This window comes from Micromonospora sp. NPDC050397 (assembly GCF_044901685.1).
Classification (GTDB): Bacteria; Actinomycetota; Actinomycetes; order Mycobacteriales; family Micromonosporaceae; genus Micromonospora_G.
The window spans coordinates 508,456-722,763 of record NZ_JBJDPS010000004.1 but is presented as its reverse complement, the minus strand read 5'-3'; the positions used below and the strand labels follow the sequence as shown (position 1 = coordinate 722,763).

Here is a 214,308-nt window from a genome sequence, read left to right as displayed (position 1 = left end):
TCACCTGGCCCCACCACACCCCCACCACAAACCACACCCCACTACCCACCTACCCCTTCCAACACCACCACTACTGGCTCCACCAAACAACCGCGATCGCGGGCGGCACGCTCGCCGAGGAGAAAGACCAGGAGGAGCGGATGTCGCTCGCCGAACAACTCGTCGAACTGTCCGAGGAGGAACGCGACGAACTCCTGCTCACGCTCGTACGCGACGAGGCGTCGAGCGCGCAGGGGCGAACCGAGGACACGATCGGCTCGGACGACCCGTTCTTCGAGGTGGGCTTCAACTCGTTGATGGCAGTGGAACTACGCAACCGGCTGTCCGAGGCGACAGGACTGCGGCTCCCGGTCACCCTGCTGTTCGACTACGCAACGCCGCGGATGCTCGCCGAGCACCTGCGGGAAAAGCTACTCACAGGGAGCAGTGCCTGACATGTTCAGCGTCGAAACGTACCTCTCCGCGATCGGCTACGACGGCCCGACCGAACCGAACGCGCAGACCCTGCGCGAGCTGCATCGCAGGCACCTGATGTTGATCCCGTTCAACAACTCCGCGCAGGCGGACCTCGGCACCGCCGTACTGAACGACGTGGACGTCAACCTGGACGAGACGTTCGAGAAGGTCGTCGTACGTCGCCAGGGCGGCGTCTGCTTCGAGCTCAGCGGCATGTTCCAACGGCTCCTGCGCGAACTCGGGTACGACGTGATCATGCTTTCGTCCGGCGTACGCGGGCCGAGTGGCGCCTTCGGGCCCGACCTTGAGCACATGTTCCTCGGGGTGCGGCTGGACGGCGAGGTGTGGCTGACCGACGTCGGCTTCGCCGGCCCCGGGTACGTTGACCCGCTGCTGCTCAGTCCCGAGGTGCAGGAACAGTACGGCTGCCAGTACCGGGTGCTCCCCCAGGGGGAGTACCACGTGGTCGATCGCAAGACCCAGGCCGGTGACTGGCAGGCGGTCTACCGGTTCAGGCTCCAGCCGCGCACGCTCGCCGAGTGGGAGGGCGCGGGCGGCAGCGGGGACGAGGACGACCCCGGCTGGAACTGGGAGGGTGAGATCGTCGCGGCCGGCACCGTCATCCGGGCCCGGTCCTTCGAGGAGGGCCAGATGGTGCTGGTCGGTCGGCGCTACCTGCGGGTTGACGGCGGGCACGAGAAGGTGCGGGTGTTGGTCGACCCGGTCGACTTCCAGGCCGTCGTCGACGACATCCTCGGGGTGGCCGGCTGATGTCCGTCAACGACGACCCGGACGTGGTGATCGTCGGCTACGGCCCGGTCGGGCAACTGCTGGCGGTCCTGCTGGCCGGACGCGGCTGGTCGGTGACGGTGCTCGAACGGTGGCCGCGACCGTACCCGATGCCCCGGGCGGTGGCCTTCGACGGCGAGTCGGCGCGCATCCTCGCCGGTGCCGGCCTCGGTGAACTGATCAGCAGGTTCGGCGAGCCGTCCGGGGACTACACCTGGGAGAACGCCGACGGGCAGGAGTTGCTGCACTTCGACGCCGCCGAGGGGCTCGGCCGCTCCGGCTGGCCCGACTCCACCTCGATGTACCAGCCCGGGCTGGAGGCGGAACTCGCCGCCCTCGGTGCGGCGCTGCCCACGCTGCGGGTGCTGCGCGGCTACGAGGTGGTACGGCTGCACCCCGGCGGCAACGGCGTGGGTGTGGTCGCGCTCGACGGCGACGGCGGCGAACTGACCCTGCACACGGGCTGGGTGGTGGGGTGCGACGGGGCGAACAGCCTCGTCCGCCGCGAGATCGCCACGACCGTCACCGACCTGGGCTTCGAGCACGACTGGCTGATCTGTGACGTGGTACCGGACCCGCCCCGCGAGTTCCGGCCGAACAACCTCCAGGTCTGCGACCCGGCCCGGCCACGTACGGCGGTGTCGGCCGGTCCCGGCCACCGCCGGTGGGAGTTCATGCGTACGGCCGGCGAGCCGCTCGACGAGTTCGACACCGCGGCGACCGCCTGGCGCCTGCTGCGGCTGTTCGACATCCACCCCGGCAACGCCACGCTGGAGCGGCACGCCGTCTACACCTTCCAGGCCAGCTTCGCCGACCGGTGGCGCTCCGGCCGACTGCTCATCGCGGGCGACGCCGCCCACCTGATGCCGCCGTTCGCGGCCCAGGGCATGTCCTCTGGGTTCCGCGACGCCGCGAACGTCGCCTGGAAGCTCGACCTGGTCCTGCGCGGCCTCGCCGACGAGCAGACCCTGGACACGTACCCGGTCGAGCGCCGGCAGCACGTGCAACACGCCATCGGGATCTCGGTCAACCTCGGCCGGGTGATCTGCCAGACGGATCCGGCGGCGGCGGCGGACCGCGACGAGATGATGATGGCGGTCAGGAAACGGGGCATCGCCCCGACCCGGCCGCCGTCCGTGGTCGAGTCACTGGCCGAGGGATTCCTACAGGACGCGGCGCTCCGCCCGCCCGGGGCGCCGGTCGGGCACCTCGTGCCGCAGGGTCGGGTGACCCGGGACGGGCGGACCGCGCTCTTCGACGAGGTGGTCGGGCTCGGCTTCGCCCTGATCAGCACGGAATCCCCGGACGACCTGCTGGACCTCGACCGGCTCCGCTTCCTGGAGGAGTTGGGCGTGCGCTTCGCGCGGCTGCTTCCGGCCGACGACCCGGCCGGGGCGCAGGCCCCGGCCGTCGTGGACGCCGAGGGGGTCTACCTCGACTACCTCGGCGGGATGGGGACCATCGCGGTCCTCGTCCGGCCGGACTTCTACCTCTTCGGCGCCGCGCGGACGGCCGCGGAGCTGGCGGCGCTCGTCGACGACCTGCGTCAACAGCTCCTCCGATCGGACCGGCCGGTGGTGGCCGGCGGCCAGCCCGCCGTCGCCACCGCCTGATCTCGTCCAGGCGCGGCGAAGCGGGCGGGGCCGATCGGCCCCGCCCGCTCCCGCCACCGCCCGGTACGAGCGGCGGTCAGTCGTCCTCCGGCGCCAGCAGTTCGCCGGTCGCCGCGTCGGTCACCCGGAGCGCGCCCATCGGGCAGAGGTTCGCGGCGAGCAGGACCTGGTCGTCCGGCTCCACCTCGGGCTCGATCGGCTCACCGTAACCGTCGACCAGCTTGAACCGGGTCGGTACGACGCTCGCGCAGACACCCGCCCCGGCGCAGGCCCCGCTGTCGCTCACGACCCGCCAGCGGACGCCGGACAGACCGCCGCTCACCAGCGGACCGGCAGCGACTGGACGCCGCGGGCCACCGAGTCCTTCCGCCACGGCACGTCCTCGGCCGGGATGGCCAGGTCCAGGCTCGGCACCCGGCGGAGCAGGGTGCCCAGTGCCAGTTGCAGCTCCATCCGGGCCAGCGGTGCGCCCAGGCAGTGGTGCAGCCCGTGGCCGAAGGCCAGGTGCTGGTTGCGCTCCCGGTGGAAGTTCAGCTCGTCCGGGTTCGGGAACACCGTCTCGTCCCGGCTGCCGGCGGCGTAGTTCACCAGCACCGCCTCGCCGGCCCGGATGACCTGGCCGCTCAGCTCCACGTCCTCCAGCGCGATCCGGGTGTTGTCCGATGCCGGTGACAGCGGCGAGTAACGCAGCAGTTCCTCCACCGCCCGTGGCACCAGGTCCGGGTGGTCGACCAGTTCCAGCCAGCGGTCACGGTTGGACAGCAGGGCGAAGATGTGACTGCTGAACTGGTTCGCCGTTGTCTTGTGCCCGGCGGCCAGCAGGGTGATGCCGAGCATCACCGTCTCCTCGGGGCTGAGCCTGTCCCCGCCGTCACGAGCCTGGACCAGCGCGGAGAGCAGGTCGTCGGCCGGCACCGCCCGACGCTGTTCGAGCAGTTCCGACATGTAGCCCTGGAGCTGGCCGAGGGCACCGGTCACCTCCTCCAGCGGCCGGGCGTCGCCGACCGACAGCCAGGTGTCGACCAGCTTGCGGAACGTACCCTGGTCGGCCGCGGGGACACCGAGCAGTTCGCAGATCACGGTGATCGGCAACGGCCAGGCGAACCGTTCGGCGAGGTCCGCCGGGGCCCCGGCGGCGAGCAGCCCGTCGATCAGACCGTCGACGATCTCCTGCGTACGGGGACGAAGCTGCTCGACCCGCCGGCTGGTGAACGCCTTGGCCACCAGCTTGCGCAGCCGGGTGTGCTCGGGCGGGTCCATCGCCACGATGATCGGATCCTCGTACGCCTGACGCACCCGGGGCACGTCGGCGCCGATGGTGGCGGCCCGGCTGAACCTCGGGTCGGCGAGCACCGTCTTGCTGTCCTCGTACCGGGTGGCCAGCCACGCCTCGCCGCCGTAGGGCATGCTGACCCGGGCCACCGGCCGTTCCTTGCGGAACAGCGCGTAGTTGGGGTGCAGGTTCAGCCGGTCGTACTCACCGAACGGGTACGCGACGGCCTCTTCCGTCTTGGGCTCTTCGTCAGCCGTCATGGCTGCTCACCTTCCTGTCGTGGTGCCGGTGGAGGGCGCGGGCACCAGGCCCGGGACCGGGGGAAGCGGCGGGGTCGACCGGCGGCTGCGGCTCCAACGGCGCATGACCGGGGCCTCCACGAACCGGTAGAGCAGCCAGCCGAGGAACAACGTGGCCAGGAAGAGCCCCAGCAGCAACGCCGTGGCGACCGGGAAGCTGTACGTGTCGCCGCCGAACAGCTCGAGCCGGCCGTAGAAGATGGGGACCGCCTGGATGATGTAGAAGCCGAACGAGACGGTGCCGAGCCAGACCATCAGCGGGGTGCGCAGCACCGAACGCGACCCCCGGATGTCCGCCGTCGCCGCCGTACCGATGATCGCCGCGATCGGCACCACCATGACGAGGACGAAGTTGAACGGCGCCGGCACGAAGATCACCGCGGTGTAGCCCGCGACCGCGAGCAGGAGCACCGGGATGACCCCGATCCGGGGCCAGCGCCCGGCCAGGACGATCCGGGCCAGCAGGATGCCGAGGATGAACTCGAACATCCGTGACGGCGGGAAGAGGTAGGCGAACCACATCTGCGTCAACGGCAGCGGTGCGAGCACGAAGTGCGTGCCCTCCGGGATGACGTACCTCGCGATCACGGCCACCACGGCGATGGCGGCGACGGCGCCGCCGGCCCACCACCACAGCCGGCTCTCCCTGATCCGCATCAGCGGCCGGATGATGAACGGGAACATCAGGTAGAACAGCAGTTCGGAGCAGAGCGACCAGGCCGGTACGTTGACGCTGCTGTTGGTGTCGTCCAACGGGATCCACGAGTGCACCAGGAAGAGGTTGGGCAGCCACGCGTGCAGCGGCGTGTAGGCTGCGGCGAAGAGAACCATGACCAGCGCCCACGCCACCAGGTGGTTCGGGAAGATCTTCAGCAGCCGGCGGCGCAGGAATGCCTGCACCCGCTCCCCCGGTCGGGACGACCAGGCGAGGACAAACCCGCTGAGCACGAAGAAGAACGACACCCCGACAAAACCCGCCGGCGCGAACACCTTCGCCAGTCCGTTCGCCAGTCCCTCGTCCGCGTACGGGTTGATCGGCACGGCCAGGTTCAGCGGGTTGTTCAGCAGGAAGGCGTGGGCGAAGAAGACCAGCAGTGCCGCGACGAAGCGTAGTCCCGTCAGGGACGGCAGATTCGACCGCTCGGTGGACTCGGTCCCGGCGAGCGGCAGTGGATTAGTTGAGGTCACGCGCTGTCACCTTTCACTCTCCGGCGAGGGCTTTCCGGATCGCCTCGACGGCGTTCACCACGCCCGGGGCCATCTCGTCGGCGGTCGCGTCCGGCTTGACGTCGATGGTCCACACCATCCGGCAGCCGTCCGCCGCGTCCGCCGCGGGCAGGATCTGCATGCTGGAGTGGTGGTGCTCCAACTCGTACGGCGACTCCTTGATGCTGTACGCGACCCGCCGCTGCTCGGGGTCGACGGCGACGATGAGTTCCTTGATCAGGAACTCCCCCATGTCGACCGTCCGGACGTCGCCGTCGACGGTGACCGGACCGAGGAACGTGATGAGCTGGTTGACGGCGCCGACGTCCGACAGGGCCTTCCACGCCTTGTCCACGCTGGCCTCAACCGCGAAGTCGTGGGTGATCGATGCCATGGATCCTCCGTTTCGAAAAGGGTGCCCGCCACGGACGCGGCGAGCGGTGCGCGAGCCGACGGTTCAGTCGACGCCGACGTCGAGACCGGCGGTGGCGGTGCGGATCCGGCCCAACAGATCGATCTCCTCGTCGATGTCGGTCGCGGTCATGTTCGCCAGGAACACGTGGTCGACGCCGTTGCCCCGCAGTTTGGCCAGATCGTCGGCGATCTGGTCCGGTGAGCCGCCGAGGAACTGCCGGTCCCGGTCGACCGGCCGGCTCGTGATCGAGACGTTCGCCCGGGCGACCACCGTCAACGTGTCCGGGTCGCGACCGGCCGCACGGGCCGCACCACGGAACCGGGCACCCGCGCCGACCAGCATCTCGGCGGAGAACGCGATCGGGTTGAGTCCGTCGGCGATCCGGGCCGCCCGTTCGATGCCGGCCGGTGTCATCGCGCCGACCAGGATCGGTAGCCGCGACTGCACCGGCTTGGGGTTCACCTCGGACGGCGTGATCCGGTAGAACCTGCCCTCGTACCGGACCGGGTCCGGGCCCCAGGTCGCCCGGATGGCGCCGACCACCTCGTCGAAGCCGGCCCCCATCCGCCGGAACGGCACGTTCGCGGTCTGGAACTCCTCCCGCATCCAGCCCTGCCCGAGCCCGGCGACGACCCGGCCGCCGGAGAGCTGGTCCAGGGTGGCGAAGCGCCGCGCCAGCACCACCGGTGGGTGCAGCAGCGCGTCGACGATGCTGGTGCCGAGCGTGATCCGGGTGGTCACCGCGGCGAGGTAGCTGAGCGTCTCCAGCGGGTCGTACACGGTGCGGTAGAAGTCGGGCAGGGCCTGCGGCGGGCCGCCACCGGGCTGCGCCACCGGCGCGATCGGGCGCAGCACCCGCTCGTACGTCCAGATCGAGGCGTAGCCCAGCCGCTCGGCCTCCTGGGCGTACCTCAGTATGTTCGCCGGGGTGGCCAGTTCTCCGGCGCTGGGTAGCGCGACCCCAAGGTCCATTTTTGGTCCCTTCGTGAGCACCGACGGCGGTTGCCGCCGTAGCTGTGACCGGCCCGGTCGGGCGTTGGGCCGGCCACGTCGGATGGGTGGGAGATATCCGGTCCGGCCGGTCAGGGCCGGCCGCGTTCCTCGTCGATGAGCTGGAAGATCTCCTCGTCGGTGGCCGTCTCCAGGCCCAGGTCGCGCAGGGCCAGCCCGTCGCGGCGGTCGAGGTTGGCGGCGAGGGCCTGGAGCCGCCCCAGCACCTGGCTCCTCAGGTCGTCGTCCAATCCGCCGCCGCCCAGCGTCCGCTCCAGCCGCTCCAACTCGACCAGCGCCGGCACCGTCGCCGTCGCGACCGGGCCGAGCAGGTGCTCGCGCAGATGACGGGCGAGCGCCACCGGCGTCGGGAAGTCGAAGACGGCCGTCGCGGGCAGCCGGACCCGCGCCGTCTCGGCGAGCCGGTTGCGCAGGTCGACCGCTGCCAGGGAGTCGAACCCGATGTCCTTGAACGCCGCCTCGGCCCGAACCGTCTCGGCCGAGCTGTGCCCGAGCGCCGCCGCGGCGGAGGCGCGTACGAGTTCCAGCAGCAGTTGGTCCTGTTCGGCCGCGGCCAGTGCACCCAGCCTGGCGGCCAGGTCGGTGCCGACCGTGCCGGCCCCGGCCACGACCCGACGCAGCGGTCGGACCAGCCCGCTCAGCATCGCCGGGACGTCGGTGCCGGCCCGGAGACCGGGCAGGTCCAGCCGGACCGCGACCGGTGCCGGATCCGCCCCGGGTACGGCGGCGTCGAACAGGGCCAGACCGTCGGCGACCGGCAGCGGCAGGACAAAACCGCGCCGTCCTCGCGCCGCCACCCGCGCGTCGAGGGCGGCGGTCAGCCCACTCGACACCTCCCACAGGCCCCAGGCGATCGAGCTCGCCGCCAGACCCTCGGCCCGGCGCAGGTGTGCCAGACCGTCGAGGAAGGCGTTGGCGGCGGCGTAGTTGCCCTGACCCGCGTTGCCGAAGGTCGCCGCGACCGACGAGAACGTGACGAAGACGGCCAGGTCCAGGTCACGGGTCAGCTCGTGCAGGTGCCAGGCACCGTCCGCCTTCGGCCGCAGCACCGTGTCCAGCCGGTCCGGGCTCATCGCGGCCAGGACCCCGTCGTCCAGCACCCCGGCGGTGTGCACGACACCGGTGAGCGGGTGCTCCACGGGGACGGCGGCCAGCGCCTCGGCCAGTGAGCGTCGGTCGCCCACGTCGGCCGCCCGGACCACCACCTCGGCACCGGCGGCGGTGAGGTCGGCGACGAGGTCCACCGCCCCGTCGGCGCTCGTGCCGCCCCGGCTGAGCAGCATGAGGTGCCGTACCCCGTGGTTGGCGACCAGGTGGCGGGCGACCAGGCCGCCCAGGCTGCCGGTGCCGCCGGTGACGAGCACCGTGCCCCGTGGGTCGAGGGCGCGACCCGCCCCGGACGCTCCCGTGCCGCCGGACGCTCCCGTGCCGTTGGACGGCCTCGTGACGGTCGGCCGGGCCAGCCGGGGCACCGTCACCGTCGCGTCCCGGACCGCGAGCTGCGGCTGCGCCGAGGCCGCCGCTGCCCACACGGCCGGTGCCGGACCAGCGACGTCGACCAGTACGACCCGCTGCGGACTCTCCGACTGGGCGGTGCGGACCAGGCCCCAGACCGCGGCGGCGGGCGGATCGACGCTCTCGCCGGGGACCACGGCCACGGCCGACCGCGTCGCCACGACGAGCCGTACGGGTTCGAGCAGCGGTTCGTCCAGCCACGCCCGCAGCACGGCCAGTACGTGACCGGTCCACGACCGGGTACGCGCCGGTGTCGACACCGACCGTTCGTCGTCTCCCGGGTGGGGCAGGTCGAGCAGCACCACCTCGGGCAACGACCCGCCCGCGACCACCGAGGCGGCGAGCGCGGTCACGTCCGGGAAGACCCTGGCGGCGGACGGCGCGAGTGCCGACGGGGCGCCCAGCACGGCCCACCCAGCCGGCTCGGCGGCCACGGTGCCGGCCAGCGGCACCCACTCGACGCCGAACAGCGTGTCGCGGCCGGCGTCGGCCACGGGGGCGAGCTGCGCCGTCGACAGCGACCGGAAGGCGAGGGAACCGACCGAGACCACGGCCGCGCCGGTCTGGTCGGCCGCCGCCAGCGCGATGGTGTCGGCACCCGCCGGCACGATCCGGACCCGCAGCGCCGCCGCGCCGGCCGCGTGCAGCGCGACGTCGTTCCAGGCGAACGGAAGGGTGACGTGTCCGGCCGGGCTCACCGCGACGGCGCCGAAACTCGCCGCGTGCAGCGCCGCGTCGAGCAGGGCGGGATGGAGCCCGAAGGCGCCGGCCGGCGCTCCCGGGTCGTCCGGTAGCGAGATCTCGGCAAAGACCTCGCCGTCCCGGGTCCAGACCGCGCGCAGGCCCTGGAACACCGGGCCGTACGCGAGTCCGGCGTCCCGCATCCTCGGGTAGAAGTCCGCCAGGTCGACCGGCTCCGCCCCGGTCGGCGGCCAGACCGCGAGGTCGAACGCGGGCTCGACGGGCTCGACGGGCTCGCTGGAGAGCACCCCGGCGGCGTGCCGAACCCAGCCGCCGTGGTCGGGAACCTCCGGACGCGAGTACACGCCCACCGCCCGGCGCCCGTCCGTCCCCGGTTCGTCGACCACCACCCGCAGCGCCACCGCGCCCTGGGCCGGCAGCACCAGCGGCGCCTCGATGACCAGCTCCTCGACCTGGTTCGCGCCGACCTCGTCGCCCGCTCGCACGGCCAGTTCGACCAGGGCGGTGCCGGGCAGGACCACCACGTCCGACACGGTGTGGTCGGCGAGCCACGGGTGGGTCCGCAACGACAACCGCCCGGCGAACACCGGCCCCCGCGTCCCCGGCAGTGCCACCAAAGCGCCGAGCAGCGGGTGGTCCGGGGACGGCAACAGGTCACCCGCGCCGACGGACGGCACCGGGGCGTCCGGCCAGTAGCGCCGCCGTTGGAAGGCGTACGTCGGCAGGTCGACCAGTCGGGCTCCGGCGAGCAGCGGGGACCAGTCCACCGCGACCCCGTGCACCGCCGCCCGGGCGAGCCCGGCCATCAGGGTGGCCGCCTCGGGCTGGTCGCGACGCATGGTCGGAGCCCAGTTCACCGTACGGTCGTCGCCGAGGCCCTCGCGCGCCATCGCGCTCAGCACCGCGTCTGGTCCCAGCTCGACGAAGGTGGTCACACCGAGGTCGCCGAGGGTGCGTACGCCGTCGAGGAACCGTACCGTGCCGCGCACGTGCTCGACCCAGTACTCGGGCGAACGGAGCCGCCGCTCCGGTGCCACCTCACCGGTCAGGTTCGACACCACCGCGATGGTCGGCTCCTGGTAGGACAGTTCCCCCAGGACCGCCCGGAACCGGTCCAGCATCGGTTCCATCCGGGGCGAGTGGAACGCGTGGCTGACCCGCAGCCGGCGGGTCTTCCAGCCGAGCGCCTCGGACTGCGCCGCGAACTCGGCCACCGCGTCGTCGTCGCCGGAGACCACCACCGCGCGCGGGCCGTTGACCGCGGCGACGCCCAGCCGGGACTCCACGCCGGCCAGCAGGGGCGCGATCTCCTCCACCGACGCCTGCACCGACAGCATCGCCCCGCCGGGCGGGAGCTCCTGCATGAGCCGGCCGCGCGCGGCCACCAGCGCGGCGGCGTCCGGCAGTGAGAAGACCCCGGCCAGGTGTGCCGCCACCACCTCGCCGATCGAGTGTCCGGCGAGGTAGTCGGGACGTACGCCCCACGACTCCAGCAGGCGGAACAGGGCCGTCTCGATCGCGAAGAGCGCCGCCTGGGTGTAGACGGTCTGGTGCAGCAGTTCGGCGACGGGCGAGCCCGGCTGTGCGAACACCACGTCACGTACCGGCTCGTCCACGTGTCCGGCCAGGTTGCGGTCCAGCTCCCGGCAGGCGTCGTCGAAGGCGGAGGCGAACACCGGGTGGAGGTCGTAGAGTTCCCGTCCCATGCCGGTGCGCTGGCTGCCCTGACCGGTGCAGAGGAAGGCGACGCCGCCGCCCAGCGGCGTACCGTCGAGGGCACTGCCGATCGGCTCGCCCCGGCCGTACGCCCGAAGGCCGACGACCAGTGTCTCGGCATCACCGGCGAGCACCGCCGCCCGGTGCTCCAGCGACGCGCGGCCGGCCAGCGAGGAGTGCGCCACGTCGGCGACCGCCCACCCCGGGCGTTGCTCCAGGTACGTCGCCAGCCGTCCCGCCTGGGCGCGGAGCCCCTCCGGGGTCCGGGCGGACAGCAGTACGGGCAGCACCGGCGAGGCCGAGTCGTCGGCCGGCCGCCGCTCGACTTCGGTCGACCCGTCGACGGCCGGCGTGTGTTCGGTCCCGGCCGGTGTGTGTTCGGTCCCGGTCGACCCGTCGACGGCCGGCGCGTGTTCGAGGACGACGTGCGCGTTGGTGCCGCTGATGCCGAACGAGGAGACCGCCGCCCGGCGGGTCGGGCCGTCGGTCGGCCACGGCATCGTCTCGGTGGCCAGCCGGATCGCGCCCGAGGACCAGTCGACGTGCGGCGACGGCGCGTCGACGTGCAGGGTCTTCGGCAGCACCCCGTGCCGCATCGCCAGCACCATCTTGATCACTCCGGCGACCCCGGCGGCGCCCTGGGTGTGCCCGATGTTCGACTTGCCCGAGCCCAGCCAGAGCGGCCGGTCCTCCGGGCGGCCCTGCCCGTACGTGGCCAGCAGCGCCTGCGCCTCGATCGGATCGCCGAGGGCGGTGCCGGTGCCGTGCGCCTCCAGCACGTCGACGTCCCGGGTGGTCAGACCCGCGTTCGCCAGTGCCTGCGTGATCACCCGCTGCTGGGAGGGTCCGTTCGGCGCGGTCAGGCCGTTCGAGGCGCCGTCCTGGTTGACCGCCGTGCCACGGAGCACCGCCAACACCCGGTGTCCCCGCCGCTGCGCCTCGGACAGCCGCTCGACCAGCAGCAGACCCAGCCCCTCCGACCAGACGGTCCCGTCGGCGGCGGCGGCGAACGGCTTGCAGTGGCCGTCCGGCGCGAGCCCCCGCTGCCGGGAGAACTCGACGAAGTTGTCCGGGGTCGCCATCACCGTCACCCCGCCGACCAGCGCCATCGTGCACTCGCCCTGGCGCAGTGACTGCGCCGCGAGGTGAAGCGCCACCAACGACGAGGAGCAGGCCGTGTCGACGGTCAACGCCGGCCCTTCCAACCCGAGCGTGTACGCGACCCGACCGGAGGCGACGCTGCCGGAGATCCCGGTCAACCGGTAACCCTCGATCTCGCCGGGGGTGCGGCCCAGCCGGCTGGCGTAGTCGTGGTTGATCAGCCCGGTGAAGACGCCCACGTTGGTGCCGCGCAGCGAACCGGGGTCGATCCCGGCCCGCTCGAAGACCTCCCAGGACGCCTCCAGCAGCAGCCGCTGCTGCGGGTCCATGGCGAGCGCCTCCCGGGGCGAGATGCCGAAGAACTCGGAGTCGAACCCGGCCGCGTCGATGAAGGCCCCGCGCCGTACGTAGGACGTGCCCTGGTGGTCCGGGTCCGGGTCGAACAGCGTCTCCAGATCCCAGCCACGGTCCTCCGGGAACTCGGAGGTGGCGTCCACCCCGTCGGCCAGCAGCCGCCAGAACTCCTCCGGGCTGTCCGCCCCACCCGGGAAGCGGCAGGCCATCGCCACGATGGCGATCGGCTCGTCCGGCGCCGCCTGCGGTGCGGTGGCCACCGGCACGGGCTCGGCGAGGTCGGCACCGACCAGTTCGGCCCGGAGGTGACGGGCGAGCGTCAGCGGTGTCGGGTAGTCGAAGACCAGGGTCGGGGAGAGCCGCCGTCCGGTCCGGCCGCCGAGGCGGTTGCGCAACTCCACCGCGGTCAGCGAGTCGAAGCCGGTGTCCCGGAAGGCCCGCTCCGCGTCGACCGCCTCCGCCGTGGCGTGCCCCAGCACCGTCGCCGCCTCCGCCCGTACGACGTCGAGCAGCAGCCGGAGCTGGTCGGGCTCGGCCAGCCCGGCGAGACGGCGGGCGAGCGCGTCGTCCGGGGCCGGCGCCGCCTGCGCGGACCGGCGGCGGCGTACCAGGTTGCGCAGCAGCACCGGCACCTGCTCCCCGTCCGGCCGGGACCGGAGCCCGGCGAGGTCGAGGTTGGCTGCCACCAGTGCCGCGTCGGCCGTCCGCGCTCCGGCGTCGAACAACGCGAGGCCCTTGGCGCTGGGCAGGCCGGTCATGCCGTCGCGGCGGTTCCGGCCGAGCGTGACGTCGTCGAGCTGGGCGGTCATCGTGCTCCGCTGCTCCCACATCCCCCAGGCCAGGGAGACCGAGGCCAGCCCCTGCGCCTGACGGTGTTGGGCCAGCCCGTCCAGGAAGGCGTTCGCCGCGGCGTAGTTGGCCTGTCCGGGATTGCCGAACACGCCGGCCGCCGAGGAGAACAGGACAAACGCCGCCAGATCCAGTTCCCGGGTCAGCTCGTGCAGGTGCAGGGCGGCTTCCGCCTTGGGCCTGAGCACCGTGTCGAACCGCTGCGGCGTCATCGCGGTGACCGTCCCGTCGTCGATCACCCCGGCGGTGTGTACAACACCGGTCCAGGGACGCCCGCCGGGCGGTGCGGCCAGCACCCGCTCCAGTGCGGCCCGGTCCGCCACGTCGCAGGCGACGACGCTGACCCGGGCGCCGAGGTCGGCCAGTTCGTCGACCAGGTCGCCCGCGCCCGGTGCGTCGAGGCCCTGTCGGCTGGTCAGCACCAGCTCGCGGACGCCGTGCTCGGTCACCAGGTGCCGTGCGGTGAGCGCGCCCAGCGCACCGGTGCCACCCGTGATCAGCACCGAACCGTCGGGGTCGAGCTGACGCGGAATGCGCAGCACGACCTTGCCGACGTGGCGTGCCTGGCTCAGGTGGCGGAACGCCTCGGGGGCCCGCCGGACGTCCCAGGCGATCACCGGCAACGGCGTGATCGCCCCGGATTCGAAGAGGACGACCAGTTCGCGGAGGATCGCACCGATCCGGTCCGGCCCGGCTTCCCGCAGGTCGTACGGGCGGTAGGCGACGCCGTCGTGGTCGGCGGCGACCCGGTCGGAGTCACGGATGTCGGTCTTGCCGAGTTCGAGGAACCGCCCACCCGGGCGCAGCAGGGCCAGCCCCGCGTCGACCAGGTCGCCGGTCAGCGAGTTGAGCACCACGTCCAGCCCGCGCCCGTCGGTGACCGCCAGGAACCGGGTACGGAACTCCGCGTCCCGTGAGGAGGCGATGTGTTCGTCGTCCAGTCCGCCGGAGCGCAGCGTGTCCCACTTGCCGGGGCTGGCGGTGCCGAACACTTCGGCGCCGAAGTGCCGCGCGAGCTGCACCCCGGCCATGCCGACGCCACCGGCTGCCGCGTTGACCAGCACGGACTCGCCCGGTTGCAGGTCGGCGAGGTCCCGCAGCCCGTAGTAGGCCGAGAGGAAGGCGATCGGCACCGCCGCCGCCTGGGCGAAGGACCAGCCGGTGGGGATCCGTACCAGCAGTCGGGCGTCGGTCACCGCCACCGGACCGAAGGCACCGAACTCGGCGATCATTCCCATCACCCGGTCGCCGGGTGCGAGTCCGGTCACCCCCGGGCCGACCTCCAGCACCACTCCGGCGGCCTCGCCCCCGAGTCCACTCTGGCCGGGCACCATGCCGAGCGAGATCAGGACGTCACGGAAGTTCACCCCGGCGGCCCGTACGGCCAACCGGACCTGACCGGCCGGCAGCGGATCGGTCACCCCGTCCGCGGCGACCAGGGCGAGGTCCGCCAACGTGCCGCCGTCGGTGGTCACCTCCAGCCGCCACGCGTCGACCCCGGGCGGGGCGGTCAGGCCACCGTCGGAGGCGACCCGGGCCAGCCGGGGCACCGAGGCGACCCCGGCGCGGAGTGCCAGTTGCGGCTCGGCGGTGGCGAGCGCGCCCGCGAGCCGGTCCCACGACTCGCGCTCGTCGTCGATGTCGATCAGGACGATCCGGTCGGGGTGCTCCGACTGCGCCGAACGGACCAGGCCCCAGACGGCGCTGGCGGCGGGGTCACGCACCTCGGCGGGTCCGTGCACCGCCACCGCGCCCCGGGTGAGTACGACCAGTCGGGTCGGGGCCAGCTCCGGTTCGGCCAACCACGACTGGATGGTCTCCAGCACCCGCGCGGTGGCCCGTCCGACCCGCTCCGGCCCGGCGTCGAGCTGACCGACGGGTGCGAAGAGGGCCGCCGGAGCCGGCGCCCCGGACCGTACGGCCTCGGCCAGGGCCGCCGGGTCGGCATGGGTGACCGCACCCGGCACCACCCGGCCAGCGGTGCGTTCGTGAGCAGCGAGGTCGGTGTTGAGCGTCGCCCACGGGCCGGTGTCGTCGGTCGACGGCAGCCCGAGCGGGGACCACTCGATCCGGAACAGCGCGTCACGGGCCGGGTCGGCGTCGACACCCAGCGAGCCCGGGGGTACCGGCCGCAGCGACATCGCGCCGATCGACGCCACCGGCTCGCCGGTCGCGTCGGCCACCTCCAGCGACAGACCGTCGGCTCCGGCGGCCACCAGCCGCACCCGCAGCCGGGCGGCGCCGGAGGCGTGCAGTGCCACCGCGTTGAACGCGAACGGCAGGTGCAGACCGGCCGGACCGGCCGGTACCAGCTTCGACGCGTGCAGTGCGGCGTCCAGCAACGCCGGGTGCAGTCCGAAGCTCTCCGCCGGCACCGCCGCCTCCTCGGGCAGTCCGACCTCGGCGAAGATCTCCGAGCCTCGGGTCCAGACCGCCCGCAACCCCTGGAAGGCCGGGCCGTAGGCATAACCCGCCGCCGCCTGGTCGGCGTAGAAACCGTCCACCGGTACGGCCCGCGCCCCGGCCGGCGGCCACGCGCGAAGGTCGAACGTGGGAGTCTCGTGGTCCGGGCCGACATGGCCGGAGGCGTGCCGTAGCCAGGGCAGTTCCGGTGCCGCACCGTCGGCCCGCGAGTGCACCGCCACCGGCCGGCGACCCGACTCGTCCGCCGCCGCCACGCTCACCCGGACCACCAGATCGCCCCGGTCGGGCAGGACCATCGGCGCCTCGATCACCAGTTCGTCCAACCTGGCACCGCCGCCCACCTCGTCGGCGGCCCGCAGGACGAGTTCGACCAGTGCGGTCCCGGGCAGCAGGACCACCCCGGCGACGGCATGGTCGGCCAGCCAGGGCTGGGTCCGCAACGACAGCTTGCCGCTGCAGATCACCCCGCCGCCGTCTGGCACGCTGACCACCGCGCCGAGCAGCGGGTGGTCCGCCGCGACCAGCCCGACGCCGGACAGGTCCGGTTCGGCGGCGACGGAGTCCAACCAGTACCGCTGGGTCTGGAAGGCGTACGTGGGCAGTTCGACCCGCTGGACGTCCGCGTCGGCGAAGTACGCCGACCAGTCGACCGGGACCCCGCGCACGTGCAACTGCGCCACGGCCCGCAGCAGTGACCTCGGCTCCGGCTGGTCCGCCCGGAGCGTGGCGACCGACTCGGTGTGGTCGGTCTCCGGGTCCAGGCAGTCCGACACCATACCGGCCAGCACGCCGCCCGGCCCGATCTCCAGGAACGTGGTCACCCCCGCCTCGCTCAGGCTCCGTACGCCGTCGCGGAACCGGACCGCCTCGCGTACGTGCCGTACCCAGTAGTCGGGGCGGGTCAGCTCCTGCCCACCGGCCAGCGCACCGGTCAGGTTCGACACGACCGGGATGGCCGGCTCCGCGTACGTCAGCCGGTCCGCGACCTGGTGGAACTCCGCCAGCATCGGCTCCATCAGCGGGGAGTGGAACGCGTGCGAGACGCGCAGCCGCTTGGTCTTGCGTCCCCGGGCGGCCAACTCCGTGGCGACCTCGTCGACCGCCCGCTCGGCCCCGGAGATCACCGTGGCGGTGGCCCCGTTGACGGCGGCGATGCCGACGCCGTCGCGCAGCACTGCGGCGACCTCCTCCTCGGTCGCCTGCACGGCCACCATCGCCCCGCCGGCCGGCAACGCCTGCATCAGCCGCCCACGCGCCACCACCAGGGCGGCGGCGTCCGCCAACGACCACACCCCGGCGACCGTGGCGGCGGCCAGTTCGCCGATGGAGTGCCCGGCCACGTAGTCGGGGGTGATGCCCCACGACCCGAGCAGCCGGAAGAGCGCCACCTCGATGGCGAAGAGTGCCGGCTGGGCGTACTCGGTCCGGTCCAGCAGGGCCGCCTCGGCCGAACCGGGCTCTGCGAACACCACCGTCCGCAGCGGACGCTCCAGGTGTTCGTCGAGCGCCACGCAGACCTGGTCGAACACGTCGCGGAAGGCCGGGTACGCCCGGCACAGCTCGCGCCCCATGCCGGCCCGCTGGCTGCCCTGCCCGGTGAAGAGCACCGCGAGTCGCCCGCCGCCGGAGGTGCCCGAGACGAGGTTCGGCGCGGAGCTGTCGGCGGCGAGCGCGGCCAGGCCGGCGATACCGTCGTCCCGGCTCTCCGCCAGGACCACCGCCCGCCCGGCCAGCGCCGCCCGCGTCGTCGCGAGCGAGAGCCCGAGGTCGTCACGGTCCAGTTCGGGGCGCGCGGCGACGTCGGCGGCCAACCTGCGCGCCTGTTCCCGCAACGCCTGCGTGGTCGCGCCGGAGACCAGCCACGGCGTCACCGGCGGCGGGTCGGTCGGACGCTCGGCGACCCCGGCGGGCCCGCCGCCGGTGGGCACCCGGCCCGCCTCGTCGAGCGGCGCCTGTTCGAGGACGACATGAACGTTGGTGCCGCTGACCCCGAACGAGGAGACGCCGGCCCGCCGGGGCCGGGACAGCGCCGGCCAGTCACGGGCCTCGGTCAGCAACTCGACCGTCCCGGCCGACCAGTCGACGTGGCCCGACGGCCGGTCCACGTGCAGCGTCCGGGGAAGCTTGCCGTGGCGCAGCGCCTGCACCATCTTGATCACGCCGGCCACACCGGCCGCCGACTGGGCGTGCCCGATGTTCGACTTCAACGAGCCCAGCCAGAGCGGCTGGTCGTCGGGGCGTCCCCGGCCGTACGTGGCGATCACCGCCTGCGCCTCGATCGGGTCACCGAGTCGGGTCCCGGTGCCGTGCGCCTCGACGACGTCGACCTCCAGCGGGGAGACGCCCGCGTTCGCCAGTGCCTGCCGGATCACCCGCTGCTGCGCCGGTCCGCTCGGCGCGGTCAGGCCGTTGGACGCGCCGTCCTGGTTGACCGCGCTCCCGCGCAGCAGCGCGAGTACGGGATGGCCGTTGCGTCGTGCGTCGGAGAGCCGTTCCAGCAGCACCAGCGAGACGCCCTCGGACCAGCCCGTCCCGTCGGCGGCGTCGGCGAACGCCTTGCACCGCCCGTCCGGCGCCAGCCCCTGTTGCCGCGAGAACTCCACGAACGGTGACGGTTGGGCCATCACCGCCACACCTCCGGCGAGCGCCATCGCGCACTCGCCCTGCCGGATCGCCTGGGCCGCCAGGTGCAGGGCCACCAGCGAGGACGAGCAGGCGGTGTCGACCGTGACGGCCGGTCCCTCCAGCCCGAAGGTGTACGCCACCCGGCCGGAGACCACACTGCCGGCCGTACCGATTCCCAGGTAGCCCTCGGTGCCCTCGGGAACCCGGGTCAGCGCCGCCGCGTAGTCGTGGTACATCACCCCGGCGAAGACCCCGACGGCGGCGCCACGCAGCGAAGACGGTTCGATCCCGGCCCGCTCGAACACCTCCCACGAGGTTTGTAGCAGCAGCCGCTGCTGCGGGTCCATGGCCAGCGCCTCACGGGGCGAGACACCGAACAGCGCCGCGTCGAACTCACCGGCGTCGTGCAGGAAGCCACCTTCGCGGACGTACGACTTGCCGACCGCCCCGGGGTCCGGGTCGAACAGGTCGTCGAGGTCCCAGCCCCGGTCGTCGGGGAAGTCCGACACCGCGTCCACCTCGTCCAGGACCAGCCGCCACAGGTCGTCGGGAGACCGTACGTCCCCGGGCAGTCGGCATCCCATGGCGACGATCGCGATGGGGTCGTCCGACACCGGCTGGGCCGCGGTGACCTGGTCCGGCTGGCCGTGCTCGCCGAGCAGTTCGGTGCGCAGGTACCGGGCGAGCGCCAGCGGCGTGGGGTAGTCGAAGGCGAGGGTGGCCGGCAGCGGCAGCCCGGTCGCCCGGACCAGCCGGTCACGGAGCTGGACCGCGGCGATCGAGGTGAACCCGCGATCCCGGAAGGCCCGGCCCGGGTCCGCCACGGCGAGCGCCCCACCGGACTCGGCCACCTTGGTCGTCTCGGTCCCGACGAGGTCGAGCAGGAGCTGTCGCTGGTTCTGCTCGGAGAGGCCGACGAGTCGCTCGCGCAGCCGGGCGGTCGCGTCGTCGTCCGGGGCGCCGCCGGAGGTCGGCGCGTCGATCAGGTCGCGCAGCAGCGCCGGCACCGCGTCCGAACGTACCGAACGGGGATCGGGTCGCATGGCGACGAGGACGGTCTGCTCGACCGTACGCGCGGCGTCGAACGCCGCGAGGTTGTCCCGCACCGACAGACCGGAGATACCGGGCAGCGCGGCGTCGCCGGGGTCGGCGCCCCAGGCCAGGCAGAGCCCCGGCAGCCCCAGCCGCCGCCGGTGCTGCGCCAGGGCGGCGAGGAAGGCCGCCTCGGCCGGTCCGTCGTCGGAGCCGCCGGCACCGGTCATCGCGGTCACCGAGCAGACCAGCACGAACGCCGCCAAGGGCGTCTCGCGCGTCAGGTCGTGCAGGTGCCAGGCGCCGTCCAGCGCCGCGGCGAGGTCGTCCGGCCGCGCCTCGCCCGGGGCGTCGGCCACGTGTACGACCGCGCTCAGCGGGCGCTTCTCCTGCCCGAGTACGGCGGCCAGTCCTTCGCGGTCGGCCGGGTCGCAGGCGAGCAGTCGTACCTTCGCGCCCGCCCGGGTCAGCTCCGTACGCAGGCCAGCGAGTCGCTCGTCGGCCCGGCCGAGTCGGCTGACCAGTGACAGGTGGCGCACCCCGTGGCTGGCCACGAGGTGTCGGGTGAGCGCCTCGCCGGCCGGGGTGTCGGCGCCGTTGACCAGGACCGTGCCGCGCGGGTCGAACGGGACCGGCTCCCGGTCCGGGGCGGCCGACGCGTGCGCCAGCCGAGGGGCGAGTACGACGCCGGAGCGCACCGCCAACTGGGGCTCGCCCGAGCGGAGGGCGAAGGGCAACGCCCCGGCCGACTCCACCTCGTCGTCGAGGTCGACCAGGACGACCCGGTCGCCGTGCTCGTGGCGCATTCGCCGCGCCAGGCCCAGCAGGGGCGCCGCCACCAGCGCCGGGTCCTCGTCCGGGCCGGCGGCCACGGCGCCCCGGGTGAGCACGACCAGCCGGGCGGCGGACGGCGGGGTCGCCGCGAGCCAGGACTCGACCTGGCCGGCAACCTCGCGGAGCACGGCCTGCGCGGGCCCGCCCGGGGCGGTGTCGACAGCCCCGCCCGGCGGCAGCGACAGCACCGTCACGTCCGGCGCCGGCCCGGATCCGGCGAGCGCGCCGAGAGCTTCGGCGGGCTGGTCGTAGGTCCGGGTGGCGACGCCGAGCCGCCCGAGCGCGGCGGCGACGTCGGCGGCGCCGGGACCCGCCACGGCCCACCGCCCCGCCGGCTCGTCGGCGGTCGGCACCGACGGCAGCGGAATCCAGTCCAGCCGGAACAGGGTCTCGAAGTGCCCGGAGCCGGCGGCCCGGAGCCGGGCCGGCTGTTCGAGCAGCACGTGCCGGGTGATCTTGCCCGACGCCGTACGGGGGATCGCCTCGATCTCGTACAGTTCCTCGGGCACCTTGAAGTAGGAGAGCCGCTCGCGGCAGACCGCGAAGATCTGCTCGGGGTCGAGTCCGGACGGACCGGGCACCAGGAAGGCCACCGGCACCTCGCCGAGGATCTCGTGCGGCTTGCCCACCACCGCCACGTCGGCGACGCCCGGTACGCCGCGCAGCACCTCCTCCACCTCTCCCGGGTGGATGTTCTCGCCGCCACGGATGATCAGTTCCTTGATCCGGCCGGTGATGGTGTAGTAACCCGCGTCGTCCCGGCGGGCCAGGTCGCCGGTGCGGTACCAGCCGTCGCGGAACACGGCGGCGGTCGCCTCCGGCTGGTTGTGGTACCGGGTCATCACGCTCGGGCCGCGTACCCAGACCTCGCCCTCGCCGCCGTCGGCGACGTCGACCCCGGTCTCCGGATCGACCAGGCGCACCCCGAGCCCGGGTACGGGCAGCCCGCAGGAGCCCTCGACCCGGGCGCCGGTCGGCCAGTTGATGGTGATCGACCCGGAGGTCTCGGTGCTGCCGTACGCGTCCAGCAGCGGGGCGCCGAACGCCTCCTCGAACGAGCGCCGCAGCGCCGCCGTGGTGATCGCGCCACCGACCAGGCACATCCGCAGGTGGGGTGCCTCGAAGCCGGTCTCCCGCGCGGCCCGTACCAGGTAGTGGTACATGGTCGGAACACCGGCCAGGAACGTCGCGGACTCCTCGCGGAGTGCGCGGAGCACCTCGTCGGCGGAGAAGCCGTCGACGATCCGGGCGGTGGCACCGACCGCGGTCACCCCGAGCACGCAGACGATGTGCGCGAGGCTGTGGAACAGGGGCAGCGGCCAGACCACCCGGTCCTCGGCGGAGAGTCCCGGGATCGGCACGTAACAGGCGGCGACGGACCAGAGGCCGTTGCGCTGGGTGGACAGCACGCCCTTGGGCTTGCCGGTGGTGCCCGAGGTGTAGAGCATCCAGGCGAGGTCGTCGAGCCCGAGGTCGTCGCGCGCCGGCACGGCCGGTTCGGTGCGGGCCAGTGCCTCGAACGAGAGCGCGCCGGCCGGGGCGTCCGCCGGGACCCCGCCGTCGCCGGTCACCAGTACGCGCAGCCCCGGGCGGGCGTCGATCGTCGCGCGCAGTTGTTCGAGGTGCGCGGCGTCCGTGATCAGGAAACGGGCGTCGCTGTCCTGCAACAGATAGGCCAGTTCCGTCGCGGTCGAGCGGGGGTTGAGCGGTACGCCGATGCCGCTGGCCCTAACGATGGCCAGGTAACTCTCCACCGTCTCGACCTGGTTGCCGAGCAGGATCGCCACCCGGTCGCCGGGTTGCAGGCGCAGTTGGGACAGGTGCCCGGCCAGGTGACCGGTACGGCGGTGGAGTTCCGCGTAGGTCACGGCGCGGCGCGCGTCGAGAAAGGCGGTCTTGTCGCCGAACCGGAGCGCGTTGGTCCTCAACAGTTCGGGCAGGGGCCTGATCAGATCCGTACGCAACAAAGTGGACACATCCCTCGGTCCTACGAGTCACCTGCGTGGAGCCAGTGTCGTCGTCACCGAGGGTGGGAAATCCCCTACCGACCCCCCTATGGCCACCCAGAATTCGTCGCCCGTCCCGGTTCGCCCGACCGATTCCCGGGTGCGCGCGGACGTCGGCGTTATCGTCGGTCGGGTGGTCGACGCGGCGACGCGTACGGCACCGCCGACGGAAGGAAGATCGCGATGCCCGGCAGCTACCGGCAGATCGACGTCGCCCTCGGCGACCAGGCGTACCAGGTGTCGATCGGAGCGGGGGTGCGCCATCTCCTGCCGGAGCTGGTCGCGGCCACCGGGGCCCGCCGGGCGGCCGTGGTGTCGGCACGCCCGCCGGAGTGGACACCCGATCCCGGGGTGCCGTCGATCCGGATCCCGGCCCGGGACGGCGAGGTCGACAAGACGCTGGCGAGCGTCGAGGAGTTGTGTCGACAGTTCGCGCGTTTCGGGCTCACCCGGGCCGACGTGGTCGTCTCCTGCGGCGGTGGCACCACCACCGACTCGGTGGGGCTGGCCGCCGCGATGTACCACCGGGGGGTGCCCGTCATCCACCTGCCCACCTCGCTGTTGGCGCAGGTGGACGCGAGCGTCGGCGGCAAGACGGCGGTGAACCTGCCCGAGGGCAAGAACCTGGTGGGCGCGTACTGGCAGCCGAGGGCGGTGCTCTGCGACACGGAGTACCTGGACAGCCTGCCCCGGCGGGAATGGACCAACGGGTACGGCGAGATCGCGCGCTGTCACTTCATCGGCGCGGGCGACCTGCGGGGGCTTGCCCTGACCGAGCAGATCGCGGCGAGCGTCTCCCGCAAGGCCGAGATCGTGGCCGCCGACGAACGCGACACCGGGCTGCGCCACCTGCTCAACTACGGGCACACGCTGGGTCACGCCCTGGAGCGGGCCACCGACTTCGCGATGCGCCACGGCGAGGGCGTCGCCGTCGGAACGGTCTTCGTCGGCCGGCTGGCCGGTGCGCTCGGCCGGATCGGTGCCGAACGGGTGGCCGAGCACCTCGACGTGGTCCGGCACTACGACCTGCCGACCGCGCTGCCCGAGGGGGTCAGGGCAACGGATCTGGTCGCCCTGATGCGACTGGACAAGAAGGCGACAAACGGCCTGTCCTTCGTACTCGACGGGCCGGCGGGGGCGGAGTTGGTCCAGGACGTCCCCGAGGAGACCGTCCTGGACACCCTCGAAGCGATGCCCCGCCGACGCTACTGAGGGCTCCGATCGGCTACAGGCCCCGGGCCAGCAGCAGTGCCCCGTGCAGCGAGGAGAGTCCGCCGAGTGCCGCCGGGCGCACCGGCGGCACCGGCTGACCCGGCCGGGCCAGCCCGGCGGCGAGCGTGGACACGGTCGGGACCAGGCTGGGCAGGGCCGCGGCGACACCGCCGCCGATCAGCACCAGCGTTGGTCGCACCAGTTCGGTCAGCGAGACGATCGCCACGGAGAGGGCGGCGCAGGCGTCGTTCACCGCCGTGAGCGCCCACGACCGGTGCCGACCCATCGCCTCGGTCAACTCGGCGAACGTCACCGGCTGGTGCCGCAGTTCGGCGGCCCGGCGCAGGATCGCCGGTCCCGAGGCCACCGCCTGTAGGCACCCGCGCCGCCCGCAGTCGCAGCGGGGCCCGAACCGGTCGACGATGACGTGTCCGAGTTCGCAGGAACCGCGCCCGAGCCCGGGACGGATCTGCCCGTCGAGCACCAGGCCGCCGCCGACCCCGGTGCCGATGCCGATGTAGAGCAGGTCCCGGCAGCCCGCCTCCCGGGCCTCCGCCGCGGCGGCCAGGTCGCCGTCGTCGGCGCAGGACACCCGTACGTCCGGAAAGAGTGACCGCAGTTCGGCGCCGAGGTCCAGCCCGGTCCAGGCCGCCCGGCTGGGCCAGGTGACGACCCGGCCGGCACCGTCCAGGGTCGCCGGCATCGCGACGCCGACCCCGGCCAGCGGTTCCGGCCACTCGGCGCGCACCGCGTCCACCCACCCGGCCAGGGCCTCCAGGTCGCGGCCGACGACGCTCGGGACGGGCCACGTGAAGGCGACCTCGTACGGCGCCCGCCCCGCCCCCTCGGCCCGGAGCGCCACCTTCGTACCGCCGACATCGATTCCCAGATAACTGATCTCGACCCCCGAGTTGTCGGCCGGCCGTCCCGGACCGGCGGTAGCCGGACAAGCGTCCTCGTCCAGGCTAGGCCCGATGGGTCGGGCGGGAAGCACACGCCGACCCATCGGGCAGTAATTCCGGACCCATCACATCGACCATCGGTCGACGTCAACTCGGTTCCGCAACAATCTGCCCGGTGAACGATTTGTCGACCGACATTGCGACCAGTTGGCAGTCTGGTTTCCGGGACGTGAAACTGGCATGCTTCCGGTACCCCTCGTCCAGACGTTCGCCGGACCCGTACGGGAAAATGCTGGCAACAGCCGTAGACCTCTCATCCATCGCGCTTTGCGGTACTGACGCAAATCCCCCGTCGATAGGCGGACGGATAGCCGACAACTCCCGCGACCACGGCCCCGCACGCCATTCACGTGCGACAACGCCAGACGATCATGGTCCAGTTACCATCGGATGGGCGGTAACGAACCGGTCACCCAATTCGCGTTGCTAGCGTCAGTCGGTGGTTGCTGTCCTGGTGGATCGATCCATCGGGACGTCAGGCAAACACTTCGGGGGATTGACTGATGCACCTCATCGAGCGTGACAAAGAACTCGTGCTCCTCGACCGACTAGCCGCCCAATCGTTCGCCGGACAGGGCCAGGTCGTGCTGCTGACCGGTGCGCCCGCCACCGGGCGCACCACCTTGCAGCAGGCGTGCGCCGAACGGCTCACCCGACACGGCGCCCTGGTCCTGCACGCCGGCTGCGCCCGGCTGGAACGCTCCCTGCCCGGCGGGGTGATCAGCCAGCTCCTGCACAGCGCGCCGCTTCCCGAGCCGTTCGACGAGCCCATCGCCGCCCTGCTCGAGGCGGCGACCGCACGGGCCACCGACCACGACGACAGCCTTCCCGACACGGAGCTGCTGCGACTGTTCGACCAGCTCTGCGTACACCTGCGCCGGCTCGCCGCCGCGCGACCGCTGCTCGTCGCCATCGACGACATCGACCACGCCGACGACACCTCGTTGCAGTTCCTGCAACAACTCGTCCGGCGGGTGCGTACGGCGCCGATCCTGGTCGTGCTCACCGACGACGAACGCTACGGCTCCGCGTCCCCCTTCCTGGTCGAGTTGCACCGGCAGCCGCACCTGCACCACATCCCGGTGACCCCGCTGTCCCGCGAGGGTGTCCGGGAGCTGCTGCACCAGCGGACCGACGAGGCCGACGCGGCCCGACTCACCTGCGAGTTCTACGACGCCACCGGTGGCAACCCACTGCTGCTGGACGCCCTCATCCAGCAGACACACGAGACCGCGCCGAGATCGGACCGGTACGGTCCCGCGTTCCTGAGCTGTCTGCACCGCAGCGACCCACTGCTGCTCGATGTCGCCCGCGCCCTGGCCATCCTCGGCGACGGCGTCAAGCGGGTGTCCCCACGGCACCTGGTGAACGCCGAGGCGAAGGCGGTGGAACGGGCGCAGTACACGATGGCGGCCGCCGGACTGCTCCTGGCCGGCACGTTCCGGCACGCGGCGGCGCGCAAGGCGGTGCTGGAACACATCCCCGGCGAGAGCCGGTCGCTGCTGCACCGCCGGGCCGCGCACCTCCTCTTCGACTCGGGCGCACCGGCGTCGACGGTCGCCGCGCACCTGCTGGCGGGCGGCCGGAAACCACTGGCGTGGGCCGCGCCGGTCCTGGTCGAGGCCGCCGAGCAGGACCGCGCGACGGGCCAGAAGACGCGGGCCGCTCAGTATCTCGAACTGGCCCTCCAGGCGCACACCGAGCCCCAGGAGATCGCCTCGGTCCGGGCCCGGCTGTCCCGGATCGAGTGGGAGATCGATCCCGCGCTGGCCACCCGCCATTTCGCCGCGCTGCTCACCGCGCTGCGGCAGGACGTACTCGACCGGCGCGACGCGCTCGTACTGGTCCGGCAACTGCTCTGGCACGGTCGCACCGAGGAGGCGCTGGCGGCACTCAACCTCGTCCGCGGCAACGCCGAACGGCACCCGGAGGCCGGGGCCGAGCTACGCGACCTGGAGCTGTGGCTGGCGTACGCCCATCCGCCGCTGGCACGACGTCGCGCCCCGGGCGGGTCCGACGTCACCAGCGTGGCCCCGATGGCCGACCCGTGGCTGCACTCGACCGCGACGATGGCCAACGCACTCATCCGTGGTCAGGTCGGCGAGGCCGTCGATCGGGCCGAGCAGGCCCTGCGCGACCTCGAACTGGGCCGGCACACCGACTGGGCGGACGAGACCGCGTTGATCGCGTTTGTCTCCCTGACCCGGGGCGACCGGCTGCACGTGGTCGCGGACTGGTCCCCCCGGCTCGGCGAACGGGCCGGTCGCACGGCGAGCGCCTCCTGGCAGGCCGTTCTCGCCCTGACCCGGTCCGACATCGCGCTCGGGCTGGGCGACTCCGCCGCCGCGGTCGACCACGCGCGGAGCGCGCTCGTCGAACTCGCCCCGAAGGCGTGGGGCATCGCGGTCGGCCTGCCGCTGGCCAACCTGATCCTGGCCTACTCCCGCCTTGGTCGGTTCGACGACGCCAACGCCCAGCTCACGCTCCCCGTGCAGGACTCGATGTTCCAGAGCAGGTACGGCCTGTCGTACCTCTACGCCCGAGGTCACTACCACCTGGCCATCCGGCACCACCACGCGGCGCTGGCCGACTTCCTCTCCTGCGGGGAGCTGGTCCGGGGCTGGGGCCTGGACGCGGCCAACCCGGTCCAGTGGCGCGCGGGCGCCGCCGAGGCGTGGCTCCGCCTGGGCAACGGCGACCAGGCCCGGCGACTCGCGAGCGACGAACTCACCCGGGCCGGCAGCGGCGACGCCCGGGGCCGGGGCACGATCCTGCGGGTGCTGGCCGCCGCCGGTCCGGTCAGCCGTCGACCGCAGTTGCTCACCGAGTCGCTGGAGCTGCTCGAAGACTGTGGCGACCAGTACGAGCAGGCACGTACCCTGGGCGACCTGGCCACCGCCCACCACGCGCTGGGTCAGAACCGCAAGGCACGGGTGGTGTTCCAGCGGGCCCTGCACGTCGCCAAGGTGAGCGGAGCCGAGTTGCTCCACCACGAGTTGCTCTCGGTCAGCAGCGAGCTCGGCGAGACGTTCACCGCCAACGGCGACGCCGACCGGCTGGCCGATCTGACCGAGTCGGAGCGGCGCGTGGCGGCGCTCGCCGTGATGGGCTATACCAACCGGGAGATCGCGGCGAAGCTCTACATCACGGCGAGCACGGTCGAGCAGCACCTCACCCGGGTCTACCGCAAGCTCAAGGTCTCCCACCGGCGCGAACTGCCGAGCGAGCTGAGCTGGCGGCGGGCCAGCCGCCCGCGCGCGTCCGCGAGCTGAGAACCGGATCTCCGCGCGACCACCGCCCGCCCGCCGCGACGCCGAGGAGCAGCCCCGTGAACGACGTGCCGACCATCACCGGCGCCACCCGGCTGTACGCCGTGCTCGGTGACCCGGTCACCCAGGTCCAGGCGCCCGGGCTGCTCAACCCGCTGTTCGCCCGGCTCGGCGTCGCGGCGGTGCTGCTGCCGGTGCACGTCCGGCCGGAACAGCTCGGCGCGGTGGTCCGGGGGCTGCGGGGCGTCGACAACCTCGACGGGTTGCTCGTCACGGTGCCACACAAGACGGCCATCTGCCGCTACGCCGACCGGGTCAGCCGCACGGTCACCATCGCCGGCAGCGCGAACGCGCTCCGCCGGGAGAGCGACGGCAGCTGGTCGGCCGACAACTTCGACGGTGCCGGTTTCGTGGCCGGGCTGACGGCGGCCGGACACACCGTCGTGGACCGGCGGGTGACCCTGGTCGGCGCGGGTGGCGCGGGCAGCGCGATCGCGGCCGCCCTGCTGTCGGCGGGGGTCGGTCGGCTGTCCGTCTGCGACACCGACGCCGGCCGGCTCGGCGGGTTGCTGCACCGGCTGGGTGCCTACTGGCCCGGACGCGTGGTCGGTTCCGGCGAGCCGGATCTCGACGGCGTCGACATCGCGGTCAACGCCACCGCCCTGGGCCTGCGGCCCGGGGACGCGCTGCCGTTCCCGCCCCGGGCGCTGCCACCGGGGGCGGTGGTCGCCGACATCATCATGCAGCCCCGGGAGACGGCCCTGCTGCGTACGGCGGCGGCGCTCGGCCACCGGGTCCACCCCGGCCGGCACATGCTGGAACACCAGATCGACGCCTACCACGCGTTCTTCCGGCTACCCGCCGCACCGGCAGCGGCTAACGTCGGAGAGGGTCTCGCCGCGCGGGCCTGACCCGTGTCCTCGCACCAGAACAGCGGCGACCCCACCACCCTGGCCCCCACCGCCCAACCCACACCATCGAGGAGATCAGCATGCAGAGCAGACAGGACGCCCTCCGGTCGGATGCCGAAACCGGGACGGCCTCCGAGGCTCTCGGCGACGCGGCATCGCCCGCGCCGGGCAGCCGACCGGGCCAATGGAGCGCCCTGGCCGACCGTCTCCAGGGCGACCTGGTGCTCCCCGACGACGACGGCTACGAGCTCGCCAAGCAGTTGCAGTACGCCGAGTTCGACGCGGTCAACCCACGGGCGATCGCGTACTGCGAATCGGCGTCGGACGTCCAGGAGTGTGTGCGGTACGCCCGCAGCCGTGGCATTCCCATCGCGGTACGCAGCGGCGGACACGCCGTACTGGGTTGGTCCACCGGTCCGGGCCTGGTCATCGACCTGACCCGGATCAAGCACGCGACCGTCTCCGGCGACACCGTGCACATCGGCCCGGGGCTGGAGGCGATCGACGCGCTCGTCGGCCTCGGGGCGCAGGGCAAGCAGCTCATCACCGGCACCTGCCCGACGGTCTGCCCCGGCGGCTTTCTCAGCGGCGGCGGGATCGGCCTACAGACCAGGAAGTTCGGCGTGGGCAGCGACCGCCTGGTGTCGGCCTCCGTGGTCCTCGCCGACGGCAGCCTGGTGCGGGCTTCCGAGCAGGAGGAACCGGACCTGTTCTGGGCCTTGCGTGGCGGCGGCGGCGGCAACTTCGGCGTGGTGGTCGACTTCGAGGTACGCCCGATCGAGGCACCCCGGATGGTCTTCTTCCACACGGTGTGGCCGTGGGAGAAGGCGGCGGAGGTGCTCGCCGCCTGGCAGACGTGGACGCTGAAAGCCTCGCACGACCTCGGCGCCCAGTTGATGTTCATGCTGCCCGACGCCGCCCCGGGCAACGTACCGCTGGTGTTCGTCAACGGCGGATACCTCGGGCCGAAGCCCGAACTCGACGCCGCCCTGGAGCAACTGACCGCCCTGGTCGGGGTCGGGCCCACCGAGTCCTTCGCCACCGACCTGTCGTACCTGGAGGCGATGCGGAACATCTACGGCTGCGCCGAACTCACCCCGGAGCAGAGTCACCGGGTGGGCCACAACCCGGACGCGACCCTGCACCGCAGCGGCTTTCTGCGGGAGCAGTACCGGTACACCGACCGGCCGTTCGACGCGGCCGAACTGACCGCACTGGTCAGCCACTTCGACGCCGACCGACAGCCGGGCCAGCTACGCGCCCTGCACTGCATGTCGTTGGGGGGCGTGGCCAACCAGGTCGGTCCGACCGCGACCGCGTACGTGCACCGCTCCGCCCAGTTCATCGTCGGACTCGCATCCGAGGTGGTGCAGCCCGCACCGGGGCTGCCCGAGGCGGTGGAGGCGTTCGCGGCGGGAGCGGCGGCCCTGCTCGAGCCGATCGCCAGCGGCGCGTACGTCAACTTCCCGGGCGCCACGGTGCCCGACTGGCAGACGGCCTACTACGGGCAGAACTACCCCCGGCTGGTGCGGGTCAAGCGGCGTTACGACCCGGACAACCTCTTCGCGCACGGACGTAGCATCGGTCAAGCCTGAGACGTAGCGTCGGTAGGCACCTGACCATCCACGCACCGGCCCTCGGTCCCGGCTCGCCGGGACCGAGGGCCGGTCGTCTGTGCACACCCCGACGACCCCCCTCAACCGCGACCGGCACCCCATAGGGGTCCCTATACCCTCCCTATCCTTCATTTCAGCGGTCGTCGTACGTCAATTTCCCGGCAAGCCGAACTAGTGTTCTGGGCATACGTTTTGCGAGCCCGCCCGGCCTGGGCGCGGCAATCCAGATTGTGAGGCACTCCACCGTGACTCGTAACTGGCTCGGCTTCCGACTACAGCACCCGTCCTGGCTCAGTGACGAGGATGCCGACGCCCTGGCGCTCAACGACATCCTGCCCTCGCTCGCCCGTCGCCTGCGCGCCGCCGACCTGGACGCACGCTGGCAGTTCCGGCGGCACGACGGTCCCGACGCGGACACGACCACGGTCTGGTTCCAGTCCACGGCGGCGGTGCTCGACAAGGTCGAGCAGTGGCTGCGCCGACGGATGGAGGAGGACCGGTGGCTGGTGGTCGAGGCGCCGCCGCGCCCCGGCGCCGAACTACCGCCCGGTTCGGTCGACACCCAACTGGGCGAGACCCTGGCCGACCTCTCCAGCGACCTCGCCCTCGACCTGCTCGCCACGGGCCCGCTGGACCCGGCGGACCAGTTGCGGGTGGCCAGCCTGCACCTTCGCACGACCAGCGAACTGGTGCCGGAGAGCGACCGGGCCTCGTTCCTCTTCCTCGGTTGGCAGCACTGGAGCCGGCAACTCACCCCGGCGCACCGGGTACGACTCGGAGCGCAGGCCGACCTCATCGCGCCGGACGTGCTCGACCTGACGGCGGAGACCGCCCGGCAGTGGCGGTGGCGCGAGCTGTGGCCGCCGTACGGCACCGCGCTGCGGGCCGTCGTCGAGGAGCACCGCGCGCAGGACTGTCCCCTGCTCAACTACCTGCTGTTCGACCACGTCGAACGCACCCACCACCGGCTGGGCCTGCCGCTGGAGGTGACGGCGGTGGCGGCCGGCGCACTGCGGGCCGCGGCCCGGATCGACCGGCTCGACCGGCAACTCCTCGGGCTGGACCAACTCGTCGTCGCCGTACCGGGCACCCGTCCCGCCGGATAGCCCGCAAGGCCCCCTTCGCGACCTCCCGCGACGCACCTCTGGCCCGACGACCAGAACCTTTTTACATTGATGTTCGTAAATGTCAACGCCGCCCGGGGATTCGCCGGTCGAACCGCCGACGCAAACGAGCCGACCGGCGGGGCATTCGTGGAATTCCCGGGCAAGACGATTGGAGTTCGGTATGTGGGTCGGAGTCCTGCGCACGGACGACGGAGCCGGGTCGCCGCGCCCCGGTGGGCGGCCGATCCGGCAACCCGGCAGGCCCGCCCGGGCGAAGCGTCGCCGCCGGTCCGACCGCACGACCGCCTGAACCGGCATGGACGATCGATCGCACCGGATCCTGTTCGTGGTCGGTGACCGGTTCGCCACGGGAGTGGGCGACGCCGAGGTGGTCGCCGTGTCCCGGCTGCTCACCCGGCTGCGCGCCGGTTGCTACGACAACCTCAGTGGCGAGTGCCGGGTCATCCTCGGCCAGGGGGTCAGCACCGACGACGAGACGATCATCAGTCACCTGATCCAGAACCGGCGGCTGACCGACCGACTCGTCGTACGACACGGCGGCCGGACGACCGTGCCGGCGGCCCGGGTACACAAGCAACGGCAGGAGAACGTACTGCTCGCCGATCTCCGCCGGACCGACGAGCACCGGTTCAGCGCCCGGCTGGTCGTACACGACGACAACGAACTGGTGCTCGACCACGTCAGCGGCTGGCACATCCCGGGCATGCTCATCCACGAGGCGGCCCGGCAGATGATCCTCGCGGTGACCGAGACCTACTACGTCGACACCGTGCCGGCGGGCGGCTACCGCTACGTACTGGAGTCGTGGCACACGAGCTTCGAGGAGTTCCTGTTCCCGCTCGACGCCACCGTCCACTACGCCGTGGACAAGGTCGACACCGAGCGGCCCGACCGGCTCCGCTTCGAGGTCACCGCGTCGATCGTCCAGGCCGGACGGCGTACCGCGCAGTGCTCGATCGTGGTCGTGGCGTTCGACGCCGACGTACTCACGGCGATCGAGCAGCGCCGCGCCCTGCGGACGATGGACGAGATCAGCACCACCGCGACCGAGTTCGCGCTGTGACCCCCCGAGGAGACTCGATGCGCGCGGCCCTACGCGTCTTCCCGCTCGCCGCGCTCGGGGTGCTCGTCCTGGCGACCACGATCGCGCTGGTCCGGGAGGCGTCGCGGTGGGCCGCCCCGGACCACCGGCTGGCCGCGCTCTTCGCCGCCGCGTACCTGGGCTGGCTCCTGCTGGAATCGGGGATCACCGTGCGCAGCGCCCGGGAGGAGGTCCAGGTCACCGACCGGTGGACCGCGCCGCTGTACGGGCTGGCCCGGGTCGCGGTGGTGGTGACCGCACTGTACGTGCCCGCCGCGCGCCCCGACCACACGCCCTGGACGACGCTCCTGCTGCCGGTCTTCCTGGTCGGTGTGGCGCTGCGGCTCTGGGCGATCCGGAAGCTGGGCGGCTTCTACTCGCACAAGGTGCGCACCGTCGCCGGGCACCGGATCGTGCGCAGCGGCCCCTACCGCTTCGTCCGCCACCCCGCGTACGCCGGCATGCTGCTGGCGCATCTCGCCCTGGTCCTCTTCTTCCTCAGCAACGCCAGCGTCGCGGTACTGGTCGTGTTCTTCGTGCCGACCCTGGTGGTGCGCATCCTGGTGGAGGAGTCACTGATGCTCTCCGTACCGGGCTACGCGTCCTACGCGACCGGCCGCCGTCGCCTCGTCCCGTACGTCTGGTGACCGGCGTGTCCGAAGGATCATCCGTCCTCGTCCGGGGCCGACGGCTGCACGACCCCGCCGAGGTCGGCCCGAAGTTCGCCCGGCAGAGCGAGCTGGCCCGGCACGGCGTCAACGTACCGCCGTTCTTCTGCCTGCCGGCCGGCTGCTACACCAAGGTGCTCCGGCCCCACCGGGCGGAGATCCTCGACCGACTCGCCCGGATCGACCCCACCGACCCCGACTCGGTGGCGGCACACGCCGGGGCACTGCGCGACCTGGTGACCGGCATCCCGTTCCCGGACGACCTCGCCGACCGGGTGCTGCGAGCCTTCGACGTCGCCTTCGGTGGCGACGGCGTCGTCTCGGTCCGCGCCGCCGTGGTCGGACGGCGGGCCGACGAGAGCGAGGACTCGGCCGCGGACGCCTTCGCCGGCATGAGCGACAGCTTCCTGTACGTGACCCGCGACCGCCTCCTCGACCGGATCAGCCACTGCTGGGCCTCCGCGTTCAACCCGGAGAGCCTGCTCTACCGGCACGCGCGCGCCGGCGACGGAGCGGTCGACTGGGGCTTCGCGGTCGCGGTCGGCGTCCAACGGATGGTGCCCGGCGAACGCTCGTTCGTCCTCTTCACCGCCGATCCCACCAACGGCGCCCGCGATCCGGTGATCGCCGCCGGCCCCGGCATCGGCGAGGGGGTGGTGCAGGAACGGGTGCCGATCGACCACTACTTCGTCGACCGCGCCACCGGCACGGTCCGCACCCACACCGCGCGACCGGACGCCCGCCCGGTGCTGGCCCCGGCCGAGGTGACCGAGCTGGTCGCGCTCGGCAACCGGATCGAACGCGTCTTCGGCGAGCCGCAGGACATCGAGGGTACGTTCACCCCGGACGGTCGGGTGCACGTGTTGCAGAGCCGCCCGGTGGTCCTGACCTGGCCCCGGCAACGGTTGTGGAGCAACGCCAACATCACCGAGAGCTTCCCGGGCGTCAGCACCGTCCTGACGTACTCGTTCGCGCAGCGGTTCTACCGGACGATCTTCGCCGACTTCTACCGGCTCGACGGGCTCGACGCCGCCGAGTCGCGCCGCCGCGAACCGGAACTCGAACGGATGATCGGGCGGCTGCACGGACGGATCTACTACTCGCTGAGCGCCTGGTACCGGCTGCACCGCACCTCCCCACTGTTCCCGCTCTGGCGGGGCGCGTGGGAGCGGATGATGGGCATCGACCAGACCTCCCCCGACGGACGGTACGACGTACTCGCCCCGACGCCGACCGCCGGGCTGCGCGCACTCGCCGCGCTGCCGCGCTGGGCCTGGCTCACCGCCACCCACGACCGGTCGATGCGCGACTTCGAAACCTGGTGGGCGGCGCTCGCCTCCAACCGGCGCGCACCGAAACTGGACCCCGCCGACCCGCTCACCCTCGTCGAGGACTTCCACCGGGTCTGGGGCGAGGTCGGTGGGCGCTGGGGCCGGACCCTCGTCAACGACCTGCTGCTGACCACCACGAGCGGCGTGACAAACGCGCTCTTCGCACGCTGGCTGCCCGACGACGGGTCGGGACTCGCCGCCGACCTGCTCTGCGGTGACGAGGAGAACCACAGCGTCGCCGCGCTGTACTCCCTGGTCGACCTCGCCGAACGGGTCCGGGCCGACCCGGCCCTGCGACGGTCGGTCGAGGCCGACCCGCCCGGCGAGGTGTGGCGCCGCATGGTCGAGGGCGGACACGGCGAGGCCCTGGCCGACCGCCTGCGCGACCACGTGGACCGCTACGGCGACCGAGGGCTGCAGGAGCTGAAGCTGGAACGACCCAACCCGCGCCAACGCCCCGACCAACTCGTACGGGTCATCGCCGAGTACGCCCACCAGGACGTCACCGTCGCCGGCCTGCGCGCCCAGGAGGCGGCCCGACGCGCCGACGGGGAACACCGGCTCGCCCGCCGACTCGCCCGCCGGCCGCTGCGGCGGCTAACGCTCCGTCTGCTGCTGGACCGACAGCGCCGCTACATCCGGCACCGGGAGAACTCCCGCTACTGCCGCAGCGAGCTGTTCGGGTACGCCAAGCGGACGTTCGCCGCGCTCGGCGTCGCCCTGGCCGAGCGCGGACTGCTCGACGATCCGGCGGACGTGGTGCACCTGACCCAGGACGAGATCTTCGGCTACTTCGACGGCACCGGCACCACCGAGAACCTACGGGCGCTGGCGGCACTGCGCCGGGACGAGCACGACAAACCCGGACCGGAGCTGCCGATGCACTTCGCCACCATGGGCACCGTCCCGGAGAACTGGCCCACCCGGGTGGTCGCCGACCCAACCGGCTCGCTGCACGGCATCGGGTCCAGCGGCGGAAGGGTACGCGGCACCGCCCGGGTGGTGCTCGACCCGGACAACCGCCCCGAGCCCACCGACGACATGATCCTCGTCGCCCGGGAGACCGATCCCGGCTGGCTCTTCCTGATGCTGTCGGCCCGGGGGCTGGTCGTGGAGCGCGGCACCATGCTCTCGCACACCGCGATCACCGGCCGCAAGTTCGGCATCCCCACCGTCGTCGCGGTGCCCGACGCGACCAGCCGTATCCCGGACGGGGCGACGATCGAGATGGACGGCGCGCAGGGGTGGATACGGCTCGTCGGGGAGGACGCGTGAGACGTACGGCGTACCGGCTGCTCGCCTTCGCCCGGGAACGCTTCCCGCTGCGGGTCTACGCCACCTACGCGATCCTCTGGGTGCTGGCGTTGGAGGGCTCGATCACTCTTGTGTCGCCCGACGGTCGGTGGGAACTCGGCCCGCACCTGCTCGTCGAGATCGCCTCGGTGCTGCTGACCCTGCTCTTCGTCCGGGTCGTCGACGAGCAGAAGGACCTGGCGTACGACCGGGTGCACAACCCGGGCCGACCACTGCCCCGAGGCGCGGTCAGCGTGGCCGAACTGCGACTGGTGATGATCGCCTGCGTGGTCGCGGTCGTCGCGCTCAACCTGCCGATGTCGGCGCCGCTGGCCGGCTGGCTGCTGCTGGATCTCGGCTACATCTGCTTCCTGGTCTGGCTCGAACGGCACTCGACGCCGGTACGCGACGGCCTCTTCCTCAACCTGCTGGTCAGCTACCCGGCTCAGCTCCTGCTCAGTGGTTACCTGTGGCTGGCGTTCCTGAGCCGGACCGACACCGGGCCGACCTGGGCCGCCGGGCTGGTCGTACTGATGTTCGCCCTGGTCTTCCTGCACTTCGAGTTCGCCCGCAAGACCAGTTGGGCGCGGGTGGACCGGGCGAACCTCTACTCCAACGTCGTCGGCCCGCGTGGCAGCGCCGGCCTGGCGCTGGGCTGCGCGCTCGGCGCCGCCAGCATCGCCCTGCTGTCGTTCGAACCCTGGCGGGTCGACGGCGTCGCCGCGTTCGCGGCCTGGCTGCCGCTGTCAGCCGTCGGGTTCCTCTGGATGGGCGGCGAGCGGTTCCTGTCCAGGGCGGCGGCGGTGTGGCCGCCCGCACCGCCGATGGGCTTTCTCGCCTGGTTCTACCTCGGCCTGTTCGTGCAGGCACTGGCCACCCAGCCGGTGGGCTGGTCGGGGTGAGCCGCATCCTGCTCACCGGCGCCTCCGGCTTTGTCGGCGGCGCGGTGCTGCGCGCCCTCCGTCGCGCCCCCGGCGACCATTCGATCCGGCTGCTGACCCACCGCACACCACTGCCCGGCCCGACCGGCGAGATCGAGGTGGTCCCGGCCGACCTAGCCCGACCACGGTCACTGGGCGGGATCTGCGACGGCGTCGACACCCTGGTGCACCTGGCCGCGCGGATCGGCGGTGACGAGCGGAGCTGCCAGCAGGTCAACCACCACGGTACGGCGGCGCTGGTCGCCGAGGCCCGACGAGCCGGCGTCACCCGCATCCTCTACCTGAGCACCGCGGCCGTGTACGGCGACGGCGTGTACCGGGGCCTCGCCGAGGACGAGGTGCCGCCCACGCCGGTGTCGCCGACGAGCCGGTCGCGACTCGACGCCGAGCGGGTCGTACGCGCCGCCGACGGCACGGTGCTGCGGCCGATGTTCGTCACCGGGAAAGCGGACGCCTGGTTCCGGCCGACGCTGTTGGGCCTGCTCGCCGCGTTGGGAAACTGGGTCGACGAGGGCGAGGCCCGGCTCTCCACGGTCGACGTCGACGAGTTGGCGCGGATCGTCGTGGCGGCGGCGACGACCCGACCCCTGCGGGCCGGTGCCGTCTACCACGCCAACCATCCCGAGCCGGTCAGGGTACGGGACCTGGTCGGAGCGGCCGGCGACTTCGTCCCTCCCTCGGGGAGCGTCAGCCTGGCCGAGGCCGAACAGATCCTGCCCCCGCCGTTCACCCGCCGTCAGCTACACCTGCTCTTCTCCGACCAGTGGTTCGACAACTCGCGGCTGTGGCGTGATCTCGACCTGACGCCGGACCCTGGACGCTGACGGACGCCGCGTACCCGCACGGGACGCTCGGCCGGAGTTCCCGACCGAGCGTCCGGAACAGGTCAGCAGCCGAGGTAGAGCCGCGCCTGGAAGCGCACCGAGCCGGACGGAGGAGTGTCGGCGCAGCCGATGGTGCCCGCCTCCAGAACGGAGAAGGTCTTGTAGCTCTCCAGCCCGCCGACCTGGAACCAGTGCGGGTGCGTGGGAACTCCGCCGCCCTGCAACTGGTAGCACTGGTATTCGAGCCACGTGCCCTCCACCGCCCGGGTGCCCTTGTACAGGCCGTAGTAGCCGGGCAGGGAGAAGTTCCACGTGTCGGTGACCGACGTGCTGTTCGTGCTCGAGGTGGTCGTCTGGACGCTGAAGCCCACCTTCGCCTGGACCTCGACGAAGCCGAGCGTTCCCTTCGCAGTGATCTCGGTGCTCTGCCCGACCTGCGTGGTCACCTCGTTGACCGTCTCGAGGGTCTCGGAGTGCTCGCCCGTGGTGCCGGCGGTGATGTGGATCGCGAGGAAGTGGGTCAGCGTGGGGTTCACCTCGGCGGCGTTGACGACGAAGGTCGTCTCGCCGAGGTTCGCCGCGCTGCAGGGCTTGGTCGGCTTGGGGTACTGCGGGATGAGCGGGCCCCCTCCTCCCCAGCGGTCGGCCGAGGCCGGGCCTCCGGCCGTGGCGACGAGCATGCCCGCGACCAGGGCAACGGCCCCGATTCGCAGGGCGCGGTGAATTTTCGTACGGGACAGGCGCATGGCCGCTCCTGACTCGGTTGTGCACAGTGGACCGATCGCGATCATCATCGATAAACCGATCAAGCTCCGCAACGGTCTCCCACCGCACCAGCCGCGCAATGATGCCTTTCCGGCCATCCGCCCGGCACGAGAGCGAGCGGCGGATAGTCCACCTGTACGCAGCTTTCGGACTTCGCGGGTACAAGCCCCGCCAGACGCCCCACCGGTCCGGTCTTCCAGGGAAAAAATCCCCAGGCCGGATCCGCGCCACCGGCGCCCGAGAGTCTCCCCGTGTACCAAGCCGGGCCGTGCGCGAACCGGGCGGGCGCCCGTTCGTCAGGTCCCGCAGCTCCACGGCGTGCTCCTGTGCCCACCCGAGCAGGAGATCGGCTCGGGTTACTCGGTCGCCGACATCGCCGGCCGGCTCCACCTCGCGCAGGGTACGGTGCGCAACTACCTCTCCAACGCCGTGCAGAAGACCCAGACCCACACCCGCCACGAGGCGGCACGCTACGCCCGCGAACGCGACTGGCAATGAGCGCCAATGCGGATGGTCCCCTGCCGTCTGGCCTCGCCCGACATCGACCGAAGGATCGAGAGGACGCGGCTCACTTCACTCGCTGACCGAAATCCGCGGGCCGCACCCGCAGCTTGGCGGCGATCCGGGCCAGGGCCCGCTGGTCGGCGGCGGTGAGCGGGTCCAGCACGACCTGTCGTACCGCACGCACGTGCGTGGGTGCGGCGGCGACGACTACCTCGTAGCCGGTGACGGTGAGGCCGACGATGGTGTAGCGGCCGTCGTGGGGGTCCGGCGACCGCTCCACCCAGCCCCGCTGCTCCAGCCGCTTCACGACGTTGGAAAGGCGTGAAAGCGATCCGTTGGTCAGGTAGGCCAACTCGCTCATCCGCAACCGGCGCTGCGGGGCTTCCGAGATGTGGCTGAGCGTCAGGTACTCGAAGAGAGTCAGGTCGGCGTTGCGCGCAAGTGGCGCCTCCAGCCGCCCCGGCAGCAGCAGTACCAGCGAGATCAGCCCGGTCCAGGCCTCCTTCTCGTCGGCGGTCAGCCATGGCACTTCGTCGGTGGCGTCGTCGTGGGACTTCCGGCCGCGGGTGGTCATGGCACCACGATACCGAGCAGGGATCACTTGAAGCTTGAAGTAAAACACTGTTATGGTCACTTCACGCGTGAAGTTAATCGAGGAGGGATCATGAGCAAGGTCAAGTTCTACGCCACCCCCGGGTACGGCGAGACGCAGTTGACCAACATGCACTACAACCAGGCGGTACGCGTCGGCGACCGCGTCGAGACGTCGGGCCAGGGCGGGTGGGACGATGACTGGAACTTCCCGGAGTCCCTGGAGGACGAGATCGTCCGGGCCTTCGACAACGTTGCGCGAACCCTCGCTCTGGCCGGTGCGGCATGGAGTGACGTGATCGCCGTCAACTCGTACCACGTCCCGGAATCCAGTGAATTCATCGGCGAGGTGCACAACCGCGTCATGGTTGAACAATTCCGCAAGCGCATGGGCGACCGCGCGCCCATCTGGACGGAGACCGGTGTTCCGGCCCTCGGTGCGCCGAAAATGCGCGTCGAGATCCGCGTAACCGCGATCATCGGTCAGGATGCCTGACCGGTAGGTCGAACTCAGGCCGCCGTCAGGGCCAACGTTCGTTCGAACGGGCCTTCACCGCTGCCGGTGCGACCACGTTGGGCGGAGCGCGGCGCCGGCCGGGCCGCCGCCGGCCGCGCCCGATCGGCTACCGCGAGCCCCGACGCCGCACAGCCTGGTGGGATCGATCCTTAGTTCTGTGGAAGCGCGGCCGTGGCGATGACGGCGTTGTTGACGATGGTCGCTGTGACGGTTCGGGCGACCGCTTCGGCGGCAGCACCGGCTCCCCAGTTGCCCGCCTCAAGTTCCTTGGCGCGGGCGATCACAGGGGAGGTCCAGGGGATCTCGCGGTGGAACTGGGGCAGCGTGCCGCTCCCCGAGAGCAGCGCCGCGAGCGCGGCGACACGGGGCTGCGGCTCGGCACCCTCGACGAGCAGGTCGCGGACGTCGGCGAGCAGGCGTGATCGACGCCCGGTTCCGCCGTCCTCAAGGACGGCCGTGCGGAACAGGCCGAGCGCCCTACGGGTCCCCCGGCGAATGTCGCCACGTCCGATGAGCCTTTCCAGCAGCGGGCTACGCAGTGTCGGCCCGATCGCCGCGAGCACCGTCTGTACGTTTCGGGGCTTGACCGAGAGGTAGTCCCACGCTGAGCGCAAGATGTCATCCGAGGGAGGGTGATCCTCGACGGCCTCCACCCGATTCGTCCCGCCCCGACCGGAGCCGGTTCGTACGTGATCGCCGAGCCCGAGATCTGCGAGAACGGCTCCGGCCAGGGTGTAGAAGAGGGTGTTCTCTCCGGCGATGGTTCCGGTGCCCGACCGGAGGCCGGAGTTTGGCTGGAACAGGAGGAGCAGGAGATCCTCCGCCAGGGTCGGGGCCTCGGTCCGCTCCGCCGGACCGGACGTCTCGGTTGCGCCGTGTACGGAGGGTTCTTCGGAGTGCTGGGTCATCGGTCGAACCTTTCTCTTCGACGGCTCGGCCGCCGGATCATTCCGGTTCAGATGGAGCAGGTGGGCATGGTGGCCGGCAGCTTGAGGTCGATGAGGTAGTCCGCGGCGATGGTGTCGACGCACTCGTTCTTCCCGGACGAGACGATGGTGTGTCCCTGCCCTTCGACGGTCAGCAGGGCGCTGCCCAGGGTGTCGGCGAGGCTGATCGCACCCTGGTGCGGGGTGGTGGCGTCACCGGTGATCGAGATGACCAGGGTGTCCGGTAGGCCCTGGACGTTCTGCGCGTACGGGATGCCGAGCGTCGGCTGAGCCGGCCAGAACTCGCATCCGTCGCGTGCGCCCGCCGCAGGGTCTCCTCCGGGGTTCATGAAGGGCGCCACCTCGTAGGTCTTCACCCGCAGCCGGGTGGCGTCCTGCGGGGTGAGCCGTTGCTCGTCCATGCAGTTGATCGCGAACATCGCCTCGGTGGCGTTGCCGTTGACCACGGAGTCGGGCTCACCACCTTCGAGGTCGAAGGTCAGCCTCAGCAGCGTGTCGCCCCGCCCCTGCCGCACCTCGGTAAGACCACTCACGATCGCGGGCCACTTGTCCGGGCTGTACAGGCCCGCCATCACCCCACCGAGCGCCTCGTCGAAGTCGAGATCCTGGTCGAGCGCGGGCACCGGCTCGCCCCGTAGTGGCGCAACGATCGTCTGGAACGTGGACGTCCACGCCTTCGGATCGGTCCCCAACGGGCAGTCCGCCTTCTGCGCGCACGCGGCGGCCATCGCCTCGAAGGCACGCTGGAAGCCCCCGTACGCCGAGAGCCGCCGCTCGATCGTCCCCAGCCTCGGATCGACGGCACCGTCGAGAACCATCGCCCGCACTCGCTGCGGGAACTGCTCCGCGTACAGCGCGCCCAGCCGGGTGCCGTAACTCTGACCGAGGAACGTCAACTTCTCCTCCCCGAGCGCCGCCCGCAGCACGTCCATGTCACGAGCGGTCGTGCGCGAACCCATCTGCGTCAGCCCCTCCACACCCCCGGATCCCTTGGCGCAGCGGTCGAACACCGCCCGGGTGTCCTCCTCCGTCAGCGAGGCGGTCAGGGTCATCAGCGGGAACACCTGGTCGCCCCGGGTCGTGCCTCCCTCGGTGTAGCAGTCGGCCGCGGGCTTGGTGGCGCCAACACCACGCGGGTCGAACCCGACCACGTCGAACCGTTCGGTAATCCGACTCTTCGTCATCTGAGCCGCGACGCCCAGAGCACCCAGAATGCCGGAGCCGCCCGGACCTCCGGGGTTGAACAGCAGCGAGCCCTGCGACTGTCCCCGGGCGGCGAAACGCAGGACCGCGACGGTGGTACCGGTACCCTCAGGGTCGTCGTAGTCCAACGGCACACTCAGCCACGCGCACTCGGCCGGAGCCTTTCCGAAGATCTCCGCCTCACGCGGGCTGGTGGCGAAGTCGGCACAGCCCTTCCACTCCAGCTTCTGGCCGTAGTACCGCTCCAGCGCGGCACTGTCCGCGCTTTCGCCCGGATCCTTTTCCGTACCGGACGTGCACGCCACGATCGAAACCAGACCGACCACCAGGGCGATACCCGCGAAACCGAGTCGCCGTAGCGGCGGGCGACCCCTGCCGGAGCGAGACGCGATACTCGTCCTTCTGTTCACGATAGGGACTCCTTCACACGTTTCCGCCGAGTCGAGACTGTCCACACCGCGCCTGGCGCGATGCCTCCATGCCTCCATGCCACCAGCCGCCGCAGCCACCCGACAGTGGCGCCGTGTCACAGCCGAGACGTGACGTGCCGTCACTGTTGCCGGCACCGGAGCGTGCGAACAATGAGATGGTGACCCTAGGAGGGCCTGGTCCGGTCCGAATCTCGTTCTGTGCCCCGTGCGGCGATGCCGGATGAGGGCTCGGCCACCGCCGCCTCACCCGAAATCGCGGTGCGGTCAGAAGTGAAGTTCTCCGGTTTCGTCCTGCAGGGTTCCGGTCGGGCCGTCGCTATCGAGCGTGGCTAGGCGCACGACAACCCTTGCGCTTTCTTCCGGTGACCTTCCGACACCGAAGGCGGCGGTCATGTCGGTGGCGGTGGTGCCGGGCTCGAGCGCGTTGAACTTGATCCCCGGCTGGGATTTGGCGTACTGGATGGTGAGCATGGTGGCTGCAGCCTTTGACGCCGCATAGAGCGCAAGCGGCATGGCGAACTCCGGGCGGTCGGGGTTGGTCACTGCCCAGAAGGAACCCATGCTGCTCGAAACGGTGACCACCGTTGGGTTCGAGGACTTACGCAGCAACGGCAGCGCCGCCTCGGTCACCCGGACGATCCCGACGGCGTTGACGTCGAAAGCCCGCAGAGCGGTGGGGCCATCGACGATTTCGTTCGCGAGGACGCCCGCATTGTTCACCAGAACGTCGAGCCGACCCTCGGCCGAACCGATCGTCGCCAGCGCATCATTCACCGACGCGTCGTCGGTCACATCGAGTTGCACGAACCGGGCACCCAACGTTGCCGCCGCCCTCTCACCACGCTCCACGTCACGCGCGCCGATGTAAACGACATGGCCCAACTCCAGGAGCTGGCGTGCTGTTTCGAACCCGATGCCCTTGTTGGCACCGGTGATCAACGTGACGGTCATGCGTCTTCTCTCCTATTGAGATGCCTGGCACGGACGAGCCGCCGAAAACGCTACCCACGATTATCTGTGCCAACGAGTGCCCTCTCGTGCCAGGGGTATCGCAGGACCCCCTCTATCCTCTGCGGAGGGCATAGACTGGCGGGGTGAGTGAGACAACCAATGCCCTTGGCACCTATCTGCGTGCGCGGCGCGAGTTGGTGACGCCCGAGCAGGCTGGCATCCCTGACGTCGGTGTACGGCGTGTGCCAGGACTGCGGCGGGAGGAGGTGGCCATGCTCGCCGGCATCAGCGCCGACTACTATTTGCGACTGGAGCGGGGCCGCAACCGCAACCCGTCCATGCAGGTGCTGGAATCCATCGCCCGGGTCCTTCGTCTCGACGAGGACCATTTCGCTCACCTGCTGACGCTCGCCGTGGAGATGACCCGCAAACGCCGACGCCGGCCGCGCAAGGAGACCCCACCACCCGGCGTGCTCAAACTCCTCGACTCCCTCGTCCAGCCCGCTTTCATCGAGGACCGGTACTTCGACATCCTGGCCTCCAACAGTCTCGCCAAGGCACTTTCTCCCAGCCTCTCCACCGGGGGCAATCAACTGAAAGACCTGTTCCTGAATCCGGCCGAGCAGGCCCTGCACCCGGAATGGGAAGCCGTCACGGAATGCTTCATCGCCAATCTGCGACAGGCCGTGGGCAACGATGTTGACGATCCGCGCTTCATCGAGCTGACCGGAGAACTGGCCCTGGCAAGCCCTCGATTCCGTCAGCTTTGGGCCCGCCACGAAGTGCGCGGGCAACGCGGAACACCGATCCGGCTGAATCACCCGCAAATCGGCGAACTGACCCTCAACCGAGAAAGGCTAAGCATTTCCGGAACCGGCACCCTGATGCTGGTCGTCTATCATCCGGACGCCAACTCCGGCGATGCCGAAAAACTTGCCCTCTTGGCTTCCGCAGGGCTCGCCACCTCGAACACCGAACGGAAGCTCCATCAGCCCCGTACCGGGACTGGCAGCGCTGTGCCTGGCTGAACCTGTTCACCGGCAACCTGCGGCACGCGACCGCACCGCCCTGCCGTGACGGTGCGGCACCCCGGCCCGGGCCCTGGTCGAAGACGGAGATCTACGCAGTCCCCCTCCGAGGGCGTCGCCGTCGCGATGCCACCGGGCCAGGAACCCCAGCTTTCCGACCTCGCCGGCCGCCGTGTGGGGTCCGGCCACCGCGAGGCCCAATCGCTCGCGGTCAGCGCCGAGCTTTCGATGGTGATCGACCCTCCCCGAAGGTAGCTCGACGTCGATCCGACGACCGATGCAGCAAAGATCGAGGGACTGCTATCCCATGTCGCCTGGTGGTCTTTCGTGTGCCCAAAGTGTGCCCGGAACAGAGACCAAAAGCCCGCCCCCTGAAAGGCGGGGACGGGCTCTGAGCTGGTGTTCTCTTTGTAGCGGGGACAGGATTTGAACCTGCGACCTCTGGGTTATGAGCCCCGTCCAGGGTTCAAACCCCTGAGCGTCGAGCGTCTATTTTCCCAGCTCAGGCATGGTTTTTCGTGATCTCTGATGGCGTCTCATGTTGCCCTGTAGCGGGACGTCTGCCCGGACCACGCCCGGATGAGGATCTTGCCGCGAGCGCCACCCGTACATGATCTTGGAACAGATGTGACTGTCGACACAGCCCCAACCCATCGAGGGACACTGATCGCAGGCGTCCACCCGATGATGGTAGTAGCACTCGCTGGGGTTATTGCGCGACGACCTAGCGCGGCCCGGGTGGAGGTCGCCTCGGTCTAGCCGTACCTATCTGGCCACCTGAGTCCGTACGCCGACCTGCGGTGTCGGTTTTCATCAAGGAAGACCGACCGACCGGCGGGCCGTCGCAGGGCATCGAGTCGTTGGCACCAGTGAACACGCGAGCCATCAATACGGTCGGCGGCGACCAGGGCGAGGTGGGCGATGCTCAGGAGGATCCCGCTGGCCCTGGTGGGCCTGGTAACCCTTGCACTGCTCACCGTGGGCGGGTCCGCGACGATGGTGACGGGCAGTGGAAGCATCCCAGGGCCCGCAGCGTGCGGCCCGGAGCACCAGCCGGAGCGGGCGCCACACAGCTTCGTCCAGACCGCCAAGGACTACACCAGGACCGATCTCCTCATGGAGAGCGACGCGGTCATCCGGGCATCGGCGATCGACTCGACACCCATGGTCGAATATCCGTGGCCGCCCGAGCCGGAGGCACCCTCGATGCGGTACACGCTGACGACGGTCCGGGTCTTGGAGGTGTTGTGGGTTGCTCCGACACCCCGCACCAGCCGTAGAGATGAGGTACGCGTGGGCGGCAGGATGCCCCTGACGCAGGCGTCCGCGGAAATGGCTCGGGATCCGGGACTGGCGCCACTGCTCAACCCTGCGTGTGAATACCTGATCTACGTTGTGCGGAACAGCGACCCGAGAAGGGGTGCGCCCCCGGCTCTCGGCTGGCATATCACCGGCGGCCAAGGTGTCTACCGGCTCGACGCTGGCCCAACCGGTTCACCCCGGTACGTGTTCTCGGGAGGGGGAGAGCCTCCTCTACCTTCGGTCCTGGAGGTAGCCGCCGTACGTTCGCGTACCTTCCTCGACTGATAGGAAGCGTCCCGGCTCCCGGTGATGTGCACAGCCGGGACCGCGCGGACGAGGCGAAGTCCGTATCGGCGGCGGACCCGGTGTTTGCGGAGGCTGAGGTCGGCCCCGCCGCCAGCCGACGACCGTACTACTAAGCCCAGGCACCCGCCCGGCTGGGCTCCCGGGTACACCTCCGAGTCGCCGGACGTCAGGTGGTAGTGCCGAGTAGTGCGTTCAATGGGTCGGGTCTCACCGGTGCTACGGGGTTGGTCAGGGCGTCGCGCACCGTGGGCAGAGCACGTTGTTGCACGCCGTCGTTGACGAAGGCATACCGGGCAGGGATCACCTCGCCGGCCTGCCACTTGTCGCGGAAGCTCTCGATCGTGCCGGAGTACGGATCACGCCCGGGGTGGTCGGTGCGCTGGATGAGGCCGAATGCCTGCAATCGTTCGATGCTGTTCCAGGTGGTGCGGGTGAGGCGCAGGTTCGTCTCTCGCTCGCGGCTGACGATGAAGAAGCTGTTGTGGTCGGACGGTTGAACCTGCGCCTGTGCCCAGCGCAAGGCCAGGTAGCAAGCCAACTCGGTGTCCGTCAGGGCGAAGATCCACAGGTTCGTGAAGAACTCCCGAGGGACGGAGAAGTGTTGCTCCTCGGCGACGGTGTAGCGGGCCTGCCTGTCCGGGTTGCTGTCCTCGGCAAGCAGTGTCAGCTTGTCGAAGTCGCGGCGTCGCCGCCCGACCTTCGCCATGGCGACGTCGAGTAGCCGGTGCTGGGTCTCCAGCGCCACCAACGCCTCCTTGATCTGCCGCTCGCGCAGCCGGCGCACGGTCTGCCACGGCATGGGCTGCGCGTTCTTGCGGTCGGGAGCGGACAGGACAAGTTCGCTCCAGGACCTGTACGGGCCGTTGTTAGGCGACACGGGCCGAACGTTGCGAGCTCCGCTTCCGGCCTCGTGCCGGCACTGGGCGTCGAACAGCATCAGCAGGTACAGGCGCAGTTGCAGTCCCTTCGACTGAATCAGCCGCGGCAGCGCGGGACCATGCGCATCCTCGGCCGAGGTGAACACGAACCCGTCCCGGATCCATACCTCCTCCGGCTGCCGCCCGGGCTTGTCGTCGCCCTTTTTGCCGCCGGTTCTCCACAGGTGGCGCAGGTTGTCGGTGACGACCTCCTGTAGGTGACGGGCCTCTCGGCCGTCGACCGCCTGCTCCAGTGCTCCGAGGACGCGCAGCCGCCGCTCCCGCGTCCAGGCGGCCGAGGGGGAACCGGTCGAGATGCTCACTTGCGGCCTCGCACGACGCTGGCGTACCGGGTCAGGTGCGTGATCACGGCCAGGTAGTGCCGCCGCGTGGCCGGGCGCCGCGCGGCCAGTGCGGCGAGGGCGACGACCACCACGCAGACGGTGATCAGAGCCGTCGGGACGACAGCCACCAGTATGGTCGCCCACCCAGTCTGGGCGAACAGGTCACTCATGTGTAACGCTCTCCTCAAGGAATATCGGCATGAGGTCCTGCCCGCTGGCGCTTTCTCAGGGCCACCAGCGGGCGGGCCTTCGTGTTCGCTCCGCGTCGGCTGACACGCTCACGATTCCATAGTGCGGACGGCGAGAGTCCCTGTCGCGCCGCGCACATGGGGGGCGCTACCCCTCTCAACCCAACTAGACGCGCGCCCGTGGTTGCGTATCTGGTTGGGTTGAGAGGGGTCGGCTGAGGGGCACAGGATTTCTTCAAGATTTTTTCCTGGGTCGCCACGCGGCCCAGGCATACACCCGAGCGAGCGAGTGACTCAGTGGCGCTGACGCGAATGGCCACGTCGTGACTTCAGTTCGGCGGCCCATGCCTCCCACGCGGTCCAGCCGCCACGAAACGTCCGCCGCTCCCGCTCGTCATCCTGCGGGGTCGGCGCTGGCGTACGGAGAAGGAAGAGCTTGTTGGGCTTGTCACCGGTTGGCGGATGCTCGTCGGTCATGCGCTCGACGAGCACGGCCGATTCGTCGCGTACATGCCGAAGATCAAATTGGCCGGGTAGCCCGAAGATCGGATGGAGCAGCCGGGTGCCGACCTCGGCCGGGGAGGGTCCCCCGATCCATTCCAGGTTCCACTGATCCCTGCTGCCACGGGTCGGGACTCCCAAGGATCCGCTCAAGACTCGGTGCCGACGGAACAACGAGCTTGCAAGGTGAACAGGACCACGGACTCGCCGAATTCGCCTCAACTGGTTCTTCTCGTCGACAGACACCGTTGAGGCGTGCTCTCCCTGCCACAGCCACCGCCTGCACTGGTCTGTATAGGACTCATCGACGAACCGTACTGCGGCCGCCCACGTCCGCGCGTTGACGCCAGCGAAGATGAGTCGCGCCCGTGGTGTCGTCTCGAGCAGCACCAACTGGACGTGCCTACGACCCTGCTGGTAACGCAGCCCCGGAACTCCGTCGACCTGGTATTCCGCAGTCTGCGGTAGCAGGTGCAGCAGGAGAGGGCCGAGCCCAAACTCGTCCAGGTGCACAGTGACGTCCTCGGAGTCGGGCGGTCCTAAGCTGATCGACGACACGGCGTGTGCCGGACGCAGGGCGCTCGCGGGAGGGCGGATGCCGAGATGATCGACCGCTTCCGCCACGGCCAGGAAAACTACGGCCTCAAGCTCCTGCTGGCCGCAGAACTGCGCCTCAGGTAGCAGGATGCGGCGGACCGATTCCCTCAGACGCGGGGCAGGCCGCCCAAACTACGGGTGGGTCCTCGCAGCTCAGTCGCCCGGCCGATCCGAGGCTGGGTTCGATCCGCCGACCTCGCCACCAAACCTTTAACTAACCGAGTAGTTGACAGGAACCGGCGTCGCGACCTATCTTTTGCCTAACCGGTCAGTCGACAGCAGGCCACAAGGGGCCTGCCTGGACAACACCAAGCGGCACCGGCGGCGGACGTTCTTCAACTATCTGTTCACTTGATTGGAGTCATCGTGAGCGCACGAACCTCCCGGAATTCGGCCTCGGCCGGGCACTGGACCCCGGACGAGATCGGTGACCTGACCGGTCGTACCGCGTTTATCACCGGCGGGAACAGCGGCATCGGTCTGGAGACGGCTCGGGTACTCGCCCGCTACGGGGCGCGGGTCATCCTCGCCGGCCGCGATCAGGGCAAGCTCGACCTGGCGGTCGCCGAGCTGCGTGGCACGCAGCGGGACGCGCTGGTCGACACCGCCGTCGTGGATCTCGGCTCGCTGGCGTCGATCGCCGCGGCGACGTCCCGGCTGGCCCCCTCGGAGACGATCGACCTGCTGTTCAACAACGCGGGCGTGATGAACGTGCCCGAGCGGCGGACGACCGTGGACGGGTTCGAGCTGACCTTCGGCACCAACCATCTGGGCCATTTCGCGCTCACCGCCAGTCTGCTGCCGGCGCTGCGCCGCTCATCGGCGGCGCGGATCGTCACGGTCAGCGCGATCGCGGCGACCTGGCGGATCGGACGGCTCGACGACCTGATGAGCGAGCGGCGGTACGGCGCCATGCGGGCGTACGCGAAGTCCAAGCGCGCGAACGTCGTCTTCACCCAGGAACTCGCCCGCCGGCTGGCCGGGACCGGTATCGAAGCGGTTGTGGTGCACCCCGGATCGGCGGTGACGAACCTTCAGCGGCACAGCCAGGGCCTGCTGTCCCGGGCTGTGATCGCGCTGACCCGCAATGTCGTGATGGGTTCGCCCGAGGGTGCGGCTTGGCCGTCGCTGTACGCGGCCACCAGCCCCGACGTCGCAAATGGCGGCTTCTACGGTCCGGCCGGCCGGGACCAGACCTCGGGCACTCCGAAGCAGGTGGCGCTGCCCGACCGCGCCGACGACCCCGCCGAGGGTAACCGGCTCTGGACCGAGAGCGAGCGCCTCACCAGCCTGCGTCTCACCATCTGACCCCTCCCGCGTTCCCCTCACTCACTTCCTTGGCACAGGAGCATCTGATGATTGATCCCCGCCACCCCTTCGCGGGGAAGGCCGCCCTGGTGACCGGCGCCGGTACCGGCATCGGCCGGGCCACCGCCGAGCAACTCGCCCGCGAGGGCGCCACCGTAATCCTCCTCGGACGGCGCCGGGCCCCTATCGAGGAAGTTGCCAACGGGATCACCGCCACCGGTGGCACGGCGTACGCGTTCCCGGCCGACGTGAGCGATCCGGCCCAGGTCGAGGCCGCCGTCGCGTTCGCGGTTGAGCGCTGCGGCGCGCTTCACCTCGCCGTCAACAACGCGGGTGTCTCCGGCGGCCACGCCCGGCTAATGGACCTGGGCATCGACGCCTACCGCGAGGTCATGGGCGTCAATCTCGACGCGGTCTTTTTCGGAATGAAGTACCAGATCCCGGCGATCATCGCTGCCGGCGGTGGGGCGATCGTGAACGTGACCAGCGTCGACGCCGACCGGGGCCACGTCGACTACGCCGCCTACACCGCCACGAAGCACGCGGTACGCGGCCTCACCCGTGCCGCCGCCCTGGAGAACGCGACCACCGGCGTACGAATCAACGAACTTCAGCCGGGCGTCATCGCCACGCCGCTGTCGCAGACCGACCCCGAGGCCACCGCACGGGCCGAGGCCAAGGTACCGATGCGCCGCTCCGGCCACCCCTCCGAGGCCGCCGAAGCGATCTGTTTCCTGCTTTCCAACCGCGCCTCCTACATCACCGGAACCCACTTCTCCGTCGACGGCGGCTTCCTCGCCTGACAGGCGGCAACCCCAACTCGTCAACCCTCACCCCCGGAAGGAACGCACCATGACCAGCCACCCGACCCTCAGCCTGCTCGTCGAAGGCATCGACCCGGCCGTCCTCGACGCACAGCGGCAGGTCAACGCCATGATCGCTCAAATGCCGCACCCCGATCTGCACACGCCCGAGGGCCTGGCCACCCTCCGCGCGGGCACCGCGAACAACCTCGGCGGCACCCAGATCACCCCCACCGAACGGCACGTCGACGGCCCCGGCGGCCCGATCCGACTCCGCATCTTCTCCCCGCCCTCACCCCGCGCCGTGCTGTACCGCATCCACGGTGGCGGCTGGGCCGCCGGCGCCCCGGAAGACGACGACGTACTCAACGACCGCATCGCCCGGTCCACCGGAACCGTCATCGTCAGCCCCGACTACCGCCTGGCACCCGACGTCACCGTGCCCGACCAGATCACCGACACCGTCGCCGTCGCATCCTGGCTAGGACGCAACGCGCGAACCGAGTTCGGCACCGACACGCTCCTGACCGGCGGCATCTCCGCCGGCGGGCACCTCGCCGCGGCCACCCTCCTCGCCCTGCGCGACGCCGACGACCCCGCCTTCGGCAAGTTCGTCGGGGCCCACCTCGACTGCGGCGCCTACGACCTCGGCATGACCCCGAGCGCCGCCACCGCCACCGAACAGACCCTGATCCTCACCCGCGCCTGGCTCGACGACCTGCTCGACCTGGGCCTGCCCGGCCACACCGTCGAGCAGCGCCGTACCCCGCAGCTCTCTCCCGCCCTCGCGGACCTGACCGCCTTCCCGCCGACGCTGTTCACGGTCGGCGACCTCGACCCGCTCCGCGACGACTCGATCATCCTCGCCGCCCGCCTGCGCCTCACCGGACGGGAGGCCGATCTCGACGTGTGGCCCGAAGGCGCGCACGCCTTTACCAACATGGCCACCCCACTGAGCGAGATCGCCCTCCAGCGTACGACCGACTGGATCAACACCCTCCTCGACCGGGTCCGCTGAACGCACCGTGGCCGGTGGCGAAGAGATTGTTCCGCCACCGGCCACGACGACAGGCCCCCATCGCGACCCCCGCGCGGACAAACCGTGGCCCCGTACAGAAAGACGCTCCATGACACTCACCGCCTCCCGTCGCGCGGCAGAACCTGCCGCGCCCTCCGGGCCGCCGGTCCGGCTCGCGCGGCCGGATGCCGCGGTGATCACGGCGTTGCTCGCCGCCACGTTCGTCGTCGTCCTCGCCGCGACGGTCATGACCGTGGCGATCCCGCCGCTCACCCACGACCTGTCCGTACCGGCAACCTCGGCGCAGTGGCTGACCACCGGCTACATGCTCACGATGGCGATCGTCATCCCGGTCATGGCGTTCCTCGCCCGCCGTTTCCGGCTGCGCCCGCTCTACACCACCGCCATGAGCCTGTTCCTGGCGGGAACCCTTCTGAGCGCGACCGCCCCGGCTTTCGAGACACTCCTGATCGGCCGGGTGGTCCAAGCGACTGGTGCCGCCATCATCACCCCACTCATGCTCACCACGGTCGCCACGCTCGTCCCGACCGCCGTTCGCGGTCGCACGATGGGCGGGATCACGCTGGTGATGGCGGTCGCCCCAGCTGTCGGCCCGACCGTCTCCGGCCTGGTCGTCGATGCCCTGGGATGGAGGGCACTGTTCTGGCTCACCCTCCCGATCGCGGCGGCCGCCTTCGTCTTCGGACTTCTCGTCGTCCGCGACGTCACCGAGCCGAAGCCGGCGCGCTTCGACCTGGTCTCCGCCCTGCTCTCCGCGACCGGGTTCAGCGGCGTCATCGTCGGTCTCGCCCGCCTCGGCGGGACCGCGAGCTCCAACAGCGCCCCGGCCGCCTGGGCGTCGCTCGCGGTCGGTGTCATGGCACTCGCCCTGTTCACCCGGCGGCAACTGCGGCTCGGCGACCGCGCACTCGTCGATCTGCGCACCTTCCGCTCGCCGGGCTTCGCGACCGGAGTGGCACTGCTCGCCCTCACGATGATCGGCCTGTTCGGCGCCCTGCTTCTGCTCCCGCTGTACCTACAGGAGGTACGCGGCCTCACCACCGCCCAGACCGGACTGGCCCTGCTTCCCGGCGGCATCACCGCAGGGGTCCTCGCCCCCATCGTCGGCCGCATCTCCGACCGGCACGGCCCGGGCGCCGCGCTGCTGCCGGGCGCGATCGTGCTCTCGGCGACGTTCTGGACGCTCGCCGCCACCGATCACGCCCCCTACGGCTGGGCGATCGCAGCCCACATCCTGCTCAACGTCGGCATCGCGTTCCTGATAACCCCCCTGTTCACCGTCGGCCTGAACGCGACACCCACCACGCTCTCCCCACACGCCAGCGCGATCCTCAACACCGTCCAACAGGTCGCCGGAGCAGCCGGAGGCGCCCTGCTGATCACGGTCACATCAACAGTCGCCAGCCACCTCACCGCTGGCGGCGCGAGCCAGCGAATCGCCATCGCCACCGGCATCCATGGCGGCTTCCTGACCGCCGCGATCGTCTCCCTCAGCGGCATCGGCCTGGCAGTCGGTCTCGCACGGTCGACACGACCCCGCACGGAGGAACCAATCGAAACCCGACGGTAACCGCGGGGAGCGCCATGGCCCTCGGATGCCGTACGACGCCTTGTCATCCCTGGCCCCGCCGGGACCGGCCAGCCATAACGGCCCGGCCGAACCCTAGGGATGCCTACTCACCGAACGGAGCTGACCATGGAACCGAAGATCTGGTACGTCACCGGAGCGAGCCGCGGGCTCGGTCGGGCGGTCGTCGAGGCCGCTCTCCGTGCGGGCGAGCGCGTTTTCGCCACCGCCCGCAAGCCCGAGGCACTGGGCGAACTGGTGACGCGCTACCCCGACGCACTGCGGACCGCGGCGGTCGACGTCACCGACCTCCCCGCCGTCACGGCATCCATTGCCAGGGCACTCGACGCGTTCGGCCGGATCGACATCGTCGTCAACAATGCCGGCTACGCAAACCTCTCCGCGATCGAGGACACCGACCCTAACGACTTCCGCGCACAGGTCGACACCAACCTTTTCGGCGTCGTCAACGTCGCACAGGCCGTACTCCCGACCCTCCGCGCACAAGGCGCCGGGCGAATCATCAACATCTCCTCCCTCGGCGGCCTGGTAGGCACCGTCGGCCTCGGCGCCTACCAGGCCGCCAAATGGGCGGTCAACGGCTTCACCGAAGTCCTCGCCCAAGAGGTCCGGCCACTCGGCATCAAGGTCACCGCGATCGAGCCCGGCGGCATCCAGACCGACTGGGCCGGCACATCCATGACCGTCCCGCCGGTCAGCGCCCCCTATCAACCCACCGTCGGCTCGTTCGCCGACCTGCTCGCGCAGATCCGTGGAACCGTCGGCGGCGACCCCGCCCTCGTCGCCGACGCCGTCCTGCGACTCAGCCGAATCGACGAACCCCCGGTACGGCTACTCCTCGGTACCGACGCCATGATCGGCGCACGCCAGGCCGCCCAAGCGCTCGCCGAATCCGACGCCCAGTGGGCCGAGTTCTCCCGCTCAGCCGACCGGCCCGACGCCACCCCGGAGGAACTCGACCCACTCGGCATCCTCTCCACCGACCCGGCGGCGGTCGTGCACCGTTTCGTCGACGAGGTCATCAACGGCGGCAACCTCGACATCCTGCCCGAACTCTGGGCCGACGACCTTCGCTGGCACGGCGGCAGCCTCGGCGAGACCCACGGTCTGCCCGCCTACAGCAAACAACTCGCCGACGCCCACGAGGGCTCCTTCACCGGCATGCGCCTCACCATTCACGAGACGATCGTCAAAGCCGACACGGTCGTACTGCGCTTCACCAACAGCGGCACCCAGACCGGCCCCTTCATGGGCGCCCCCGCCACCGGCCGGCACGCCGAATGGCTCGGCATCGGCATCTACCGCATCCGTAACGGCAAGATCGCAGAAGCGTGGTTCGGAGAGGACGTCCTCGGCATGCTCCTCCAACTCGGAGCGATCACCCTCCCAGCCTGAACATCCCCACCTCCCGGGCTGGCATGGCCGGCCCCGCCAGCCCGGATCACATGCAGCCTCGACACCTCCCAAGGAGTAGACATGCAAGAACTTGCCTTCGAGACGCTGGGCCAAGGCCCGGCACTGATCCTGGTACACGGAACCAGTAGTACGCCGAACGGAACCTGGGGACCGGCCATGAAAGAGCTGGCCAGGTCCTACACCCTGCTGCTCCCCCACCTGCCCGGATCAGGCGACAGCCCCCTTCCAGCCTCCCCGCTCGACGCTGAGGTGATCGCCAGCCAAATCGCCGACGTCGCAACGCGGGCCGGTCACGAACGGTTCGCGATCGCCGGCGCGTCGCTCGGCGGGCCAATCGCGATCAAAGTCGCCGCCAGGTATCCCGACCGGGTGACCCACCTCGTGTCGGTAAACGGATTCTCCCGGGCACGCGCGGGGCTACGACTTCGACAGCAGATCTTCGAGACGGCTCTACCGCTGGGCCCCGACGTCACCGGCAAAGTACTACTCACCTTCGGTCTGACCGAGCAGGCCGCAGAAAGCCTGCCGGACAAAATCCTCAACGACATGGCACGGCAGATCGGCTCCTCGCTGGCACCCGGTACGAAGGAACAAATCGCTCTGACCTGCACCATCGACGTCGACGCCGACCTGGCCTCCATCACCGCACCGACCCTGCTGATGGTCGGCACCCAGGACAACTTCGTCGACCCCGTCCACTCCGCGCACCTGGCGGAACGCATCCCCGGCGCCAAGATCCTACGGTTCGAGGGCGGTCACGGCGTGATCATGGAACAGACCGAACGGGTCCTCCGAGCCATCACCGAACTGACCACTGCCCTGAGCTGAGCACCGCGACGCGCCGCTGCGACAGATCCAGATACGGCCGGCTCATCCCTGGAGGAGGCCGATACCGGTGGATGATACGAGCATCGACGGGATCGGGGCCGATCCTTCTGGGTCACCATCGGTAGCACCCGCACCGCAGCCATCAAGGACTCGCACCTAGGGAGAGCCTATCCCAAATGATCAAAGCAGCGACGGCATCATGCCGGTGGCCGCCTGCACGCCGACGCGGCGGCGGAACACCGAGGTCACGCAGGGCGCGTGAACAGCTGATCGACGCCTGAGAAGGAAAGGCGAGCAGAGTCGGCGGTGTTGGTTCGGGCAGTCGCCGTAGCCAACACCGCCGGCAGCCGTGGAGGCTCAACGGGACGCGCACCCAGGTCGACCTGCGGCCCCAGACGCGGTCGTTGTTCCTGCGTATCGTCGAGCCTGGCTCGTCGCGTACGCGCCGCGAGCAGCGCCCCGCCGGTTCGACCGGTGGGCACCGAAGACACTGGTCGGAACGGCGGGCTCCGACCGGATCAGCCGGCCACGCTCGGGAGGGGAGCATGGCGGATCCCACCAGTCGGCCTTGGCCGTCACGCGCTCCCGGTGGTCTCGCTGAGGCGTCGAGCCAGTTGGTCCGCGTACCGGAGCGAACTCGGCAGGCGGTCCCGGGCCAGCACCAGGTTGCCCTCGCCCTGCGCATCGAGAGCTTCGGGAGTCCAGGCCCGTCGCCATCGGGTGTCGCCGGCGCGGGAACGCGGGAGAGGTGATGGACATCGAAGTGGCCCTTTCCGGGGTCGTGGTGTTCCCGATGGCGGGGCGTGTTCATCGCGGAGCGGCGGCAGCAGCGGCTCAAGCGAGGAGGCCGCCCGACGATGGATGCCCCAGCCAGGCCGGACCGACAGACCGATGAGGCGAGTTCATCCTGAAGCTGACAGGTAGCAACTATCTGGTTAGTTGCAGCGAAGGCACGAACCCAGTAGAGCGACCCACGCAACCGATCTCGACATCGACTCGACCAACCCCATGCCTGATTCACCCGCGCTGCCGAGGGGCAGGGGCCGCGGGTTTGGGCAGGACAAAAGCCCAGGCAGTGGCGCCGGGCCAGGGAATAACGGCTCTTTCGAGCCCGGCCTGTCAGGCATCACCGGTTCCGCGGCTGTCCCGGTCACACCGTCGCAGAGGCGCCGACGTCAACGTGCCCAACACGGCTCAGCCACCGCTTTCATCTATCCGGTTAGTCGGATAGAGTGTCGGGATGATTCGAGACGCCCAGGCCACCCAGCAACGGCTGCTTGACGCCGCCGCGGACGAGTTTTCGACGTATGGGATCGCGGGCGGCCGCGTCGAGCGGATCGCCGCCGCCGCGAAGAGCAACAAGGCACAGATCTATCACTACTTCGGCAGCAAGGAGCAGCTGTTCGACGCCGTCCTGGACGCGATCGTGAGCCGGACAGCAAGCGAGGTGCCGATCGACGTCAATGACCTACCCGGCTACGCTGGGCGGCTGTTCGACCGCTACGAGGACGACCCCCGCATCGCCCGCCTCGCCACCTGGTACCGCCTCGAACGCACCGGCGACCCCGAACAGATCGAAGTGCTCTCAGACACCATCCGCGACGAACTACAGCAGATCCGCCGAGCACAGAAGGCTGGAATTCTTCCCTCACGGTATCGGCCAGCCGATCTGCTGAACCTCGTGCTACACCTGTCGTTCCTGTGGGCATTCGTGTTTCCGGAGCTGAAGGGTCAGTTTGCGAAGGTTTCTCGGACACATCGCCGGCGCATCCTCACAGAAGCGGTCAAGGCGCTACTGACGCCGGACGCCAGCCCGACGAGCAGGGGCCCCGATCAGCAGGACGGCTCGTCCTAACTCTTCTGGCCCACTCTCCTGCTGCATAGCGGTTCCCGGCCGAATCGATCACCTGCCCCGGGTGCAGCTTCACGCCCGTACTGTTTCACCCCGCCGCAGCCGGTCCGTCCGGACGGGGAATCGATGTCGCCGCGGCCAGCCCTGTGCGAGCGCCGAGGCGTCGGCAAGGGCCGTTGCCACGACGGGAGGTGTTTTCCGGTGATGGCTCGCCCCGCTCACCCTCCGGTTCGCCGCTTCGTTTTCACACACGGGCTGGCACGTGATGGACACGCGCCTCGGACTGTGGCAGATCACATCGGTGGGGTCGGCGGCGAAGAACACCGACGCCAACCCCACCGATCTCGTATCAGCGGTGCAGGATCTTGGCGACACTGGCGGCTGCTGCGGCTCCGTCGCGCAGGCCGATCTCGACCGCTCGCGGACGGATTTTCGGGTCGAGGGCCTCGCGGATGAGTTCCGGCGCGTCGGGCCCGCCGGTGATTCGGATCACTTGGAGACCCCCGGCCTCGAGCTTGTTGAGCGCCTCCTCCTCGACTGTGTTCGACAGGTTCGGGGTCGGCATCCCGATGTAGATGATGGCGTCCAGGTCTTTTTCCGCGACCAGGTCGGCGGCGAAGGACGTTCGCGGGGCGTCGGTGTAGTGCTGCCCGTTGATCTCGACGGTCGGGAGGAAACCGGGGACGGCGGCGGAGGACGCGACCGCTGCGGCAAGCGGGACGCCGTCAGTGCGCTTCCAGAGCACGGTCTTGCCGGTTTCGGCGGTCACGGAGGTGGGGCGGAAGTCGAGCTCGGGCCAGTCCGCGCCGGGCAGCATCGTCCCGACGTACGCGACGAAGTCCGCGCTGGAGATGGGGACCGGCGCCTTCATCGCCAGTGTCCCGACGGCCCGGCCTCGTTCCTCGATGGTCCCCTCGGTTGATCCGAGCGCCGCGATGATCTCCGTGGGAATCGCGCTCATGCCGCCACCCGCCGCCACCGGCGCCGTCTTCACGTCACCCGAACGCTCCTTCTCCACGAGTTGGTTGAGGTCGAGCCCCGCGCTGAAGTAGCTTCCGGCGAGTGCGCCCGCAGAGGTCCCAACGACGACGTCGACAACGTCAGGCGTCAGTTGCGCCTGGTTTCCCAGAGCGGCGAGCACGCCCGTCTGCCACGCGATGCCCGTCTCGCCGCCACCGCCGAGCACGATCCCGACGCGCGGCCGTTCTGCTTCGGCCGGTGCAGGATCGGCCGTCGTCGACGAGCAAGCGGTGGCGACCAGCGCCGTCGCGGCCGCCGCCGTCGCGATCAGGGTCCGCGTCCCGCGACGCTCTCCCGAGCTGGTCTTGTCCTTCATCTTCGTTCCTCACTATCAAGACTCGCTCCCCGGGGCATGGTGGAAGACCACCGCCCGGAAGCTGACGGCATCCGGCTTAGTTCCTGACCGGTTAGTTGAACTAAAGCATCTCCCACACCCGAAAGTCAACTATTCGGTTAGTAAGTAGGCCTCGTACCGCATGGGTCCAGCCACCAAGTCGCCAACCACGCTCCGACCGGTGCTCCGACCGAGCGAGCGCCCGTAGATCGGGATCAGCCACGTCAGGTTCGTCCACCGCCTTCGCGATCCGAGCATTGAGCCGGCAGCGGACCACGCGAACCCAGGGGCGACCGAGGGACGGAGCGATCTCGCACACAAAGCCTGCTGACCATGGTTGACGATGCTGCCACCAGCCACGTAGCTTTTTCCTAACCGGTCAGTCGACGGCCGGAAGATACAGGAAGTGGTCGCTCAACAGCGACGCCCCACCCGGGCGGCTCCCACCACCACAACCACCCCAGCCGGGCGCACGGGGGCGGACGCGGATCAGCCGCGGTGCTGCCCGCAAGTGCCGTTATCAGCGGCAGGGACGCAGATATCCGCACTCGGGTCGCCTGATCTCATCGACGTCTGATGGTGGAGAGGTAGCTCGCGCTCGTCATCAAGCCGCATTGCCCACGCGACTGGACAGGGACGTGGTCAGAGCCGACGTGGTAGATCCTGATCTCCAGGCTTGACGCCGGCGTGAATGAGGTCCCAGACCACAATCGCGGCCAGGACGGCAACGACCGCTCCGGTAACCAGAAGGGCGGGCTGCCCGACCAGCGCGGGAGCGCAGGCGACGAGTACACCGAGCCCGATGAGCCGTGGGGCGGCGACTCCGACGAACACATGGCGTCCCAGTAGAGCGTGTCCGGCGAGGAAGAGGACGGGACCGGCGGTGAAGACCGCGACCCAGACGGTCGGAGCCGCATGGGTCGGCCGCGAGATCACCAGTTCATCCGAGGTGGTGACGGCGACGATGCCCGCCACCATGAGCAGGTGGGCGAGTCCGGCCTCCCTTGTCCGAACCTGCGGATCCGGCATCCCGGCGAAGGTCGGGCCGAGTTTCTCCCGGATGCGGTGAAAGTAGATCCAGAAGAACAGGACGGTGATCCCGAACGACAGGGTGGCGGCGGCACCCCGGTGAAGGCTGAAATCGTGGTCATGCACGGCTTGTCCGGTCACCACGATTGTCTGACCCAGCGCGATGAGGATGAACTGGCGGTACCGCTCGGCGAAGTGCTGGCTCGCGAGGTTCAGTTCTCGGCTCGTGGTACGTCCGAGTCGGGGTGTCGGCCACCCGACGAGAGCCGCCAGGTAGTCGATCGCGATGGCTCCTCCCCAGAGAATCAGACGAGCGTCGCCCTCTACCATCGCCCCGGCGAGCCACGGTACCGCCGAGATGACGAACCAGAACGTGGTACGCAGTGGCCTGAGGCCAAGTTCGTCCCGGCGCAGGGCGATCGCGAGAATCGAGGCGCGGCCCAGGTTGATCGCGATATAACTGATCGCGAAGAGCAGTCCTCGCTGTTCGAACGATTCCGGGATGGCGGTCGAGAGTATGAGGGCACCATAGGTGGAGCCAATCACCAACAGCTGCAACCGAATTGTTCGTGAGTCCAGGCTGTCGGTGAGCAGGTTGGTGTAGGCCCAGACCCACCAGATCGCCATCAGTACGATCAGCGTCTGGTATGCCCCGACCCAGTGCAGCCGCTCGGACAACATCTGCGACAGCCGAAACAGGCTGAACACGTAGACCAGATCGAAGAAGAACTCGACAAAGGTGATCGGCTTCGGCCGCTGCAGGTCGCGGATGAGGTCAGACCGCCTGCCCATCGGCTCCGCCCACTCCGTCCTCTCTGGTGTTCGCTCCTGGGCGGCCCACACACCGACAGCCCTTTCATCCCCTTCTTCATGATATGGAGCATTCACGGGATTTGCTCGGATATGGAGATCTCACGTTCCGGCAGACCACCAGCCGTGACCAGAATCAAGGAGGCGTTTGGAGCAAACGGGCGGTCTCCCTTCCCGGAGCAAGGGTCGGTTCCACAGCCCGCACGTGAACGATGACCTGCGGCTCCCAGATCATGTGCGTGCGCGAGAAAAGACGAGGCGGGCCCCGGCGGCCGTCTCGGTCGACCGCACCTACAGATTCAGGCCAACAGTCTGCGCTTTCCGGTAAGTACGACCTCCGGTCGCGACCCGTGGCCTACCACCGTGGCAGCCCAGAGGATCCGAATGCACCCGCTCTGCGGCAGCTTCCCGACGGTCCGAGCGGTCTCGGCAGCAGGCCGACCCCCAGCACGGCCCGCAGGTCGATCATGTTGCCCGGATCCGCTCCGCCTACAGACGCCGCGCAGGCTACCTCCAGATGTAACACAAGGTGTTCGTAGTGGCCATAATCCACCCATCTAAGGGGTTCAGGGGACTACGCGGAAAAAACTCACGTAAATGCCGAGAGGATCAGAGTTGAGTTGTCCACCGAGAAAGGGACAGACATGCGTAAATTCTCCACCTTCGCAGGCGTCGCGGGAGTCGGCGTGGTGCTGGCTCTGGTCGCAAGCACGCCTTCGATGGCCCACAACGTCCACGGCAAGGGTCCGAGGGTCGAGGTGGCCCAGCGTGATGGCGGCGCCGACGCGGGCAGTCCCCCAGCGGACCACACGCTCGTCACATTCAAGGGCGGGATCGGGGTCCAGCCTGTCTCCGCGGGTAATGGGCAGGATCTCGTAGCGGACACCGTCAACCGCAACGTCGTCAGAGGGGTGCAACCCGCCGCCCAGCCTTGGCGGATCGGTGCCCTCGAGGCCAAGGTGAACGCCGACGGAAGGATCAAGGTCCACGCGAAGGGTCTTGTGTTCGCCGGAGGCGACACGGTCGGGACCGCCCTCATGATCGGGCCCACCGGAGAGGCAGTCGGTTTCAACGTGTTCGCGACACTCATCTGCGAAAACCTCGCTCCGTTCGTCGATCGCAACACAGGAGCCGTCCCCCTGAGTGAAGACGGCGAATTTGTCATCGACGACGTGCTGTCGCCCCCGCCGCCGGATTCCTGCGCGACGCCTGTGCTGCTCATCCGAAACGAGGGCAACCAGGCATGGTTCGCAGCCGGCATCCGGCAATTTGACGACGACTCACCGCGCTGACTTCCCGCGAGCGATTTTGCAGCGCAGGGAGGCCAGGAACTCGCCGGTTCCTGGCCTTCGGCCCGAACTGGCCAGCGTGGGTACGAACGCCCCGCCAGTGGTGGTTCGTTAACGTGCGGGCACGGCACCGTAAGATCCATCGCTCCTAAGGCTTCTGGTTCCGACGGCGCCGTGCCCGCACGCACGTCACCGCCTGCCCTGCTGTGTCTGACCGGCAGCCAGGGATTAAGGCAGATGTCGCAGAAGGGTACGTGAGTCTGGGGAGTGGGGGTGCGCAGAGCCGACCTGCAGCCATTGCCGGCAGCCCCGTTGCTGCGATCAAGCTGTGGCTCTTGCCCTCGCTACCGGAATGGGTGTTGGAAGACCTCGGGTGGCCGCTGTGCCCCGCTAGTTCAGTCCAGTAGGCGACGGACGGCGTCCGCGACAATGTCGCGTCGCTGGTCAGGCGGGCATGGCGCGGTGGCGGCGTTGAACTCGGGGGATGTGGTGGTCCAGAGCGCGGCGATGTGCAGAATGAGAGCCAGTAGCGCATCGGGGGTGTAGTGCGTGGGGAGGATCCCGTCAGCCTGGGCGCGCCTGATCGCGTCGATCTTGTCATGGAAACTGTCCACGACGGCGGGAAGTGGGCCGCTGTCGGCGCGTTCGAGCCGGTACCAGGTGGCCAGCCGGGCGACCTCAGGGTGGCGGTCGTAGCCATCAGCGAGCGTGGCGGCATAGCCGGGCAGGTCCTGCACGTCGATCGGAATCTCGCGTACGGCCTCGGCGACAAGGGCATTGAACACCGCCTCGAACAACGCCTCCTTGCTGCCGTAGTAGTGGTAGATCTGCGCCTTGTTCGCCCGGGCCGCGATGGCGATCCGGTCGACCCGTGCCCCGGCGATGCCGTGTGCGGCGAACTCGGCCGCAGCGGCGTTCAGCAGCCGGGCGCGCGTGGCGTCTGAGTCTCGAAACATGCAACAAACAATACCTACCAACCTTCCAGTTGACAGTCCATCGTCCCGCCATCTAATCTTTGGACTAACCGGTTGATACACCGGGGGCCACCTGCCCGTGGAGCGTGGCTGTGACCCCGACGCGGGACTCCCGCTCCGACAAGCCCTTCGGTGACCAGTGCGGCTTGAGCCACCTAGCACAGCTCGCTGTCGGCCAACTGCCCGAACCGCCACCTCGAAACACCGGTGGCCAGAAAGGAGAAGGACCATGGCCACCAGCGCCAGGACCAGTGCCAACACGGAGGTCGTCCGCCGGTTCCTCGACGGGGCCGTCAACGGCGAGAGCCTCGACCTCATCGACGAACTCCGGGCCCCGACTGGCCTGGCGCGGCGGCAGTCTTGGCGAGATCCATGGCATCGACGCCTACCTCGGGTCAGTCGTCCAGCAGCCGCCGAGGACTCAGGGCGGCGGAAAAGCCCGCCGAGCATCATGACAGTCCCCGCAGCCTCTTGATACTGGTTTCCGTTTTCATTTGCTCTATGCTCTCCGCAGACCACTGGCGCGCCGGGCCGAGCGACGGCGAGGTTGACGAAGGGCATGTCGCGCGTCCGGACGCCGCCGCATGTCGCCGTGCGATGAACCCGTCACCGTACCAGGAAAGGACATAAGCATGAGTGCAAGCGTGGCCGATCCGTACCCGATCGCCTCGGGAACGTTCCTCGCTGCCGCTGGACTGCGGCTCGAGGAACTGGCCGTGAAGGGTCTGAACAGCATTGTTCGCGGCAAGCTCGACGTCGACGAACGCCATCACACGCCGTGGGGAGTTGTCCACGGCGGTGTCTGGGCGACCGCGATCGAGTCCGCCGCCAGCCTCGGGGCGTCGGCCGTGGTGCAGGAGCGTGGCCAGTTCGCGGTAGGCGTCGACAACCTCACCGATTTCCTGCGGCCGGTACGTGCGGGCACGCTCGTCGTAATCGCACGACCTGCGCAGATCGGCCGGTCGTTGCAGCTGTGGGAGGTCGAGATCAACGACGCCGAAGGCAGAACGGTGGCCCGCGGTCGGGTCCGCCTGGCCAACCAGAGCCTGCCCTCCGCCTGACCGGCATCCCGGACCAATCGCCCTGAGTTGGCTCCTGCCATAGTCCGTTGAGGTCTGCTGAGCCCGGACGCCGAGCGTGTCCAGCTTGAGCAGGACCGAACGGCGTCCTGGGCGAGAGCGGCGGGCGCCAGATCGTTGTCAGCAGAACGACTTCATGAGACACGACGTGAGACGGACCCTGGTGATGTCATCTGTAACAGCTCAGAAGAGGCCGCGGGTTGGCTTGATGTGGGTTCTCTGGGTGGCAGTAGCGGTCGACGCGGTGGTGACGTTCGTACCACTGCCGTTACCGGGCCTGCTACTGACGGTGCTGAGCCTACTCGCGGAGCTCGTCTTCGCCGTGGTACACGGACTGCTGTTCTACCGGTGTCGCGGAGTGTTGATGTTCGTGCTCCTCGCCCTCGTCGTCAGCAACGCCCTGGAAAACCTAGGTGTCCTCACGGGGGTGCCCTTCGGAAATTACCACTACACCGACGACCTGGGCCCGAAACTGTTCCTGGTGCCCGTACTCATTGGTCCGGCCTACTTCGCGATCGGCTACGCGGCCTGGGTGATCGGCACCATCCTGTTCGGTGAGGTCCGCCGGGGATCCCGCTGGCTCGTCACCGTCGGAACGCCGCTGATCGCCTCCTTCGTCATGGTCGCCTGGGATCTCTCCATGGACCCCCAGTCCTCGACACTGCGCGGACGCTGGTTCTGGGAGGACGGCGGCGGATTCTTCGGGGTGCCGCTGAGCAACTTCCTGGGCTGGTCGGTCACCGTCTACCTGTTCTACCAGCTCTTCGCGCTCTACCAGCGACGGTGGGGCGCCCAACCGAAGTACTCGGAACCACTACCCAGGTCCTACTGGCTGCTGCCCGTGCTCGCGTACACGGTCGTCGCCCTCGACTACGTCGTCACCTACCTGACCGGCGGCCACGACGGCGTACCCACCCAGGTCACCGACGCCACAGGACACGTTTGGCATGCTGCTGACATCTACGAAACCTCCGCCTTGATGGCCATCTACACGATGCTGTTCCTGGCGATCTTCGCGGCGTTGAAGATCGCTCAACGTCCGCGGGCCACCGACCGCCCGGAACCGGTTCAAGCCGGCGCGGTGGACACGCCGGCCGGTTGCGCAAATGAAGCGGTGTCCGCCACCCCACGCGCGGCACGGTGAGCCTTGATCCTCTAACTGGCAACGCGGAGCAAGGACGCCGACGGCCATCCGGGCGCGGGCCCGGCCCGGATCTCGATACTCGCCGGTCGCTGGCGACTCGCCGGCAACCACCCCGGCCTGATGAGCAGTTCGGAGAGGCGCACGCGCCTCCGTGAACATGGGCATCCCGCCCAACCGAAGTGCCGTTGTGGCGCACCTCCGACTGAATCGAAGTCCGCTCGCGGCGCCGGACCTGACCCGATCCGCGAACGTTCCGGGCTCGCCGACCGTGTGCTGCGGCGAGCAGCACACCGGCGGCCCGCAGGAAGGTCACCGTTTTCGGTGCGACCGGTCGCACCGGACTGACCCTACTCACCGCGTCGGCGCGGGCGCAGTATCAGGTGAGCGCCCGTATCCGTACCCGGACCCGGCTCCGTGACGCGCCCACGGCCCGTACTGTCACCGACTCGGTGTTCGATCCGTCCAGCATTCGCGATGCTCTGAGCAGGGCAGGTACGGCGGTGATCGCGTTCGGACTGGGCGGTGACCGGCGCACACCGCTCTAGCGGCCTCGGCTGGACCTTCAACCGACCCACCCACCGTCAGCAACGGACCCGGACGCGGGCTTCGCAACCAGCGCGTCACGCGAGCCGCAAGATGTCCCACACCACCTACGAGGACCTGGCCCTCCTGATCCTGCGTGTCCTGTTCGACCCCGCTACCTACGGTCGCGACCTGTACCCCTGACCAGCGGAAGCACATGGAGCAGCGCCACACGCCCCAGTAGCTCAGACACACCGTCCAAGCCCTGGTCGTGCACCCAGGCGACTCACCGGCACACCGGCCTAACTGAGACGGGACACCAGGGCGTCCCATCGGCCAACCGAGACTGCGCGTGCGGTACCCCGCAGCGCGATGAATCCGACCTTCAAGCAGTTCGGATCTCGATATGGTGTGACGGTGCGGTCCCAGCAGCGGGATAAGGGGGTCACCTGGGAAGAACTCTTTGTCGACCTAGCACTCGCGTTCTCGCTCACCGAGTTCACCCGCATCCTGCGCGAGGACCACGGCTGGTCGGGCCTAGGTCGGGTGCTAATCCTTTTCGCCATGGTCTACTGGGCCTGGACCGGCATCATTCTCTACGCAAACCAGCGCGACGTGATCAATCCCCTGGACCGGGTGGGCCTGTTCACACTCGGATTCAGCGCCATGCTGCTGGCGCTGACAATCTCCGGCGCGTGGGGCGCCCGGGGCCCGCTGTTCGCCGCCGCCTTCCTGACCATGCGCGTGGTACTGGGGGTCCTGGTGCTGCGCAACCTACCGATCCGGCGAGCCCTCTTCCACGGCCCCTTCGGAGCCGGATTCCTGTCCGGGCCGCTACTCCTCGCGGGCGCGGTGGTGGAAGGTACGCCCAGGATCGTCCTCTGGGCGGCCGCCGCCATCGTCGACCTGGCAAGCCCCTGGGTAACGCGCCGGACCCTGGCCACGATTCAGCTTCATACGGCGCACTACACACACCGCTACGGATTGTTGATCATCCTGGTTCTCGGCGAGTCCATCATCGAGGTCGGGGAAGAGGCCGTCGGCATCCCGCTCACCGTCACCCGAACGGTGGCTGTCGGCACGGGGTACGCCCTGATCTGCGCACTCTGGTGGGCATACTTCGTATACGGCGTGACGACCTTCCGGCGGGCACTGGAGGAGTCGAACCGACACGTGGACCTCCAGCAGTCTAATCAACAGGTGGACCTCCAGAGGTCGCTCCTTGTCTATGGCCACCTGCTGTTCGACCTCGCGATCATCGCGGTCGCCGTAGGCCTCGGCCAAGTGATTATGATGCCCACCGAGCCACTACAGATTGGCGAGACGGGCCTGCTCTTCGGTGGCTGCGCCCTGTTCCTCGCCGCCTTCTCCTACACCAACTGGCGGATCCGCCGAGAGTTCACCTGGCGCCGAATCGGCCCCGCCGCTCTCTGCCTCGTCCTGCTGCCAGTGGCCACCCTGCTGCCCGCGCTGGCCGCCCTCATGGTCCTGATCATGGTGGTGGCCGGGGTCAGTGCGCTGGAGAACCTCATCCTGCACCACCGCGCCACGAGCAACCCCTCCGGCGTAACCGACCGCGGCCCCTTGATGGGCGCCTAGTAGTGCTTTGTCATTGATCTGAGCGGGTAGCGGGGTTTTGTTGTGGGGAACCGTGTTGAGCAGGTGGGGCAGGCGCCGGCCAGACGGACGAGTAGACGTTGTAGTTCACGGAGTACGGCGTAGAGGGTCAGGCCGGCGCTTTTGCTTTTGGGTCGAGGCGTTGCAGAGTGAGGAAGGCGTGGGCGGCGGAGACGAGAGTGACGTGGTGGTGCCAGCCTTGCCAGGTGCGTCCTTCGTAGTGGTCGAGGCCGAGGCCGGTCTTCAGTTCGCGGTAGTCGTGTTCGATGCGCCAGCGGAGTTTGGCTAGTCGGACCAGTCTGGTGCGGGGTGTGCGTGCGGGTAGGTCACTGATCCAGTACTTGGTGGGCTTGGCTTCGGTGGGTGGCCATTCGGCGATGAGCCAGCGCACGGGTAGGTCCTGGCCGGGATGAGCGCGGCGGTGTGGGTTGCCGGCCGGGCGGACCCGAAGGAAGACGAAGTGTGAACGCATCGGCTGTGGTTGCCGGTTACGGTGGCGGCTCCCGGTGCGCCAGCGCACGGGGCGGGCGGCGCCACGGCCGGCGGACAGGACCAGTTCTCTGACGGCTGTGGCGGCCTGTCGGTAGATGACGCGCGGGTAGGGGCCGTTGCCCGAGTACGGCGCGGCGACCCGGACCGTGTCCTGCGGGTAGGCGGTGACGGTGTGGGCGACCTGCACCACATACGGCATGGCGCGGTCTTCCAGGCCCTGGCGGAAGTCGCCGACTTCGCCGTAGCCCGCGTCGGCCACGACGAGGGGTGGTCTCAGTCCCCATCCGGTCATCTCCTCGAGCATGTCCAGGGCGAGGCGCCACTTCTCCCGATGCCCTACGTCGTCGGGAATTCCGGCCTTCGCCCGACGGCCTATGACGTCACCTTCCGTGTTCAGGGCTGGATCCCAGGAGGCCGGAAGAAACAGTCGCCAGTCGGCCGGGCAGGAGGCGGTGTCGGTGACCAGGTTGACGCTCACCCCGATCTGGCAGTTCGTGACCTTGCCGGCCGTGCCCGTGTACTGCCGTGCCACCCCGGGCGAGGCCGATCCGCACTTGAGCCAGCCGGTGTCGTCCACTGCCCAGGCCAGGGGCTGCACAGCCACGTCCATCCGCCAGGCCAACTGCCGGCGGACCGGGGTCACATCCCAGGGGCTGTTCGTCACGAAGTGGTTCAACGCCTGGTCATGCACGCCCGGGAGTCGGCCGGCCATCGGCTGGACCGACTTACGCCGTCCGTCGATCATCAGCCCCTGAAGATACGACACCGCCCGGTCCCGCCAACCGAGCCGAGTCAACGACCTGAACACGTCTCCAGCGAAACCGGCCAGCTCATCACGCAACCGGTGAACATCGAGGGGGTCCACACACCACACACGACCCAGCCAGCAAAAGGTAACGGATGCTCACCAAAAAGTGACAAAGCACTACTAGGAGCACCGCCCCGTACGCATGCTCCAGGACCGTTCCGCCGCCACCCGTGGCGTACAGACCCGCGACCCACTATCAACCGACATCACGAGTCGAAGTGATCCATCCCCATCAGCACCGAGTGACCGCTAAGAGCCACGCCTGGACCATCATCCCCCACCGGTACGACAGCTTCGGCGTCCTTCGCTCCCGAACCTGCCAAGCGACGAGAGGGACCTGATCGACCGCAAGGCAGTCGGGGCATGGCGTTGCTCGACCAGTCTCGGGCCGCCATCACGACGGGATCGATGGACTTGAGTTCGAGGATGCCCCCGAACGAAACATCAACTTCCCCTGACATAGAGAGAGTCCGACGTCCAACCGATGACCGACACAGCGAAAATCGATGGACTGCTATCCCGTGTCGCCTCGTGGTGTTTCGTCTGCCCGGACTGTGCCCGGAAGGAGATCAAAAACCCCGCCCCCTCGATTTGGGGGCGGGGCTCTGACCTGCACTTTCAGTTGTAGCGGGGACAGGATTTGAACCTGCGACCTCTGGGTTATGAGCCCAGCGAGCTACCGAGCTGCTCCACCCCGCGTCGGTGAGGAAACCTTAGCGCATCCCCGGAGCCACACCGACGCGGGGGCACCCGCCGACGACCGGCCGACCTCGTCCCATCGCCCCGCGCAGGCCGTCCTCCTCTGTCCAACCTGGACCCCCGAGCCGGGGATCCCGCCAACCTCAGGGGCCGGCGAGCTGGCCGCCGGGGGTGACCCGGGCCGCCACCGCCTCGGCCTCGCCCGATATCGCCTCGACCAACCGGGCCCGCCCGACGACGGGCACCAGCCGACCGGCTCGCCAGGCGATCCCGAGTCCGGCGGCGAGCACGAGGAACGCGCCGAGGGTTTGCAGCAGGTTGAGGAACATGCCGGCGACACCGAGCATCGGGGCGGCGAACATCAGCAGCCATCCGTCGGAGTAGCTGAACACGCCGGAGTGCAGCACCGCCCACCCGGTCAGCAGCCAACCCACGGTGTAGAGGCCGGCGCCGAAGAGGGCCAGGGCGCGGCCGGCTCCGGCGTACACGGTGGTTTCTTCGGGGAGCCCGGCGAAGGGGAGCATCAGCATCGCGCCGCCCAACGCCGCCAGCAGGCCGGCGGTCGCGGTGCCCCGGCTGCGCGCGGTGACCAGCAGTGCGGTCACCGCCATCAGCCCGAGCAGGCCGAGCCAGATCGCGATCGTCCAGAGCACCAGCGGGAAGCTGCGCCCGTCGGCCGAGGCCGGCGTGGGGCCGTCGCCGACGAGCGTGACGATGCCGTACACGAGGGCGGATCCGGGCAGGATCCAGACCGCTCCGCGGGCGAACCGGCGCAGCGTCCAGGCCCACGAGGTGTCGCTGGCCGGTTGCGGCTCGGAGCCCTCCTCGAAGAACGGGAGCAGGTGGAAGCCGCCGGCTGGTCGGGCCGGGCGGTCCAACGGCCGGGGTACGGCGGAAGCGCCCCTCACCGGTCGCTTGGGTTTCATCGCCTGTCCCATGACGCCCCCTCGCTCCACTCCCGGGAGGTCGCGCGGGGGTTCGTGCCGCCGCCCCGCCCACCGGTCACCGCTGCGCTCCAGCCCGATCGTGACAAACCAGGGCCGGGCGGCGCCGGGCTTCGCCGTTTTCGCGAACCAAATTCGCGACGAGGCCGGTGGGCTGACGGTCCGTCGGTGCCGGTCCAGCGCCGGCTTTGTCCCAGGATGTGGGGGTCAGCGGTATCGGTTGTCGGGGTCAGGGGCGAGGGACAGACCCGCTCGCCGGGGTTGCCGTACCGCCCGGGGTCACCCCGGGCGGTACGGCGACAACGTGGTCAGCCCCGGTCGGTGGGCTCCCGGTCGGTGGTGGTGTCGTCGAGCAGACTGGCCGGCGACACCGGTTCCGGCGCGGGCAGCCCCTTCGCCGCCCCGGGCCGTGAGGTGACCTGCGCCTCGGCCGCCCGTACCTGGTCGTGCACCTCCTGGGCCGCCGCTGCCGCGGCCTGGGCCGCCTCGGCGGCCTCACGCTCGACGTCGCTCGCCGTCCTCGACGCCTCCGGCGCGGGCACGTCCCCGGCGGTCTGGGCCAGTCCACCGAGCGCGCCGCCGAGTCCTTCCAGCGCCTTGGTCAACTCGGCCGGAACCACCCAGATCTTGCTGGCCTGGCCGTTGGCGATCTGCGGCAACGCCTGGAGGTACTGGTAGGCCAGCACCTTCTGGCTGGGGTTCGCCTGGTGGATCGCGTCGAAGACGGTACGGATCGCCTTGGCCTGACCCTCCGCCTCCAGGATCCGGGCCTGCCGGTCGCCGTCGGCGCGCAGCACGGCGGCCTGCTTCTCCCCCTCGGCGGTCAGGATCTGGGACTGCTTCTGCCCCTCGGCGTTGAGGATCGCGGCCCGCCGGTCCCGCTCGGCGCGCATCTGCTTCTCCATCGAGTCACGGATGCTCGGCGGCGGCTCGATCGCCTTGATCTCCACCCGGGTGACCTTGATGCCCCACCGGCCGGTGGTCTCGTCCAGCACCCCGGAGAGGTGCCGGTTGATCTCCTCACGGCTGGTCAGCGCCCGTTCCAGGTCGAGCGAGCCGATGACGTTGCGCAGGGTCGTCACGGTGAGCTGCTCGATCGCCTGGAGGAAGTTGGAAATCTCGTAGGTCGCCTTCGCCGAGTCGACCACCTTGAAGTACAGCACCGTGTCGATCGAGACGACCAGGTTGTCCGAGGTGATCACCGGTTGCGGTGGGAAGCTGACCACCTGCTCGCGCATGTCGACCTTGGTCCGGACCGCGTCGATGAAGGGCACCAGCAGGTTGAGTCCGGGTTGCAGGGTGCGCTTGTACTTGCCGAGCCGCTCGACCACGTCCTGCCGCTGCTGCGGCACGATCCGTACCGCCTTGGCGAACGTGATCACCACGAACAGAGCCACGGCGGCGAGCAGCACCGCTATCGCCACGTCCATATCACTCACCTTTTCGTATCGGGTGTCGCGTCGTTCGAGGAATCGTCCCGCCAGACCATGGCGGTCACACCTTTGAGTTCGATCACCCGGACCCGTTCGCCGGGCTGGAACACCTGTGACGCGTCGTAGGAACGCGCGGTCCAGATCTCACCGTCGATCCTGATCACGCCGTGGCCGGCGTCGACCTGTTCCAGCACCAGCGCCTCGGAACCCTCGATCGCCTCGGTGCCGAACGGCTTCTCGCCGCTCTCCAGGGCCGACCGCCGGTGCCGCCTGATCACCGGGCGGACAGCGAACACCGTCAGCGCCGACACCGCGCCGAAGACCAGCACCTGCGCCAGCGGCGGGGCACCGAGCGCCGCCACACCGGCCGTGGCGAGCGCGGCCACACCGAACATGAGCAGAACCAACGTCGTGGTGAAGACCTCGGCCACCAGCAGCAGGACGCCGAGCACGATCCACAGGAGGGGCTCCATAACCCGATCCTGTCACGGCGACGCACGCGGCGACGACCTGCGGATTCCGGCCCGATCGGTAAGATCACCGATGCGGTCGCCGAGTGCCGGGGCGACGAACCGACAACCCGACGAGCCGGCAAGAAGCAGCGAACCGACGACTCGGCAAAAAGCACCGAACCGACGAGCCGACGAGCCGGCAAAGCAACGGAACCGACGAACCGACGCCGTACCGATCGACCGAGAGGGCCGATGACCATGGCGCTGCTGCTGGAGACCACCCGACGTCTCGACACCCTGGTGGCCGAGACCCAGTCGACCGCCGCGGTGCCCACGTTTGTCGCCGGGGTGGTCCGCGACGGCGTGCTCGCCCACGTGACCGGTGCCGGCGAGCCGCCACCCGATCCGGGCACCCAGTACCGGATCGGCTCGATCACCAAGACCATGACCTCCGCGCTGGTGCTCCAACTCCGCGACGAGGGCCGGCTGGCGCTGGACGACCCGCTCGACCGGCACCTGCCCGGCACCCCGCTGGGCACGGTCACCCTGCGTCAACTGCTCGGCCACGCCAGCGGCCTGCAACGCGAACCGGACAGCGCCGGCTGGTGGGAACGGTCCGAGGGGTCCGACCTGGCCGCCCTGATCGCGGGGCTCACCCCGGAGAAGCTCACCCATCCGCCGTACCGGGTGTTCCACTACTCGAATCTGGCGTACGGGCTGCTCGGTGGCGTACTGGAACGGCTCACCGGCACGTCGTGGTGGGAGCTGCTCCGGAGCCGGTTACTGGGTCCGCTCGGCATGAACCGTACGTCCTACCAGGCCGAGGAGCCGTTCGCCCCCGGCTACGTGGTCCACCCCTGGCACGGCACGCTGCGCGAGGAGCCGCGTACCGACACCGGTGCGATGGCACCGGCCGGGCAACTCTGGGCCAGCACCGCCGACCTGGCCCGGTGGGCGGCGTTCCTGGCCGATCCCGACCCGACACTGCTCGCCCCGGAGACGGTCGCCGAGATGTGCTCCCCGGTGCTGATGAACGACCTCGACTCGTGGAGCTCCGGCTACGGGCTCGGCCTGGAACTGACCCGCAGCGGCGAGCGGGTCTACGTCGGGCACGGCGGTTCGATGCCCGGCTACGTCGCCGGTCTGATGGTGCACCGGCCGTCCCGGACCGGCGCGGTCACCTTCGCGAACGCGTACGGCTTCCGCCATGGTTCGATCGTTGCGGCGACCCGGCAACTGCTGACCGAGGTGCTCGACCGTGAGCCGGACCCGGTGCGCGCCTGGCGTCCGGCGAGCGGCCCGCCCGAGCCGGCGGTGGCCGAACTGACCGGCCGCTGGTGGTTCATGGGCCGGGAGTTCGAGGCGACCTGGGACGCCGAAACCGAGGAGCTTCGGATGGGGCTGCCCCGTCCGGGCGGGGGCCTGACGTGGCGGTTCACCCGACTGGACGCGGACCGGTGGCGTGGCCGCTCCGGCATGAACGACGGCGAGATCCTCTCCGTACGCCGGGACCCGTCCGGCGCCGTACGGGCGCTCGACATCGCCACCTTCGTCTTCACCCGCGCCCCGGACCGGCTCGACTGAGCCGGGCGGTGGTCCGGTCGGCGGCCATGGTTCAGTCGGCTGCCGACTGGACAACACCGACCGGAACGAGCCCCAACGCGGCGAGCAGTTCGTCCAGGGTCTCCTCGGCGGTGTCGTTGTGCGCGCCGAACGCCGCCCCGAGTGCGGCCCCGGATGCGGTGACCCCCGCCTCGGCGGACCAGGCGAGCGCCCGCCGGACCACCTCGTCGACCGGATGCTCCAGCGGCGGGGCCTGGTATTCGAGCGCCGTCGCCTCGTGCAGGTACGCCTGCCACGACACCCCACCCGGCGTCAGCGCCTCCACCACGGCGGCGTCACTGTCCAGGATGTACGCGGTCAGTGCCGGCGCCCCGGTCCCGGTGACCAGGGCAGGCAGCGCCTTCCGGACATCGCCGTCGAGCTGCGCGCACCGCCAACCGTCCTGGAAGATCTTCTCGTCCAGGACGTCGACCTCCCGCACCGCCGACAGCTCCGACAGTGGCCGTGCGGACCGCGCGACCAGCATCCTGCCCCAGTAACCCATCCCGACCGGCCCTCCGTCTCTCCTGCGGCCCCGCTGCTCGGCCGCAACCGTCGGCAGAGTTATACGCGACGGGGCGGACATTCCCTTCCGGCGAGCGACGGGTAGGTCCGCTCAGACGACCCGGGCGACGGCCGGTGGCGGGTCCGGCTCGCGCGCGGTCTGGTCGATCGCCGGTCCGGGGTGGAGGTGACGGATCGCGAGGGTGCCAGGGACGAGCGGGATCAGGCCGAGCGCCACCTGGTCGAACATAGCTCGACCAGTCACCGTCAGCACGTCCCGGTCCGGGCCGGCGAGCTGCGCGCAGGTCTGGGAGCACAAGATGGAAGCCGATCGGCGCCCACAGGCTGCCACCCGAGGGCGGGTCGCCGCCCGCCTTGCTCCGCCGAGCCGCCGCCATCCATGCCCGTCAGCCTCGACCCCGGGGTCAAGGGCCGACGGAACCACCCGCTCAGCCCGGTACGGTGACGAAGTCGATCATGCGCTCGACCGCGTTGATCAGCGGCGTCTCCACGTCCTGGTAACTCGACACCCGAGACAGGATCAGCCGCCACAGCTGCGCCGGCTCGGCCACCCCGAGCGCCGCGCAGACCCCCTCCTTCCACGGCTGCCCCGGTGGCACCACCGGCCACGCCTCGATACCCAGCCGCGCCGGTTTCACCGCCTGCCAGACGTCCACGTACGGGTGCCCGGTGACGAGCACGTGCGGCGAGGTCACCCCGGCCACGATCCGGCTCTCCTTGGAGCCCGCGACCAGGTGGTCGACCAGCACGCCGAGCCGCCGCTCGGGACCGGGACCGAACTCGCGCACCCGCGCGGGCAGCTCGTCGATGCCGTCCAGCGGCTCCACCACCACGCCCTCGATCCGCAGGTCGTCGCCCCAGATCCGCTCCACCAGGGCGGCGTCGTGGATGCCCTCGACCCAGATCCGGCTGGCCTTGGCGACCTGGGCGCGTACCCCGGCGACGGCGACCGAACCGGAGGCGGTCCGTTTCCGGGCGGCCGGCACGACGCTCGGCGCCGGGCGGCGCAGCGTCACCGGCGAGCCGTCCAGCAGGAAGGCCGCGGGCAGCAGCGGGAAGTTGCGCCGCCGACCGTGGCGGTCCTCCAGCACCACGGCACCGGACTCGAAACCGACCACGGCACCACAGAAACCCGAGTCGGCGTCCTCGACCACCAGGTCCGGTTCGGCGTCCACCTCCGGCACCGTCCGGCGTCGCCGCCAGTCCCCGGCCAGCACGTCCTCGCCGTACATCCTCCCCATGGCCGCGACGCTAACCCGATTCGGGTGATCAGTAACGCAGACGCGCCGCGCCCCGCCGGCACCCGAGACACGGCAGCGGCGAACACGTACCCTTGCCTGCATGTCCCCCGCAACGGGCGCGGCGACCCTTGCCCCGCGCCGGTCGAGCCGGTTCGTGGCCTGGGTACGCGCATGGCGCGCCGGGCTGGTGCCGTATGACGAGGTCGCCGACGAGGTGGCCGGTGACGAGGAACACCTCGTCGCCGACGCTCCCGGCACCTGGACCGACGTGCCGCTCGCCGACGCCCTGCCCACCCTGTCGAAGCTCTCCCCCGACGAGATCCGGCTGGTGCTGCCCGCGCCCGGGGATCCGCGCGGACTGCCCGGCCCCGGCCCCTTCGCCGGTGCCGCGCTGCTCGCGGGGGAGGCGGTGATCGCCGGGGACCTGGGACTGATCCCGGAGGTGCGGCTGCACACCTCCGGTTCGGGGATGACCTTCGAGACCGTGCTGTGGCGGGTCTACCCGCTGCCGGAGAGCGCCCCGGCCGCGTCGCTGGGGCATCCCGGCCCGGCCGAGGCCGAGGCCGACCTCTCCACCGCGCTGGCCGAGGCGACCGCCGCGCTGACCCGGCTGGACGTGGCGCACTGGCGGCCCGAACTGGCCGGCGCGTTGGCCGCGCTGCGCCGACCGGACGGCGGCACCGACCTGCCGCCCGGGTTCGACCCACGGGCCCGCCGGCTCTTCGCCCGGGCGAGCGTGCTCGACCAGGTGTTGGCGCTGGCCGAGCACGTGGCACCGGGCGGGGCGGTGAACAACTACGAGGCGCAGCAGCGGGACGCGGCGTTGCGACCGCTCACCGTGGCCTGTCGGCGTGCCCTGGTCGCCGCCTGCAACGCCCCGCTGGCCGCCTGAGCACCACTCTCCCAGGCCACCCGGGTCGTCAGATCTCGTCCATCAGGTCGACCACCGAGTTGACGATCCGCGACGGCCGGTACGGGTAGCGCTCCGCCTCGGTCTTGGTGCTGATCCCGGTCAGCACCAGGATCGTCTCCAGCCCGGCCTCGAGTCCACAGAGGATGTCGGTGTCCATCCGGTCACCGATCATCGCGGTGGACTCGGAGTGCGCGTTGATGGTGTTCAACGCCGACCGCATCATCATCGGGTTCGGCTTGCCGACGAAGTAGGGCTCGACCCCGGTGGCCTTCGAGATCATCGCCGCGACCGAGCCGGCCGCCGGCAACAGACCCTCGTTCGAGGGGCCGGTGACGTCCGGGTTGGTGCAGATGAAGCGGGCCCCGGCCTCGATCAGCCGGACCGCCTTCGTGATCGCCTCGAAACTGTAGGTGCGGGTCTCGCCCAGCACCACGTAGTCCGGGGCGTAGTCGCTGAGGATGTAGCCGACGGCGTGCATGGCCGTGGTCAGCCCCGCCTCGCCGATCACGTACGCGGTGCCGCCGGGGCGCTGGTCGGCGAGGAACTGCGCGGTGGCCAGCGCGGCCGTCCAGATCGCCTGCTCGGGCACCTCGAACCCCATCCGGGCCAGCCGGGCCTGGAGGTCCCGGGGCGTGTAGATGGAGTTGTTCGTCAACACCAGGAACGGCTTGCCGGAGGCGCGCAGCCGGTTGATGAACTCCGGTGCCCCCGGCACCGGTTGTCCCTCGTGCACCAGCACGCCGTCCATGTCGGTCAGCCAGCTCTGCACGGGCTTCCGTTCCCTCATGCCATCCCCTCGCCACACCAGCTAGACCCGTCCGGCCCCGCCCACCGGGGCTTCTCCCGCCCGGCGGGAGCGGTCAGGGGCGCCGTGCCGCCGGCACGCAGCAGCCCGCCGGGCAGGTGTCCCAGACCGGGAGCGTACCGAGGCGTCGTCGCGGCGACGTATCCGGCGGGTTGACCCGCTCGATCACCAGCTCCCGGACCATCGAGACGAACCGGGGATCGGTGCCGGGCGTGCCGGCGCGGGCGAAGTCCAGGCCGAGTCGCTTCGCCGTGGCGGCGGCCTCGGTGTCCAGGTCCCAGACCACCTCCAGGTGGTCCGAGACAAAACCGATCGGGCTGACCACGACCGAGCTGACCCCGTCGGCCGCGAGCAGCTCCAGGTGGTCGTTCACGTCCGGCTCCAACCACGGCACGTGCGGCGGGCCGGACCGGCTCTGCCAGACCAGGTCGTACCGCAGGTCGGGGGCGGCGGCCGCGGCGACCAGCGCGGCGGTCTCGCGCAACTGCGCCTCGTACCGCCCGCCGGTCGGTCCGGCGGCGGCGGCCATCGCGGTCGGCACCGAGTGGGCGGTGAAGACCAGCCGGGTGGTGTCCCGGCGGGCCGGGTCGAGCGTGCCCAGCGCGGCCCGGACCGCGTCCGCGTGCGGCTCGACAAAACCCGGGTGGTCCCAGAACTGGCGCAGCTTGTCGATCATCGGCGCCTCGGGGCCGACCGCCGAACGGGCGGCGACCAGATCCTCCTGGTACTGCCGGCACGAGGAGTAGCCGCCGTACGCGCTGGTGACGAAGGCGAGCGCGGTGCCGATCCCGTCGGCGCGCATCTGCGCCACGGTGTCGGCGAGCATCGGGTGCCAGTTCCGGTTGCCCCAGTAGACCGGCAGGTCGAGCCCGTTCGCGGCGAAGTCGGCCCGGATCGCGGCGAGCAGTTCCCGGTTCTGCTGGTTGATCGGGGAGACCCCGCCGAAGTGCTGGTAGTGCTCGGCGACCTGGGCCAGCCGCTCCGGCGGCACCCCCCGCCCCCGGGTCACGTTCGCCAGGAAGGGCAACACGTCCTCGGGCCGCTCCGGACCCCCGAATCCGACCAGCAGCACTGCCTCGTACGCCATGGTGAATATTCTTCCCCGGCCGCGTCGGCGGCGCGGCAGGACCCCGGGCTATAGCGAGCGCGGTAACACGGGGTCCCGCCTCGTGCCTCAGGCGCCGAGGGCGTGGTAGCCACCGTCGACGTGCACGATCTCGCCGGTGGTGGCCGGGAACCAGTCGGAGAGCAGCGCCAGGCAGGCCCGCGCGGCCGGCTCCTGGTCGGTCAGCGACCAGCCCAGCGGGGCGCGCTCGGTCCAGGCCTCCTCGAACTGCTCGAACCCGGGGATCGACTTCGCCGCCATGGTCCGCAGCGGCCCGGCCGAGACGAGGTTGCTGCGGATGCCCTTCGGACCCAGGTGCAGTGCCAGGTAGCGGGAGGCGGACTCCAGCCCGGCCTTGGCCACGCCCATCCAGTCGTAGACCGGCCACGCCTTGGTCGCGTCGAAGGTGAGCCCGACCACCGAGCCGCCCGGTGCCATCAGCGGCAGCGCCGCCATGGCGAGCGACTTGTACGAGTACGTCGAGACGTGCAGCGCGGTCGCCACGTCCTCCCAGGGTGCGTCCAGGAACCCGCCGCCGAGGCAGCTCGCCGGGGCGAAGCCGATCGAGTGCACCACCCCGTCCAGCCCGTCGACGTGCTCACGTACCCGGTCGGCGAGGCCGGCCAGGTGCTCGGCGTTGGTCACGTCCAGCTCGATCACCGGCGCCGGCTCGGGCAGCCGCTTGGCGATCCGCTCGACCAGGGACAGCCGCCCGTACCCGGTGAGCACGACGGTGGCGCCGTTCTCCTGGGCGAGCTTCGCCACCGAGAAGGCGATCGACTGGTCGGTGATGACGCCGGTGACGAGCAGCCGCTTACCGGCCAGGAGTCCAGACACGTGTAGCTCCTCCAAACGTTGATCTGCGTGATGTGACCGGTTGACGCCGGTCCCCGCACCGGTGGGCGGGAGTCGGTCCCGCGCTTTCCCTCGTTCCGGCAGCGCGTGGACCGGGTGATCCGTGGCCCGGCTCAGTGCCCCATGCCGAGGCCGCCGTCGACCGGGATGACCGCACCGCTGACGTACCCGGCGGCGTCGCTGGCGAGCCAGGTGACCACGCTGGCGACCTCCTCGGGGGCGGCGAACCGACCGGCCGGGACCGACTTGCGGAACTGCTCCCGGAGGTCGTCGGAGAGCGCGGCGGTCATGTCGGTGTCGATGAATCCGGGGGCGACCACATTGGCGGTGATGTTACGGCTGCCGAGCTCCCGGGTGATGGAACGGGCGACGCCGACCAGACCGGCCTTGCTCGCCGCGTAGTTGACCTGGCCGGCGTTGCCGAGCAGGCCGCTGACCGACGAAATGAAGATCATCCGACCCCAGCGGGCCCGGACCATCTTGGTGGCCGCCCGCTTCGCGACCCGGAAGGCGCCGGTCAGGTTGGTGTCGATCACGTCGGTGAACTGTTCCTCGGACATCCGCATGAGCAGCGTGTCCTTGTTGATGCCGGCGTTGGCGACCAGCACCTCGACCGGTCCGAACTCGGCTTCCACGGCGGTGAAGGCGGCGTCGACCGCCGCGGCGTCGGTGACGTCGCACTGGACGCCGAAGAGGTCGGCCGGGGCGGTGCCCCGGTAGGTCACCGCCACCCGGTCACCCTGCTTGGCGAACGCCTGCGCGATGGCCAAACCGATGCCGCGGTTACCCCCGGTCACCAGCACGGTGCGGGCCATGGTCTCTCCCCCTTGTGACTAGACGTACGGACACACTCCGGCTCCGGTGGTACGTGACCCGGTCGCCGGTGCGGATGGTGCGGGTTGGAGATTAGGCGCTACCCGTAGGTAAGCAGTAACGCGGGCCAGGTCAGACCGCGCCACGCCACCGGACCGGGACCGGGGCCGATGGTCACCCGGCGCCGGTCGTCCGCCGCCCGGGGCCGGGCGGCAGGTCATACCGGGGTACGACAAGCAGGATCCCACCGGAGTGGGACGACCAGGCGGTTCCCGCGCCGTACCCTGCCGATGATGGAGCAACCCGCCGACCCGATCCGCGCCACGCTGGGTGACCTGCGGCGGCTCTCTGTCGGCCGAGACCGGACATACCGGTCGGAGGTGCCGCCGCGCTGGTGGCGCCGGATCCGGGGTTGGCTGGTCCCGGTGCTGCTGCTCGCGCTGATCGGCCTGACCGCCGCCGCCAACGAGTACCTGGTCGAGAACCGGGGGCTGACCGGGTCGCACGCGTTCGCGCTCGCCGTCGGCTCCAGCCTCCCGGTGGCGCTGGCGCCGCGCTGGCCACTGCTGGCCTGGCGGCTCGGCTACCTCATGCTCTTCCTCGGCACCGCCGGGGCCACCTTACGGGAGCCGTGGCCGTGGAACCCGGTGCAGATCATCGGCTTCCTGTTCGTGCTCGTGCTGCTCGCCGTCCGGGTGCCGGTCGGGATGACCGCCTGGGCCGGGCTGCTCACCCTGGTCCCGGTCTTCCTGTTCGTCGGCGAACGGGCGAACGCGTACGGCGTGGTCGTGCTGGTCGTGGCCGTGCTCGCCGTCGGCGACCAGGTACGGCGCCGCCGGCAGAGCCAGCGGGCCCTGGCCGAACAGGCCGAGCTGAGCGAGCTGGCCCAGGCCCGGCGGGCGGTGCTGGAGGAGCGGACCCGGATCGCCCGTGAACTGCACGACGTGGTCGCCCACCACATGTCGATGATCGCGGTGCAGGCGGAGACCGCGCCGTACCGGCTCGACGAGCTGCCGGAACCGGCCCGGACCGAGTTCGCCGCGATCGCCGCCTCGGCCCGGGGCGCGCTGACCGACATGCGCCGGCTGCTCGGCGTACTGCGCAGCGAGTCCGGCACCCCGGAGACCGCGCCGCAGCCGGGCCTGGCCGACCTGCCGGAGCTGGTCGGGACCGCCGAACGGGCCGGCATGACGGTGTCGATGACCACCGAACCACCACCGCCCGACGCGCCGAGCCCGCCGGAGGCGGTCGGGCTGGCCGCGTACCGGATCGTGCAGGAGGCGCTGGCCAACGCCGCCCGGCACGCCCCGGGCGCCCCGGTCCGGGTCACCCTCCGACCGGGCCGGCGCGACCTGCGGGTACGCGTCGACAACTCCGGCGGTCCGCCCGGCGCCACGCCACCGGTGGCCGGACACGGGTTGGTCGGGATGCGGGAACGGGCCAGGCTGCTCGGTGGCACCTTCACCGCCGAGCCGACACCGGAGGGCTTCACCGTGACCGCCGTCCTGCCGTACGAGACCGGGGAGACCCGATGATCCGGGTGTTGATCGCCGACGACCAGGCGATGGTCCGGCAGGGCTTCGGTGCGCTGCTCGCCGCCCAACCCGACCTGTTGGTGGTCGGCGACGCGGCCAACGGGGCGGAGGCGGTCGCCGCCGCCCGTCGGCTCGACCCGGACGTGGTGCTGATGGACGTACGGATGCCGGTGCTCGACGGGCTCGCCGCCACCCGGCAACTGCTCGGCGACCGGGCCGCCACCCGCCCCCGGGTGCTCATCCTGACCACCTTCGACCTGGACGACTACGTCTTCGAGGCGCTCCGGGCCGGGGCCAGCGGATTCCTGCTCAAGGACGCGCCCGCCGCCGACCTGGTGCACGCGGTACGGGTGGTCGCCGCCGGGGACGCCCTGCTCGCCCCGGCGGTGACCCGCCGGCTGATCGCCGAGTTCGCCGCCCGACCCGCGCCGGACCGGCCCCGGCCGACCTCGCTGGCCGCGCTCACCGCCCGGGAGACCGAGGTGCTCCGGCTGATCGCGCGCGGCCGCTCCAACGCCGAGATAGCCGCCGACCTGGTGGTCGCCGAGCAGACGGTGAAGACCCACGTCGGACGGATCCTGGCCAAGCTGGGACTGCGCGACCGCGCCCAGGCGGTGGTCGCCGCGTACGAGTCCGGCCTGGTCGCGGCCGGCGAGTAGCCCCGGCCCCGGTAGCGGGGGTCGGCGTCGGGTGACCCCGTGGGGCTACGCCGGGAACGGCTCCGTGGGGTGACGCGTACGCCCCGGTCCGACCCGCATTCTTCCGGTCGACGTCGACCGGCTCCCGGTTGGCGACAACCGGACGGGGACCACGATGAGACGACGGCTGACGCCTCGACGCCCACCACTTCGCGGCCCGGTGCTGCTCCTGCTCGGGCTGGCACTGCTTTATCCACCGCCGGCCGCCACGGCTGCCGCGCCGGCCCCGGTCACCGGGTTCGTCGAGGCGTATCCGGCGGTGGGCGCGGCGATGCGGGCGGCCGGTGCGCCGTACGCGGACTGGGCGGCGAACGGACGCCACTTCCTCGCCTTCGACCCGAGCGGCGACGGGCGCGCGGTCGAGGTGCTCGGGGACCTGGCCGACGCCGAGCGGATCGTGCTCCTGGTCCCGGGGGTGGACACCACGCTGCGCGACTTCGACCGGGGGTTGGGCGGGGTCGCCCGGCGGGCCCCGGCGGTCCAGGCACGTCACCTGTACGGGCGGCTGCGCGCCGACGACCCGTCGGCCCGGGTGGCGGTGATCGCCTGGCTCGGCTACGACCCGCCGGACGGGCTCGGTTGGGCCGCCGCCCGCGAGACCAGGGCACGCAGCGGTGCCGTGGCGCTGACCGACCTGACCCGGCTGCTCGCCGCGCACCGCCCCACGGCGACCATCACCCTGGTCGGGCACAGCTACGGCGCGGTGCTGCTCGGCCTGGCCGCGCCCCGGCTGCCGGCCCAGGTGACCGACCTGGTCAGCGTCGGCGGCGTCGGCATGGGCGCCGGTCGGGTGAGCGGGCTGCGCAGCCGGGCCCGGGTCTGGGCCGCCGAGGCACCGGACGACTGGATCCGGCGCGTCCCGGGACTGCGCCTGTTCGGTCTCGGTCACGGCACCCGGCCCGCCGATCCCGCGTTCGGCGCGCGCCCGCTGCCGGTGGACGGCGTGACCGGGCACGACGGTTACCTGGTGCCCGGGACCGGCACGCTGGCGGCGGTGTCGGCGGTCGCGCTCGGGCGCTCCCCGGGGACGCCGCGATGAGCCGGGACCGGAGCGTGGACGGGGTACGGGCGTACGCGATCGGCGGGGTGGTGCTCGGCCACTGGCTGGTGACCGCGCTGGTGGCGACCCCGACGGGCGCACTGGCCCAGGCCAGCCCGCTGGTCCTGATGCCCTGGCTGGCGCCGGTGACCTGGCTGTTGCAGACCCTCGGCCTGTTCTTCTTCACCGCCGGTTACGCCTCCGCCCGGTCGCTCGACTCCGGCGCGACGGCGATCGTGGACCGGCCGCACGCCGGGGCGGGTCACGCGCGGGACGCCGGTGGCGGGCACCGGCGGTGGTTCGGCCGGCGGCTGCGGCGGCTGGTCGCGCCGGTCGGCACACTGCTCGGCGGCTGGGCGGTGGTGCTGGCGGTCGCGCTGCTGGCCGGCGTACCGACCGCCACCGTGCGGACCGTGGCCACGCTGGTGGTCAGCCCGCTCTGGTTCCTGCTGCCGTTTGTCGCCCTGGTCCTGCTCACCCGGCCACTGCGCGCCGCGCTGCGCCGGCACGGTACGACCGCCGTGGCGCTGCCGCCGCTGCTCCTGGTCGCCACGGTCGATTTGACCGGACGGCTGCGCCCGGACGGCGTACCGGGTTGGCTGGTGCCGGTCGGCGTGCTGGCCGGCTGGCTGGTGCCGTACCTGCTGGGGATGGCGTTGGTCGACGGCGGCGGCGCCGGTCGGCGGACCGGGCTGCGACTGGCCCTCGGCGGCGTCGCCGGGATGGCCGCGCTGGTGCTGCTCGCCGGCTACCCGGCGAGCGCGGTCGGGGTGCCCGGGGCCGGACGGTCCAATCTCGACCCGCCGTCGATGTTCACGGTCTGCCTCGTGCTGGCCCAGATCGGCTGCGTCCTGCTGCTCCGGCCCGCCCTGACCCGACTGCTGGGCCGACCGGCCTGGTGGAGACCGGTACGGGCGCTCAACACCGTGGCGCTGCCGGTCTTCCTGTGGCACCAGACCGCACTGGTCGCGGTGACCGTGCTCGGTGCCCGACTGGCCGGCGGCACGGCCCTGCCCGGCCTGCACACCGTGCCCACGCACCCCGGCTGGGTCGCCGCCCGGCTGGCCTGGCTCCCGCTCGTCGCCGCGGTGCTCGGTCTCCTGGTCACCCGCCGCCTCGATCACGCAGAGTACGCACCCGCGCCCGCCCGGTCGCCGGACGTCCCACCGTCGTCCGCCACGGAGAAGCCGTTCAGCAGGGCACACACCGGATGATCGGCCAACTTCGCGACACGGCGGGACGGGTGTACGATCGTCACCGTCCGGTCCGGTTCGGCTAGTGGAGGTGATCGCTGTGCGAAGTAGCGATCCTCCTAGTCGTGGCCGGGCCGCTCGTCAGTCCCGCTGAGCCACGACTCCACGGATGAACTGACACAGCCTCGCTCCGCACACCACCCGCCCACCACGGCCCCGCCGAGGTGGGTCTGATCGTGGTGCGATACCCGACGCCGTCCGGCGTCGGGGCGTGTGGAGCCGCCCGGCCACGACTTCGTGTGCGCGTCCCTACCCCTCAGGCCCCTGCCGGCCCGGTCCTGCCGGCGCGGGCCGCCTGAGCCGCCACCGGAGAGCCACGCCATGAACCGTTTTGTCGCCCCGCTGGGTTTCACCCTCGCCGCCATGTGGGTGCTGGTCCTGTTCGTCCTGGTCAGCGGCACCCCGTAAGCCCGACCGCACCGTCCGACAACCCCGGGCCAGCCAGCCGGGTACGGCTGACCGGCCCGGCCGGAGTTGTCGTCAGGGCAGCCGGGACGTCCACAGCAGACTCATCGCCGCCGCGCAGAGCGCCAGCAGCAGCGCCGTCCCGGCGTACCACTGGGTGACCTCGCGGGGCTCGGTCCGGAACCCGATCGAGCTGCCCATGTCCTGGTAGACCTGCTTCAGCTCGGTGACCGACGCGGCCTCGTAGAAGAAGCCCTGGGTGGTCTCGGCGAGCTGGGCCAGGGCCATCCGGTCGACCGGCACCCGCTGGACCTGCCCGCCGATGTCGACCTGGCCCGAGTCGGTGCCGAAGGCGATCGTCGACACCGGTACGTTCGCCGCCTGCGCCGCCGCGCCCGCCTCCTCCACCGATCGGCCGGAGGTCCGGAAGCCGTCGGAGAGCAACACGATCCGGGCCGGCGGCACGCCCTGCGCACCGTCGGCCGGCACCGACCGGATCGCCTCCAGCGAGGTGAAGACCGCCTCGCCCGTGGCGGTCGCCTCGGCCAGCACCAGGCCGTCGATCGCCTGGGTCACCGCCGGGCGGTCCTTGGTCGGCGGCACCAGCACGTTCGCCGACTTGGCGAACGACACCAGACCCAGGTTGTACGTCGGCGGCAGCTCCGCGACGAACTGCTTCGCCGCCTCCTGCGCCGCCTCCAGGCGGTTCGGTGCCACGTCGTCAGCCTCCATCGACAGCGACACGTCGATGGCGAGCATGATGGTCGCCCGCTCCAGCGGCTCCTCGGTGTCGACCGACGGGCGCGCCATCGCGGTGGCCAGCACCAGCAGGCTCAGCAGGAACGCGCTCGCCGCCGCGTGCCGCCGCCAGCCCAGTCCCTTCGGCGCGAGGGTGCGCAGCAGGTCCACGTTGGTGAACCGGATGGCGTACTCGCGGCGGTGTAGCTGGCGCCAGACGTACGCCCCGGCGACGGCGAACACCGGCAGCACGGCCAGCAGCCACCACGGTTGCAAGAAACGGATCATCTTGTCGTCCCCCTGGTGCGCGCGTGCCGCTGCGCGGCGACAAAACGCACCATGTCCAGCAGCCAGTCTGAGTCGGTCCGCAGCCGCAGGTGCGCCGCACCGGCGGCACGCAACTGATGGGCGATCGCCGCCCGTTGGCTCGATGCCGCCTCGGCGTAACGCCGACGCAGCTTGGGATCGGCGGTCTGCACCTCGTGCAGCGCGCCGGTCTCCGGGTCCACCAGCGAGAGCACCCCGACGTCGGGCAACTCCAGCTCACGCGGGTCGACCACCTCGATCGCCAGTACGTCGTGCCGGACGGCCAGCTTGCGCACCGGCCGGCCCCACTGTTCCGGCGGAGCCAGGAAGTCGGAGATCACCACCGCCACACCGCGTCGTCGGGGCGGGCGGTTGAGCATGTCGACCAGGGCGCCGAGATCGCTGCGGCCGGGCCGGATCTCGGTGGAGGCGATCGCCCGCAGCAGGCCCTGCGCCTCCTTGCGTCCGGGTCGGGCCGGCAACCGCAGGACGCCGGGGCGGGCGCCGGCCGCACCGGTGACCGTACGCGTGCCACCGCCCACGCCGCCGGTGCCGACGACCGCACCGATCCGGTTCCCGCCCCGCACGGTCAGGTGCACCATCGCCGCCGAGGCGGCCACCACCAGGTCGCGCTTGAGCCACTGCCCGGTGCCGAAGTCCAGGCTGGCCGACAGGTCCACCGCCAGCCAGGTCTCCAACTCCCGGTCGGCGACCGTCCGGCGTACGTGGGGCAGGGTGGTACGCGCGGTGACCGGCCAGTCCATCCGGCGTACGTCGTCGCCGGGTCGGTACTCCCGCGACTCCCCCGCCTCGCTGCCCGGCCCCGGCAGCAGCCCCGCGTAGTCGCCCTGCAGCAGCCCGTCAAGCTTACGGGTGACCAGTAGCTGCAACCGGGAGAGGACCGCCTCGGCCCGACCCGACGTGGCATCGGCGGTGGCCGACCCGACGCCACCCGCCGACCCGACGCCACCCGCCGAACCGGTGCCACCCGCCGAACCGGTGCCGGCCGCCGAACCGGTGCCGGGGGAAAACCGCGACCGGCTGGCCATGCCAGGCGTCACGGCAACCGTCCCGGCCAGGCACCGGCCGGTTGCGCTGCGGTGGGTGGTACCGGTCCGGCGTTCTGCCGGGGGGCGACCGAGGGAAGCGGGATCGTGGACATCACCCGGCCGACGATGTGGTCGGCGGGCACGTCGTCGGCGAGCGCGTCGTAGCTGAGCACCAGCCGGTGCCGCAGGATGTCCGGGGCGATGTCCTGCACGTCCTGGGGCAGCGCGTAGTCCCGGCCGCGCAGCAGGGCCAGGGCACGGGTCGCCCGTACGATGCCGAGCGAGGCGCGCGGGCTGGCGCCGTACTGGATCAACTGGGCCACGTCGGGCATCCCGTGTTCGGCCGGGGCACGGGTGGCGAGCACCAGCCGTACGGTGTAGTCGACCAGCGCGTTGTGCACGAACACCTGGTCGGCCTTGCGTTGCAGGGCGACCAGTTCGGTCGGGCTGAACACCGGCACCGGTTCGGGCGCGCTGACCCCCATCCGGTAGACGATCTCGCGTTCCTCCGCGTCGGTGGGGTAGCCGACCAGGATCTTCATCAGGAAGCGGTCGCGCTGCGCCTCGGGCAGCGGGTAGACCCCCTCCTGCTCGATCGGGTTCTGGGTGGCCATCACCAGGAACGGGTTCGGCACCCGGTGGGTCTGGCCGCCGATGGAGACCTGCTGTTCCGACATCACCTCCAGCAGCGCCGACTGCACCTTGGCCGGAGCCCGGTTGATCTCGTCGGCGAGCAGGAAATTGACGAAGACCGGTCCGAGTTCGACGTCGAACTTCTCGCTCGACTGGCGGTAGATCCGGGTTCCGACGATGTCCGCGGGCACCAGGTCCGGGGTGAACTGGACCCGGGAGAAGGTACCGCCGACAACCTTGGCGAGGGTCTCCACCGCCAGGGTCTTCGCCACGCCGGGGACCCCCTCCAGGAGACAGTGACCCCGGGCGAGCAGGGCGACGAACATCCGCTCGACCATCCGGTCCTGACCCACGATCACCCGCTTGACCTCGAACAACGCGCGTTCGAGCAGGGTCGCGTCCTCCGCCGGGGTGCTGCCCGTGGCGGGGTCGCCGTTGGCGGAATCGGTAGGTGTCGGGGCGTCGGGCGTGGTCGGCTGGGCCACCGGTCCTCCACAGCGGGGTCGCGTGATCAGAATGTCGGCTGACGAACTGCCGCACCAAGCCTCGCACGTCCGGCTGAGAAGTCGGGTGGCGGAAGAACCATTTGTCGCCGTGGCCGGTCCGGCGCGACGTGTCCACCCCTCGACGCCGGCACAAATCAGCGCGCGTGGGTAGACAGGACCGGGCAGGTGACGTGTACGATTCAGCCGTCGCCGGGCGGCTCCCCCCGTGGTCGCCCGGCGCTTTAATGCCCGTGTCGGAACCGGGCGACCTCTCGCCCGCCCTCCCGTCGACTTCGGCGTCCCGCGCCAACACACCGTCTGCGACGACTCCGACACGGCACGCGTCGACCGCGACACAGTCGACCTCCGTACACTCGCCGGGTGACCGACTCCGACCCGCCACCGACGACCCCGGTCTGCTCGGCGCGCGGCTGCCGGGAGGCCGCCGTCTGGGCCCTGCGCTGGAACAACCCCCGGCTGCACACCGCCGACCGGCGCAAGACCTGGCTCGCCTGCGCCGCGCACCGGCAGAGTCTCGGCGATTTCCTGGACGCACGCGGTTTCCTCCGTGACGTGGCACCGATGGACCCATCGCCTACGCTCGAACCGTGAGCGAGCGAAGCGATCTCCGCCATCGTGGTGTCCCGGTTCGCGGCGGCCACCCGCTCGGGGTGACCCGATGAGCCACCCGGACGCCCCCGGCCCGGCACCGGCCGCGGAGAACGCGGCCCACGCCGACGCCCCCGGCCCGGCCCGGCCCATCGATCCCGGCCCGACCAGCCCGCTGGAGCCGTGGCCGGAGACCGTACGGTGGCAGCCGGTCTCCCGCGACCTGGTCTGGGTCGAGGTGCTGCGGCTCGCTGCCGGTCTGGCGGTGCTGCTGCTCGGCCTCGGGATCGGCTGGGCCCTGTCCGGCCACTGGCTCTTCGGTCTCGGGGTCGGCCTGGTGGTGCTGCTCGGTGGTTGGCGGGTGGTGGCGATCGTCCGGGCCGTACGCGCCTGGGGTTACGCCGAGCGCGACCACGACCTGCTGGTCCGGCACGGTCTGCTGGTCCGTCGGCTGTCGATCGTGCCGTACGCGCGGATGCAGTTCGTCGACGTCAGCGCCGGTCCGCTCGAGCGCGCGTTCGACCTGGCCACGGTGCAGTTGCACACGGCGGCGGCGGCGAGCGACGCGCGGGTGCCGGGATTGCGCCCGGCCGAGGCTTCCCGGCTGCGGGACCGGCTCACCGCACTCGGCGAAGACCGCGCGGAGGGCCTGTGACCGAGCCCCCGGTGCCCGACCGACCGGCCACCGAACCGCCCCCATCCGGCCCGCTCCCGCCCGAACCGCCCCCACCCGGGGCGCCGAGCGAGGAGCCACGGCGGCGGCTGCACCCCCTGAGCCCGCTGCTGCACGGGGCCAACTCGCTCGTGGTGATCATCGCCGCGCTCTCCTGGCAGACCCTGGGCCGGGTGGGCCTCGGCTGGTACGCCGGCATGGTGGTCGTACTGCTGCTCGGCGTGGTCGTGCTGTCGCTGGTGAGCTGGTACAACACCGGCTACCACGTGGTTGGTCGGGAGTTGCGGATCTACGAGGGGCTGCTCTGGCGGCGGACCCGGGCGATCCCGCTGGAGCGGCTCCAGTCGGTGGAGGTGGTCCGTCCACTGCTGGCCCAGCTCAGCGGGTTGGCCGAGCTTCGACTCGAGGTGGTCGGCGGGGGCAAGACCGAGGCCCCGCTGGCGTACGTCGCGGTCGCCGACGCCGTCGCGCTGCGCGAACGCCTGCTCAGCCTCGCCGCGCGTACCCCGGCACCGGTTCGGTCCGGCGCCCACCCGTCCGGCCTGCCCGGCGCCGAGGTGGTCGGGGCACCGCTCCCGGCCGAACCGGCCCGCCGGCACCTGCACTCGGTGACCAACCGGGACCTGCTGGTCAGCCAGCTACTCACCCCGCAGGCGATGCTGCTGCCGTTCGGCATGGCGTTCGTGGTGATCCAGTTCCTCAACGAGGGATCCTGGTCCTTCATCGCGGTCGCCAGCACCCTGACCGCGATGGCCGGTGTGCTGCTGCAACCGCTGCGCCGGGTGCTCGCCGACTGGAACTTCCAACTCGCCCGCGACGACGCCGCCCTGCGCGTACGGCACGGACTGCTCGAGACTCGGGCGCAGACGGTGCCGTTCGAGCGGGTGCAGGCGGTCGGGGCGACCTGGCCGCTGCTCTGGCGGGCGAAGGGCTGGCTGCGGCTCCGGCTTGAGGTGGCCGGGCTGTCGTTCGACGCGGACGCGAACAACCGGGCCGACCAACTGCTCCCGGTCGGCGACCCGCGTACCGCCGAACTGGTCATGGCCGAGGTGCTGCCCGGAGTGGACCTGACCGCGCCGCTCGCCCCGCCACCGCCGCGCGCCCGGTGGGTGCACCCGGTGACCCGGGCCGCGCTCGGCGCCGGGCTCGGTGAGCGGGTCTTCGCCGTCCGACAGGGGCTGCTCACCCGGCAGCTCATGGTGGTGCCGTACGCGCGGATCCAGAGTGTCCGGGTGGTGCAGGGGCCGGTGCAGCGCCTGCTGCGACTGGCCACGGTGCACGCGGACACCGCCGGTGGGCCGGGCGCCTCGGCTCAGGACCGGGACCTGGCCGAGGCATGGGCGTTGGCGGCCGAACTGACCGCCCGCGCCCGCGCCGCCCGGACCGCCGGCTGAGAGCCCGACCGCCCGCCGAGCCGGACGGCTCGCGCAGGGTCGGGTCGGACGACTCGACCCACCCCGGCCGGGTCATGCCGATCATCCCGCGCCGGGGCAGGCCCTAAGCTGCACCCATGGAACAACCGCCGGAATCCGGCTTCGCACCCGGTCTGACCGCCCGGGTGGAACTCACCGTCAGCGACACCGACACCGCCCTCGCGGTGGGCTCGGGGGACGTGCCGGTGCTGGGCACGCCGAGGGTGCTGGCGCTCGCCGAGGCGGCCACGGTGGCGGCCACCGCCACCCGACTGCTGCCCGGCATGACCACGGTCGGCCTGCGGGTGGAACTCGACCACACCGTGCCGACCCCGGTCGGCCGGACGGTGGTGGCGCAGGCCCGGTTGACCGAGGTGACCGGCCGGCGGTTGCACTTCGACGTGAGCGTCACCGACGGCTCGGCCACGGTGGCGCAGGGACGGGTGGAGCGGGCGCTGGTCGACCGGTCCCGGTTCGTGGAGAGGGCGTCGCGGACACCATGAGCACCGGATTCACCGAGATCGGCGAGCGGGTCTACCTGCTGCGTCATCCCGTACTCGAGGTCAACGTGACCCTGGTCGTCGGGGACGAGGCGGCGTTGCTGGTCGACACGCTCTCGACCGGGCCCCAGGCCACCGAACTGGTCGCCGCCGCCCGCGCGGTGACACCGCTCCCGTGGACGCTGGTCAACACCCATCACCACTTCGACCACTGTTTCGGCAACGCCACGCTGGTCGCCGCCTCGGCCGGGCCGATCTACGCCCACCGGGAGACCGTCGCCCGGCTGCGGGATCACCCGGAGCAGGTTCGCCAGCAGGCGTACGACGAGATGCGCACCCGGGAACCGGCGCTCGCGCAGGAGTTGGCCCGGACCGAGATCCTCGCGCCCACCCACACCGTGCACCTGGAGTCCACGCTGGACCTCGGCGGACGGTTGGTGGTCCTGCGCCACCTCGGGCGTGGGCATACCGACGGCGACCTGGTGGTGCAGGTGCCCGACGCGGACCTGCTGGTCGCCGGTGACCTGGTCGAGTCCGCCGGCCCGCCGTCGTTCGACGACAGCTACCCGCTGGAGTGGCCGGAGACGGTGGCGGAACTGCTCCGGCTGACCACACCGCGAAGCGTGGTCGTGCCGGGTCACGGCCCCGTCTTCGACACCGACCAGGTACGCGCCCAGCACGAGCAGCTCTCCGCCCTGGCCTGGCTGATCCGCGACGGGCACGCCGACGACGCACCGGCCGAGCGGGTCGCCGCCCGGGCCCCGTTCGGCCCCGAGGTCACCCTGCCGGCGGTCCGGCTCGGCTATGCGGAGCTCTCCGGCGACAACTGATCCCCGCCACCGGTGCCCGGGGACGGGTCCGGGAAGCGGGCGGCGACCTGGGCCCGGGTCGGCATGGCGACCGCGCCGCCCGGGGCCTCGCAGACCAGTCCGGCGACCCGCAGCGCGTACCCGACCCGCTCCGGCCAGCCGTCGGGTGCCGGCGGACCGGCCAGGAGCAGGTCGGCGACGAGCGCCGCCATCACCGAGTCGCCCGCACCGGTCGCGTCCACCGCCGCCACCGCCGGGGCGGGCACCGACACCGGCGTCGACCCCGCCGCGACCAGTGCTCCGGCCGGACCGCGGGTGATCACCACGGCACCCGCGCCGAGCGCGCGCAGCCGGCCGGCGACCCGGTCGAGTGACTCGCCGGGGTAGAGCAGGTCCGCGTCGGCGGCGCTCAGCTTGACCAGGTCGGCGGTGGCGGCGAACTCGTCGACCAGGTCCCGCAGCCCGCCCATGGCCGCCGCGTCGGGCAACAGCCGGGGACGTACGTTCGGGTCGAAGACCCGCCGGCCGGCGGTGAGCCTCCAGGCCCGGCGGGCGGCGGCGAGCACCGGTGCCTGGAGCAGGGCGATCGAGCCGCAGTAGAGCACGGCGGCCCCACCGACCAGGGCGGGGTCGAGGGCGTCGGGATCCAGCAGGCCGTACGAGGGCGGCTCGCCGTAGAAGCGGAAGTCGGGTTCGGCCCCGGCGAAGGTCGTCACCGCGAGCGCGGTCGACGCCGGTACGGTCAGCACCCCCCGCTGTCCCACGCCGTTGTCGGCGAGGAAGTCCCGGATCCGCCCGGCGAGTACGTCGTCCCCGACCGACCCGACGAACTCCACCGACGCCCCGAGCCGGGCGATCCCGACCGCGACGTTCAAGGGTGCGCCGCCGATCACCGGCCGGTAGACCGCCTCCCCGTCACAGCGCCCGTCGAGCAGGTCGACGAGTGCCTCGCCGATCACCACCGCGTACCCCATGCCCAGCCTCCGTCCCGCCACCCTGCCTCCGTCCCGCCGCCCGACCACCGGTACGGCGCCCGTCCGGGCCACCCCGGTAGCCCGAACAGTGTGCCGGGCGGCCCGCCCAGCATGCCGGGTCGGTCCGGTCGCGGGTAACCGGACGGCCAGCCGACCCGCCGTACCGGTGGCCATCGACGATCAGCTATTGCGTGGATCCGCCATCCGTGGTGCACTGGCGCGTACCGGGACAGCGCGGGGGCTAACGCGCCGTGCCGGATGCCGCAGGGGCCACGCGAGCAGCAGACCCGTCCGTGATCGGACCGGACACCGGGTCGCCGCCTGCCCTCCCACCCCGGTTTCCTTCAGGGATGCCCTTCCCCGGGGACGCCGACCGGGCGCCGACGACACCGTACCGGTCTGTCGACCAGGTTCCCGCGGCTCGCGGGCACCCACTGGTAGGCCGCAGCACCGGCGTACCCACCCGCCTGCGGCACTGGCCCTCAGTAAGGAGACATCGGTGAAACCCTTCCGCAGAGTCACGGTGCTCGCCACCGTGGCCATGCTCGCCGCCGGCATCATGACGGTGGTGACCCCCAACGCCGCACTCGCGCACGGTGCCGCCATGGCACCCGGCAGCCGTACGTTCCTGTGCTGGAAGGACGGGCTCAGCCCGCGCGGCGACATCCAGCCCAACAACCCGGCCTGCGCGGCGGCGGTCAACCAGAGCGGCGCGAACTCGCTCTACAACTGGTTCAGTGTGCTTCGTTCGGACGCCGCCGGCCGGACCACCGGTTTTGTCTCGGACGGGCAGCTCTGCAGCGGCGGCAACGCCAGCTTCAGCGGCTACAACCTGGCCCGCAACGACTGGCCGCTGACCCACCTGACCTCCGGTGGCAACTTCAACTTCAAGTACAGCAACTGGGCCCACCACCCGGGCACCTTCTACTTCTACGTGACGAAGGACAGTTGGAGCCCGACCCGGGCGCTGGCCTGGAGCGACCTGGAGACACCGTTCCTGACCGTGACCAACCCGCCGCAGAGCGGCGGGGTCGGCACGAACGAGGGCCACTACTACTTCAGCGGGCAGTTGCCGTCCGGCAAGAGCGGCCGGCACATCATCTACTCCCGCTGGGTCCGCTCGGACAGCCAGGAGAACTTCTTCGGCTGCTCGGACGTGGTCTTCGACGGCGGCAACGGCGAGGTCACCGGGGTCGGGCCGGGCGGTTCCAACCCGCCGAACCCGACCACCCCGCCACCGAACCCGACCACGGCGCCACCGAACCCGACCACCCCGCCGCCGGGCAACGCGGGCTGCTCCGCCACCTACCGGACCACCGGTAGCTGGTCCGGCGGTTTCCAGGGCGAGGTCACGGTACGCAACACCGGCAGCTCGGCGTTGAGTGGCTGGACCACCCGCTGGACCTGGGCGAACGGGCAGACGATCGGCAGCCTGTGGAACGGCAGTTACACCCAGAGCGGATCAGCGGTGACCGTACGTAATGTCGGTCACAACGGCAACCTCGCCGCCAACGCCACCGCCACCTTCGGTTTCACCGGCAGTGCCGGTGCCACCAACACCGCACCGACGGTGACCTGCACCAGCCCGTAACCCCTCGGGACGAAGCGGACCGGGCCCGACGCGTCACGCGTCGGGCCCGGCTCGGGTGCTGCTGCGGTACTGCTGTGGTACTGCTCGGGTGCCGCTCGGATCGGCGCCCGGCCGATCGCGGCCCGGTCTCAGGCCACCATCGAGCCGACCACCGGCTTGGTGAGCAGGGCCGACTGGTTGCGCTGGATACCCGGGTCGAGCGTGCGCTCGACGAAGATCGCGTGCCAGATGCAGAAGATCAGTACGGTCCAGACCTTGCGCGAGTGGTCCGCCTCCTCGCGCTTGTGCTCGTCCAGCAGCCGCATCGCGTACGAGAGGTCGAGCAGGTCACCGGCGCCGGAGGTGGCGAAGATGTGCCGGATCCACTCGTACATCTCGCCCCGCAGCCAGACCCGGGTCGGGGTCGGGAAGCCGAGCTTGCGCCGGTTGACGATGGGCGGCGGGACCACGTTGCGCAGCGCCTGACGCATGGCGAACTTGGTGGCGTCGGAGCGGGGCGGCAGCTTCAGGTCCACCGGGATACCGGCGGCGACGTCGAAGACCTCCCGGTCCAGGAACGGCACCCGCACCTCGAGTGAGTGCGCCATCGAGATCCGGTCGGCCTTGACCAGGATGTCGCCGCGCAGCCAGGTGTAGAGGTCGATGTACTGCATCTTGGTGACGTCGTCGAGTTCGGTGGCCTCGGCGTAGATCGGGGCGGTCACGTCGGTGTAGCGCACGCTCGGGTCGTAGCGGCGCATCAGGTGCCGCTTCTCCTCCTCGGTGAACATCCGCGCGTTGCCGTAGTAGCGCTCCTCGATCGGGGTGGTGCCCCGCTCCAGGAAGCTCTTGCCCTTGACCCCCTGCGGGATGGCCTTCGAGACCGCCCGCAGCCCACGCTGCATGCCGCCGGGCAGGCCGTTCACCGCGCCGAGCGAGAGCGGCTCCCGGTAGATCGTGTAGCCGCCGAAGAACTCGTCCGCGCCCTCGCCGGAGAGGACCACGGTGACGTGCTCGGCGGCCTTCTTGGCCACGAAGTAGAGCGGCACCAGGGCCGGGTCGGCGACCGGGTCGTCCAGGTGCCAGACGATCTTCGGCAGGGCATCCATCATGTCCTGCGGCCCGATCTTGGTGGCGATGGTGGTCACCCCGAGGTGCCGGGCCGACTCCTGGGCCACGTCGATCTCCGAGTAGCCCGGCACGTCGAAGCCGACGGTGAAGGTCAGGATGTTCGGGTTGAACTCCCGGGCCAGGGCGACCACCGCGGTCGAGTCGATGCCGCTGGACAGGAACGAGCCGACCGGCACGTCGGCCCGCATGTGCATCCGTACGCTCTCGCGCAGCGTGTCCCGGATCTGGTCGTAGAGCCGCTGCTGGTCGTCGACCGGGGCGGGCCGGAACACCGGCCGGTACCACCGACGGACGTCGATCCGGCCACCGGGCGTCCAGGTCAGGTACTCCCCCGAGCCGATCCGGCGGATGCCGTGGTGCAGGGTGCCCGGCTCCGGCACGTACTGCAAGGTGAGGTAGTGCGACAGGCTGGCCCCGTCCACCCCGGCGTCACCGGCGTGCGCGGCCGGCGCGAACGGCAGCAGCGCCTTCTTCTCCGAGGCCAGGTAGACCCCGTCGTTGGTCTCCAGGTAGTGCAGCGGCTTGATGCCGAAGTAGTCCCGGGCGCCGAACGCCCGCCGCTCCTGCCGGTCCCAGATCACGAACGCGAACATGCCGCGCAGCCGGTTGAGCACCTGCTCGCCCCAGTAGTGGAACCCGGCGACGATGACCTCGCCGTCACCCTGGGTAGCGAAGGTGGCACCGAAATCGCGGGCCAGCTCCTCGCGCAACTCCAGGTAGTTGTAGATCTCGCCGTTGAAGGTGAGCAGGTAGCGGCCGTTGGCGTACGGCAACGGCTCGTGGCTCAGCGCCACGTCGATGATCGACAACCGCTTGTGCGCGAAGATCGCGTCCGCCTGGGTACCGGACGGGTCGGCGATGAGTTCGACACCCGTCTCGTCCGGTCCCCGGTGATGCAGGCATTCCAACGCGCCGGCAAGGGCGTCTCGGTGCGCGCTGGCGTCGCCGCGCGCGCTGAAAAAGGCCAGGAGTCCGCACATGGCGGTCATCTTTCCACGCGCACCGGACACCCGTGCCGGCACCGCTGGGAGTTCCGATCCTCGGACGGCGCGGTAACGTCTGAAGGCAGGCTGGCCCGGGAGGAGCGCGAGATGAGCGACAAGCAGAGCGAGATCACGCCGGAGACGACCCGCGTCGAGTCGCACGACCCGGACTACCCGGAGAAGTTCCTCGCCTTCATGCGCCAGGGCTGGCGGGACCGGGCCCTGACGGTGGCCCCCCGACCCGAGGCGCCGCACTACGCCAAGCGGCGGGCCGCCCTCTCCGCCGCGTTCGCCGGGGAGACCCTGGTGATCCCGACCGGCACCGAGAAGACCCGGGTCAACGACAACATCTACCCGTTCCGGCCGGGCAGCGACTTCGCGTACCTCACCGGTGACCACGACCCGTACAGCGTGCTGGTGCTGCGCCCGAACGGATCCGGACACGACGCCACCCTCTACACCGAGCCGCGCAACTCCAAGGAGACCGACGAGTTCTTCCGCAGCCGCAACGGCGAGCTGTGGGTGGGCCGCCGGCACACGCTGGCCGAGAAGTCGACCGAGCTGGGCGTGGAGACGGCGCCACTGACCGAACTCGCCGCCGCGCTGGCCGACTGCGCGCCCCGGCGGACCAGGGTGCTGCGCGGTCTGGACTCCTCGGTCGACGCCGCCGTGCGCGCGTACGACGTGGCGGAGAGCCGGGACGGCGGACCGGCCCGGCTCGGCCGGGACCGGGAGCTGGCCGCGGTGATCAGCGAGCTGAAGCTGGTCAAGGACGAGTGGGAGATCGCCCAGCTCCAGGAGGCGATCGACGCGACCGTACACGGCTTCGAGGACGTCGCCCGGGTGCTGCCGGCCGACCGGCCGGTCGCCGAGCGGCTGATCGAGGGGGTGTTCGCGCTGCGGGCCCGGCACGACGGCAACGAGGTCGGTTACGCCTCGATCGTCGGGTCCGGCGAGCACGCCACCACCCTGCACTGGGTCCGCAACACCGGCTTCACCCGTCCGGGCGACCTGCTGCTGATGGACATGGGGGTCGAGGGACGCAACCTCTACACCGCCGACGTCACCCGGGTGTTGCCGGTCGCGGGCACCTTCAGCCCGCTGCAACGCCAGGTCTACGACATCGTGTACGCCTCCCAGCAGGCCGGGATCGAGTTCATCCGACCCGGGGTGCGCTTCAAGGACGTGCACCGTACGTGCATGCGCGTGCTCGCCGAGGGGCTGGCCGACCTGGGCCTGCTGCCGGTCAGCGTGGACGAGGCGATGGACGAGACCTCGACGGTCTACCGGCGGTGGACGCTGCACGGCTTCGGGCACATGCTCGGCATCGACGTGCACGACTGCTCGCACGCCCGCAAGGAGAACTACCGGGACGGCACCCTGAGCGAGGGCAACGTGCTCACCGTCGAGCCGGGCCTCTACTTCCAGGCCGAGGACGAGTTGGTCCCGGAGGAGCTGCGCGGTATCGGGATCCGGATCGAGGACGACGTACTCGTCACGCCGGCCGGCGCGGTCAACCTCTCGGCGGGCCTGCCGAGGCAGGCCGACGAGGTGGAGACCTGGCTGGCGGCGCAGCGTGAGGCGGGCCCCCGGCTCCCCGGCTGACGGGTACCCGGCAGTCGGCGATCACGGACGGGGCGAATCGCAACGGTACGATGACGCTGCGTTGATACCCGACCCCCACGGGAGGCGCCGTGCCCGGCAGGAACCTCGGCGAGCCGCCGCGCGCGCCCACCATGGACGTGCTGCGGCTGTTCTTCGCGGCGATCGGGATCGCCTCCCTGGTCTGCGGCTACCTCGGCCTGGACGAGTGGTTGAAGGGCGAGGCGAACCCGCTCGACCTGCTCTACTACGACCTGCAACTGTTCGTGCTCGGCTCGCCACCACTCGACGACGGGGGCAGGTTCCCGCTGCTGTTGCAGATCGCCCGGTTCAGCGCCCCGGCCGTCACCCTCTACGCCTTCATCGAGGCCGGCCGGCTGGTCTTCGCCACCGAGCTGCGTCGGCTGCGGGTCCGGCAGGCCCGCAACCACGTGATCGTCTGCGGTGACGGCATGGTCGCCAACACGCTCGCCCGACGGCTGCGCGCCGACGGCGAACGGGTCGTCACCGTCCCCTCCGGTGCGGTGGCGACCACGCCGGACATCCGCCGCGTCGCCCGCCCCGCCCGGGACCCGGACGTGCTCGGGGCCGCCGGGGTCGGGCGGGCCCGCGCGCTCTACGCCTGCACCGACGACAGCGCCGCGAACACCGCGATCGCACTCGCCGCCGCCCGCCACGGCCGGCACGGCAGGCGCAGTCCGCTCTCGGTGTACGCCGAGGTCGCCGACCCCGAACTCTGCCTCGCGCTCCAGGCCCGACACCTCGGCCTGGCCGGGCAGCCCGGGGCGCGGGTGGAGTTCTTCCACATCGACGACCTGGCCGCCCGCAAGCTGTTCACCGAGGAGCCGCCGGTCCCGGTCGGCGGCGAACCGCCCCGGGTGGTGGTGCTCGGCGCCACCACGTTCGGCCGGTCCGTACTGGTGGAACTGGCCCGACGGTGGCGGGTCCGGGACCCCGACGACCAGCGGCGTATCCCGCTCGCCCTGGTCGACGAGGCGGCCTCCACCGCCCGGGACCAACTCACCCAGCGTTTTCCGTTCCTGTCCCGGGTCTGCGAGATCACCACCTACGACGGCGACCTCACCGACCTGCTCGCCGCCGGGTTCCCGCTGCCGCCGGACCGGGTCTTCATCTGCTACGACGACGAGCAGCGGGCGCTGCGTACGGCACTCACCGTCGAACAGCTCTGGCACGGGGCGCCCGGCTCGGTGCTGGTCCGGCTGGATCGACTGGCGAGCCTCCGGGACGCCTTCGGCGGCCACGGCGAACGGGTGCTGGACGACCTCTCCGGCACCCTGCGCCTCTACGGCGTGGTCCGGGCAGCCTGCGATCCGGAACTGATCGGCGACGACCTGGCCCGGGTGATCCACGAGGGGTACGTCGCGGCCCGGCAGCGGCGCCGCGAGGCTCCGTGGAACACCCCGGCCCTGGTGCCGTGGGAGGATCTGCCCGAAACGCTGCGGTTGGCCAACCGGGCCCAGGCCGAGGACTTCGGCGTCAAGCTGCGCGAGATCGGCTGTGTGCTCGCTCCCCGGCTCGGGCCGGGCGAGGAGTACACACTGGCCGAGGCGGAGATCGAACGACTCGCCCTGTTGGAGCACGAACGCTGGATCAGGGAGCGGACCGCCGACGGCTGGCGGTACGGTGACCTCCGCGACGACAGCCGACGGTTGCACCCGGCGATGACGCCGTGGGAAACCCTTGGGGCGGAGATGCGCGCACGCAACCACGACGCGATCCGGGAGATGCCGGTCATCCTGGCCGACGCCGGGTTCCGGATCGTGCGGGTACGGCAAGCGTGACGGCGAACGGACGACGGGTCATGCCACGAATCGGGGTCACCGGTCACGTGGTACTGGCCCGGGGCACCGCCGAACTCGTCGCCGCCAGCCTGGAAGAGCACCTGCGTCCGTACGCGGGTCCGGGGCTGCGCGGCATCACCTGCCTGGCCAACGGTGCCGACCAGCTCTTCGCCCGGCAGGTGCTGGCGCTCAACGGCACGTACGAGGCGGTCATCCCGGCCGCCGACTACCGGCAGCAGGCGGTGGAGCGGGAGAACCGGGCCGACTTCGACGAACTGCTCGGGCTCGCGGCCAAGGTGGACTACATGCCGTACGCCCGCTCCGGGCGGCAGGCGTACATGGCGGCGAGCGAGGAGTTGCTCGACCGCAGCGAGATGCTCGTCGCGGTCTGGGACGGACGTCCGTCGGTCGACGTCGGCGACACCGCCGACGTGGTACGCGCGGCGCACGAACGCGGCCTGCCGGTGACGGTCCTCTGGCCGGACGGCGCGCGACGCGGCTGACCGTCGTCCCCGGCGGTGGTGGGTCACCCGGCACGGGGATCGTAATAACGGTTCGTTCCGGTCAGCGGGCCGGTATCCGCACGGTGATCTCCGAGCCGAGCCGGGCGCCGTCGGTCAGCTCCAGGTCGTCGCCGCTCCAGAACCGGCCCGGGTCGTACCAGTTGGGCCGGCGCCCGGCCGGCAGCAACCCCATCTCCTCGTACGTCACGGCCACCACCTCGGCGCAGTAGGCGGTTTCGAGCACACTGTCCCGTTGGGGCGCGCCGGCCGCCCCGGGCGCCTGCGGCACCGACTCGGCGTGATCCGGACGCTCCGGGCGGAACACCCCGTCGAGTCGCACCGCCGGCACCCGGCCGCGCAGCCAGCGCCACGCCATCCGGGCGGTGGAGGGGAACGGGGTCCCGTCGAGCCGGGCGATCGTACGCAGCACCGCGTCCTCGTGCCGGCGTCCGGCCGGTGGTTCGAGCTGGCGGAGCCAGGCGCGTTGGCCGTACCGGTTCGCCCAGACGCAGACCGCGTCGCGCAGGTTGTGCAGTTGCACCCCGCGCTGGTGGGTTCCGGACCACATGTCCGGAAGCGACCTGCCTAGTTCGGCGTGCCACATCAGCGGCGGCAGGTCCTCCAGGACCACGGCCATGCCGACGTGGTTGACCGGACTGTTCGTGGTGAACTGGATCGCCCGGTCCGGCACGCTACGTCCCCGGAAGATCCACAGGTCCCCGGTACGGGTCACGTCGACCGCTTCATCGAGGCTGATGCTCGTATCGACCACTCGACTACCCTAGGCGGATGCGCTGGTGGAAGATAGTTGGCCTGGCGGGCGTGGTCGGTGTGGCGGCCACCGGGGTGGTGATCGCGCGTGCCGAGCGGCGTCGGCGGGCGTACACGCCGGATCAGATCCGGACCCGGCTGCGGGACCGGCACGCCGAGGCGACGGCCCTCGCCCCACCTACCGATGACCCATCCTGAGCGATATGTCCGGTATGTCCCGCCACTCCGTCGCCCCGACGCCCGAACCTGCTTGATCAACTCGCCGATCCGGATGCCTCCCGGAATGCCGGGGGCCCCGGATCGGTTATACCCCCGTACGCCGGAGCACCCGGAGGTACGCCTCCGTGACCGGCCCCCGGGGCCCCGCCCCCGGAATGTTTGACGGGCCGGACCGGTTACATCCCCCGAACGCCGGAGCACCTACGGGGTAGCTCCGTGCCGGCCACCGGGTGACGCCTCCCCGGAATGATTTCCGAGCCGGACCCGTTACACCCCGGACGCGCCGACCACCCCCATGGTCCCGCGCGCTTCGCTCCACCCCCGCGCTCCTCCCCCAGGTGCGGGAACCCCCAATTGGAAGGCAACCATCATGACTACCTTCAGTCAGTGGCTACCGGCCATCGCAAAGACTTCCGCAGTTCGTAAGGGCGCCATGACCGCCGCGGGTCTCGCCTTCGTCGGCGGCGCCATCGCCGGCCCGCTGGGTGCCACCGCGCACGCGGCTCCGGCTCCCACCAAGGCTCCGGCCATGGTCACCGTCGCCCACGTCACCTCCGACAAGGGACACGACTCGGACAAGGGTCACGACCGCGACAAGGGTCACGACCGCGACAAGGGCAAGTCGGCCAAGGAGCTGAAGGTCGACTACCAGGCACAGCCGAACTTCTTCTGGTGTGGCCCGGCCTCGACCCGGATCGCGCTGAGCGCGGACGGTCACAACCTGAGCCAGGACGAGGTCGCGAAGAAGCTGGGTACCACGGTCGAGGGCACCGCTTCGGCCGAGGACACCACCCGGGTGCTGAACGACGTGGTCGGCGGCAACGTCTACAAGACCACCGCCATCCCGGACGGCAAGGCCAAGCCGGAGCAAATGGACAAGCTCCAGGCTGACGTCAAGCGCGCGGTCGACGACAACCGTGCCGTGGTCGCCAACATCATCGGCACCGGTACCGACACCGACGGAGTCTCGCACTCCTACGAGGGCGGTCACTACCTGGCCGTGGTCGGTTACCAGGACGACGGTCGCCAGGTAAAGATCTCCGACCCGGCGAACCCGAACAACTCGTCGTACTGGATGACCACGATCGACATGGCCAACTGGATCGCCACCCGCGGTTACTCGGCCTGATCCGGGTCACCGGATGACAACAACCGAACAGCACAGCGGTAGACACGAGGGGCCAGCTCATCCGAGCTGGCCCCTCGTCGTCTCTGCGGGTCCCTCACATCTCCCCCGGGTCCCTCGTCGTGCGCCCGGGTCCCTCGTCGTGCACCCGGGGCGGAATCGTCGGGTTGCTACTCGCCCCCGCCGCCTCCGCCGCCCGCGCCGCCATCCGCGTCGGAGCCGTCCGACGACGGGGTCGTCTCGTGGGTGATCCCCTCGCCGTCCGCCCCGGGCTCGCGTACGGCGTTCGGGGCGCAGAGCACGGTGACCCGGTAGGAGAGGCCGACGTTGGACCAGATGTCGCCGTGCACCCAGAGGCAGAGACCGACGCCGGTGCCACCCTCGGGGTGCTCGTAGAACTCGATCACCGGGTCGGCGATCGCCCCGACCAGGCCCTGGGTGCCCTGGGCGGTGCCGGGTATCTGGAGCAGGGAGACGCTGAGCTGCACCTCGACGTCTTCGAGGGCGTCCAGGTCGTACCAGTGGGTGTCCGGGAGGAAGAGCCGGGAGTCGACACCGCGGCGCTTGTACTCCGGGCCCATCAGGCCGGTGTCGGGGTCGGGCTCGCCACCGATCCAGGCGATGCCGGCGTAGTCGCTGCGCAGTCGCCGGTCGTCGGTGAAGAACCCGGTCGCGACGGTGTCGATCCGGGGCTGGGCAGCGAGGTGGACGGTTGCGTCGGTCACTCGCGGCACCCTAGCACCGACGACCGTGCCGGGGCCGACCGTACGGGCCGTCCCGCGCCGGTGACCGGGGTGGGTGTCGACCGGACCCGGCGTACGTCGGTCGTCCACCGGCTTGCGCCAATAGCAAGACGGACGTACGGTTTGAATAGCCGAAGGAGCCGATTGGTAAGTGTTACCTAACCCGCGCGCGGCGGTAACACGTACGAAAGACTGCTCAGGACTATTCACGGTCGCCCTTCGGCCGGAAGGCATCGGCCGGAACGAACACAGCGTGAAGGAGTACGACGTGGCGAGCCTCGACACCTTCGGTGCGAAGAGCCAGCTACGCGTCGGAGACGCGAGCTACGAGATTTTCAGGATCAACAAGGTGACCGGGCAGGAGCGCCTGCCGTACAGCCTGAAGATCCTGCTGGAGAACCTGCTCCGCACCGAGGACGGCGCGAACATCACCGACGAGCACATCCGCCAGCTCGGCGGGTGGGACCCGGACGCGGACCCGAGCGTCGAGATCCAGTTCACCCCCTCCCGGGTGCTGATGCAGGACTTCACCGGTGTGCCCTGCGTCGTCGACCTCGCCACCATGCGTGAGGCCGTGCGCGACCTCGGCGGCGACCCGACCCGGGTCAACCCGCTCGCCCCGGCGGAACTGGTCATCGACCACTCGGTCATCGCCGACCTGTTCGGCCGCGAGGACGCCTTCGCCCGCAACGTCGAGCTGGAGTACGAGCGCAACCGCGAGCGCTACCAGTTCCTGCGCTGGGGCCAGACCGCGTTCAACGAGTTCAAGGTCGTACCGCCGGGCACCGGCATCGTGCACCAGGTCAACATCGAGTACCTGGCCCGTACGATCATGGAGCGCAACGGCCAGGCGTACCCGGACACCGTGGTCGGCACCGACTCGCACACCACGATGGTCAACGGTCTGGGCGTACTCGGCTGGGGCGTCGGCGGCATCGAGGCCGAGGCCGCCATGCTCGGCCAGCCGGTCAGCATGCTCATCCCCCGGGTCGTCGGCTTCAAGCTCTCCGGCGAGGCCCCCACCGGCACCACCGCCACCGACCTGGTGCTCGTCATCACCGAGATGCTGCGCAAGCACGGGGTGGTCGGCAAGTTCGTCGAGTTCTACGGTCCCGGCGTGAGCGCGGTGCCGCTGGCCAACCGGGCCACCATCGGCAACATGTCCCCGGAGTACGGCTCCACCGTCGCCATCTTCCCGATCGACGCGGAGACGATTCGCTACCTCCAGCTCACCGGCCGCAGCGAGCAGCAGGTCGCGCTGGTCGAGGCGTACGCCAAGGAGCAGGGCCTCTGGCACGACCCGGACGCCGAGCCGAACTACTCCGAGCGGCTCGAACTCGACCTGTCCACGATCGAGCCGTCGCTGGCCGGACCGAAGCGACCGCAGGACCGGGTGCCGCTGGGCAACGCCAAGACGCTGTTCCGCTCCGCGCTGATCAACTACGTCGGCGAGGACAACCCGGTCGCGCACGGCCCGGCCGACGAGGCGAGCGAGGAGTCCTTCCCGGCCAGCGACCCGCCGGCCAACGGGATCACCGACCCCGACGACGCCCCCGGCGACCTGGTCTCCGCCGCGACCGGGGCGAAGGGCCGCGCCAGCGCCCCGATCCGGGTCACCGGCGACGACGGCACCGAGTTCGAACTCGACCACGGCGCCGTGGTGATCGCCGCGATCACCTCCTGCACCAACACCTCGAACCCGCAGGTGATGATCGGCGCGGCCCTGCTCGCCCGCAACGCGGTCGACCGCGGTCTGAACCGCAAGCCGTGGGTGAAGACCACCCTGGCGCCGGGCTCGAAGGTGGTCATGGACTACTACGAGCGCGCCGGCCTCACCCCGTACCTGGAGAAGCTCGGCTTCCACCTGGTCGGCTACGGCTGCACCACCTGCATCGGCAACTCCGGCCCGCTGCCCGAGGCGGTCTCCGCCGCGGTCAACGAGCGCGACCTGTCGGTCGTCTCGGTCCTTTCCGGCAACCGGAACTTCGAGGGCCGGATCAACCCGGACATCAAGATGAACTACCTCGCCTCGCCGCCGCTGGTGGTGGCGTACGCGCTCGCCGGGACGATGGACATCGACCTGGCCAACGAGCCGATCGGCACGGGCTCCGACGGCCAGCCGGTCTACCTGCGCGACATCTGGCCCAGCTCGACGGAGATCGAGGAGGTCATCGCCAGCGCGGTGCGCAGCGAGATGTTCACCGCCGACTACGCCGACGTCTTCGCCGGTGACGAGCGCTGGCAGGGCCTGCCGACCCCGACCGGCGACACCTTCGCCTGGGCCGGTGACTCGACCTACGTGCGCAAGCCCCCGTACTTCGAGGGCATGGCCCGCGAGCCGCAGCCGGTCGACGACATCACCAACGCCCGGGTGCTGGCCAAGCTCGGTGACTCGGTCACCACCGACCACATCTCGCCGGCCGGCTCGATCAAGGCCGACTCCCCGGCCGGCAAGTACCTGGCCGAGCACGGCGTGGCTCGGCACGAGTTCAACTCGTACGGCTCCCGCCGGGGCAACCACGAGGTGATGATCCGGGGCACCTTCGCCAACATCCGGCTGCGCAACCAGCTCGTGCCGGGCGTCGAGGGCGGCTTCACGGTCAACCACCTGACCGGTGACCAGAGCTCGATCTTCGACGCCTCGGTCGCGTACCAGGAGGCGGGCGTACCGCTGGTGATCCTGGCCGGCAAGGAGTACGGTTCCGGCTCGTCGCGCGACTGGGCGGCGAAGGGCACGATGCTGCTCGGCGTACGGGCGGTCGTCGCCGAGTCCTACGAGCGGATCCACCGCTCGAACCTGATCGGCATGGGCGTGCTGCCGTTGCAGTACCCGGTCGACGTGACCGCCGAGACCCTCGGCCTCACCGGCACCGAGACGTTCACCATCACCGGGGTGACCGCGCTCAACGACGGCGACGTGCCACGCACCGTGCGGGTCAGCACCGACACCGGGATCGAGTTCGACGCGATCGTACGGATCGACACCCCGGGTGAGGCGGACTACTACCGCCACGGCGGCATCCTGCAGTACGTCCTGCGCCGCATGATCGCGAGCTGACACCCGCACGCACGGGTTCTGTGTTAGGAAGGGCCCCTTGTTAACGCATAGCGTTAACAAGGGGCCCTTCCTTTCGCGGCAACTCGGATCACGGATAGGACATCGAGAATGCGTACGTTGATCTACACCGCCTTCGTCTCGCTGGACGGCGTCGTCGACTCCCCCGGCGGCGGCACCGCGACCGAGCCCCACCGCAGCGGCGGCTGGACCTACAAGGACATCGAGTTCCGTCCCGAGGCGTACGAGATCAAGGGACGGGAGATGGCGGAGGCCACCGCGCTGATGTTCGGGCGGACCAGCTACCAGGCGTTCTCCCCGGTGTGGCCGGACATGGCGGACTTCGCCTCGGTCAAGGAGATCCCCAAGTACGTCGTGTCGACCAGCCTCGGCGAGGATGCCCTGGTCGACAACTGGGGCGACACCACGATCCTGCGCTCGCTCGACGACGTCGGGAAGGTCAAGGAGACCGACGGCGGGCCGATCTTCATCCACGGCAGCGCCACCCTCGCCCGCAACCTCGGCGACGCCGGTCTGATCGACCGCTACCACCTGCTGGTCTTCCCGGTGCTGCTCGGGGCCGGCAAGCGGATGTTCAGTGAGACCGACAAGGCGAAGCAGTCGCTGAAGCTGGTCGAGTCCGAGACGTACGCCAACGGCATCACCAAGCTCGTCTACGACGTCGTCCACTGAACTCCGCCGGGATCCGGGTGCCACCTTCGTCGGTGTCGCCCGGATCCCTTCGACAGATGTGCGGCGCGGCCGGCGCCCGCAGGCTTGTCGGCATGAGCACCCACACCCGGCGCGCCCTGCTCGGCGCGCTCACCCTCGCCCTGGTCGCCTCGGCCGTCAACGTGCCGACGGCCACCGCGCTCGCCCGTCCACCGGAACCCGCCGCCACCGAGCCGCTGCGGCTGGTCCTGCCCAGGCCCACCGGGCCGTACCCGATCGGCAGCACCGAACTGCACCTGGTCGACCAGCACCGGGCCGATCCGTGGCGACCGGAGCGGCGCCGTGAACTGATGGTGAGCCTCTGGTACCCGGCCCGGCCCGGCGGTGGCCAGCCGGTCACGCCGTACCTCCCGGCCGGCGCGGCGCAACGGTTCGGCGTACGCGGCGACGCCCAGCTCGGCCTCGCCCCCGGCCGGGTCGACTGGCCCGGCATCAACACCCACGCCCGTACCGGCGCGCCGGTACGCACCCGTCCCGGGGGCCACCCGGTGGTGCTCTTCTCCCCCGGTGGCGGTGTGCCGCGAGCACTCGGCACGGTCCTGGTCGAGGAGTTGGCCAGTCGCGGGTATGTCGTGGTCACCGTCGACCACACGTACGAGACACCCGAGGTCGAGTTCCCCGGTGGCCGGATCGAGGTGCAGCACCTTCCCGAGGGCGACCCGACCGGGCTGAACCACGCGCTGATCCGTACCCGGGTCGGGGACACCCGGTTTGTCCTCGACCAGCTCGCCGAACTCGCCGCCGGACGCAACCCGGACGCGGAGTCCCGCCGCCTACCGGACGGGCTCGTCCGGGCGCTCGACCTGTCCCGGGTCGGCATGTTCGGCCACTCCGCCGGTGGCTTCACCACCGCCGAGACGATGCTGGTCGACCGGCGCGTCGACGCGGGAATCAACATGGACGGCAGCATGGCCTACAGCTTCTCCACCGGGGACCTGGGCGAGGTGACCGTACGCGGACTCGACCGGCCGTTCCTGCTGATGGGCGCGGGGGTCAGCGGCGGCGTACCGCACACCCACCGGGACGCGGTGGACTGGGCGGCGTTCTGGGCGCACTCCACCGGCTGGCAACGCGACCTCTACATCCCGCACGGTGAGCACTTCACCTTCACCGACTACCCAGCCCTGATCCCCCAGCTCGAACGGGCCTTCGACCTGCCGCCCGGACTCGTCACCGACAGCATCGGCACCGTCGACCCGACCCGGATCACGTCGTCGCTGCGGGCGTACGTCACCGCGTTCTTCGAGCAGCACCTGCGGCACCGGCCACAGCCGCTGCTGGACCGCCCCTCCCCGGCTCACCCCGACATCACCCACATCCCCGCGTAAGGAAGGGCCCCTTGTTAACGCATAGCGTTAACAAGGGGCCCTTCCTTACGTTCAGAAGGTGACCGGGAGGGTGCGTAGGCCACGGGTACGGAAGCTCGGGCGCCAGGACAGCTCGGCCGGGTCGACCGCGAGCGCGAGCTTCGGGAAACGCCGGACCACGGCACCGATCGCGACCTGGAGTTCGAGCCGGGCCAGCGGGGCGCCGACGCAGTAGTGGATGCCGTGCCCCAGGGTCAGGTGACCACTGTCGGCCCGGTTGACATCGAGCAGCTCCGGCTGGTCGAACCGGAGCGGGTCACGGTTCGCGGCGGCGACGTTGACCAGGACGGCGGCACCGGCCGGGATGCGCACCCCGCCGATGGTGACCTCGGTGAGCGGGAAGCGGCGGAAGGCCACCGGTGCCGGCGGCTCGTAACGCAGCAGCTCCTCGACCGCGGCCGCCGGCAGTTCGGGTGCCGTACGCACCGCGTCGAGCTGGTCCGGGTGACGTAGCAGGGCGAGGATGCCGGTGCCGATCAGGTGCACCGAGTTCTCGTAGCCGGCGAAGAGCACCAGGAAGGCGAGCGAGGTCAGCTCGTCCTCGCTGAGCCGGTCGCTACCACCGGCCGCCCCGCTGCCACCGTTCGCCGCAGTGCCTCCGGCCGCCCCGCTACCACCGGCCGCCCCGCTACCACCGGCCGCCCCGCTACCACCGGCCGCCTCGGTGCTAACGTCCGCCTCGGTGTCGCGGGCGGCGATCATCGCGGAGAGCAGGTCGTCGCCGGGCTCCCGGCGCTTGTCCGCGATCAGCCCGACCAGGAACTCCTGCAACCGCAGGATGACCCGGGCGCCGGCCCGGGGATCGTCGGCGGGCGGGCTGAGCATCACGTCGGTCCAACCACGCAGGGCCGCGCGATCCGCCTCCGGGACCCCGAGCAGGTCGCAGATGACGGTGACCGGCAGCGGACCGGCGAAATCGGCGACCAGGTCGGCCTGGCCGTCGTCGGCGATCCGGTCGAGCAGCGCCTCGGCGGCGGCCTCCACCCGGGGCCGCAGGCCGGCGATCCGGTGCGGGCCGAACGCCTGGTTGATCAGCCGGCGGATCCGGGTGTGGTTGGGCGGGTCCATGTTGAGCAGGTTCGCGTCCAGTGCCGGAGGGAGCGAGAAACCACGCCAGGAGCCGTCCGAGTTCGCCTTGTCCAGGGAGAGCCGCTGGTCGGCGAGGGCCGCTCGGACATCGGCGTAGCGGGTGACCAGCCAGACCGTGCTCCCGTCCGGGAGCGTCATCTGGTGCACCGGGCCGGCCTCGCGCAGCGCCGCGTAGGTCGGGTACGGGTCGGCAACGAAGTCGGGTCCGAACGGCGATGACGGCTGGCTGGTGGCGGCTTGTCCTGTCACCGTTCGAGGTTAACCGGCTGACCCGGGCACGCCCGCCCCAGCCCGCTGCCGGACGGCAGCGCCGGCACCGTCGCCGCCAGACACGTTAGGAAGGGCCCCTTATTAACGCATAGCGTTAATAAGGGGCCCTTCCTTTCATTGCAGCGGTGGGTCAGGCGCTGATTCGGCCGACCCCTGCGCCTGCGGTGACGGCGGCCGGCACGGCCGAGGCCGGGCCGAGCTGGTACGGGTAGTACGTGCTCGGTTCGACCACCGTGCCGGTCGTTTCCGGTACGCCGGAGTTGACGAAGATGTTGTTCCGCTGCACCGCCCGGCCGGGTCCGCTGTCGGCGTACCCGCTGGCGGAGTAGATCGGGAACGGCACGTTCTCGAAGTAGTTCCCCTCCACCAGCACGCCCGCGTTCTCGGTGGACGCGACCGCGTACAGGTCGTTGCCGAGGAAGTAGTTGTTGTAGACGTGCACCGGCTCACCGAAGCGGACCCTCGGATGGCGCTGCCGGGAGTGGTCGAAGAAGTTGTGGTGGATGCTGACCTTGAGATGGCCGATGTCGGTCGAGCCGGCCCCGTCGGAGTGGCTGATCAGCATGCTCTTGTCGGAGTGGTCGAAGTGGTTCCAGGAGACGGTGACGTAGTCGGCGCCCCGGACGATGTCGACCGAGCCGTCCACCGCCCCGGCGAACCGGTTGTGGTCGATCCAGACGTGGTGCGACTCCTGCCCCACGTTGATCGCGTCGTCCTCCGCGTTGGTGAAGTTGATGTTGCGCACGATCACGTTGTACGACCGGTAGAAGTCCAGCCCGCCACCGGTGATCTCGGCGTTGGCACCGACCCCGATGATCGTCTTGTTCGGACGTACGCCCTGCTTGCTGCTGATCCGGATGACTCCCTGCACCCGGATCACCAGCGGACCGATGGTGTCGATGTAGTCCAGGAAGTCGGTGGCGTTGGTGGCGGTCACCACCGGGCCGCCCGCCCCGCCGGTGGTGCCGTTCTGGCCGAGCGCGTTGACGCTGGCAAACCCGTCCGGCTGCCCCGGTACGGGGTTTCCGGTCGGCGGCGGCGTGGTCGGTGCCGGTGTCGTGGGGGCGGGCGTGGTCGGGGTGGGGCCGGGCGTGGTCGGTGTCGGCCCGGCGGTGGTGGGCGTCGGGGTCGGGCCGCCGGTCGTCTCCACCAGCACGTCGTCGAAGTGGGCGCTGGCGTAGAAGGTGGCCACCCCGACCTGGCCGGCGGCGTACTGGTTGTCGGAGGCGGTCAGCACCGGGCCGTTCTCCACCCGCCCGGTCAGCGTGCTGCCGCTGACCTGGAGGCTGAGCCCGTACCAGGTGCCGGCGGTGACGGTGACGGCGGCGCTGGCCAGCGTGGTCGCCGTACCGTTGCTCAGCCGTTTGAGTTCGACCGTGTTGTTGCCGCGCAGGGCGAGGTAGTAGTAGCTGGTGGCGGACTGGACCCGGGCGGTGAGCGCGACGAACCGGTTCGCGCCGTTGAACGCGGTCGGCTTGACCCGGGCCCGCACGGTGTAGTCGGTCCAGTTCGTCGCGCCGGCCCGGGACCGGGCGTCGGCGCTGGTGCCGGCCTGGCGCAGCACACCGCTGCCGTCGGTGGCGACGCTCCAACTACCGCCGGAGGCGCTCCAGCCGGCGGCGTCGCCGTCGTCGAAGTTGTCGCCGAACAGGGTGGCCGCGCGCGCCGAGCCGCCGGTGACGACGAGCGCGGAGACCACCAGGAGGAGGGCGAGCAGCGCTCCGCCGAGCGCGGTCGGGTACGGCACGGGGCGTCGGTACGGGTTCATCGGCTCAGCCCAGCTTTCCCACCCCGGCACCGGCCGGGACGATGGTCGGGATGTCGGCGGCGGGGTCGAGCCGGTAGCCGTAGTACGTGCTCGGCTCGGTGACCGTGCCCCGGGTCTCGATCGGGTGGTTGCAGTCGACCAGGACGTTGCCCCGCTCGACGATCCGGCCCAGGTCGCCGCTGAACTCGACCCGTCCCGGGTTGTTGACGCTGTAGAAGTAGTTCCCCTCGACCAGCACGCCCGCGTCGTACGTGGACGCGACCCCGTAGCTGTTGTCGTAGTAGTAGTTGTTGTAGACGTGGGTGAGGTTGGAGAACCGCACCCGGGGGTGCCGCTGGTCGGAGCGGTTGAAGTAGTTGTGGTGGTAGGTGACCCGCAGCCGGCCGATGTCCTGCGCCCCGGCGTCCTCGTCGTGCGAGAGCAGCAGGGTCTTGTCGTGGTCGTGGAAGTTGTTCCAGGAGACCGTGACGAAGTCGGAGCCGCGCTTGATGTCCACCGCGCCGTCGTCGCCGTTGGAGAACTCGTTGTGGTCGATCCAGACGTGGTGGCTGAACATCTGCACGTTCAGCAGGTCGTCGGTCGCCCCGGTCAGGTGCAGGTTACGGATGATCACGTTGTGCACCGCGTCCGGCGGCGGCGAGGTGACCGTGTCGCTGACCGGCAGGCCGATGTTGAGCCCGCCGCCGGAGAGGGTGGCGGTGGCGCCCACGCCGACGATCGTCTTGTCCGAGGTGACGTTGTGCATGCCGTCGCTGGTGCCGGTGGGCAGGGTGATCGTGCCGACCACCTGGATGACGTACGGGCCGGGGCGGGCGATGTAGTCGAGGAACTGGGCCGTGGTGGACGCGGTGACCACCGGCCCGCCCGCACCACCGGTGGTGCCGTTCTGACCGAGCGCGTTGACGCTGGCGAAGCCGTCCGCCGGCCCGGCGACCGGGGTGGTCGGGGTGCCGGTCGGCGCGGGTGTGGTCGGCGTCGGGGTGGCCGGCGTCGGTCCCGGTGTGGTCGGCGTCGGCGTGGACGGGGTCGGTCCGGGTGGCCCGGACTCGACCGCCACGTCGTCGAAGTTCGCCGCGGCGTACCGGCCGAAGAGGCCGATCTGCCCGTTGGCGAACTGGCCGTCGGTGGCGGTGAGCGCAGCGCCGCCGTTGACCCGTCCGGTCAGGGTGCCGCCGCTGACCTGGAGGCTGAGCGCGTACCAGGTGCCGACGGTGACCGGCAGCGCCGCGCTGGCCAGGATGGTGTGGCTGCCGGCGGCGGCCTTGCCGAGCACGGCCGCGCCGTCACCGCGTACGCCCAGGTAGTAGTAGCTGCTACTGCCCTGCGCCCGGGCGACGACGCCGGCCAGCCGGTCGCCGGCACCGAAGGCGGTGGGCTTCACCCGGGCGGTGACCGTGTAGTTGGTCCAGCTCACGGTGCCGGCCCGGACCCGCGCGTCCGCGCCGGTGCCGGCCTGGCGGAGCACGCCGCTGCCGTCGGTGACGACGCTCCAGGAACCGCCGGAGGCGCTCCAACCGTTGTGGTTGCCGTCGTCGAAGGTGTCGCCGAACAGCGGTGCCGCCTGCGCGGCGCCGGTGCTGGCGACCAGGGCGGCGGCGAGCGCGGCGGCCAGTCCGGCCGCGGCCAGCGCGGACCAGCGTGGGGCTCGGGTCGGTGGGGTGGTGGGGGTGGGTGCGGTCACGGTTCCGCCTTCCGGGTGGTGGGCCGCCCGGCGCGGGGCGCCAGCCGTCGGCCCGCCCGGGACGCGGCCGTCGACGGCCGTCGGGGCGCGCTGCGGGCAGGCCGGAGCCGGCCACCGGGTCGGCGGCGGGTCCGCGCCGGGCGGGTCACGACTGATGCGGTACGGGGCTGCGCGAGGTGGCTGACAGGCGCGATGCGGTACGGGGCCGACGCCGGGGGAACGTCGCCCTTTGCTCGGTAAGATCCTGAGGAAAGCGCTTTCCTGTGTGGCCCACCATAGAAACTTATTTCCACCCTGTCAATGAGTGATGTCGATGCACTGACGCCCGACGAGACCGTCCATACCGGACGAACGCGGTCCACGCACTCGACCTATTTGGCTGGACGTACGTCCAGTAGAACGAGGGCCCGAACCGGTCGACGCTGCTTTACTTCGACGGGTTGTCGATCATGGACGGTCCCGCGCCCGTCCCGTCGGCGACCAGCACCACCGTCCGCACCTCACTGGAGGAACATGTGAAACCGCTCGTCAGCCGACTCCTGGCCGGCTGCCTGCTCGCCGCCGCCGCACTCCTGGTCGCACCCGGCACCGCGCTCGCCGACCAGCCGCAGACCACCATCGTCAACCAGGCCCAGCAGCGCTGCCTGCAGGCCAACTTCGACGAGGTGCTACCCAGCCTGTGCGACGAGAACGCATGGCTCAACAACTGGAGGTTCGAGCCGGTCCCGGGAGCCCCCGCCGACCGGAAGTTCGTCCAGCCCCGGACCACGCCCGAGTGCCTGGACACCAACGGCGACCGGGCGTACGTCATCGCCTGCAACGGCGGCACCCACCAGCAGTGGTACGTCACCAACTTCACCGCGCCGGGCAACCAGCCGGCGATGGGCCTGGTCGGCATCCGGATCAGGAACGTGGCGACCGGCGTCTGCCTGGACAACCCCTCGAAGAACTTCGGCGGGTCACGGATCGCCGTCAACCGCTCCTGCAACGACGGCCCGTACCAGCAGTGGAACATCACCTGGACCGCGTGGGTCGAGCTGGGCACGACCGCCCCGGTCCCCGGGCACAGTGGCATGACCTGGGCCAACCTCGAACAGCGTACGGCCGATCTGGTGCACGTCGGCTCCAACGCGATCACCAACCCGTACCTCGGTGACGCACCCTCGACCGTCTCGGTCCCCATCCTCTGCCTGCGTCGCGACGGACGCCCGGCGCCGGCCGGCGTACCCGTCGCCGGGATGCACACCTGGGCGTACGGCGAGGTCAAGCTCACCCCGTCGGTACGCGGCAGCGAACTGACCTCCTTGGCCCGGGCGGACCAGATCTGTGCCACGAACTTCGGCGCCGGCTGGCGGATGGCGGAGTTCCACGACGGTGGCGGATGGTCCTTCTGGGCCAACGGCAACCTCCCCGTCGGCGGCCGGTTCTGGGTGGCGATCAACGACAGCCCGGCCAACCCCTGGAACTGACCCCGCCGAGGGAGGACGGGCGGGGACGGAGTTCACCTCGAAGTGCTTGCGCTTTCAACTAAATCGGGCAACCATCACTGAGTCGTACATCGATATCTCGGGAGGTTGCTCATGAACCGGACGACAGCCAGGATCGGTCGCGCGGTGATCGCGTCGGCGATCGTCGCCGGCGGGATCGGCGTCGCGGCCGCGCCCGCGGCGGCGGCGCCGCACTCCGGCCTCGTCTTCTACAGCGGAACCTTCACCACGCCCGTCCTGCACGTCCCGGCCCCGACCGGCAAGTGCGCGGCGCTGCCCGCGACCGCGGACAGCCACGCCGGTTACAGCGGCTTCGACAACGTCACGTTCTACCGGACCACGGACTGCACCGGGCAGGCGACCGGCGTGGGCACGCTGCGCACGTACGGCGCCGGGCAGTACAAGAGCTTCTACGCCAACTGACCCCGAAACGGCGGGCCGGGCGCGGACCTCACCGCGCCCGGCCCGCCCTCCGCGTGCCGTCGACCGGTCAGCGGTTGCGGCGCCCGGGGACGACCGGCTGGTCCGGGTCGGCCGGCGGGTTCTCCTCGCCCTGGTCCGGGTTCGCCGACCGGTCCGGGTTCGCCGGCTGGTTCGGGTGACCGTCGGCGCCGTACGCGATCAGGGTGCTCGGCGGGACAAACTCCGTCTTCGGCTTGCCCTTCAGGGCCGTCGCCATGGCGTGCGCGACCGCGTCGACAACCTTCGACGCCACCGCCGAGCCGACCGAGTCACCGGGGTCGTCCGGGTTGGCGGCGATCGCCGCCATGGCCAGCTCCGGGGTGAAGCCGACAAACGTCTCGGTGGCGTTCTCCTCCGAGCTACCGGTCTTGCCGGCGACCGGCCGACCACCGAGGATGCCCGAGACACCGGTCGCGGTGCCGCCGTCGCAGGCACCGAAGCTCGACTGCTGGCCGACCGGGCAACGGGCGGCGTCGGTCGCCGCGTGGGCGATGTCGGCGTCCAGCACCCGGTTGCAGCTCGGCCCGATGCCGGCGACCTCCTTGCCGTCCGGGCCGGTGATCGAGTTGACCGGCAACGGCTTGCAGTAGACGCCCTCCGCCCCCAGCGTCGCGTACGCGTTGGCCAGGTCGAGCGGGGTGGTCGAGGCGACGCCCAGGGTGAAGGCGCCCCAGTCCTCGGCGCTCTCCTTGGCCCGGTCGGCGTCGGACCCGGCCCGGAACTGGATGCCCAGCCGCTGCGCCATCTCCACCGCCTTCTCGGCGCCGACCTGCTGCTCCAGCCAGACGAAGTAGGTGTTGACCGACCGGCCGAAGCCGGTCCACATGGTCCGGTAGCCGTCCATCCAGTCCGGGTTGGCGTTCTCCGGACACCAGAAGCCGTCGCAGCTGTTCGGCCCGTGGTCGGGATAGTCGCTGTGGAACTGCGCCGGGGAGTTGAAGCCGGTGTCCAGACTGCGCCCGTTCTCCAGCGCGGCGAGCATGGTGAACATCTTGAACGTCGAGCCGGCCTGGTAACCGTCGATCGCGCCACCACCGGCGATCAACTGGTTCACCGTGTTGGGGTAGTTCTGCTGGCCGTTCGGGTTGGCGTCGAGGCTGTAGTGCCGGTTCACCGCCAGCGCCAACACCCGTCCGCTACCGGGCTGCACCGCCGCCATCGGCACCGCGCGCTTGTTGTCGTAGCCGTACACGGTCAGGGTCTGCGCCAACGCGGCGGCCTGGATCTTCGGGTCGAGCGAGGTCACGATGGTGTAGCCGCCCCGGCGCAGCGCCTGCTGCCGCTCCTCGACGGTCGCGCCGAACGCCGGCTGGGCGTTCCACCACTGCCGGAAGTAGTCGCAGAAGAAGCCCCAGTCGCCGTGCCCGGAGGTCATCGCGCCGCAGTCGTTCGGCGCCTGGGTCGGGTGCAGGGCCAGCGGCTCGGCGGCGATCCGCTTCGCCTCGTCGTCGGTGATCATCTTCAGCTTCGCCATCGCGCCCAGCACGTACGACCGCCGGTCCAGCGCCGCCTGCTTGTCGCCGCTGATCGGGTTGTCCGCGTCGGGCGACTGCACCAGGCCGGCGAGCAGCGACGCCTCGCCAAGGGTCAGCGTCGACGCGGGCTTGCCGAAGTAACGCTGGCTGGCGGCGGCGATCCCGTACGCGCCCGCGCCGAAGTACGCGATGTTCAGGTACCGGTCCAGGATCTCCTGCTTGGAGAGCTTCTTCTCCAGGGCGACCGCGTACCGCATCTCCTGGATCTTGCGGCCCTTGGTCTCGGCGGTGGCCGCGGCCCGCTGCTCGGGCGTCAGATTCGGGTCTGACTTGAGCACGTTGCGCACGTACTGCATGGTCAGCGTCGAGGCGCCCTGCTCGACCCCGCCGTTCTTCGAGTTCGCCACGAACGCCCGCACCACGCCGCGCAGGTCCACCCCGCCGTGCTCGTAGAACCGGGTGTCCTCGGCCGCGACGATGGCCTGCTGCATGCTGGTGGCGATCTCGGTGATCGGGACGTCGACCCGGTTCTCGTCGTAGAACGTGGTCAACAGCGTCTTGCCGTCGTTGGCGTACAGGTACGAGCGCTGCGCCGTCGCCGGGACCCGCAGGTCCGCCGGCAGGTCCTCGTACGCCCCGCTGGCCGCCTTGAACACAACACCGGCGAGCGCGCCGGCCGGCAGTGCCGAGGCGGCGAGCACCGCACCGGCCAGTACGCCGTACAGCAGCAGCCGTCCTACCTTGCCAAATCGGGTCCGATCGTCCGTCACCGGTCAACATTGCCTGCGCCGCGATGGCGCATCACCAGCCGGTAACCGATCGTTAGCAAAGTCACGGCCGCTATCAAGGTTCCGTACAGCTTCGAACCGGACACCCCGCCCGAGCGGTGGCAAAGCACACCCGGGGCGGGGAACGCGGACGGCGCACCCGGGCCTGTGACAGGCTCTGCGCATGGACGACAGCACGATTCTGAGCCGGATCAACGAACTGGTCGAGGAGGAGCACAAGCTCCGCGCCCAGGAACAGGCCAACCACAAGACCACCGACGAGGAGCGCGCCCGGCTCCGCAGCCTGGAGGAGTCCCTGGACCAGTGCTGGGACCTGCTCCGCCGCCGCCGCGCCGCCCGGACCGCCGGCAACGACCCGGAGACGGTGGGCGACCGCGGCAAGAACGAGGTGGAGAGCTACCTCCAGTAACTGTCGCCGAGGCGGCGTGTCCAGCCCGCGCCGCAGCGGCGGGTCGGCGCAGCGCCGGGCCGGGCCGGTCGGCCCACCCGGCGCTGGCCGCGCCGGTTCAACGTACGCCCGCCTCCCCGAGCAGTCGGCTGGTCAGCCCCTCCGGGTCGATCAACCCGCCGGGCAGCCCCCGGGCGGCGAACCAGTTCGACACCACCCGTACGTCCCGGGCCAGGAACTCCCGTCCCTGCGGGTTGGCCACCACGTCGACCACCTGTGGCAGGTCGATCAGGACCAACCGCCCCTCGTGCACCAGCAGGTTGTACGGCGACAGGTCCCCGTGTGCCAGCCCGGCCCGGGCCAGCACGGTCAGCGCGTCCAGCAGTTGGTCCCAGAGACCGCGCAGCTCGGCAGGTTCCGGGCGCACCTGGGCCAGCCGGGGCGCGGCCATCCCCTCCTCGGCGTCGCCGACGAACTCCAGCATCAGCTCGGTGCCGATCAACTGGACCGGGTACGGCACCGCCACACTGCCCACTTCCTGGCTCACCTGCCAGAGCCGGACCAGCGCGTCGAACTCGGCGGCGGCCCACTGACCGGCGATCATCTGCCGGCCGAACGCGGTACGCCCCTCCATCGCCCGGTTCTCCCGGGACCGCCGCACCCGGCGCCCCTCCAGGTAACCGGCGTCGCGGTGGAAGAGCCGGTGCTCGGCGTCCCGGTAGCGCTTCGCCGCGAGCAGGCAGGACCGGTCGCTGCCCGGCACCTGACGCCGGACCAGGTGCACGTCGGCTTCCTTGCCGGTCTTCAGTACGCCCAGTTCGAGGTCGACCGCGGCCAGCTCGGTGACCAGCCAGTCCGGATACGGCTTCGGCCCGTGCACCGCCTGGTCCCAGCTCGACCAGCGGTCGCCGGTGTCGGGCGTGTCGGTGTCGGCGTTGGTGTCGAACGCGGCCGGCGTGGCATGCCGGGACCGCTTCAGGAACTGTGGTTCGTCGTCGTCGAAGCGACGGTTGCGGCGCTCCCGCGCCGATGGGACCTGGTCGTACTCACGCAAGGTAGGAATCCCTCGATCGAGATGGAAGAAGGCGGGTATGGGCGCACGACAACGACAGCCATGACTCGACCTCCTCCTCTTCTCGACCCGGGACGTGCCGGGTACGCGGGCGCGACCCGCACATGTTCACCGGCCGACGGTGCGGCCGTCAACCGAATAACCAGCGCCCGGCGGTCAGCCGGCGAGGACGGCGGAGACGGCCGGGATCAGGCCGTCGGCGGTCCGGGTGGGAGCGAAGCGCGACTCCATCCAACTCCGGCCCCGGTGCAGCCAGACGCTGGGCAGGCCGACCGCCGCGGCGCCGCCGATGTCGGCCTCGGGGCTGTCGCCGACCACCCACGAGCCGCGTAACTGCATCCGCACCCGCTGGGCGGCGAGCACGAAGATGCGCGGGTTCGGCTTGCTGACGCCGGCCTCCTCGGAGATGACCCAGTCGGCCACGTACCGGTCGAGTCCGGTCCGCCGGATGATCGCGTCCTGCTGGCGTACGGCGCCGTTGCTCACCACCACCGGCACCCAGCCCGCGTCGTCGGCGATCCGTAACGCGCAGGCGATCAGCGGATCGAGCCGGGTGTGCTCCACCACCCCGTCGTGCAACGACTCGACCAGGTCGATCGACGGCGTACGCAACCGGTAACGGTCGCGGATGGCGTCCGCCACGTCCCACCGGTCGGTCAGGCCGTCCGCGTCGATGGAGAGCAGCCAGTCGATGTCCGTCTCGGGCGCCCCGATTTCGGCCAGGAAACGCTGCCCCCAGGCGCGGAACGGTCCCGCCCGGTCGAGCAGGGTGTTGTCCAGGTCGAGGAGCAGCAGTGGCACTCGCGCACCCTACGGGAACCGGGGCGTCCGACAACAGACCCCACGTGTTAACAGCCCTTCCCCATTTGCTGTGCGGCGAATCAGGCGGTGAGCAGGGCGCGTTCGCCGCCCAGATCGGGTCGGCGGTCGGCGAGCATCCGGTGGGTCGACCGGACCCGGACCAGTTCCACCGGATCGAACACCGCGACGACAACCGCCTCACCGTCGTCGTCGGCCCGTACCAGCGGACGGCCCTCCGGGTCGTACAGCGCGGCACCGCCGTTGAACCGCCACGGGTCGCTGCCGCCGACCGAGTTGGCGAAGGCGACGTACATGGTGTTGTCCAGCGCGCGGGCGGCGTAGTAGAGGTCACGCCGGTGCTCGGAGCCGGTCAGGTAGCCGCTCGGGCAGAGGTAACCGTGGACCCGGTCGGCGGCGGCGGCGCGGGCGTGTTCCGGGAAGCAGCCGTCGTAACAGACCCCGAGGCCGAGCCGCCAGCCGTCGACCAGCAGGGTCGCGCCCCGCTCGCCGGGTGTGAACAGCTCGGGCTCGTCCGGCCCCCAGAGGTGCTGCTTCTGGTACGCGGCGTGGGCCGTACCGGTGCGGTCGAGCACCACCGACGAACAGGTGCGGCGGTGGTCGGTGTGCCGTACCGAGGCACCGACGACCACGACGACCCGCCGGTCGCGGGCGGCGGCCCGCAGCGGCTCCAGCCGGGGGTCGTCGATCCGGCCGCCGTCGTCGGCGGCCAGGTCGGTCCCGGCCGGGTCGGCCCGCAGGGCGGGCGGATGGTACGCGGGCAGGAACAGCTCCGGGAGCACGACCAGCGTCGCGCCCTCGTCGGCGGCCTGGCGCACCAGTCGGGCGGCGGTGGTCGTGTTGCCGGGCAGATCGCCCGGTACGGGCTCGGCCTGGACCGCGGCGACCGTCAGCGGGCCGGGCGGCGCGTCGGGGGTGGTCACGACCGGGAGCCTATCCGTCCCGTAAGCAAGCCGTACGTACGGTTTGCAATGGCCGGCGGTACCTGACACGATCGAGACGTGCCCAGAGTGAGCCAGGACCAGCTCGACGCTCGCCGCCACGAGATCCTCGCGGCGGCGCGGGCCTGTTTCGCCAGGTACGGATACGAGGGTGCCACAGTCCGCCGCCTGGAAGAAGCAACCGGCCTCTCCCGTGGCGCGATCTTCCACCACTTCCGGGACAAGGACTCGCTTTTCCTCGCCGTCGCCGAGGACGACGCGGTGGCGATGGTCTCCACCGTGGCCCGCAACGGTCTGGTCCAGGTGATGCGGGACCTGCTGGCCAGCGCCAGTTCCCCGGAGACCGCCGGCTGGCTGGGCAGCCAGCTCGAGGTGTCCCGCCGGCTGCGTACCGACCCGGAGTTCGCCAAGCGCTGGGCCGAACGCTCGGCCGCGATCGCCACGGCCACCCGGGACCGGCTGGTCCGGCAGCGCGACGCCGGGGTGCTGCGCGACGACGTACCGATCGACGGGCTGGCCCAGTTCCTCGAGCTGGCGTACGACGGGTTGGTGCTGCACCTGGCCATGGGACGACCGGCCGGCGACCTCGGCCCCGTGCTGGACCTGGTCGAGGAGGCGGTACGTCGACCCGCGGGCGGCGGTGCCGCACACTAGGGAGCCCTGATCTCCCCGACACGGCGAGGAGAAGCCCCCGATGCGGCACGTCCCTCTCTTCATCTGGTACTACCTCGGCACCGCCGCGATCGTCTTCGTCGGCGCGCTGGTACACCGGCGACGCGTCCTGGACCAACCCTCCGAGCTGCGGCTGGACGAGATCACCCCGGCCCAGGCCGGCTACCTCGACAGCGGCGAGCGGCTGGCGGTCTACTCCGCCCTGGCGGCCCTGCGCCGGGTCGACGCCGTCGGGGTGACCGCCGACCGACGGCTCACCGTCACCGGCCCCCTGCCGCCGGGCGCGAGCCGGCTCGACCAGGCGGTGTACGCCGCAGCCGGCACCGGCCTGTCCCAGCAGTGGCTGCGGGCCGACCCGGCGGTCCAGGGCGCCGTGGTGGAACTGCGGCAGGGGCTGGAACGAGCCGGCCTGCTACTCGGCCGGGAGGTACGCCGGTCCGCCCGTGGCGGCGCCTGGCTGATGCTGGTCCTGCTGGCGGTCGGTGCCGCCCGGCTGGGCATCGGGATCGGCCAGGGCGCACCGGTCGGCTACCTCTGGCTGGCGCTGGCCCTGGTCGGGGCGGCGTACCTGGCGCTGATCGCCCGCATCCCCCGCCGCAGCCTGACCGCCAGCGCCATCCTCGTCCAACTCCGGCGCGCCAACCGCAAGCTCGCCCCGGCGGCCCGACCGGACCTGCGCGAGCAGGACCCGGACGCGGTCGCGATGGCCGTCGCGCTGTACGGCGTCGGGGTCATCTCGACGCTCGACCCCGAGATGGCACGGGAGGCCGACGACGAGCGCCGGTCGGCGTACTCCGGTCCGACCGGCGACGCCGGCTCCGCCAGCCCCTCCCACTCGTACGGCGACCACACCACCGGCGACAGCGGGAGCGGTGGCTGCGGGGGCGGCAGCGGTTGCGGGGGCGGCGGCGGGAGCTGAGACGCGGGTGGTGGCGATGCTGTTCCACAATGGGCGCATGCTGATCGATGCCGCGGCACCTGCGGATACCTGGGGGATCTCGGGGCCGACCTTCCTCTTCCTGTACCTGGCCGCCGCCGGTCTGTTGATCCTCGCGGCCGTGGTGCAACGCTCCGTCGTCTTCGCCGGCCGGCGGGAGTTGGCGTCGCGTCAACTGACGCCGGAGCAGGCCGCCTACCTCAACGGCGGGGAGCAGCTCGCCATCTACGCCGCACTCGGTGGGCTGCGCGCCGCGGGTTCGATCGACACCACCCCCGGCCACTCCCTGACCACCTCCGGCCCGATGCCGACCGGAGCCACCCCACTCGACCAGGCCGTCTACAACGCGGCCGGGCAGCGGATCCGCCCCCGTAACCTGGCCACCAACCACTGGGTGCGGTCCGCCCTGCAGGACCTGCGGCGGCAGCTCGAACACGACGGGCTGACGCCGACCACCGAACAGCGCCGGGCGGCCCGTTTCTTCCCGCTGCTCCTGCTCGGCCTGCTCGCGCTCGGTGCGGTCCGGCTCGTCGCCGGGATCGCCGGTGACAAGGCGGTGCTCTTCCTCGTCCTGGTGCTCGCCGTGCTCTCCGTGATCACGCTGGTGCTGCTGTTCAAGGTGCCGAAGCAGACCCGGGCGGCGCGCGGCGCCGTACGGTCGCTGCGCGGCCAGCACACCCACCTCAACCCCTCCTCCTCCCCGGCCTACGACACCTACGGCGCCACCAGCGCCGCGATGGGCGTCGCGCTCTTCGGCGGTGCCGCCCTCTACAGCCTCGACCCCGGTTTCGCCGACCAGGCCGAGGTGCAGCGCAATCTCGCCAGTGGCGGCAACAGCGGCGGCGGCTCCGACGGTGGTGGCGGCAGCGGTGGCGACGGGGGCGGCGGAGGTTGCGGGGGCGGCGGTTGCGGCGGAGGCTGCGGCGGATGAGCCTGCCCGCGTACGGCGTCGGCATCGGTTGGCGACCGGAGATCTCCGGTTTTGTCGCCGAACTGCCCGGACTCCGCTTTGTCGAGGTCGTCGCCGAGACGGTCGGTGCCACCGGACCGGCTCCGGAGGCGCTGACCGCCCTGCGCCAGCGCGGGGCGGCGGTCGTACCGCACGGCGTACGGCTCTCCCTCGGTGGCGCCGAACCGGTCGAGCCGGCCCGGGTGACGCACCTCGCCCGGGTCGCCGAACTGCTCGGCGCCCCCCTGGTCAGCGAGCACATCGCCTTCGTCCGGGCCGGTGGGGTCGAGGCCGGTCACCTGCTGCCGGTGCCGCGTACCCGCGACGCGGTGGACGCGCTGGTGGAGAACATCGGCCGGACCCAGGCCGAGTTGCCGGTGCCGCTCGCGCTCGAACCGATCGCCGCGCTCTTCGACTGGCCGGACGACGAGTTGGACGAGGGGGACTTCCTCACCGAGATCCTCGACCGGACCGGCGCGCTGCTCCTGCTCGACGTCGCGAACGTCTACGCCAACGCCCGCAACCGGGGCACCGACCCGGTCGACCTGCTCGACCGGCTGCCGCTGGACCGGGTCGCGTACGTGCACGTCGCGGGTGGGGCCGAGCACGACGGCATCTACCACGACACGCACACCGACCCGGTCCCCGCCCCGGTGCTCGACCTGGTCGGCGAACTCTGCGCCCGGCACCGGCCACCGGCGCTCCTGCTCGAACGGGACGGCCACTACCCGCCGGCGCAGGTGTTGCGCGACGAACTCGACGCGATCGCCGCCGCCTCCGGCTACCCGGCCGTCACGTGAGCGCCGACGGGCCGACCGGTCGGGAGCGGCTCGCCGCCCGGCAGGCGGAACTGGTGGCGACCCTGGTCTCCGGCGCCTCGGTGCCGGACGGGTTCGACCGCCGGCTGGTCGGCGTGGCCCGGGTCGCGCTGCTGAACAAGCGGGCCGGCGACGTGGCCCGCCACTGGCCGATGCTCGTCACCTCACTCGGTGCCGGGTGGCGGCCGACCTTCCACGCCTGGGCCGCCGCCCGGCCGACCAACGGCTCGCTGCGGGACGGCTGGGACCTGGGCCGGGAGTTGGCGGCCGACGGTCGGCTGGCGCCCGCGGCGGCCGAGGAGTTGGCCGTACGGGAGGCGAGCTGGCGCTACGACGGCGCCTCGGCGCCCGCCCGTCGGCGTGTACCGGCGCTGGGTCGGGCCGGCGGCGCGCTGGTGCTCCAGGTGGCCGGCCGGGTCCGCCTGCTGCGCCCCGGCCGGCGCGGGTAGCGGCGCCCGGCCCGGACGGTCCGGGGCGGTCGGGGGCGACGGACACGGGTGGCAGCCACGGTCGCCGGTACGGCAGGATCATGGACATGGATCTGGGACTCGCTGACCGGGTGTACCTGCTGACCGGTGCCTCGAACGGACTCGGCCTCGCCACCGCCGAGCAACTGGTGGCGGAGGGCGCGCGGGTGGTGATCGCCGCCCGGGACGCCGACCGGGTGGCCTCGGCCGTCGAACGGCTGGGCGGGGCCGCGCACGCGACCGGGCTGGCCGCGACGCTGGCCGACCCGGACATCGCGCAGCGCCTGGTCGACGCGGCCCACGAGCACTTCGGCCGGGTCGACGGCGCCCTGATCTCGGTCGGCGGCCCACCGATCGGCACCGCCCACGCGGTGACCGACGAGCAGTGGCGGGAGTCGTTCGAGACGGTCTTCCTCGGCACCGTCCGCGCCATCCGTACGGTCGCCGGGGTGCTGCCCGACGGCGGCGCGATCGGCCTGGTGCTCTCCAGCTCGGTCCGGGTGCCGATCACCAACCTGGGCATCTCGAACGGGCTGCGCCCCGGACTGGCCGCCGTGGCAAAGGAGATGTCGGACGAGTTCGGCCCGCGCGGCGTACGTTTTGTCAGCCTGCTTCCGGGGCGGATCATGACCGACCGGAACCGCCAGATCTTCGCCGCCAGCGACGACCCGGTACGGGCCAGGGCGGACGTGGAGTCGGCGATCCCGATGCGCCGGCTGGGCGAGCCCGCCGAGTTCGGTCGGGTCGCCGCGTTCGCCCTCTCCCCCGCCGCGAGTTACCTGACCGGGGTGACCATCCCGGTCGACGGTGGCGCCCTGCGCGGGATCTGACGTGCCACCGCGCCCGAGGACCGTCGGCCCGGTCAACCGGCTCGCCGCCGAGGTGGACGGACTGCCGGCAGCGGAGCCGGCCACGCAGAAGCCCGGGTCGAGTCGACCGACCCGGGCCGAGCTGGCGCTCGCGTACGGGCGGACCATCCCCGACCTGATCGCGCCCGGACTGGACGTGCTCTTCTGCGGCATCAACCCGGGGCTCTACTCGGCGGCGATCGGTCGGCACTTCGGCCGTCCGGGCAACCGGTTCTGGCCGGCGCTGCACCGCAGCGGCTTCACGCCGCGACTGTTGGGCCCGACCGACCAGGAGGAGTTGCTCGCCTGCGGGCTCGGCGTGACCGACCTGGTGGAGCGGGCCACCGCCCGGGCCGACGAACTCACCCCGGCCGAACTCGTCGAGGGTGCGCGCCGGCTGCGGGCGAAGGTCCGGCGCCACCGACCGGCCTGGGTGGCGGTGGTCGGGGTGACCGCCTACCGGGTCGCGTTCGAACGACGCGGTGCCGCGCTCGGACCGCAGCCGGAGGGGCTGGCCGGGGCCGGGCTCTGGGTGCTGCCGAACCCGAGCGGGCTCAACGCCCACTACACCCCGGACCGGCTGGCCGAGACCTTCGCCGAGCTACGCGCGGTGGTACGGGCGCGACCGTCGCGCCCGACCGACGAGGCTCACTCCGGGTCGTACTCGCGCCGGGCCACGGTGGTCACCGGTTCCGGCCCGACCACGTCCAGGTAGGGCTTCGGCGAGTCGGCGACCGCGAACTGGGTGCGGTACAGCTCGGCGTAGAGCCCGCCGACCGCGACCAGTTCCTCGTGCCGACCCCGCTCGACGATCCGGCCGTGGTCGAGCACCAGGATCTGGTCGGCGTCGCGCACGGTGGAGAGCCGGTGCGCGATCACCAGCGCGGTACGCCCGGTCAGCGCCACCGCCAGCGCGCGCTGCACCGCCGCCTCGGACTCGGAGTCGAGGTGCGCGGTGGCCTCGTCGAGGATGACGATGGACGGTGCCTTGAGCAGCAGCCGGGCGATCGCGATCCGTTGTTTCTCGCCGCCGGAGAAGCGGTAACCACGCTCGCCGACCAGGGTGTCGAGCCCCTCGGGCAGGGCCCGGACGAGTTCCTCCACCTGGGCACCGCGCAACGCCGCCCAGAGTTCGTCGTCGGTCGCGTCCGGCTTGGCGTACCGGAGGTTCTCGGCGATCGTCTCGTGGAACAGGTGGGAGTCCTGGGTGACCACACCGATCTCGTCGCGCAGCGAGTCGAAGGTGGCGTCCCGGACGTCGACGCCGCCGACGCGTACGGCGCCGTCGGTCACGTCGTAGACCCGGGAGACCAGCATCGAGGTGGTGGACTTGCCGGCACCGGAGGGCCCGACCAGCGCCACCATCTGGCCCGGCTCGACGGTGAAGGAGACCCCGCGCAGCACCGGCTCGGAGACCGTACGGTCGAGCGCGGCGACCTCCTCCAGCGAGGCGAGGGAGACCTCGGCGGCGCTGGGGTAGCGGAACCGTACGTCGCGGAACTCCAGCCGGCCGGAACCGCTCGGGATGGCCACCGCGTCCGGCTTCTCCTCGATCGCCGGCTTCAGGTCGAGCACCTCGAAGACCCGGTCGAAGGAGACCAGTGCGCTCATCACGTCGACCCGGACGTTGGAGAGCGCGGTCAGCGGGCCGTAGAGGCGGGTGAGCAGCAGGGCGAGGGTGACGACCGTACCGGCGCTGACCGAGCCGTTGACCGCGAGCCAGCCGCCGAGGCCGTAGGTGAGCGCCTGGGCCAGCGAGGCGACGAGGAGCATCGCCACGAAGAAGGTGCGGGAGTACATGGCGGTCTGCACCCCGATGTCGCGTACCCGCTCGGCCCGTTCGGCGAACCGGCCGGCCTCGACCTCGGGCTTGCCGAAGAGCTTGACCAGCAGCGCGCCGGAGACGCCGAACCGCTCGGTCATGGTGGCGTTCATCCGGGCGTCGAGGTTGTACGCCTCCCGGGTGATCTCGGCCAGCCGCTTGCCCACCCGGCGGGCCGGGATGACGAAGATCGGCAGGAGCAGCAGCGAGAGCACGGTGATCTGCCAGGAGAGGGTGAACATCACGACGGCGGTGAGCACCAGTTGGATGATGTTGCTGACCACGCCGGAGAGGGTCGAGGTGAACGCCCGCTGGGCGCCCTGCACGTCGTTGTTGAGCCGACTGACCAGCGCACCGGTCTGGGTACGGGTGAAGAACTGCAACGGCATCCGCTGGACGTGGTCGTAGACCCGGGTGCGCAGGTCGAGGATGATGCCCTCGCCGATCCGGGCCGAGTACCACCGCTGCACCAGCGAGAACAGCGCGTCGACCACGGCGAGCCCGGCGATGAACAGCGCCAGCCGGACGACCGCCCCACCCGCCTCCGAACCGCCCGCGGTGATCGTGTTGATCACGTCGCCGGCCAGCACCGGCGTGGCGACGCCGATCACGGCGGCGAGGACCACGGTCACCAGGAAGACCAGGATGTCCCGCCGGTACGGCCGGGCGAAGGCGACGATCCTGCGGGTGGCTCCCCGACTGAGCTGATGGCTCCGGACCTCGTCCCGGCTCCGCATCGAGCGCAGTGTGCTCCACCCGCCCATGCCGCCGCCCGCCATCGGGTTCGACACCCGTCACCTCCGTGTCGCTAATTGTCGCCGGAGCGGTCCGATCCGATTCTCCACGACCCTTAAGTCAACCCGAGAGGTAAGTTATCTCTTCCCGACGACTCCTTACAATTTCCTTATTTATTCGCCGCGCCCCGTCAGATCGCCTATACGTCGCATCTGGGCCTCACGTTCTGCCCGTTGCTGCTCCACCGGCGAACGCCCGGCGGCGCCGGCCAGCAGCGCCTTGATCTCGATCACCGCGTTGCGGTCCCCGGCCAGTACCGCCGCCGTCAGGTCGGCCACCGCGCCGTCCAGGTCGCCCCGGGGTACGACCACGGTGGCGAGCCCCATCCGCTGCGCCTCGGTCGCGTCCAGCCGTCGGCCGGTCACGCAGATCTCCAGCGCACGCGCGTAACCGACCAGGTCGACCAGGCGCTTCGTCCCGGCCAGGTCCGGGACCAGCCCGAGCGTCACCTCGGCCATCGCCAGACTCGCGTCGTCGGCGAGCACCCGCAGGTCACAGGCGAGCGCGAGCTGGAAGCCAGCACCGATCGCGTGCCCCTGCACGACGGCCACGGAGATCAGGTCGGGGCGGTGCAGCCAGGTGAAGGCCGCCTGGAAGCCGGCGATCCGGTCGTCTGCCTGGTCGGCCGGCAACGCCGCCAACTCGGCGAACGAGTCCGGCCCGCCGGCACCGGCGACGGCTCGGTCGAGGCCGGCCGAGAACGCCCGACCCTCGCCGCGTACGACCACCACGCGCACGTCGCCGGGCAGGTCACGAGCGAAGTCGCGCATGGCCCGCCACATCGCGGGCGTCTGCGCGTTGAGCACGTCGGGCCGGCACAACGTCACCGTCGCCACCGGCCCGTCGCAAACGAGCCGCACCCCGCCGTCAGCGGTCACCATCGGTCCCCACTGCGAGGGGCGCGGGCCAGGCTGAGAAGCGGGTCACGCCTTCTTCCGACGGCGAGCTCCGCCGCGCTGGCGCAACTGAACGCCGGACTCCGTGAGCACCCGGTGGATGAACCCATAGGAACGGCCGGTCGAGGCCGCCAGGGCGCGGATGCTCTCGCCGGACGTGTACCGCTTGACCAAGTCCTTGGCGAGCGTCTGACGCTCGGCTCCGACGATCCGGCGACCCTTCTCAGTGCTGGTGGCTGTGCCGGTGGCTGCCATGTTGATTCCTCACGTCCCAGACTGTGCGGTTCGATACGGTCCCACCTATTAGACCGCCTCGAACGATCATGCGCCAGATATCAACTCTTCGCCAACCGACACGCACAGCAGTGTCAATTTCCCGATTCAGCGATTGCGCGCTGAGGGAAAGCCCTCATCAGGGGCAGGATGTTGGTTTCGGTGTATGTCCGGACGGTCGCAACCTGTGACCGTCCGGACGTGATTCGACGGTGGACGGTCCCACCCGGACGCCCACCGGTACGTGAGACCGACTCAAGCCAGCTCCACCAATTCGAGCAGGTCGTCGCTCCAGGCGTCCTCGTCACCGTCGGGCAGCAGGATCGCCCGGTCCGGCTTGAGTGCCAGCACCGCGCCCGGATCGTGGGTGACCAGCACGATCGCGCCGGGATAACGGGCGATCGCGTCCAGCACCTGCTCCCGGCTGACCGGGTCGAGGTTGTTGGTGGGCTCGTCGAGCAGCAGCACGTTCGCGCCGGAGCAGACCAGCGTGGCCAGCGCCAACCGGGTCTTCTCACCGCCGGAGAGCACCCCGGCCGGCTTCTCCACGTCGTCGCCGGAAAAGAGGAAGGCGCCGAGGATCTTGCGCAGTTCGGTGTCCGACTGCTCGAACGCGGCACTGCGCATGTGGTCCAGCACGCTTCGCTCCACGTCGAGCGTCTCGTGCTCCTGGGCGTAATAACCCAGGCGCAACCCGTGCCCCGGGCGGACCTCCCCGGTGTCCGGTTTCAACAACCCGCCGAGCATTCGCAGCAGGGTGGTCTTGCCGGCACCGTTGAGCCCCAGGATCGCCACCCGGGAACCCCGGTCGACCGCCACGTTGACGTCGGTGAAGATCTCCAGCGAGCCGTACGACTTGGACAGGCCGGCGGCGGTCAACGGGGTCTTGCCGCACGGGGCCGGGCTCGGGAACCGTACCTTCGCCACCTTGTCCGCGACCCGGGTCTCCTCCAGGCCGGTCAGGAGCTTCTCGGCCCGACGGGCCATGTTCTGGGCGGCCACCGTCTTGGTCGCCTTGGCCCGCATCTTGTCCGCCTGCGCCATCAGCGCGCCGGCCTTCTTCTCCGCGTTGGCCCGCTCCCGGCGCCGCCGACGCTCGTCGGTCTCCCGCTGCTCCTGGTACGTCTTCCAACCCACGTTGTAGACGTCGACCACCGAACGGGTGGCGTCCAGGAACCACACCTTGTTGACCACGGCCTCCAACAGCGAGGCATCGTGACTGATAACGATCAGCCCGCCCTTGTGCCCGGCGAGGAAGCCGCGCAGCCAGGTGATCGAGTCCGCGTCGAGGTGGTTGGTCGGTTCGTCGAGCAGCAGGATGCCGCCGTTGTTCTCGGCCGCGTCCCGGAACAGGATCCGGGCCAGCTCGATCCGGCGCCGCTGGCCACCGGAGAGCGTGCCGATCGTCTGCGCCAGCACCCGGTCGGGCAGGCCGAGATTGGCGCAGATCCGGGCCGCCTCGGCTTCGGCGGCGTAGCCACCGAGGGAGGCGAACTGGTCCTCCAGCGCGCCGTAACGGCGGACCAACCGGTCGTCCGGGGAGGTCGCGAGCTTCGCCTCGATCTCCGCCATTTGCGCCATGAGCACATCAAGACCACGGGCGGAGAGCACCCGGTCCCGCGCGGTGACCTCCAGATCACCCGTACGCGGGTCCTGCGGCAGGTAACCCACCGCGCCCCGGCGGTCGATCTCGCCGGAATACGGCTGCCCCTCACCGGCGAGCACCTTCAGCGTGGTGGTCTTGCCCGCGCCGTTGCGCCCGACCAGACCGATCCGGTCACCCGGCTGGACCCGCAGGGTCGTGTCGGAGAGCAGGATCCGCGCGCCCGCGCGCAGTTCCAGGCCGGAAACAGTGATCATTCGTGGGACTCACTCTCGGGGTCGAAGGCTGACTCAGGCACAAAGACGCGCCGGTGGGGACGCGGTCCCCCCGGCGCGGGGCGGTTCAGCCTTCGCAGAGCAGCACACCCCCAGTGTACCGGGCCGCCCGCGCGGGCCCCCGCCGGTTTTGCCCCCATGATCGGTCCACGGCGTCGGCCCAGCTCAGCCACCCCGGACGGGTTCGCACCCCGGTACGGCACGGTCAGGCCGGGATCGGGTCCCCGCAGATCCGCCAGCTCCCCCGGTCCTCGACCACCCGGTAGACGTGCGCCTCGCTCGCCCCGCTCGGATCGGCCAGGGTGACGCTGACCGAGAAGTCCCGGTCGATTCTCTCGATCTTGTCGATCTGGTACGAACGGACCGCCGGCCGGCCGCCGATGTCGGCGCTGAACTGCTCCCGGTCGAGCCGTTCCCGGGAGTCGGAGCAGAGCTGGTCGTAGGCCCCACCGTAGTTGCCGGCGATCAGCCGCTGGACAAACGAGTCGACCGCGACCCGGGCCGCCGCCTCCGGCTCCTGCGCCGGACGGAACAGGAAGAAGCCACCGATGCCGAGCCCGGCCAGCAGCAGGGCCAGCGCCAGCCCGACGACCGTCAGCAGCGGTCGGCGCACCTCCCGGTCCAGCGGCAGCCAGGCCGCCGGCAGGGAGCGGGAACGGGAGCGGGCGCGCTGAGCCATGGCGGGAGGGTAGCCAGTGCGCTCAGCCGACGCCATCCGGGGCGCGTGGTTCCGGGGCGCTCGGTTCCAGGTGGTGTGGTTCCGGGGCGCTCGGTTCCGGGTCGCGGACCAGCACCCGTACCGCGCGGGCGGCGGTGATCGCGTCGACCAGCACCGCGTGCCGGGGTTCCGGTACGTCGAGCAGCCGGTCCGCGCGCAGCGCGGCGAGCGGCGCGAGCCGCCGGTCGGCCAGGATGGTGTCGATCGCCCGGCGGTCCCCACCGGCGACCACCGCGTCGAGACCGCCGACCGCCGGCAGGAGCAGCCGCAGGGCCAGCTCCACCGCGTCGGCCATCGCCGCCTTCGCCTGGTTGTCCCGACGCCGGGCGAACCGCTGCTGGGACCAGCCACCGGCGGCGGTCCGGCCCTGCACGTACCGGCTGTCCACCTTGGAGGTGACCAGTTCGGTTCCGTCGGCGACTCCGACCGCCACCGCACCCTTGCGCGCCAGCAGCAGGCCGAGCCGGCGGGCGGTGGTCGCCTCGGCCAGGAAGCCGGGCAGGTCGGTGGCGGGCGGCGTACCCGGCGGGCGGTGCAGTTCCGCGGTGGCGCCGTCCGGGGCGGTGAGCAGCAGGCCGTACCCGGTGACGATGGTCCCGGGCGGGCCGTGCCGCGCGGTGAATCCGTCGATCCAGCGGGCGACGCGGACCGGGTCGACGTCGACCCACCGGCCGCCGCCGGCGGCGGGTCGACTGCTCATCCCCCGACCGTACGGCACCGGACGCCGGCACCGGGCGGCGGTCGCCCGGCCCGACGCTCAGTCGGCGAGTAGCAGCCGCACGGCGAGCACCACGATCAGGGTGCTGGAGACAAGTGCGGTGCCGAGCCGCCCCCGGGGACTGGCCAGCAGCCGGCCGAGCAGCGACCCGCTGCCGGCGACCAGCAGTTGCCAACTCGCCGAGGCGGTCAGCACGGCCGCCACGAAGATCGCCGCACCGGTGGCGGTCAGCGGCTCGGACGCCTGTCGGCCGAGGATCAGCGCACCGAAGTAGAGGATCGTGGTCGGGTTGAGCAGGGTCAGCCCGAGCACCACACCGAACGCCCGGCCGGGTGTGGTCAGGTCCCGGCCGTCCCGGGTGGTGGTCGACGGGTCGCGGTGCTGCCGGACCGCCCTCACCACCGTGTGGGTGGCGAGCAGCAGCAGGACCGCCACCGCCAGCAGGCGCAGCGGACCGGCGAGCGGCGTGATCATCCCGGCCAGCGCGGTGCCGCCGAGTACGGCGACCGCCGCGTAGAGCCCGTCCGCGAGGGCCACCCCGAGTCCCGCCCCGGCGCCGACCCGGAACGAGGTACGGGCGGTCAACGCGACGACCAGGACGGAGATGGCGCCGAACGGGATGGCCACGCCGTAGCCGGCGAGCAGGCCGGCGACCAGGGCATCGGCTGAGTCGTTCACCAGCGCATCGTGGCAGCCGGGCCGGCCTCGCGGCGATCGGATTTCACCATGTCGGCAGACGAGGTGATCTTGCGAAGCTTCACGTGCCTAAGATCACCCTCACGCCGCACACGAAGCGGCCCTTTCGACACAAAGGAGCAAGATGCTCAGGAGAGTGCGCTGGCTACCAGCGGTCGCACTGCTGTCCACCATGGTCGGCTTCGTACCGGCAAGTCCCAGCCTGGCCGACGGGGGCACCACCCCGACCGGGAAGACGTACACCGTCACGCTGCTGACCGGGGACGTGGTCACGGTCGAGACGACCGGCACGGGATGTCCCCGGGTGCGGGTCGAGCCGATCGACCGGAACGGGGTGTTCCAGCAGAGCTGCGGAGTCGACGGGCACGTACGGGTCATCCCGGCGAGCGTCGCGGGGCGGGTCGGCTCGGTCCTCGACCCGACCCTGTTCGACGTCACCGCGTTGATCGAGGACGGCTACGACGACGCCAACAGCACCGAACTCCCGGTGATCGTACGGTCGGACGCGAAGGCGAAGCTGGCCAGCCTCGGTGACGTACGGCCGTTGGCGAGCATCGGCGCGGTGGCCGGACACGTACCCAAGAAGAGCCCGACCACCGCGAAGCTGGCCGGTGAGAACCTGCTGGCCGGGGCGACGAAGGTCTGGCTCGACCGGAAGGTCCGGGCGACCACGGTCGACAGGAACCTCGACCGCAACCTGAGCCAGGTCTCCGCCCCCGAGGCGTGGAACGCGGGTTACACCGGCAAGGGCACCCGGATCGCCGTGCTCGACAGCGGCGCCGACTTCAGCCACCCGGACCTGGTCGGTCAGGTCGCGGAGCGGGCCGACTTCACCGTGGACGGTGGCGACGCCGTCGACCGGTTCGGCCACGGCACCCACGTCGCCACCATCATCGCCGGCACCGGAGCGGCCTCGCACGGCCAGCGCCGGGGCGTCGCCCCGGCCGCCCGGCTCGTCGTCGGCAAGGTCCTCGACGACCACGGCGCCGGCGGGGACTCGCAGATCATCGCCGGGATGGAGTGGGCCGCCGCCCGCGCCGACGTGGTCAACATGAGCCTCGGCGGCGCGGACGCCAGCGACGGGACCGACCCGCTCTCGCTCGCCGTCGACGCGCTGACCAAGCAGACCGGCGCGCTCTTCGTGATCGCCGCCGGCAACAGTGGCGGCGCGATCTCCTCGCCCGGCGCCGCCGGCGCCGCGTTGACGGTCGGCGCGGTCGACAACGCCGACAAGCTGGCCGACTTCTCCAGCCGGGGACCGCTGGTGAACACCCGCGCGGCCAAGCCCGAGATCGTCGCACCGGGCGTCGGCATCGTCGCCGGCCGGGCCGGCGGCACCACGATGGGCGCGCCGGTGGACCGGTACTACACCGCCGCCGACGGCACCTCGATGGCCACCCCGCACGTCGCCGGAGCGGCGGCGCTGCTCGCCCAGCGGCACCCCGACTGGACCGCCGACCGGCTCAAGGCCGGACTCGTCGGCGCCGCCGACCCGCTGTCGGAGACGGACCCGTACGTCGTCGGCGCCGGTCGGCTCAACGCCGCCCGTACCCTCTCCGGCCCGGTCAGCGACCAGCCGGTGGTGGCGCTCGGCACGTTCCCGTACCCGCAGCAGGGGTCCAGCACGACGAAGCTGAGCTGGACCGGTGACGCGCGCTCGGCCACCGTCGACCTCGATCTCGACGTCACGGTCACCGACCACGCGGGAGCGCCCGCGCCGCGTCACACCGCGTCGCTGTCGGACACCCGGGTACGTCTACGGCCCGGCGCCTCCGCCGGCACCACGCTGCGGGTCGACCGTACGGCGCTGGCCGCCAGGCCCGGCCTGTACGCCGCCGTCGTCACCGCCCGCAGCCGGGGCAAGCTGGTGTCGCGTACGCCGGTGACCTTCTACGTGGAGGCGCCGAGTCACGACCTGACGATCAACACCGTGGCCACACCCGACCTGCCGCCGAGCGCGGACAACTGGGTCGGTGTGTCGGTGACCAACCTCGACGACCCCACCGTCTACGGCGGTGGCGGCTTCGTCGTCGCCGGTCGGCCCGTCACGCTCCGGGTCCCCGCCGGCCGGTACGCGATCACCGCCGGGTACACCGCCTACGACCCGGAGACGGACAACCAGCAGGGCGCCCTCGTCGGCGACCCGGACGTGGCCGTCACCGCCGACCGCGTCATGACGCTCGACCCGGCGCGGGCGAAGCCGGTCACCGCGACCGTCGACCACGTCGCCACCACCACCGGCGCCGTCCAGTTCACCAACGTCCAGACCTCGCGCAACGGCCTGTTCTGGTGGCAGAGCGTCAACGGTTTCGGCAGCCAGGCGAAGGTGTCGGTGGAGCCGATGGAGCGCCCCGGCGTCGGGACGCTGCGGTCGTACGCGGGCTTCGCCCTGGACACGTCCGGCGACCGGGGCACCCCGGAGCACTACGACGTGGTCCGCGCGTACGACAACGGTGTGCCGGCCGACCCGACCTACCGGGTGACGGCGGCGGAACGGGCCCGGCTGGCCCGGATCGACCAGCGGTTCAACCAGATGGACTCCCCCGGCATGGTCACCTCGCTGCGGCGTAGCGGCTTCACCCCGGACGGTTCGGTCGCCGTGTTGCAGAACCGGACGTACGACCTGCCGGTGAACCGGACCGACTACGTGACCCCCGGCTACACCTACAAGGACGAGGGGATCTACGGCGGGCTGACCGCCGCCGAGGGCGACCGGGTCTACCGTACGGGCAGCCGGCAGTCGAAGATCTGGGCCCGCCAGCCGCTGCACTCGGACTGGTACGACGACCCCTCCGGCGCGGCGTTCAGTTGCGCCACCGCGCCGTCGCGGACCAGCGGTAACATCCACGTCGACCTGGTCATGCTGACCGACCGGCACCAGCGGGCCGACTGCCTGGCGGCCGGCACGATCGGGGTCAACCGGAAGCTGTCGCTCTACCGGGACGGTCGACTGGTCGACGAGCGGGCCGCCTCGCTGGCGGACTTCACCGTACCGAGCTCGGCTGCGGACTACCGGCTGACCTTCGACGTCGAGACCGGCCTGATCCTGCCGATCTCGACCCGGGTGAGCACCTCGTGGACGTTCCGCTCGGCCGGTCCGAGCGGCACCCGGAGCGTCCCGCTGCCGCTGCTCTCGGTCGACTACGCGCTCCCGTTGGACGCCGCCAACCGCCCGACCGGTGGGGTGGGCAGCTTCCAGGTCCGGCAGGCGAACGGCGTCGCGGCCCAGCGGATCGAGTCGTTCCAGGTCTGGACCTCGACCGACGACGGCGCCACCTGGCGTACGGCACGGGTGAGCCGGGACGGCGACGACTTCCGGGCCGAGCTGCCGACGGTGAAGACGGGGCAGTCCGTCTCGCTGCGGGTGAAGGCCGGCGCGAGCGGCGGTAGTGGCATCGAGCAGACCATCATCCAGGCGTACCACGCCGGTTAAGCGTGTAAGGAAGGGCCCCTTATTAACGCTATGCGTTAATAAGGGGCCCTTCCTTACACTTCAGCCGCCCTGCACCGCCGCGCTCCACATCGGACAGGTCGGTGCTGGTACGCGCGCCGCCGACCGGCGCGGAACGGGACCGGATGTCGGGCAGGTATCGACGATGTTAGGTCTTTCCATCCTCCTGAGCCACCGGTTAGCATCCGGTACCCGAAGTTTCTTCATGTAATGATCCCACCGCCAGGAGGATCAGCATGTCCCGACGCGTCCTGCCCCGCCGGGCGACGGCCACCATCGCCGTCGCGGTCACCACGTTGGCCGCCGCCCTGCTCGCCGGCCCCACCACCGGGGTCACCGCCGCGCCCGAGCCCGCCCCGCCCACCGCCCCGGCCGCCGGCACCACCAGCTTCGCGGCCGGCGACTACTGCCTCGGCGAGTGCGCCGACATCCTGCCACCGGGCCAGAACGGCAACGCCACCCTCGTCGAGATTCTCGGCAACCAGGCGTTCGGCACCCTGCCCCGGCACTCCGGCGACCAGCTCGGCAAGTACGCCAACCTGGTCTACGGCTACGCCGGACTGCGCGAGGACCAGATCGGGAACTTCTTCAACGACGCCGCCTTCGGCGTGCCGGGCGGCCAGGCCGAACGGACCTACTCCCCGCGCTCAGACGTGACCATCGTGCGGGACCGCTCCACCGGCGTACCGCACATCACCGGCACCACCCGGGCCGGCACCATGTACGGCGCCGGTTACGCCGGGGCCGAGGACCGGCTCTTCACCATGGACCTGCTCCGGCACGTGGGGCGCGGCACGCTCACCCCGTTCGCCGGTGGCGCACCGGGCAACCGGGCGCTGGAGCAGAGCGTCTGGCGCAACTCGCCGTACCGGGACGCCGACCTGACCGCCCAGGTCGAGGCGCTGCGCCAGCGCGGCCCCCGGGGCGAGCAGCTCTACCAGGACGTACGCCAGTACATCGACGGGATCAACGCGTACATCGGGGTCTGCATGGCGGGCCGCAACTGCCCCGGCGAGTACGTGCTCACCGGCCACCTGGACGCGATCACCAACGCGGGCGGCCCGAAGCCGTTCCTGATGACCGACCTGATCGCGATCGCCGGTGTGGTCGGCGGGCTGTTCGGCGGCGGTGGCGGCACCGAGATGCAGTCGGCGCTGGTCCGGATCGCCGCGCGGGCGAAGTACGGCCCGGTCGAGGGGGACCGGGTCTGGACCGCGTTCCGCGCCGAGAACGACCCGGAGGCGGTGCTGACCCTGCACGACGGGCAGAGCTTCCCGTACGGCGCCGCGTCCCCGGACGCGCCCAGCGTGGTGCTGCCCGACGCCGGCTCCGCCCGGGTCGAACCGGTGGTCACCGACCAGACCGGTTCGGCCACCAGCGCCGTCGGCGGTCCCTCCGAACTCGCCGCCGCACTGTCCGGGCTGACCATCACCCCGGCCAGCCGGGGCATGTCGAACGCGGCGGTGATCTCCGCCGAACACTCCGCCACCGGACACCCGGTCGCCGTCTTCGGCCCGCAGACCGGCTACTTCTCCCCGCAACTGCTGATGGTGCAGGAGTTGCAGGGGCCGGGGATCAGCGCCCGGGGCGCCGCCTTCGCCGGCATCAACCTCTACGTGCTGCTCGGCCGGGGACAGGACTACGCCTGGAGTGCCACCTCCTCCAACCAGGACATCACCGACACGTACGCGGTCCCGCTCTGCACCCCGGACGGCAGTACGCCGACGTTGGCCAGCGACCACTACCGCTTCCGGGGGCAGTGCCGCCCGATGGAGGAGATCTCGCACGTCAACTCCTGGACCCCGAGCGTGGCCGACGGCACGCCGGCCGGCTCGTACCGGCTGGTCACCTGGCGTACGGCGCTCGGCCTGGTCGCCTGGCGCGGCACGGTCGGCGGCCAGCCGTACGCGTTCACCTCGCTCCGCTCCACCTACCGGCACGAGGCGGACTCGGCGATCGGGTTCCAGATGTTCAACGACCCGGCGCTGATGGGCACCCCGACCGGGTTCAAGGACGCGGCCTCCACCATCGGGTACGCGTTCAACTGGTTCTACGTCAACTCGGACTCCTCGGCGTACTTCAACTCCGGGCTCAACCCGGTCCGGGCGGCCGGGGCGAACCCGAACCTGCCGCAGCGCGCCGAACCCGCGTACGAGTGGGCCGGTTTCGACCCGGCGGCCAACACGGCCAGCTACCTGCCGGCCGCCGCCCACCCGAACTCGGTCGACCAGGACTACTACGTGAGCTGGAACAACAAGCAGGCCAAGGACTTCGGCGCGGCCGACGGCAACTTCAGCTTCGGCGCCGTGCACCGGGGCGACCTGCTGGACAAGCCGGTCCGGGCCGCGCTCGCCGCCGGTCAGAAGTTCGACCGGGCGTCGCTGACCAGCCTGGTGCAGCGGGCCGGGCTGACCGACCTGCGCGGGATCGAGGTGCTCGACGAGCTGATCCGGGTGTTGGAGAGCCAGCCGGTGACCGACCCCAACCTGGCCGCCCAGATCACCCGGGTGAAGAACTGGCGACAGGCGGGCGCGCTACGGGTGGAGACCGCCAGCGGCTCCAAGGTCTACCAGCACGCCGAGGCGATCCGGGTCTTCGACGCCTGGTGGCCGCTGCTGGTCAACGGCCAGTTCAAGGCGCCGCTCGGGGCCGACCTCTACCAGGCCCTGGTGAACGCGCTCCAGGTGAACGAATCTCCCTCGGGGCACCAACGCGGCGACGTCTCCACGCTGCCGACCTCGGCGAACGAGGCCCAGGCGCACAAGGGCTCCTCCTTCCAGTACGGCTGGTGGGGCTACGTGGACAAGGACCTGCGTGCGGTGCTCGGCGACCCGGTCCAGGGCGGCCTGGGGCGTACCTACTGCGGTGGCGGCGACCTGGCCTCCTGCCGCCAGATCCTGCTCGACACGCTGCGCACCGCCGCCGCCCAGCCGGTGAACGTCACCTATCCCGGCGACGCGAGCTGCTCCGCCGGGGACCAGTGGTGCGCCGACGCGATCATCCAGTCACCGCTGGGCGGGATCAAGCACGCCACCATCGCCTGGCAGAACCGGCCGACGTACCAGCAGGTGGTCTCCTTCCCGGCCGGTCGGGGCGACGACGTGACCAACCTGGCCGCCGGGCGTACGGCATCCGCGTCCAGCAACCAGTCCGGCAACGGAGCCGCCCGCGCGGTCGACGGCGACCCCGGCACCCGCTGGGCCAGTTCCTGGTCGGACAACCAGTCGATCACCGTGGACCTCGGTTCGGTCCGCCCGGTCGGTCGGGCCGTACTGGCCTGGGAGGCGGCGTACGCGCGCTCGTACCGGATCGAGGTCTCCACCGACGGGACCACCTGGACCCCGGTCTGGTCCACCACCGCCGGTGACGGCGGTACGGACAACGTCGACTTCGCCACCACCCAGGCCCGGTACGTCCGGATGCAGGGCCTCACCCGGGGCACCGGCTTCGGCTTCTCGCTCTGGGAGTTCGAGGTCTACGCCCACTGACGCCCCGGCCACGGCACAAGGAAAGAGCGGCCGTCCCGGACGGGACGGCCGCTCTTCCGCGTTCCTGCCGACGACAGACGTCAGACGTTGAAGCCCAGGGCGCGGAGCTGGTCCCGGCCCTCGTCGGTGATCTTGTCCGGGCCCCACGGCGGCAGCCACACCCAGTTGATCCGGAAGTCGGCGACCAGGCCGCCGCCCGGACCCGTGGTCAGCGCCTGCCGGGTCTGGTCCTCGATCACGTCGGTCAGCGGGCAGGCCGCCGAGGTCAGCGTCATGTCCAGGGTGGCGATGTTGTCGTCGCCGACGTGCACCCCGTAGACCAGACCCAGGTCGACCACGTTGATGCCCAGCTCGGGGTCGACGACGTCCTTCATCGCCTCCTCGATCTCACCGATCGTGGCCTTGCTGACGGCGGCGGTCTCGGTGGCAACCGCCTCACCCGTCACGGCGTCGCCCGCACCGGTCGCGGCGACCTCAGCCGCACCGGTCGCACCCACGCTCTCCTCGGAACTCATGCCTTCCAGCACCTCGCTGCGCTCGCTCATGCCTTCACCTCCGGGCTCACGCCCACACCGGCGCGTACCGCGGCGTCCTTGAACGCCATCCACGGCAGCAGCGCACATTTCACCCGGCCCGGGTAGCGGGCGACGCCGGCAAACGCCACACCGTCACCCAACACCTCCTCGTCCGGCGTCACCTGCCCGCGACCGGAGACCAGCTCGACGAAGGCCGCGTGTACGGCGAACGCCTCGTCGGCTCCCCGACCGTTGAGCAGTTCGTGCAGCACACTCGCCGACGCCTGGCTGATCGAACAGCCCATGCCGTCGTACGAGATGTCGGAGAGCACGCCCCGGGCCACCGCCACCCGCATCGTCACCTCGTCACCGCAGGTGGGGTTGACGTGGTGCGCCTCGGCCACCTGACCGGAGTCGTCGGCCGGGTCACGCAGTCCGCGACCGTGCGGGTGCTTGTAGTGATCCAGGATGATCTCCTGGTAGAGCTGGTCGAGTTGCATCAGCCAAATACCTTTCGCACCTGCTCGAGGGCAGCCACCATGGCGTCGATCTCGGCCGTGGTGGTGTACAGGTAGAACGAGGCGCGGGTTGTCGCCGGTACGCCGTACCGGACGCAGACCGGGCGGGCACAGTGGTGGCCGACGCGCACCTGAACGCCCTGGTCGTCCAGGATCTGCCCGACGTCGTGCGGGTGCACCCCGTCGAGCGCGAACGAGATCGTGCCGCCCCGGCCGATCGGCACCACCGGCCCGAAGATCCGCAGCCCGGGTACGGTCCCGAGCGCGTCCAGGGCGTACGCGGTGATCTCCTTCTCGTGCCACTGGACCGACCGCATGCCGATCGCGGTCAGGTAGTCCACCGCGGCGCCGAGCGCCACCGCCTCGGCGATCGGCGGCGTGCCCGCCTCGAACCGGGCCGGTGGCGGCGCGAAGGTCGAGCCCGCCATGCTCACGGTCTCGATCATCGAACCGCCGCCGAGCACCGGCGGCATCGCCGCGAGCAGCTCGGCCCGACCCCAGAGCACGCCGATCCCGGTCGGCGCCAGCATCTTGTGCCCGGTGAACGCGATGAAGTCGACGTCCAGGTCGACCACGTCGACCGGGATGTGCGGCACCGACTGCGAGCAGTCGAGCATCAGCAGCGCGCCGACCTCACGCACCCGGGCGGTGATCCGCGAGGTGGCGTTGACCGTGCCGAGGATGTTGGAGACGTGCACCAGCGAGACCAGCTTGGTCCGCTCGTTGATCAGCTCCTCGACCCCGGACTCGTCCAGCCGCCCGCCCTCGGTGAGCGGGAACCAGCGCAGGGTGGCGCCGGTCCGCTCGCAGAGCAACTGCCACGGCACGATGTTGGAGTGGTGCTCCATCTCGGAGATCACCACCTCGTCACCGGGGCCGAGGCGGAACCTCGGGTCACCGTTCACACCGGTGGAGGCGTTCGAGAAGGCGTACGCGACCAGGTTGATCGCCTCGGTGGAGTTCTTGGTGAACACCACCTCGTCCGGGCTCGGCGCGTTGACAAACGCGGCGACCTTCGCCCGGGCCCCCTCGTACGCCTCGGTCGCCTCGGTGCCGAGCGTGTGCACCGAGCGGGACACGTTGCCGTTGTGCCGCTCGTAGTGCTCGCGCAGGACGTCGAGGACCTGCCGGGGTTTCTGCGAGGTGTTCGCGCTGTCCAGGTAGACCAGCGGGTGCCCGTTGACCTCCCGACCCAGGATCGGGAAGTCGGCGCGCACCTTCTCCACGTCGAAGCGAGGCACGTCGTCGTACTGCGGCATGCCCGGCGGGATCGCGATCGTGGTCATCTCTGGCAGCTTCCTGTCTCAGGCGCGCGCGGCGCCGGCTCCGGCGACGTACCGCTCGTAACCCTCGGCCTCGAGCTTCTCGGACAGCTCCGGGCCGCCCTGCTCGACGATCCGGCCACCGACGAAGACGTGCACGAAGTCCGGCTTGATGTAGCGCAGGATCCGGGTGTAGTGGGTGATCAGCAGCAGGCCGGTCTGGCCGGTGTCCCGGACCCGGTTGACCCCCTCGCTGACCACCCGCAGCGCGTCGATGTCGAGACCGGAGTCGGTCTCGTCGAGGATCGCCACCTTCGGCTTGAGCAGCTCGAGCTGCACGATCTCGTGCCGCTTCTTCTCGCCACCGGAGAAGCCCTCGTTGACGTTGCGCTGGGCGAACGCCGGGTCCATCTGGAGCCGCTCCATCGCGGTACGCAGCTCGCCGGCCCAGGTACGCAGCTTCGGCGCCTCGCCGTCGACCGCGGTCTTGGCCGTACGCAGGAAGTTGGCCACCGAGACGCCGGGGACCTCGACCGGGTACTGCATGGCCAGGAAGAGCCCGGCGCGGGCCCGCTCGTCCACGGTCATCGAGAGCACGTCGACCCCGTCGAGGGTGACCGCGCCACCGGTGATCTCGTACTTCGGGTGGCCGGCGATCGAGTACGCCAGGGTCGACTTGCCCGAGCCGTTCGGACCCATGATGGCGTGGGTCTCCCCCGCCCGCACGGTCAGGTCGACACCGGCCAGGATCGGCTTCAGCTCACCCTCGGGCAGCTTGACCGACACCTGCAGGTCACGGATCTCCAGAACGCTCACGGGGTAACTCCATTGCTTGGCGTAAGACTGACGAAGACATCGCCGTCGCGGACCTCGACGGGATAAACAGGCACGGGTTCGGTGGCCGGCAGACCGCTCGGCTCACCGGTACGCAGGTCGAAGCGGGAGCCGTGCAGCCAGCACTCCAGCGTGCAGCCGTCGAGCTCACCCTCCGAGAGGGCGACCGAGGCGTGCGAGCACTCGTCCCGGATGGCGTAGAAGGCGTCGTCGTCGGCGTGCACCAGGGCGATCTCGGTGCCGTCGACCTCCGCGCGTACCACGGCCCCCTTGGGCAGCTCCTCGGCCGCACAGATCCTGATCATCAGGATCCCGCCTTGGCCAGCCGGGACTCGATCGTGTCGCCGAGCCGCTCGCGCAGCTCCGGCACCGGGATCTTGTTGATCAGCTCGGCGAAGAAGCCACGGACCACGAGCTTGCGCGCCTCGGCCTCGGGGATGCCCCGGGCCATCAGGTAGAAGAGCTGCTCGTCGTCGAAGCGGCCGGTCGCGCTGGCGTGGCCGGCGCCGGCCACCTCGCCGGTCTCGATCTCGAGATTCGGTACGGAGTCCGCCCGCGCCCCGTCCGACAGGACCAGGTTCCGGTTGATCTCGTACGTGTCGGTGCCGGTGGCGGTGGCCCGGATCAGCACGTCGCCGACCCAGACGGTGTGCGCCGCGTCGCCCTGCAAGGCGCCCCGGTAGCCGACGTAGCTGCGGCAGTCGGGCACGGTGTGGTCGACCAACTGCCGGTGCTCCAGGTGCTGACCGGCGTCGGCGAAGTAGAGGCCGTACAGCTCTGCCTCACCGCCCCGGCCGGTGTACTCCACGCTGGTGAACTGCCGGACCAGGTCGCCGCCGACGGTGACCTGGACGTGCGTCACCCGGGCGTTCTGCGCCAGCCTGATCTTGAGGTGCTGGGCCTGGACCGCGTCCGGGGCCCAGTCGGCGACGGTGACCAGGGTCAGCTTCGCCCCCTCCTCGACCGACACCTCGACGTTGTCCGCCAGCGTGACCGAGCCCTCCTGGGAGAGCACGACCGTCGCCTCCGCGAACCGCCCCACCCGGACCTGGGTCCGGGCCAGCGACAGCTCCTCGGGAGAGGCACCCAGCAGCCGGACCACCGCCGGCTCGGCGAGCACCGCCTCGGGCGCCACCTCGACCAGCGCCACCCGGGCCGCACCGCCGTGGGCCAGCGCGCTGATCCGGTCGAACGGCACCAGCACCGACAAGACCGCGTCGTCGGTCGGTTCGAGGAACCGGACCGACACGCCGGCCGGCAGGTCGCCGTGCTCGACGGTGACCCCCCGGCCGGTGGCGGCCGAGGTGTCCGCCGTGGCCAGGCCACGGAGGCGCTTGAGCGGGGTGAACCGCCACTCCTCCTCGAGCCCGTTGAGGGCCGGGAAGTCGGCGACGTCGTACGAGCGGAGCGCCTGCGACTTGGTCGTGGGCGGCGCGAAAGCCTGGGTAGTCATCTCTTCCTTGAGTCTTCTTGGGCGAGGTCCGAGTCGGGGGTACGCGCGGGCCGGCGTCAGCCGACCGCGCCCTCCATCTGCAGCTCGATCAGGCGGTTGAGCTCCAGGGCGTACTCCATCGGCAGTTCCTTGGCGATCGGCTCGATGAAGCCGCGGACGATCATCGCCATCGCCTCGTCCTCGCTCATGCCCCGGCTCATCAGGTAGAAGAGCTGGTCCTCGCTGACCTTGGAGACGGTGGCCTCGTGCCCCATCGCCACGTCGTCCTCGCGGATGTCGACGTACGGGTACGTGTCCGAGCGGGAGATGGTGTCGACCAGCAGCGCGTCGCACTTGACCGTCGACTTGCTGTGGTGCGAACCCTCCAGCACCTGGATCAGCCCCCGGTAGGAGGTGCGGCCACCGCCCCGGGCGATCGACTTGGAGATGATCGAGCTGGAGGTGTGCGGCGCGGCGTGCACCATCTTGGCGCCCGCGTCCTGGTGCTGGCCCTCGCCGGCCATGGCCACCGAGAGCACCTCGCCCTTGGCGTGCTCGCCGACCATGTAGACGGCCGGGTACTTCATGGTGACCTTGGAACCGATGTTGCCGTCGATCCACTCCATGGTCGCGCCCTCGTGGCACACGGCGCGCTTGGTGACCAGGTTGTAGACGTTGTTCGACCAGTTCTGGATGGTCGTGTAGCGGCAGCGCGCGTTCTTCTTCACGATGATCTCGACGACCGCGCTGTGCAGCGAGTCGGAGGAGTAGATCGGCGCGGTGCAACCCTCGACGTAGTGCACGTACGCACCCTCGTCGACCACGATCAGGGTCCGCTCGAACTGGCCCATGTTCTCGGTGTTGATCCGGAAGTACGCCTGCAGCGGGATGTCCACCCGGACGCCCTTGGGCACGTAGATGAACGAGCCACCGGACCAGACCGAGGTGTTCAGCGCGGCGAACTTGTTGTCACCGACCGGGATGACGGTGCCGAAGTACTCCTTGAAGAGTTCCTCGTGCTCCTTCAGCGCGGTGTCGGTGTCCAGGAAGAGCACACCCTGCTCCTCCAGGTCCTCGCGGATCTTGTGGTAGACGACCTCGGACTCGTACTGGGCCGCCACACCGGCGATCAGGCGCTGCTTCTCCGCCTCCGGGATGCCCAGCCGGTCGTACGTGTTCTTGATGTCCTCCGGCAGGTCCTCCCAACTCGCCGCCTGCTTCTCGGTGGACCGTACGAAGTACTTGATGTTGTCGAAGTTGATCCCGGTGAGGTCCGCGCCCCAGGCCGGCATCGGCTTGCGGTCGAACAGCCGCAGGCCCTTGAGCCGCAGGTCGAGCATCCACTCGGGCTCGCTCTTCTTGGCCGAGATGTCCCGCACCACGGCCTCGGAGAGCCCACGCTGGGCGGTCGCCCCAGCGGTGTCGGTGTCGGCCCAGCCGTACTCGTAACGGCCCAGGGCGGCGAGGTGCTCCTCCTGGGAGATCGGCTGGACGATCTGCTCGGTCATCTATCTGTCCTCACAGTGGTGGCGGGATTACCGGGTTGGGCACGCCTCGACTGAGCGGGAATGTGCGTGGTGCACACCCCGTCGCCGTGCGCGATGGTGGCCAGACGCTGCACGTGGGTGCCGATCAGGCGGGAGATGACCGCCGTCTCGGCCTCGCACAGCTGGGGGAACTCCGCGGCCACGTGGGCCACCGGGCAGTGGTGCTGGCACAGCTGGCCACCGGTGGCGATCGTGGACGCGTTGGCAGCGTAGCCCTCGGCCGTGAGCGCGCCCGCAAGCGCCTCCGCGCGGGCCAGCGGGTCGTCGCCCGCGTCCTCCAGGGCGGCCCGACAACGGGCCTCCAGGGCGGACACCTGCTCGGCGGCGAAGGCGTCCACCGCGCCCGATCCGCCCTGGCGGGCGATCCAGCGCAGCGCGGCGGTGGCCATGCCGTCGTAGGTGTGCGTGCCGCACCGCACCTTCGCCGAGTCGGTGAGCATGAACACCCTGGCCGGACGGCCCCGACCACGGTGGCCGCGCAGCGGCTGCTCGCGGGAGACCACGTCCCCGTCGACGAGCATCGCGTCCAGGTGCTTGCGGATCGCCGCCGGGCTCAGCCCCAGCGCCGCGCCGAGCTCGGCGGCGGTGGAGGCGCCGTGCGCCAGCAGCAGGTGGGTGACCCGGTCACGGGTGCGGTCGGCGATGTCGCGGGCACGATCGGCGATCACGGATTCACGGGCACGGTCGGCGTTCGCGGATTCACGGGCACGATCGGGGATCACGGAGTCACGGTTGCGATCGGCGGTCACGGACGGGGAATTGGTCGACGTGGCGGCACCGGCGGCCGAACCGGCCACCGGATCATGCTCAGAGAGCGCCGCCACGTTTTTCACTACGCCAACGTTACGTATTTCCCGAGACGACCGCAAACCGTACCCCGAGTGATCCAGACCACCGGTTTGCGCCGGTCCCCGACGGAGCCGAGCACTACGCTACGTAGGATTACCGCCGTGAACCGATTCGGCCGCCTCCCGGTCAGCATTCCGCTCCTGCGCCGCCTCGCGCTCGCCTCGGTGGTCGCCAACGTCGTCATCGTGGTCACCGGGGGCGCCGTCCGGCTCACCGGCTCCGGGCTCGGCTGCCCCACCTGGCCCCGCTGCACCGACGAGTCGTACACCACCACCGCCGCGCTGGGCATCAACGGCGCGATCGAGTTCGGCAACCGTACGCTCACCGGCGCCGTCGGCCTGATCGCGGTCCTCGGGCTGCTCGCGGCCCTGCTGTACCGGCCCCGCCGCCGGTCACTGGTGCTGCTGGCCGGCGCGGTGCTGCTCGGCGTGGCGGCCCAGGCGGTGATCGGCGGGATCACCGTACGGATGCACCTGCACCCGGGCGTCGTCGGCGTGCACTTCATCGTCTCGATGCTGCTGCTGCTCTCCACGTACGCCTTCTGGCGCCGGGTCGACGAGCCCGACGGGCCGGTACGGCTCACCGTGCCCGCCCCGATCCGTACCCTCACCTGGTTCACCACCGCGGTCAGCGGCGCGGTGATCGTGGTCGGCGTGCTGGTCACCGGCAGCGGCCCGCACGCCGGTGACGCCATCGCGGCCCGCAACGGCCTCGACCCGGAGACCATCGCCCAGTTCCACGCCGACCTGGTGTTCCTCCTCGTCGGCCTGACCGTGGGGCTGCTGCTGGCGCTGCGCGCGACAAACGCCCCGGCGCTCGCGGTACGCGCCGCCAAGGTGCTGCTCGCGGTCGAACTGGCCCAGGGGCTGATCGGGCTGGTGCAGTACCTGACCCACCTGCCCGTGCTGCTGGTCGGGGCACACATGCTCGGCGCCTGCCTGGTCTGGCTGGCCACCCTGTCCATGGTCTGGGCGACCCGCGAGCGGCAACCAGCCACCCCGCCCGCCCCCACGGCCCCGCTCGCCCCCACCGACCAGCTCGCCACGTCCACCACCCCCGCCCCCGCCCTCTCCCACTGAACCGACCCGGGCCACCAACACGCCCGATATCCACCCTCCCGCACCACCCCCACCATTTCCCCCACTTCCCCAAAACCCCCACCCCCCACCCCTCCCCCACCCCTCCTCCCGCCCCCACCCCCACCCTTGTCGATCTAGGGCAAAACCTCGCGAGTTGATCACCAAACAACGACGATTTCCCCTAGATCGACGAGTCAGGCGGGGCGGGCACGCGCGGGGGGATCGGGTCACGGCAGCGCCGCGGCGGCGTTGGGGCTGTGACATTGGGGGCTTCGCGCTCAAGGCGGGGCATCACGAGTACGCCTCGTCGATCCCGTTCAGCCACAGGTGGACCAGGGGGTTGGGGGCGGCGTGCCCACGGCGGGCATCAAGCCTGACGGCCCAGAGTGGGCACGCCGCCCCCAACCCACCACACGCACAGACCCCACCCTCAGGACAGCCGACCCACGATCGCGTCAGCCAACCGCCCCGCAGCACCCGCGTCGTACGCGAGGAACAACGACGGCTCCGTCAACTCCAACTCGACCAACACGGGCGCTCCGTCCGACCCCGGAATCAGGTCCACCCGGGCGTAGAGCAGCCGGTCCGTTCCACCCGGCAGGGCTGCCAGCACCCGCTCGGCGGTCTCCCGTTCCACCGGCCCAGGGGTCCGGGCGGCGATCTTCTCGGTTCGGAACAGCTCCGTCGTCTCCTGGTCCGGGCCGGTGAGCACGGCGCCCTTGCGGATCGCGTGACTGAACCGGAGTCCGTCCGGGCCGGCCAGGAAGAGCAGCGCGGTCTCGCCGACCGTGTCCACCGCCGTCAGGTAGGGCTGCACCATGGTGAACCGGCCAGCCGCGCCGAGCCGGGCCACGTGCCGCCGGGCCAGCTCACGTTGGGCCGGGTCGGCCAGGTCGTACCGGCCGGTGTCCAGGCTGCCGGCGCTGATCGCCGGCTTGATCACGTACTCGCCGTCGGTGGCGGGCTGCCAGGACCCGCCCGGCGGCACCCACTCGGTCGGCACCGTCGGTACGCCCGCGTCGGCCAGCTCGCCCAGGTAGCGCTTGTCGGTGTTCCAGCGGACCACCTCGGCCGGGTTGGCCAGGTGGGGCACGGTGGCGGCCCAGGTGACGAACTCCTCCCGACGGGGCGCGTAGTCCCAGGTCGAGCGGAGCACCGCGAGTTCGTACCCGGACCAGTCGATGTCGGGGGCGTCCCAGACGACCCGGTCGACGTGTACGCCCCGGGCGGCCAGCGGCCCGAGCACCAGCCGGTCGTCCGGGTCGAGTTCCGGCAACTCGGCGCAGGTAATGAGAGCGACCCGGGGTTGCCCCCGGGTCGCGCCGTTATCGGACAAGGTTGTCAACGGGCCATCGTGCGCCGCGCCATCGACCGCCACAGGTCGTTGCTCGGTCGCATCTGGTCCATCAACTCCCGCTCCCACTCGTTTTCGATCGTTACCCCCGCTGTTTCACACGCCAGTCGGGCGACATCGGTGCCGTCCGCGAACTGGTCGCCCCACACGCCGTCCTCCCCCACCAGGACGATGCGTGCTCCGCGCTTGCCGACGTACTCGATGACCGCCTTCGCGCCGCCGTGACCGGCGGCGAACGTCCGGATGCCGGCGACCAGGCCACTGGGGGCCGGTTGCGCGGCGGTCTGTTCGTTCGTCAGCGTCGTATGAGAACCATCTGCCATGAGCCGAAGCCTAAGCAGAGGCGACTTCACCTGGCTCCCACTTGTCAGGATTTTGTGATGCCAATTACCCATTGATTTAAGACAGAGCACAGGTGGTTTATGCCTATTTATCCGTTATAGACACCCACCATTGAGCGGCAAATGGGGGCGAACCAGACTCGAACTTGAGTCGATCCGACTCACCCCGCCCGAGTAGGCCATACCCCGGCATAACGGACCAGATCAGATTGAACCGGCTCTATTCGCTTCAGTTATGCTGCTCGATTACGGTCCGGCCCGGGCCGACCTGTCCCGGCCCAGAGCAACGCGTCCCGACTCAGACCAACGCGTCGAGCGCCACCGCGACGAACAGGATCGTCAGGTAGGTGGTCGACCAGTGGAACAGGCGCATCGGCTTGAGCGGCTCGCCCCGACGGGACCGACCCTGCAACCGGTGCGCCTCGAGCACGAAGATCGCGCCGGAGACCACGGCGGTGATGCCGTAGACCGGGCCGAGCCCCTCCCCCAGCGGCCAGGCCGCCAGCGACGCCGCCACGGTCAGCCAGGCGAAGAGCACGATCTCCAGGTTGACCCGGCGCATCGACGCCACCACCGGCAACATCGGGATGCCCGCCCGGGCGTAGTCGTCCTTGTACTTGATGGCGAGCGCGTAGAAGTGCGGCATCTGCCAGAAGAACACCACCGCGAAGAGCGCCCAGCCGGCCGGCGACAGCGAGCCGGTCACCGCGGCCCAGCCGATCAGCACCGGCGCCGCCCCGCAGATACCGCCCCAGAAGGTGTTCTGCGAGGTGGTCCGCTTGAGCCACTTGGTGTAGACGAGGTCGTAGTAGACGATCGCGCCGAGGGTGAGCGCGGTGGCCAGCCAGTTGGTGAAGACCGCCATCAGCGACACCGACAGCACGCCGAGGGTCAGTCCGAAGATCAGCGCACTGCGCGGCGCCACCGTGTGGGTCGGCAGCGGGCGCCGCTTGGTGCGGCGCATGAGCTGGTCGATGTCGCGGTCGATGTAGCAGTTCAACGCGTTCGCCGCGCCCGCGGACAACGAACCGCCCACCAGCACCACCACGATCAGCCAGAGCGAACCCAGGCCCTGCGCCGCCAGCATCATCGCCGGCACCGTCGTGATCAGCAGCAACTCGACGATCCGGGGCTTGGTGAGCGACACGTACGCCCGGACCACCGCCCCGAAGTCCCGACCCCGGCTGGTCGACCCGGCCGCCAGTTCGGCGACCGGAGCCCCGGCGGGGCTGGTGGCGACCGGGCGCTCGGTGATCGTGCTCACGGATTGCCACCTTCCGGCATCGAGGCGGGAGATCGGATTCGGCGGCGACTCGACTCGGGTCAGCACGCCGAGCGACAGCCTACGCGTCGTCGTTTTGGCTGACCGGGCGACCCGTCAAGGGTGCGGGCGGTCACATCTCCGTGACGCCAGCCGAACAACCCGATCACCCGGGTCGAGAGTATCGGCATCTGGATCCCTGGGCGCACGTTTAGGCCGGGTCGCTAGGGTCATCCCAGAGGGTTCCGACCATTGCCCACCGCCGAGGAGCACAAGACATCGTGGCTGCCAAACGACCCACGTCATCACCGTTGAACTGGTCCGACCTCGACCGTCGGGCCGTAGACACCGTCCGAGTGCTGGCCATGGATGCCGTCGAGAAGTCCGGCAACGGCCACCCGGGCACGGCGATGAGCCTCGCTCCCGCCGCGTACCTGATTTTCAACCGGATGCTGAAGCACGACCCGACCGACGCCGCGTGGCCGGGCCGGGACCGCTTCGTGCTCTCGGCCGGGCACTCCAGCCTCACCCTCTACATCCAGCTCTACCTGAGCGGGTACGGGCTGGGTCTGGACGACCTGAAGTCGCTGCGCCAGTGGGGATCGCTCACCCCGGGTCACCCCGAGCACGGGCACACCGTCGGCGTCGAGACCACCACCGGCCCGCTCGGCCAGGGTCTGGGCAACGCGGTCGGCATGGCGATGGCGGCCCGCCGCGAGCGCGGCCTGCTGGACCCGGACGCCGAGCCGGGCCAGTCCGTCTTCGACCACCACATCTGGTGCATCGCCTCCGACGGCGACATCGAGGAGGGCATCAGCCACGAGGCGAGTGCCCTGGCCGCGCACCAGAAGCTCGGCAACCTCGTCCTGGTCTACGACGACAACGAGATCTCCATCGAGGACGACACCCGGATCGCCAAGAGCGAGGACGTGGCCGCCCGTTACGCCGCGTACGGCTGGCACGTGCAGACCGTCGACTGGCGGGCCGGCGACGCCGACCAGGGCGACTACCACGAGGACGTCGAGGCCCTCTACGCGGCGCTGACCGCGGCCAAGGAGGTCACCGACCGGCCGTCGTTCATCGCGCTGCGCACCATCATCGGCTGGCCGGCGCCGAACAAGAAGAACACCGGCAAGATCCACGGCTCGGCGCTCGGCGCCGACGAGGTCGCCGCCACCAAGAAGATCCTCGGCTTCGACCCGGCGCAGAGCTTCGCCGTCGCCGACGAGGTGCTGGCGCACGCCCGGGGCACGATCGAGCGCGGCCAGGCCGCACACGCCGAGTGGGACCAGGCGTACCAGGCGTGGGCGCAGGCGTTCCCGGAGCGCAAGGCGCTGCACGACCGGCTCTCCACCCGTACGCTGCCGGCCGGCTGGACCGACGCGTTGCCGACCTGGCCGGCGGACGCCAAGGGCGTCGCCACCCGGGCCGCCTCGGGCAAGGTGCTGGAGGCGCTCGCCCCGGTGCTGCCCGAACTCTGGGGCGGTTCGGCCGACCTGGCCGAGAGCAACAACACCACGATGAAGGGCGAGCCGTCGTTCATCCCGGCCGAGTACGCGACCAAGGACTTCCCGGGTCACGAGTACGGCCGCACGCTGCACTTCGGCATCCGCGAGCACGCCATGGGCGCGATCCTCAACGGCATCGCGCTGCACGGCGGCACCCGCCCCTACGGCGGCACCTTCCTGGTCTTCAGCGACTACATGCGCCCGTCGGTGCGGCTCGCCGCGCTGATGAAGCTGCCGGTGGTCTACGTCTGGACGCACGACTCGATCGGCCTCGGCGAGGACGGCCCGACCCACCAGCCGGTCGAGCACCTCTCCGCGCTGCGCGCCATCCCCGGCCTGGACGTGGTCCGACCGGCCGACGCGAACGAGACCGCCTGGGCCTGGCGGCAGGCGCTCACCCACACCGACCGGCCGGCCGCGCTGGCGCTCAGCCGCCAGCCGCTGCCGACCTTCGACCGGGAGACGCTCGCGTCGGCCGAGGGCGTGGCCAAGGGCGGGTACGTGCTGGCCGAGGCGTCCACCTCGCAGCCCGACGTGATCCTCATCGGCACCGGCTCCGAGGTGCAGCTCTGCCTCACCGCCCGGGACCGGCTGGAGGCCGCCGGCACCCCGACCCGGGTCGTGTCGATGCCCTGCCAGGAGTGGTTCCGGGAGCAGGACTCGGCCTACCGCGAGTCGGTGCTGCCGCGTTCCGTACGGGCCCGGGTCAGCGTCGAGGCCGGCATCGCCATGTCCTGGCGGGACCTGGTCGGCGAGTTGGGCGAGACGGTGAGCCTGGAGCACTACGGCGCCAGCGCCCCGCACACCGTGCTCTTCGAGCAGTTCGGCTTCACTCCCGACCACATCGTCGCCGCCGCCCACGCGTCGCTGGCTCGGGTCGGCGAGATCACTGGTTCCACCACCGGTAACTGAGAGAAGGTCAGCACATGACGGACAGGTTGGGTGAGCTCAGCGCGGCGGGCGTCGCGGTCTGGCTCGATGATCTTTCAAGGGTGCGGCTCAGCTCCGGCGGGCTGGACCAGCTCCGCCGGGAGAAGCACATGGTCGGGGTCACCACGAACCCGACGATCTTCGCCAAGGCGCTGAGCGACGCCGACGAGTACAACTGGCAGCTCCGGGACCTGGCCGTACGCGGCGTCAGCGTCGAAGAGGCCGTGCGCATGCTGACCACGTACGACGTGCGGTGGGCCAGCGACGTGATGCGGCCGGCGTACGACAGCTCCGCCGGTGTCGACGGCCGGGTCTCGATCGAGGTCGACCCCCGGCTGGCGTACGAGACCGAGAAGACGGTCGCCGAGGCGAAGTCGTTGTGGTGGCTGGTCGACCGGCCGAACCTCTACATCAAGATCCCGGCGACCGAGGCCGGTCTGCCGGCGATCACCGCGACCCTGGCCGCCGGGATCAGCGTGAACGTGACGCTGATCTTCGGCCTGGACCGCTACTCGCAGGTCATGGACGCCTTCCTGGCCGGTCTGGAGCAGGCGAAGGCGAACGGCCACGACCTCAGCAAGATCGGCTCGGTGGCGTCGTTCTTCGTCTCCCGGGTCGACTCCGAGGTCGACAAGAGATTGGATCGGATAGCCGACCAGGCCAACGACAGCGCGGGCAAAGAGGGCGCGGTCGCGCTCAAGGGCAAGGCCGCCGTGGCCAACGCGCAGCTCGCATACGAGCGGTACACCGAGGTCTTCTCCTCCGACCGGTGGAAGGCGCTCGCCGACGCCGGTGCCCACCCGCAGCGCCCGCTCTGGGCCTCCACCTCGACCAAGAACCCGGACTACCGGGACGTCATCTACGTCGAGGAGCTGATCGCCCCCGGTACGGTCAACACGATGCCGGAGGCGGTCATCCACGCGTACGCCGACCACGGCGAGACCGGGAGCGGCGACACCGTCACCGGCTCGTACGAGGCGGCCCGCAAGGTCCTCGGCGACCTGATCGCGGTCGGCGTCGACTTCGACGACGTGATCAACACGCTCGAGCGCGAGGGTGTGGAGAAGTTCGAGGCGAGCTGGGAGGAGCTGCTCGACGGCGTACGCAAGTCGCTCACCGCCGCGGCCTCCGGTGCCGGCCACCCCAACCAGGCGGCCCAGGACAACGCCCAGGCAGCCCAGCGGGCTGGGGGTAACGCGTGACCGTGACCCAGGACCTGGGGAGCGCGGAGGCGGCGGCCGGACTCACGGTCTACGGCGCGGAGGCGATCGACGCCTCCGCGCCCGGCTCCACCCGCGCCGCCCTGGTCGCCGACGACGCCCCCCGCCGCCTGGCGGGCAAGGACGACACCCTCTGGGGGCCGGACGCGCAGGCCGAGGCGAGCATCCGGCTCGGCTGGGTGGACACCCACCGCAACAGCCGCGAACTGCTCCCCCAGCTCGCCGAGCTCAAGGCCGAGCTGGCCGACCTCGACCACGTGGTGCTGGCCGGAATGGGCGGCTCCTCGCTGGCGCCGGAGGTGATCACCCGTACCCTCGGCAAGCCGCTGACCGTGCTGGACACCACCGACCCCGGGCAGGTCCGCGCCGCGCTCGGCGACCGGCTGCTGCAAACGGTCGTGGTGGTGGCCAGCAAGTCCGGCTCCACCGTGGAGACCGACAGCCACCGCCGGGCGTACTGGCAGGCGTTCCTGGACGCCGGCCTGACCGAGGCGGAGGCCGGACGGCACTTCGTCGTGGTCACCGACCCCGGTTCGCCGCTGGCCGACACTGCGGCCGAGATGGGCGCCTTCGTCATCCTGGCCGACCCCAACGTGGGTGGCCGCTACTCGGCGCTCACCGCGTTCGGGCTGGTCCCCTCGGCGCTGGCCGGGGTCGAGGTGGCGGAGCTGCTGGACCAGGCCGAGGAGTTGTCCGCCGCGCTCGCCGGGGACAAGGACAACCCGGCGCTGGCGCTCGGTGCCGCGCTCGGCACCGCCGCCACCGGCGGCCGGGACAAGATCTCGCTGGTGCCCGACGGCACCGGGATCGACGGGCTCGGCGACTGGGCCGAACAGCTCATCGCCGAGTCGACAGGCAAGGGCGGCGTGGGCATCCTGCCGGTCGTGGTCGAGTCGCCGGAGGCACCCGGTGCCACCGGCTCGGACGTGCTCACCGTGACCTACGGCGGGGCACTGGCCCCGGGCACCTCGCCCGGTGGCGGCATCGCGCCCCACCTCGCCGTGAACGGCCCGCTCGGCGCCCAGTTCCTGGCCTGGGAGTACGCGACCGCGCTGGCCGGCGTCGTGCTCGGCATCGACCCGTTCGACCAGCCGAACGTCACCGAGTCCAAGGAGAACACCAACCGGATCCTGGCCGGCGGGCTGCCGACCGAGGCACCGTCGTTCACCGAGGGATCGGTCGAGGTGCACGCCCCCTCGGGTGCCCCCGGCGACCTCGCGGGCGTACTCCGCTGGCTCTTCGACGGTCTCGGCTCGGACGGCTACCTGGCCGTGATGGCGTACCTGGACCGGTTCGCCGACGCCGACACCGCGCGGCTCCGGCCGCTGCTCGCCGAGGCGGCCAGCCGCCCGGTGACCTTCGGCTGGGGACCCCGGTTCCTGCACTCCACCGGCCAGTACCACAAGGGTGGCCCGCAGGTCGGTGCGTACCTGCAGATCACCGGCGCGGTGGCCGAGGACCTGCCGGTGCCGGGCAAGCCGTACAGCTTCGGCGAGTTGCAGGCGGCGCAGGCGGCCGGGGACCGGCAGGCGCTGGCCGAGCGGGAGCGGCCGGTGCTCCGGTTGCACCTGACCGACCGCGCGGCCGGCATCGCCGAGCTGCTCGCCGCGGTTCGAGAGCTGCGGAGCTGAGATGAGTCCGGGGCTGAGTAAGGAAGAAGGAGGCGCCGTGAACCCGCTGCGCGATCCACAGGACCGGCGGCTGCCGCGCATCCCGGAGCCGTGCGCTCTGGTGATCTTCGGTGTCACCGGCGACCTGGCGCAGAAGAAGCTGATTCCGGCCGTCTACGACCTGGCCAACCGGGGGCTGCTGCCGCCGGGCTTCGTGGTGCTCGGGTTCGCCCGGCGGGACTGGGGTGACGGCGACTTCGAGTCGCTGGCGTACCAGGCCGCGCGTAGGGGCGCCCGGACGCCGTGGCGGGAGGAGGTCTGGTCCCGGCTCGCCGGCAACATCAAGTTCGTCGGCGGGTCGTTCGACGACGACGACGCCTTCGACTCCCTCGCTGAGACCCTGGACGAACTGCGTACCACCCACGGCATTGCCGGGAACGCGGCGTTCTACTTCTCCATCCCGCCGGCCGCGTTCCCGGTGGTGCTCAAGCAGCTCGCCCGCACCGGCATGGCGGACAACGCCAAGTCCGGCGGCTGGCGCCGGGTGGTGGTGGAGAAGCCGTTCGGCTCCGACCTGCGCTCGGCCAAGGAGCTGAACGACCTGGTCGACGACGTCTTCACCCGGGACGACGTGTTCCGCATCGACCACTACCTGGGCAAGGAAACCGTCCAGAACATCATGGCGCTGCGGTTCGCGAACAACCTGTTCGAGCCGCTCTGGAACTCCAAGTACGTCGACTCGGTGCAGATCACCATGGCCGAGGACGTCGGGATCGGCTCCCGGGCCGGGTTCTACGACGCGGCCGGTGCCGCCCGTGACGTACTCCAGAACCACCTGCTGCAACTGCTCGCCCTGGTGGCGATGGAGGAGCCGACCAGCTTCGACGCCACCGAGATCCGGGCCGAGAAGCTCAAGGTGCTGCGTGCCATCACCATCCCCAAGGACGTGGGGACCGGCACCGTACGCGGGCAGTACCTGCCCGGCTGGGTGGCCGGTCAGCGCGCGGTCGGTTACCTGGACGAGAAGAACATCCCGGCGGACTCGACCACGGAGACGTACGTGGCGGTGCGGCTGGGTATCCAGAACCGGCGCTGGGCCGAGGTGCCCTTCTACATCCGCGCCGGCAAGCGGCTGCCCCGCCGGGTGACCGAGGTGGCGATCATGTTCAAGCGGGCGCCGCACCTGCCGTTCGGCGCCACCGACGTCGAGATGCTCGGCAACAACCAGCTCGTGGTGCGGGTCCAGCCGGACGAGGGCGTGGTGCTGAAGTTCGGCGCCAAGGTCCCGGGCACCACCATGGAGGTCCGCGACATCGCGATGGACTTCCAGTACGGCGAGGCGTTCACCGAGTCCAGCCCGGAGGCGTACGAGCGGCTCGTGCTCGACGTGCTGATCGGGGACCGGACGCTCTTCCCGGACGCCGCCGAGGTGGAGCAGAGCTGGCAGGTGATCGACCCGTTGGAAACGGCGTGGCGGGAGACGAAGCCGGAGCCGTACCGGGCCGGCGAGTGGGGTCCCCGGGCGGCCGACGAGATGCTGGCCCGGGAGGGCCGGGCATGGCGGCGGGCGTGAGCGTGCGGACCGGCGGGCCCAGCGAGCAGACCAGGAGGCTCCTTTGATCGGCCTATGGGACACCACCGGGAACGAGGTGGTGAAGGCGTTGGCCGCCGAGCGGCGCAGCGCGGGTGGGGTGGCCAGCGGCATGGCGCTCACCCTGATCGTGGTGGTGGACGAGAAACGTGTCCGCGAGGCCGAGGCCGCGGCGACCATCGCGGCGGCGGCGCACCCGTGCCGGCTGCTGGTCGTGGTCCGCTCCGACGTCGAGCGGGAGCAGAGCCGGCTGGACGCCGAGATCGTCGTCGGCGGCCGGCTCGGTCCGTGCGAGGCGGTCGTGATGCGGATGTACGGCCGGCTCGCGCTGCACGCCGAGTCGGTGGTGATGCCGCTGCTGGTGCCGGACGTACCGGTGGTCACCTGGTGGCACAGCGACCCGCCGGCGCAGATCGCCAACGACTTCCTCGGAGTCGTCGCCGACCGGCGGATCACCGACGCCGCGCAGGCGGTCAACCCGATCGACGCGCTGCGTCAGCGGGCCCAGGACTACGCGCCGGGCGACACCGACCTGGCGTGGACGCGGATCACCCCGTGGCGCACCCTGGTCGCGGGCGCGTTCGACACCACCGCCGCCCGGGTCACCGACGCGGTTGTGGTCGCGCCGCGTACCGACCCGACCGCCGCGCTGATGATCGGCTGGCTCGGGGCCCGGCTGGGCATCACCCCGCGCTGGGAGGAGACCACCGAGCACGCCCGGATGCGTTCGGTGGAGCTGAGCTGCGCCAACGGTGACCGACTGGTGCTCACCCGGGAGAACAACACCGCTAGCTTCGAGCGGACCGGACAGGCCGACCGTCACCTTCCGCTGACCCGCCGGCCGCTCGGTGACGAGTTGGCCGAGGAACTGCGGCGGCTCGACGCCGACCAGGTCTACGCCGAGGCGCTGGGCTCGGCCACCGGGCTCGGCGGTCTGGACCTACGCCCGGCCCAGCGGGTGCACATCTGGAAGGACCCGACACCGCCCCGACGGTCGGCCACACCGGCCGCCGCCGCGAGCACGTCGGCCGGACCCGCGGGGGCCGCCCGGTGAGCGAGACCATCGTCGAGGTACACGCCGACCCGTCCGTCCTCGCCCAGGTGGTCGCCGCCCGGTTGGTGCTGAAGCTGATCGACGCCCAGTCCGACCGGGGCGAGGCGGGGGTGGTGCTGACCGGTGGCCGGGTCGCCGGTGCGGTCTTCCTCGCCGTACGCGACCTGCCGGCCCGGGACGCGGTCGACTGGTCCCGGGTCGACGTGTGGTGGGGTGACGAGCGGTTCCTGCCGACCGGCCACCCCGAGCGCAACGAGACCCAGGCCAGGGCCGCCCTGCTCGACCTGCTGCCGCTGGACCCGTCCCGGGTGCACGCGATGCCCGCCACTGACGGCCCGGACGGCGACGACCCGGAGGCGGCCGCGGCCCGGTACGCCGAGACCCTGGCCGCCGTCGCGCCCGGCACCGCCGCCCTGCCCCACTTCGACGTGCTGATGCTGGGAGTGGGCGAGGACGGCCACGTCGCCTCGGTCTTCCCCGAGCATCCGGTGGGCTACGAGACCAGGCCGGTCAGTGCGGTACGGGGCAGCCCGAAACCGCCACCGACCCGGGTGACCCTCACCCTGCCGGCGATCAACACGGCCGAGGAGATCTGGCTCGTGGCGGCCGGGGCGGACAAGGCCAAGGCGGTCGGGATGGCGCTCACCGGTGCCGGAGCGCTCCAGTTGCCGGCGGCCGGCGTACACGGGGTGGAACGCACCCGGTGGATGCTGGACCAGGCGGCGGCGACCGAGGTCAAGCCCAGCTTCCGCAGCCTGCGCTGATCGTGGACCCCCGGAACGGCTCGACGGATCAACCGTCGGGCCGACCGGGGGTTTGTCGTATTCGGGGGAGTTCGCCGCCGGGGCAGGTCGGCGGTCTTCGGTCAGGCCGTCGGGCTCCGGTCAGGATTCGCCGCGACGGCGGCGCAGCGCGGCCAGGGCCTCGTCGACCAGGGCAGCACCGTCGGCGTCGCTGCGCCGCTCCTTCACGTACGCCAGGTGGGACTTGTGCGGCTCGGCCCGCAGCGGTCCGGGCGGGTTCTGTACGTCCTGCCCGGCGGGCTGGCCGCAGTGCGGGCACTCCCAGGTCTCGGGCGGAGCCACATCGGCCGCCAGCGGGATCTCGACCCCGTGCCGGTTGACGCACCAGTAGGTGACCGCGCGGCGGGGCGCCGGCTCGGTGCGGCCGGTCGGCCGGGCCGGGGTGGCGCCGACCCGGGTGCCCCGGATGGCGTTGTTGTGCTGCACGGTTGCTCGCTCCTGTCCTCGGAGGGAAACCCCCACCGGGTACGGCGGCGGCGTGGTGCGACGCGGTGCGGCAAAACGACGCGCGCGGCCCGTGGAGACGGGCCGCGCGCAGGTATTGCGACTCTGTTCGGGCAGGTTAGCTGGCCATCGCGAGCTTGAGCCAGAGGCCCAAGCCGACAATGCAGGCAAACCAGACAACACCCACCAGAACCGTGTAACGGTCGAGGTTCTTCTCCGCCACCGACGAACCGGCCAGGCTGGAGCTCACCCCACCGCCGAACATGCTCGACAACCCGCCACCCTTGCCACGGTGCAGCAGGATCAGCATGGTGAGCAGCACGCTCGTGATGACCAGCAACACGATCAACGTGTATGCGAACTGGATCGGAAGCATGGTTAGGGTCAGTCCTCTCGTGACGGGCCCGTCAACAATAGCGGCCGGCTACGCGGCGATGTGCTCCGGGAACCGGCAGATTTTGGCGAACTCCTCGGCATCCAGGCTCGCCCCGCCCACCAGAGCACCGTCGACATCCGGCTGAGCCATGATCGCGGCGACGTTCGACGACTTCACCGAGCCCCCGTAGAGGACCCGGATCTGGTCGGCGGTGGCCTTGCCGAAGGTCTGCGCGATCCGCTCGCGCACCGCCCCGCAGACCTCCTGGGCGTTCTCCGGCGTGGCCGTCTTGCCGGTGCCGATCGCCCAGACCGGCTCGTACGCGACGACCACCTGGGCCACCTGCTCCGGGGTGAGTCCCTGCAACGCCGCGTCGAGCTGGTCGCAGCAGTGGATCACGTGCCGGGACTGCTCCCGGACGTCCAGCCCCTCGCCGATGCAGAGGATCGGCGTGATCTCGCTGCCGAGCGCCGCCACCACCTTCGCGTTGACCAGGACGTCGTCCTCGTGGTGGTAGGCCCGCCGCTCGGAGTGCCCGACCACCACGTACTGGCAGCCGAGCTTGCTCAGCATCGGCCCGGAGATGTCCCCGGTGTAGGCCCCCGGCGGGTACGGCGAGAGGTCCTGGGCGCCGTACCCGATCAGCAGCTTGTCGCCCTCGATGGCGGTCTGCACGCTGCGCAGCGAGGTGAACGGCGGCAGGACCACCGTCTCGACGTCGGTGAGCTGCTGCACGTTGAGCCGGAACGCCAGCTCCTGGATCAGCTTGTTGGCCTCGAAGTGGTTCAGGTTCATCTTCCAGTTGCCGGCCATCAACGGCCGGCGTGCCGGAGCTGCCATCAGTTCTCCAGGGCGGCGATACCGGGGAGGTTCTTGCCCTCCAGGTACTCCAGCGAGGCTCCCCCGCCGGTAGAGATGTGACCGAACGAGGACTCGTCCAGGCCGAGCGCGCGCACCGCCGCGGCCGAGTCCCCGCCACCGACCACGGTGAACCCGTTCACCGCGGTGATCGCCTCGGCGACCCCCCGGGTGCCGGCCGCGAACGCCGGCATCTCGAACACGCCCATCGGCCCGTTCCAGAACACCGTCTTGGCACCGCTGATCACCTCGGCGAAGGCGGCCACCGTACGCGGGCCGACGTCCAGCCCGAGCCGGTTCTGCGGGATCGACTCGGCCGGCACCGTCTCGTGCGCGGCGTCCGGCGCGAACGCCGTCGCGGCCACCACGTCGAGCGGAAGGACGATCTTGCCGTCCGCCCGGGCCAGCAGCTCCCGGCAGGTGTCGACCATCTCCTCCTCGAGCAGCGAGGTGCCCACCCCGTGGCCCTGGGCCTTGAGGAAGGTGAAGCACATCCCGCCGCCGATGAGCAGCCGGTCCACCGTCGGCAGCAGCGCCTCGATCACGGCCAGCTTGTCGCTGACCTTCGAGCCGCCGAGCACCACCACGTACGGCCGGTCGGGCTCGCCGGTCAGCCGGGACAACACCTCGACCTCGCGCAGCACCAGCCGCCCGGCCACGTGCGGCAGCCTGGCCGGTACGTCGTACACGCTGGCGTGCTTGCGGTGCACCGCGCCGAACGCGTCGTCCACGTACGCCTCGGCGAAGCCGGCGAGCTGGTCGGCGAACGCGCCCCGCTCGGCCTCGTCCTTGCTGGTCTCGCCCGGGTTGAACCGCAGGTTCTCCAGCAGCACCAGCTCGCCCGCGGCGAGCGAGGCGACCGCACCCTGGGCGGACTCGCCCACGGTGTCGGTCGCGAAGGTCACCGGCGAGCCGAGCAGCTCGGCCAGCCGGGTCGCCACCGGGGCGAGGCTGTACTGCGGGTCGGGCGCGCCCTTCGGGCGGCCCAGGTGCGAGCAGACGACAACCGCCGCGCCCGCGTCCCGCAGGGCGGTCAGGGTCGGCAGCACCGCCCGGATCCGCCCGTCGTCGGTGATCGCCCCGCTGGCCTTGTCCAGGGGTACGTTCAGGTCGGCGCGCACCAGCACCCGCCGACCTGACACCCCCTCGGCCAGCAGATCGTCGAGGGTACCGATGCTCACAGCGAGGAACCCACCAGCTTGACCAGGTCGACGAGGCGGTTCGAGTAACCCCACTCGTTGTCGTACCAGCCGACGACCTTGACCTGGTTGCCGATCACCTTGGTCAGACCGGCGTCGAAGATGCAGGAGGCCGGGTCGGTGACGATGTCGCTGGAGACGATCTCGTCCTCGGTGTAGACCAGGATGCCCTTGAGCGGGCCCTCGGCGGCGGCCTTCAGCGCGGCGTTGACCTCCTCCACCGAGGTCTCGCGGCCGGCGGTGAAGGTCAGGTCGGTGGCCGAGCCGGTCGGGATCGGCACCCGCAGCGCGAAGCCGTCGAGCTTGCCCTTGAGCTGCGGCAGCACCAGGCCGATCGCCTTGGCGGCGCCGGTCGAGGTCGGCACGATGTTCAGCGCGGCGGCACGGGCCCGGCGGAGGTCCTTGTGCGGGCCGTCCTGGAGGTTCTGGTCCTGGGTGTACGCGTGGATCGTGGTCATCAGACCCTTCTCGATCCCCACCGTGTCGCTGAGCACCTTCGCCATCGGCGCGAGGCAGTTGGTGGTGCACGAGGCGTTCGAGATGATGTTGTGCTTGGCCGGGTCGTACTGGTCGTGGTTGACGCCCATCACGACCGTGACGTCCTCGTTCTTCGCCGGGGCGGAGATGATGACCTTCTTGGCGCCACCGTCGATGTGCGCCTTGGCCTTGGTCGCGTCGGTGAAGAAGCCGGTCGACTCGATCACCACGTCGGCACCCAGGTCGCCCCACGGCAGCTTGCTCGGGTCCTTCTCGGCGAACGCCTTGAAGGTCTGGCCACCGACGGTGATCTCGTCGGCGGTCGCCTTCGCCTCGTGCGGCAGGCGGCCGAGGATGCTGTCGTACTTGAGCAGGTGCGCCAGCGTGGCGTTGTCGGTGAGGTCGTTCGCGCCGACCAGTTCGATGTCGGCGCCCGAGGCGAGCACCGCACGGAAGAAGTTGCGGCCGATTCGGCCAAAGCCGTTGATGCCAACCCGGATGGTCACAGGCCCATCTCCTCGCAGTCTGGTCCGGCGGCGTTCAGCCCGATCGCCGTCGGAAGTGTGCGCGCCGACCGCAGGAGTCGGCCGCCGATACTGATCGGCCACCCCGCCGCGGTCCGAGGACCTGACCGCCCGAGGCGGTGAATACGGCGTGGGTAACCGGTTCCGGCCCCGTCGCCGTACGCTCGGTACCCTATCGGAGCGGACCGTGCCGCGTTGCGTCGGGGCGTAAACCCACCCCGTTCGTGGGCGGACCCGTCACCGTCGAGGTGGGACACGCGGATCGGCCGTTCCCGGCGGACCACTCAGACGGCCAGCATGTCCGGCGTCACCGCCGCTTCGGTGTCCGGGATGCCCAGGTCACGGGCGCGCTTGTCGGCCAGCGCCAGCAGCCGCCGGATCCGCCCGGCGATCGCGTCCTTGGTCAGCGGCGGGTCGGCCAGCGCGCCCAGCTCCTCCAGCGACGCCTGGCGGTGCTCCAACCGCAACTGCCCGGCCGAGGTGAGGTGGTTCGGCGCCTCCTCGGCGAGGATCTCCAGCGCCCGGGTGACCCGGGCGGCGGCGGCCACCGCGGCGCGGGCCGAGCGACGCAGGTTGGCGTCGTCGAAGTTGGCCAGCCGGTTGGCGGTGGCCCGCACCTCGCGCCGGACCCGGCGCTCCTCCCAGGCCAGCACGCTGGAGTGGGCGCCGATCCGGGTGAGCAGCGCGGCGATCGCGTCGCCGTCCTTGACCACCACCCGGTCGACCCCGCGCACCTCGCGGGCCTTGGCGGTGATCCCGATCCGGCGGGCCGCCCCGACCAGGGCGAGCGCCGACTCCGGCCCGGGACAGGTGATCTCGAGCGCGGACGAGCGGCCCGGTTCGGTCAGCGACCCGTGCGCCATGAACGCGCCCCGCCAGGCGGCCACCGCGCAGCAGACGTTCGCCGCGACCACGTGCGGCGGCAGACCGCGCACCGGTCGACCCCGGACGTCGAGCAGCCCGGTCTGGCGGGCCAGCGCCTCGCCGTCCTTGACCACCCGGACGATGTAGTGGCTGCCCTTGCGCAGCCCGCCGGAGGCGAGCACGTGAATCTCGCTCGGGTAGCCGTACACCTCGGCGATCTCGCGGCGCAGTCGCCGGGCCACCGCGCCGGTGTCGAGTTCCGCCTCCACGACCACCCGGCCGGAGACGATGTGCAGGCCGCCCGCGAACCGCAGCAGGGCAGCCATCTCCGCCCGGCGGCAGCAGGGTTTGGGCACGTCGACCCGGCTCAGCTCGTCCTTGACCGCAGCTGTCATCGCCATTGTCGTCACCTCGTGGCCGGTTCCGGCGTGATGCCGGTGATTCGTACGTGCTTAACGATCGGCGCCCAGGACAGGCACCAGCGCGGCTCCCAAAGCGACGGGATCGTGCCGAGGACTGCCGTCCTGGACAGCCACCGGTGCCACCACCAGCCGCGCACCCAGCGATTCTGCCGCACGATCGACCGGTTCGGGGTCACCTACCGCTTTCCCGTCCGCGAGAACCAGGTCGACCCGCAGTTCCGGCAGGTACCACCGGAGCGCGGCCAGGTGGTCGGCGACCGACAGCCCGAGCGTCTCCTGCTCCGCCGCGAGGTTCAGGGTGACCAGCCGGCGGGCCGGGCTGGCCACGATCGCGGCGGCCAGCCCGGGCACCAACAGGTGCGGGATCACGCTGGTGTACCAGCTTCCCGGGCCGAAGATCAGCCAGTCCGCCTCGCCCACCGCGGCCACCGCCTCCCGGCAGGCCCGGGGCCCGGACGGGGTGAGGCGCACCGACTCGACCCGACCCTGGGTCACCGCCACCGCGTGCTGGCCGCGTACGGTCCGCACCTCGTCCGGCCGGTCCGGGTCGGCGCCGCGTACCTGGGCCTCGATCTCGATCTGCTGGCACGACATCGGCAGCACCCGGCCGACCGCGCCGAGCATGGTGGCGGCGTGGTCGAGCGCGGCCACCGGGTCGCCGAGCTGTTCCATCAGCCCGAGCAGGACCAGGTTGCCGACCGCGTGCCCGGCCAGGGTGTCCGTGCCGGACGGGCGGAAGCCGTTGTCGCTGGCGAACCGGTGCTGGAACAGGTCGGCACTGCGCCGGGTGGCGGGCCGCTCGTCGGCCAGGGCGACCAGGGCCTGGCGCAGGTCGCCCGGGGGCAGCGCGCCGCGCTCGGCGCGCAGCCGACCACTGGAGCCACCGTCGTCGCCGACCGTCACCACCGCCGTGATGTCGAGTTCCAGGTCGGGCGCGCACTGCCGCAGGGCCCGCAGGGACGCGGAGAGTCCGTGGCCGCCGCCGAACGCGACCACCTTGAGCGCCGTCACTCGCGGCCCAGGTCGCGGTGCTGGGCGTTGGCGGCGAGCCGGGCCTGCCGCAGCCGGCTGGCGAGTTCCTCGGCGATCGCCACGCTGCGGTGCTTGCCGCCGGTGCAGCCGACGGCGACGGTCAGGTAACGCTTGCCCTCCCGCTCGAAACCGGGCGCGGTCGCGTTGATCAGGCGGGCGTACGTCTCCACGAAGGTCACCGCACCGTGCTGGCCCAGCACGTACCGGCTGACCGCCTCCTCGCGCCCGTTGTGCTCACGCAACTCCGGCACCCAGTACGGATTCGGCAGGAACCGGGCGTCCAGCACAAAATCGGCGTCCGGCGGCAGCCCGTACTTGAAGCCGAAGGAGAGCACGGTCACCTTGAGTCGGCGGGCGTCCTCACCGCCGAAGAGCTCCTCCACCCGGCTGCGGAGCTGGTTGACGTTGAGGTGACTGGTATCGATGATCACGTCGGCCTGCTCGCGGGCCTCCTCCAGCAGGCCGCGCTCGACCGCGATGCCGTCGGCGAGCCGCCCGTCCCCCTGTAGCGGGTGCGAGCGCCGGACGCTCTCGAAGCGCCGGATCAGCACCTCGTCGTCGGCGTCGACAAAGACCACCCGGGGCTGGAAGCCCCGCTCCTTGAGGGCCCGGATCGCGCCGGCCAGGTCGGTGGAGAAGGCGCGGCTGCGTACGTCGAGCACCATCGCCGTCTGCCGGGTGGTCCCGCCGGCCTTGAAGGCGAGCTCGGCCATGTCCAACATCAGCGCCTGCGGCAGGTTGTCCACCACGTAGAAGCCGACGTTCTCCAGCGCCCGGGCGACCGTGCTGCGACCGCCGCCGGAGACACCGGTGACCACGACCAGGTCGGTCTCGGACCGGCTCGGCTCGGCCGCGGGCTCGTCCGCTCGCGAGCCGTGCGCACCCCCGCGCTCGCTCACCTGTTCCCCCCAAGCCGCGCGGGAGCCGGAGCCGCCGATCTTCGGTCGGCACCGTACGCGCGGGATCGATGTATAGTCACCGGTCACCGTCCCAGGCCGCTGAGCCCCCCACCAGTGGAGTGTGCCCGTGGAAGAGACCGAGGATCAGCGTCGCTATCACGTAGTTGTCAACGACGAAGACCAGTACTCTATCTGGCCGGTCGGCTCGGAACCGCCACCGGGTTGGCACCCGGTCGGCGTCGAGGGTGACCGCGCGACCTGCCTGGCCCACATCGACGAGGTCTGGACCGACCCGCGTCCGCGCGGGCTCCGGGAGTGGTTGGCCGTCCAGACCTGATCCGTACCGCTATCCCAACGGGCGTCTCGATTGTTCGAGGCGCCCGTTTTTGTGTGCGCAGGACCGGATTGAGCGAGCCACCCGCATAAGACGCTGATCCGTACCCTCCATTTAATTTTGTTTCCATTCCCGTAACGAATATGTCCGCCGGAGCGAAAGTGTGACCAACTAATTTCCGGCTACCAAATGTCCGGCATCATGAATGTGTAGCACTAACTCGGACAGGACCAGGTAACGGCAACTTCGTGGCTTTTTGTCACACAGAATCTAATCAAATCGGGCCCAATCACCCCGCCTGACCGGCAGTTGTCCTGGTTCCGACCCAGTGTTGACATATCTGAATGCCTCTCGTATTTTTTGGTCACCCCCGATCACTCCGCGATTTTTCCGCCTTTCCGATCGACTTGCCGTGCCCGCCGAGACTCCCTGCCAAGTGCTCGCCGACGCATTTAGCGACGATATTTCTTGGTGCGTCGGAAGAAAGCCGACCGCACCGACAAAGGAGGAAAGCAGACCGTGCGGTCGACCAGCAGTAGCGCACCCGAGGTCAGTAAGGACCCACCGAACGCCGTCGAATCGGACGGCGAGTGCTACGACCTGCTGGCGCTTCAGCAGGGACTGTTGTTCCACAACCGCTACGAGCCCGGATCGGGCGTCGACATCCTCCAGGTGGTGGTCGACTGGCCGGAGCCGCTCGACCCGGTCGCGATGTCCGACGCCTGGCAGGCGGCGGCCAGCCGGCACCCGGCGCTGCGGACCGCCTTCACCCTGCTCGGCCCGGGGCGGGCCAGCCAACGGGTACAACCCGAGGTGACCATCGCGGTCCGGCGCCACGACTGGCGCTCGGCGGAGCCGGACAGCCGCTCGGTCCGGCTCGACCGGTTCCTCGCCGCCGACCGCCGCGACGAGTTCGACCCGGCCACCGCGCCGCTGGTCCGGGTCGCCCTGATCCAGCATCGGGACGACCACCACACCATGGTGTTCAGCCTGCACCACGCGATCCTCGACGGCCGGTCCGTGCACCTGCTGCTGACCGAGCTGTTCAACGACTACCGGGCGATCCGCGCCGGGACCGCGCGCCCCGCGCCCGCCCGACGCCCGTTCCAGGAGTACGCGACCTGGGCCGGTCAGCGCTCGCTCGTCGCCGACCAGCGCTACTGGCGGACCCGGTTGGACGGCGTCACCCTGCCCACCCCGCTGCCGCTGCACCCGGCCACCACCACCCCACCGCGCGACCCGGAGTCGGTACGGGAACTCACCCACCTGTTCGACCCGGCCGACGGCGCGGCGCTCACCCGGGCCTCGGCGGCGGTCGGCGTACCGCTGAGCACCCTGGTCAACGCCGCCTGGGCGGTGCTGCTGCACCGCTACAGCGGCGAGCGGGACGTGGTGTTCGGCGCCGTCCGGAGCTGCCGGCGGGGCTCGATCGACGGGGCCGACACGATCATCGGAATGTTGATCAACACGGTGCCGCTGCGGATCGACGTACGGCCACAACGGCTGGTCCGGGACTGGCTGGTCGACGTACGGGCCCAGATCGACGCGGTCCGGCCGCACCAGCTCGCGCCGCTGACCGCCGTCCGGGACTGGACCGGACAGCCCGCGGCCGACCCGCTCTTCGAGAGCCTGCTCGTGTACGAGCACCGCGACCTACAGACCGGTCTGCGCGCCTCGGTCCCGGACTGGCGGTCCCGCACCGTACGGATGCTCCGTCATCCCGGGCCGCCGGTGACCGTCCTGGTCTTCGGCGAACCGGTGCCACGGGTGCTGCTCTACCACGACCGTCGGCGGCTGACCGACGCCGCCGCCGACCGGATGCTGCGGCACTTCACCACCTGCCTGCTCGGGCTCGCCGCCGGGCTGGACGCGCCGGTGGCCGCCCTGCCACTGCTCGGACCGGACGAACACGACCTGCTCACCCGTACCTGGGCCGGTCGCGCCCCCACCCCGAAGCCCGGCACCGCCGACCCGACCGGGTCCACCGCGACCCCGACCACGAGCACCGCCGACCCGACCGGGTCCACGATCGGTGAGCGGTTCGCGGCGCGGGTGCGGCTCAGTCCGGACGCGGTCGCGGTGACCGGGGCCGACGGCACGCTGAGCTACGCCGAACTCGACGCCCGCGCCAACCAGCTCGCCCACCTGCTGATCCGGCGGGGCGCCAGGCCGGACCAGCCGGTCGCGGTCGCCCTGCCCCGGTCGGTACGGCTGGTCGTCGCCCTGCTCGCCGTGGTCAAGGCCGGCGGCGCGTACCTGCCGCTGGACCCGGGCAACCCGCCGGCCCGGAGCCGGGAGATGCTCGCCGCCAGCGGCGACCCGCTGTTGCTGACCGCGACCGCCACCACCGGTCCCGGCTCCACCGAGGACACCCTGGTCGACGACCCCCGCGTGATCGACCTGGACCGGATCGGGCCGGAGCTGGCCGGGCTGCCCCGGACCACACCGGACCGTTCGACCGGGCCGGAGAACCTGGCCTACGTCAACTACACCTCCGGTTCCACCGGTGCGCCCAAGGGCGTGGCGGTGCCGCACCGGGCCGTACTCCGGCTCGTGCACCACCCGGACTACCTGCGGCTCGGTCCGGACCAGACGGTGCTGCACCTCGCCTCGGCGGCCTTCGACGCGGCCACCCTGGAGCTGTGGGGCAGCCTGCTCAACGGTGCCCGGCTGGTGGTGGCGCCACCCGACCCGCTCGGCCCGGTGGAGATCGCCCGACTGCTGCGGGCCGAACGGATCAGCGTGCTCTGGCTCACCGCCGGCCTGTTCCACCAGGTCGTGGAGGAGGACCCGACGGCACTGGCCGGAGTGGACCAGCTCCTGGCCGGCGGCGACGTGCTCGACCCGGGCGCGGTCCGCGCCGCGCTGCGGGTCCGCGCCGGACGCCCGCTGGTCAACGGGTACGGCCCGACCGAGAACACCACCTTCACCTGCTGCCACCGGATGACCGACCCGGAGACCGTTCCGGCCCCGGTGCCGATCGGCCGTCCGGTGCCGCGGAGCACGGTCTACGTCCTGGACGAACTGCTCCGACCGGTGCCGGTCGGTGTGCCCGGCGAGCTGTACACCGGGGGTGCCGGGCTGGCCCGGGGCTACCTCGGCGAACCCGGCCGGACCGCGCAACGCTTCCTGCCCGACCCGTTCGCCGACCGGCCCGGGGCCAGGATGTACCGCACCGGGGACCGGGTCCGCTGGGGGCGGGACGGCACCCTGGAGTTCCTCGGCCGGATCGACCGGCAGGTCAAGATCCGTGGATTCCGGGTCGAGCCGGCCGAGACGGAAGCCGTGCTGCGGGCCCATCCACTGGTCGGCGAGGCGGCCGTGGTGGTGCACGGCGACGGCGAGCACCGCCGGCTGGTCGCGTACGTCAGCCCGGTGGCGGGAGCGGACCCCCGCGACGGGACCCGGGCACCCGACGAGCGGCTGCTCGGGGAGGACACGCTCGGGGAGTACGCGCTCGCGCAGCTCCCGCCGTACCTGCGACCGGCCGCGTACGTGCTGCTGCCGACGCTGCCGCTCAACCGCAACGGCAAGGTCGACCGGGCCGCGCTGCCCGCGCCGGTCACCCCCACGGCGACCACGCCGGACCGGCCGCTGACCGATCCGACCCAGCTCCAACTCGCCGCGCTCTGGTCCGACCTGCTCCGGGTCGGGGTGGGCCGGGAGGACGACGACTTCTTCGCCCTCGGCGGCAATTCGCTGCTCGCGACCCGGCTCGCCTTCCGCGCCGCCGAACGGTTCGGCGTCGAACTGCCGGTCCGGGCGATCTACGACCGGCACAGCCTGGCCGGGCTCGCCGCCGAGATCGACCTGCGGCGCCGTACACCCACCGCGCCGACGGCCCGGATCACCGCGCGGGACCGGGCCGCGTACCGGGGTGGCGTGGTCGCCCCGGTGACGCCGCCGGCCGGCGGACCGGCTCACCTGGTCCGGCCCGGGCCCGGCCCGTGGGCGATGTGGCGCTGGGTCGGGCTGCGTGCCGCCGGTTTCCCGGTCGGGCCGCTGACCCGGCTCGGCGACCCCGGGCACGTCGTACGGACCGACGCGCTGCTGGCCGCCGAGGACCGGCTGCTCCAGGCCCGCCGGGCGATGGCCGACCGGCTACACCAGGCCCGCCGCGCCGCACCCACCGAACAACGGTCCCGGTGGAACCGAGCCGACCGGCAGGTTCGCCAGGGCATCCTGCCGGACGACCTGCCCCCGGTCGCCGACCCGGTGCTCGACGCCCGGCTGACCGAGGGGCGCGCCGCCCTCGCCGACGCCACCGAGCGGCTCGCCGAGAACCGGATCGAGTACGCCCGGTCGTACCAGCGGGCCAGCCTGCGGCGGACCGCCGGGCTGCGCGACGCCGCCGCCGACCCGCTGCTGCGCGAGGCGGTGACCTGGCAGAACCGGCACGCCCTGCGGACCGGCCTCGACCCCCTGCTGCACCGGGCCGAGACGGATCCGGCCAGCCGGGACTCCCAGCACCGCCAGCACGAGGCGCTGGTCGCCACCTACCTCCAGCGCTACTGCGCCAAGAACGACACCATCGGTTTCTTCGGCCCGGTCGGCTGGGCCACGGTGGCACCCGGCGGGACCGGCCTGCGGATCGACCACGCCGCCGGCCGGCTCGCGCTGCGCACGGTCTACTTCGAGAACTGGGCGATGGCCGGGCTGGCCGACGCGCTGGTCAACCGCGACCCCCGGCTGGCACCGTGGCTGATCCCGCGCCGGCTGCCGTTCCTGGCCGTGCAGGACGGTCAGCTCCTGTTGCCGCTCACCCCGCCGACACCACTGGCACCGCCGGTGGCCCGGTTGCTGGCCGCCGCCGACGGACGGCGTACCGCCCGGGAGATCGCGGTCGAACTGGTCGCCGACCCGGAGTCCGGGATCGACTCGTCGGAGCAGGTGTACCGGCTGCTGGCCGAGCTGCGCGACGCACACCGGGTGACCTGGTCGCTGGAGGTGCCGAAGGAGGACCTCTTCCCCGAGCGGTCGGTCCGCCAGCGGCTGGACGCGGTCACCGAGCCGGGCGTACGCGTACCGGCGCTGCGCGCGCTGGACGAGTTGGAACGGGCCCGGGATGCGGTCGCCGCCTCGGCCGGCGACGCCGACCGGCTCGGTGAGGCCCTGGCCGACCTGGAACGGACCTTCACCACGCTGACCGGAGCCGCCCCGACCCGCCGCGCCGGTCGGGTGTACGCCGGACGCACCCTGGTCTACGAGGACTGCCGCGCGGGCGAACGGGTGTCCCTCTCCACCGACCTGGTCGGCACCCTCTGGCCGGCGCTGGGCCTGCTGCTGGAGAGCGCCCGCTGGTTCACCTTCGCCGGCTCGGCGCTGTTCGGCCGGGCCTGCCGGGAGCGGTACGACGAACTCGTCGGCCGGGGCGGGCAGCGCACCGTACCGTTCGCCGACTTCTGGCTCTGGGCCAACGACCTCCTCTTCGACCTGCCGGAACGGCTGATCGCACCGGTCGTACGCGGGTTGCAGGAACGGTGGCGGCGGATCCTGCCGGACCTCGACGGCCAACACCGGATCCAGCTCGACTCGACCGGCATCGCCGACCGGGTCAGCGCCGCCTTCGCCGCCCCGCGCCCCGGCTGGATCGGCGCCTACCAGCACAGCCCGGACGTGATGCTGGTCGCCGACGGGCCCGCCGCGATCGCCCGGGGCGACTTCCACTGGGTGGTGGGCGAGGTCCATCCCGGCGTCAACACCCTGCGGTCCGCGCTCTTCATGGCCCAGCACCCGGAACCGGCCGAGCTGGTCGCGGCGATGCGGGCCGACCTGCCCGGTCCACGGGTCGTGCTGGCCGCCACCGGTGAGGAGGGCGGCGCCCCGTCCCGGCTCACCGACAAGCTCGTCACCGACCGGGACCTGCGGTTGGTCTTCGGGCACGACAGTTGCGGACTCGACCCCCGTACGGCGGTCGCCGTCGCCGACTGCGTGCTGGAGTCCCGCGACAACACCCTCACCGTACGGACCCGGGACGGCCGGCACGCGCTGCCGCTGGCCGAGGTCGTCGGCGAGGCGCTGATGCTGCAACTGATCCAGCGTTTCGACCTGCTCCCCCCGGCCGACCACCGCCCCCGGATCACCGTCGACCGGGTGGTGATCTCCCGCGAGAGCTGGCGGTTCGGGGCGGCCGGGCTGGAGTTCGCCTGGACCACCGACGAGGCGGACCGGTTTGTCGGCGCCCGGCGCTGGCAGCGCGAGCACGACCTGCCCCGGTACGTCTTCGTGAAGACCCCGGTGGAGAAGAAGCCGTTCTTCCTCGACTTCGCCAGCCTCGCCTCGGTGGACACGTTCGCCCGCGCGGTCCGCCGCACGGTCGACGGCGCCGGGGCCGGCGCCCACCTGCGGCTGAGCGAGATGCTGCCCACCCCGGAGCAGCTCTGGCTGACCGACCCGGACGGCGGGCGCCGGACGGCCGAGTTCCGGCTGGTCGCGGTGGACACCCGACGCCCGGAGGCGACGCCGGGCGGTCAACCCGCCGGCCCCCGCCCCACCACAGGCACCGAGGAGAACCATGACCGGTGAGACCTTCGTCCTGCCCGCCTCGTCCACCCAGCGGCGCCTCTGGATGCTGGACCAGCTCGAACCGGGGACGGCCGCGTACAACATCGCCTGGTCGGTCCGGCTCGACGGCGACCTGCGGGTGGACGCGCTGCGCGCGGCACTGGACTGGCTGGTCGGCCGGCACGAGGTGCTGCGTACCACCTTCACCTCGGTCGACGGCGAGCCGGCGCAGGTGGTCGGTCCGGCCTCGACGGTGCCGCTGCCGGTCACCGACCTGTGCGGCGCCGCGCCGGCCCGGGTGGACGAGTTGCTCGACGCCGACGGCCGGGCACCGTTCGACCTCGCCACCGGACCGCTGCTGCGGGTACGGCTGATCCGGCTGACGCCGACCGAGCACCTGCTGGTCCTGGTCGTGCACCACATCGTCGCCGACGGTTGGTCGTTCGACACCCTGTTCGGGGAGCTGGCGTACGGCTACCGGACGGCGGTCACCGGGGCGGCGCCCGACCTGCCCCCACCGCCGATCCAGTACGCCGACTTCGCGGTCTGGCAGCGCGAACAGGCGCAGCGGTCCGCCTTCGCCGACGACCTGGCCCACTGGCAGGCCGCGCTCGCCGGCGCGCCGACCCTGCTCGACCTGCCCGCCGACCGGCCCCGGCCGGCGGAGCAGTCCCCGGCCGGCGGGCTCGTCACGTTCCCGGTGCCGGAGGAGCTGACCGTCGGCATACGGCGGCTCGCCCGGGACGCCGACACCACCGAGTTCGCCGTGCTGCTCGCCGGCTTCCAGTCCCTGCTGCACCGGCTCAGCGGGCAGCCGGACCTGCTGGTCGCGGTGCCGGTCTCCGGACGCAGCCGGCCGGAGACCCGGGGCGTGGTCGGCTTCTTCGCCAACACCCTGGCCCTGCGCGGCCGGTTCGAGCCGTCGACCACCTTCGGCGAGCTGCTGGGCGCCGCCCGGAGCAGCGCGATCGACGCCCAGTCCCGGCAGGACGTGCCGTTCGAGGAGCTGGTCGACCTGCTCGCGCCGCAGCGCAGCCTGGCCCACTCGCCGCTGGTGCAGGTGATGTTCGCGGTGGAGGAGACGCCGGCACCGGTCGAGTCGGCCGGGCTGTGGATCGCACCGGAGCTGCGGGAGAACGGCACGGTGAAGTTCGACCTGACCCTCACCGTGGAGCAGCGGCCGGACGGGCTGCGGGGTCGGCTGACGTACCGGACCGCGCTGTTCGACCGGGACAGGATCGACCGGGTCGCCCACGCGTACCTGGCGCTGCTCGGGGCGGCGGTGCTCCGGCCGGCGACGCCGGTGGTCGAGCTGCCGTTGCTCGGCCCGGCCGAACGCGACGAGATCGTCGCCGGTTGGCGGGCACAGGAGCTGACCCCACCGCCGTACGCCTGCGTCGCCGAGCTGTTCGAGCGGCACCCGCCGGCCGACCCGGACGCGGTCGCGGTGGCCGGACCGGACGCCACACTGACGTACGCCCAGCTTGTCGCCGACCGCAACCGCCTCGCCCACCTGCTGCGCGGGTGTGGGGTCGGCATCGACGTGCCGGTCGGGATCTGCCTGGCCCGGGGCAGCGTCATGCTCACCGCGATGCTGGCGGTCTGGCAGGCCGGTGGCGGTTACCTGCCACTGGACCCGGAGTTGCCGGCCGCCCGCCTGACCGGGATGGCGGCCACGGCCGGCGTACCGGTGGTGCTCACCGACCGGGCCAGCGCCGCCCGGACCGGCGACTGCTGGCCGGCCGGCGCCCGGGTGATCCGGCTCGACGACCCGGGCCAGCTCGACCGGCTGCGGGCGCAACCGGAGACCGCTCCCGAACCGGTCGGCCACCGCGACGGTCTGGCCTACCTGCTCTACACCTCCGGCTCCACCGGCGTGCCGAAGGGCGTGGCGGTCACCCACGGCTCGGTGGTCAACCTGCTGGTCGCCTTCGACCGGCTGCTCTGCCTGACCGCCGCCGACCGGGTCGCCGCGATCACCACGAACGCCTTCGACATCTCCGTGGTCGAACTGGTCCTGCCGCTGCTCGCCGGGGCCCGGGTGGAACTCTTCGACAGCGGTCTCGCGGTCGACGCCGCCGCGCTCCGCGCCGAACTCGCCGCCCGGGGCGTCACCGCGATGCAGGCCACCCCGGCGAGCTGGCGGATGCTGCTCGCCGCCGGTGGGGTGCCGGCCGGCGTACGGCTGCGGATCAGCGGCGGCGAGGCGCTCTACCGCGACCTCGCCGACGAGCTGCGTCGCGACGGCGCCACGCTGATCAACGGGTACGGCCCGTCGGAGACCACCATCTACTCCACCGCCGGGCGGGTCGGCGGCGACGGCCCGGTCGACCTCGGCGACCCGGTCGCCAACACCCGGCTCTACCTGCTCGACCCGGCCGGTCACCCGGTGCCGGTCGGCGCGGTCGGCGAGCTGCACCTGGGCGGGCTCGGCGTCGCCCGGGGCTACCACCGCGACCCGGCCCGCACCTCGGCGAGCTTCCGCCCCGACCCGTGGGGCGGCCGACCCGGCGTCCGGCGCTACGCCACCGGCGACCTGGCCCGGTGGCTGCGCAACGGCCGGCTGGAGTATCTCGGCCGCGCCGACCAGCAGGTCAAGCTCCGGGGCTACCGGATCGAGCTGGGCGAGATCGAGACCGCGCTGCGGGCCCAGGACACGATCCGCGACGCGGTCGTGGTCACCTGGCGGGCCAGTGCCGAGGACGTACGGCTGGTCGCGTACATGGTGCCGACCGCGCCCGTACCCGATCCGGCCGCCTTCTGGTCCACCCTGCGTCCGGCGCTCGCCAGTCACCTGCCGGACTACATGCTGCCGGCGACCCTGGTGCCGGTGGACCGGTTCCCGCGTACCGGCAGCGGCAAGATCGACCGTCGGGCGTTGCCGGAGCCGGTCTGGCGGGAGGCCGGCGGCGGCGGACCGGTCGCGCCGCGCACCCCGGTCGAGGAGCAGCTCGCCCGGCTCTGGCGCGAGGTGCTCGGCGCGGCCGAGGTCGGGGTGCACGACAACTTCTTCGCCCTCGGCGGCCACTCGCTCACCGCCACCCGGCTGATCGCCCGGATCCGCGCCACCCTCGGCGTCGACCTGCCGCTGCGCCTGCTGTTCAGCGCGCCGACCATCGCCGAACTCGCCGCCCTGGTCGTGGACCCGGCCGGTCAGCTCCGCCCCGACGGCACCGCCGACCGGGTCGCCTCCGGCGGACCGAGCGCACAGGACCTGCTCGCCTCGCTCGACGACCTCTCCGACCGGGAGATCGACGAGCTGTTGAACACGCTGATCGCCGAGGAGGGCTCATGACGGTCACGCCGTCCCCGACCGACCGCCGGGACCGTGCCGTAATCATCGGTGCCGGCCTGGCCGGCTCACTCGCCGCCGTGTACCTCGCCCGCCGGGGCTTCGCGGTGGACGTCTACGAGCGGCGCGACGACCCGCGACTGGCCCCGCCCGGGAACGCCGGACGCTCGATCAACCTGGGACTCTCCGCCCGGGGCATGCGCGCCCTCCAGGAGGTGGGGCTGCTCGGCGACGTACTCAAACGCAGTGTGCCGATGCGCGGCCGGGTGGTGCACTCCCCCGACGGCACCGTCGGCTTCCAGCCGTACGGGGTGCACGGGCACCAGATCCTGCACTCGGTGCTCCGCGACGAACTGATCGCGGTGCTGGTCGACGCCGCCGAGTCGCTGCCCGGGGTGCGGTTCCACTTCGGCTGGCGACTGCACCGGCTGGACCGGGAGACGCCGACGGTGACCGTCACCTGCCTGGGCGACGACACCCACCACGAGGTGCTGGCCGACCTGGTGGTCGGCGCGGACGGGGCCTTCTCCGCCGTACGCCAGCAGTTGCAGTACGGCCAGCGGGCCAACCACGGCCAGGAGTTCCTGGACTGGGGGTACAAGGAGCTGACCATCCCGGTCGGTCTCGACGGCCAACCCCGGGTACGCCTGGAAGCGCTGCACGTCTGGCCCGGCGAACACGGGTTGATGGTCGCCCACCCGAACGTCGACGGCTCGCTGACCTGCACCCTGTTCATGCCGTTCGAGGGTGCGCACAGCTTCGCCACGCTCACCGACCCGGCCACGATCCGCGGCTTCTTCCGGCGCGAGTTCCCCGACGCCGAGGAGCTGATGCCCCGGCTGGTGGAGGAGATTCTCGACCACCCCACCGGCCAGATGGTCACGGTCCGGACCAGCCCGTGGCGGCACACCGACCGGGTGGTGCTGGTCGGCGACGCGGCGCACGCGGTCTACCCGTTCTACGGGCAGGGCATGAACGCCTCCTTCGAGGACTGCCTGGTGCTCGACCAGTGCCTCGACCGGCACCCGGACGACCGGGCGACCGCGCTGGCCGCGTACGAGGCGGCGCGCAAGCCGCACACCGACGTGTTGGCCGACCTCTCCACCCGCAACTTCGTCGAGTTGCGCGACCGGGTGCACCGCCCCGGGTACGCGCTGCGGGCCGCGGCTGACCGGCTGCTCAGCCGCCTGCTGCCGGACCACTGGACCCCGCTCTACACGATGGTCGCGCACACCACCACCCCGTACGCGGAGGCCCTGGCCCGGTCGGACCGGCAGGACCGGCTGCTGCGGGCGGCGGCGACCGGCGGCGCGGTGGCGCTCGGCGCCGGTCTGGCGTACGCGGCGAGCCGGTCGCCGCGCCGCCGGGCGGGGCGGTGACCCGACCGTGCTGATCCATCCCGAACAGCCGGCCTGCGTGCTGGTGGAACAGTTCGACCTGACCGCCGAGGCGGTCCACCCGCTGATCCGGGGCGTCGAGACAAAGCTGCTCAGTGTGCTGCGCTGGGCCCGGGAATACCTCTGCCGGCCCCACCCCGACCTGGGGCGCAAGGGACCGGTCTGCCCGTTCGCCCAGGCGTCGCTGGACCGGGGCATGTTCTACCTCGCGGTGCACCGGGGCGAGACCGTCGAGCCGGGCACGCTCGACCAGCTCATGCTGACCTACCGCGACTGGTTCCGCGAGCTGCCGCCGACCGGTGGTCCGGCCGCCCAGTTCAAGACCATCCTGCTCACCCTGCCGGACGTGCCGCCGGAGCGGGCGAACGCGATCGTGGACCAGACCCAGGAACGGCTCAAGCCCCGGTACGTCCCCGAGGGGCTGATGGTCGGCGAATTCCACAGTGGACCGCCGGACAAGGCGGGGCTCTGGAACGACGACTTCCGTCCGCTGTACAGCCCGGTGCCGTTGCTCGCCATCCGGCACATGGTCTCGTCGGACTTCCCGTTCCTCGCCGACGACCGGGACTCGGTCGCCACGTACCTGCGCCTGTTCGGCGCGAACACCCCGCCCGCCCTGCGGGCCAGGGTCGGTGCGGCGGCACGCGAGTTCGGCCTCTCGGTCCCCGGCCCGCCACCGGTGAACCCCAGGACACCGGTCCCCCAACTGGCCGACCAGCAAGGAGCGACGTCATGACCGAGCCCGATTCTCCTTCCCCGGCGAGGAACAAGCGGGCGTTGCTGGCGCGGATGTTGACCGAGCGGGTGAACACGCCCCGGACGTACCCGGTGTCGTCCGGACAGCAACGGTTGTGGTTCCTGGACCGGTTCCAGCCCGGCGACCCGGTCTACAACATCCCGGTCGCGTTCCGGCTGCGCGGCCCGCTCGACGTGGCGGCGCTGCGCGCCGCGCTGGAGCTGATCGTGCGCCGGCACGGGGCGTTGCGGACCACCTTCGCCGACTCGGGCGGCGAGCCGGTGCAGGTGGTACGCCCGACCGGCGAGCCGGTGCTGGAGGTCACCGACCTGTCCGGCGGCACCGCCGAGGAGGCGGCCCGGCTGCTCTGGCAGGAGGCGCGGCGCCCGTTCGACCTGGCCCACGGCCCGCTGTTCCGGGCCAGGCTGGTCCGGACCACCGACGACGACCACCACCTCTCGCTCTGCCTGCACCACATCGTCTCCGACGCCTGGTCGCTCGGCGTGCTCTTCACCGAGCTGAACACCGCGTACGCGGCGCTGCGCGACGGCCGTACGCCGAAGCTGCCGGACCTGCCCGCGCAGTACGCCGACTACGCGCTCTGGCAGCGGGAGAAGCTGGCCGGTGACGCGCTGCGGGAGCAGCTCGACTACTGGCTGGACCAGTTGCGCGGTGCCCCCGCACTGCTCACCCTCCCGACCGACCGACCCCGCCCGGCCAGCCAGTCCTACCGGGGCGCAGTGCACTACTTCGACTTCGGCACCGGGCTCGTCCAGCGGATGCGGGAGTTCAACCAGGCCAGCGGGACCACCACGTTCATGACCCTGATGGCCGGGTTCAGCGCGCTGCTGTCCCGAACCAGCGGGCAGGACGAACTGGTGATCGGCACCCCGGTCGCCGGGCGCAACCACGCCGACCTGGAGCCGCTGATCGGCTTCTTCGTCAACACCCTGCCGCTGCGGGTCTCGGTGGCCGGTGTGCCGACGTTCCGGGAGCTGGTCGACCGGGTACGCGAGGCGACCCTCGGCGGCCTGGCCCACGCCGACGTCCCGTTCGAGAAGCTGGTCGAGGAGTTGGCGCCGGAGCGCAGCCTGGGCCACGCCCCGGTCTTCCAGACCCAGCTCATCGTGCAGAACACGCCGCCGGCCAACCTGCGCCTGGTCGACCTGACCAGCACCTCGCTGCGGGTCGACAGCGGCAGCGCCAAGTTCGACCTCTCCCTGGTCGGCGAGGTGACCGCCGACGGGGGGCTGAACCTGGCGGTGGAGTACGACACCGCCCTCTTCGACGCCGAGTCGGTCGCCCGGCTGACCCGGCAACTGACCACCCTGCTCGACCTGGCCCTCGCCGACCCGGACCGGCCGGTGGCCGAGATCCCGCTGCTGGCCGGGGTGGAACGCTGGCGCTCGGTGGTCGACTGGAACGCCACCGCCCGGGGCCTGCCACCGGTCGCGTCGGTGCTGGAGCTGCTGCCGACCGACGACTCGGAGGCGGGACCGGTGCCGGCGGTCAGCGGCCCGGACGGCGCGGTGAACCCGGCCGAGCTGCACGAACGGGCGGCGCGGTTGGCGTACCTGCTGCGGGCGCGCGGGGTGCGGCCGGACAGCCCGGTCGGGATCTGCCTGGACCGGGGCGTGGGTTTGCTGGTCGGGGTGCTCGGCACCTGGCAGGCCGGCGCCGGTTACCTGCCACTGGACCCGAGCCTGCCGGCCGAGCGGCTGCGTTACCTGCTGGACGACTCGGGAACCACGGTGGTGGTGACCCAGCGGGCGGTCCGGGAGCGCCTCGGCGACCTGCTCGCCGACGTACCGGTGGTGGTCTGCCTGGACGACGACGCGGCCGAGCTGGCCGAGGCCCCGGCCGACCGGGCTCCGGCGCCGGCCCACCCGGACGGGCTGGCCTACCTGATCTACACCTCGGGCTCCACCGGCCGCCCCAAACCGGTCGCGGTGCCGCACCGCTCGGTGCTGAACCTGGTCGCGTCGTTCCACGACGACCTCGGCCTGACCGACACCGACCGGTTCGCGGCGGTGACCACCCTCTCGTTCGACATCTCCGTGCTCGAACTGCTGGTGCCACTGCTGCGCGGCACCCCGCTGACCATCGTGGACTCGGCGGTGACCGGTGACGGGCCGGCGCTGCGCGAACTCCTGGCCGGAGAGGGGATCACCGCGATGCAGGCGACCCCGGCCACCTGGCGGCTGCTGCTGGCCAGCGGCGGCGTGCCGGCCGGGCTGCGGCTGCGGCTCTGCGGCGGCGAGGCACTGCCCCGGGACCTGGCCGACGCGCTGACCGCCGACGGCGCCACGCTGTGGAACTGCTACGGCCCGACCGAGACCACGGTCTGGTCGGCCGCGACGACGGTGGCGCCGTCGCCGGCCGCCATCGACCTGGGTACGCCGATCGCCAACACCGAGTTGTACGTGCTGGACCGGATCGGCCAGCCGGTCCCGGTCGGCGTGGTCGGCGAGGTGCACATCGGCGGTCTCGGGGTGGTACGCGGCTACCCGGGCCGACCGGGGCTGACCGCCTCCCGGTTCGTGCCGGACCCGTTCAGCGGCCGACCCGGCGCCCGGCTCTACGCCACCGGCGACCTGGCCCGGCAACGCGCCGACGGGCGGCTGGAGTTCCTCGGCCGGACCGACCACCAGGTGAAGATCCGTGGTTTCCGGATCGAGCTGGGTGAGATCGAGGAGCAGTTGCGCGCGCACGACCTGGTCGTCGACGCGGTGGTGAGCACCTGGGCGGCCGGCTCGGACGACACCCGACTGGTGGCGTACGTGGTGCCGGCGCACGGCGCCGATCGTGGCGGCGATCGTGGCGGCGGCGACACCCCGGACCTCTGGTCGGTGCTGCGCCCGTGGCTGGCCACCCGGCTGCCCGGTTACATGGTGCCGGCGACCCTGGTCACCCTCACCGCGCTGCCGGTGAACGCCAACGGCAAGACCGACCGGGGCGCGCTGCCGCAACCGGACTGGCGGGACGCGGTGGCCACGGAACGCCTCGCCCCGCGCAACCCGGTGGAGCAGATCCTGGCCGAGATCTGGCAGCAGGTGCTCGGGGTCGACCGGGTCGGCGTACACGACGACTTCTTCCGGCTCGGCGGCCACTCACTGCTGGCCGCCCAGGCGCTGAGCCGGGTCGCCGCCACGTTCGAGCTGGAGCTGCCGATCCGGGTGCTGTTCGAGGCGCCGACGGTGGCCGCGATGGCGCAGGCGCTGGTGGACCGGGAGCCGGTCCCCGGACACGTGGTCACGGTCGCCGAGCTGCGGCAGGATCTGGCCGGGCTCTCCACCGAGGAACTGCGTACGCTGCTCGGCGAGCCGTCGTGACCGAGGTCGACGCCGGCACCCGGGAGCGGCTGATCCGGGAACTGCTGGCCCGGCGCGGGGTGGCCGCCGCCCGGCAGGGCAGCGACATCCCGAGGCGGGCCGAGGGGAGCCCGATCCCGCTCTCCCCGCTCCAGGAGGGGCTCTGGTTCCTCGACCGCCTCGACCCCGGCGGCGGGGCGTACGCGCTCGCGGTCGCGGCCCGGCTGACCGGGGCGCTGGACCCGGACGCGCTGCGGACGGCGCTGGACGCCGCCCAGGACCGGCACGAGGCGCTGCGGACCGTCTTCGGCCTCCGGGACGGCCGCCCCGAGCAGTTCGTCCACCCGGCCGGGGAGACCCGGATCCGGATTCCGATCGAGAGCGTCGACCTCGGCACCGCCGACCCGGACCGGCGGGAGCGGCAAGCCGAAACGCTCGCCCGTACGTTCATCGAAACCGGCTTCGACCTGGAACGCGGGCCGCTGGCCCGGACCCTGCTGGTCCGGGTCGCGCCGGACGACCACCTGCTCGTGCTCAGCCTGCACCACATCGTCGCCGACGACCGGTCCCTGGCGATCCTGCTCGGCGAGGTGCTGGACGGTCTGCTGGGCGAGCCCGCCCCGCCACCGCCGGCCGTGCAGTATCCGGACTACGTGCTCTGGCGGCAGCGGGCACTCGACGCCGGGCTGACCCGGCGACAGCGTGAGTTCTGGGCCGACCGGCTCGCCGGGGTGCCGGGGGTGCTGGACCTGCCCACCGACCGGCCGCGCCCGCCGGTGCAGACATTCGCCGGGGCGACCCACCGGTTCGAGGTGCCGGCGGAGCTGACCACCGCCCTCGACGGCCTGGCCCGCAGCTCCGGCTGCACCCGGTTCATGCTGGTCCTGACCGCGTTGCAGGTGCTGCTGGCCCGCTGGACCGGCCAGGACGACATCTGCGTCGGCTCACCGGTCTCCACCCGCTCCAACCCGCACCTCCAGTCCGTGGTCGGGCTGATGGTGAACAGTCTGGCGCTGCGGGTCGACCTCTCCGGTGACCCGACCCTCGCCGACGCGCTCCAGCGGGTACGCCGTACCTGCGTCGACTCGCTCGACCACGCCGACCTGCCGCTGAGCCAGGTGGTGGAACTGGCCGACCTGCCCCGTGATCCGAGCCGGAACCCGCTGTTCCAGGTCATGTGCGTGGTGAACCCGGCCGGCGCGCCGCGCCGGTCGCGGTCGCTGGCGGTCCGGCCGGTGAGCTTCGACCGGGACAGCTCCCGGATGGACCTCACCGTGCTCTTCTTCGACTCCGGCCCCACCCTGTACGGGGTGCTCGACTACCGGCGTGACCTGTTCGACCCGGCGACCATGGCCCGGCTCGGTGACCGGCTGCTGCTGGTGTTGCGGGCGCTCACCGCCGAGCCGGACCGGCGGCTCTCCGAACTGGACCTGCGCACCCCGGCCGACCGCGAGGCACTGACGGAGTGGAACAACACCGTCCACGACTACCCGGCGGTCGGAACGATCGCCGGAGCCGGGACGACCGAGGGCGGGCTGGCCGAGCTGGTCCGGCGGTGGGCGGTGGCCAGCCCCGACGCCCCGGCCGTCATCGACGGTGACCTGGTCCTCGACCACGGCGAGCTGGACCGGCGCACCGAAGGGCTGGCCCGACGGCTGCGCCGGGCCGGCGTCGGCCCCGAGGTGCCGGTCGGCCTGGTGCTGCCGGCCGGGATCGACGCGATCGTCGGCATCCTCGGCATCCTCCGGGCCGGCGGCGCGTACCTGCCGCTCGACCCGACCCACCCGCCGGCCCGGCTGCTCGCCCTGCTCGCCGAGGCGGGCGCCCCGGTGGTCCTGGTCGACCCGGCCGACACCGACCGTTTCGCCGACCACCCCGGCACCGTGCTCACCGTCGAAAGCGGAGATCCGGGTACGGACGACGGCGTCCCCCTGCCGGTCACCGCCCCGGACCAGCTCGCGTACGTCATCTTCACCTCCGGATCGACCGGCGCCCCCAAGGGGGTGATGGTCAGTCACCGCAGCGCGGTCAACCTGACCAGGGCGTTTGTCGACGAGCACGGGATCGGCCCGGGTGACCGGCTGCTGATGCTGCCGCCGCTGAGCTTCGATGCCTCGGTCGGCGACATCTTCCCCGCCCTGGCCGGCGGCGCCGCCCTGGTGCTGCACCGCCGCCCGGCCGAACTCACCGGCCCGGACCTGCTCCGGTTCTGTGCCGAGCAGCGGATCACCCTGGTCGACACGGCCGCCGCGCTCTGGGCCCGCTGGGTCGCGGACCTGGCCACCGCAGCCCCGGTCACCGACACCGGGTTGCGGGCGATGATGATCGGCGGCGAGGCGGCCGGCACCGAGACCGTACGCGGCTGGGCCCGCGCGACCGGCGGCACCGTACGCCTGCACAACCACTACGGCCCGACCGAGGGCACCGTCTGCGCCACCACGTACGCGACCGTGGACGCGGGTGAACTGCCCGGCCTCGGCCAGCTCCCGATCGGCCGCCCGGTCGGCAACGTACGGGTGCACCTGCTCGACCCGGGACTGCGTCCGGTGCCGGTCGGCTTCACCGGCGAGATCTACCTCGGCGGTGCCGCGCCGGCCCGGGGTTACCTCGGCGCACCCGGCCTGACCGCGTCCCGGTTCGTCGCCGACCCGTTCGGCGAGCCGGGCGGCCGGCTCTACCGCACCGGCGACCTGGCCCGGCACCGGCCGGACGGGACGATCGAGTTCCTCGGCCGGACCGACCGGCAGGTCAAGATCCGGGGACACCGGATCGACCTCGGTGAGGTGGAGGTCGCCTGCGCCCACCTGCCCGGGGTGGCCCACGCCGCGGTGACCGTACGCGACGACGGCACCGGACCGCGGCTGGTGGCGTACCTGGTGCCGGCGGACAGGTCGGCGCCCGCGACGACCCGTCTCCGGGCCGGGCTGCGCGAGCGACTGCCGGACTACCTGGTCCCCGCGCACCTGGTGGTCCTGGACGAGTTGCCGCTGAACCGGCACGGCAAACTCGACCAGGCGGCCCTGCCCGCGCCGGCCGAGCGGGAGCCCGACGCCGACCACGTGCCGCCCCGGACGGCGACCGAGCGGGCGCTCGCCGGCATCTGGGCCGACCTGCTCGGCCGGGACCGGGTCGGCGCCAGCGACAACTTCTTCGACCTCGGCGGGCACTCGCTGCTGGCCGGGCCGCTGGCCGCCCGGATCACCGCCGACCTCGCCGTCGACCTGCCGCTGCGGGCGCTGTTCGAGACCGCCGACCTGGCCGGGCTGGCCGCCCGGATCGACCGGGCCCGCACCGGCGACACCGGCCGCCGGCTCGACCCCGACCGGGTACGCGACGACGCCCGGCTCCCCGACGACATCGCTGACCGGCTGCCGGCCGGACGACCCCCGGTGACCCCGGAGACGGTGCTGGTCACCGGGGCCACCGGGTTCCTCGGCGCGCACCTGCTCGCCGACTGGCTCGACCACAGCCGGGCGCGACTGCACTGCCTGGTCCGGGCCGCCACCCCGCACGCCGCCGTCGACCGGGTACGTGACAACCTCACCCGGTACGGCCTCTGGCGCGACGAGTACGCGACCCGCCTGGTCGGCGTACCCGGCGACCTCGGTGCACCGGCGCTCGGGCTGAGCCGCCGCGACTTCGACGCGCTCGCCGACCGGACCGACCTGGTGCTGCACAACGGCGGGCTGGTCAACTTCCTGATGCCGTACGAGCGGCTGCGGCTGGCGAACGTCACCGGCACGGTCGAGGTGCTCCGCCTCGCCGCCGCCGGCCGCCCGACCGCCGTGCAGCTCGTCTCCACCCTCGGGGTCTTCCTCACCCCGGACCGGGTCGGCGGGGTGGTCGACGAACGGGACTCACCGGACGACTGCACCGGCCTCGGCGACGGCTACAACTCGACCAAGTGGGTGGCGGACGCCCTGGTCCGCGCCGCCCGTGAACGCGGCCTGACGGTCGGGGTGCACCGACCGGCCCGGATCACCGGCAACGCGACCACCGGGGTCGGCAACGCCGACGACTACTTCAGCCGGCTGTTGAAGACGTTCACGCAGCTCGGGGCGGTCCCGGAGATCGGCGACGACCGGGCCGACCTGGCCCCGGTCGACCACGTGGGCCGGGCGATCGGGCACCTGTCCCGGCAACCCGGGCACCGGAACGACGACTTCCACTACTACAACAACCAGACCATCTCCTTCGCCGGGTTGGCCGGTGCGCTGGCCGACTACGGCTACCCGGTCGAGCTGGTGCCGTACGCACGGTGGCGGGCCGCGCTGCTGGACCGGCCGGACGCGGCACTGGCACCGTTCACCCCGCTGTTCGGGGCGGAGGCGCCCCGGCGTACCCAGCCCCGGTTCGACTGCACCCGGACCGAGGCGGCGCTGGCGGCGGCCGGCATCACCTGTCCACCGGCGGACCCGGCGCTGATCCACACCTACCTGGCCTGGTACGTCAGCGCCGGCTTCCTCGACCCGCCGCCAGGCGGGCACCGTCCTCTCAGGAGCAACCATGGCTGAACGAGTCCGCGCCCGCCTGCTGATCGCGGTCTGGGTCGGTCAGCTCGTCTCCCTGGTCGGCTCCAGCCTGACCGGGTTCGTGCTCGGCGTCTGGGTCTACCAGGAGACCGGGTCGGTCACCCAGTTCGCGCTGATCTTCCTGGCCAGCAGCCTGCCGGCGGTGCTGGTCGCCCCGTTCGCCGGGGTGGTCGCGGACCGCTGGGACCGGCGTCGGGTGATGCTCCTGGCCGACCTCGGCGCGGCGGTCGGCACCGCCGCGCTGGCCCTGCTGGTGGCGACCGACAGCCTCGCGGTCTGGCACATCTACCTGGCGACCGCGCTGAGCGCCGCCAGTTCGACCGTGCACCAGGTCGCCTACCAGGCGATGACCCCGGCCCTGGTCGGTAAGGAACACCTGGGCCGGTTCAACGGGCTGATGCAGGTCACCCGCGCCGTCCAGATCGCCGCGCCGCTGGTCGCCGGCCTGCTGGTGGTGACGATCGGGATCGGCGGGGTGCTCGCGGTCGACCTGGGCAGCTTCGCGGTCGCCGCGCTGACCCTGCTGCTGGTCCGGCTCCCCGCCGAGGCGACCCGGCCGGCGGGCGGACGCAAGCGCGAACCGGTGCTGCGCGAGGCCGCCGCCGGCTGGCACTACCTGCGCGCGCACACCGGGCTGTGGCAGCTCATGCTCCTGTTCGGCGGCTACAACTTCCTCTTCGGCTTCGCCGGGGTGCTGGTGCAGCCGCTGATCCTCTCGTTCGCCTCGGCCGACACCCTCGGCCTGCTGATGTTCGCCGGTGGTGCCGGGCTCTTCGCCGGCAGCCTGGTGATGACCGCCTGGGGCGGACCGGCCCGCCGGATCCACGCCGTCCTCGGCGGGCTGGCGCTCGGCGGGGTGGCGCTGGTGCTGCACTCGCTCACCCCTTCGGCCTGGCTGATCGCCGTGGTGGCGCCGCTGTTCCTGTTCACCCTGCCGATCGTGAACAGCTCCACCATGACCCTGGTCCAGACCAAGACCGAACCGGCGGTGCTGGGCCGGGTGCTGGCCGCCGCCCGGGTGATCGGGGACGCCAGCGTCCCGGTGGCGTACCTGCTCGCCGGGCCGCTCGCGGACCGGGTCTTCGAGCCGTTGATGGCCGCCGACGGGGCGCTCGCCGGCAGCGTCGGCGCGGTCATCGGCACCGGCGACGGCCGGGGCACCGCGTTGGTCTTCGCGGTCACCGGCACCCTGATGGTGCTCCTGGTCGCCGCCGCCTGGTCCCGCCGTCCGCTGCGCGAGGTGGACGACCTGCCCGACGCCCTGGAACCAACCCAGACCCCCGAGCCCGTACGCGGCTGAACGCACCGCCGTCCGTCACCCCGTCACGACTCCCGAGGAGAACCAGCATGCCGGTGCCGTTGCCGCCCGAGGTCGTCCGCGCGTTCGTCGAGACCGACGAGGCCCCCTCGGCCCACCTCGACATGCTGAACGCGATCTCGTTCCGCACCGCCGGGGCGGGCCTGCGACTCGGGGTCTTCGAGGCACTGGCGGACGGCCCGCTCCCGGTCGCACCGCTGGCCGAGCGGGTCGGCGCGGACCCGCTCGGCCTACGGCTGCTGCTCGACGCCCTGGTCGGCTTCGGCTACCTCACCGACACCGACGGCACGTACGCGAACAGCCCGAACACCGCCCGCTGGCTGCTCCGCTCCACCCCGGACAGCTTCGCCCCGGTGCTGTCGTTCTGGTCCACCGTGCTCACCGAACTCTGGGGCGACCTGGAAACCTCCGTCCGCCGGGGCGGCCCGACCGGCGACTTCTACGCCTGGCTGGAGCAACGGCCGGAGACCCTGGCCGACTTCCAGACCATGCTGCGCCGGCTCGCCGGCTGGCTCTCCGAGGAGGTCGTCACCCTGGTTCCGGCTCCCCCGTCCGGCGGGCGGCTGCTCGACCTCGGCGGCGGGCACGCGGGCTACACCACCGCCTTCTGCCAGGCGTACCCGGAACTTCGCGGCACGGTGCTGGACCTGCCCGGCGCCCTGGCCCAGGGCCGGGCCGTGGTCGAGGCCGCCGGGCTCACCGACCGGGTCGAACTGCGCCCCGGCGACCTGCTCACCGCCGACCTCGGCGCCGGCTACGACCTGGTCCTGCTCTTCAACATCGTGCACGGGTACGACGACCGCCAGGTGGCCGCACTGCTCGACCGGGTCGCCGCCGCACTCACCCCCGGTGGCCGGGTGGTCCTGCTGGAACCGCTCGCCGAGGTGCCGCAGCGTCCGCCGGGGGTCGCCGACGCTTTCGTACGGGCGTTCAGCCTCAACCTCTTCCACACCCAGGGCGGCAGGGCGTACACCCTCGACGAGTTGGCCAAGTTGCTCGGCGCCGCCGGATTCGGTGAACCGGAGGAGCGGATGCTGACCCGTTCCGACGCCGACCACCTGGTCCTCGCCACCCGCCCCTGACCGCTACTGCCCCGACTCCCCGTCGCCGGTCGGCGCTTCTCGTCCCAACTCCGTCGCCTAGCCTCTCCGGGAAAGGAGGCCGATCGACGTACCGGAGGGTTTTGTGGTTTCGGGGTTGGGGAATGGCGGGTTCGGGGCGGTGGTGTTCGACTTCGACGGGTTGTTGATGGACACCGAGTCGACGCTGGTGGAGGGCTGGCGGGCGGAGTGGGCGTACCACGGGCTGAGCCTCGACCTCGACGGCTTCTGGCCGGACCACGGCGGCAACCTCACCGAGCACCGGCTCGACCAGCTCGCGGCGCTGGTCGGCCCGAGCTTCGACCGGGCCACCAGCCACGCCCGGTTCAGCGCGCACCGCAGGCGGATGCACGTGTCGATGGATTTTCGCCCCGGGATCAGGGACTGGCTGCGGGAGGCCCGGCAGATGGGTCTGGCCTGCGCGATCGCCAGCAGTTCGCGGTCGCTCTGGGTGAGCGGACACCTGGCCCGGGTCGGCGCCGTCGAGCTGTTCGACGTGGTCGCCACCGGCGACGAGGTGGCCGCCCACAAGCCCGACCCCGGGGTCTACCTGCTCGCCCTGGACCGACTCGGCGTCGAAGCCCACCGGGCAGTGGCGGTCGAGGACACCCCGCACGGCATCACCGCCGCCACGGTGGCCGGGATGGTCACCGTCGGGATCCCGAATCCGTACGTGGACATCAACCGGCTCGACCATGCCGACCTGGCGCTGGCGAGCGCCGCCGATCTGCCGCTCGCGGAGGTGCTCTCGCGCGTGTCGCGGCGTCCGGGGCATGATGGCGAAATTTTCTACACGGAATTCGATGTAGCTACATGATTTTCCATGTACGTCCGAACCGAGTTACCACTTCCGGAGCGGGTCCGGGCCACCTGCGATCATGAGCGGATGGCTGTCACCACCCGACTTGTCCGGCTCGACGACGTACCGGTCCTGGCCGAACTGCTCCGGACCAACCGGGAGTTCCTCGCCCCGTGGGACCCGATCCGGCCGGACGACTACTACACCGTCGAGGGGCACCGGGCCGTCATCGAGACCGTCCTCGAACAGCAGGAACGGGGCGCCGCGCTGCCGCACGTCATCCTCGACGACGATCGGATCGTCGGCCGGATCACCCTGAACACGATCGTCCGGGGCCCGTTCCAGTCGTGCAGCCTCGGCTACTGGGTCGGCGCCGCCGACAACGGCCGGGGCGTCGCCAGCGCCGCCGTACGCGAAATGGTCCGGGTGGCCTTCGAGGAGGAGGGGCTGCACCGGGTCGAGGCCAGCACACTCCTGCACAACTTTGCCTCGCAGCGGGTGCTGCAACGCAACGGCTTTGTCCGCTTCGGCGTCGCCCCGAACTACCTGAGCATCGCCGGACAGTGGCAGGACCACGTCCTGCACCAGGTCATCAACGAATCGACCGGTGCCTGATGCCACCGTCGCACATCCTGTTCGACTTCTTCGGCACCCTGGTCGACTACAACGCCAGCCGGACCGAGCAGGGCTACCCGAAGTCGCACGCCCTGGTCCGGCAGCTCGGCGCCGACCTGAGCTATCCGGAGTTCCTCGCCGCCTGGACCATCACCAGCGAGGAGTTCGACCTGCTCAGTGACGCCGACGACCGCGAGTTCTCGATGACCCAGGTCGGCACCGCGTTCCTGGCGATCGCACTGGGACGCCGCCCGGAGCCCGCCGAGGTCGAAGCGATGGTGCGGACGTACGTCGACGAGTGGAACAGCGGGGTCAGCTACCCCGCCGGGGTCGCCGGACTCGTACGCGACCTGGCGGTCGACCACCGGCTCGCCGTGGTCACCAACACCCACCAGCCCGACCTCGTCCCGGACCATCTCGACGCAATGGGCCTGCTCCCCCACTTCGACGCCGTGATCACCTCGGTGGAGGTGGGCTGGCGCAAACCACACCCGACGATCTACGACACCGCGCTGCGTACGCTCGGGATCGACGCCTCGGCGGCGGTCTTTGTCGGCGACAGCTACGGCCCGGACTGGCTCGGGCCCGAGCGGGCGGGGATGACCTCGTTCCTGATCGACCCGGGACGCCACGCCGACGTCCCGGCCGCCCGCCGGCTCGACTCGGTGCTCGACCTCCCCGCCGCCCTGGGCACCCTCACCGGGCACTGAGTCCCGTTCCGACCGGAGCCTGCTCGGGTCCGCTCGCCGACGGCCCCGGACCCGCGGCCGCCGCGGTCCCTGGCTGCGTCCCGTCCGCGCCGGCCGGTCCGGCGCCCACCGGTCGCGTCGCCCCCGCGCCGGCCGGCGTCAGCCCGCCGAGGTGACGTACGCCGGGGAACGCGGCCGTGCCGAGGCAGGCGAACGCGACGATAACCGCGGCCGTGACCAGCGGCGTCCCGGCCGACCAGGCGTTCGCGGCGAGCGGCGCGAGGGCGTAGCCGACCGGTGTCGCGGCGAGTGAGAAGAGCCAGTCGTACGAGGTGACCCGGGCCAGCGTGTGCGGCGGGATCTCCGCCTGGACCACGGTCTGCCAGATCGGGTTGAGGAACCCGAGCGCGGCCATCGCGATCCCGTAGGCGGCGATCACGGACGGGGCGGGCGCGGCGACCGCGAGCAGGACCAGCGGCAGCGCGTACGTCGCCAGGCCCAGGTTCGCCACCAGGATCGGCCGCCGGAGCCGGGCCCGTCCGGCGAGCAGCGAACCGGCCAGGAGCCCGATCGCCCCCGCCTCCAGGATCAGCACCCAGACCCCCTCGCCGCCGAGCCGGTCGACCGCCACCGCCGGCCCGAGGGTGATCAGGACGGCGGCGGCCCCGTTCCAGGCGGCGTGGGCGAGCAGGCTGCTCCAGTACCAGTCGCGGGTGCGTACCTCGGTCCAGCCCTCGGCCAGGTCGGCGAGGAGTGAACGGCGTTCGATCGGGGTGCGGCGTACCCGGATGGCCGCCAGCAGGGCGGCGCTGGCGGCGAACGACGCGGCGTCCAGGACGAAGGCCCAGCCCGGCCCGGCGGCGAGGACGAGCAGCCCGGCGAGCGCCGGCCCGGCGAGCCTGGTGCCGTTGGCCGCGACCGCCATCAGCGCGTTGGCCCGCTGTCGGGCGGGTCCGTCGACGGTTCCGGCGACCAGGGGCGAGGCGGTCGGCATGGCAAACGCGGCGGCGACCCCGCCGACCGCCGAGGCGATCGCGATGTGGGTCAGGGTCGGGTTCCCGCCGAGCAGTTCGACGCCGACGAAGAGTTGGGCGGCGCAGCGGACGAGGTCGGTGACGAGGGCGACCCGGCGGGCGTCGAAGCGGTCGGCGACGACGCCGCCGAGCGGCAGGAGCAGCAGCTTGGGCACCATGGCGCAGGCGAGCACGAGGGCCAGCGCGGAGGACGAGCCGGTGACCCGGAGTACGGCGAGCGCGAGCGCGGCGGGCACCACGGCGTCACCGAGGGCGGAGAGCGTACGGCCGACGAAGAGCAGGCGGAAGGCGTGGAGCCGGAGCGGGTGAGTCACGTCCCGGAATTTAGTTCGACGTCGAATCTTTCGCCAACGAATAATTCGACGGTGACGTAGAGTGTGGCGATGGAACGGCACGACTGGACCGACGGGCACGTCGACCGCTGGCTGCCCGTGCTGCCGAGCCTCGACCCCGACGTCGAGAGCGTGGTCACCCGGGCATCGAGGCTCACCCGGCACCTGCGCCGGGTCAAGGAGCGCTACCTGACCGACTTCGAGTTCCAGCGACACGAGTTCGACACCCTGCACGCCCTGGCCGGGCGGCGCGGCCGGGCCACCCCTTCGGAACTCGCCGCCGACCTCGACCTGGCCCCGGCCTCGGTCACCGCCCGCCTGGACGCGCTGGCCCGGCGCGGATTTGTCCGCCGGCTCCCGTCCGACACCGACCGCCGCCGGGTCGACCTCGAACTCACCGAGACCGGGCACGCCGCCTGGCTCGACGCGATGCAAACCCTCGGCCACGAGGAACAACGGCTGCTCGACGCCCTCGACCCGGACGAACGCCGGACCCTCGCCGACCTGCTGCGCCGGGTCATGCTCGCCGCCGAGCAGCCGCCGGCCGAGCCGGGCCGCTCACGCCAGCCGATCTGATCTACGGTGCCTGCTCGGGTTCCGGGCGGACCCTCCCACGGTCGGCCCGCCCGGAACCGGAGGATCAGGGCCGGAGTTGGGTGGCGTACACCCGGGCGGCCACCGAGGTGCCGGTGGCGAGACCGGCGTCGGCGTCGAACTGGTAGTGCACGCCGAGGTAGATCCGGCTCTGCGCGTTCTCCCGGGCCGCCTGGCTGAAGCTCGAGAAGTCGCGCTCCACCCCGACCGCGCTCGGGTCCTCGGTGGTGCCGGTGAAGGCGATCGCGTCGGTGCCGAAGTACGCCCGCATCACGCCGGCCCAGGCCCCGGCGAAGGTCGCGTGCCCGGAGACGTACGCCGGGAAGGCCGGCGAGAAGGACTGGCCGCCCGGACGTACGGAGAGCGGCTGCCAGCCCGGTTCGATCGACTGGATCGCGGACTCCGGTCGCCAGAGGTCGATCGCGCTCTGGTACTTGGCGTCCCAGGCGGCGATGGCGCCATCCGCCATGGCGAGCGCGACCAGCCCGAACAGCCGGGCGTTGCCGAGCAGGTCGAGCCCCCGCGACTCGGCCACGATCCGGGTGTGCTCGAACAACTGCCCCGGCGGCTTGTAGGTGCCCGGCACGTCGTTGGCCCAGAAGAAGGCGATCTCACGCTGCTCGTCGGTACGTTCCGTGGTGGCCTCGTCTCGCCCGCCGAACCGGCGTACCTCGTCCACCTGGCGCTGGTACTCGGGGTGCTGGAGCAGGGCGGCGTAGCTGGTCGCACCGGCCGGCAGACCGGGCCGGAACTGGTCCGGTCGGGTCATCGCGAACGGGGTCACCCGACCCCAGTTCGGACTGACCGCCGAGGTCCCGGCCTCGGTCGGCCGCCACGACCCGGGCACGTTCTCCAGCACGTACGGCGTGTTGTCAGCGGCGCCGTCGTTGCTCCGGGCCTGGAGCAACGCGGCGGCGGCCTGCGCCCCGACGGAGCTGCCCCGGGCGATCTCCGAGGCGTTGACGCCGGACGGCAGTCGCCCGGTGGCCTGGGTCAGCGCGCTGTTGAACCGGTTCGGGTCCACACCCGGGTGGGCGTTGCCGGCGAAGAGCGCGAACAGGGTGTCACGCGCCGCCTGGTTGATCGCCGCCTCCAGCGACGGGGCGACCACGTCGTCGAACGTGCCCGGGTAGTGCACCGGCACCCGCCCCCGGTACGGCTGCCCGGTGCCGGTCACCGAGACCGCCGCGTCCCACATCGCCGCGTGCATGATGGCACCGATCCGGGACCCGCTGGTCGGCGGTACGCCGGCCGTCGCGTCCCGGTACGCCCCCAGGAGCTGCGCGTTCCAGAACAGCACCGGGTCGGTCGCCGGGTCGGCGGGCTGCGGGACGAGGCTGATGTTGTCCAGCCGTACCGTCGAGGCGACGCTGTCGCCGAGGTGGAAGAAGAGCACCGCCTCGGGGTCGGCGAACGGCGAGGTGAAGTCAAAGGTGAACCGGGTCGTCGTGCCGCCGAGCGTGATGTTCCGGTCGAACGCCGAGGTGTACGGGGTGTTCACCCGGGACACCGAGACGCGCAGCGAGCGGGCGACATCGGCGTTCGCGTCGAACTGCAACCGGTAGCGGCGCCCGGCCTCCACCCCGAACTCGAAGTGGCCGACCAGGTCGTCCCAGGTGTTGGGCCGGTCGCCCAGGGTCCGGATCCTTAGCTGCCCGGACTGGACGTCGGTCCTGGTCTCGGCGAGCCGGGTCCACCAGGGTGCGGTGCTGCCGTTGTCGAAGGTGCCGTTGATGATCAGGTTGCCGTTCGGCGGGGCCGCCGAGGCCGCCCGCGGTCCCACCGGCACCAGCAGGGTGGCCGTGAGGGCGGCGGTGAGCAGGGTACGCAGCAGGCTGCCGAGCCGCTGACGGGTGACGGGTCGGCGCGTGGGTACGCCGATCGGGTGGTCCATGCGGGTTCCTCTCCGCTGACACGTTCCACCACCCGCGCCTGTTCCGGCAGACGTCGACGGACCGAGAGCGGGCAGAAGGGAGCGACACCACCGGGGTGCCGTGCGGACCACTGTGCGTACCGCACCGTGGAGGAACCTTGCGGAGACCTGAAATCAGCAGCTCAGGCCGGCGGGACGGCCGTCCGGTCCGGATCGAGCGCGGCGAGGATCGCCTCGGCGGTACGGCGCCCGATGCCGGGCACCTCGACGATCTCGTCCACCTCGGCGGCGGCGAGCCGCTTGACCGAGCCGAAGTGCCGCAGCAGCGCCTTGCGGCGTACCTCGCCGAGGCCGGGCACGTTGTCCAGGCCGGAGGTGGTCATCCGCTTCGACCGGCGCTCCCGGTGGAACGTGATGGCAAAGCGGTGGGCCTCGTCGCGTACGCGTTGCAGCAGGTAGAGCCCTTCCGAGGTGCGCGGCATGATCACCGGGAACTCGTCGTCGGGCAGCCACACCTCCTCCAGCCGCTTGGCCAGCCCGCAGAGCCCGACGTCGTCGATGCCGAGGTCGGCCAGGACCGCCGAGGCGGCTGCCACCTGGGGCTGACCGCCGTCGACCACAACAAGCTGCGGCGGGTACGCGAACTTGCGCGGCCGACCGGTGGTCGGGTCGATCCCGGGGCGGTCCGGGTCGATCTCCATCTCCTCGCCCAGTTCACCGGTCTCGGCGCGGGCTTCGAGGTAGCGGGCGAACCGGCGGCGCAGCACCTCGGACATGGCGGAGAGGTCGTCGGTCGCGCCGCGCACCACGAACCGCCGGTACTCGCTCTTGCGCGGCAACCCGTCCTCGAAGACGACCATGCTGGCCACCACGTCGGTGCCCTGGATCTGGGAGATGTCGTAACACTCGATCCGCAGCGGCGACGTACGCAGGCCGAGTGCCTCGGTGATCTCGTCGAGCGCCTTGCTCCGGGTGGTGAGGTCACCGGAGCGGCGCAGCTTGTGCCGGGTCAGCGCCTCACCGGCGTTGCGCCCGACGGTCTCCAGCAGCGCCCGCTTGTCGCCGCGCTGCGGCACCCGCAGGCTGACCCGACTCCCCCGCTTGTCGGAGAGCCAGTCGGCGAGCGCGTCCGCGTCCGGCGGCAGCGCCGGCACCAGCAACTCCCGGGGTACGTCACCCTCGCCCTGCTCGCCGCCGTAGACCTGGGTGCAGAAGTGGTGCACCAGGTCGCCGGTGCTCAGCTCCTCGACCTTCTCCACCACCCAGCCCCGCTGGCCGCGCACCCGTCCGTCGCGTACGTGGAAGACCTGGACCGCGGCCTCCAGCGGGTCCTCGGCGAACGCGACCACGTCGGCGTCGGTGCCGTCGCCGAGCACGACGGTCTGCTTCTCCATCGCCCGGCGCAGCGCCGCGACGTCGTCGCGCAGCCGGGCGGCCAGTTCGAACTCCAACTGCTCGCTCGCGTCGAGCATCTCCCGTTCGAGGCGGCGGACCATGGTGTCGGTCCGCCCCGCCATGAAGTCGCAGAAGTTGTCCACGATCTCCCGGTGCTCGTCGGCCGAGACCCGGCCGACGCAGGGCGCGGAGCACTTGCCGATGTCGCCGAGCAGGCACGGGCGGCCGATCTGGGCGGCCCGCTTGAACACCCCCGACGAGCAGGTGCGCGACGGGAAGACCCGGAGCAGCAGGTCCAGGGTCTCCCGGATGGCCCAGGCGTGCGAGTACGGCCCGAAGTAACGCACCCCCTTGCGCTTGGCGCCGCGCATCACCTGGAGCCGGGGGTACTCCTCGTCCAGCGTGACGGCAAGGTATGGGTACGACTTGTCGTCCCGGTAGCGGACGTTGAACCGTGGGTCGTACTGCTTGATCCAGGTGTATTCCTGCTGGAGCGCCTCGACCTCGGTGCCGACCGTGATCCAGTCGACCGAGGCGGCCGTGGTGACCATCTGCTGGGTGCGCTGGTGCAGGTTCCAGATGTCGCCGAAGTAGGAGTTGAGCCGGCTGCGCAGGTTCTTCGCCTTGCCGACGTAGATCACCTTGCCGGTCGGGTCACGGAACCGGTAGACCCCGGGCGCCTCCGGAATCGTGCCGGGGGCGGGACGGTAGGTAGAGGGGTCAGCCACGCCAGCAAGCCTAGTCCGCACCCCCGTCATTCCCACCGGGGTAAGGAAGGGCCCCTTATTAACGCTATGCGTTAATAAGGGGCCCTTCCTTACAGTTGCACGGTGAGGTCGGGGATGGCGGCGGCGATCTCGCCGTCGAAGGTCTCGGCGGCCGCCGCCTGGGCGGCGGTACGGTCGGTGCCGGGCCAGAAGTGGGTCAGCAGCAGCATCCCGACGCCGGCCTCGGCCGCCTGCGCGCCGGCCTGCCGGGCACTGGTCGACTCGTTTGTCGAGTCCTCCGGGACCCGGTCGGCGTGGCTCGCGTCGGCGAGCAGCAGGTCGGCGTCGCGGGCCAGTTCCACCACCTCGGGGCTCGGCCCGGTGTCACCGGTGTACGCGAGCACCCGCCCACCGACGCTCAGCCGGATGCCGGCGTTGGGCACCCAGTGCGGCAGCAGCCGGGTCTGCGCCTCGAACGGGCCGATCCGCAGCCGGTCCCCGGCGGTGAACTCGTGCCGGACGTACGCGTCGTCGAGCATGCCGGGACGGTCCAGCGCGAGCACCGCGTCCAGCGCACCGGGCAGCGAATACACCGGCAGCGGGTCGGGTTTGTCGTCCCGCAGGTGGCGCGCCCGCAGCAGCGGGTTCAGGTCGGCGCAGTGGTCCGGGTGGCCGTGGCTGACAAAAACCGCGTCGATCTGTTCGGCGCCGACCCGTTCCAGCAGTCTCGGCAGGGTCGCGTAGCCGACGTCCAGCAACAGCCGGAAGCCGTCCTGTTCGACCAGGAAACCACTGCACGCCTGCCCGGCCTCGGGCCACGCCCCGCAGGCGCCCAGCACGGTGAGCCGCATCCCCGCATGGTAGTGCCGACCCGGCGCGCACACAGGTAAGGAAGGGCCCCTTGTTAACGCATAGCGTTAACAAGGGGCCCTTCCTTACACCTCAGGCGAGGGTGATGTTCTCGCCGTCGACCTTGACGCTCTTGGCCGCCAGCGGGCGGGTCGCCGGTCCGTTCTTCACCGAGCCATCGGTGATCGAGAACTTGCTGCCGTGGCAGGAGCAGTTGATCGTGCCGCCGTCGACGTTGGTGACCGGGCAGTTCTGGTGGGTGCAGATCGCGCTGAACGCCTTGAAGTCACCGGCGGTCGGCTGGGTGACCACCACGTCCTTGGCCGCGAAGATCAGGCCGCCGCCGACCGGCACCTCGCCGGTCTTGGTCAACACGTCGCCGCCGGCCCCCGGGGCGTTCGCACCCGGGTCGTTCGCGTCGTCACCGGGTGCGGCGTCGGTGCCACCGTCGGTCGAGTTGTCGGTGCCGCAGGCGGCGAGTACCACGGTCGCGCCGACGGCACCCGCGCCCAGCAGCATGGCGCGGCGGGTCTGCACCGGAGCGGTCACGATCTGATCGTCACTCATGCCTAGCCTTTCCTCGTTGACTGTGGCGGCCGCCGGGCAGGATCTGCGGCCACGACAGTAGACACGCAGGGCCGCCGACAACGGTTCAGCCCGGGACGAATCAGACCGCCGAGGTCGTCCGCCGCTTCCGGGCCGGCGCCGCCACGGCCTTCGCCCCCACCCCGGTACGCGTCTTCGCCGTCGCGCCGTTGGCCTTCTCGGCCCGGGCGGTGGCCGCCTCGGACCCCTTGGCCTTGCCCTTGAGCCCGAGCACCGGACGCAGGAACTGCCCGGTGTGGCTGGTCGCCACCTCGGCCAACTCCTCGGGCGTGCCGGCGGCCAGCATCAGCCCGCCCCGGTGACCGCCCTCCGGGCCCATGTCGATGAGCCAGTCGGCGGTCTTGATCACGTCCAGGTTGTGCTCGATCACGATCACCGTGTTGCCCTTGTCGACCAGACTCTCCAGCACGCCGAGCAGCTTGCGGATGTCCTCGAAGTGTAGGCCGGTGGTCGGCTCGTCGAGCACGTACACGGTCCGGCCGGTCGAGCGTTTCTGCAGCTCGGAGGCGAGCTTGACCCGCTGCGCCTCACCGCCGGACAGCGTCGGCGCCGACTGCCCCAGCCGTACGTAACCGAGTCCGACGTCGACCAGCGTCCTGAGGTGCCGGTGGATGGCCGGGATGGCGGAGAAGAACTCGGCCGCCTCCTCGATCGGCATCTGCAACACGTCGGCGACGGTACGACCCTTGTAGTGCACCTCCAGGGTCTCCCGGTTGTACCGGGCTCCCTTGCACACCTCGCACGGCACGTAGACGTCGGGCAGGAAGTTCATCTCGATCTTGATGGTGCCGTCACCGCTGCACGCCTCGCAGCGACCGCCCTTGACGTTGAACGAGAACCGGCCGGGGCCGTAGCCGCGTACCTTCGCCTCGGTCGTCTCGGCGAAGAGCTTGCGCACGTGGTCCCAGACCCCGGTGTACGCGGCCGGGTTGGACCTCGGGGTACGGCCGATAGGCGACTGGTCGACGCCGACCACCTTGTCCACGTGCTCCAGGCCGGAGACCCGGGTGTGCCGACCGGGCACCAGCCGGGCGCCGTTGATCTGGTTCGCCAGCACCGCGTACAGGATGTCGTTGACCAGGGTCGACTTGCCCGAGCCGCTGACCCCGGTGACGGCGGTGAACTGGCCCAGCGGGAACGGCACCGTCAGGTTGCGCAGGTTGTGCTCGCGCGCGCCGTGCACCACCAACTCGCGGCCCGGGGTCTGCGGGCGGCGCTGCTTCGGGGTGGGGATCTTGCGCCGGCCGGAGAGGTAGGCACCGGTGACCGACTCGGTGTTGGTGAGCAGGTCCGGTACGGCACCGCTGTGCACGATCCGGCCGCCGTGCTCGCCCGCGCCCGGCCCGATGTCGACGATCCAGTCGGCCACCCGGATGGTGTCCTCGTCGTGCTCGACCACGATCAGGGTGTTGCCCAGGTTCTTGAGCCGGACCAGGGTCTCGATCAGCCGGTGGTTGTCCCGCTGGTGCAGCCCGATCGACGGCTCGTCGAGGACGTAGAGGACGCCGACCAGGCCGGAGCCGATCTGGGTGGCCAGCCGGATGCGCTGGGCCTCGCCACCGGAGAGGGTGCCGGCCGGGCGGTCCAGCGAGAGGTAGTCCAGCCCGACGTCGACCAGGAAGCGCAGCCGCGCGTTGATCTCCTTGAGCACCCGCTCGGCGATCATCTTCTGCCGGTCGGTCAGCTCCAGTACGGCCAGCAGCTCGGCGCACTCGCCCACCGAGAGGTTGCAGATCTCGGCGATGCTCCGCCCGCCGAGGGTGACCGCGAGCACCTCGGGCTTGAGCCGGGCCCCGCCACACGCCGCACACGGTACGTCGCGCATGTAGCCCTCGTACTTGTCCCGGGACCAGTCCGACTCGGTGTCGGAGTGCCGGCGCTCGATCCACTGCACCACGCCCTCGAAGCCGGTGTAGTAGGAGCGCTCGCGACCGTACTTGTTGCGGTAGCGCACGTGCACCTGGTCCCCGGAGCCGTGCAGGATCGACTTCTGCGCCCGGGAGGGGAGCTTGCGCCACGGGGTGTCGAGGTCGAAGTGCTCGGCCTCGCCCAGCGCCTCCAGCAGGTGCAGGAAGTATTCCAGGGTCTGCCCGGACGCCCAGGGCTGGATCGCGCCCTCGCGCAGGGACCGCTCCGGGTCCGGCACGACCAGCTCCGGGTCGACCTCCTTCTTGGTGCCCAGCCCGGTGCACTCCGGGCAGGCGCCGTAGGGGGCGTTGAAGGAGAAGACCCGGGGCTCCAGGTCCTCGATCGCCAGCGGGTGGTCGTTCGGGCAGGCCAGGTGCTCGGAGTAGCGCCGCTCCCGGTCCGGGTCGTCCTCGGCCAGGTCGACGAAGTCGAGCAGGACCAGCCCGCCGGAGAGGGCCAGCGCGGACTCCACCGAGTCGGTGAGCCGCTGCTTGGCCGAGGTCTTGACGGTGAGCCGGTCGACCACCACCTCGATGGTGTGCTTCTCCTGCTTCTTCAGCTTGGTCGACGGCGACTCGCCGATGAACTCGGTCAGCGGCTGGACCACGCCGTCGACCCGGGCCCGGGCGTACCCCTTGCCCTGGAGCTCGGCGAACAGGTCGAGATACTCCCCCTTGCGTCCCCGGACCACCGGCGCGAGCACCATGAACCGGGTGCCCTCCTTCATCGCCAGCACCCGGTCGACGATCTGCTGCGGGCTCTGCTTGGAGATCCGCTCGCCGCAGACCGGACAGTGCGGCTCGCCGACCCGGGCGTAGAGCAGCCGGAGGTAGTCGTAGACCTCGGTGATCGTGCCGACGGTCGAGCGGGGGTTGCGCGAGGTCGACTTCTGGTCGATCGACACCGCCGGGCTGAGCCCCTCGATGAAGTCGACGTCGGGTTTGTCCATCTGGCCGAGGAACTGCCGGGCGTACGACGACAGCGACTCCACGTAGCGCCGCTGCCCCTCGGCGAAGATCGTGTCGAAGGCCAGGCTCGACTTGCCCGAGCCGGAGAGCCCGGTGAAGACGATCATTGCGTCCCGTGGCAGGTCGAGGTTGACGTCACGCAGGTTGTGCTCGCGCGCGCCACGGATGATCATGCGGTCGGCCACTGTCCGTGTACTCCCCGGAGAAGAAAGCGAGAACCCGTCGTCACGACGAATCTCTCCCGCTTGAAACAGAATGCTGTGGTTATGTCGATCTTCGCTCGAATATGGCTCTTCGGTGGATCTTGGCAGCCTCGGCCGTCCCCGACCGACGCCAAGAATGCGCCTCGGCAACTTTAGCCCCGGGGTACGACACTTTCTTCCCAGCCGGGCGTCCGCCCTGGTCAACGCCGTGTCCTTCGGGGCCGGTAGTCCGGAGCCGGGCAACCGGGAACCGGACATCCGGAGGTTCGACAGGAGACCGGACAGCGTCGATCAACACGTGAACCGCAGCGCCCGACCCCACGGCCCGGCTCCTCGGGAGCCCGAACCGGACACCGGCGCGATACCGTCCGATTCATGCGTCCGGATTCCCGCGAGCACCACCCCGATCCCCGCGACCGGGACATCGTCGCCGCGTACGCCGAGGGCCAACCGGTGGCGACGATCGCGGAGCTGTACCGACTCACCGAGCGTGACGTCGAGCGGATCATCGCCGGTCTGCCGCCGACCTGGGAACCCGGCCGGGTGTCGCCGCCCGCCCCGGTGATCGCGGCCGTCGGGCTGGTCGGGTTCGCCGCCACGGTGACCTGTGGTCGGCTGGTCCTGCTCGCCTTCAACGGTGGCGACGCGTTCTTCCTCGTCGGCTGTGTCGCGGTCCTGGCGGCCTGCCACGCCGCGATCGGGTACGGGCTGTGGCGGGGTTGGCGCGGGCCGTACTGGATCACCATCGGCGTCAGTGTGCTGGCGGTGCTGCTCGGCTTCCTGCTCGAAGCGCTGTCGCCGTGGACCGTGGTGGTGGCGGTGGCGCTCGTCGGACTACTCGCACTGCCCGCCCCGGCACGGGCCTGGTTCCGACCGAACTGACACCCGCTCGCCGGCCCCGGCTGACCCGCACGGAACCGGCTCGCCGGCCGACTGACGGGCCCGGAACGGGGTCGCCGACCCGGCTGGTCCGCGAGCGGACGCCGGGCCGGTCGCCCGACCGGGGTGTGGTCGGGGTGTGGTCGGGGTGTGGTCGGGCGGGGCCTACCAGCCCCGGGCCCGCCACTCGCCCAGGCTCGGGCGCTCCGCCCCGAGGGTCGAGTCGCGGCCGTGGCCGGGGTAGAACCAGGTCTCGTCCGGCAGCCGGTCGAAGACCTTGGACTCCAGGTCGTTCATGATGCTGTCGAAATGCGCCGGGTCGGTGGTCTTCCCCGGCCCGCCGGGGAAGAGGCTGTCGCCGGTGAACAGGTGCGGAATACCGGCCGGGTCCTGGTAGAGCAGGGCGATCGAACCCGGCGTGTGCCCGACCAGGTGGATCACCTCCAGCGCGCAGCCGCCGACCCGTACGGTGTCGCCGTCGACCAGCGTCTCGGACTCGATCGGCAGGCCGTCGGCGTCGGCGGTGTGGGCCAGGCTCACCGCGCCGGTCGCCGCCACCACCTCCTCCAACGCCACCCAGTGGTCCATGTGCCGGTGCGTGGTGATCACGTGACTCAGCCCGGTCTCCCCGGCCAGGTCGAGCAGCCGGGGCGCCTCGTTGGCGGCGTCGATCAGCACCTGGTCGCCGGTCGACCGGCAACGCACCAGGTAGGCGTTGTTCTCCATCGGCCCGACCGACACCTTGGTGATGGTGAGGCTGTCCAGATCCCGTACGTCGGGGGCGCCGCCGGTGGAGACATCTCCGCGGTAACTCATGTCCGTACCTCTAGATCCAGTCCGGTGGGGTGGGCAGGGGACCGTCGGGGACGACGGTCAGCCCGGTGCCGGCCGAGCGGCCGATCAGCCAGGCGGCGAGTTCGTGGGTGGGACCGGCGACTGTCGGCCCGTCCCCGGTGACCGGGCCGACGGTCAACACCCGGGCCGTCCCGTCCGGGCGCAACGCCAGCGGGGCGGACTCGCGCCGGTCCAGGCCGGTGACAACCTCGTGCAGCAACCGCTGGCCGAACCCGTCCGGCCAGTCGACCGGGTCGTAGCCGGCGGCCAGGTCGACGTGGTGCACCTCGATCTCCCGCAGCCGGGTCCAGACCAGCGCGGCGGCCACCAGGTCGCCCCGGTGCGAGCGGACGACGGCGGTCCACCGGTCGGCCGGCATGGCGGCGCACGCCTCGGCGAACCGTTTCGCGCCGGCCCGCAGGTCGTCCAGGTGCTCGTCGAGACCTCGACCGGCGCCGGCCTCGATCTGCGCGTCCCGCGCGCCCGCGTCGGCGTACGCCGGGATGTCCCGGCCGGTCCGGGCACCGTCGAGGAGGTTCACCACCGCGTCCGCGCCGCGGGCGAGGTGGGCCAGTACGTGTCCCCGGCTCCAGCCCGGCAGGCGCGACGGCCCGGCCAGGGCGGTCGGGTCGAGCGAGCCGGCGGTACGGAGCAGCCGCTCCGTGGCCCGGTCCACCTCGGCCGTGAGTACGAGTGGGTCAGCGGTCACGTACTCGACCCTAGCCGTCGGGGCGCCGCCGGTGGTCATCGGCGGGCCGTACCGGGAAATGGCTTTCGGTGGATCGGTGGCAGCCCTTACCGTTCGGGGTGAACGCGTCACCCGGGAGTTGGAGGGAGGTGGAGTACATGCCGGTCGCCGTGCGCGTCTTCCGCATCCCGGTTTACGACTTCTGACGAGGGTTGACATGAGGTTCGATCTCGCGTCCCTGGGCTGGGACGCCGCTTTTGCCAACGCGTACCCCACACTCGCCGGCCTGCGACCGGGCCGGGTGGTCCGGGCGGACCAGGGGGTGTGCACCGTGCTCTGCGCCGACGGCACGGTCCGGGCCAGTCTGGCCGGCACGATCCTGGCCGGCGCCGCCGGTGACCCCACCCGGCTGCCCTGCGCCGGGGACTGGGTGCTGGTCCGGGCCTGGCCGGACGACCGGTTCACCGCCGAGGTGGTGCTGCCCCGGCGGACGTCGATCGTGCGCCGGATCGCCGGCAAGGCCGCCGCCGGACAGGTGCTGGCCGCCAATGTCGACACCGCCGCGGTGGTCGAGCCGATGCACCCGACGCCGGACATGGCGCGGATCGAGCGGATGCTCGCGCTGGCCTGGGCGTCCGGCGCGGAGCCGCTGGTGCTGCTGACCAAGTGTGATCTCGCTCCCGACCCGGCGGCGGTCGCCGCCCAGGTGGCCGAGCTGGCGCCCGGCGTACGGGTGCTGCCGGTCAGCGCGCAGACCGGCGCCGGTCTGGCGCAACTGCGCCCACGGGTCGCGCCCGGCCGGACGCTGGCGCTGCTCGGCCCCTCCGGTGCGGGCAAGTCGACCCTGGTCAACGCGCTCGCCGGGGCGACCGTGATGGTCACCCAGGGGATCCGTGGTGTCGACGGCAAGGGTCGGCACACCACCACCCACCGGGCGCTGATCCCGATCCCGGGCGGCGGGGCGGTGCTGGACACCCCCGGCATCCGGGCGGTGGGGCTGCTCGACGCCGCCGACGGCCTGGAACACGCCTTCGCCGACGTGGCCGAGCTGGCGGCGGCCTGCCGGTTCGACGACTGCGGGCACCGGGTGGAGCCGGGCTGCGCGGTCCGGGCCGCCCTGGACGAGGGGGAACTCGCCCCGCGTCGCTGGGAGAGCTGGTGCAAGCTCCAGCGGGAGGTGGCCTTCGAGACCCGCCGCCGGGAGGCGCGGCTGGCCGCCGAGGCACGGGCCGGGCGTCGACGCACCCGATCCGACCGACGCATCCGCCCCTGACGGCTGCCGGCGGTCAGAACGGCTGCCGGCGGTCAGAGTTCGAAGAGATCCTTGAGCGCCTCGACGATCCGGGACATGCTCGCGCCGGTGGCCATACCGACCCGTTCGACCCCGGCGGCGGCCGGCACCCGGCGCATCCGGTTGACCACCACCACCCCGGTCATCGGGTCGGTCTCGGCCAGCGGCACCACGAACGGCGGCAACTCCTCGGTGCCGCGCTGCCGGACGATCGGCGCGCAGTACGGCGACGCGCTCGGCCGGTCGTTGTGGGCGTCGCCGGAGAGCACGATCACCCGGTAACGCACCTGGCTGGGGTCACCGACGGTCCAGATCTCACCCCGGTTCACGCTGCCTCGACCAGATCGGTCCAGCCGGCTTCGAGGTTGTCGGCGAGCCGGTCGAAACCGTCGAGCTCGTCGCGTACCTCCGGGTTGGCGGCCAGCCACTCGTCCTGCCGGCGGGCGGCGTCGCGCATCGCCTCCCGGCGGGCCGCCCGGTCGATCCAGGCGGAGAGCGACATCCCCTCCTGACCGGCGGCGGCCCGGGCCCGGGCGAGGGTGTCCGGGTTCAGGCTCAACGTGACCTTGTCTGCCATACGCGACACCATACCCGTGGTGGTATCGCCGGTGGTACGAATCGTACGGGCGCGCTGCCGTGTCCGTTTTGGGTAGCCCGGTCGGCGGGGCTAACCTCGGCGGGTGAACTGGCTCGACGTCATCGGCTGGAGCGGCTCGGCGCTGCTGGTCTGGTCCCTGCTCCAGACCCGGGTGCTCCGGCTGCGCGCGCTGAACCTGGTCGGCTCCCTGGTGCTGATCGGCTACAACGCGGCCCTCGGGGTCTGGCCGGGCGTCGGGCTCAACGTGGTGATCGCGATCATCAACGTCCTCTACCTGCGCCGGATGCTCGCCACCCGGCACGACGAGCGGACCTACGAGGTGGTCGAGGTCGGCACCGACGACGGTTTCCTCGCCCACACGCTGCGCGTACACGCCGCCGACATCGCCCGGTTCAACCCCGGCTTCCGGTGGCACGGCGCCGACCCGGACCGGTCGGCCTTCCTGGTCGTACGGGCCGACGAGGTGGTCGGCGTGGTGCTGGTGACCCGGGTCGACGGGGACGTCGCCCGGATCGAACTCGACTACGTCACCCAGCGGTTCCGCGACTTCACCCCGGGCGAGTTCGTCTACCGGCGCAGCAGCCTGTTCACCGATCGCGGCTACCGCCGGGTGCTCACCCCGCCCGGCATGGTGGCGCCCTACTACGACCGGCTCGGGTTCCGCCGCGAGGGCGACTCGTACGTGCTCGACCTGCCCTCGGTCACCCCACCGGCCGCAACTGGAGCACGTCCATCCGACTGATCTCCGCGTCGGCGACCTCGTCGCTGACCGACCCCTGGTAGCTCGTCAGCACCTGGAACCGCTCGACCGGCAGGTAGGCCCGCCCCGGGTCGCCGACCAGCACCCGGGCGCCCCCGGCCGCCGACCGCTCCAGGAACGGCAGCATCCGCGTCGCCAGCCCCTGCCGGTAGAACACGTCACCGGCCAGGATCAGGTCCACCTCGGCCCGGTCACCGGCGAGCAGGTCACCGCCGGCCGGACGGACCCGGGTGTCGTTGGCGCGGGCGTTCATCCCGATCACCGCCAGCGCGTACGGGTCGATGTCGTTCGCGGCCACGGTGGCCGCCCCGGCGAGCGCGGCGGCGATCGCGGCCAGGCCGGAGCCGGCCGCCAGGTCCAGCACCCGCAGGCCGGCCACGACCTCGGGGTGGTCCAGCACGTACCGGGCCAGTGCCTGCCCACCGGGCCAGGCCGAGGCCCAGTACGGCGGCGGCAGCACGGTGCCCGCCTCGGCCTCCATCCGGGCCCACCAGACGATCGCGTCCTGGGCCAGGTGCAACCGCACCTCGGGTACGAACGGCACCTCGACCAGGTGGAGCCGGTCGAGCCCACCGGCGTCGACCCCGGAGACCTTGCTCTCGAGATCGGCAAGCGGGTCCGCCGGCCGTCTCGTCACCGACCAAGCATGACGTAGCGGCACCCGGGGAGCACGGATATCGGCCACCTGTCGCCGAGCCGCGACTTCGCGCCGCATCAACCGGGTCGGCCCGCTAGTGTCGGTGAGGTGTGGGACGACCACCGTCGCACACCCGTTAAGGAGATTTGAATGGCAACCGGCACCGTGAAGTGGTTCAACTCGGAAAAGGGCTTCGGCTTCATCGAACAGGACGGCGGGGGCCCGGACGTGTTCGTCCACTACTCCGCCATCGACAGCCAGGGTTACCGCGAGCTCAACGAGGGTCAGCAGGTCGAGTTCGAGGTCACTCAGGGACAGAAGGGCCCGCAGGCGGCGAATGTCCGGCCGCGCTGAGCCAACGGCGGCGGGCACCGAGCAGCACGACCCAGCCGACGGTCAGTCCGATCCCGACCGTGGCCACCATCGTGAACGACTCTCCGGGTAGCAGTCCACCCAGTGAGTTCGCCGCGGTGCCGAGCAGCACGTAGAGCCCGGCCCAGAGCGCGGCGCCCAACGCCGCGCAGGAGACGAAGCGGCGGTAGGACATCCGTAGACCACCGGCGGCCAGCGGCAGCAGCGCGTTGAACACCGGCAGGAACGGAGCCACCATCACCATCCGCCCACCACCACGGTGCAGGATGCCCTCGGCGGCGGCCCACCTCGCCTCGCCGATCCAGGCCCCGATCCGGCCGCGCCGGATCCGGTCACCGAACCAGCGTCCGGCGAGAAAGCTCAACGACCAGCCGAGCACGCAGCCGGCGATCACGCTGAGGTAGGCACCGGCGGGTCCACCCGGCCGGCCGGTGCCCACCACGGCGAGCACCGCGATGTCGCCCGGCACCAGCACGCCCACCAGCGGGATGGCGTCGAGCAGCATGATCGCGCCCAAGCCGGCGAGATACAGCGCGCTCGGTAACTCACCCAGTTGCGCCAACCAGTCCGTCACGTCCGCCCCCGCTGCCTCATGTATCCCACCGTAGGGGTGTAGGCAAACGATTACATCCGGGATAGTCCCCTGGTCCGACCCGCGAACCCCTGAGCCGAGTCAGGGTGCCCTCGAATTCCCGATTGGACCCGAAACTGTCTCACCATTGATTGCTGTCTCCGCCCCGAGCGGCTACGGTCAGCGGCCGTGGACGCTGACTTCCTCATCATCGGCGGTGGGATAGCTGGCGCCAGCGCGGGCTATCACCTGGCCGCGCACGGGCGGGTGGTCCTGCTGGAGATGGAGCCGGTGGCCGGCTACCACTCGACCGGCCGCTCGGCGGCGCTCTTCTCCGAGTACTACGGCGGCCCGGTGGTGCGTGCGCTCACCTCGGCCAGCCGGTCGTTCCTGGACGCGCCCCCGCCCGGTTTCAGTGCCACCCCGCTGCTGACCCCCCGGGGCGTGCTGGCCCTCTCGCCGGCCGGCGAGGACGAGAGCTTCGACGCGGCGCTCGCCGACGAACTGGCCGCGCCGACCCCGGCCCGGGAGATCGACCTCGACGAGGTGCAGCGCTACTGCCCGATCGTCCGCCCCGGGCGCTACCACCGGGCGATGGTCCGGCCGGCGGCCCAGGACATCGACGTCGACGCCCTGCACCAGGGCTTCCTGCGGGGCATCCGAGGCAACGGCGGCCGGGTGGTCCGCTCCGCCGGGGTGCGGTCGCTGACCCGGGTCGCCGGCGGTTGGCGGGCCGAGACCGGGGTCGGCCGGTTCACCGGGGTCCAGGTGGTCAACGCGGCCGGCGCCTGGGCCGACCAGGTGGCGGAACTGGCCGGGGTACGCCCGGTCGGTCTGACCCCGCTGCGGCGTACCGCGTTCCTGGTCGACCTGCCCGACGGCGTACGGGCGGAGCGGTGGCCGATGGTGTCGGATGTGGCCGAGACCTTCTACTTCAAACCGGAGTCGGGACGGCTGCTGATCTCGCCCGCCGACGCCACACCCACCCCGCCCGGCGACGTCCGACCCGACGACCTCGACATCGCGGTCGGCGCCGCCCGGGTGGAGGAGGCGACCACGCTGAACATCCGCCGGGTGCACCACGCCTGGGCCGGGCTGCGCACGGCGGCGACCGACGACGTGCCGGTGGTGGGGCGCTCCGCCGACGCGGAGGGTTTCCTCTGGCTGGCCGGGCTGAGCGGGTACGGGATGCAGGTGGCGCCGAGCCTCGGCCGGCTGCTGGCCACGCTGGCCACCGGCACCGCACCGGACCCACCGGAGATCGACCCGGCCCGGGTGGCACCGGACCGCTTCCAGTGACCGCTCAGGTAAGGAAGGGCCCCTTATTAACGCTATGCGTTAATAAGGGGCCCTTCCTTACCCGCATTCGGCTTGGGGCGTATTCGCTGTCGGCAGAAGGCACGCCGCCGTGCGCCGCCGGCCGCCTAGCGTGGTCGCATGGACAGGACCGCATTGGTCATCGGCGCGACCGGACAGGTCGGACGGGCGACCGTACGCGCCCTGGTGCGCGACGGGTGGCAGGTCCGGGCCGGCTCCCGGGGCAGCCGGGGCGGGCCACTGTGGCCGCTCGACTGGCACGTACACCCGGTGGCGCTGGACCGGGACAACGACCACGAACTGGTCGCGGCGGTCGGCGACGGGGTCGACCTGGTGGTCGACACGGTGGCGTACGGGGCCGTCCACGCCCGGCAACTGATCGACCTCGCCGACCGGATCGGCTCGGCGGTGGTGCTCTCCACCGCCGCCGTCTACCTCGACGACCGGGGACGGGCCTTCGGCGCCGACGGGGTCGAATTCCCGGTGCCGATCCCCGAGACCCAACCGACAACGGCGCCGGGCGTCGGCGACTACGCCGCCGAGAAGTCCGCCCTGGAACGGGAACTGCTCGTCGCCGGGGCGATCCTGCCGACCACCGTCCTGCGCGCGGGCGCCATCCACGGTCCGCACACCGTCCACCCCCGGGAGTGGCACTTCGTCAAGCGCGCCCTGGACCGGCGCCCGGCCCGGGTGCTCGCCTACGGCGGTGAGAGCCGCTTCCACCCGGTGTCGACCGCGAACCTGGCCGAGCTGATCCGGCTGGCCGCGGCCGAGCCGGGCGCCCGGGTGCTCAACGCCGCCGACCCGCGGGCCCCGACCGTACGGGAGATCGGCGCCGCCATCCACGCGGTGCTCGACCACGACGCCGACGAGATCCTGATCGACGGCCCGTCCCCGGCGCCGCCGGTGGGCGAGACACCCTGGTCGGCGGCGAGACCGGTGGTGCTGGACATGGGGGTGGCACAGCGGCAGCTCGGCTACCGTCCGGTCACCGGGTATGTCGAGTCTCTGCCGGAGACGGTGGCCTGGCTGGTGGATGCCACCCGCGACCGGGACTGGCGGTCGGTCTTCACCGACCTGGTGCACAACTACCGGACCGACTACTTCGACTACGCCGCCGAGGACGCCTGGCTGGCCCGGCACCGCTGACCTGTCCACCGGCGACGGTGGACGGTCCCGGTTCCGGGCCAGCGTCGACGGTCAGTTCTGCAGGTAGCCCTGGCTGACCCGGGCCTCGGCGAGCAGCCGGGCGAACGCCTCCGCGTTTCCCTCCACCAGCAGCGGTACGGTCGCGCCCCCACCGAGCGAGCGCAGGTAGTTGAACTCGACCGGGCCGATGTGGCGGACCTTGCCGCTGTCGTGCACGACGAAGATCGGGCTGGGGTTCTGGGTGGTGCTCTGGATGAGATACATGGGACGCACCTTTCTGGTGTCGATCTCCTAGTCGTCGATGATCCATCTGCGCCGGGGCCGCCCGGGGGCGACGGGCGCCCCGTCGTCCTCCGGATCGGCGAGTTCCTGTGCCCGGGCGACGATGTCCGGTTTCTGGGCGATGATGGCGGGGCCGGGACACTGGGGATGCCCCCAGTTCACGCCGCTCTCCGCCCCCATGCTGTGGTGGCCGAGACCCCGCCCCGAGGGACTGGTGGCGATCTGCAGCGGGATGTCGTAGACCTGGTGGGCGCGTACCAGCAGGCGCGCGTTGGCCTCGACCTGTTGCGCGGTGAGTTCGCCCGGGACGAAGCCCTCGTTCTCGACGCTGAGCCACGTGGGGTTCCCGGACCGCTGGGCCCAGGACCGGATGTCGGTGTCCACCATCTGCGCGATCCGTCCGTCCTTCGCGACCACGAAGTGTGACGAGACGCGGGCGGAGGGATTCTTCTGCCAGGCTATGGTGCCCTCGAAGTAGCCCTCGGCGATGTGCAGCACGATGCCGCGATGTTCGACCATCCGATCGCTGGCCTCGTTACCGTTCCTGTCGCCGTCACCCGAGTTGACGGTAGGGCCACGCCAGGTGGCGAGATCGGTCCAGAGTGCCATTGAATTCTCCTATCGGCGTGCCTTAACCCGGAATGGATTGACAATGCCGATCGTCCAACCTGTCCTAGTTGAGCGTATCGTCACCCGAACGCCGCTGACCAGGGCAAACGCATGCCAACTTCTGTCGCGCGCACGTCAGATCAACCGCCGGAACACTGCCGACAGTCGATCCACCGAGAATTCGATCAAAGGAGGCGACGGATCACGGAAAACGATTTTGGCGAATCCGGAAGCGCCCGCACCGCAGCGTCGACGTACGGGCGTTGTCGGTGCGACGGATGTGGTTCATCCGGTTCGCCGTACCGGGCGAGAGCCAGACCCCGCTCAGCCGATCGGCTGGGACGCCACCGGCGGCTTGCCGCGTACGGCCCGGTCCCGGGTCGCCCAGGCGATCATGAACACCACCGTCCAGAGCACCCCGAGCAGCATCGACGTGACCGTCTCGCTGGCCGAACTCCAACCGACGTAGAGCCGGGCCGAAGCGACCGTGACCACCCCGACCGCCGCCCCGGTCCAGGCGGCCACCGCGACCGGCCACCGGGTCTGCCGGGCCAGCAACCAGGCCAGGGTGCACAGACCCGCGGTCACGATCGCGTTCTGGTTCGGGAACGCCGCCACCGTCGTACCCGCCAGCGTCGGGGTGCGCTGTCCCGGCTGGGTCAGGTCGGCGACCAGGGCGAGCAGCACCAGCGGCAGCGACGCCCCGACCGTGCCGACCACGCTGACCAGGTCCGCCTGCCAGGGCCGGGACCGCCAGCCGACCAGCACCGCCACCAGGGCCACCGCGATGATCAGGAACGATCCCCGGAACACGTTCAGCACCGTGACCGCGGCGTCCACGGTGCCGTCGGCCCGCTGCTCCGCGAACCAGGCCGCGATCGCGTGGTCCACCACGTACAGGCCACTCTGGTGCACCACCACGCCGACCAGGTACGCCAGCCCGAGCCCGGTGGCGAAGAGCAGGCCGAGCCCGGCGACCAGATTGATCAACAGGGTCCAGCCCGGACCGATGTGCATCGCCAGCAGGAAGAACAACACCCCGTACCGGCCGGCGAGCCAACGCACCGGCGGCAACCTGCGGGCCCGGCCCAGGATCGCGCGTACGGGATCGGGGTTGCGGCCCAGCCACCGACCGACCAGGACGATCGCCACCACCGCGACCAGCAGCACCAGCACCGCCCCGGTCGCCTTGCCCAGATAGCTCGAAACCGTCTCGTACGACTCACCGGCCAGGTAACCGGCCACCACCGAACCGCCGACCCAGGTCAGCACCCCGGCCAGGTTCCACGGCGCGAACCGCCGGTACGGCATCCCGGCACTGCCGGCCAGCCGGGGCACCAGCGTGCGCGCGTACGCGATCCAGCGGGCCGCCAACACCGCCCGCCCACCGAGCCGGTCGAGCATCCGGTCCGCCTTCGCCCAGCGGTGCGCCCCGATCCGCTGGCCCCACTTGCTCGCCCGCAACCGGGGCCCGTTCTTGCGCCCGTTACGGAAAGCGACCGTGTCCCCGAGCAGCGCCGAAGAGATCATCACCACCAGCGCCGTACCAAGATCCAGGGTCCCGGTGTACGCCAGGAACCCGACCAGGAGCAGCGTCGCCTCGCTGGGCACCAACAGCCCCAGCACCAACAGGCCGGTCTCCCCCGCCACCAACGCCGCCGCGACCAGGTAGACCAGCAGCGGCGGGAGCTGCTCGAGCAGCGTCACCACCGAATGCATATCCACCCCCGGACCACGCCGGCCAGCATGACAGCCCGGGACAACCCTGTGACAGCGGTTTGGGGGAGATCCCGACCACCTCCGGGGTGACCCCGGCGCGAAGCCGCGCGGGGAGGAGGGAGGATAGGGGCATGCAGACCCGCGCCGACCTACGCAACGTCGCCATTATCGCTCACGTCGACCACGGCAAGACAACCCTGGTTGACGCCATGCTGCGACAGGCCGGTGCGTTCCACGCCCGAGCCGAGATGGCCGACCGGGTGATGGACTCGATGGACCTGGAGCGAGAAAAGGGCATCACCATTCTCGCCAAGAACACCGCCGTGAAGTACGTCCCGCCGGACGGCACCGACCCGGTGACGATCAACATCATCGACACCCCCGGCCACGCCGACTTCGGCGGCGAGGTCGAACGCGGCCTGACCATGG

The 214,308-nt window shown here is 71.4% G+C and carries 171 protein-coding genes, 1 tRNA gene and 1 pseudogene (1 of these 173 only partly in view); 88 read left to right on the top strand and 85 right to left on the bottom strand.

What is annotated here, in order from left to right; genetic code table 11:
- The 3 genes from ACI2K4_RS18835 to ACI2K4_RS18825 form a co-directional block, all read left to right on the top strand.
- Positions 1–434, top strand: a 434-nt coding sequence (locus ACI2K4_RS18835) for an acyl carrier protein (protein WP_404512946.1), incomplete at its 5' end; no start/stop codon positions are given.
- 1 nt (position 435) lies between these two features.
- Positions 436–1,227 (top strand): arylamine N-acetyltransferase, encoded by a 792-nt coding sequence (locus tag ACI2K4_RS18830; protein ID WP_404512945.1) that lies wholly within the window; start codon positions 436–438, stop codon positions 1,225–1,227.
- Positions 1,227–2,858 carry a bifunctional 3-(3-hydroxy-phenyl)propionate/3-hydroxycinnamic acid hydroxylase gene (locus ACI2K4_RS18825; RefSeq protein WP_404512944.1) on the top strand — a complete coding sequence of 544 codons (1,632 nt, stop codon included), beginning with the start codon at positions 1,227–1,229 and terminating at the stop codon, positions 2,856–2,858. Before ACI2K4_RS18830 ends, ACI2K4_RS18825 begins: the two co-directional genes overlap by 1 nt.
- A 76-nt stretch (positions 2,859–2,934) precedes the next feature.
- On the opposite strand, the gene ACI2K4_RS18820 is transcribed toward ACI2K4_RS18825, so the two are convergent.
- The 6 genes from ACI2K4_RS18820 to ACI2K4_RS18795 form a co-directional block, all read right to left on the bottom strand.
- Entirely contained in the window at positions 2,935–3,144 is a 210-nt protein-coding gene (locus ACI2K4_RS18820) for a ferredoxin (RefSeq protein WP_404512943.1), read from the bottom strand.
- 32 nt (positions 3,145–3,176) lie between these two features.
- The gene (locus ACI2K4_RS18815) at positions 3,177–4,391 is read right to left on the bottom strand and encodes a cytochrome P450 (RefSeq protein WP_404512942.1); all 1,215 of its coding nucleotides are present in this window, start codon (positions 4,389–4,391) and stop codon (positions 3,177–3,179) included.
- Positions 4,392–4,397: 6 nt separating this feature from the next.
- Positions 4,398–5,618: an acyltransferase family protein gene (locus tag ACI2K4_RS18810; protein ID WP_404512941.1), complete on the bottom strand. Its 1,221-nt coding sequence runs from the start codon at positions 5,616–5,618 to the stop codon at positions 4,398–4,400.
- Between the two features lie 13 nt (positions 5,619–5,631).
- A complete protein-coding gene (locus tag ACI2K4_RS18805; protein ID WP_404512940.1) occupies positions 5,632–6,030 on the bottom strand; it encodes an SRPBCC family protein in 399 nt (132 codons plus the stop codon).
- A 63-nt stretch (positions 6,031–6,093) separates the two neighbouring features.
- Positions 6,094–7,023, bottom strand: a complete 930-nt coding sequence (locus ACI2K4_RS18800) for a TIGR03619 family F420-dependent LLM class oxidoreductase (RefSeq protein WP_404512939.1) — start codon at positions 7,021–7,023, stop codon at positions 6,094–6,096.
- A 110-nt stretch (positions 7,024–7,133) separates the two neighbouring features.
- On the bottom strand, positions 7,134–22,190 hold the full coding sequence (locus tag ACI2K4_RS18795) for an SDR family NAD(P)-dependent oxidoreductase (protein WP_404512938.1): 15,057 nt from the start codon (positions 22,188–22,190) through the stop codon (positions 7,134–7,136).
- Positions 22,191–22,403: 213 nt separating this feature from the next.
- On the opposite strand from ACI2K4_RS18795, the gene ACI2K4_RS18790 reads away from it, so the two are divergent.
- On the top strand, positions 22,404–23,432 hold the full coding sequence (locus ACI2K4_RS18790) for a 3-dehydroquinate synthase family protein (protein ID WP_404512937.1): 1,029 nt from the start codon (positions 22,404–22,406) through the stop codon (positions 23,430–23,432).
- Between the two features lie 13 nt (positions 23,433–23,445).
- On the opposite strand, the gene ACI2K4_RS18785 is transcribed toward ACI2K4_RS18790, so the two are convergent.
- Entirely contained in the window at positions 23,446–24,438 is a 993-nt protein-coding gene (locus ACI2K4_RS18785) for an ROK family protein (RefSeq protein ID WP_404512936.1), read from the bottom strand.
- Between the two features lie 459 nt (positions 24,439–24,897).
- Here ACI2K4_RS18785 and ACI2K4_RS18780 point away from each other — a divergent pair, with 459 nt between their 5' ends.
- From ACI2K4_RS18780 to ACI2K4_RS18740, 9 genes are all read left to right on the top strand, one after another.
- A complete protein-coding gene (locus tag ACI2K4_RS18780; RefSeq protein WP_404512935.1) occupies positions 24,898–27,666 on the top strand; it encodes an AAA family ATPase in 2,769 nt (922 codons plus the stop codon).
- 56 nt (positions 27,667–27,722) lie between these two features.
- The gene (locus tag ACI2K4_RS18775; protein WP_404512934.1) at positions 27,723–28,574 is read left to right on the top strand and encodes a shikimate dehydrogenase family protein; all 852 of its coding nucleotides are present in this window, start codon (positions 27,723–27,725) and stop codon (positions 28,572–28,574) included.
- A gap of 80 nt (positions 28,575–28,654) precedes the next feature.
- Positions 28,655–30,169, top strand: a complete 1,515-nt coding sequence (locus ACI2K4_RS18770; RefSeq protein ID WP_404512933.1) for an FAD-binding oxidoreductase — start codon at positions 28,655–28,657, stop codon at positions 30,167–30,169.
- Between the two features lie 266 nt (positions 30,170–30,435).
- Positions 30,436–31,296 (top strand): hypothetical protein, encoded by an 861-nt coding sequence (locus ACI2K4_RS18765; RefSeq protein WP_404512932.1) that lies wholly within the window; start codon positions 30,436–30,438, stop codon positions 31,294–31,296.
- A gap of 316 nt (positions 31,297–31,612) precedes the next feature.
- Positions 31,613–32,380, top strand: coding sequence for an AfsA-related hotdog domain-containing protein (locus tag ACI2K4_RS18760; RefSeq protein WP_404512931.1), 768 nt, complete (start codon positions 31,613–31,615; stop codon positions 32,378–32,380).
- 17 nt (positions 32,381–32,397) lie between these two features.
- Complete coding sequence (locus ACI2K4_RS18755) at positions 32,398–33,045, top strand: methyltransferase family protein (protein WP_404512930.1); 648 nt, start codon at positions 32,398–32,400, stop codon at positions 33,043–33,045.
- Between the two features lie 5 nt (positions 33,046–33,050).
- Positions 33,051–35,672: a PEP/pyruvate-binding domain-containing protein gene (locus ACI2K4_RS18750; protein WP_404512929.1), complete on the top strand. Its 2,622-nt coding sequence runs from the start codon at positions 33,051–33,053 to the stop codon at positions 35,670–35,672.
- Positions 35,669–36,592: a hypothetical protein gene (locus tag ACI2K4_RS18745; RefSeq protein WP_404512928.1), complete on the top strand. Its 924-nt coding sequence runs from the start codon at positions 35,669–35,671 to the stop codon at positions 36,590–36,592. Before ACI2K4_RS18750 ends, ACI2K4_RS18745 begins: the two co-directional genes overlap by 4 nt.
- On the top strand, positions 36,589–37,455 hold the full coding sequence (locus tag ACI2K4_RS18740; RefSeq protein ID WP_404512927.1) for an NAD-dependent epimerase/dehydratase family protein: 867 nt from the start codon (positions 36,589–36,591) through the stop codon (positions 37,453–37,455). The genes ACI2K4_RS18745 and ACI2K4_RS18740 overlap by 4 nt, the downstream gene beginning before the upstream one ends.
- 62 nt (positions 37,456–37,517) lie before the next feature.
- Here the strand turns inward: ACI2K4_RS18740 and ACI2K4_RS18735 are convergent, their stop codons facing one another.
- Positions 37,518–38,201: a hypothetical protein gene (locus ACI2K4_RS18735; RefSeq protein ID WP_404512926.1), complete on the bottom strand. Its 684-nt coding sequence runs from the start codon at positions 38,199–38,201 to the stop codon at positions 37,518–37,520.
- A 337-nt stretch (positions 38,202–38,538) separates the two neighbouring features.
- On the opposite strand from ACI2K4_RS18735, the gene ACI2K4_RS18730 reads away from it, so the two are divergent.
- Positions 38,539–38,718 carry a response regulator transcription factor gene (locus tag ACI2K4_RS18730; protein ID WP_404512925.1) on the top strand — a complete coding sequence of 60 codons (180 nt, stop codon included), beginning with the start codon at positions 38,539–38,541 and terminating at the stop codon, positions 38,716–38,718.
- Between the two features lie 70 nt (positions 38,719–38,788).
- Here the strand turns inward: ACI2K4_RS18730 and ACI2K4_RS18725 are convergent, their stop codons facing one another.
- Entirely contained in the window at positions 38,789–39,298 is a 510-nt protein-coding gene (locus ACI2K4_RS18725) for a MarR family winged helix-turn-helix transcriptional regulator (protein ID WP_404512924.1), read from the bottom strand.
- A gap of 90 nt (positions 39,299–39,388) precedes the next feature.
- Between ACI2K4_RS18725 and ACI2K4_RS18720 the strand changes: the two genes are divergently transcribed.
- Positions 39,389–39,811 carry a RidA family protein gene (locus ACI2K4_RS18720; protein ID WP_404512923.1) on the top strand — a complete coding sequence of 141 codons (423 nt, stop codon included), beginning with the start codon at positions 39,389–39,391 and terminating at the stop codon, positions 39,809–39,811.
- A 170-nt stretch (positions 39,812–39,981) separates the two neighbouring features.
- Here the strand turns inward: ACI2K4_RS18720 and ACI2K4_RS18715 are convergent, their stop codons facing one another.
- The 3 genes from ACI2K4_RS18715 to ACI2K4_RS18705 form a co-directional block, all read right to left on the bottom strand.
- Complete coding sequence (locus ACI2K4_RS18715) at positions 39,982–40,740, bottom strand: GPP34 family phosphoprotein (protein WP_404512922.1); 759 nt, start codon at positions 40,738–40,740, stop codon at positions 39,982–39,984.
- A 47-nt stretch (positions 40,741–40,787) separates the two neighbouring features.
- A complete protein-coding gene (locus ACI2K4_RS18710; RefSeq protein WP_404512920.1) occupies positions 40,788–42,392 on the bottom strand; it encodes an alpha/beta hydrolase in 1,605 nt (534 codons plus the stop codon).
- Between the two features lie 285 nt (positions 42,393–42,677).
- The gene (locus ACI2K4_RS18705; RefSeq protein ID WP_404512918.1) at positions 42,678–43,364 is read right to left on the bottom strand and encodes an SDR family NAD(P)-dependent oxidoreductase; all 687 of its coding nucleotides are present in this window, start codon (positions 43,362–43,364) and stop codon (positions 42,678–42,680) included.
- 143 nt (positions 43,365–43,507) lie between these two features.
- Between ACI2K4_RS18705 and ACI2K4_RS18700 the strand changes: the two genes are divergently transcribed.
- Positions 43,508–44,392, top strand: coding sequence for a helix-turn-helix domain-containing protein (locus tag ACI2K4_RS18700; RefSeq protein ID WP_404512916.1), 885 nt, complete (start codon positions 43,508–43,510; stop codon positions 44,390–44,392).
- 921 nt (positions 44,393–45,313) lie between these two features.
- The gene (locus ACI2K4_RS18695; RefSeq protein ID WP_404512914.1) at positions 45,314–45,979 is read left to right on the top strand and encodes a hypothetical protein; all 666 of its coding nucleotides are present in this window, start codon (positions 45,314–45,316) and stop codon (positions 45,977–45,979) included.
- A 187-nt stretch (positions 45,980–46,166) separates the two neighbouring features.
- Here ACI2K4_RS18695 and ACI2K4_RS18690 read toward each other — a convergent pair whose 3' ends face one another.
- From ACI2K4_RS18690 to ACI2K4_RS18680, 3 genes are all read right to left on the bottom strand, one after another.
- Positions 46,167–47,240 (bottom strand): hypothetical protein, encoded by a 1,074-nt coding sequence (locus ACI2K4_RS18690; RefSeq protein WP_404512912.1) that lies wholly within the window; start codon positions 47,238–47,240, stop codon positions 46,167–46,169.
- Positions 47,237–47,431 (bottom strand): hypothetical protein, encoded by a 195-nt coding sequence (locus ACI2K4_RS18685; RefSeq protein ID WP_404512910.1) that lies wholly within the window; start codon positions 47,429–47,431, stop codon positions 47,237–47,239. Before ACI2K4_RS18685 ends, ACI2K4_RS18690 begins: the two co-directional genes overlap by 4 nt.
- 312 nt (positions 47,432–47,743) lie before the next feature.
- Positions 47,744–48,574, bottom strand: a complete 831-nt coding sequence (locus tag ACI2K4_RS18680) for a hypothetical protein (protein WP_404512908.1) — start codon at positions 48,572–48,574, stop codon at positions 47,744–47,746.
- A gap of 339 nt (positions 48,575–48,913) precedes the next feature.
- On the opposite strand from ACI2K4_RS18680, the gene ACI2K4_RS18675 reads away from it, so the two are divergent.
- The 7 genes from ACI2K4_RS18675 to ACI2K4_RS18645 all read left to right on the top strand — a co-directional run bounded on the left by ACI2K4_RS18675 (position 48,914) and on the right by ACI2K4_RS18645 (position 57,384).
- Complete coding sequence (locus tag ACI2K4_RS18675; protein WP_404512906.1) at positions 48,914–49,855, top strand: oxidoreductase; 942 nt, start codon at positions 48,914–48,916, stop codon at positions 49,853–49,855.
- A 47-nt stretch (positions 49,856–49,902) separates the two neighbouring features.
- Positions 49,903–50,658: an SDR family NAD(P)-dependent oxidoreductase gene (locus ACI2K4_RS18670; RefSeq protein ID WP_404512904.1), complete on the top strand. Its 756-nt coding sequence runs from the start codon at positions 49,903–49,905 to the stop codon at positions 50,656–50,658.
- 49 nt (positions 50,659–50,707) lie between these two features.
- Positions 50,708–51,676, top strand: coding sequence for an alpha/beta hydrolase (locus ACI2K4_RS18665; RefSeq protein ID WP_404512902.1), 969 nt, complete (start codon positions 50,708–50,710; stop codon positions 51,674–51,676).
- Positions 51,677–51,869: 193 nt separating this feature from the next.
- Positions 51,870–53,267 (top strand): DHA2 family efflux MFS transporter permease subunit, encoded by a 1,398-nt coding sequence (locus ACI2K4_RS18660; RefSeq protein WP_404512900.1) that lies wholly within the window; start codon positions 51,870–51,872, stop codon positions 53,265–53,267.
- Positions 53,268–53,393: 126 nt separating this feature from the next.
- Positions 53,394–54,680, top strand: coding sequence for an SDR family NAD(P)-dependent oxidoreductase (locus tag ACI2K4_RS18655; RefSeq protein WP_404512898.1), 1,287 nt, complete (start codon positions 53,394–53,396; stop codon positions 54,678–54,680).
- An 81-nt stretch (positions 54,681–54,761) separates the two neighbouring features.
- The gene (locus tag ACI2K4_RS18650; RefSeq protein WP_404512896.1) at positions 54,762–55,529 is read left to right on the top strand and encodes an alpha/beta fold hydrolase; all 768 of its coding nucleotides are present in this window, start codon (positions 54,762–54,764) and stop codon (positions 55,527–55,529) included.
- A gap of 1,240 nt (positions 55,530–56,769) precedes the next feature.
- Positions 56,770–57,384, top strand: coding sequence for a TetR family transcriptional regulator (locus ACI2K4_RS18645; protein ID WP_404512894.1), 615 nt, complete (start codon positions 56,770–56,772; stop codon positions 57,382–57,384).
- Between the two features lie 346 nt (positions 57,385–57,730).
- Here the strand turns inward: ACI2K4_RS18645 and ACI2K4_RS18640 are convergent, their stop codons facing one another.
- On the bottom strand, positions 57,731–58,717 hold the full coding sequence (locus tag ACI2K4_RS18640; protein WP_404512892.1) for a patatin-like phospholipase family protein: 987 nt from the start codon (positions 58,715–58,717) through the stop codon (positions 57,731–57,733).
- 660 nt (positions 58,718–59,377) lie between these two features.
- Complete coding sequence (locus tag ACI2K4_RS18635) at positions 59,378–60,556, bottom strand: low temperature requirement protein A (protein ID WP_404512891.1); 1,179 nt, start codon at positions 60,554–60,556, stop codon at positions 59,378–59,380.
- A 662-nt stretch (positions 60,557–61,218) separates the two neighbouring features.
- On the opposite strand from ACI2K4_RS18635, the gene ACI2K4_RS18630 reads away from it, so the two are divergent.
- Positions 61,219–61,866, top strand: a complete 648-nt coding sequence (locus ACI2K4_RS18630; RefSeq protein ID WP_404512889.1) for a hypothetical protein — start codon at positions 61,219–61,221, stop codon at positions 61,864–61,866.
- Positions 61,867–62,258: 392 nt separating this feature from the next.
- On the opposite strand, the gene ACI2K4_RS18625 is transcribed toward ACI2K4_RS18630, so the two are convergent.
- On the bottom strand, positions 62,259–62,819 hold the full coding sequence (locus ACI2K4_RS18625; RefSeq protein WP_404512887.1) for a TetR family transcriptional regulator: 561 nt from the start codon (positions 62,817–62,819) through the stop codon (positions 62,259–62,261).
- A 650-nt stretch (positions 62,820–63,469) separates the two neighbouring features.
- Here ACI2K4_RS18625 and ACI2K4_RS18620 point away from each other — a divergent pair.
- The 4 genes and pseudogenes from ACI2K4_RS18620 to ACI2K4_RS18605 all read left to right on the top strand — a co-directional run bounded on the left by ACI2K4_RS18620 (position 63,470) and on the right by ACI2K4_RS18605 (position 67,181).
- Positions 63,470–63,898, top strand: coding sequence for a PaaI family thioesterase (locus tag ACI2K4_RS18620; RefSeq protein ID WP_404512885.1), 429 nt, complete (start codon positions 63,470–63,472; stop codon positions 63,896–63,898).
- 226 nt (positions 63,899–64,124) lie between these two features.
- Positions 64,125–65,060, top strand: coding sequence for a carotenoid biosynthesis protein (locus ACI2K4_RS18615; protein WP_404512883.1), 936 nt, complete (start codon positions 64,125–64,127; stop codon positions 65,058–65,060).
- Between the two features lie 320 nt (positions 65,061–65,380).
- Positions 65,381–65,605: pseudogene (locus ACI2K4_RS18610) on the top strand (NAD(P)H-binding protein); the annotation flags it as partial.
- A 349-nt stretch (positions 65,606–65,954) separates the two neighbouring features.
- Positions 65,955–67,181 (top strand): low temperature requirement protein A, encoded by a 1,227-nt coding sequence (locus ACI2K4_RS18605; protein ID WP_404512881.1) that lies wholly within the window; start codon positions 65,955–65,957, stop codon positions 67,179–67,181.
- Between the two features lie 127 nt (positions 67,182–67,308).
- On the opposite strand, the gene ACI2K4_RS18600 is transcribed toward ACI2K4_RS18605, so the two are convergent.
- The 5 genes from ACI2K4_RS18600 to ACI2K4_RS18580 form a co-directional block, all read right to left on the bottom strand.
- Positions 67,309–68,556 (bottom strand): IS701 family transposase, encoded by a 1,248-nt coding sequence (locus tag ACI2K4_RS18600; protein WP_404512879.1) that lies wholly within the window; start codon positions 68,554–68,556, stop codon positions 67,309–67,311.
- A gap of 568 nt (positions 68,557–69,124) precedes the next feature.
- Positions 69,125–69,198, bottom strand: a tRNA-Met gene (locus tag ACI2K4_RS18595).
- A gap of 143 nt (positions 69,199–69,341) precedes the next feature.
- Positions 69,342–70,106 (bottom strand): hypothetical protein, encoded by a 765-nt coding sequence (locus ACI2K4_RS18590; protein WP_404512877.1) that lies wholly within the window; start codon positions 70,104–70,106, stop codon positions 69,342–69,344.
- Between the two features lie 344 nt (positions 70,107–70,450).
- Positions 70,451–71,572, bottom strand: coding sequence for an SPFH domain-containing protein (locus ACI2K4_RS18585; protein ID WP_404512875.1), 1,122 nt, complete (start codon positions 71,570–71,572; stop codon positions 70,451–70,453).
- A gap of 5 nt (positions 71,573–71,577) precedes the next feature.
- Complete coding sequence (locus tag ACI2K4_RS18580; protein WP_404512873.1) at positions 71,578–72,048, bottom strand: NfeD family protein; 471 nt, start codon at positions 72,046–72,048, stop codon at positions 71,578–71,580.
- 237 nt (positions 72,049–72,285) lie between these two features.
- On the opposite strand from ACI2K4_RS18580, the gene ACI2K4_RS18575 reads away from it, so the two are divergent.
- Positions 72,286–73,611 carry a serine hydrolase domain-containing protein gene (locus tag ACI2K4_RS18575; protein WP_404512990.1) on the top strand — a complete coding sequence of 442 codons (1,326 nt, stop codon included), beginning with the start codon at positions 72,286–72,288 and terminating at the stop codon, positions 73,609–73,611.
- Positions 73,612–73,642: 31 nt separating this feature from the next.
- Here ACI2K4_RS18575 and ACI2K4_RS18570 read toward each other — a convergent pair whose 3' ends face one another.
- From ACI2K4_RS18570 to ACI2K4_RS18560, 3 genes are all read right to left on the bottom strand, one after another.
- Complete coding sequence (locus ACI2K4_RS18570) at positions 73,643–74,134, bottom strand: hypothetical protein (RefSeq protein ID WP_404512871.1); 492 nt, start codon at positions 74,132–74,134, stop codon at positions 73,643–73,645.
- A 111-nt stretch (positions 74,135–74,245) separates the two neighbouring features.
- Complete coding sequence (locus tag ACI2K4_RS18565; protein ID WP_404512869.1) at positions 74,246–74,398, bottom strand: hypothetical protein; 153 nt, start codon at positions 74,396–74,398, stop codon at positions 74,246–74,248.
- A gap of 184 nt (positions 74,399–74,582) precedes the next feature.
- Positions 74,583–75,395 (bottom strand): DUF3097 domain-containing protein, encoded by an 813-nt coding sequence (locus ACI2K4_RS18560; protein ID WP_404512867.1) that lies wholly within the window; start codon positions 75,393–75,395, stop codon positions 74,583–74,585.
- Between the two features lie 100 nt (positions 75,396–75,495).
- Between ACI2K4_RS18560 and ACI2K4_RS18555 the strand changes: the two genes are divergently transcribed.
- Positions 75,496–76,287, top strand: coding sequence for a hypothetical protein (locus ACI2K4_RS18555; protein ID WP_404512865.1), 792 nt, complete (start codon positions 75,496–75,498; stop codon positions 76,285–76,287).
- Positions 76,288–76,315: 28 nt separating this feature from the next.
- Here the strand turns inward: ACI2K4_RS18555 and ACI2K4_RS18550 are convergent, their stop codons facing one another.
- From ACI2K4_RS18550 to fabG, 4 genes are all read right to left on the bottom strand, one after another.
- Positions 76,316–77,095: an HAD-IIA family hydrolase gene (locus ACI2K4_RS18550; protein ID WP_404512863.1), complete on the bottom strand. Its 780-nt coding sequence runs from the start codon at positions 77,093–77,095 to the stop codon at positions 76,316–76,318.
- 73 nt (positions 77,096–77,168) lie between these two features.
- The gene (locus ACI2K4_RS18545) at positions 77,169–78,200 is read right to left on the bottom strand and encodes a ferrochelatase (RefSeq protein ID WP_404512861.1); all 1,032 of its coding nucleotides are present in this window, start codon (positions 78,198–78,200) and stop codon (positions 77,169–77,171) included.
- An 87-nt stretch (positions 78,201–78,287) separates the two neighbouring features.
- Positions 78,288–79,055 (bottom strand): enoyl-ACP reductase FabI, encoded by a 768-nt coding sequence (gene fabI / locus ACI2K4_RS18540; protein WP_404512859.1) that lies wholly within the window; start codon positions 79,053–79,055, stop codon positions 78,288–78,290.
- Positions 79,056–79,186: 131 nt separating this feature from the next.
- Positions 79,187–79,888, bottom strand: coding sequence for a 3-oxoacyl-ACP reductase FabG (gene fabG / locus ACI2K4_RS18535; protein ID WP_404512857.1), 702 nt, complete (start codon positions 79,886–79,888; stop codon positions 79,187–79,189).
- Between the two features lie 291 nt (positions 79,889–80,179).
- Between fabG and ACI2K4_RS18530 the strand changes: the two genes are divergently transcribed.
- The 4 genes from ACI2K4_RS18530 to ACI2K4_RS18515 all read left to right on the top strand — a co-directional run bounded on the left by ACI2K4_RS18530 (position 80,180) and on the right by ACI2K4_RS18515 (position 84,372).
- On the top strand, positions 80,180–81,421 hold the full coding sequence (locus ACI2K4_RS18530) for a sensor histidine kinase (protein ID WP_404512855.1): 1,242 nt from the start codon (positions 80,180–80,182) through the stop codon (positions 81,419–81,421).
- Complete coding sequence (locus tag ACI2K4_RS18525; RefSeq protein ID WP_404512853.1) at positions 81,418–82,080, top strand: response regulator; 663 nt, start codon at positions 81,418–81,420, stop codon at positions 82,078–82,080. The genes ACI2K4_RS18530 and ACI2K4_RS18525 overlap by 4 nt, the downstream gene beginning before the upstream one ends.
- A 154-nt stretch (positions 82,081–82,234) precedes the next feature.
- A complete protein-coding gene (locus ACI2K4_RS18520) occupies positions 82,235–83,158 on the top strand; it encodes an alpha/beta hydrolase (protein ID WP_404512851.1) in 924 nt (307 codons plus the stop codon).
- On the top strand, positions 83,155–84,372 hold the full coding sequence (locus ACI2K4_RS18515) for an acyltransferase (RefSeq protein ID WP_404512849.1): 1,218 nt from the start codon (positions 83,155–83,157) through the stop codon (positions 84,370–84,372). Before ACI2K4_RS18520 ends, ACI2K4_RS18515 begins: the two co-directional genes overlap by 4 nt.
- A 519-nt stretch (positions 84,373–84,891) precedes the next feature.
- Here the strand turns inward: ACI2K4_RS18515 and ACI2K4_RS18510 are convergent.
- The 3 genes from ACI2K4_RS18510 to ACI2K4_RS18500 are packed head-to-tail and all read right to left on the bottom strand — an operon-like array spanning position 84,892 to position 88,027.
- Positions 84,892–85,842 (bottom strand): 26S proteasome regulatory subunit RPN10, encoded by a 951-nt coding sequence (locus tag ACI2K4_RS18510; protein ID WP_404512847.1) that lies wholly within the window; start codon positions 85,840–85,842, stop codon positions 84,892–84,894.
- The gene (locus ACI2K4_RS18505) at positions 85,839–86,909 is read right to left on the bottom strand and encodes a DUF58 domain-containing protein (protein WP_404512845.1); all 1,071 of its coding nucleotides are present in this window, start codon (positions 86,907–86,909) and stop codon (positions 85,839–85,841) included. The genes ACI2K4_RS18510 and ACI2K4_RS18505 overlap by 4 nt, the downstream gene beginning before the upstream one ends.
- 8 nt (positions 86,910–86,917) lie before the next feature.
- Positions 86,918–88,027 carry an AAA family ATPase gene (locus ACI2K4_RS18500; protein WP_404512843.1) on the bottom strand — a complete coding sequence of 370 codons (1,110 nt, stop codon included), beginning with the start codon at positions 88,025–88,027 and terminating at the stop codon, positions 86,918–86,920.
- 381 nt (positions 88,028–88,408) lie between these two features.
- Here ACI2K4_RS18500 and ACI2K4_RS18495 point away from each other — a divergent pair, with 381 nt between their 5' ends.
- From ACI2K4_RS18495 to ACI2K4_RS18475, 5 genes are all read left to right on the top strand, one after another.
- The gene (locus ACI2K4_RS18495) at positions 88,409–88,639 is read left to right on the top strand and encodes a hypothetical protein (protein ID WP_404512841.1); all 231 of its coding nucleotides are present in this window, start codon (positions 88,409–88,411) and stop codon (positions 88,637–88,639) included.
- Between the two features lie 67 nt (positions 88,640–88,706).
- A complete protein-coding gene (locus ACI2K4_RS18490) occupies positions 88,707–89,291 on the top strand; it encodes a PH domain-containing protein (protein WP_404512839.1) in 585 nt (194 codons plus the stop codon).
- Positions 89,288–90,703, top strand: a complete 1,416-nt coding sequence (locus ACI2K4_RS18485; RefSeq protein ID WP_404512837.1) for a PH domain-containing protein — start codon at positions 89,288–89,290, stop codon at positions 90,701–90,703. The genes ACI2K4_RS18490 and ACI2K4_RS18485 overlap by 4 nt, the downstream gene beginning before the upstream one ends.
- Before the next feature lie 116 nt (positions 90,704–90,819).
- Positions 90,820–91,224 (top strand): thioesterase family protein, encoded by a 405-nt coding sequence (locus ACI2K4_RS18480; protein WP_404512835.1) that lies wholly within the window; start codon positions 90,820–90,822, stop codon positions 91,222–91,224.
- Positions 91,221–92,051 (top strand): MBL fold metallo-hydrolase, encoded by an 831-nt coding sequence (locus tag ACI2K4_RS18475; protein WP_404512833.1) that lies wholly within the window; start codon positions 91,221–91,223, stop codon positions 92,049–92,051. Before ACI2K4_RS18480 ends, ACI2K4_RS18475 begins: the two co-directional genes overlap by 4 nt.
- On the opposite strand, the gene ACI2K4_RS18470 is transcribed toward ACI2K4_RS18475, so the two are convergent.
- Positions 92,024–93,004: a PfkB family carbohydrate kinase gene (locus tag ACI2K4_RS18470; RefSeq protein WP_404512989.1), complete on the bottom strand. Its 981-nt coding sequence runs from the start codon at positions 93,002–93,004 to the stop codon at positions 92,024–92,026. The two genes, ACI2K4_RS18475 and ACI2K4_RS18470, sit on opposite strands and share 28 nt — an antisense overlap.
- A gap of 541 nt (positions 93,005–93,545) precedes the next feature.
- Between ACI2K4_RS18470 and ACI2K4_RS18465 the strand changes: the two genes are divergently transcribed.
- Entirely contained in the window at positions 93,546–94,595 is a 1,050-nt protein-coding gene (locus tag ACI2K4_RS18465; RefSeq protein WP_404512988.1) for a lytic polysaccharide monooxygenase, read from the top strand.
- Positions 94,596–94,723: 128 nt separating this feature from the next.
- Here ACI2K4_RS18465 and asnB read toward each other — a convergent pair whose 3' ends face one another.
- On the bottom strand, positions 94,724–96,685 hold the full coding sequence (gene asnB / locus ACI2K4_RS18460; protein ID WP_404512831.1) for an asparagine synthase (glutamine-hydrolyzing): 1,962 nt from the start codon (positions 96,683–96,685) through the stop codon (positions 94,724–94,726).
- Positions 96,686–96,796: 111 nt separating this feature from the next.
- Here asnB and ACI2K4_RS18455 point away from each other — a divergent pair, with 111 nt between their 5' ends.
- The 3 genes from ACI2K4_RS18455 to ACI2K4_RS18445 all read left to right on the top strand — a co-directional run bounded on the left by ACI2K4_RS18455 (position 96,797) and on the right by ACI2K4_RS18445 (position 100,595).
- On the top strand, positions 96,797–98,293 hold the full coding sequence (locus tag ACI2K4_RS18455) for an aminopeptidase P family protein (RefSeq protein ID WP_404512829.1): 1,497 nt from the start codon (positions 96,797–96,799) through the stop codon (positions 98,291–98,293).
- An 89-nt stretch (positions 98,294–98,382) separates the two neighbouring features.
- Complete coding sequence (locus ACI2K4_RS18450) at positions 98,383–100,092, top strand: RyR domain-containing protein (RefSeq protein ID WP_404512827.1); 1,710 nt, start codon at positions 98,383–98,385, stop codon at positions 100,090–100,092.
- A gap of 20 nt (positions 100,093–100,112) precedes the next feature.
- Positions 100,113–100,595, top strand: a complete 483-nt coding sequence (locus tag ACI2K4_RS18445; RefSeq protein ID WP_404512825.1) for a hypothetical protein — start codon at positions 100,113–100,115, stop codon at positions 100,593–100,595.
- A gap of 61 nt (positions 100,596–100,656) precedes the next feature.
- Here the strand turns inward: ACI2K4_RS18445 and ACI2K4_RS18440 are convergent, their stop codons facing one another.
- Positions 100,657–101,367 carry a hypothetical protein gene (locus ACI2K4_RS18440; RefSeq protein ID WP_404512823.1) on the bottom strand — a complete coding sequence of 237 codons (711 nt, stop codon included), beginning with the start codon at positions 101,365–101,367 and terminating at the stop codon, positions 100,657–100,659.
- A gap of 17 nt (positions 101,368–101,384) precedes the next feature.
- Here ACI2K4_RS18440 and ACI2K4_RS18435 point away from each other — a divergent pair, with 17 nt between their 5' ends.
- Both ACI2K4_RS18435 and ACI2K4_RS18430 read left to right on the top strand, forming a co-directional pair.
- Positions 101,385–101,564, top strand: a complete 180-nt coding sequence (locus ACI2K4_RS18435) for a hypothetical protein (RefSeq protein ID WP_404512821.1) — start codon at positions 101,385–101,387, stop codon at positions 101,562–101,564.
- Between the two features lie 454 nt (positions 101,565–102,018).
- Complete coding sequence (locus ACI2K4_RS18430) at positions 102,019–102,714, top strand: C39 family peptidase (RefSeq protein WP_404512819.1); 696 nt, start codon at positions 102,019–102,021, stop codon at positions 102,712–102,714.
- 167 nt (positions 102,715–102,881) lie between these two features.
- On the opposite strand, the gene ACI2K4_RS18425 is transcribed toward ACI2K4_RS18430, so the two are convergent.
- Complete coding sequence (locus tag ACI2K4_RS18425; RefSeq protein ID WP_404512817.1) at positions 102,882–103,436, bottom strand: hypothetical protein; 555 nt, start codon at positions 103,434–103,436, stop codon at positions 102,882–102,884.
- Between the two features lie 271 nt (positions 103,437–103,707).
- Here ACI2K4_RS18425 and ACI2K4_RS18420 point away from each other — a divergent pair, with 271 nt between their 5' ends.
- The 3 genes from ACI2K4_RS18420 (at position 103,708) to ACI2K4_RS18410 (ending at position 108,569) form a co-directional block, all read left to right on the top strand.
- Positions 103,708–106,512 carry an aconitate hydratase gene (locus ACI2K4_RS18420; protein ID WP_404512815.1) on the top strand — a complete coding sequence of 935 codons (2,805 nt, stop codon included), beginning with the start codon at positions 103,708–103,710 and terminating at the stop codon, positions 106,510–106,512.
- Between the two features lie 108 nt (positions 106,513–106,620).
- Positions 106,621–107,202, top strand: a complete 582-nt coding sequence (locus ACI2K4_RS18415; RefSeq protein WP_404512813.1) for a dihydrofolate reductase family protein — start codon at positions 106,621–106,623, stop codon at positions 107,200–107,202.
- 92 nt (positions 107,203–107,294) lie between these two features.
- Positions 107,295–108,569 (top strand): alpha/beta hydrolase family protein, encoded by a 1,275-nt coding sequence (locus tag ACI2K4_RS18410; protein WP_404512811.1) that lies wholly within the window; start codon positions 107,295–107,297, stop codon positions 108,567–108,569.
- A 51-nt stretch (positions 108,570–108,620) separates the two neighbouring features.
- Here ACI2K4_RS18410 and ACI2K4_RS18405 read toward each other — a convergent pair whose 3' ends face one another.
- The 3 genes from ACI2K4_RS18405 to ACI2K4_RS18395 all read right to left on the bottom strand — a co-directional run bounded on the left by ACI2K4_RS18405 (position 108,621) and on the right by ACI2K4_RS18395 (position 113,416).
- A complete protein-coding gene (locus ACI2K4_RS18405) occupies positions 108,621–109,946 on the bottom strand; it encodes a cytochrome P450 (RefSeq protein WP_404512809.1) in 1,326 nt (441 codons plus the stop codon).
- Between the two features lie 151 nt (positions 109,947–110,097).
- A complete protein-coding gene (locus tag ACI2K4_RS18400) occupies positions 110,098–111,735 on the bottom strand; it encodes a pectate lyase (protein WP_404512807.1) in 1,638 nt (545 codons plus the stop codon).
- Positions 111,736–111,739: 4 nt separating this feature from the next.
- Positions 111,740–113,416: a pectate lyase gene (locus ACI2K4_RS18395; protein ID WP_404512805.1), complete on the bottom strand. Its 1,677-nt coding sequence runs from the start codon at positions 113,414–113,416 to the stop codon at positions 111,740–111,742.
- 449 nt (positions 113,417–113,865) lie between these two features.
- On the opposite strand from ACI2K4_RS18395, the gene ACI2K4_RS18390 reads away from it, so the two are divergent.
- Entirely contained in the window at positions 113,866–114,885 is a 1,020-nt protein-coding gene (locus ACI2K4_RS18390; protein ID WP_404512803.1) for an RICIN domain-containing protein, read from the top strand.
- A 111-nt stretch (positions 114,886–114,996) separates the two neighbouring features.
- The gene (locus ACI2K4_RS18385) at positions 114,997–115,326 is read left to right on the top strand and encodes a hypothetical protein (protein WP_404512801.1); all 330 of its coding nucleotides are present in this window, start codon (positions 114,997–114,999) and stop codon (positions 115,324–115,326) included.
- A gap of 67 nt (positions 115,327–115,393) precedes the next feature.
- Here the strand turns inward: ACI2K4_RS18385 and ACI2K4_RS18380 are convergent, their stop codons facing one another.
- Entirely contained in the window at positions 115,394–117,610 is a 2,217-nt protein-coding gene (locus ACI2K4_RS18380; RefSeq protein ID WP_404512799.1) for a transglycosylase domain-containing protein, read from the bottom strand.
- Between the two features lie 181 nt (positions 117,611–117,791).
- On the opposite strand from ACI2K4_RS18380, the gene ACI2K4_RS18375 reads away from it, so the two are divergent.
- Entirely contained in the window at positions 117,792–118,037 is a 246-nt protein-coding gene (locus ACI2K4_RS18375; RefSeq protein ID WP_404512797.1) for a DUF2630 family protein, read from the top strand.
- A gap of 97 nt (positions 118,038–118,134) precedes the next feature.
- On the opposite strand, the gene ACI2K4_RS18370 is transcribed toward ACI2K4_RS18375, so the two are convergent.
- The 3 genes from ACI2K4_RS18370 to ACI2K4_RS18360 all read right to left on the bottom strand — a co-directional run bounded on the left by ACI2K4_RS18370 (position 118,135) and on the right by ACI2K4_RS18360 (position 120,830).
- Positions 118,135–119,070 (bottom strand): serine protein kinase RIO, encoded by a 936-nt coding sequence (locus ACI2K4_RS18370; protein ID WP_404512795.1) that lies wholly within the window; start codon positions 119,068–119,070, stop codon positions 118,135–118,137.
- 174 nt (positions 119,071–119,244) lie between these two features.
- Entirely contained in the window at positions 119,245–119,889 is a 645-nt protein-coding gene (locus tag ACI2K4_RS18365) for an HAD family hydrolase (protein ID WP_404512793.1), read from the bottom strand.
- Positions 119,890–119,969: 80 nt separating this feature from the next.
- Positions 119,970–120,830, bottom strand: a complete 861-nt coding sequence (locus ACI2K4_RS18360; protein ID WP_404512791.1) for a carbon-nitrogen hydrolase family protein — start codon at positions 120,828–120,830, stop codon at positions 119,970–119,972.
- Positions 120,831–120,908: 78 nt separating this feature from the next.
- On the opposite strand from ACI2K4_RS18360, the gene ACI2K4_RS18355 reads away from it, so the two are divergent.
- From ACI2K4_RS18355 to mug, 7 genes are all read left to right on the top strand, one after another.
- Positions 120,909–121,502: a TetR/AcrR family transcriptional regulator gene (locus ACI2K4_RS18355; RefSeq protein WP_404512789.1), complete on the top strand. Its 594-nt coding sequence runs from the start codon at positions 120,909–120,911 to the stop codon at positions 121,500–121,502.
- 40 nt (positions 121,503–121,542) lie between these two features.
- Complete coding sequence (locus ACI2K4_RS18350; protein ID WP_404512787.1) at positions 121,543–122,439, top strand: TIGR04222 domain-containing membrane protein; 897 nt, start codon at positions 121,543–121,545, stop codon at positions 122,437–122,439.
- 37 nt (positions 122,440–122,476) lie between these two features.
- Positions 122,477–123,388, top strand: coding sequence for a TIGR04222 domain-containing membrane protein (locus tag ACI2K4_RS18345; RefSeq protein ID WP_404512785.1), 912 nt, complete (start codon positions 122,477–122,479; stop codon positions 123,386–123,388).
- Positions 123,385–124,206 carry a DUF692 domain-containing protein gene (locus ACI2K4_RS18340; RefSeq protein WP_404512783.1) on the top strand — a complete coding sequence of 274 codons (822 nt, stop codon included), beginning with the start codon at positions 123,385–123,387 and terminating at the stop codon, positions 124,204–124,206. Before ACI2K4_RS18345 ends, ACI2K4_RS18340 begins: the two co-directional genes overlap by 4 nt.
- Positions 124,203–124,673 (top strand): hypothetical protein, encoded by a 471-nt coding sequence (locus ACI2K4_RS18335; protein WP_404512781.1) that lies wholly within the window; start codon positions 124,203–124,205, stop codon positions 124,671–124,673. The genes ACI2K4_RS18340 and ACI2K4_RS18335 overlap by 4 nt, the downstream gene beginning before the upstream one ends.
- Positions 124,674–124,759: 86 nt before the next feature.
- The gene (locus tag ACI2K4_RS18330) at positions 124,760–125,521 is read left to right on the top strand and encodes an SDR family oxidoreductase (protein ID WP_404512779.1); all 762 of its coding nucleotides are present in this window, start codon (positions 124,760–124,762) and stop codon (positions 125,519–125,521) included.
- Between the two features lies 1 nt (position 125,522).
- Complete coding sequence (mug, locus tag ACI2K4_RS18325) at positions 125,523–126,254, top strand: G/U mismatch-specific DNA glycosylase (RefSeq protein ID WP_404512777.1); 732 nt, start codon at positions 125,523–125,525, stop codon at positions 126,252–126,254.
- Here mug and ACI2K4_RS18320 read toward each other — a convergent pair.
- From ACI2K4_RS18320 to ACI2K4_RS18290, 7 genes are all read right to left on the bottom strand, one after another.
- On the bottom strand, positions 126,188–128,140 hold the full coding sequence (locus ACI2K4_RS18320; RefSeq protein ID WP_404512987.1) for an ABC transporter ATP-binding protein: 1,953 nt from the start codon (positions 128,138–128,140) through the stop codon (positions 126,188–126,190). The two genes, mug and ACI2K4_RS18320, sit on opposite strands and share 67 nt — an antisense overlap.
- A 129-nt stretch (positions 128,141–128,269) precedes the next feature.
- Positions 128,270–129,034 carry an enoyl-CoA hydratase/isomerase family protein gene (locus ACI2K4_RS18315; protein WP_404512986.1) on the bottom strand — a complete coding sequence of 255 codons (765 nt, stop codon included), beginning with the start codon at positions 129,032–129,034 and terminating at the stop codon, positions 128,270–128,272.
- A gap of 45 nt (positions 129,035–129,079) precedes the next feature.
- The gene (locus tag ACI2K4_RS18310; RefSeq protein WP_007462679.1) at positions 129,080–129,307 is read right to left on the bottom strand and encodes a helix-turn-helix domain-containing protein; all 228 of its coding nucleotides are present in this window, start codon (positions 129,305–129,307) and stop codon (positions 129,080–129,082) included.
- A 273-nt stretch (positions 129,308–129,580) separates the two neighbouring features.
- Positions 129,581–131,185, bottom strand: a complete 1,605-nt coding sequence (locus ACI2K4_RS18305) for an ABC-F family ATP-binding cassette domain-containing protein (RefSeq protein ID WP_404512774.1) — start codon at positions 131,183–131,185, stop codon at positions 129,581–129,583.
- A gap of 223 nt (positions 131,186–131,408) precedes the next feature.
- Positions 131,409–131,882, bottom strand: a complete 474-nt coding sequence (locus ACI2K4_RS18300) for a hypothetical protein (RefSeq protein WP_404512772.1) — start codon at positions 131,880–131,882, stop codon at positions 131,409–131,411.
- Between the two features lie 22 nt (positions 131,883–131,904).
- Positions 131,905–132,621 (bottom strand): acVLRF1 family peptidyl-tRNA hydrolase, encoded by a 717-nt coding sequence (locus tag ACI2K4_RS18295; protein ID WP_404512770.1) that lies wholly within the window; start codon positions 132,619–132,621, stop codon positions 131,905–131,907.
- A 57-nt stretch (positions 132,622–132,678) separates the two neighbouring features.
- The gene (locus ACI2K4_RS18290) at positions 132,679–133,317 is read right to left on the bottom strand and encodes a LysE family transporter (RefSeq protein WP_404512768.1); all 639 of its coding nucleotides are present in this window, start codon (positions 133,315–133,317) and stop codon (positions 132,679–132,681) included.
- A gap of 142 nt (positions 133,318–133,459) precedes the next feature.
- On the opposite strand from ACI2K4_RS18290, the gene ACI2K4_RS18285 reads away from it, so the two are divergent.
- Together ACI2K4_RS18285 and ACI2K4_RS18280 are read left to right on the top strand one after the other, a co-directional pair.
- Positions 133,460–136,768, top strand: a complete 3,309-nt coding sequence (locus tag ACI2K4_RS18285) for a S8 family peptidase (RefSeq protein WP_404512766.1) — start codon at positions 133,460–133,462, stop codon at positions 136,766–136,768.
- Positions 136,769–137,022: 254 nt separating this feature from the next.
- Positions 137,023–140,274, top strand: coding sequence for a penicillin acylase family protein (locus tag ACI2K4_RS18280; RefSeq protein ID WP_404512764.1), 3,252 nt, complete (start codon positions 137,023–137,025; stop codon positions 140,272–140,274).
- Positions 140,275–140,354: 80 nt separating this feature from the next.
- Here the strand turns inward: ACI2K4_RS18280 and ACI2K4_RS18275 are convergent, their stop codons facing one another.
- Genes ACI2K4_RS18275 through ACI2K4_RS18240 form a run of 8 tightly spaced genes read right to left on the bottom strand, consistent with a single transcriptional unit; the run spans position 140,355 to position 147,050 of the window.
- Complete coding sequence (locus ACI2K4_RS18275) at positions 140,355–140,789, bottom strand: metal-sulfur cluster assembly factor (protein ID WP_404512985.1); 435 nt, start codon at positions 140,787–140,789, stop codon at positions 140,355–140,357.
- A 26-nt stretch (positions 140,790–140,815) separates the two neighbouring features.
- Positions 140,816–141,289, bottom strand: a complete 474-nt coding sequence (gene sufU / locus ACI2K4_RS18270) for a Fe-S cluster assembly sulfur transfer protein SufU (protein WP_404512762.1) — start codon at positions 141,287–141,289, stop codon at positions 140,816–140,818.
- Positions 141,289–142,593: a cysteine desulfurase gene (locus ACI2K4_RS18265; RefSeq protein WP_404512760.1), complete on the bottom strand. Its 1,305-nt coding sequence runs from the start codon at positions 142,591–142,593 to the stop codon at positions 141,289–141,291. Before ACI2K4_RS18265 ends, sufU begins: the two co-directional genes overlap by 1 nt.
- Before the next feature lie 18 nt (positions 142,594–142,611).
- Entirely contained in the window at positions 142,612–143,385 is a 774-nt protein-coding gene (sufC, locus tag ACI2K4_RS18260) for a Fe-S cluster assembly ATPase SufC (RefSeq protein ID WP_404512758.1), read from the bottom strand.
- A complete protein-coding gene (locus tag ACI2K4_RS18255; protein ID WP_121155400.1) occupies positions 143,382–143,708 on the bottom strand; it encodes a non-heme iron oxygenase ferredoxin subunit in 327 nt (108 codons plus the stop codon). The genes sufC and ACI2K4_RS18255 overlap by 4 nt, the downstream gene beginning before the upstream one ends.
- Positions 143,708–144,856 carry a Fe-S cluster assembly protein SufD gene (gene sufD, locus ACI2K4_RS18250; RefSeq protein ID WP_404512756.1) on the bottom strand — a complete coding sequence of 383 codons (1,149 nt, stop codon included), beginning with the start codon at positions 144,854–144,856 and terminating at the stop codon, positions 143,708–143,710. The genes ACI2K4_RS18255 and sufD overlap by 1 nt, the downstream gene beginning before the upstream one ends.
- Before the next feature lie 56 nt (positions 144,857–144,912).
- Positions 144,913–146,343 (bottom strand): Fe-S cluster assembly protein SufB, encoded by a 1,431-nt coding sequence (sufB, locus tag ACI2K4_RS18245; RefSeq protein WP_404512754.1) that lies wholly within the window; start codon positions 146,341–146,343, stop codon positions 144,913–144,915.
- Entirely contained in the window at positions 146,340–147,050 is a 711-nt protein-coding gene (locus tag ACI2K4_RS18240; protein WP_404512752.1) for a helix-turn-helix transcriptional regulator, read from the bottom strand. The genes sufB and ACI2K4_RS18240 overlap by 4 nt, the downstream gene beginning before the upstream one ends.
- Before the next feature lie 282 nt (positions 147,051–147,332).
- On the opposite strand from ACI2K4_RS18240, the gene ACI2K4_RS18235 reads away from it, so the two are divergent.
- A complete protein-coding gene (locus ACI2K4_RS18235; protein ID WP_404512751.1) occupies positions 147,333–148,310 on the top strand; it encodes a heme A synthase in 978 nt (325 codons plus the stop codon).
- A 430-nt stretch (positions 148,311–148,740) separates the two neighbouring features.
- Here the strand turns inward: ACI2K4_RS18235 and ACI2K4_RS18230 are convergent, their stop codons facing one another.
- The 3 genes from ACI2K4_RS18230 to ACI2K4_RS18220 form a co-directional block, all read right to left on the bottom strand.
- Positions 148,741–149,646 carry a RimK family alpha-L-glutamate ligase gene (locus tag ACI2K4_RS18230; protein ID WP_404512984.1) on the bottom strand — a complete coding sequence of 302 codons (906 nt, stop codon included), beginning with the start codon at positions 149,644–149,646 and terminating at the stop codon, positions 148,741–148,743.
- 5 nt (positions 149,647–149,651) lie between these two features.
- The gene (locus tag ACI2K4_RS18225) at positions 149,652–149,987 is read right to left on the bottom strand and encodes a hypothetical protein (RefSeq protein ID WP_404512749.1); all 336 of its coding nucleotides are present in this window, start codon (positions 149,985–149,987) and stop codon (positions 149,652–149,654) included.
- Positions 149,988–150,303: 316 nt separating this feature from the next.
- On the bottom strand, positions 150,304–151,269 hold the full coding sequence (locus ACI2K4_RS18220; protein WP_404512747.1) for a heme o synthase: 966 nt from the start codon (positions 151,267–151,269) through the stop codon (positions 150,304–150,306).
- Between the two features lie 278 nt (positions 151,270–151,547).
- On the opposite strand from ACI2K4_RS18220, the gene tkt reads away from it, so the two are divergent.
- Genes tkt through pgl form a run of 6 tightly spaced genes read left to right on the top strand, consistent with a single transcriptional unit; the run spans position 151,548 to position 159,943 of the window.
- Entirely contained in the window at positions 151,548–153,686 is a 2,139-nt protein-coding gene (gene tkt / locus ACI2K4_RS18215; RefSeq protein ID WP_404512745.1) for a transketolase, read from the top strand.
- Positions 153,687–153,700: 14 nt separating this feature from the next.
- Positions 153,701–154,906 (top strand): transaldolase, encoded by a 1,206-nt coding sequence (tal, locus tag ACI2K4_RS18210; protein WP_404512743.1) that lies wholly within the window; start codon positions 153,701–153,703, stop codon positions 154,904–154,906.
- Positions 154,907–154,908: 2 nt separating this feature from the next.
- On the top strand, positions 154,909–156,555 hold the full coding sequence (locus tag ACI2K4_RS18205) for a glucose-6-phosphate isomerase (protein ID WP_404512983.1): 1,647 nt from the start codon (positions 154,909–154,911) through the stop codon (positions 156,553–156,555).
- A gap of 1 nt (position 156,556) precedes the next feature.
- Positions 156,557–158,107, top strand: coding sequence for a glucose-6-phosphate dehydrogenase (zwf, locus tag ACI2K4_RS18200; protein ID WP_404512741.1), 1,551 nt, complete (start codon positions 156,557–156,559; stop codon positions 158,105–158,107).
- A 43-nt stretch (positions 158,108–158,150) separates the two neighbouring features.
- Positions 158,151–159,179 (top strand): glucose-6-phosphate dehydrogenase assembly protein OpcA, encoded by a 1,029-nt coding sequence (locus ACI2K4_RS18195; protein WP_404512739.1) that lies wholly within the window; start codon positions 158,151–158,153, stop codon positions 159,177–159,179.
- On the top strand, positions 159,176–159,943 hold the full coding sequence (gene pgl / locus ACI2K4_RS18190; protein ID WP_404512737.1) for a 6-phosphogluconolactonase: 768 nt from the start codon (positions 159,176–159,178) through the stop codon (positions 159,941–159,943). Before ACI2K4_RS18195 ends, pgl begins: the two co-directional genes overlap by 4 nt.
- A gap of 120 nt (positions 159,944–160,063) precedes the next feature.
- Here pgl and ACI2K4_RS18185 read toward each other — a convergent pair whose 3' ends face one another.
- From ACI2K4_RS18185 to rapZ, 8 genes are all read right to left on the bottom strand, one after another.
- Entirely contained in the window at positions 160,064–160,408 is a 345-nt protein-coding gene (locus tag ACI2K4_RS18185; RefSeq protein WP_404512735.1) for an RNA polymerase-binding protein RbpA, read from the bottom strand.
- Positions 160,409–160,544: 136 nt separating this feature from the next.
- The gene (gene secG, locus ACI2K4_RS18180) at positions 160,545–160,802 is read right to left on the bottom strand and encodes a preprotein translocase subunit SecG (protein WP_121155430.1); all 258 of its coding nucleotides are present in this window, start codon (positions 160,800–160,802) and stop codon (positions 160,545–160,547) included.
- Between the two features lie 48 nt (positions 160,803–160,850).
- Complete coding sequence (gene tpiA / locus ACI2K4_RS18175; protein WP_404512733.1) at positions 160,851–161,642, bottom strand: triose-phosphate isomerase; 792 nt, start codon at positions 161,640–161,642, stop codon at positions 160,851–160,853.
- Entirely contained in the window at positions 161,642–162,841 is a 1,200-nt protein-coding gene (locus tag ACI2K4_RS18170) for a phosphoglycerate kinase (RefSeq protein ID WP_404512731.1), read from the bottom strand. The genes tpiA and ACI2K4_RS18170 overlap by 1 nt, the downstream gene beginning before the upstream one ends.
- The gene (gene gap, locus ACI2K4_RS18165) at positions 162,838–163,842 is read right to left on the bottom strand and encodes a type I glyceraldehyde-3-phosphate dehydrogenase (RefSeq protein WP_404512729.1); all 1,005 of its coding nucleotides are present in this window, start codon (positions 163,840–163,842) and stop codon (positions 162,838–162,840) included. Before gap ends, ACI2K4_RS18170 begins: the two co-directional genes overlap by 4 nt.
- Positions 163,843–164,144: 302 nt before the next feature.
- The gene (gene whiA / locus ACI2K4_RS18160; RefSeq protein WP_121155438.1) at positions 164,145–165,125 is read right to left on the bottom strand and encodes a DNA-binding protein WhiA; all 981 of its coding nucleotides are present in this window, start codon (positions 165,123–165,125) and stop codon (positions 164,145–164,147) included.
- 51 nt (positions 165,126–165,176) lie between these two features.
- Positions 165,177–166,157, bottom strand: a complete 981-nt coding sequence (yvcK, locus tag ACI2K4_RS18155; RefSeq protein WP_404512726.1) for a uridine diphosphate-N-acetylglucosamine-binding protein YvcK — start codon at positions 166,155–166,157, stop codon at positions 165,177–165,179.
- Positions 166,154–167,077: an RNase adapter RapZ gene (gene rapZ / locus ACI2K4_RS18150; protein WP_404512724.1), complete on the bottom strand. Its 924-nt coding sequence runs from the start codon at positions 167,075–167,077 to the stop codon at positions 166,154–166,156. Before rapZ ends, yvcK begins: the two co-directional genes overlap by 4 nt.
- 127 nt (positions 167,078–167,204) lie before the next feature.
- Between rapZ and ACI2K4_RS18145 the strand changes: the two genes are divergently transcribed.
- From ACI2K4_RS18145 to ACI2K4_RS18090, 12 genes are all read left to right on the top strand, one after another.
- Positions 167,205–167,414, top strand: coding sequence for an MbtH family protein (locus ACI2K4_RS18145; protein ID WP_404512722.1), 210 nt, complete (start codon positions 167,205–167,207; stop codon positions 167,412–167,414).
- A 516-nt stretch (positions 167,415–167,930) separates the two neighbouring features.
- Complete coding sequence (locus ACI2K4_RS18140; protein WP_404512720.1) at positions 167,931–173,936, top strand: amino acid adenylation domain-containing protein; 6,006 nt, start codon at positions 167,931–167,933, stop codon at positions 173,934–173,936.
- Complete coding sequence (locus ACI2K4_RS18135; protein ID WP_404512718.1) at positions 173,926–177,210, top strand: amino acid adenylation domain-containing protein; 3,285 nt, start codon at positions 173,926–173,928, stop codon at positions 177,208–177,210. Before ACI2K4_RS18140 ends, ACI2K4_RS18135 begins: the two co-directional genes overlap by 11 nt.
- Positions 177,207–178,586, top strand: coding sequence for an FAD-dependent oxidoreductase (locus tag ACI2K4_RS18130; RefSeq protein ID WP_404512716.1), 1,380 nt, complete (start codon positions 177,207–177,209; stop codon positions 178,584–178,586). The genes ACI2K4_RS18135 and ACI2K4_RS18130 overlap by 4 nt, the downstream gene beginning before the upstream one ends.
- Before the next feature lie 7 nt (positions 178,587–178,593).
- Positions 178,594–179,340, top strand: a complete 747-nt coding sequence (locus ACI2K4_RS18125; RefSeq protein WP_404512714.1) for a DUF6875 domain-containing protein — start codon at positions 178,594–178,596, stop codon at positions 179,338–179,340.
- Positions 179,337–182,672 carry an amino acid adenylation domain-containing protein gene (locus ACI2K4_RS18120; RefSeq protein WP_404512712.1) on the top strand — a complete coding sequence of 1,112 codons (3,336 nt, stop codon included), beginning with the start codon at positions 179,337–179,339 and terminating at the stop codon, positions 182,670–182,672. Before ACI2K4_RS18125 ends, ACI2K4_RS18120 begins: the two co-directional genes overlap by 4 nt.
- On the top strand, positions 182,669–187,165 hold the full coding sequence (locus ACI2K4_RS18115) for an amino acid adenylation domain-containing protein (protein WP_404512710.1): 4,497 nt from the start codon (positions 182,669–182,671) through the stop codon (positions 187,163–187,165). Before ACI2K4_RS18120 ends, ACI2K4_RS18115 begins: the two co-directional genes overlap by 4 nt.
- Complete coding sequence (locus ACI2K4_RS18110) at positions 187,158–188,483, top strand: MFS transporter (RefSeq protein ID WP_404512708.1); 1,326 nt, start codon at positions 187,158–187,160, stop codon at positions 188,481–188,483. The genes ACI2K4_RS18115 and ACI2K4_RS18110 overlap by 8 nt, the downstream gene beginning before the upstream one ends.
- A gap of 47 nt (positions 188,484–188,530) precedes the next feature.
- Positions 188,531–189,583 (top strand): methyltransferase, encoded by a 1,053-nt coding sequence (locus ACI2K4_RS18105; RefSeq protein ID WP_404512706.1) that lies wholly within the window; start codon positions 188,531–188,533, stop codon positions 189,581–189,583.
- A 103-nt stretch (positions 189,584–189,686) separates the two neighbouring features.
- Positions 189,687–190,418, top strand: coding sequence for an HAD family hydrolase (locus ACI2K4_RS18100; protein ID WP_404512704.1), 732 nt, complete (start codon positions 189,687–189,689; stop codon positions 190,416–190,418).
- A 69-nt stretch (positions 190,419–190,487) separates the two neighbouring features.
- The gene (locus tag ACI2K4_RS18095; protein ID WP_404512702.1) at positions 190,488–191,015 is read left to right on the top strand and encodes a GNAT family N-acetyltransferase; all 528 of its coding nucleotides are present in this window, start codon (positions 190,488–190,490) and stop codon (positions 191,013–191,015) included.
- Complete coding sequence (locus tag ACI2K4_RS18090) at positions 191,015–191,725, top strand: HAD family hydrolase (RefSeq protein ID WP_404512700.1); 711 nt, start codon at positions 191,015–191,017, stop codon at positions 191,723–191,725. The genes ACI2K4_RS18095 and ACI2K4_RS18090 overlap by 1 nt, the downstream gene beginning before the upstream one ends.
- Here the strand turns inward: ACI2K4_RS18090 and ACI2K4_RS18085 are convergent.
- Positions 191,712–193,052 carry an MFS transporter gene (locus ACI2K4_RS18085; protein WP_404512698.1) on the bottom strand — a complete coding sequence of 447 codons (1,341 nt, stop codon included), beginning with the start codon at positions 193,050–193,052 and terminating at the stop codon, positions 191,712–191,714. The genes ACI2K4_RS18090 and ACI2K4_RS18085 overlap by 14 nt on opposite strands.
- Positions 193,053–193,121: 69 nt before the next feature.
- On the opposite strand from ACI2K4_RS18085, the gene ACI2K4_RS18080 reads away from it, so the two are divergent.
- Positions 193,122–193,646 carry a MarR family winged helix-turn-helix transcriptional regulator gene (locus ACI2K4_RS18080; protein ID WP_404512696.1) on the top strand — a complete coding sequence of 175 codons (525 nt, stop codon included), beginning with the start codon at positions 193,122–193,124 and terminating at the stop codon, positions 193,644–193,646.
- 64 nt (positions 193,647–193,710) lie between these two features.
- Here ACI2K4_RS18080 and ACI2K4_RS18075 read toward each other — a convergent pair whose 3' ends face one another.
- The 5 genes from ACI2K4_RS18075 to uvrA all read right to left on the bottom strand — a co-directional run bounded on the left by ACI2K4_RS18075 (position 193,711) and on the right by uvrA (position 202,155).
- Positions 193,711–195,558 (bottom strand): carbohydrate binding domain-containing protein, encoded by a 1,848-nt coding sequence (locus ACI2K4_RS18075; protein WP_404512694.1) that lies wholly within the window; start codon positions 195,556–195,558, stop codon positions 193,711–193,713.
- A gap of 161 nt (positions 195,559–195,719) precedes the next feature.
- Complete coding sequence (gene uvrC / locus ACI2K4_RS18070; RefSeq protein ID WP_404512692.1) at positions 195,720–197,660, bottom strand: excinuclease ABC subunit UvrC; 1,941 nt, start codon at positions 197,658–197,660, stop codon at positions 195,720–195,722.
- A gap of 89 nt (positions 197,661–197,749) precedes the next feature.
- A complete protein-coding gene (locus ACI2K4_RS18065; protein WP_404512690.1) occupies positions 197,750–198,490 on the bottom strand; it encodes an MBL fold metallo-hydrolase in 741 nt (246 codons plus the stop codon).
- A gap of 91 nt (positions 198,491–198,581) precedes the next feature.
- Positions 198,582–199,055 (bottom strand): Rieske (2Fe-2S) protein, encoded by a 474-nt coding sequence (locus tag ACI2K4_RS18060; RefSeq protein WP_404512688.1) that lies wholly within the window; start codon positions 199,053–199,055, stop codon positions 198,582–198,584.
- 100 nt (positions 199,056–199,155) lie between these two features.
- Positions 199,156–202,155: an excinuclease ABC subunit UvrA gene (uvrA, locus tag ACI2K4_RS18055; protein ID WP_404512686.1), complete on the bottom strand. Its 3,000-nt coding sequence runs from the start codon at positions 202,153–202,155 to the stop codon at positions 199,156–199,158.
- Positions 202,156–202,548: 393 nt separating this feature from the next.
- On the opposite strand from uvrA, the gene ACI2K4_RS18050 reads away from it, so the two are divergent.
- The gene (locus ACI2K4_RS18050; RefSeq protein WP_404512684.1) at positions 202,549–203,055 is read left to right on the top strand and encodes a hypothetical protein; all 507 of its coding nucleotides are present in this window, start codon (positions 202,549–202,551) and stop codon (positions 203,053–203,055) included.
- A 162-nt stretch (positions 203,056–203,217) separates the two neighbouring features.
- Here ACI2K4_RS18050 and ACI2K4_RS18045 read toward each other — a convergent pair whose 3' ends face one another.
- On the bottom strand, positions 203,218–203,868 hold the full coding sequence (locus ACI2K4_RS18045) for an MBL fold metallo-hydrolase (RefSeq protein ID WP_404512682.1): 651 nt from the start codon (positions 203,866–203,868) through the stop codon (positions 203,218–203,220).
- Between the two features lie 10 nt (positions 203,869–203,878).
- Positions 203,879–204,595, bottom strand: a complete 717-nt coding sequence (locus ACI2K4_RS18040; RefSeq protein WP_404512680.1) for a maleylpyruvate isomerase family mycothiol-dependent enzyme — start codon at positions 204,593–204,595, stop codon at positions 203,879–203,881.
- Between the two features lie 196 nt (positions 204,596–204,791).
- On the opposite strand from ACI2K4_RS18040, the gene rsgA reads away from it, so the two are divergent.
- The gene (gene rsgA / locus ACI2K4_RS18035) at positions 204,792–205,847 is read left to right on the top strand and encodes a ribosome small subunit-dependent GTPase A (protein WP_404512678.1); all 1,056 of its coding nucleotides are present in this window, start codon (positions 204,792–204,794) and stop codon (positions 205,845–205,847) included.
- 32 nt (positions 205,848–205,879) lie between these two features.
- Here the strand turns inward: rsgA and ACI2K4_RS18030 are convergent, their stop codons facing one another.
- A complete protein-coding gene (locus ACI2K4_RS18030) occupies positions 205,880–206,194 on the bottom strand; it encodes a type II toxin-antitoxin system PemK/MazF family toxin (protein WP_404512676.1) in 315 nt (104 codons plus the stop codon).
- A complete protein-coding gene (locus ACI2K4_RS18025; protein WP_404512674.1) occupies positions 206,191–206,442 on the bottom strand; it encodes a hypothetical protein in 252 nt (83 codons plus the stop codon). Before ACI2K4_RS18025 ends, ACI2K4_RS18030 begins: the two co-directional genes overlap by 4 nt.
- Positions 206,443–206,545: 103 nt before the next feature.
- On the opposite strand from ACI2K4_RS18025, the gene ACI2K4_RS18020 reads away from it, so the two are divergent.
- On the top strand, positions 206,546–207,205 hold the full coding sequence (locus tag ACI2K4_RS18020; RefSeq protein WP_404512672.1) for a YgjV family protein: 660 nt from the start codon (positions 206,546–206,548) through the stop codon (positions 207,203–207,205).
- On the opposite strand, the gene ACI2K4_RS18015 is transcribed toward ACI2K4_RS18020, so the two are convergent.
- Positions 207,165–207,860, bottom strand: a complete 696-nt coding sequence (locus tag ACI2K4_RS18015) for a class I SAM-dependent methyltransferase (RefSeq protein WP_404512670.1) — start codon at positions 207,858–207,860, stop codon at positions 207,165–207,167. The genes ACI2K4_RS18020 and ACI2K4_RS18015 overlap by 41 nt on opposite strands.
- A gap of 150 nt (positions 207,861–208,010) precedes the next feature.
- On the opposite strand from ACI2K4_RS18015, the gene ACI2K4_RS18010 reads away from it, so the two are divergent.
- Positions 208,011–208,214, top strand: coding sequence for a cold-shock protein (locus ACI2K4_RS18010; protein ID WP_121155518.1), 204 nt, complete (start codon positions 208,011–208,013; stop codon positions 208,212–208,214).
- Here the strand turns inward: ACI2K4_RS18010 and ACI2K4_RS18005 are convergent.
- A complete protein-coding gene (locus ACI2K4_RS18005) occupies positions 208,165–208,806 on the bottom strand; it encodes a DedA family protein (RefSeq protein WP_404512668.1) in 642 nt (213 codons plus the stop codon). The genes ACI2K4_RS18010 and ACI2K4_RS18005 overlap by 50 nt on opposite strands.
- Before the next feature lie 186 nt (positions 208,807–208,992).
- On the opposite strand from ACI2K4_RS18005, the gene ACI2K4_RS18000 reads away from it, so the two are divergent.
- Positions 208,993–210,102, top strand: coding sequence for an NAD(P)/FAD-dependent oxidoreductase (locus ACI2K4_RS18000; RefSeq protein WP_404512666.1), 1,110 nt, complete (start codon positions 208,993–208,995; stop codon positions 210,100–210,102).
- 138 nt (positions 210,103–210,240) lie between these two features.
- Complete coding sequence (locus ACI2K4_RS17995; protein ID WP_404512664.1) at positions 210,241–211,269, top strand: NAD-dependent epimerase/dehydratase family protein; 1,029 nt, start codon at positions 210,241–210,243, stop codon at positions 211,267–211,269.
- Positions 211,270–211,320: 51 nt separating this feature from the next.
- On the opposite strand, the gene ACI2K4_RS17990 is transcribed toward ACI2K4_RS17995, so the two are convergent.
- The 3 genes from ACI2K4_RS17990 to ACI2K4_RS17980 all read right to left on the bottom strand — a co-directional run bounded on the left by ACI2K4_RS17990 (position 211,321) and on the right by ACI2K4_RS17980 (position 213,879).
- Positions 211,321–211,533, bottom strand: a complete 213-nt coding sequence (locus ACI2K4_RS17990; protein WP_404512662.1) for a hypothetical protein — start codon at positions 211,531–211,533, stop codon at positions 211,321–211,323.
- 27 nt (positions 211,534–211,560) lie between these two features.
- Positions 211,561–212,160, bottom strand: a complete 600-nt coding sequence (locus ACI2K4_RS17985; RefSeq protein WP_404512660.1) for an N-acetylmuramoyl-L-alanine amidase — start codon at positions 212,158–212,160, stop codon at positions 211,561–211,563.
- A gap of 324 nt (positions 212,161–212,484) precedes the next feature.
- Positions 212,485–213,879 carry a DedA family protein gene (locus tag ACI2K4_RS17980; RefSeq protein ID WP_404512982.1) on the bottom strand — a complete coding sequence of 465 codons (1,395 nt, stop codon included), beginning with the start codon at positions 213,877–213,879 and terminating at the stop codon, positions 212,485–212,487.
- Positions 213,880–214,010: 131 nt separating this feature from the next.
- Here ACI2K4_RS17980 and typA point away from each other — a divergent pair, with 131 nt between their 5' ends.
- On the top strand, positions 214,011–214,308 hold the start of the coding sequence (gene typA / locus ACI2K4_RS17975) for a translational GTPase TypA (protein ID WP_404512658.1). Its footprint extends 1,571 nt past the window's final position; the window shows 298 of its 1,869 coding nt (coding positions 1–298); its start codon is at positions 214,011–214,013; the stop codon falls past the right edge of the window.

Bases quoted from the DNA above. Each gene is read 5' to 3' on its own strand.
- ACI2K4_RS18830 (WP_404512945.1), top strand. From the start codon at position 436: ATGTTCAGCGTCGAAACGTACCTCTCCGCGATCGGCTACGACGGCCCG.
- ACI2K4_RS18825 (WP_404512944.1), top strand. From the start codon at position 1,227: ATGTCCGTCAACGACGACCCGGACGTGGTGATCGTCGGCTACGGCCCG.
- ACI2K4_RS18815 (WP_404512942.1), bottom strand. From the start codon at position 4,391: ATGACGGCTGACGAAGAGCCCAAGACGGAAGAGGCCGTCGCGTACCCG.
- ACI2K4_RS18805 (WP_404512940.1), bottom strand. From the start codon at position 6,030: ATGGCATCGATCACCCACGACTTCGCGGTTGAGGCCAGCGTGGACAAG.
- ACI2K4_RS18800 (WP_404512939.1), bottom strand. From the start codon at position 7,023: ATGGACCTTGGGGTCGCGCTACCCAGCGCCGGAGAACTGGCCACCCCG.
- ACI2K4_RS18790 (WP_404512937.1), top strand. From the start codon at position 22,404: ATGCCCGGCAGCTACCGGCAGATCGACGTCGCCCTCGGCGACCAGGCG.
- ACI2K4_RS18785 (WP_404512936.1), bottom strand. From the start codon at position 24,438: ATGGGTCGGCGTGTGCTTCCCGCCCGACCCATCGGGCCTAGCCTGGAC.
- ACI2K4_RS18780 (WP_404512935.1), top strand. From the start codon at position 24,898: ATGCACCTCATCGAGCGTGACAAAGAACTCGTGCTCCTCGACCGACTA.
- ACI2K4_RS18770 (WP_404512933.1), top strand. From the start codon at position 28,655: ATGCAGAGCAGACAGGACGCCCTCCGGTCGGATGCCGAAACCGGGACG.
- ACI2K4_RS18760 (WP_404512931.1), top strand. From the start codon at position 31,613: ATGGACGATCGATCGCACCGGATCCTGTTCGTGGTCGGTGACCGGTTC.
- ACI2K4_RS18755 (WP_404512930.1), top strand. From the start codon at position 32,398: ATGCGCGCGGCCCTACGCGTCTTCCCGCTCGCCGCGCTCGGGGTGCTC.
- ACI2K4_RS18735 (WP_404512926.1), bottom strand. From the start codon at position 38,201: ATGCGCCTGTCCCGTACGAAAATTCACCGCGCCCTGCGAATCGGGGCC.
- ACI2K4_RS18725 (WP_404512924.1), bottom strand. From the start codon at position 39,298: ATGACCACCCGCGGCCGGAAGTCCCACGACGACGCCACCGACGAAGTG.
- ACI2K4_RS18720 (WP_404512923.1), top strand. From the start codon at position 39,389: ATGAGCAAGGTCAAGTTCTACGCCACCCCCGGGTACGGCGAGACGCAG.
- ACI2K4_RS18715 (WP_404512922.1), bottom strand. From the start codon at position 40,740: ATGACCCAGCACTCCGAAGAACCCTCCGTACACGGCGCAACCGAGACG.
- ACI2K4_RS18705 (WP_404512918.1), bottom strand. From the start codon at position 43,364: ATGACCGTCACGTTGATCACCGGTGCCAACAAGGGCATCGGGTTCGAA.
- ACI2K4_RS18695 (WP_404512914.1), top strand. From the start codon at position 45,314: ATGCTCAGGAGGATCCCGCTGGCCCTGGTGGGCCTGGTAACCCTTGCA.
- ACI2K4_RS18685 (WP_404512910.1), bottom strand. From the start codon at position 47,431: ATGAGTGACCTGTTCGCCCAGACTGGGTGGGCGACCATACTGGTGGCT.
- ACI2K4_RS18670 (WP_404512904.1), top strand. From the start codon at position 49,903: ATGATTGATCCCCGCCACCCCTTCGCGGGGAAGGCCGCCCTGGTGACC.
- ACI2K4_RS18665 (WP_404512902.1), top strand. From the start codon at position 50,708: ATGACCAGCCACCCGACCCTCAGCCTGCTCGTCGAAGGCATCGACCCG.
- ACI2K4_RS18655 (WP_404512898.1), top strand. From the start codon at position 53,394: ATGGAACCGAAGATCTGGTACGTCACCGGAGCGAGCCGCGGGCTCGGT.
- ACI2K4_RS18650 (WP_404512896.1), top strand. From the start codon at position 54,762: ATGCAAGAACTTGCCTTCGAGACGCTGGGCCAAGGCCCGGCACTGATC.
- ACI2K4_RS18645 (WP_404512894.1), top strand. From the start codon at position 56,770: ATGATTCGAGACGCCCAGGCCACCCAGCAACGGCTGCTTGACGCCGCC.
- ACI2K4_RS18640 (WP_404512892.1), bottom strand. From the start codon at position 58,717: ATGAAGGACAAGACCAGCTCGGGAGAGCGTCGCGGGACGCGGACCCTG.
- ACI2K4_RS18635 (WP_404512891.1), bottom strand. From the start codon at position 60,556: ATGGGCAGGCGGTCTGACCTCATCCGCGACCTGCAGCGGCCGAAGCCG.
- ACI2K4_RS18630 (WP_404512889.1), top strand. From the start codon at position 61,219: ATGCGTAAATTCTCCACCTTCGCAGGCGTCGCGGGAGTCGGCGTGGTG.
- ACI2K4_RS18625 (WP_404512887.1), bottom strand. From the start codon at position 62,819: ATGTTTCGAGACTCAGACGCCACGCGCGCCCGGCTGCTGAACGCCGCT.
- ACI2K4_RS18620 (WP_404512885.1), top strand. From the start codon at position 63,470: ATGAGTGCAAGCGTGGCCGATCCGTACCCGATCGCCTCGGGAACGTTC.
- ACI2K4_RS18615 (WP_404512883.1), top strand. From the start codon at position 64,125: ATGTGGGTTCTCTGGGTGGCAGTAGCGGTCGACGCGGTGGTGACGTTC.
- ACI2K4_RS18605 (WP_404512881.1), top strand. From the start codon at position 65,955: ATGAATCCGACCTTCAAGCAGTTCGGATCTCGATATGGTGTGACGGTG.
- ACI2K4_RS18585 (WP_404512875.1), bottom strand. From the start codon at position 71,572: ATGGACGTGGCGATAGCGGTGCTGCTCGCCGCCGTGGCTCTGTTCGTG.
- ACI2K4_RS18580 (WP_404512873.1), bottom strand. From the start codon at position 72,048: ATGGAGCCCCTCCTGTGGATCGTGCTCGGCGTCCTGCTGCTGGTGGCC.
- ACI2K4_RS18575 (WP_404512990.1), top strand. From the start codon at position 72,286: ATGGCGCTGCTGCTGGAGACCACCCGACGTCTCGACACCCTGGTGGCC.
- ACI2K4_RS18570 (WP_404512871.1), bottom strand. From the start codon at position 74,134: ATGGGTTACTGGGGCAGGATGCTGGTCGCGCGGTCCGCACGGCCACTG.
- ACI2K4_RS18560 (WP_404512867.1), bottom strand. From the start codon at position 75,395: ATGGGGAGGATGTACGGCGAGGACGTGCTGGCCGGGGACTGGCGGCGA.
- ACI2K4_RS18555 (WP_404512865.1), top strand. From the start codon at position 75,496: ATGTCCCCCGCAACGGGCGCGGCGACCCTTGCCCCGCGCCGGTCGAGC.
- ACI2K4_RS18550 (WP_404512863.1), bottom strand. From the start codon at position 77,095: ATGAGGGAACGGAAGCCCGTGCAGAGCTGGCTGACCGACATGGACGGC.
- ACI2K4_RS18545 (WP_404512861.1), bottom strand. From the start codon at position 78,200: ATGGCGTACGAGGCAGTGCTGCTGGTCGGATTCGGGGGTCCGGAGCGG.
- fabG (WP_404512857.1), bottom strand. From the start codon at position 79,888: ATGGCCCGCACCGTGCTGGTGACCGGGGGTAACCGCGGCATCGGTTTG.
- ACI2K4_RS18530 (WP_404512855.1), top strand. From the start codon at position 80,180: ATGGAGCAACCCGCCGACCCGATCCGCGCCACGCTGGGTGACCTGCGG.
- ACI2K4_RS18525 (WP_404512853.1), top strand. From the start codon at position 81,418: ATGATCCGGGTGTTGATCGCCGACGACCAGGCGATGGTCCGGCAGGGC.
- ACI2K4_RS18520 (WP_404512851.1), top strand. From the start codon at position 82,235: ATGAGACGACGGCTGACGCCTCGACGCCCACCACTTCGCGGCCCGGTG.
- ACI2K4_RS18515 (WP_404512849.1), top strand. From the start codon at position 83,155: ATGAGCCGGGACCGGAGCGTGGACGGGGTACGGGCGTACGCGATCGGC.
- ACI2K4_RS18510 (WP_404512847.1), bottom strand. From the start codon at position 85,842: ATGATCCGTTTCTTGCAACCGTGGTGGCTGCTGGCCGTGCTGCCGGTG.
- ACI2K4_RS18505 (WP_404512845.1), bottom strand. From the start codon at position 86,909: ATGGCCAGCCGGTCGCGGTTTTCCCCCGGCACCGGTTCGGCGGCCGGC.
- ACI2K4_RS18490 (WP_404512839.1), top strand. From the start codon at position 88,707: ATGAGCCACCCGGACGCCCCCGGCCCGGCACCGGCCGCGGAGAACGCG.
- ACI2K4_RS18480 (WP_404512835.1), top strand. From the start codon at position 90,820: ATGGAACAACCGCCGGAATCCGGCTTCGCACCCGGTCTGACCGCCCGG.
- ACI2K4_RS18475 (WP_404512833.1), top strand. From the start codon at position 91,221: ATGAGCACCGGATTCACCGAGATCGGCGAGCGGGTCTACCTGCTGCGT.
- ACI2K4_RS18470 (WP_404512989.1), bottom strand. From the start codon at position 93,004: ATGGGGTACGCGGTGGTGATCGGCGAGGCACTCGTCGACCTGCTCGAC.
- ACI2K4_RS18465 (WP_404512988.1), top strand. From the start codon at position 93,546: ATGCTCGCCGCCGGCATCATGACGGTGGTGACCCCCAACGCCGCACTC.
- asnB (WP_404512831.1), bottom strand. From the start codon at position 96,685: ATGTGCGGACTCCTGGCCTTTTTCAGCGCGCGCGGCGACGCCAGCGCG.
- ACI2K4_RS18455 (WP_404512829.1), top strand. From the start codon at position 96,797: ATGAGCGACAAGCAGAGCGAGATCACGCCGGAGACGACCCGCGTCGAG.
- ACI2K4_RS18445 (WP_404512825.1), top strand. From the start codon at position 100,113: ATGCCACGAATCGGGGTCACCGGTCACGTGGTACTGGCCCGGGGCACC.
- ACI2K4_RS18435 (WP_404512821.1), top strand. From the start codon at position 101,385: ATGCGCTGGTGGAAGATAGTTGGCCTGGCGGGCGTGGTCGGTGTGGCG.
- ACI2K4_RS18430 (WP_404512819.1), top strand. From the start codon at position 102,019: ATGACCGCCGCGGGTCTCGCCTTCGTCGGCGGCGCCATCGCCGGCCCG.
- ACI2K4_RS18415 (WP_404512813.1), top strand. From the start codon at position 106,621: ATGCGTACGTTGATCTACACCGCCTTCGTCTCGCTGGACGGCGTCGTC.
- ACI2K4_RS18410 (WP_404512811.1), top strand. From the start codon at position 107,295: ATGAGCACCCACACCCGGCGCGCCCTGCTCGGCGCGCTCACCCTCGCC.
- ACI2K4_RS18400 (WP_404512807.1), bottom strand. From the start codon at position 111,735: ATGAACCCGTACCGACGCCCCGTGCCGTACCCGACCGCGCTCGGCGGA.
- ACI2K4_RS18390 (WP_404512803.1), top strand. From the start codon at position 113,866: ATGGACGGTCCCGCGCCCGTCCCGTCGGCGACCAGCACCACCGTCCGC.
- ACI2K4_RS18385 (WP_404512801.1), top strand. From the start codon at position 114,997: ATGAACCGGACGACAGCCAGGATCGGTCGCGCGGTGATCGCGTCGGCG.
- ACI2K4_RS18375 (WP_404512797.1), top strand. From the start codon at position 117,792: ATGGACGACAGCACGATTCTGAGCCGGATCAACGAACTGGTCGAGGAG.
- ACI2K4_RS18350 (WP_404512787.1), top strand. From the start codon at position 121,543: ATGCGGCACGTCCCTCTCTTCATCTGGTACTACCTCGGCACCGCCGCG.
- ACI2K4_RS18345 (WP_404512785.1), top strand. From the start codon at position 122,477: ATGCTGATCGATGCCGCGGCACCTGCGGATACCTGGGGGATCTCGGGG.
- ACI2K4_RS18340 (WP_404512783.1), top strand. From the start codon at position 123,385: ATGAGCCTGCCCGCGTACGGCGTCGGCATCGGTTGGCGACCGGAGATC.
- ACI2K4_RS18330 (WP_404512779.1), top strand. From the start codon at position 124,760: ATGGATCTGGGACTCGCTGACCGGGTGTACCTGCTGACCGGTGCCTCG.
- ACI2K4_RS18320 (WP_404512987.1), bottom strand. From the start codon at position 128,140: ATGGCGGGCGGCGGCATGGGCGGGTGGAGCACACTGCGCTCGATGCGG.
- ACI2K4_RS18310 (WP_007462679.1), bottom strand. From the start codon at position 129,307: ATGGCAGCCACCGGCACAGCCACCAGCACTGAGAAGGGTCGCCGGATC.
- ACI2K4_RS18305 (WP_404512774.1), bottom strand. From the start codon at position 131,185: ATGATCACTGTTTCCGGCCTGGAACTGCGCGCGGGCGCGCGGATCCTG.
- ACI2K4_RS18300 (WP_404512772.1), bottom strand. From the start codon at position 131,882: ATGGCTCAGCGCGCCCGCTCCCGTTCCCGCTCCCTGCCGGCGGCCTGG.
- ACI2K4_RS18295 (WP_404512770.1), bottom strand. From the start codon at position 132,621: ATGAGCAGTCGACCCGCCGCCGGCGGCGGCCGGTGGGTCGACGTCGAC.
- ACI2K4_RS18285 (WP_404512766.1), top strand. From the start codon at position 133,460: ATGCTCAGGAGAGTGCGCTGGCTACCAGCGGTCGCACTGCTGTCCACC.
- ACI2K4_RS18280 (WP_404512764.1), top strand. From the start codon at position 137,023: ATGTCCCGACGCGTCCTGCCCCGCCGGGCGACGGCCACCATCGCCGTC.
- ACI2K4_RS18275 (WP_404512985.1), bottom strand. From the start codon at position 140,789: ATGAGTTCCGAGGAGAGCGTGGGTGCGACCGGTGCGGCTGAGGTCGCC.
- sufU (WP_404512762.1), bottom strand. From the start codon at position 141,289: ATGCAACTCGACCAGCTCTACCAGGAGATCATCCTGGATCACTACAAG.
- ACI2K4_RS18265 (WP_404512760.1), bottom strand. From the start codon at position 142,593: ATGACCACGATCGCGATCCCGCCGGGCATGCCGCAGTACGACGACGTG.
- ACI2K4_RS18255 (WP_121155400.1), bottom strand. From the start codon at position 143,708: ATGATCAGGATCTGTGCGGCCGAGGAGCTGCCCAAGGGGGCCGTGGTA.
- sufD (WP_404512756.1), bottom strand. From the start codon at position 144,856: ATGACTACCCAGGCTTTCGCGCCGCCCACGACCAAGTCGCAGGCGCTC.
- sufB (WP_404512754.1), bottom strand. From the start codon at position 146,343: ATGACCGAGCAGATCGTCCAGCCGATCTCCCAGGAGGAGCACCTCGCC.
- ACI2K4_RS18225 (WP_404512749.1), bottom strand. From the start codon at position 149,987: ATGGCAGATGGTTCTCATACGACGCTGACGAACGAACAGACCGCCGCG.
- tal (WP_404512743.1), top strand. From the start codon at position 153,701: ATGACGGACAGGTTGGGTGAGCTCAGCGCGGCGGGCGTCGCGGTCTGG.
- zwf (WP_404512741.1), top strand. From the start codon at position 156,557: ATGAGTCCGGGGCTGAGTAAGGAAGAAGGAGGCGCCGTGAACCCGCTG.
- secG (WP_121155430.1), bottom strand. From the start codon at position 160,802: ATGCTTCCGATCCAGTTCGCATACACGTTGATCGTGTTGCTGGTCATC.
- tpiA (WP_404512733.1), bottom strand. From the start codon at position 161,642: ATGGCAGCTCCGGCACGCCGGCCGTTGATGGCCGGCAACTGGAAGATG.
- whiA (WP_121155438.1), bottom strand. From the start codon at position 165,125: ATGGCGATGACAGCTGCGGTCAAGGACGAGCTGAGCCGGGTCGACGTG.
- ACI2K4_RS18135 (WP_404512718.1), top strand. From the start codon at position 173,926: ATGACCGGTGAGACCTTCGTCCTGCCCGCCTCGTCCACCCAGCGGCGC.
- ACI2K4_RS18130 (WP_404512716.1), top strand. From the start codon at position 177,207: ATGACGGTCACGCCGTCCCCGACCGACCGCCGGGACCGTGCCGTAATC.
- ACI2K4_RS18120 (WP_404512712.1), top strand. From the start codon at position 179,337: ATGACCGAGCCCGATTCTCCTTCCCCGGCGAGGAACAAGCGGGCGTTG.
- ACI2K4_RS18110 (WP_404512708.1), top strand. From the start codon at position 187,158: ATGGCTGAACGAGTCCGCGCCCGCCTGCTGATCGCGGTCTGGGTCGGT.
- ACI2K4_RS18105 (WP_404512706.1), top strand. From the start codon at position 188,531: ATGCCGGTGCCGTTGCCGCCCGAGGTCGTCCGCGCGTTCGTCGAGACC.
- ACI2K4_RS18095 (WP_404512702.1), top strand. From the start codon at position 190,488: ATGGCTGTCACCACCCGACTTGTCCGGCTCGACGACGTACCGGTCCTG.
- ACI2K4_RS18090 (WP_404512700.1), top strand. From the start codon at position 191,015: ATGCCACCGTCGCACATCCTGTTCGACTTCTTCGGCACCCTGGTCGAC.
- ACI2K4_RS18080 (WP_404512696.1), top strand. From the start codon at position 193,122: ATGGAACGGCACGACTGGACCGACGGGCACGTCGACCGCTGGCTGCCC.
- ACI2K4_RS18075 (WP_404512694.1), bottom strand. From the start codon at position 195,558: ATGGACCACCCGATCGGCGTACCCACGCGCCGACCCGTCACCCGTCAG.
- ACI2K4_RS18065 (WP_404512690.1), bottom strand. From the start codon at position 198,490: ATGCGGCTCACCGTGCTGGGCGCCTGCGGGGCGTGGCCCGAGGCCGGG.
- ACI2K4_RS18060 (WP_404512688.1), bottom strand. From the start codon at position 199,055: ATGAGTGACGATCAGATCGTGACCGCTCCGGTGCAGACCCGCCGCGCC.
- ACI2K4_RS18050 (WP_404512684.1), top strand. From the start codon at position 202,549: ATGCGTCCGGATTCCCGCGAGCACCACCCCGATCCCCGCGACCGGGAC.
- ACI2K4_RS18045 (WP_404512682.1), bottom strand. From the start codon at position 203,868: ATGAGTTACCGCGGAGATGTCTCCACCGGCGGCGCCCCCGACGTACGG.
- rsgA (WP_404512678.1), top strand. From the start codon at position 204,792: ATGAGGTTCGATCTCGCGTCCCTGGGCTGGGACGCCGCTTTTGCCAAC.
- ACI2K4_RS18025 (WP_404512674.1), bottom strand. From the start codon at position 206,442: ATGGCAGACAAGGTCACGTTGAGCCTGAACCCGGACACCCTCGCCCGG.
- ACI2K4_RS18010 (WP_121155518.1), top strand. From the start codon at position 208,011: ATGGCAACCGGCACCGTGAAGTGGTTCAACTCGGAAAAGGGCTTCGGC.
- ACI2K4_RS17995 (WP_404512664.1), top strand. From the start codon at position 210,241: ATGGACAGGACCGCATTGGTCATCGGCGCGACCGGACAGGTCGGACGG.
- ACI2K4_RS17990 (WP_404512662.1), bottom strand. From the start codon at position 211,533: ATGTATCTCATCCAGAGCACCACCCAGAACCCCAGCCCGATCTTCGTC.
- ACI2K4_RS17985 (WP_404512660.1), bottom strand. From the start codon at position 212,160: ATGGCACTCTGGACCGATCTCGCCACCTGGCGTGGCCCTACCGTCAAC.
- ACI2K4_RS17980 (WP_404512982.1), bottom strand. From the start codon at position 213,879: ATGCATTCGGTGGTGACGCTGCTCGAGCAGCTCCCGCCGCTGCTGGTC.